The sequence below is a fragment of the Acidovorax sp. LjRoot117 genome (assembly GCF_964252695.1).
Classification (GTDB): domain Bacteria; phylum Pseudomonadota; class Gammaproteobacteria; order Burkholderiales; family Burkholderiaceae_C; genus Acidovorax.
Genome location: NZ_CAXUPO020000006.1, coordinates 1 through 223,342 on the forward strand (window position 1 = coordinate 1; position 223,342 = coordinate 223,342).

Consider the following 223,342-nt stretch of genomic DNA (forward strand, 5'->3'; position numbering starts at 1 on the left):
ATAGCTACGCGCAGTTAATCCTCTGATCGCCTCACCTAACCGCACTTTGGCGCACTGTTGGCGATACGGCCTTGGATGCGAACTGACTGACCATGAGCTGAAACGGTGTCAGGCGTGATTTAAATGTCGTGTGGGTGACTTTATTCAACCGATTCGCATAGTTTGGGCGCTGAACAACGGTGCCTATTTTGGAACATTGGCGGATAGGATGGAGTTATGCGGGGCCGTTTAGGGTTGGCGCAAAAAAGTCTAAAAAATAAACTTTAGGGGAGTGCGTATGTCAGCCGCAATTGATAATAGTAAAGAACCAGAATTTACGGTGATTGCCCGTATTGCTGCGATAGTTGTCGGTCGAATTGTGAGTCCATTAAGCCCAAGCCTTCACTTGACTTTGCTAATAAAAGACTTGTATGATGGAGTTACAGCCATTGACGGCCAACCAGATGGTGGTTTTAGGATTGGTGGTTTTGAAAGAATAAAATCTAATTTCTACAAAAACACCATTCCCAATCATTTGTTGACTTATAACAATCAAATGACTGTTGCTGAAAGACTGAAATATTCCAATCCCAAAGATATTGAAATTTCTATCAGTCCACCAAAATTCATAACACCAAGAGATTTTAAAGATAAGCTCATCAGAAATGCTAAAAATTTCTCTGGTGTGATCACCCCATACTCTGTTCCTCGAAATATAGGCGGTGACAGAATGATTTCTGGTCAATATAACAGCTCATCCTACCTGATTGGATTGTTAAACAGCGTTGCGGGAGATGGTATTGGGTACGACATTGTGATTCGTACAGCCCTGAGGGGGTACCAAGTGCCAGGCCTAGACATGCCGATACCTTCAGGACACTTTACAGGATAAGCAGAATGCCGAGGTCCTTGAATTTTTGGCTGAATACAAGCATCTTGTTTGCTATTTCAATAGCAATTGGCCTTGCAATTATTGTTGGCGAGCAAAATCGGGAATCTGGTTATTTGTGGGTAAAGTTTCTTGGATTGATTTTGCTGGCGTCCATGTATGCGAGCTGGATCTTCAAAAAATTCTTTCGGTTGACATTGAAAGATTTTATTCGGTACTTACTGCTGATGATTTTAATGAGTCTTGTGGCGGCGTGTATATTTTCTGTGACCGTAGTGAAATTGATCGGTCTTTAAGGAAGGTTTGCGTAAATGGTCACCAGTGTGACCAGCCGCCAGTTGCGCGACTAAGCTGGCCCCGCACGCCACCGCCGCCGCCGATTCTTGCCCCTCAGCGCTCGCGCAAGCACTGGATCAGGCCGCTACGCTTGCGGACGCACTGGGCCGATATCGCCACCAATCGTCAACGAACAATCCACTGGCTCGAGAACGCAAGCAGCGTCTGGAAGGTGTCTGATGGTGCTCAAGCACCCGTGCGCGCGAGATACCGCTTGCGCCAGAACAGCGCCACCAGCGCCACCGCGATCGTGATCATCGAGCCCATGGCCCACCAGAAGCCGTCAGCTTTGTGGATGAGTGGGATGAATTCGAAATTCATGCCGAAGATGCCGGCGATCAGGTTCAGCGGCAGGAACACGGCGGTCAGCGCGGTCAGCGTGCGCATGATGTCGTTGGTGCGGTTGCTCTGCACCGAAAAATGCATCTGCACGGCGGTTTCGGTGCTCTGCTCCAGCCGGCGCACGTGGTGCACCACGCGTTCGATGTGCTCCAGCACGTCGCGGCTGCGCACCTTGAGCAAGTCCAGCTCGCGCAGGCCGGTGGGCGTGTCGGGCAGGGCCCAGGTCTCCAGCGCGTCGATCCAGTCCTGCACGGCGGTGCGCTGGTCTTCGCAGATTTCGTCGAGCTGGTGCAGCGACAGCCGCGCCTCCAGCAGCGAGCTCCAGTTCACGTAGCGCGCGCGGGGCTTAAGCAGCTCGTTTTGCCAGTGGTCGAGCTGGCGGGTGAGCTCGCGGCGCAGGTCCAGGTAGCCGTCCACCATGAGGTTCACCACGCGCAGCATCAGGTCGGCCGGGCTGGTGGGTACTCGGGCCCCGGGCACCGGGCTGCTGCGGCCCTCGGCGGGGCCGGTGGGCAGGGCGGGCAGCGCTGCCAGCAGGCGCGTGGCGTAGGCGTCGCGCACCGAGCAGTCGGTGGGGTGCACCGTGAGCAGCAACTGGTCGAACACCGCAAATCCCACCGGGCTGGTGTCGATGCGCCGCAGCACGGGTGGGCCGCCGCGCCGCAGCGGGCTGGCGGCGGCAGCGTGGGCATCGTCCGGCGGCGCCGGGGGCTGCGCTGCATCGCCGTGCGCCGTAGCCAAGCGGCGGAACACCAGCAGGTCGTACTGCGAGGTGTAGTCGTAGTGCGACGGCAGTTGCGCGTTGAGCAGGTCGGACACGTGCAGGTCCACCAACTGCAGACCCACCAGCGCCTGCAGACGGCCCTGGATCTCGGCCAGGCGGGCCTGGAACGCGGAGCGCGCGCACGCGATCCAGACGAAGCCCTGCGCGGGCATGTGCGCCGGCAGGCTGTCCAGCTCCTGGACGCCGCCGCCGTGGATGTGAAAGATGCGCATCGAGGCCGGTTGGGGTGTGGAGGAGAAAGGCGCCGCTGGCGCGGGAGTGCCGGTCACCGTCGGCGGCTACCGGGTCAGCAGCCGGGCTGCGTCGCGTGCGAAATAGGTCAGCACGCCGTCGGCACCCGCGCGCTTGAAGGCCAGCAGGCTTTCCATCATCACCGCGTCGTGGTCCAGCCAGCCGTTGGCCGCTGCCGCCTTGATCATGGCGTACTCGCCGCTCACCTGGTAGGCGAAGGTCGGCACCTTGAACTCGTCCTTCACGCGGCGCACGATGTCGAGGTACGGCATGCCGGGCTTGACCATCACCATGTCCGCGCCTTCGGCGATATCGAGGGCCACCTCGCGCAGGGCCTCGTCGCTGTTGCCGGGGTCCATCTGGTAGACGTTCTTGTCGGCCTTGCCCAAGGCGCCGCGCGTGCCCACCGCGTCGCGGAAGGGGCCGTAGAAGGCGCTGGCGTACTTGGCGCTGTAGGCCATGATGCGGGTGTGGATGTGGCCCTGCACCTCCAGCGCGTCGCGGATGGCGCCGATGCGCCCGTCCATCATGTCGCTGGGCGCGACGATGTCCACGCCCGCCTCGGCATGGGTCAGTGCCTGGCCGGTGAGGATCTCCACCGTCTCGTCGTTGAGGATGTAGCCAGTCTCGTCCAGCATGCCATCCTGCCCGTGGCTGGTGTAGGGGTCGAGCGCCACATCGGTCATCACGCCCAGGCCGGGGAATTCCTTCTTCAGTGCCCGCACCACGCGCGGGATCAGGCCGTCGGGGTTCAGGGCCTCCTTGCCGTCCGGCGTCTTCAGGGCCGGGTCGATGGCGGGAAAGAGCGCCATCACCGGGATGCCCAGCTTCACGCAGTCTTCGGCCACGGGCAGCAGCAGGTCCAGGCTCAGGCGGTCCACGCCGGGCATCGAGGTCACGGCCTCGCGCTGGTTCGTGCCCTCGTGCACGAACACAGGGTAGATCAGGTCGTCCACGCTCACGGCGTTCTCGCGCACCAGGCGGCGGGTGAACGCATCGCGGCGCAGGCGGCGGGGGCGGTTCTGGGGGAAGGGGGCGGGGCTGTGGAGGTGCATCCGAAGATTATCTATCCCCTGTGGCGCTGCGCGCCTTTCCCACCCGGGGACGCGCCCGGTGGACCGGTGATGCGAGATCCACGGGTGCGCTGGCTGGGGGATTGCCGGTTTGGGCAGGGCTGCACCCACGTGAACCGCTCGTCCCGTCCAGGTTTTGATGCCGTGCAGATGCGGTTGCTGCATGCCTGGAAATGCCGCTTGTAACACGGTGTGTCCGGTGCTAAATTGGCGCCGGGCAGCCTGCTGCCCCCCGCTTTTCCTCCCTGAGCGGGGCCTTGTCTTGCAGCGATGCGAGAGGGGCTTCCCGGCCCGGCGGATCGCCGGGCTTTTTTTGTGGTGGTGTGCGGATGCGGCCGTTCGGCACAAAACGCCTTTCTGAAGCCTGCAGCGGGCTTTTGGAGGCGAAGGGCATCGGGTGGCCCTTAAACTGCCCGCATGCTCTGGGTCAAAGCCTTTCACATCGTGTTCGTGGCCAGCTGGTTTGCTGGTCTTTTCTACCTGCCGCGCATCTTCGTGAACCTGGCCATGGTGGCTCCGGGGTCGGTGGCTGAGCGCGACCGCCTGCTGCTGATGGCCCGCAAGCTCTTGCGCTTCACCACGCTGCTGGCGGTGCCGGCCCTGGCGCTGGGCGCGTGGCTGTGGCTGGGCTACGGCATAGGGCGCGGCCCCGCGTCACAGGGTAATGGCTGGATGCACGCCAAGCTGGCGGTGGTGGTGCTGGTGATCGGCTACCACCATGCCTGCAGCGTGCTGCTGCGCAAGCTGGCGGACGGCAGCAGCCGCCGCAGCCACGCGTGGTTCCGCTGGTTCAACGAGGTACCGGTGGCCCTGCTGCTGTGCGCGGTGGTGCTGGTCGTCGTCAAGCCCTTTTAACGCCGGGAAGGGCCGACGACGGTGCACAAGACCTCCGCCTGGCCCCTGGCGCTGACCTATGCGGCGCTGATCGTTTTTGCCAGCCTGTTCCCGTTCGACGGCTGGCGCGCCCAGGGCATCGACCCGCTGGTCTTCCTGCTGGCCCGCCTGCCGCCGCCGTACTGGACGGGCTTTGACGTGGCCACCAACGTGGTGGGCTACGCGCCGCTGGGCTTTTTGCTGGTGCTGGGCATGCTGCGCTCGGGCTGGCCGCGCGGCGCGGTGTGGCTGGCCACGCTGGCGGGCGGCCTGCTGTCGCTCTCCATGGAGTTTCTGCAGATCTACCTGCCGCGGCGCGTGCCGTCCAACCTGGACCTGCTGCTCAACATCGGCGGCACCTTGGCGGGGGGCCTGATCGCCGCGCTGCTCGAGCGCCTGGGCGCCATCGACCGCTGGAGCGATTTTCGGGGGCGCTGGTTCGTGAGCGACGCCAGTGGCGCCATCGTGCTGCTGGCGCTGTGGCCGCTGGCGCTGCTGTTCCCCGCGGCTGTGCCCTTCGGGCTGGGCCAGGTGCTGGAGCGGCTCGAAGGATCGCTGATCGAAATCCTGGCCGACACACCCTTCCTGGAGTGGGTGCCGCTGCGCGATGCGCCGTTCGAGCCGCTGTCGCCGGGCGGCGAGCTGCTGTGCGTCACGCTGGGGCTGCTCATACCGTGCCTGCTGGGCTATTGCGTGATCCGCCAGATGGGGCGCCGGGCGCTGTTCGCGCTGGGCGTGGTGGCCATCGGTGTCACGCTGACCGCCCTGTCGGCGGCGCTGAGCTGGGGCCCGGTGCATGCCTGGGAATGGATGGGCATGCCCACGCGCGTGGGCGTGTGGGGCGCGCTGGGGCTGGCTGTGGTGACGCTGGGCCTGCCCCGCCGCGCCTGCGCCGCAGTGCTGCTGCTGGCGCTGGCATGGCACTTGGCGCTGCTCAACCAGGCGCCCACCAGCGCCTACTTTGCGCAGACCCTGCAGATCTGGGAGCAGGGGCGGTTCATCCGCTTTTATGGCCTGGGCCAGTGGCTGGGCTGGCTGTGGCCGTATGCGGCGCTTTTGTACGTGCTGGTGCGGGTGTCGAGGAGAGAAAGCGCCTCCTGAGCCGCCTGCGGCGTCTCGGTGCGTTCGCCAGGGGCGGCCGCTCTTCATTGCCGTCCAGGCCTGCAGCCGCGGCACTCAGCCCCCTCCTCACCGCGCGGGCGCGGGATGCACCCGGTGGCCTTGGCAAAGCCGGTTCCACGCGTGCACTGGCGTTGTGCGCGCCAGTTTGGGCGTGCGGGGTTCGTAAAATGGGGCGATGAGCGACACATCCACTGCGCCTGGCTACTACCAGCGCCACATCTTCTTCTGTCTGAACGACCGCGCCAACGGCGAAGACAGCTGTGCCCACCACAACGCCCAGGCGGGTTTTGACCGCTGCAAGTCCCAGGTCAAGGCCGCGGGGCTGTCCGGCCCCGGCCAGGTCCGCGTGAACAAGGCGGGCTGCCTGGACCGCTGCGCAGGCGGGCCCATCGCCGTGGTCTACCCCGAAGGCACCTGGTACACCTACGTGGACACGGCCGACATCGACGAGATCGTCGAGTCGCACCTCAAGAACGGCCAGGTGGTGGAGCGTTTGGTCACGCCGGCGGAACTTGGGCGCTGAAACCGCGTCTGTCCCTGGGTCTTGAATGTTTTGGGCTGCCACCGCTTGATGGTCAAGCGCTGGCAGCTATGAATTGAGTAGCAAACCACCGTGAACGCACACACCGAACGCCTGACCCTGTCCGGCCCTGCCGGCGCCATCGAGGCCGTGCGCGACAGCGCCGTGCTGGCCGACGGCGTGGCCGCCCCGCGCGGCGTGGCCATCATCGCCCACCCGCATCCGCTGTTTGGCGGCACCATGGACAACAAGGTGGTGCAGACGCTTGCGCGCGCCTTTGTGCACTGCGGCTGGACCGCGGTGCGCTTCAACTTCCGCGGCGTGGGGGCCACGGCCGGCGTGCATGACGACGGCCAGGGCGAGCTGCAGGACCTGCTGGCCGTGGTCGAGGAGGTGGCGCCCGCGGCCGAGGGCCAGCGCATTGCACTGGCGGGCTTCTCGTTCGGTGCCTTCGTCACCAGCCATGCGCTGGCCGCGCTGTGGCCCGCGGGCCGGGTCGATACCGCCGTGCTCGTGGGCACGGCCGCCAGCCGCTTCACCGTGGCCCCCGTGCCGCCCGACGCCCACGAGCGCACCCTGGTCGTGCACGGCGAGGCGGACGACACCGTGCCGCTGTCCGCCGTGATGGACTGGGCCCGTCCCCAGATACTGCCTGTCACAGTCATTCCCGCGGGGGGGCATTTCTTTCACGGACAATTGCCGCTTCTGAAAAATCTGGTGGTGCGCCACCTGCAGGCCACGGCCTGAGGGTTGCGCCCACGGCGGGCATTGCCGCCCGCCCTGGCGAGCCCGGCACCTGTACCCTGCACGCCCCGTGCGCGCACTCCGTTTCCTTTCTCCCTTCATCCCACCCATCCCAGCCCCAGCCTCCCGCCCATGAAACGAATCCTGTCCGCGCTGCGATCCCTCGCCGTCTTTGCTGCGGTGGCCCCGGCCGCCTTCGGCGCTTTGGCCCAGGCGCCCCAGCCCCCTGAAATCGCCGCGCGCACCTACCTGCTGGTGGATGTGACCGCCAACCAGGTGCTGGCCGCCAAGGACATCGACGCGCCGGTCGAGCAGGCCTCGCTCACCAAGCTCATGACGGGCTACCTGGTGTTCGACGCGCTGCGCGCCAAGAAGATCTCGCTGGAGCAGAAGCTCCCCGTGAGCGTGCGCGCCTGGAAGATGCCCGGCTCGCGCATGTTCATCGACCCCAAGATGCAGGTGCCGGTCGAAGACCTGATCAAGGGCATGATCGTGCAGTCCGGCAACGACGCCACGATGGCCCTGGCGGAAGGCGTGGGCGGCACGGCCGAAAATTTCGTCAAGCTCATGAACGACCAGGCGCAGGCACTGGGCATGAAGGGCACGAGCTACAAGAACCCCGAAGGCCTGACCGAGCCCGGCCACACCACCACGGCACGCGACCTGTCCGTGCTGGCCATGCGCCTGATGAAGGACTTCCCGGAGTACATGCACTACTACTCCACCAAGCAGTACAGCTACCCGGGCACGCCGGCGTCGAACGGCACCAACCGCAACTCGCTGCTGTTTCGCGACCCCACCGTGGACGGCCTCAAGACCGGCCACACCGCCGCGGCCGGCTACTGCCTGGTGGCCACTTCCAAGCGTGAATTCCCCGGTGTGGGCCAGCGCCGCCTGCTGTCCATCGTGCTGGGAGCCGCCAGCGAAAACGCCCGCGCCAATGAAAGCCAGAAGCTGCTGAACTGGGGCTACACCGCATTCGAGGCCGTCAAGCTGTTCGACGCCGGCAAGCCCGTGGCGACGCCTGCCGTCTGGAAGGGCACCGAAAGCATGCTCAAGATCGGCCGCGAGGAGGCCATCGTCGTGGCGGTGCCTTCGGGCAGCGCAGGCAAGATCACCACCCAGATCGTGCGGCCCGATCCGCTGGTGGCGCCCTTCACCAAGGGCCAGTCCATCGGCACGCTTAAGGTCGCCCTGGGTGAGCAGACGCTCACCGAGGTGCCGCTCGTGGCCCTGGAAGAAGTCCCGCAGGCCGGCTTCCTGGGCCGTGCGTGGGATGCGATCCGCCTCTGGATTAAGTAGCAGGTACATCTGCCTGAGGCGCTTGGCCTCGGTGCCACCGCCGGAGGCGGCGGGCTCTTCGGGCACGTCCAAGCCTGCGCAGGCAGGCTTGGAACCTCGGCCCTCAGCCCCTGCTCTCGAATGGCTGCGCCATTCGGGAGGGGGACGCAGCCCGTGCGGCGGGGCGGCCCTTGCACGGCTGCCCTGGCATTCATTGGCCGTGCTTTTTCACAGGGCGTGCTGCGTTTTGTACCAAGGGTGTTTCAGAAGAGAGGCCGCGCCGCTTGCCCGTTTTGGGTCTTGCTGCTACATTAGAAGGCTTTTCGGAATTTCCGAAGGGATTCACGTTTTCGCTTTCACGAAGCAAATTCACGTTTAGGGACGTATTCATGCCAACCATCAATCAACTGGTCCGTCAGGGGCGCGAGGTCGAAAAGACCAAGTCGAAAAGCCCCGCGATGGAAAACTCTCCACAGCGCCGTGGCGTGTGCACCCGTGTGTACACCACGACGCCCAAGAAGCCTAACTCCGCTCTGCGTAAGGTCGCCAAGGTGCGCCTGACCAACGGTTTCGAGGTGATCTCCTACATCGGCGGTGAAGGCCACAACCTGCAGGAACACAGCGTGGTGCTGGTTCGCGGCGGTCGTGTCAAGGACTTGCCTGGTGTGCGTTACCACATCGTGCGCGGCTCGCTCGACCTGCAAGGTGTCAAGGACCGTAAGCAAGCTCGCTCCAAGTACGGCGCGAAGAAGCCCAAGGCCAAGTAAGCCCTGCGCTTGCTGCCAAGAATTTTCGGTGCTGTCTCCCGCGTGGCGCGGTGGTGCAGCGTAGTGGCCCCAAACGCAGGTGTTCTGCGCGGGTCGAGTAAGTGGGAGTCCTTCATTGGCTCTCGCGGTGTCTGAAAAGATGCCAACTGAAGCAAAGATAGAGGTAAAAAATGCCACGTCGTCGCGAAGTCCCCAAACGTGAAATCCTGCCGGATCCCAAGTTCGGCAATGTAGAGCTGTCCAAATTCATGAACGTGATCATGGAAGGCGGCAAGAAGGCAGTTGCAGAGCGCATCATTTATGGCGCCCTGGAACTGATCGAGAAGAAGCACCCCGACAAGGACCCCCTGGAGGCCTTCACCGTTGCCATCAACAACGTGAAGCCCATGGTGGAAGTGAAGTCCCGCCGCGTGGGCGGTGCCAACTACCAAGTGCCAGTGGAAGTGCGCCCTGTGCGCCGCCTGGCCCTGTCGATGCGCTGGATCAAGGAAGCCGCCCGCAAGCGTGGCGAAAAGTCGATGGCCCAGCGTCTGGCCAACGAACTGCTGGAAGCCACCGAAGGCCGTGGCGGTGCCATGAAGAAGCGTGACGAAGTTCACCGCATGGCCGAAGCCAACAAGGCATTCAGCCACTTCCGCTTCTAAGCGAATCGACGACCGTTCTCGTCGCCAAGCGCAAGGCTGCCGGCATTTCTGCCTGCAGCCTTGTGGCGGTTGAGGCGGTCACAAAATTGACGGATCGCCGCCCCACAATGGCTGCCCCGTCCCCTGAATAACACGACCCATCCAAGGACTCACCATGGCTCGCAAGACCCCCATCGAGCGCTACCGCAATATCGGTATCTCGGCCCACATCGACGCTGGCAAGACCACGACGACCGAACGTATCCTGTTCTACACCGGTGTGAACCACAAGATCGGTGAAGTGCACGATGGCGCTGCCACCATGGACTGGATGGAGCAGGAACAAGAGCGCGGCATCACGATCACCTCGGCTGCCACGACCTGCTTCTGGAAGGGCATGGACATGTCCTACCCAGAGCACCGCTTCAACATCATCGACACCCCCGGCCACGTGGACTTCACGATCGAAGTGGAGCGTTCCATGCGCGTGCTGGACGGCGCCTGCATGGTGTACTGCGCCGTGGGTGGCGTGCAGCCCCAGTCGGAAACCGTCTGGCGCCAGGCCAACAAGTACAAGGTGCCCCGCCTCGCGTTCGTCAACAAGATGGACCGTACCGGCGCCAACTTCTTCAAGGTCTACGACCAGATGCGCCTGCGCCTGAAGGCCAACCCCGTGCCCGTCGTGATCCCGATCGGCGCTGAAGACAACTTCACCGGCGTGGTCGACCTGCTCAAGATGAAGGCCATCATCTGGGACGAAGCGTCGCAAGGCATGAAGTTCACCTTCGAAGAGATCCCTGCCGACCTGGTGGAATCCGCCAAGGAATGGCGCGAAAAGATGGTCGAGGCTGCTGCCGAAGCCTCCGAAGAGCTGATGAACAAGTACCTGGAAGAGGGCGACCTCTCCGAGGAAGAGATCAAGCTCGGCCTGCGCACGCGCACGATCGCCACCGAAATCCAGCCCATGCTGTGCGGTACGGCGTTCAAGAACAAGGGTGTGCAGCGCATGCTGGACGCCGTGATCGACTATCTGCCGGCACCTACCGACATCGATGATGTGACGGGTACCGACGAAGACGAAAACCCGGTCACCCGCAAGGCGGATGACAGCGAGAAGTTCTCGGCCCTGGCATTCAAGCTGATGACCGACCCGTTCGTGGGCCAGCTGACCTTCGTGCGCGTCTACTCCGGCGTGCTGACCAAGGGCGACACCGTCTACAACCCGATCAAGGGCAAGAAGGAACGTATCGGCCGTATCGTGCAGATGCACGCCAACGAGCGCCTGGAAGTCGAAGAAATCCGCGCCGGCGACATCGCTGCCTGCGTGGGCCTGAAGGACGTCACCACCGGCGAAACGCTGAGCGACATGGACTCCCAGATCATTCTGGAGCGCATGGTGTTCCCAGAGCCCGTGATCACACAGGCCGTGGAACCCAAGACGAAGACCGACCAGGAAAAGATGGGCATCGCCCTGCAACGCCTGGCTGCCGAAGATCCTTCGTTCCGCGTGAAGACCGACGAAGAGTCCGGCCAGACGCTGATCGCCGGTATGGGTGAGCTCCACCTGGAAATCATCGTGGACCGCATGAAGCGCGAATTCGGCGTGGAAGCCAACGTGGGCAAGCCCCAGGTGGCATACCGCGAAACCATCCGCAAGACGGTGGAAGAAGCCGAAGGCAAGTTCGTGCGCCAGTCCGGCGGTAAGGGCCAGTACGGCCACGTCGTGCTCAAGATCGAGCCGAACGAAGCCGGCAAGGGCAACGAATTCGTCGACGCCATCAAGGGCGGTGTGGTTCCTCGCGAATTCATCCCCGCGGTGGAGAAGGGCTTCCACGAAGCCGTCACGCAAGGCGTGCTGGCCGGCTACCCCGTGGTGGACGTCAAGGTCACGCTGCACTTCGGTTCGTACCACGATGTGGACTCGAACGAACTGGCGTTCAAGATGGCCGCGATCTTCGGTTTCAAGGAAGGTTGCCGCAAGGCCAACCCCGTGATCCTGGAGCCCATGATGGCCGTGGAAGTGGAAACGCCTGAAGACTACGCCGGTACCGTGATGGGTGACCTGTCTTCCCGCCGTGGCATGGTCCAGGGCATGGACGACATCCCGGGCGGTGGCAAGGCCATCCGCGCTGAAGTGCCCCTGTCGGAAATGTTCGGCTACTCGACCTCGCTGCGCTCCGCAACGCAGGGCCGCGCCACCTACACGATGGAATTCAAGCACTACAGCGAAGCGCCTCGCAACGTGTCCGAAGCCATCATGGCTGCACGCGCCAAGTAATTGGTGCGCTGGGTGAAAGGTCTGCCTGCGCATGCCTTTCCCCATTGGTTTTCTGATCCATACAGCTGCTATCGCCCGCCTGGCAGGCGCAGGCAGCTATACAAACAGTAGCAAGATTCTTGCAATCTGCGACCCGGTGCCGTCCTGTTGCCCTGTGCGGGACGAATCAGCAATCGGGTGCAGACGTTAAACCCCAACACAGGCAATGCTCTTTGGAGATTCAAAATGGCAAAAGGTAAGTTCGAACGTACCAAGCCCCACGTCAACGTGGGCACGATCGGCCACGTGGACCATGGCAAGACGACGCTGACGGCAGCGATCGCCACGGTGCTGTCCGCCAAGTTCGGCGGCGAAGCCAAGAAGTACGACGAAATCGACGCGGCACCTGAAGAAAAGGCCCGCGGCATCACGATCAACACCGCCCACGTGGAATACGAAACGGCCAACCGCCACTACGCCCACGTGGACTGCCCTGGCCACGCCGACTATGTGAAGAACATGATCACCGGCGCTGCCCAGATGGACGGCGCCATCCTGGTGTGCTCGGCCGCTGACGGCCCGATGCCCCAGACCCGCGAGCACATCCTGCTGGCCCGCCAAGTGGGCGTGCCTTACATCATCGTGTTCCTGAACAAGTGCGACATGGTGGACGACGAAGAGCTGCTCGAGCTGGTCGAAATGGAAGTGCGCGAACTCCTGGACAAGTACAACTTCCCAGGCGACGACACCCCGATCATCCGCGGTTCCGCCAAGCTCGCCCTGGAAGGCGACAAGGGTCCTCTGGGCGAGCAAGCCATCGACAAGCTGGCCGAAGCCCTGGACACCTACATCCCCACGCCTGAGCGCGCTGTGGACGGTGCCTTCCTGATGCCCGTGGAAGACGTGTTCTCCATCTCCGGCCGCGGCACCGTGGTGACCGGCCGTATCGAGCGCGGCATCATCAAGGTCGGCGAAGAAATCGAAATCGTCGGTATCCGCGACACGCAAAAGACCACCTGCACGGGCGTGGAAATGTTCCGCAAGCTGCTGGACCAAGGCCAAGCTGGCGACAACGTCGGCCTGCTGCTGCGCGGCACCAAGCGTGAAGACGTGGAACGCGGCCAAGTGCTGTGCAAGCCCAACTCCATCAAGCCACACACCCACTTCACCGCCGAAGTGTATGTGCTGAGCAAGGACGAAGGCGGCCGCCACACCCCGTTCTTCAACAACTACCGTCCTCAGTTCTACTTCCGCACGACCGACGTGACTGGCGCCATCGAGCTGCCAGCCGACAAGGAAATGGTCATGCCTGGCGATAACGTGTCGATCACCGTCAAGCTGATCAACCCCATCGCCATGGAAGAAGGTCTGCGCTTCGCTATCCGCGAAGGCGGCCGCACCGTGGGCGCTGGCGTCGTGGCCAAGATCATTGCTTAATTCACAAGCATCAGAAGGAACTTGCCATGTCCAAGCAAAAAATCCGCATCCGCCTGAAGGCCTTCGATTACAAGCTGATCGACCAGTCCGCCGCCGAGATCGTTGACACCGCCAAGCGCACCGGCGCGATCGTCAAGGGCCCCGTGCCCCTGCCGACCCGCATGAAGCGCTTCGACATCCTGCGTTCGCCCCACGTCAACAAGACGTCGCGCGACCAGCTGGAAATCCGCACGCACCAGCGTCTGATGGACATCGTGGACCCTACGGACAAGACCGTGGACGCTCTGATGAAGCTCGACCTGCCCGCAGGCGTGGACGTCGAAATCAAGCTCCAGTAATGGCAGCTTCGGGGCGGGCCCGGTGCCTGCCCTGGTAGAAATAACGCGAACTTGCTTGAAAAAGCGGTTCGCGTTATACTTTAGGGCTTCGCTTCATTTGCGCCCGCTTGCGGGCGCTTTTTGCGGAGTTTTATTAACCTTCTTTCATGCACGCGAGTGCAACGCCACAGCCAATTGAAGTTGGGGCGGTGAGAGTTTTGGAGAAAACCAATGAGTCTGAGCAACTCCCTCGGGTTGCTGGGTCGCAAGGTGGGCATGATGCGTCTGTTCACTGATGATGGGGACGCAGTGCCTGTCACGGTGGTGGATGTGTCCAACAACCGCGTTACCCAGATCAAAACCCAAGAGAACGATGGCTACGTGGCCCTGCAGGTCACGTTCGGTTCGCGCAAAGCATCGCGCGTGACCAAGCCAGAAGCCGGCCACCTTGCCAAGGCAGGTGTGGAAGCCGGTGAAATCATCCAAGAATTCCGCGTGACCGCTGAAACCGCCGGCAAGTATGCCGCCGGTGCCGCTGTGCCCGTGGCGGATGTGTTTGCCGTGGGCCAAAAGGTCGACGTGCAAGGTACTTCGATCGGTAAGGGCTACGCCGGCACCATCAAGCGCCACAACATGAGCTCGCAGCGCGCGTCGCACGGTAACAGCCGTTCGCACAACGTGCCTGGCTCGATCGGTATGGCACAAGACCCAGGTCGCGTGTTCCCCGGCAAGCGGATGACGGGCCACCTCGGCGATGTCACCAAGACCACGCAAAACCTCGATGTGATCCGCATCGACGAAGCGCGTCAACTGCTCTTGATCAAGGGCGCTATTCCGGGCTCCAAGGGTGGGTTCGTGACGGTGCGTCCAGCGGTCAAGGCCAAAGCACAAGGAGCGAACTAATGCAGCTCGAACTCCTGAATGACCAAGGCCAAGGCGCATCCAAGCTGGATGTTCCAGAAACCGTGTTCGGTCGTGAATACAACGAAGATCTGGTCCACCAGATCGTGGTGGCCTACCAGGCCAACGCACGCCAAGGCACGCGCGCCCAGAAGGACCGCGAGCAAGTTCGTCACTCGACCAAGAAGCCTTTCAAGCAAAAGGGTACGGGTAACGCACGTGCAGGTATGACCTCGTCGCCACTGTGGCGCGGGGGCGGTCGGATTTTCCCGAACATGCCTGACGAAAACTTCACGCAAAAGATCAACAAGAAGATGTACCGCGCCGGCATGTCTGCGATCCTTTCGCAGCTCGCCCGTGAAGGCCGTCTGGCTGTGGTCGACTCGCTGAAGCTGGACTCGCCCAAGACCAAGGTCCTGGCCGACAAGTTCAAGGCGATGAACCTGCAATCGGTGATGGTGATCGCCGAGGAAGTGGACGAAAACCTGTACCTGGCATCGCGCAATCTGGTGAACGTGCTCGTCGTCGAGCCCCGTTACGCCGATCCCGTGTCGCTTGTCCGTTTCAAGAAAGTGCTCGTCACCAAGGGTGCAATCGACAAACTCAAGGAGATGTTCGCATGAGCACACTCAAGTTTGACGAAGGTCGTCTGATGCAAGTGCTGGTCGCTCCCATCGTGTCCGAAAAGGCCACCATGGTTGCTGAAAAGTCCAATGCTGTGACGTTCAAGGTGCTGCAGAACGCAACCAAGCCAGAAATCAAGGCCGCTGTGGAATTGATGTTCAAGGTCGAGGTCAAGGGCGTCTCTGTGGTGAACACCAAAGGCAAGACCAAGCGTTTTGGCAAGACCATCGGCCGCCGCGACAACGTTCGCAAGGCTTATGTCACGCTGCAGCCTGGTCAAGAGCTGAACCTCTCTGGGGAGGCCGCGTAATCATGGCTGTCATCAAGATGAAACCCACTTCGCCCGGCCAACGTGCCGTGGTGAAGGTCACGCGTGACCACCTGTACAAGGGTGAAGCGTACGCCCCCCTGCTGGAACCTCAGTTCCAGAAGGCCGGCCGTAACAACAACGGTCACATCACCACCCGCCACAAGGGCGGTGGCCACAAGCACCACTACCGTGTGGTGGACTTCAAGCGCAACAAGGACGGCATCCCCGCCAAGGTCGAGCGCATTGAGTACGACCCCAACCGTACGGCCCACATCGCTCTGGTGTGCTATGCCGACGGTGAGCGTCGCTACATCATCGCTCCCCGCAACCTGGAAGTGGGCGCAACCCTGCTGTCCGGTTCGGAAGCCCCGATCCGCGCTGGCAACACGCTGCCGATCCGCAACATCCCCGTGGGTTCGACCATCCACTGCATCGAGCTCAAGCCCGGTGCCGGTGCACAGATCGCCCGTTCGGCTGGTGCTTCGGCAACCCTGCTGGCCCGCGAAGGTGTCTACGCCCAGGTGCGTATGCGCTCTGGCGAAGTGCGCAAGATTCACATCGAGTGCCGCGCCACCATTGGTGAAGTCGCCAACGAAGAACACAGCCTGCGCCAACTCGGCAAGGCCGGTGTGAAGCGCTGGATGGGTATCCGCCCGACCGTTCGCGGCGTGGCCATGAACCCAGTGGATCACCCTCACGGTGGTGGCGAAGGCCGCACCGGCGAAGGCCGCCATGCAGTCGATCCTTGGGGCAATCTGACCAAGGGTTATCGCACCCGCAACAACAAGCGCACACAGATCATGATCGTGTCGCGTCGCAAGAAGTAAGGGGTAGCAAATGACTCGTTCTCTCAAAAAGGGCCCGTTTGTTGACCATCACTTGCTGGCCAAGGTCGAAAAGGCCATCGCCACCAAGGACAAGAAGCCAGTCAAGACCTGGTCGCGTCGCTCCATGGTTCTGCCCGATTTCATCGGTCTGACCATCGCCGTTCACAACGGCAAGCAACACGTGCCGGTCTACGTTACCGACCAGATGGTGGGCCACAAGCTGGGCGAATTCGCCCTGACGCGCACCTTCAAGGGTCACCCCGCTGACAAAAAAGTCAAGAAATAAGGAACGACCATGTCTGAAACACGTGCAGTCCTCCGGGGCGTCCGTCTGTCGGTCGACAAGGGCCGTCTGGTCGCCGATCTGATCCGCGGCAAGAAGGTTGACCAAGCTCTGAACATCCTGACGTTCACGCAGAAAAAAGCTGCCGGCATCGTCAAGAAGGTTCTGGAGTCCGCCATCGCCAACGCTGAGCACAACGACGGCGCTGACATCGACGAACTGAAGGTCAAGACCATCTACGTCGAGCAAGGCACCACGCTCAAGCGCTTCACCGCGCGCGCCAAAGGCCGCGGCAACCGCATCAGCAAACCCACGTGCCATGTGTACGTGACGGTTGGCAACTAAAGGCTCGGGAAGACTATGGGACAGAAAATCCATCCTACCGGCTTCCGCCTTGCGGTCAGCCGCAACTGGTCCAGCCGTTGGTACGCCAGCAACCGCGACTTCGCGGGCATGCTGGCCGAAGACATCAAGGTGCGCGAGTACCTGAAGGCCAAGCTCAAGAACGCCGCCGTGTCGCGCATCCTGATCGAGCGTCCTGCCAAGAACGCCCGCATCACGATTTACTCGGCACGTCCTGGCGTCGTGATCGGCAAGAAGGGCGAAGACATCGAGAACCTCAAGAAGGAACTCGCAGCTCGCCTGGGCGTGCCCGTCGCAGTGAACATCGAAGAAGTGCGCAAGCCTGAAATCGATGCCAAGCTGATCGCCGACAGCATCACGCAGCAGCTCGAAAAGCGGATCATGTTCCGCCGTGCCATGAAGCGCGCCATGCAAAACGCCATGCGTCTGGGTGCCCAAGGCATCAAGATCATGTCGTCCGGCCGTCTGAACGGTATCGAAATCGCACGTACCGAGTGGTACCGCGAAGGCCGTGTGCCACTGCACACCCTGCGCGCCGACATCGACTACGGCACCTCCGAAGCCAAGACCACCTACGGTGTGATCGGCGTGAAGGTGTGGGTCTACAAGGGCGATACGCTGGGCCGCAACGATCTGCCAGTGGCAGAAACGCCGCGTCCTGAAGAAGAGCGCCGTCCCCGTGGTCCTCGCCGTGATGGCCGCCCAGGTGGCGACCGTCCAGGCGCAGGCCGTGGTCCACGTCGTCCTGTCGGTGGCAACACCGCACCGGCCGACGGCAGCGACAAGCCAGCGGAAGCTGGTGGCGCTGATAACACCGCCGTTAAGCGCGTACGCAAAGTCGCCGCGCCCGCTACAGCAGCGGACGGAAAAGGAGAATAAGTATGCTGCAACCTGCTCGCCGCAAGTACCGCAAGGAGCAAAAGGGCCGTAATACCGGTGTCGCAACGCGGGGTGCCTCCGTTGCGTTCGGTGATTTCGGTCTGAAGTGCACCGATCGTGGCCGTCTGACGGCCCGCCAGATCGAAGCTGCACGCCGTGCGATTTCCCGTCACGTCAAGCGTGGCGGCCGTATCTGGATCCGCGTGTTCCCGGACAAGCCAATCTCTACCAAGCCCGCAGAAGTGCGTATGGGTAACGGTAAGGGCAACCCCGAGTACTACGTGGCCGAAATCCAGCCCGGCAAGATCGTTTTCGAAATCGTCGGTGTGCCCGAAGAACTGGCCCGTGAAGCGTTCCGCCTGGCTGCTGCCAAGCTGCCGCTGCGCACCACGTTCGTCAGCCGTCACATTGGCGCGTAATTCAGGAGAACAAGCAATGAAGACTACTGAACTGCGCCAAAAAGACGTCGCCGGCATTGAAGCCGAAATCAAGGCTCTGCAAAAGGCCCATTTCGGCCTGCGCATGCAGAAGGCTACGCAGCAACTGGGTAACACCAACACGCTGCGCACCACCCGCCGCGATATCGCCCGTGCCAAGACCATCCTTGCTGAAAAGCAAGCCGCCAAGTAAGGAGCCCCCTATGACGGAACCTAAAAAATCCCTCAAGCGCACCTTGGTTGGCAAGGTGGTCAGCGACAAACGTCAAAAGACCGTGACCGTGCTGGTCGAGCGCCGTGTGAAGCACGAGCTCTACGGCAAGATCGTTGCGAAGTCGAGCAAGTACCACGCCCATGACGAAAATGGCGAGTACAAGCTGGGCGACGTGATCGAAATCACCGAGAGCCGTCCGCTCTCCAAGACCAAGAACTGGGTGGCTACCCGCTTGGTGCAAAAGGCCGGCCTGCTCTAAGCCCTTGCGGCTGATTGGCAGCACTGCCCTCCAGAACGACCCACAATGTGGGTCGTTTTGCTTTTGGGGGCCGCATTTTTGCAAGGCCTCGCATGCGGACGTGACAGCCAATCCGTCCATCCATCAAACCCACCAACCAACCCACAACCTAGGAGAGATCAATGATCCAAGTCGGTGACACCCTGCCCGCAAGCACCCTGATGGAGTATTCCGAAGTCGAAGGCGAAGGCTGCAGCATCGGCCCGAACGCCGTGCCGGTCGACAAGGCCACTGCAGGCAAGACCATTGCGCTGTTCGCGCTGCCCGGCGCCTTCACACCCACCTGCTCGGCCAAGCACGTGCCTGGCTACCGCGACAAGGTCGAAGAATTCAAGGCGGCCGGCGTCGATGAGATCTGGTGCGTGAGCGTGAACGACGCCTTCGTGATGGGCGCCTGGGCGCGCGACCAGAAGACCGACGGCAAGGTGCGCATGCTGGCCGACGGCGATGCCGTGTTCGCCAAGGCCACCGGCCTCACGCTGGACCTGAACGGCAAGGGCCTGGGCCTGCGCAGCAACCGCTACTCCATGCTGGTCAAGGACGGCAAGGTGGTCACGCTGAACGTGGAAGCCCCGGGCAAGTTCGAAGTCAGCGACGCGGACACGCTGCTGGCCCAGGCCAAGGCATAACTCCGCTGACACCATGGCGCGTGATGCTATCCAAAACGTAGCATCACGTGCTGGATGATCAAGCGACGGCACCCTCAATGCCTCAGTAGATATCCACCTTGAGGTAATGCGCCCCGGCGATGGGGTTGTGATAGTACGGAGGAATTTCTTCGAACCCCAGGTCCGTGTAGAGCGCACGGGCCGATTCCATGTCGTCCAGCGTGTCGAGCAGCACGCAGGCGTACCCCGCCTGCCGTGCGCGGTCGAGCATGGCTTCGGCCAGCTCGCGGCCCAGGCCGAAGCCGCGGAAGGCCTTGCGCACGTAGAGGCGCTTCATTTCGCTGGCGTTGGGATAGTCGGCGGTATCCAGGGGCCGCAGGGCGCAGCAGCCGGCGACTGCGCCATCGACCTTGGCCAGCAGCAGCGAGCCGCGTGGCTCTGCGTAGTCACCGGGCAGGTCGGCCATTTCGCCTTCGAAATCCTGAAAGCACAGGTCCACGCCCAGGGTGCTGGCGTATTCCCGGAAGATGTCGCGAACCTCCTGCATCTCGGCGTCCGAGGTGGGGGTCAGCAAGGTGACGGTGGGTTTGTCCACAACACGGTTGGTGCAAAACGACGGAAGCGGCAGTGTAGCGAGTCTGCTAGAACGAGGGCGCGCCGGCCAGTGTGGAGACCCACCAGGCCAGCGCTCCGCTGGCTGCGAGCACCACCAGTGCCACCAAGCGGCTGGCCCAGTCGTCGCGCGACGGGGCGGCGGGGGCCGCCAGGTCCTTGTCGCCGTGCACCATGGGCCGCACGATGCGCTGGCGCCGCACCAGCACGTAGAAGGCGATGGCCAGCAGGTGCAGTACCACGAGGCCGATCACGAGGTACTGGCCGATCTCCTTGTGGTAGCTGGTGGCCTGGCCCACCACCGCGTTGGACACGAAGCGGGTGAGCGGCCCGGCGAACGCGATCTCATCGTCGCTGAGCAAGCCCGTGGCCACCTGCGCGATCAGCACCGCCAGCAGCCCGAACACCGACAGCGCACCCAGCGGGCTGTGGCCGATGCCATCTTCCGGGTGGGCAGAGCCTTTCAGATAGCGCACCAGGCGCCCCGGCGAGTACAAAAAGGACGTGAAACGCGACCACCGGCCGCCCACCAGCCCCCACACGATGCGAAACACCAGCAGGGCCAGCACCACATAGCCCAGCCGGAAGTGCCATTCCATGGCGTTGCCGCCGACCTTGGCGGTGACGACCAGTGCGATCACGCTGGCGGCCAGCGCCCAGTGGAAGAGGCGGACGGGAAGGTCCCAGATGCGTACGGTGTGCTGTGGCTGCGTCATGGTGGCTGCGGCGGCGTGGGTGGATGGGTGGGTGGGTAGGTCGGCGGGTGAGTGCGGGAAGGCTGCTCCGATGGATCGATACCCGGGCGATGGCCGCATTGTGCGGGAGAGCAGGCGCCGCGAAAAGCGCCCGGCGCACGCCAAAGCAGCACAAACAGCGCCAAACCGGCATACTGCCTGCGCTGGGAATCCGTTTCGTGATCTGGCGTGGGCCGCCATCGGTGCGCCTGCAGGGTCGCTGCCGGTTCCAAGCCGCCGATTCTTGTTCCCACCCCACGACAAAAAGGAAGTTCCCATGAAAGCAATCGCTGCGCTCGCCCTGGCTGCCGCCACCCTCGCCGTGTCGGCACCGGCCTCCGCCCAGTTCGCCAAGGCCGAAGACGCCATCAAGTACCGCCAGAGCGCGCTGTTCGTGATGGGCCAGCACTTTGGCCGCCTGGGCGCCATGGCCAACGGCCGCATTCCGTTCGATGCCAAGGCCGCACAGGAAAATGCCGACGTGGTGGCCCAGATGGCCAAGCTGCCCTGGGTGGCTTTCGGCCCTGGCACCGACAAGGGCGCCCCGACCAAGGCGCTGCCGGAGATCTGGACGGAGCAGGCCAAGTTCAAGGAACACGCCGAGAAACTCGAAGCCGAGTCGGTGAAGCTGGCGGCCGCCGCCAAGACGGGCAACCTGGACAACCTCAAGACCGCCTTCGGTGCCGCGGCCGGCACCTGCAAGGCTTGCCACGACAACTATCGCGCGAAGTAAAGTACACCCCCCTGAGCGGCTGCGCCGCTCGGTGCTGGCCGCCAGAGGCGACAGCTCTTCGGGCCGTCCAAGGCTGCGCAGGCAGGCTCGGAGCCGCGGCCCTCAGCCCCTTCTCTCGAATCGCTGCGCAATTCGGGATGGGGGGACGACGCCAGCGGCGGAGCGGCCCTGGTCTAGGACGCAGCCGTTGCAAGCATTTGCTATCAATAAAATAGCTTTTAACGCTTCTCACATAAGCCAAAAAGCCGATTTCGTAAGAAATCGGCCTTTTGTTTTGGAGGTGCAGTCGCGCCTCAGGTCTCTGCCAGCAGCTTCTCGATCAACTGGTGCAACTCGGGGAAGTTAGGCGCGCCGACGTAGGTCTTCACGATCTCGCCGCGCTTGTTCACGATGAAGGTCGAGGGAGTCAGGCGCACGTCGCCCCAGGCCTTGGCAACATTGCCGGTGTTGTCGATGGCGACCTTGAAAGGCAGCTTGCGGGTTTCCGCAAAATTCACCACGTAGCTCGGTGGGTCGTAGCTCATGGCCACGGCCAGGGTGTCGAAGCCCTGGCTGTTGTACTTGTTGTAGGTGGAGATGATCTCGGGCATCTCGGCCACGCAGGTGGTGCAGCTCGTGGCCCAGAAGTTGACGAGCGTCACCTTGCCCTTGAGGTCGGTGGTCGACTTGCTGGTGCCGTCCAGCAGCACGAACGTCGATTCGGGCGCGGTGGAGCGGCCCGTGTCCAGGTACACATAGGCGCCCACGGCAGCGAACGCCGCCACCGCCACACCCGCCGCCCAATGTTTGATTGCCATGACTTTCGCTTTCGTCCATCCGTCGATGCTGAAACTGCCGGCCGCCCTTCGGTCTGCCTGACGCAACTACTGCAGGCCTGCCTGTGAAGGCGCAGCCCGGAGCAGATTGTGCCGGACCGGGCGTCGCCGTGCTGGCGCCAAGCCCTGAGACCCCCCTGCCGGCCAGCGGATGGAGCAGCGCCGGGGGCAAAAGTTCTGCGCGCAGCATGATCTGGCGCAAACCAGGAGCGCTCTGCCGATAATGGGCCGATGAAATGGACACTGACCGGGGCCCGGGCCCTGCCGCTGATGCTCTCGGTATCCGTCGCGCTGGGGCTGATGATGATAGGCTGCAGCCCGGCGCTGAACTGGCGCAGCGTGCCCCTGCCCGAGGCCGCCATCACCATCACGCTGCCCTGCAAGCCCGACCAGGCGACGCGCACGGTGGAGCTGGCCGGTGCACCGGTGGAACTGGCCATGACCGGATGCGATGCCGACGGCGCCACGCTGGCCGTATCGCACACCGCGCTGGCCGACCCGTCGCAGGCGGGCGCAGCCCTCATGCACTGGCGCGCCGCAGTCCTTGCCAACCTGGGGCCCGCAGCCGCCGCATCGGCCACCGACACGCCCTACACACCCACGGGGGTGCTGCCCCTGCCGCAGTCGGTGCGCACGGTGGTGCAGGGCCAGCGGGCTGACGGCAGCGCGGTCAGTGCGCAGGGCGTGTGGTTCGCGCGGGCCGTGGGGCCGCAGGTGCGGCTGTACCACGCGGTGGTCTACACCGCCAAGCCGCGCCCCGAGGTGGCGGACACCTTCTTCGCCGGGATCGCCTTCCAATGACGGGCGCGCCCCACCTGTTGCCGCGGCGGGCGGCCATCATCGTCTTTCTCGCCTTTGCGTTCGCGTACTTTCTGTCGGCTCTGGTGCGGGCCGTGACCGCCACGCTGGCGCCCACCCTGGCGCAGGAATTCTCGCTGCATGCCAGCGACCTGGGCCTGCTGGCGGGCGGGTACTTCCTGGGCTTTGCGGCCACACAGCTGCCGCTCGGTACGTGGCTGGACCGGCACGGGCCCCGCAAGGTGGCGCTCGGATTTTTGGGCGTGGCGGTGGTGGGCAGCCTGGTGTTTTCGGTGGCCACGGGGTTTTCGGGCCTGCTGGCCGGGCGCGTGCTGTGCGGCGCGGGCGTCAGTGCCTGCCTGATGGCGCCACTCACCGGCTACCGCCGCTGGTTCGAGCCCACCACGCAGATGCGCGCCAACTCCTGGATGCTCATGACGGGCTCGCTCGGCATGGTGGCGTCCACGCTGCCGGTGCAGTGGGCGCTGCCGCTGGTGGGCTGGCGCCCGCTCTTTTGGGGCCTGGCCGCGCTGATCGCGGTGTCGATGGTGGTGATTGCCGTCTGGGTGCCGGGGTGGGCGGCTGTGGGGCAGGGCGGGGCGGACTCGTCGGCAGGCCGCCGAGAGGCGCCGCCGCCCGAGGCGCCGGGCTATGCGGTGGTGTGGAGCCATGCGTACTTCCAGCGGCTGGCCCCGCTGGGTTTCTTCGTCTACGGCGGCATGGTGGCCATGCAGACGCTGTGGGCGGGCCCGTGGATGCAGCGCGTGGCGGGCTACACGCCGCTCGAATCGGCCACGGGGCTGTTCTGGATCAACGTGTCCATGCTGTGCACCTTCTGGACCTGGGGCATGGTCAACCCGTGGCTGCTGCGCAAGGGCCTGGGGCCTGACCGGTTGATGGCGGCGGGCCTGCCGTTCTCGCTGCTGATCCTGCTGGCGATCATCGTGGCCGGTCCGCGGGCCGGCGGCGGGGCCTGGGCGCTGTTTTGCGTGTCGTGCACCTTTGTCTCGCTGTCGCAGCCGGCGGTGGGCATGGCGTTCTCGCAGGCGCTGGCGGGGCGGGCGCTGTCGGCCTACAACCTGGTGATCTTCGCGGGCGTGTTCGTGGTGCAGTGGGGCATCGGGCTGGCCGTGGATGCGTTCGCCGCGCTGGGGATGGACACCGTGCCGTCGTTCCAGGCCGCCATGGGGCTGTTCCTCGCGTGCAACGTCTCGGCCTATGCGTGGTTCATGCTGCGGGGGCGGCGCCATAATGTGCTCCAAACATCCGCCCCATGAGCACCACCAGCATCCTCCTCATCGCCCACGCCCCGCTGGCCCATGCACTGCGTGAATGCGCGCTGCATGTGTTCCCCGACTGCGGCAGCAGCGTGGCCGCGCTGGACGTGCCGCCCAACCAGCCGCCCGAAGAGTCGCTGGCCCAGGCGCGCATCCTGCTGGACCAGCTGGGCACCGACTCCACCCTGGTGCTCACCGACGTGTTCGGAGCCACCCCCTGCAACATCGCGCAGCGCCTGACCGACGGCGTGCGATCGCGCCTGGTGACGGGCGCCAACCTGCCCATGCTGCTGCGCGCAGTCAGCTACCGCAGCGAGCCGCTCGACTCGGTGGTGAACCGCGCGGTGGTGGGGGGCACGCAGGGTGTGATGCAGGTGGCGATCTCCGCGCCGCAGAACCAGAACCGCCGTAATTCCCATGATCAAGACACGTACGACCATCAGCAATAAATTGGGCCTGCACGCCCGCGCCTCGGCCAAGCTGACCAAGCTGGCAGGCAGCTTTCCCTGCGACGTGTTCATGAGCCGCGGTGACCGCCGCATCAACGCCAAGAGCATCATGGGCGTGATGATGCTGGCCGCCGGCATGGGCACCGAGGTCGAGGTCGAGACCAGCGGCGACCGCGAACAGGAAGCCATGGATGCGCTGCTGGCCTTGATCGCCGACAAGTTCGGCGAGGGTGAGTGAGCTGTTCGGCTGCCCATTTTTCATCACCCTGTTGAACCTGTAGCCCCACCACCATGACCTTTTCCGTCCACGGTCTCGCAGTCGCCCGGGGCATCGCCATTGGCCGGGCGGTGCTGGTGGCATCGAGCCGCGTGGATGTGGCCCACTACTTCATCCAGGCCGAGCAGATCCCGGCCGAGATCGAGCGCGTGCGCCAGGGCCGCAATGCCGTGGTCGAAGAGCTGCAGCGCCTGCAGGCCGACATGCCCGCCGACGCGCCGCACGAGCTGACCGCGCTGCTCGACGTGCACCTGATGCTGCTGCAGGACGAGGCCCTGACCGGTGGCGTCAAGCACTGGATCACCGAGCGTCTGTACAACGCCGAGTGGGCGCTGACCACGCAGCTCGAAGTCATCGCGCGCCAGTTCGACGAGATGGAGGACGAGTACCTGCGCGAGCGCAAGGCCGACCTGGAGCAGGTGGTCGAGCGCATCCTGCGCTACATGAAGGGCGTGGCCAGCCCCGTGGCGCCGCCGCCCAGCAGCCCGCGGCGGCACAAGCAGCTGGGGCTGCAGCAAGACCTGCTGCTCGACGAGACCGTGGACGTGCCCCTGGTGCTGGTGGCGCACGACCTGTCGCCCGCCGACATGCTGCAGTTCAAGCAGAGCGTGTTCGCCGGCTTCGTGACGGACGTGGGCGGCAAGACATCGCACACCGCCATCGTGGCGCGCAGCATGGACATCCCGGCCGTGGTGGGCGCGCGTGCGGCCAGCCAGCTGGTGCGCCAGGACGACTGGGTCATCATCGACGGCGACGCGGGCGTGGTCATCGTCGACCCGTCGCCCATCATCCTGGCCGAGTACGGCTTTCGGCAGCGCCAGGTCGAGCTCGAGCGCGAACGCCTGGCCCGGCTGCGCCATACGCCCGCCGTCACGCTCGACGGGCACAAGATCGAGCTCTTGGCCAACATCGAGCAGCCCGGCGACGCCGCCGCCGCCGTGCGTGCCGGTGCCGTGGGCGTCGGGCTGTTCCGCAGCGAATTCCTGTTCATGGGCAAGACCGGCAACCTGCCCGGCGAGGACGAGCAGTACCGCGCCTATTGCGAGGCCATCGACGGCATGCAGGGCCTGCCCGTGACCATCCGCACCATTGACGTGGGGGCCGACAAGCCGCTGGACAACAAGGCCCACAAGGACAGCTACCTGAACCCGGCCCTGGGCCTGCGCGCCATCCGCTGGAGCCTGGCCGACCCGAGCATGTTCCGCACGCAGCTGCGGGCCGTGCTGCGCGCCGCGGCACGCGGCAAGGTCAACCTGCTGTTCCCCATGCTGGCCCACACGCACGAGATCCAGCAGACGCTGGCCCAGGTCGAGCTGGCCCGCGCCGAGCTGGACGCCCGCGGCGAGCCCTACGGCCATGTGGAGCTGGGCGCGATGATCGAGGTGCCGGCCGCGGCGCTCATGGTGCGCACCTTCCTCAAGTACTTCGACTTCTTGTCCATCGGCACCAACGACCTGATCCAGTACACCCTGGCCATCGACCGCGCCGACGAAGCCGTGGCCCACCTGTACGACCCGCTGCACCCCGCCGTGCTGCGCCTGGTGGGCGATGTGATCGCCGAAGGCCACCGCCAGGGCAAGAGCGTGTGCGTGTGCGGCGAGACCGCCGGCGACGTGACCATGACGCGCCTGCTGCTGGGCCTGGGCCTGCGCAGCTTCTCCATGCACCCGGCGCAGATCCTGGCCATCAAGCAGGAGGTGCTGCGCGCCGACACGCGCAAGCTCGCGCCGTGGGCGCAGCAGGTGCTCGAGGGGGACGAACCAGGGACCCTGCTGGCGTCCTGACGTGCCTCCCCGCTGTGCGGTGGGCGATTGGTAATTGGTAATTGGTAATTGGTAATTGTGGTGGTTGCTATTTAATTCATAGCTGCTTGCGCTTTCTGGATAAGCGGTAGAGGCCTTTGGGATTCAATATCTGGCGGCTGGCCGCGGCCCTTGGCAACCCGGCGCAACGCCGCGCACCCGTCGCGACGGCGGTCGCGACGCTTACACATCTGATCGAGCCCTCCATGCAGCCCACCGCCCCCGCAGACCCCTCCCTTATCGACTCGCCCCAGGCGCTCCAGCGGCTGCTGGCCACGCTGGGCCTCGTCGTGCTGGGCAACAGCAGCATGTACGTGGTGTCGGTGGTGCTCCCCGCCGTGCAGAGCGAGTTCGGCATCGGCCGCGCGAGCGCGTCGCTGCCCTACACGCTGATGATGGTGTGCCTCGGCCTGGGCGGGCTGCTCACGGGCCGGCTGGCGGACCGCCACGGCCTGACCCCGGTGCTGTGGCTGGGCGCGCTGGCCGTGTTCGGCGGCTTTCTGGGCGCCAGCGTGTCCGGCAGCATCTGGGCCTTCGGCCTGGCCCACGCCATCATGGGCTTCATCGGCGGGTCTTCCACCTTCGCGCCCCTGCTGGCCGACACGGCCCTGTGGTGGAACCGGCGGCGCGGCATCGCGGTGGCGGTGTGCGCCAGCGGCAACTACGTGGCGGGCGCTGTCTGGCCGCCCATCGTGCAGTACGGCATCGACACCATCGGCTGGCGGCCCACTTACATGGCGCTGGGCGCCGTCTGCGGTGCGGGCATGCTGGCCCTGTCGCTGCGCATGCGCCAGCGCCCGCCGGCCATCCCGGCGCAGGCCACGGGTACCGGTGCCAGTGCCACGGCGGTGGACCGCAGCCTTCCCTTCGGCCTGGCGCCGGGCGCCGCGATGGCGCTGTTGTGCGTGGCCGGCGTGGCGTGTTGCGTGGCCATGGCCATGCCCCAGGTCCACATCGTCGCCTACTGCACCGACCTGGGCTTCGGCGCCGCGCAGGGCGCGCAGATGCTGTCGCTCATGCTCGCCTGCGGCATCGTGAGCCGCCTGGTCTTCGGCCTCATATGCGACCGCATCGGCGGCATCCGCACGCTGCTGCTCGGGTCTGCGCTGCAGGGCGTGGCGCTGCTGCTGTTCCTGCCCTACGACGGGCTGGTGCCCCTGTACGTGATCTCGGCGCTGTTCGGGCTGTTCCAGGGCGGCATCGTGCCCACCTACGCCATCATCGTGCGCGAGCACTTTCCGCCCAGCCAGGCCAGCGTGCGCGTCGGCGCCGTGATCATGGCCACGCTGGTCGGCATGGCGCTGGGCGGCTGGCTGTCGGGCTGGATCTTCGACCTGACCGGCAGCTACCACGCTGCCTTTCTGAACGGCATCGGCTGGAATCTGCTGAACCTCTCCATCACCGGCTGGCTGTTCTTGCGCCTGCGCAGCCAGCACGCAGCCGCGCATGGTACGGCGCTATCAAAATAGGAGCTGTCAGCGCTTGCTGATCGAGCGGCAGCTCCCCATTTCACTCACATCGTTCAAAACAGGGCGCGCCCAATGCCAGCGCTCCCGTGGATCTGGCTTGGCCAGTCCACCGGGTGCGTCCCCCCTTGGGGGGAAGGCGCGCAGCGCCTCAGGGGGGCTTCACTTCGCCCGCATTCCCATGATGGCTGCGCTGATGATCATGGCCGTGGCCAGCGCAATGCTCCAGCTGAACGTCCGCCCGCTCACCACGATCAGCAGGCTGGTGGAAGCCAGCGGCGTGATGTAGCTCAGGATGCCGATGTGCCGCGCGTCGCCCAGCTTCAAGGCCTTGTCCCACAGGAAGAACGAGGCCCCCAGCGGCCCCAGGCCGAGCAAGGCCAGCAGTGCCCAGTCGCGCGGCATCAACGCCACCGGCGGTTCCAGCGCCACATGGCACAGCAGCGACAGCACGCCCGACACCAGCCCGAACAGGCCGATGGCCGTGGTCGGGAACGCCGCCACCCGCTTGGTCAGCAGCGAGTAGGTGGACCAGATGAACGCGGCCGCCAGCGCGGGCAGGTAGCCCCAGGCCAGCGTGCCGCTCAACTCGCGGCCGCCGGCGATGGCAATCGCTGCGCCGCCAAAGCCCAGCAGCGCCGCCAGCACGTGCGGCAGGCGCAGCGACACGCCGGGCAGCACCACGGGTGCGAGCACCACGATGAACAGCGGCCACAGGTAGTTGACCAGGTTGGCCTCCACCGGCGGCGCATGGCGCAGCGCGATGAACAGCAGGAAGTGGTACGCGAACAGGCCGTACACGCCCAGCGCGAGCGTGCGCAGCGGAATGCGCCACTGCGACGGATCGCGCACCACGAACGGCCAGGCCGGCACGCTGCCGATGATGAGCGCGATGCCCGTGAGGAGGAACGGCGGCACATGGGTGAGCGACACCCCCAGCGACGCGAGCGAGGCCCACAGCGCAATGGCGCCCAGGGCGTAGAGATTGGCTTGCATGCCGCCGACTGTATGCGCACCGGGCCGCCGGCATCGTCGCGCAACGATGGCGTATCGTCGCGCAAGAGGGGAAGAGCCAGGCGCCTGCGGCTGCTACGGCCCCGCGCGGCGCAGCGCTGCGGTCAGCGCCGACGGCGATCGGTAGCCCGTGCGCCGCGCCACCTCGGCCACCGCCATGCCGCTGTCGCGCAGCAGCCGCGCCTGCGCCAGCCGCTGGCCGCGCAGCCAGGCCATGGCGCTGATGCCCAGGTCATCGCGGCAGCGTGCTGCGAACTGGCTCGCGCTCAGGTGCACCCGTGCGGCCAGGTCTGCCACGGTGATGTGTGCATCCCCCTGCTGTGCAGCCCAACCCTGCAGTTGGGCCCAGTCGATGGCCCTGCGCCGGGACGCAGGCCCTGCAGTGCCGCTGTGCGCCGCTGCGGGTGCCGGCAGGGCCTGCCAGGCTTCCAGAAGCAACGCGGGGCCGTGGGCCTGGGCCATCGGAAGGCCCTGCTGCAAGGCGCTCGCCAGATAGTGGGCCAGCGCCAGTGCCGGCGCGGGAGGCTTTGCGCATTGCGACCACGCGTGGTCCGGGCTGTCGAGCACCAGGCACACGCTTCCGTGGCGGGATTCGAAGTCGTGGCGGGCGCCGGGTTCAATCACGTATCCGCTGCCAGGGGCAACGCGCAGGCCGCGTCCCTCCACTTCCAGTTCCAGCGCACCGGACAAACCCATCAACACCTGGAAATGCCCATGGCTGTGGCTGCCTGGCGAGGCACCGTAGCTGCGCAGCGACAGGCTCGGCGCAGCGGTGGAGTCCATGGCAGCCGGGGTGCGGTATCAGACGCCAGCGGCGTGCGCCTGCTGGTCGGCGTGGTAGCTCGAGCGCACCATGGCGCCCACGGCCGCGTGGCTGAAGCCCATCTTGTAGGCCTCTTCCTCGAACATCTTGAAGGTGTCGGGGTGCACGTAGCGGCGCACCGGCAGGTGGCTGTTGCTGGGCGACAGGTACTGGCCGATGGTCAGCATGTCGATGTCGTGCTCGCGCATGTCGCGCATCACCTGCAGGATCTCTTCGTCGGTCTCGCCCAGGCCGACCATGATGCCGCTCTTGGTCGGCACCTTGGGGTGCAGCGCCTTGAACTTCTTGAGAAGGTTCAGGCTGAACTGGTAGTCCGACCCCGGGCGCGCTTCCTTGTACAGGCGGGGCGCGGTCTCCAGGTTGTGGTTCATCACGTCGGGCGGCGCGGCCTTGAGGATCTCGAGCGCGCGGTCGTCGCGGCCACGGAAGTCGGGCACCAGGATCTCGATCTGCGTGGTGGGCGACAGCTCGCGGATGTTCTGGATGCATTCGACGAAGTGGCCGCTGCCGCCATCGCGCAGGTCGTCGCGGTCCACGCTGGTGATCACCACGTATTTGAGGCGCAGCTGGGCAATGGTGCGGGCCAGGTTCAGCGGCTCGTCCTTGTCCAGCGGGTCGGGGCGGCCATGGCCCACGTCGCAGAACGGGCAGCGGCGCGTGCACTTGTCGCCCATGATCATGAAGGTGGCCGTGCCCTTGCCGAAGCATTCACCGATGTTGGGGCAGGACGCTTCCTCGCACACCGTGTGCAGGTTGTTCTGGCGCAGGATGTCCTTGATCTCGTAGAAACGCGTGGTGGGCGAACCCGCCTTCACGCGGATCCACTCGGGCTTCTTGAGCACTTCGCCCTGCTCCACCTTGATCGGAATGCGCGACAGCTTGGCCGCGGCCTTCTGCTTGGCCAGCGGGTTGTACGTTTCGGTGGATTGCGCTTCGCGGACGACTTCAGGGGTGCTCATGGCGTGTAGGCAGCGTGGTGGAGGTCAAGGCGCAAGGCGGATGCTGAGCTGCTGGCCCAGCACCTGCGCGGCTTCGTCCCAGGTGGTGTGGACCCCGATTGTAGAAAGGTCCACCGTTTGCAATCCTGCGTAACCGCAAGGGTTGATGCGGCCGAAGGGTTCCAGGTCCATCGCCACGTTGAGCGCGACACCGTGGTAGGTGCAGTGCCGGCTTACCTTGATGCCCAGCGCGGCGATCTTTCCCAGGCCGTCGAAGTCGGGCTCCGGCGGTGCGCCATCCACGGCGCGCTTTTGCGGGCGCTGGGGCAGCATCGCGTGGCTGTGCGGGTCGGCAAGGCGGATGTAGATGCCCGGTGCCCCCGCCACGCGGTGGCCCGTCACGCCGAAATGCGCCAGGGTGCGGATCACCGCTTCTTCGACCCGGTAGACATACTCCTTGACGAAGTAGCCGGCCCGTCGCAGGTCGACCAGCGGGTAGGCCACGACCTGCCCGGGGCCATGGAAGGTGACCTGGCCGCCCCGGTTGGTCGGCACCACCGGAATCTCGCCGGGCTGCAGCAGGTGGTCGCACTTGCCCGCGATGCCCTGGGTGTACACGGGGGCGTGCTCGCAGAGCCAGAGCGCATCCGGGCTGCCGTCCGCGCGCGTGGCGGTGTAGTCCTGCATGGCCTGCACGGTGGCGGCATAGTCCACCCGGCCCAGCGTGCGGATCTCGATGCTCATGCGCCGCGGCCGCTCAGAGAACGATCTTCACCAGCGGGTGCGAAGACAGTGCGGTGTACAGGCCGTCCAGCTGTTCGCGGCTGGTGGCGGTGATGGTGATGGTTATTCCGAGGTAATTGCCGGCCCGGCTGTCGCGCAGTTCAATGGTGGCGGCGTCGAAGGTCGGGTCGAACTGGCGGGCCAGTTCGGTGACGGCGTGCACGAAGCCGTCCACCTTGGCGCCCATGACCTTGATCGGGAAGCTCGAGGGGTACTCGATCAAGGAGTCCTTGCGCGAGTCGTTAGGCTTTGGGGTGTCGTGGCCGTTCGCTGGCGGCTGGGAGGAAGAGGTCATGGTGAGCAGTGCTTCGGTTTCTATAGCGGGAAAGCCTTGTCCATTGTGCGCCAAAGTGGTGAGCGTGCCAGGCCGAGAGCCTGCAGATGTGCGCCGACGCGGTGCGTGCCTGCACCCGCCGGGTGCACGGGAACTGTCGCGCCGTCGCACACCGGAGCACGCAAGTGCACAGTTTTCGGCGCACGATTGCGGGTCTTTGCTGACCTACATGGGTTTTTACTTATAATTAGAGGCTTTGTGAAAGTTTCGGTCTGTAACGCGGGCGTCATTCAACAATGAAAACAATCGCTCCTGAGACGGAAACTGAGGCTGATGAATCCGACTTCAAGCCCCTGACTGCCCAAGAGGCCGAACAGTGGCGCAGTCGCCACCTTCCCATCTCGGTGTGGAAGGTAGTGCTGGGCCAGGCGGTGGTTGGAATGCTGGTGGCCCTCGGGGCCTGGGTTCTGACGGGCAGGGTGTCGGTGGGCTGGTCTGCAGCGTACGGCGCTCTGGCGGTGGTCTTGCCGGCGGCCTTGTTTGCACGGGGGGTGCTGCGCCACAAGGCGTCTGCCAATCCGCGTGCCGCCATGGTGGGATTCTTCGGCTGGGAAATTGCCAAGATTGTGTTGACGGTGCTGCTGCTCGCAGCGGCGCCCCGGCTCGTGCCGGGCTTGAGCTGGATCGCTTTGCTGGTAGGCATGGTGATCACAATGAAAACGTACTGGGTGGCACTGATGGTGCGGCCCGGTGTTCGAAAAACCGATTGATAGTTACAAGAGAGTTGTCCGATGGCCGCAGAAGCGCACGCTCCGACTGCAAGTGAATACATCGTTCACCACCTGCAGCATCTTCAAAACGTCAACCAGACCAAGATCGTCGACTTCACGGTCATCAACTACGACTCCATCATCGTGGGTTTGGTTCTGGGTGCCCTCACGCTTTTGATCCTGTGGTCAGCTGCCCGTAAGGCAACTTCCGGCGTGCCCGGCCGTTTCCAGGCGGCGGTGGAAATGCTGGTCGAGATGGTGGACAACCAGGCCAAGGCCAACATCCACAACGCCGAAAGCCGCAAGTTCATCGCCCCCCTGGGCCTGACGGTGTTCGTCTGGATCTTCCTGATGAACTTCATGGACATGCTGCCCGTGGACCTGCTGCCCGCCATCTGGGCCCAGATCTACGGCGCCGCCGGCCATGATCCGCACCACGCCTACCTGCGCGTCGTGCCCACGGCCGACCTGTCCACCACCCTGGGCCTGGCATTCGCCATCCTGATCCTGCGCTTTTGGTACAGCGTCAAGATCAAGGGCGCCGGCGGCTGGGCGCACGAACTCGTGTCGGCACCCTTCGGCACCAGCAAGAATCCCATCTTCGCCCTCATCCTGGGCGTGGTCAATCTGCTGATGCAGATCATTGAATATGTGGCCAACACCGTATCGCATGGCATGCGGTTGTTCGGCAACATGTACGCCGGTGAACTGGTGTTCATGCTGATCGCCCTCATGGGTGGCGCAGCTGCACTGTCGCTGTCGGGTGTGCTGCTGCCTGTGGGCCACGTCATCGCTGGCACCATCTGGACGCTGTTCCACATTCTGGTGATTTCGCTGCAAGCCTTCATCTTCATGATGCTTGCGCTGATCTACCTCGGTCAGGCGCACAACGCGCACTAACGGTTCCCTTTTCGTTTCTCTTTCCTTTTCAACTTTTCTTTTTTAACTCAGGAGTCATCATGGAAAACATTCTCGGTCTCGTCGCTCTGGCTTGTGGTCTGATCGTTGGCCTCGGCGCTATCGGCGCTTCCATCGGCATCGCGCTGATGGGCGGCAAGTTCCTCGAATCGTCGGCACGTCAGCCTGAGCTGATCAACGAACTGCAAACCAAGATGTTCATCTTGGCCGGTCTGATCGACGCTGCGTTCCTGATCGGTGTTGCTATCGCTCTGCTGTTCGCTTTCGCCAACCCCTTCGCTTCCACGTTCTTGGCCAACCTGCCCAAGTAATTCCCGTTCAACGCCACTCTAGAAAGGTGTTGCCGTGAGTATCAACGCGACCCTGTTCATTCAGGCCATCGTCTTCCTGATCCTGGTGTGGTTCACGATGAAATTCGTGTGGCCCCCGATCGCGAAGGCGTTGGATGAACGAGCCCAGAAAATCGCCGAAGGCCTCGCTGCTGCCGACCGTGCCAAGTCCGAACTGACCGCTGCCAACCAGCGCGTCGAGAAGGAACTGTCACAGGCACGCAACGAAACGGCCTCGCGTCTTGCGGACGCCGACCGACGTGCCCAGGCCATCATCGAAGAAGCCAAGGCACGCGCCACGGAAGAAGGCAACAAGATCGTTGCTTCCGCCCGTGCCGAAGCCGAACAGCAAACGGTGCAAGCCCGCGAAGCCCTGCGTGAGCAGGTCGCCGCGCTGGCCGTCAAAGGTGCAGAGCAGATTCTCCGCAAGGAAGTCAATGCCGGCGTTCACGCCGACCTGCTCAACCGCCTGAAGACCGAGCTGTAAGGGGACACACATGGCTGAACTCGCCACCATTGCCCGCCCTTACGCCGAAGCCCTGTTCAAGGCCGCTACCGCGGGTGCGGGCATGGACCTGGCCAGCACCGCTGACTGGGTCGATGAACTGGCGGCCATTGCCGCCAACCCCCAGTTGCGTCTGCTGGCGGACAACCCCAAGGTGACGGCAGACCAGGTGTTTGCCGTCTTCACGGGTGTTGCGCGTTCGGCACTGCCTGACACGGCCAAGAACTTCCTGCGCACGATCATCGACAACGGGCGCCTCGCCGCGCTGCCGGAAGTCGCTGCACAGTTTCGTACCCTCGTGAATGGCCGCAGCGGATCTTCGGATGCTGTGGTGCACAGCGCTTTCCCGATGGACGCTGCAGCACTGGCTGAGGTCGGCTCGGCGCTCGAAAAGCGCTTTGGCCGCAAGCTCAACCTCACTGCTCAGCTGGACCAGTCCCTGATCGGTGGCATTCGCGTAGTGGTGGGTGACGAGGTGCTGGACACTTCGGTCAAGGCCCGTCTTGAACAAATGAAAGCGGCCCTCACCGCGTAACGCGCGGCGAGGACAGCGAACCAAAGAAAGAAGGAAAGAGTCATGCAACTCAATCCCGCAGAAATTTCTGAACTCATCAAGAGCCGCATCGAAGGTCTGGCCGCCAGCACCGATATCCGCAATCAGGGTACCGTGGTGTCCGTGTCCGACGGTATCGTGCGCGTTCACGGCCTGTCGGAAGTGATGGCCGGTGAAATGCTCGAGTTCCCTGCCACCAAGGACGGCCAGCCCTCCTACGGCCTGGCCCTGAACCTCGAGCGCGACTCCGTCGGCGCCGTGATTCTGGGTGAGTACGAACACATCTCCGAAGGCGACACCGTCAAGTGCACGGGCCGCATTCTGGAAGTGCCGGTCGGCCCCGAGCTGGTCGGCCGCGTGGTGAACGCCCTGGGCCAGCCGATCGACGGCAAGGGTCCCATCAACGCCAAGCTCACCGACGTGATCGAAAAGGTCGCTCCGGGCGTGATCGCCCGTAAATCGGTGGACCAACCCCTGCAGACCGGCCTGAAGTCCATCGACTCCATGGTGCCCGTGGGCCGTGGCCAGCGCGAGCTGATCATCGGTGACCGCCAGACCGGCAAGACCGCTGTCGCCATCGACGCCATCATCGCCCAGAAGGGCCAGGGCGTGACGTGTATCTACGTCGCCATCGGCCAGAAGGCTTCGTCGATCAAGAACGTGGTGCGCGCGCTGGAACAAGCCGGTGCCATGGAATACACGATCGTGGTGGCCGCATCGGCCTCCGAATCGGCTGCCATGCAGTACGTGTCGGCCTACTCGGGCTGCACGATGGGCGAATACTTCCGCGACCGCGGCCAGGACGCCCTGATCGTTTACGACGATCTGTCCAAGCAAGCCGTGGCCTACCGCCAGGTATCGCTGCTGCTGCGCCGCCCACCAGGCCGCGAAGCCTACCCTGGCGACGTGTTCTATCTCCACAGCCGCCTGCTCGAGCGCGCAGCCCGTGTGAACGCCGACTACGTCGAAGCCTTCACCAAGGGTGAAGTCAAGGGCAAGACCGGTTCGCTGACCGCACTGCCCATCATCGAAACGCAAGCCGGCGACGTGTCCGCCTTCGTTCCGACCAACGTGATCTCGATCACGGACGGCCAGATCTTCCTGGAAACCAGCCTGTTCAACGCCGGTATCCGCCCCGCCATCAACGCCGGTATCTCGGTGTCGCGCGTCGGTGGTGCCGCCCAGACCAAGCTGGTGAAGAACCTGTCCGGCGGTATCCGTACCGACCTGGCCCAGTACCGTGAACTGGCTGCGTTCGCGCAGTTCGCTTCCGACCTGGACGAAGCCACCCGCAAGCAGCTGGACCGCGGTGCCCGCGTGACCGAACTGCTCAAGCAGGCACAATACAGCCCGCTGCCCATCTCGCTGATGGGTGCCACGCTGTTCGCTGTGAACAAGGGCTTCATGGACGATATCGACGTCAAGAAGGTTCTCGACTTCGAACACGGTCTGCACCAGTTCCTGAAGACCAGCCACGCCGCACTGCTGGCCAAGCTGGAACAGGCCAAGGCCATGGACAAGGATGCAGAAGCCGAATTGACCGCCGCAGTCGCAGCGTTCAAGAAGTCGTTCGCTTAAACCGGACGAGGAGCGATCATGGCAGCAGGCAAGGAAATACGCGGCAAGATCAAATCGGTGGAAAACACCAAGAAGATCACCAAGGCCATGGAAATGGTGGCTGCATCCAAAATGCGCAAGGCGCAGGAACGGATGCGGGCTGCCCGCCCTTACAGCGAAAAGATCCGCAACATTGCAGCCAACCTCGGCCACGCCAACCCCGAATACGTGCACGCGTTCATGAAAGTGAACGATGCCAAGGTGGCTGGCGTGATCGTGGTGACCACGGACAAGGGCCTGTGCGGCGGCATGAACACCAACGTGTTGCGTGCCGTGACGACCAAGCTGCGTGAGTTGCAAGGCGCGGGTGTGTCGACGGAGGCGGTGGCCATTGGCAACAAGGGCCTGGGTTTCCTGAACCGCGTCGGCGCCAAGGTGGTGTCGCATGTGACGGGCCTGGGCGATACGCCGCATCTGGACAAGCTGATCGGCCCCGTCAAGGTGCTGCTCGACGCCTATGCAGAAGGCAAGATCAACGCGGTGTACCTGAGCTACACCAAGTTCATCAACACCATGCGTCAGGAATCGGTGGTGGAGCAGTTGCTGCCGCTGTCGTCCGAGCAGATGCAGGCCGAGAAGACCGAACATGGCTGGGACTACATCTACGAACCCGATGCCCAGACCGTGATCGACGATCTGCTGGTCCGCTATGTCGAATCCCTGATCTACCAGGCCGTTGCGGAAAACATGGCGTCCGAGCAGTCGGCACGCATGGTGGCCATGAAGGCCGCCACCGACAACGCCGGCAGCGTCATTGGCGAGTTGAAGCTGGTCTACAACAAGACGCGCCAGGCAGCGATCACGAAAGAACTTTCGGAAATCGTGGCTGGCGCCGCTGCTGTGTAAGCAGCTCAACCAACATCTAAATTGGAGCGAAAAATGGCTCAAGTGCAAGGCAAGATTGTTCAATGTATCGGCGCTGTGGTGGACGTTGAGTTCCCGCGCGACCAGATGCCCAAGGTGTATGACGCACTCAAGCTCGAGGGCTCGGCCCTGACGCTGGAAGTGCAGCAGCAACTGGGCGACGGCGTGGTGCGTACCATTGCCCTCGGCTCGTCGGACGGCCTGCGTCGCGGCCTGATGGTCAGCAACACCGCCAACGCCATCACCGTCCCAGTGGGCAAGGCCACGCTGGGCCGCATCATGGACGTGCTGGGCAACCCCATCGACGAACGCGGTCCGGTGAGCCAGGAGCTGACCGCATCCATCCACCGCAAGGCCCCTGCGTACGACGAACTGTCGCCTTCGCAAGAGCTGCTGGAAACCGGCATCAAGGTGATCGACCTGGTGTGCCCGTTCGCCAAGGGCGGCAAGGTGGGCCTGTTCGGCGGCGCCGGCGTGGGCAAGACCGTGAACATGATGGAACTCATCAACAACATCGCCAAGGCCCACTCGGGGCTGTCGGTGTTCGCTGGTGTGGGCGAGCGTACCCGCGAAGGGAACGACTTCTACCATGAAATGGCCGATTCCGGCGTGGTGAACCTGGAGAAGCTCGAAGAGTCCAAGGTCGCCATGGTGTACGGCCAGATGAACGAGCCCCCAGGCAACCGTCTGCGCGTGGCGCTGACCGGCCTGACCATCGCGGAATCGTTCCGTGACGAAGGCCGTGACGTTCTGTTCTTCGTGGACAACATCTACCGCTACACGCTGGCCGGTACCGAAGTGTCCGCCCTGCTGGGCCGCATGCCTTCCGCCGTGGGCTACCAGCCTACGCTGGCCGAGGAAATGGGTCGCCTGCAAGAGCGCATCACCTCGACCAAGGTCGGCTCGATCACGTCCATCCAGGCCGTTTACGTGCCAGCCGATGACTTGACCGACCCATCGCCCGCCACCACGTTCGCTCACTTGGACTCCACCGTGGTGCTGTCCCGTGACATCGCTTCGCTGGGTATCTACCCCGCCGTGGACCCGCTGGACTCCACCAGCCGCCAGCTGGACCCGAACGTCGTGGGCGAAGACCACTACGCCACGGCCCGTGCGGTGCAAGGCACGCTGCAGCGCTACAAGGAACTGCGCGACATCATCGCCATTCTGGGCATGGACGAACTGGCTCCCGACGACAAGCTGGCCGTGGCCCGCGCTCGCAAGATCCAGCGTTTCCTGTCGCAGCCTTTCCACGTGGCCGAAGTGTTCACGGGCTCGCCAGGCAAGTACGTTCCCCTGGCTGAAACCATCCGTGGTTTCAAGATGATCGTGAACGGCGAATGCGACCACCTGCCAGAACAGGCGTTCTACATGGTCGGCACCATCGACGAAGCCTTCGAAAAGGCCAAGAAGGTGGCCTGATTGCCCGGTGGCTGAGCAGCGCCACCGCGCTGCCCGGCCGTCCACTGCAGTCAAGCAACCCATCCCCTTTTCCTAGGAGCAATGATGAACACCATCCACGTTGATGTGGTCAGTGCCGAAGAGTCCATCTTCTCCGGTGAAGCACGCTTTGTCGCGCTGCCTGGCGAAGCCGGCGAACTGGGCATCTTTCCCCGCCACACCCCGCTGATCACCCGGATCAAGCCGGGCTCGGTGCGCATCGAAATGGCCGACGGCCGCGAAGAATTCGTGTTCGTCGCCGGTGGCATTCTGGAAGTGCAGCCCAACCGCGTGACCGTGCTGTCCGACACCGCCATCCGCGGCAAGGACCTGGACGATGAGAAGGCCAACGCTGCCAAGGCCTCGGCCGAAGAAGCGCTGAAAAACGCCAAGAGCGAAATCGATCTGGCCAAGGCACAGTCCGAACTGGCAGTGCTGGCTGCCCAGTTTGCAGCCCTGCGCAAGTTTCGCCAAAAGAAGTAAGGCGACGTCGGAGTTGCTGTATCGGCAACCTTTCAAGAAAAACCCGGCTTTGCCGGGTTTTTTTATGGACCGACGGATGACCAGTTCGGCAACTCTGTCCGTCGTCGAATGAACCATCTAGCCAGCCGAACATTTCGGCTGAACGTCGGCCCTGTGCGGCCTGCCTTCTCTGGACTTGGAGCACTTGCCAACTGATGCTGGTGCGCCGCCAGCGGTGTCCATCGATAGCGGGCAACCAAGCTTGAAGGTCAGGCGAGATGTACTGTTCGCCAACGACAACGGGCTCCTTGATGGAGCCCGCTTTTTTGTGCAACGGAGGGCTGTTTCAAACCACCCTGCGCAGCGGCGACACCCAAAGGCATCGCCACGATCGGGTGGCAAACAATGATGCCCCCCCGAACGTTGTTGCTTACATCGCGCTGATTTCGCCCGAAGGAATCGTGCCAGCACGCACGGCTTCAGCAGCCTGGGCACGCACGGCAGCGCGGTCGGCCGTGGACTTGTAGGTCACGACGCGCGAACCAGCAGGCTCGATGCTGCGGGTCTGGGCAACGGTGGAGGCTTCGGCAGCCACTTCTGCGCGGGTGCGGTTCGTGTCGAACTTCGTGGCGAATTGCGAAGCGTCGGCTTCGTCCGCGTGGGCACCGAAGGCAGCGAAAGCGGACACAGCGGCGATGGAGAGGAAGCGTGCGGTCTTGTTCATGATGAAAGTCCTTGAAGTTAAAAAGCGTCTCAATAAAGCCGGTACAAAACCATTCTTGAACCGGGTTCGGTGAGTCGCCTTGCGGGTTCGGCTCATCGATGGGTTGAACTGTACGCCGGTGGTGTCCAGAGAAAAACCACCCAGTCACGAACTGAATGTTCCAGTATTGCGAACAATGATCGCGCTACACTGATCCGCATCAGCGTCCCGCAGACACACCATTGCCAAAATCCGGCCTGATGTCTGCTGACAATCGTTTGCAAACCAGTGGAACCGCAACGAAGTCCTTGTTACTAAACTAGCGACGAACCCCCTCAATAGCCTGTTTCGTGTGAACGTTTCCAACCGCCTCTCTCCTGCAGATGCCATTGCCCGCCCTTCGCTGGACGCGTTCCAGCAAGCCGCGCAGGAAGGGGACTGGGTGCACGTCAGCCGGGACGGCGCGCAGTGGAAAGTGCTGGGCACCGGGACCACGCCGTCCCAGCGGTCCGTGGCCTGGATCGAGCCCGGAGCAGATTCCACATCCGCCTTCGTGGGGGCGCTGGGCCAGAGCTTTTCGCAGGGCATTCAGGCGTCGGTCGTGCGCGAGCTGGGGTTGGGCCCCGCTCCGGGCAAACCGCTGTCGTCACGCACCGTGATGCAGGCCATCGACATGGCGCAGACTAGCCGTCAGACGATGCAGGGTGTGGATTTTCTGACCCAGCTCACGGTGAGTGCGGCGGGGCACTCAGCGGGGTTCAAAGAAGCCTGCCGGTCCAGCGGGATTTCGGCGGACGCTGTGACGCCACAGCAACGCGAATCGATCGATGCCGCCATGCAACAGCGGTTCGACCTTGCGGCGCGCGAAGGGCGCTCGCCGGTGGCCCTGCAAACTGCGCGCGATTGGCTGCGTGACGAGCTGCAAGCCCTGCAGCTTTCCCGTCCACACGCAAACTGATGGCGGCGCCATCCGCATAAGCACGCAGCGCACACTTCTTGCTGTACAGGTGGGAATTCCTCTGTGAAAATCCCCCTGTGCACGCCCATTTTGTAACACTTATTACCAATTCTGGAGCCCATCCAGCTGAGTGTGCACACCCGGAATATCCGCCCCTGGCGATGCCCGGACACGATAGCGAATCTGAGAGCTTGTCGGCTTCCTACGCCGCGGCGGACACCCCGGAGCGAGTGGGCGATCTGCGCGAGCACGAAGTGGTCGAGCGCGACGCCCTGTTTCGCACGCTGGTGCAAGCCCATGGCGTGCGCCTGCACCGCTTCATCATCAAGAACATCGGCAACTCCACCGATGCGGAAGACCTGGCACAGCAGGCATTCATGGAGGCTGTGCGCTCTTACGAGACGTTCAAGGGCCAGTCAGAACTGTCCACCTGGCTGTACGGCATTGCCATGAATCTCGTGCGCAATCACCTGTCACGGGCCCCCCATCGGCGCTACGAGTTCACCGACGAGTCTGAGCTGTCAGAGATGGCGAGCGAGCACCTCACGCCTGCGCAGGCCGTGGAACAGGCACAGCACCTGCGTTTTCTGGAAGAGGCGATGGCCGAGCTTCCGGAGAGCATGCGGGACATCCTCCTGATGGTGGCGGTCGATGAGCTGTCGTATGAAGACGCCGCAGCGTTGCTGACCGTGCCTGTCGGCACCGTGCGCAGCCGTCTGTCGCGAGCCCGCAGCGCCTTGCGCGCAAAGCTTCTGGCCCGCGGCGTGGAATTCGAGTTCTGACACTGGCGCGTGCGCGGTGAAGGAGAGGCTGGCGTGCTGCCCGCACTGCATGCCGTCCAGCCAGCAGAGACCCCGGCCCGGACGCCGCACGACCCGGGTCCTCGCGCTTCGAACAAACCGATCCCGCCGCGCCCTCAAGCGCCTTGAGCTGCCCACGCCTTGCGGAGGGTGGGGCAGAGCGCGGGGCATGGCACCCCTCTCCGCCAGTTGCCGAAGATCCCCCGGCCTTGTTGCGCCGCTCTACTGCTGCGTGGCGGGATTCCCGGTCATCGGCGGCAAGTATGCCGGGGCCACCGGTGCGGGCTGCGGCACATTCAGCGGGGGCATGGCCACCGCAGGGCCGGTGCGCAGCGCATCCGCCGCCGATACCACGTTGGAGGGCAGCGATACCAGCCGGGGCTTGATCATGAACACGCGTTCACGCGACTGGACGTTGTTGACGCGGTTAGAGAAAAACAGGCCCACGACGGGCACGGCGCCCAGGCCAGGCACCTTGTTCAACTCGTTGGTCCGCTGCGTGCTTTTGTAGCCGCCGATGACCAGGGTCTGCCCTTCGCCGACGATGGCCTGGGTGCTCACCACGCTGCGCCGAACGGTAGGAATGGTGTCGACCGTCGTTTCCTGGATCTGCCCGTCCTCGATGTCCACGTCCAGCTGGATGACGGGCCCCTCATCGCGCTGAACGAAGTGCGGCGTCACCCGCAAGGTCGTGCCGGCCGTGATCGGCGTGATGGTGGCCACGCGTTCACCGATGCTGCGGATGTAGAAGGTCTCGGACAGGTCCAGCAGTGCCCCGATGTTGTCGATGGTGAGGATGGACGGACGCGACTGGATGGATGCCTCTCCGGTGCCCTCCAGCGCGCGGATGCGGCTCATCAGGAAGTTGCCCGAGCTGACGACGAGGCTGGTGGGGTCCACGCTGGCGCCACGCTGCAGGGCGCCCAGCACCAAGTCGTTGCCATCGTCGACCCGGGTCATGTTGCCGAAGCCTCCCACGCTGCCACCGCGGCGGCCGCTCCAGGAGATGCCCAGCTCGTCCAGGCGGCTGGAGTTGATGTCGATGATCATCGCCTCGATCTCGATCAGCGGCGTGGGGATATCGAGCTGATCGATCAGCGCCTTGTACAGCGGTATGCGCTCGGGCGTGTCCTGCACGATGATGGCGTTGAGCCGCGAATCCGCCTGGATGGAGGGCGCCAGCCGCCGGGTGGACGACACGCTCGCCGCCCCGGAAGAGCCCCCGCGCCCGCCCACACCTGCGGCCGGGCCCGAGCCAGAACCCTGGGCGTTGGTCGCGCCCGTGCCTGACGCCGTTCCATTCGCCGAGGCCGCAGGCCCGGTCTGCATGCCGGAGCTTGCAGGGTCGAAGGAGATGCCGGCGGTGTTGGCCGCCACCGGCATCCCTGCCATGTTGCCGGACTGTCCTGCCACCGACGACAGCAGTGCGTTGTTCACCCCGGCAGTTCCAGCACTGCCGCTGATGAGGTTGCGCAGCACCTGCGCAAGCCCGGGCGTCGTGATCTGCCGGTCGCGGTAGAGAATGGTCCGGTCGTCCACCGACGCGTGCTTCAGGCGGAACACGGCCACCTGCTGTCCGCCCGCCATCAGCGGCAACGAGGCCATCGTGCGCTCGATCAAGGCCACGTAGGCGGGCGGGCCGGAGACCAGCGCCACCCCCTGCTCGGGCAATTCACCCCATCCGAAGCGTGTGTCCAGCACGCCCAAGCTGGTCAGCGCCTGGCGGACCGTGGCGATGCCGCTGCCGCCGCCAGTGATGCTGCGGGTGCTCATTTCGGTGGTGCGGCTCACGAACAGCGTGCCGGCGTGGGTGAACCAGGTCAGCCCGTAGACGCTGGCCATCCGGTCCATGAACTCGGTCGGATTCTGTGCGTTGAATCGGCCGTTGACCTTGCCCTCCACCAGCGGCGAGAGTTCGAGCGACAGGCTGAAGCTGCTCGCAAAGTCCCGCAGCACGTTGGCGATGGGCGCGTTGTCTGCGTAGTAGCTGTAGGGCGCGTTGGCCCACGGCGGCGTGCCGGCCTGCGCGGGCGCAGCGCCCAGCAGCAGCGCGCATGCCAGGGCGATGGCGGAGCCCAGCGGGCCAGCGGCCGGCATGCGTGGGAAGAAGGAGCGTGGAGTGGCGTGCATAGGGTTCGGATCGTGCGCAGGGACCGGGGGATCAATCAGACGGTGGCGATGGCCTTGGACCAGAACGCCAGGGCATTCACAAAACCGCCCACGGCGTCGTCGATATCCTGGCCGGAGGCTGCAGGCGCCGTCTGCTGCAGCCAGATGGCGCGCGCGCGCTCATCGACCACGCAGCCGCTGGCATGGTCCTTCATGGTGCCGCAGGCCAGGCGCGCAACGCCCAGCAGCATGTCGTCCCGGGCCGGGCCGGGCTCCGGCAAGGTGCGCAGGCGCGCGCTCACTGCCACACCACCCTGGGGCAGTGCGCGCAGGCGGATGCGGTAGATGCCGTCCACGGTCATGTCGACGGGGGCACTGCTGGCGGCGCCCGGTGCCACCAGGCCGTGCTGGCTGGCGTAGGCCTGCAGCAGGCGGGCGGAAGCGGGGTCTGCGGGGGCGGATGATTTCATGGTGTTTCGGGATCGGGAGCGACGTTCAGGACAGGCCCGGATCGGCATTCATCTGCTGGAGCAGGCGCAGCAGTTCCGCCACGGGCTCCACCAGCTCGGAAGGGATGTACTGGCCGGCTTCGGCATGTTCGGTGAGGGCGCGGGCCAACGGAATGTTCTGCATCACCGGCACACCGGCTTCGCGGGCTGCCTGCATCATGCGTTCGGCCAGCGCGCCTTCGCCCTTGGCCAGCACCACGGGCAGCGGCGTTTCTTCGGCGTCGTAGCGCAGGGCCACGGCCAGGTGGGTGGGGTTGGTGACCACCACGGTGGCCTTGCGGGAGCTTTCCACGGCGCCGTGCTGCATCATCTCCTGGTGCAGGTGCTTGCGCTGGTGCTTGATGTGGGGGTCGCCCTCCATCTCCTTGTATTCCTGCTTGATCTCGTCCTTGGACATCATCAGCCCCTTGCGGTACTGGTACCGCTGCCAGGCGAAGTCGGCCAGCGCAATGGCGCCATAGGCCAGGCCGATGTGGATGAGCATGGTCTTGAGGAGCGCGGCCACCACCTGCCCCAGGCCCGGCAGGCCGGCCTGCGGAATGCTCGTCATGATCGGCAGCGCGTCCTTGATCAGCAGCGTCAGCAGGGTGGACAGGAAGGCGATCTTGAGGATCGACTTCAAGAACTCCATGAGGTTCTTCTTGGAGAAGATGTTCTTGAGGTTGTCCAGGACGTTGAGCTTCTTGGCGGACGGCTTGAGTTTCTCGAAGGCGAACAGCACGCCCACCTGCAGCGCATCGGCAAACACCCCGGCGCCCAGCACGATGCCGATGATGGGGAGGGTGAGCCACGCAGCTTCCCGCAGCAGTTCTTCCACCAGGGTGTTGGCCGCTTCGTTGAAGCCCAGCTTGAGCAGCGTGGTGGGCAGCAGGATCATCTGGCCCATCACCTCGACCATGTGCCCGGCACTGGCGAGCAGGTAGCCGAAGATGGCCAGGATCAGAAAGGTCTGTGTGAAGTCCTTGCTGTAAGCGACATCGCCCTTTTGCCGCGAATCGCGCAGGCGCTTGGAGGTAGGTTGTTCGGTCTTTTCGCTCATGGTGCTCCTCAGCCGCCGGACGGCGCCGCCCACTGCTCGCGCAGGAAAGGCAGGATGTGGCCCATGGACTCGACCTGCTCCGCGCCGTACTCGAAGAGCGACGCCCCATAAAGCAGCAGCACCAGCATCGCCAGCGCGCTCTTGATGGGCATGGCCATGAAGAACACCTGCAGCTGCGGCGCAAAGCGGCTCACGAGCGCCAGGCCGATCTCGGCGAGGAACATCGCCACCAGCACCGGCGCCGCCAGCAGCATGGCCATGCGCACCAGGCGGTCGAGCTGATCGAGCAGCAGGGGGATCGATTCAGGCCGCAGCGTGGGCGCCCACTGGGTCACGCTCCACAGGCCGAAGCTGTCGTACAGCACGCCCAGCAGCAGCGTGAAGCCCCCCGTGATGAGAAAGAACACGATGAACGCCTGGTTGAACAGGATGCCCAGCGGCGACGAGTCGTTGCCCGTCAGCGGGTTGAGCGTGGACGCGATGCTGGCCCCGCGCTGGTTGTCCACCAGGAACCCGACGGCTTCGAAGATCCAGAACGGGATGGCGGCGATGTAGCCGATGACGAAGCCGATGAACGCTTCCTTCATGATCAACAGCAGCAACTGCGCCGCGTGCAATTCGGCCACCGCGATCTGCCCGGACAGCGCGGGCACCATGACGATGCCCAGCGACACGGCCACGGAAATGCGCAGCAGGCCCGGCACCAACTGGGTGTTGAAAAGCGGTAGGACGATGAACATGGCCAGGATGCGCGGTTGTGTCAGGGCCAGCGTTCCGATGAACGTCTTGGCTTCCTGGTAAGTAACCGGCAGGTCCATGCGGTTCCGTCCTGTGCGTGTGCGGGCTGAGGGCGTTGCTGTCCGTGCGGGGCTCAGCGGCCCAGCAACGGGATGGAGTCGAAGATCTGCACCGTGAAATTGAACATTTCGCCGCCGACCCAGCGGGCCGTCAGCAAAATGGTCACGGACACGGCGATCAGCTTCACGCCGAAGGACAGCGTCTGCTCCTGGATCTGCGTGAGCGCCTGGAACAGCGAGAACAAGGTACCCACGACCGAGCCCACGACGATGGGTGGCAGGGACAGCCAGAGCACCAGGTACAGCGCCTGGGTGAAGAACGAAACGACGTCGACGGATTGCATGTCAGTGGTCCAAGGTAGGGTGTGCCGCGCGTGGTGTTGCTGCCGTCAGCGCCAACAGGGGAGTGTGTTCATGCATAGGTGAGCACCAGGCCCTGGATCAGCCGCGACCAGCCGTCCACCATCACGAACAGGAAGAGCTTGAGCGGCAGGGAGATGGTCACGGGCGAGACCATCATCATCCCCATCGCCAAAAGGATGTTGGAGACGATCAGGTCGATCACCACGAACGGCAGATAGAGCAAAAAACCTATCTGGAACGCCGCCGTGAGCTCCGACACCACGAAGGCCGGCATCAGCACGATGAAGTCGCGCTGCGTGATGCCTTCCGACAGCTTGGGGCCCCACATGCGCTGCGCAGTGCGCACAAAAAAGTCGCGCTGCTCGGCCCGGCTGTTCTTGAGCATGAATTCGCGCAGCGGCTCCGCCCCGTCGCGCACCGCGCCGACCAGGGTGGGCACGCTCTTGAGCGTGTCGGGGCGTTCGGTGAGCCGATCGAACATGTGCATGCCCACCGGCGCCATGACATAGGCCGACAGGATCAGCGCCATGCCGTACAGCGCCAGGTTGGGGGGCATCTGCTGCACCCCGATGGCATTGCGCAGCAGCGACATCACCACGGCGATCTTGAGGAAGCTCGTGCTCACCACCACCAGCGTGGGCATCAGCGCCATCAGGGCCAGCAGTACCGCCAGCGTGATCGGATCGAAATTGCTCATCGGGGACTCAGTGGCTGGCAGAGTGCAGGCTGCGCACGGACACGCCGATCTGGCCGTCGATGTCCACGAGGTCGCCTTCGCCCACCAGTGCACCGTTGGCACGGATGCGCACGGCACCTGCCAGCGGGTGGCCCAGGTCCAGCGTCTGGCCGGGCTGCAGGGCGCGCAGCTGCGCGAGCGTCAGGGTCACATCGCCCAGGTCGAAGGAAAGCCGCACCGGCACCGTGTCGAGTGCCGCGGTGTCGGTGGAAGGGGTGTCGGAGGTGGCGGGCATGGTTTCGGTCCAGGGGAGGATGACGGTAAGGCGGCTCGGCTGGGTGGCGTCGGCGGCATCGGCCGGCAGGGGCCACTGCACGTGCACGCCCTGGCGGCCGTCGGCGCTCAGCCACAGCGCACGGTCGGCCGTGGCGAAGAAAGCATCCAGCAGCACCACGTCGCCAAGCGCCAGCGTGGCGGCATCGCCGGCGGGCAGGCGGGTGAAGCCGACTTCCGCACGCAGGGTGACGGGCAGGCTGTCGTCCAGCGGGCCCGGCTGCGGCGGGCGCTTGCCGACCAGGCCTGCCACGAGCAGCAGCCCCAGCCCATCGAGGTGCAGCGAGCCGGCAATCGCCTGCACGCCGTCGTCAGCGGCCAGATAGACATCGCACGCATGGGGCGGCAGGTTCTGCACGTCGCCCGGCTGCGCCGGGCCCCAGGCCAGCAGCTCTGGCGTGCCACGGCCCAGGGCCTGCAGGCTCTGGAGCAGCTCGCCCGCGCTGGCTTCCAGCACGGCATCGGCCAGGGTGGACGGGATGGCGGGCAGCGCGGCACCTTCCAGCACGCTGGCCAGGGCCTGTTCGATGGCTGCGGCGGGCAGCCGCAAGGCCATGGCGGCACCGGCCCATTCCAGGCGGAGAACGTAGCCGGGCTCGGGCCAGGGCGCGGCCGAGCCGGCCACCGGGTGAAGGCGGGCCTGCCAGGCGGACGCGCCCAGGCGCAGCGGCAGCCCCGCGGCGCGCTGGGCAATGGTGGTGCGGGCCTGGGCCTCGTTGCGCGACAGGCGCAGGGGCTGCAAGGCGGCGGTGGCGTGGGGGGAGGACATGGGTGCTCGGTAAAAAGGCGAGTCGATGGGTGGTTCGGTCAGCGGTGCAAGCGGTGGGATACAGGCAGCAGGTGGGGTGTCACCCGCCGGCGTGCGCCTCCACCAGGCAAAGGTCTTCCGGGTCGTCGGTCTGCACCCGCACGGATACGCCCTGGGCCAGGCGCTCGGCCAGTCCGTCCGCCAGCCACTGCGCATTGCGCACCAGGCGTTCGCGCGACGACTCCTGCATGCAGGTGAACTGCGCCACGACGCGGCCACCGTCTTCGAAGATGTCGACCACCACGCCCGGCAGGCTGTCGTCCGCCAACTGGATCTGCACCGAGCGCCGGCCGGTGCTGCCGTCGCCCACCAGCAGCCGCTGGGCCATCTGCGACAAGGTCTCGCCAATGCCCCGGGGCGCATCGCCGGGGGCTGCCGCTGCGGTGCCCGCGGGCTGGACGGCCTGCTGCGGCACCTGGCCTGGCAGTGCCGCGGCACCGGCGCCAAAGAGGTCGAAGGGGCGCGGGGCGCTGGGCGGCTGCGCCGCGCCAGCGGGGGGCGCCGCACGCTGCTGTTCCAGCAGGCTGCGCAGTGCCTTCGCATCGTCGGACAGCGTGTCGGTGTCGCGGGGCTCGCCGCCGGTCTGCGCGCCAGTGCCGGTGCGGGCTTCGAACGCCGTCGACGCCGGCATGCCCAGGTCCAGGTGAATCGGTCGTTCGGTGTTCATGCCAGCACCTTTGCAGCCATGGGTGTTGGCATAAAAAATGGCCCCTGCCGCTCGATGGACGTGTTTCTTAAGCTATCAGATATGTAGCATTCGGTGTGTGGGCGGCTTTTGCCGCCGCGGGGTGCGCCTTGCAGGGGGGTCATGCCACGGCCTCCGGGTCGTACGCTTCCCAATCTTCGCGGTCGCGTTTCACGCTGGCAGCTTCTTCCATCTCCAGGTCTTCCTTGCGCTCGGTCTCCCGCATCTGCTCTTCGGCGTAGTTGCGCGCCAGGTCGACGAACTTGGATTTCTGCCGGCTGGCCTCCTGGTGGGCAGCGCGCGCCGTCTCCAGCTTCTCGTTGGCCTGCTCCTGCACCTTGGTGGCCGCCACGACTGCATCCTGCTGCTGCGCTTCGCGCTGGCGCAGGCCGACCACGGCCAACTGCACGTCTTCGATCTCGCGCAGCCGCACGATGCGTTCGCACAGGTCGCGGTAGAGCTGCATTTCGTGCGCCAGCCCTTCGCGCAGCAGGCGCTCCAGCAGCGCCTGGGCCGCCTCGCGGGCCTCGCGGGCCTCGCGCAGCGCATCACGCTGCACGCGCACCGCCGTCTCGGCCTTGTTCTCGCGAAAGGCCTTGATGGCGAGCAGGTCGCGGAAGATGCTCATCGGCGTACACCCGAGCCCACCAGGGCAGACAGTTGTTCCAGCGTCTGCTGCATGGTGGCGTGCTCGTCCGTGCGCTGCCGCAAGAACGTGCGGATGGCTTCGATCTTGTCGATGGCCTCGTCCGTCGTCGGGTCGCCGCCGCGCTTGTACTCGCCGATCTTCACCAGCAGCTCGACCTCTTCGTACTTGGCCATCAGCTCGCGCAGCCTGCCGGCCAGCTTCTTGTGCTCGGGCGTGATCACGGCGTTCATCACGCGCGATGCCGACGCCAGCACGTCCACCGCGGGGTAGTGGTTGGCGGCGCCCAGCTTGCGCGACAGCACGATGTGCCCGTCCAGGATGGACCGGGTTTCGTCGGCGATCGGCTCGGTCATGTCGTCGCCTTCCACCAGCACGGTGTACAGCGCGGTGATCGATCCCTTGTCGTTCATGCCCACGCGCTCCATGAGCTTGGGCAGGGTGGCGAACACGCTGGGCGGGTAGCCGCGCCGTGTGGGCGGCTCGCCCGCTGCCAGCCCGATCTCGCGCTGCGCCCGGGCAAAACGCGTGACCGAGTCCATGAGGAACAGCACCTTCTTGCCCTGGTCGCGGAAGTACTCGGCGATGGCGGTGGCCACGTACGCGGCCTTGGCGCGCTCCATGGACGACTTGTCGCTGGTGGCGCAGACGATCACGCTCTTGCGCCGGCCTTCCTCGCCCAGTTCGTGCTCCAGGAACTCGCGCACTTCCCGGCCCCGCTCGCCGATCAGCGCCACCACGGTCACATCCACTGCGGCGCCTTTGACCAGCATGCCCATCAAGGTGGACTTGCCGCCGCCCGCCGCCGCGAAGATGCCCATGCGCTGGCCCTCGCCGCAGGTCAGCACCGAGTCGAGCACCCGCACGCCCAGCTCCATCGGCTCGCTGATGATGCGGCGCTTGAGCGGATCGGGCGCATCCGCGAAGACGGGGTAGAACTTGGTGGCCTCCAGCGGGCCGCGCTCGGCCTCGTCCAGGGGCCGGCCCAGGCCGTCCAGCACGCGGCCCAGCAGGCCGAAGCCCACGGGCACCATGTGCGCGCGGCCGGTGGGGATGACCTCGGTCGCGGCAGAGATGCCGTACATGTCGCCGATGGGCGTGAGCAGCGCGGCGTCGCGTGCAAAGCCCACCACCTCGGCCTTCATCTCGAAATCCTCGCCGGGGTTGCGCAGCACGCACACCTCGCCGACCTTCACCGTGGGCACCACGGCCTTGATGATGGTGCCGATCACCTGCGTGACGCGGCCCTTGATCTGCAGCACCGGCGTGTCGTCCAGCGCCAGCTGCATCATCTCGGCGATGTAGTCGAACTGGCGCACCGAGCGCGTGGCGCCCTGCGGGTGGCCGGGGGTGCCGGGGGGTGTCATATGCGGCTGCCCAGCACTTTCTGGAACGCGCCCTGCAGCGCGGCGATCTGCCCGTCGATGCTTGCCTCCACCAGACCGATCTCGCTTTCCAGGATGCACGCTTCCTTGCCCAGGCGGCCGTCGCCCACAATGTCCAGGTAGCCGACGCCGGGGTACGCGGCCAGCAGGTCGTTCACCCGCGCGCGCACCGTGTCGACCTGCTGCGGGTGCAGGCGCAGCGTCATCTGCTTTTGGTTGCGCACCACCGACAGTGCGTTCTTCACCACGATGATCACGCGGTCGGCGTCGTCGTAGCCGTCGATGATCTTGCGCACCGCAGACATCACCAGGGCGACCATGTCGGTCTCGACTTTGGAGAAGTAGTCCACCGTGCGGCTCACGTTCTCGATCATCTTCTCGGCCTGCTCCAGCTGGGCCTCGGCCACGCCTTCCTCATAGCCCCGCTGGCGCTCTTCTTCGAAGGCGGCCTGCGCCTGCGCCACGATGGCATCGGCCTGCGCGCGCGCCGCGGCAATCAGGCCTTGCGCGTCGGTCCAGGCGGCCACGTCGGCGGCGCGCACCACGCGGCTGCCCGGTGCGATGCGCGCCTGCAGCGTGCGCTGGGGGGTCAGCGGGTCGCGGGGAAGTTGGAAAGCCATGCAGGGTCCAGTCGGGCCAGTAGTTGAAGGCAAAGTTGTCGCGCGCCCTGAGGGTCCAGGGCGCTGGCGGTGCGCACCGCGGTGTCTTCCACTGCCGTGGGGGGCAGCTTCCAGTCGGCGCGCAGTTTGAGGGGCGCGGGGGCATCCTGCCAGGACTGGGCGATGACGCCAGCGCCCAGCAGGTCTGCCGCCTCGCCCAGGTCGGACTGGGTCCATCGGCCGGGGTCTGCCAGGCCGGGATGGACATCCGCAGCGCCGTGGCGGGCCCATTCCAGGGCCGGCGCGCCCAGGGATTCACGGGCCGACAGCACCGCGTCGCGGGCGATGGTGCGGCGCAGGTAGCCGCCCAGCAGCGCCACCCCTGCATCGCGTGCCACGCGGCCCAGCAAAGCCGGTGCGGCCAGCGCCACCGGCAACGCCGCGTGGGACAGGTCCAGCACGGGCTGCGCGTGGTCGCCCAGCTGGGCCAGCAGCTGCGCGGACCAGCGCCGGTGCAGTGCGCGCTGCACGGCGGGGGGCGCGGCCAGGGCTGCAGGCCCCTGCGGCGGCATGCCGGCATGCGCCAAGGCCTGCGCGCGGCCGGCGTGCAGGCTGCGGCTGGGCAGCAGGTTGAACTCCTGCAGCGGTGCCTGCAGAAGACGGGGGGAGAAAGCGGCCTGTGCGGGCATGCGAGAGGGGCGGGCTGAACGTGAAGGCGGGTGGGGTGGTGCGGTCAGGCGGCCCGTGCCAGGCCATCACCGCGTGCGGCAGCCTTGCGGGCTGGCAGCACATAGCGCCACAGCAGAAAGCCCAACGCCGCCAGGGACAGCACCGCCACCGCCAGCAGGCCCCACAGCACGCTGCCCAGCGTGCCGGCGCTGCTGCTGGGCACCGCGATGCCCCAGACCGTGCTGCCTGCGCCGGCGCCAGTCTCTGCGCGGACGCCGTTGGTGCGGGGCTGCGCGGCCACGAAGATCACAGAGACCCGGTCGGCCGTGAGGCCTGGAATGCTGTTGGTCACCAGCCTGCGGATCTGCGGCTGGATCACATCCAGGTTGTAGCCCTCCTGGTGCTTGATGAACACGGCCGACGTCGACAGCACGCCGGTTTCGCCCGCGGGGCCGCGCTCGGGCAGCACCACGTGCACGCGGGCGGCCAGTACGCCGTCGATCTTGGACAGGGTGTTGGACAGCTCCTGCGACAGCGCGTAGATGTAGCGCGCACGCTCTTCCAGCGGCGAGGAGATCAGGCCTTCCTTCTTGAACACCTGCCCCATGCCGGCGAAGCGTTCGCGCGGCAGGCCGTTCTCGCGCAAGATCTCGAGTGCGCGGCCCACCTGGCTGGCATCGACGCGCACGCCGACCATGCCTTCCTTGCCGGCGATCTTCTCGGCGGGAATGTCGGCTTTCAGCAGCGCCGAGAGCACGTCGTTGGCTTCGTCTTCGGGGATGGACCCCATCAGGTCGACGCGCGCTCCGCAGGCCGCCACCAGCGCCAGCAGGGCGCAGGCCAGGGACACACGCAGCCAGCGCGCCAGCGATGAGGAGCCCGTCGAGCCCGTTGAAAAATGCAGCTTCATTGGATGCGTACCAACTGATCGAAATTCTGGGTGGAACGGCTCACGGCCTTGCCGACGAGGTCGTACTGCACGGACACCTGCACCAGCTGCAGCTGCAGCTTGAGCAGGTCCTGCATGCCCATGGACTGCGAGTTCGCGTCCAGCGACGCGGACACCGACTTCCAGGCCGACTGGAAGTCGCTCGACACCCCCTGCATGCCCGCCAGGATGCGGTCGCCCACCGACGACGGTCCCTTGACTGCTGCGGCCGTGCTGCCGGCGGCGGGTTGCGCCGCCATGGATGCGGCCACGCTGTCCATGGCGGTGGGGGCTGCCGGCGGAGCCTGCATCAGTGCAGCGAAGCGCGCGGTGGCCGACGCATCGGGCACCGCGGTGGCGACCGCAGGCGATGAGAGGGCCGGCAAAGTGGTGGCAACCAGTGGGCTTGCAACGATGTCCATGGTGGTTCCTAGGGTCAGGATGGGGATGTGGAAAGACCGGGCTGCTGCGTGCCGCCGGGGATGCCGGCGGGTTGGCCCAGCAGGCGCTGTGCCAGCCGCACACCCTCGGTGGTGTCTGCCGTGCTGCCATTGTCACCGCGCGCTGCCACGGGGCGCAAGACGCGCATGGCTTCTCCGGCCCGGCCGTCGAGCTGCAAGGCCAGGCCAAGAAAGGCCTGCACCAGGTCGGTGTCTTCGCCGGCCGAGGTGCGGGCATCCGACAGCCGCGTGGCTGCATCGCCAGCACGGCCCGCATTGAGCAACGCCGTGGCCATGCCGATGTGTCCGAAGGCGCGGTCGGGCCGCACGCGCAAAAGCGCGCCGAAGATTCGTTCGGCGCGCTGTACGTCCGCGCGGGCGGAGGCCATGAACCCGACCTCGGTCAGCAGGCGGATGTCCGGGGCGTCAAGCAGACACGGCCCCCTTGGCGGACGACAGCAGGCCCAGCAGGGCTTCGGCACGGTCGCCGACCTTGCCGGTGATCGCGTTTTCCTTGCAGTACTGCAGCAGCGTGGTCACCGTGTCCTGGGCTTCCTCGAACTCGCGCTTGAGCAGCAGGCACTCGACGATGGCCATGTTGTGGTCCAGGTTGTCCGGATCGATGGTGGCCAGGAACGAGTACACGTTCAGCGCCTCGTCGTAGCGCTCCATCATGCGGTAGGTCAGCGCCAGGCCCTGCAGGTAGGCCGTGTCGGTCGGCTTGTACAGCGTGAGCAGCGAGAAGTAGCGGTAGGCGGTCTCGTAGCGGTTTTGCCCGACCAGTTGATAGGCCAGTGCGTAGATGGCGTCGGCGTCGGCCGTGGACAGGCGCGTGTTGGACGGCAGGGACTCGAGTGCGGCCTTGAGGTCCAGGATGGACTGGACGGCGGCGGAGGGAGAAGCGGTGTTCGACATGGCGGCTGGGTTCCTCTCGGTGATCAGATGTTGCGCGCGATGCCGCGGTTGGTTTCGATGGACGCCTGCTGGATGGAGGACAGCTTTTCGCGCACGTCGCGGATCACGTCCATCATCTGCTGCATCATGTCGTTGGCATGCTGCACGCCGGTCTCGGCGACCTTGGCCTGGGTTTCCAGGTTCATCTTGTCGGCGTCGAGCAGATCGGCCTTGTGGGTGAAAGTGGCGCCGATGATGCCGCCCAGACCGCCAGAGATGCTGCCCGAGGCTTGGGCGTACCCTTGGTACTTAGTCCCTACCGCTCCGAGTTCTTTGCCTGCAGCAATCTGGTTGTTGGATGCTGTGGTGAACTGGGCCTTGCTGACCGGATCGGCCGCGAACTTGCCCTGGGCGTCCATCTTGCTGATCTGCGCCATGTTATTGCCGCCAGCTGCTTCCATCTGGGCGCCCTTGATGGTTTGCTTGGCCGACATTCCGGACAGGCCCATCTGCATCACGCCGCCCGCAATCTGCATGGAGCCTTGCACGATGGCTGCCGTGAGGCGCTCAGCCGCTGCGTCCTTCATCTTTTCGGCCGCGTTTTGCAGCGACGACACTTGCGCCTGCATGTCGGTCGTGCGCTGCGTGCGGGCCGTGTCGCGCATTTGCTGCGCGAGCTTCTGGAACAGCGCCATGAACGCAAAGATGTCCGCCGTGACCTGGGTGTCCGAGAAGCCGCCCAGATTGTTCAGCGCCGCTTCCTGGGCCTTCGGGTCGCTGGACGATGCAGGCGTCTTGAGTGCATCCGCCGCGCTCTTGGCGCCGCCTGCGGGGCCGCCTTTCGCGCCCAGCAGCGCCTCGATGTCGATTTCAGAATAGCCCTTGGCCCCGGCGGTCTTGCCTGCGGCCTGGGTGGGGCCGGTGTCGCCCAGCGGGGCGAGGGTGGGGGCTCTTTGGATGCCGTCGATGCTCATGAAATTCTCCTTGGCGCCTTGTGCGTCAAATGGTTTGTGCCTTGCCGGACAGGTTCGATGCAATCTGGGCGCGGCTCTCGCCAGCGGAATTGATCATCTTGCTGACGATGTTCATGCCTTCCATCATCTGGTCGAGCACCTTCTTGATTTCGTCCCGGTCCTCGTCCATCTGCTTTTGCAGCTTGGCGATGATGGCGTCGATCTTCTTCTTGTCGGCCTGGATGAGGGTCGCGTCGCGCTGGTCGTGCGCCACCGCGATGTCCACGCCGCCCTTGGCGGCCGTGGTCGCACCGGCGACGACGCCTGCCACCGCCTGGCCGACGCGGGCCGCCGTGAGGATCATCTTTTGCACGTCGCTCACTGCCGATGCGCCGCCGGTGAGGGCGATGGACGCAGCCATGATGGCGATGGTGGCCACCACCGCGAACGTGGCGGACACGATGGCGGCCTGCTCGTCGCTGGCGCCGAAGGCCTTGGCCAGTTCACCCATGCCCTTGCCGATGATCGAGCCCGGGTCCATCCACTGGGTGACGTGATCGAACCCCTTGCCCCCGTTGGCCTTGTCGACCTCGCTGGCAATGTCGACCGCAGACGAGGCCAGGGCGAGCACCGCCAAGGCCAGCAATGGGGCTGCCGCACCGCCGGTCGCCACGGTGGCGACAGCGGCTGCCACCACCGCGAATGCGGCGGCGATGGCACCGGCGATCTTCTTGAACCAGTTCAGCACGCCGCCGGCCTTTTCCTTGGCGGACGCCTCTTCGCACTTCTTGATCCAGTCGTTGATCTTGTCGGTGGCGCGCTGGTTCTGGTCTTCCAGCTTTTTCTTGTTGGTGTTGATGCCTTCCTTGGCCGTGGACAACTGGGCTTCCTGGGTCTTGCCCTGCAGGACCAGGAGCGTGGCCGCCATGTCCTCGGCCGAGAAGTTGACCGTGACGCCGTCCAGTTGGGGCGCGCCGTTGCCGTTGACGATGGAGTTGCCGCCCGTGCTGCCCTGTGGATTCAAGGTCTTGATCGTGCCGGCAAGGTCCGCGATTTCCTTGAGGGACTGGGTGGGGTCGAGCCGCGCCTGCTGCATGCGGCTGGCCACCTCGGCACTCAGGTCGCTGGGTTGAAAGGGGGTGAAAGCGGCGGGGCCGCCTGCCACGCGGGTGATGTCGTTCATGGGATCTCCCTGTTCAGTGCGTGGACGTGGACGATTTGGCGCTGTTCATCAGCTCGAGCATGGCCTGTGCGCGCGACTTGAGTTCTGCGCGCTCCGGCGTTTCGCTCTGGCGCAGCACGAACTGCAGCGCTTCCTTGGCTTCGGCCGTGTAGCCCAGCGCGATCATGCATTCGGCGGTGTGGTAGGTGGGCAGCGGGTCGCCCATGTCCATCAGCGAGGCCATCGAGTAGTACTTGATGGCTTCCTTGTAGCTCTTGAGCATCTGCAGGCTGGCGGCAAACGCGTTCATGAACCGCTTTTCCATGTGGTTGTGCGTGACCAGGAAACCGAAGGTGCGCATGGCATCCTGGTAGCGGGTCTGGCTGTACAGGCTGTGGCCCAGTGCGTAGAGCACTTCGTAGTCGGTGTCGTCGTAGTCGTAGACGGAACCCAGGGTTCCGCCGTTCGTCAGCAATTCCGCAATCTGTTCTGGCAGATTGTCGGGAATCGAAGCGGGTGCGTTTTTGGTATTCATGGGTGACTCTCGGGGGTTGGCTGTGGCGCGCGTTCGCGTGCGCTCAGCGCATGTTGCCGATGATGGAGCTGCGGCTGTCCTGCATCTTCTTGATGAAGTTGGTCATCACGTCGAAGGCTTCGTTGCGCTTGTTGGACAGGCTCTGCAGGCGCAGCATGTCCATCTGCTGCGAGTTGCTCATGCTGTCGATCTGCGACTTGACCTGCTGGATGAAGCCGTCGAGCTCGCCCTTGGTGGGTTGCGGCGTGGTTTCCGTGATGGACGCGATGCCCTTCTTGCCGCTGTAGTCGCTGGAGCGGAACGCCCAGTTCTTGGATTTGTAGTCGTCCGCTTCGCGTTTGCCGGCTTCGTCCACCTTGTGCGTGGTGCCGTCGCGCAGTTTCACTTCCCAGGATTTTTCGGCGCCAATGCTCTCGGGCAGCGTCACGCCAGCGCTGGCGGCAGCCGACTTGAGGTCGGGTGCGGATCCGGCGATGTTGACCTTGTCGCCGGCCTTGGCGTCGGCCGGCACACTGGCTGCGGCCTTGTTGAGCGAGCCCAGCAGCTGGTTGAGCGTGGAGATCTGGTCGTTCTTGGCCTGGACTGAAGAGATCTGGTCCTTGAGCTGCGCTTCCAGGAGATTCGCGCGGTTGGATTGAACGGCCATCATGGCGGTTTCCAGGTCCATGCCCTGGACGTTGATGGAGGTCACGCCCCCCACATTGACATTGCCGACAGTTGACATGATGGCGTCCTTCCGATGCTGTTGTCGTTGTTGCGGGTCGCTGATCTCAGCGCATGTTGCCGATGATGGAGCTGCGGCTGTCCTGCATCTTCTTGATGAAGTTGGTCATCACGTCGAAGGCTTCGTTGCGCTTGTTGGACAGGCTCTGCAGGCGCAGCATGTCCATCTGCTGCGAGTTGCTCATGCTGTCGATCTGCGACTTGATCTGCTGGATCGCGCCATCGAGCTTGCCCTTGGTCACGTCGCCGCGCAGGCCGCCTTCCAGGCGCGCTGCACTGCCATCGGCCTTGAGCGTGTTGGTCAGCCCGCCGCCGCCGTCCTTGTTGTCCGACAGGCCGGGGTTGGTGATGCCGGCCGAGATGTAGGCGCTGTTGACTTCCTTCTCGACGTTGTAGGCGCCGCCGTTGGCGAACTGGCTGTTCCCATCGATGCGGGTGTCGGCCTTGGCGTCCGAGCCGAACATGGCAGCGGCCTTGTTCAGCGAACCCAGCAGCTGGTTCATCTTGGAGATCTGATCGTTCTTGGCTTGCACCGAGGAGATCTGGTCCTTGAGTTGCGTTTCCAGCAGATTGGCGCGGTTGGACTGGACGGCCATCATGGCGGTTTCAAGGTCCATGCCCTGGACGTTGATGCCCTGTGCGCCGCCGATACCAGAGATACTAGACATAGTTTTCTCCTATTGAAATGTTTGGTTGATTGGAGATTTTTAGATCATCGAACGCGGGCGGCGCGCCGCACCGGCGCCGGGCGCTGCGAACGAAGCGCGGGCCTGTTCTTCCTTCACGTCCTGCTCCACCGCAGCCATGTCTTCCTGGAAGGCCTTCTGCGCGGCTTCGATGCCCTTGAGGTCGAGCTGGGCGTCCAGGACACTGCGCACCTTCTCGGGGTCCAGGCCCTGGCTGCGGTAGAACTCGTCGGCGGCTGCCAGCTGGCCTTGCACTTCATCGATCAGCGCCTGGGCGCGGGCTACGATGTCCTGGGGGTTGTCTTGTCCTGCCATTTCGAAACTCCTGTTGATATTGGGCGGTGGTGGTGCGAAATGTGCCGCACGACACCGGGTAAGTAACCACCCCGAAGGTCCGGTTCCACGGTCACGCAGAAATTTTCGGCAGGCCTTGCAGGGAACCCGATGGCGCCAGCCGTTACCCACCCAGGGGTGCCCTGCGCGCGAGCCCATAAGAGAAATCCCTATGTCCAGAATCGAATCGTTCAACACCCCGTCTTTCGACAACATGTCTTTGCGCGGCGGGCTGCAGGGCGGGGGCCAGGCTTTGGCCGGGCAATACGCCGGCCAGCAGGTCAAGGTGGATGACGGGCTGTCCGTGCTGGCCGACGCGGCGGAAGAAATTAGCCTGCACCATTCGGAAAAGGCCGAGACCAAGCACGCCTCCGAACGCAAGAAGGAGGCCACCCGGCCGATGGAGCTGATGAGCCCCGAGGCCATCACGGCCTACATGGAGGCGGCCCAGGCCTTCGAGGACCCCGAGCAACTGGTGCAACTGGCCAAGCGGATGCTGTCCGGCCAGGGCGACCCCGCAGCCCAGGCCAAGCAGGCTTTCCAGGGGCCTACCGAGCAGTTCATGGCGCTGCAGTACGCGCTGCACCAGGGCGAGCGCGACGGCGCGCCGGCCGAGGTGCTGGACGCCCTGCGCGAGGCCCTGGACGACCTGGAGATGGAGCACGGGCCGCGCATGCGGGCCGATGTCAACACCATCGGCACGGCGCAAGAGGGCGCGCGGGGGCATGCCGATGTGGCGCAGTTCCAGTCCACCTACCGCGACGTGGTGCTGGGCAACCCGTCGCTGGCGGGCACGCTCAAGCTGGCGCTCGAGCGCTTTGGCGACAGCGACTTCGCCGCCGGGCTGGCGCGCCTGACCCAGGCGCTGGGCCAGGACCTGGCAGCCGCCCGGCCCTCGGCCGACCCCACGCGGCTGCAAAACCTGGTGCAGGACCTGTACCACCTGGGCGTGGCCTCGACGGTGCTCGATGCCAGCCGCGAGCTGCACGCCAAGATCAGCGAACAACACGGCCCGCTCACCGGCACGCCGGTCGCCCTGATGCAGGACCTGGTGGGCATCAGCGCCGAAAAATGGGTCTCCGGCGCGCGGTTCACCGCCCTGGCCGAGAAGTTCGGCGCCACGGGCGTGGAGGCGCAGATCCATTTCCTCACGGGCGTGAAGCTGCTGGTGCGCGACATGCCGGTCAAGGTGTTCGTGGATGCGGACCAGCGGCAGACGATTTTTCAGGCGGTGCAGGATGCACTGGACGCCGCCATCGACAAGGAGGACTACTGACCATGGCGCATTTGCAACAGGCGCTGGCCGATTTCGGCCGCGATATCGGCCTGCCCACGCTGGAGGGCGGCCCGGACGGGGGCGTGCAGCTGCGTCTGGAGTCGGGCGCGCTGCTGGGGGTTGCCCAGCAGGGCGAGGAGGTGGTGGTGCACTGGGCCGAACCGGTGCGCTACGACATTGCTGCGCTGCTCCTGCGTGCCATGAAGCTGGCGGGCGACGCCCGCGATGCCGCCCAGCCCGTGCAGGTGGGGCTGCGCAGCCAGCCCACGGGCGACTGGCTGGTGCTGGCCACCCGGTTCGCGGCCGAAGGCGTGAGCGCCCGCCGCATTCGGGAGGCCTCGGAGTTCCTGCGGCAGTGGCAGGCCGACCTGGGCGGCAGCCGCTGACCGCGAGCCCCCTCCGATGCCGCGGGCGGCTGGGGGGCGGTGCCGCGGCGCACCGGCACAACTAAACTGCGCGCGCGATGGAACTTCCCCGTGCGCGCGGTTACTGAAACACGCAAGGCTGCGCCCGCACCCTGCGAATCTTCTGGGAGCATGCTGTATGACGGATATGAGAATCAGCGGTCTGGTGTTTGACCGGGGCATCGACAGCATCACCTACGCCCAGCAGGATGCGCAGACCATGCTGCCCGAACGCGGGGAGTCCGCACCGCCCGACGTGGGTTCAAGGGCCCAGCTGTCGGCTTTGCTGGACAAGCCGTCCATCGACGACTTCCTCGACACGGCCACCCGCCCGCAGATCGCGAACCGGGACCTGCTCGTGCCCACGCGCTTTCGCGAGGCCCTGGACAACGCCCTGCAGCAGTTGCGCGATGCGGCGGCCCAGTGGCAGGCGCCGGGCGGCGCGGGCTCGGCCCCCGGCTCGGACGACGAGCTGCGCGTGCTCAACCGCGCCACCCGCCTGCTGAGCGAAGAGGTGGGACTGCGCGACCTGGTGCAGATGTACCGCAGCGCTCTCTACCAGGGCTGATGGCGCACATGGCATCTGACGCAGCAGCACCCGCAACCGCGGCGGCGAGCGCCGAGCAACCCGGCGCAACCCCGGCGGCCAGTATCGAGCTGATGGACCTGCTGGCCTTCGTGTACCTGCAAAACGGCCTGCCCGACAAGGCCGCCGTGCTGCTGGCCGCTCGCAACCTCCTGGCGCCCGAGGATCCCCGGGCGCTGCTGTCGCTGGCGCTGGCCCAGGTGCGCTCGGCCAAGCCGCAGCGCGCCCTGAACACCCTGGAGCAGCTGGCGCTGCTGGGCGCCATGGATGCTTCCTTTCACCTGGTGCGTGCGCAAGCCCTGCATGCGCTGGACCGCCGCGACGAAGCGGCGGCCGCGATGCGTGCCTTCGTCGCACAGCGCAACGCTGCCGAGCCCACCCCGGAGACCGCGTCCACCGGGCGCTGATTGCATTCCACCATGTCCCAGACTGCTTCGTTCTCTCCGTTCGCCCGCCTGCAGCGCTTCGTCCAGATACTCACCAGCCGCAACGACCTGATCCTGGCGTTCTTCCTGGTGGCGGTGATCTTCATGATGATCCTGCCCCTGCCGACCTGGCTGGTGGACGCGCTCATCGGCATCAACATGACGATCTCGGCCATCTTGCTGATGGTGGCCATGTACCTGCCCTCGCCGCTGGCGTTCTCGTCGTTTCCGTCGGTGCTGCTGGTGACCACGCTGTTTCGCCTGGGCATCTCGATCGCCACCACCCGCCTGATCCTGCTGCAGGGCGACGCGGGCCACATCATCTTCACGTTCGGCAACTTCGTGGTGGGCGGCAACCTGGTGGTCGGCCTGGTGGTGTTCCTGATCCTGACCATCGTGCAGTTCGTGGTGATCACCAAGGGCGCGGAGCGCGTGGCCGAAGTGGCGGCGCGCTTCTCGCTCGACGCCATGCCCGGCAAGCAGATGTCCATCGACGGCGACATGCGCGCGGGCACCATCGACATGGACGAGGCCAAGCGTCGCCGCAACATCGTCGAGAAGGAAAGCCAGCTCTACGGCGCCATGGACGGCGCGATGAAGTTCGTCAAGGGCGACGCCATCGCCGGTCTGATCATCGTGGCGGTGAACCTGCTGGGCGGCATCGTCATCGGCACCACGCAGCGCGGCATGACCGCGGCGGACGCGATGAAGACCTACTCCGTGCTGACCATCGGCGACGGCCTGATCGCACAGATCCCGGCGCTGTTCATCGCCATCTGCGCGGGCATGATCGTGACGCGCGTGCAGACGGGCGATGGCCCCTCCAACGTCGGCAAGGACATCGGCCAGCAGGTGCTGGCGCAGCCCCGCGCGCTGCTGATCGCTGCGGCCGTGGCGCTGGGCATGGGGCTGATCCCCGGCATGCCGCTGCCGGTGTTCCTGATCCTGGCGGTGGTCATCGGCACCATCGGCTTCACCATTTTGCGCGGCACCCGGCGCGTGGTGGACGAAAAAACCGGCGAGGTCACCGAGGTGCCCGCCATGCAGCCCGCGGGCGAGGCGCGCACCAAGCCCAAGGCATCGGACGGCAGCGACGAGTTCGCGCCCACGGTGCCCCTGCTGATGGACGTGGCCGCGGGCCTGCAGACCAGCTTCGATGCCGGCGTGCTCAACGACGAACTGCTCAAGATCCGCCGTGCGCTGTATTTCGACCTGGGCGTGCCGTTCCCGGGCATCCAGCTGCGCTTCAACGAATCCCTGCCGCCCGAGAGCTACAACATCCTGCTGTCCGAAGTGCCGGTATCGCAGGGCCGCCTGCGCCCCGGCTACCTGCTGGTGCGCGAGAGCCTGAGCAACCTCGATGCGCTGCAGATTGCCTACGAGGAAGACCGCAAGTTCCTGCCCCACATCCCGACCCTGTGGGTGGGTGACCACCTGCGCGAGCCGCTGTCGCGCGCGGGCATTCCGTTCATGGACCCCAGCCAGGTGCTGACGTACCACCTGGCCTTCGTGCTCAAGAAGTACTCGGCCGACTTCATCGGCATCCAGGAAACCCGCTTTTTGCTCAGCGCAATGGAGGGCCGCTTCCCCGACCTGGTCAAGGAGTCCACCCGGGTGCTGCCGATCCAGAAGATTGCCGAAATCCTGCAGCGGCTGGTGTCCGAGGACATTTCCGTGCGCAACCTGCGCGCCATCCTGGAGTCGCTGATCGAATGGGGCCAGAAGGAAAAGGACTCGGTCCTGCTGACCGAGTACGTGCGCTCCACGCTCAAGCGGCACATCAGCTACAAGTACTCCAGCGGGCAGAACATCCTGCCGGCCTACCTGCTGGCGCCCAGCATCGAGGACACCGTGCGCGGCGCGGTGCGCCAGACCTCGGCGGGCAGCTACCTGTCGCTGGACCCGGCGGTGAGCAAGCGGCTGGTGGAGAACATCAAGAAGGCGGTGGGCGACATCGGCGGCAATGCGCAGCGCCCCGTGCTGCTCACCTCCATGGACATCCGGCGCTACATGCGCAAGATGATCGAGCAGGACCTGTACGACCTGCCCGTGCTGTCCTACCAGGAGCTGACCCAGGAGATCAACATCCAGCCGCTCGCGAGGATCGACCTGTGAGCGGAAGCCGACCCTGGAGCGATGCTCCTGAATTCATAGCTGCTACCGCTTGTCCAGCAAGCGGCAGGGCCCATTTTTGCTTCAAGTTCAACGCCCCGTCGGCGTTACACTTTGGCGATGCCCTCGTCCAGCGTGTCGGTCACGGCGAACAGGGTCAGGAAGCCGCTCATGTCGAACACCTCGCGCACCATGTCGCGCAGGCCCACGAGCACCAGCTTGCCCTTGCTGGTGCGCAGCTTCTTGCCCGCCAGCAGCACCACGCGCAGGCCGGCGGAGCTGATGTATTCCAGCGCCGAGAGGTCGAACACCAGGCGCTGGATGCCTGCGTCGAGTTGCTCGGTCACCACGCGTTCGAGCTCCGGCGAGCTGCTGCTGTCCAGACGGCCACGGGGACGCAGGATGAGGATGTCATTGCGGCGTTCCTGTTCGAGATTCATGGACGCAGTCCTTCGGGGGTGAGGGGTGGAGTGGGGGAGAAAACCGGAAAGGGCGCATTGTATGGGCCGCCCCGCCAACCCGCGCGGATTAATTGCCCGGCGCCTGCACGCCGTGCGGCGCGGGTGTCCGCCGCAGGGGGCGCACGATGAGCGCCGCGGCGGAACTGCGCATCCTGACCGGCCGGCACGCCGGCGCGCGCGCCCCCTTGGCGGGCGGCGAGCGCATGGGGGCGGACGACGGTTGCGACCTCATCCTGACCGACCTGGACCTGCCCTCCGACATGGGGGCCTGGGTACAGATTGCCATGGGACGCTGGTGGGTTCGCTCGTCGCCGCCCGAGGCGCAGGCACCGGCCGATGCCCCGCCGGCAGACCCCGCTTCCTCCTGGGTGTCCGAGCAGCCCTGGGGCGCGGTGGCCTACCTGGGGCAGGTGGCGATCACGGTCAGCGCGGCGGACGCTGCCTGGCAGGCCGTGCCGCACGGCCATGTGGAAGCTGCTGGTGCGGCTGCAACCGCTGACAAAACCGCCGCAGATACCACTTTGACGGCAGCCAGCGCCGGCTCGCCAACGCAGGCCTGCGGAACCGGCGACCCGGTGCTGGCCGTCATTCCACAGAACGACGCGGCCGATCCACAACACGGCCACAACCCGGCATCGGAGCCGGGAGGGCGTGCCGTGGACGCCACGGTGCGCACCGGTGCTGGCGTGGCCGCGGGCAGCGCGCCGGCCAAGGCGCGCCGCCGGTGGCAGCCGGCGTTGATCATCGGCCTGGCGCTGGCGGCATTGCTGCTGTCGGTGTTCTGGTCGTTGCTCAAGGGCCAGGGAGCCCAGCGTGCGGCCGAGGGCGCCCAGGCCTCCGAGGCCAATGCGGCGGCGGCCGGCGCCGAGCGCCAGCAGCGCCTGCTGCGGGACATCCAGCTGGCCATTGCCCGTGTGGACCCCGGCCTGCGCCTGCGCATCGAGGCGCTGCCCACGGGCGGCGCCCGGGTCAGCGGCTGGGTGGCAGACATCGCGCAGCTCGACCGTCTGGCCGAAGGGCTTGCCGGCATCCGCCCCGCGCCCGCGCTGGCGGTGCGCACGGCGTCCGATCTGATGGACGACCTGGTCGAAGCGGGCGGGCCGGACGCACAGGCCCTGCGGTTCGAGTTGCTGGGCGAAGGCCGCGTGCGCGCGCATGGCCTGGTCATGGCGCCGGCCGAGCGCGACAGGGTGCTGGCCCTGGTGCGTGCCCGCGTGCCCCCGGGCATCGAGATCGTGGACGGCCTGCGCGTGGCCTCCGCCCAGGGCGGCACGGTGCAGGAATGGCTGCGCACCGCAGGCTTTGCAGGGGCCGAGGCACGCTGGGATGGCGAGCAGATGGTGATCGGCCTGGACATCGGCGGCCAGGAGCGCGCAAGGCTCGAGTCCCTGCTGGCGCGGGCGGCCACGCCGCTCTCCGGCATACCCTTCGTGCTGCGCACCCGCGAGGTCGGACGTGCACCAGCCGTGGCCGCGGTGCCGGCGGTGCCCGCACACGCCAGCAAAGCGCCGCTGCCTTTCAGCATCCGCAGCGTGGTGGGCGGCGCGGTGCCTTACATCGTTCTGGGCGACGGCTCCAAGTTGCAACCCGGCGGTCGGCGTGCGGGTTGGCGCCTGGTGGCGGTGGAGTCCGACCGCATCGTGTTCGACGGACCGCGCTCCCTGGTGGTCCTGCGGTGAAGCTGCTGCTGCCCGATGCGCCCGCGGTCGCGCCCGACGAGCCGCTCAGCGAGCTGGAAGCCCGGCTGCGCGGCCCCGACGCAGACGCGGCCCGCCAGGATGCGCTGGCCCGCATCGCCGTGCTGGAGCATCGCATGCGCGCTGCGCTGGCCGAAGGCGTACCCCCGGCGGACTATCCCGCGCTGGCAGCAGTGCTGGACGCTTGCCAAGCGGCGCGTGAAGTGCTGACAATGGCGGTGCGCGCGCCCTGACAGGGCCACGCCGGCACCGTTATGCCTTTTTTCATCGTGTTCACCCTTTCTTGAATCAGGAGCTTTTCCATGCTGACGACCGGCGGTATCACCTTCAACTCCATCAACAACTCCATCTCGCAAGTCACCTCGCGCCGTGAAGCCGACCTGCAGAACACCATCAACAGCCTGGGCGACAGCCCCAGCACCGGTGAGCTGCTCGGCCTGCAACAGCAGGTGCAGCAGTGGACGATGTTCACGCAGATCCAGAGCACCATCGTCAAGGAAGTGTCCGAGGCGATGAAGGGCGTGATCCAGAAGGCTGCCTGACCGCGCACGCAGGGACACCGCCTTCAGGGCGCTGCCCCCGTGCTTCATTCAGGGCGCTGCCACTGCGTCAATGAATGCGCAGGGGCCGGGGCGACGGGCCCCGGGACGATTGCAGTTTCAGGGCTTCACGCCCGCTGGTGGAAGAAGGCCATCCCACCCTGAGCTTCCGCAGCCAACGACTGCGCCGCCGTGCCCTGCGGCTCTGTGCCCAGGAAGGTGGACCAATCCTGCGCATGGTCCACAAAGCGTTCCACGGCCTGCACAAACTCGGCAGGTGCGCCCGGCACCCGCTCATCGAAACGCTGCGTCAGCAGCACCGACGCCGGTTCGTTTTCATCCAGCGACAGCGTGGCGCCGCCGGTGCCCCGCCAGAACCGGTTGGCGCGCAGCATGGCGGCCATCACTTCCTCGCGGCGTGCGGAGGGCACGGCGCCCAGCACCGCAAAGCAGGTGAGTGCATGGGCTGCGGCGTCGTGCTGCAGGTGCACGGCGATCTGGTCGAACGCCAGGGTGCAAGCGCCCTGTGCATCGAGTTCGACCGGGAAAAGGCCTGCGGCTTGCCGCAAGGCATCGAACAGCGCACTGCGCGTTGCGGCGGTATCGGTCATGGCAATCTCTCGCTTTCTTGTCTTCAAGGGTGGTTTCGGTCGCCGGGTGGCGGGAGCGGCACGGCGTTGCTACAGCGCACGCACCGACACGAGTGCCGACAGGTAGGCATCGCGGTCGGCGGCCAGGTCGTCCAGCGACGCTGCGCGGCCGGGGTGGGTCCAGCCCCAGCGCTGCGGCTGGCTGCTGAAGGCATCGTCCACCAGCACCAGCGTGCGCCCCTCCGGCCAGCGGCCGTTGGCGCGGGCTGCGGCGGCACGCTCCTGCAGCAGGCGTGCCAGCGTGAATGCGCCTTCTACCGCCATGGCAGGCGTAGCGCCGGCCGTGCCTTCGCCGTCCCCCACGGGTGACCAGTCGCGCTGCATGAACAGCGCCACGTCCGGGCCTGCGCTGTAGCAGCGCAGCCGGGCATGCAGCCCGTTGCCGATGATGCCCAGCACCGCGTCACCGCGCACACTGCCGCCGCGCGCGGCCCAGGCCTGGAAGGCTTGCTCGGGGTCGAGGTCGGCCCACTGCGCAGCCACGCCGCTGGCGAACAGGTGCGGGGCCAGGGGCTCCATCGCCGGGAGTACGGCCTGTGCGAGCGGTGGCGTCGGCAGGCCGGCGCGGGCCAGCCAGCCAGAGGCCGCGGTGCTGGGGCGGGAGAGAAGACCGGAGAGCTTGTCCATGGTGCGTCCGAGGTGTAGGTAGTCCGGGTGGAATGTCGCGTGGCTGCTGGGTGCCAAGACCGCGGTGTCTGGGTGTCGGGGTGCCGGATGTGCGTCAGCGAACGCTGCGCGGGTCCAGCAGCGGTTGCTGGCGACTTGTGCGGACCTCGGCCAGGATGGACGATTCGCGCGCGACGTAGCTGACGTTGGAGATCTGTTCTTCCAGCGCCTGGATCTGCCGGTTGACCGCGGGGGTGCGCGGCTGCTGGCTGCGCAGCGTTTCGAGCTGGGTCAGGGCATCGGTGGTACCCATGCCCAGCAGGCTGCCAACGCGCTCGGAACCCCAATCTTCGGTGCGCTCGGCGACCTGGCCCTTGGCCTGCAGGTCGCGCACGTGCGTCTGAATGGCGCCGAGCCGGCTCTGCGCGGCCGCTTGCTCCCCGGGGGTGAAGCCCGGCCCCATCAGTTCGAGCATCTTGTCGGGCGTCATGGCCAGCAGCGCGGTGGCGGTCTTGGTGCTGACCACCTGGGGCAGCACGCAGCCCTTGAACGGCGGCGATTCGCCCGTGCGCGTGCGCATCGCCGCGGGGTTCACATCGTTGGGGTCGGTCAGCTGGTCGCCGAAGGCGATGTCGTTGTCGATGCCGATCACGCCGGTGACGCGGCCATCCGCGCCCTGCTGCACGATGTAGTTGTGGCCGTGGCGGTCCACCTGGCCGCACAGCGCATCGAGCCACTGCAAATCGGTGGTTTTCTCGCGCAGCACCGGGTCGGAGAAGTCGAACGCCACGAAGGCATCCTTCTCCTGCACCGTGATCTCGCCGTCCATGTTTTCCACTTCCATGGAGTTGATCAGCTGGAGGCCCCCTTCCACCAGCTTGCCGCCCACAAAGCCTTTTTCCCGTGCGTAGGCCGTGGCCAACTCGGGGCTCGCGCTCAGCTCGGCGCGCTTCTCGGGCGACAGCGTCACGACCACGTCACCCGACTTCAGGGGCGACAACCCTGGCGCGAAGGACATCACCAGTCCCATCCGCTGCTGGCCGTCCACCTCGTGCACGCCGATTTCGGCTTTGGGTGTGACGCCCATGCCCAGGTGCTGGTCCAGGCGGTGCACCGCCACGTTGCGCTGCTCCATCACGGGCCGATCGGTGTTGATGCCGGACGCCGAGACCGCATCGGGCTGCTCGCCCCCCGGCACGGAGGGCTTGAACACGCCGGTGAAACGCGTGCCGTCGCCCAGCTGGTAGTGGCCCTTGAACACCGTGTTGACCGCGCCGCTGCCCAGCTTCGTCAACCCACCGCCGGCTTCGGGGCTCCTGTCGAGGGTCTTGTCGTTGAAGGCCAGGCCCGCCGTCTCGGGGCGGATCGGCACACCGGTCTGCGCGTACTGCTGCGCCAGGCCCTCGGGCATCTTGAGCTTGATGGCCTGCACCAGCGACTCACCGTCGAGCGGCAGGCTGAACAGCCTCTCGACGCCCGCCTGCAGTTCGGCGGGGTTCATGCCGATGGCGCGCAGCGCGGTGGTCACGGCGTGGATGTCCTGCAGCGACAGCGGGGGCTTGTGCTGCGAGAACGCGCGCGCATCGGCAACGCTCAGGCCCTCGGGCATGCCTTCCCTGCCGATCTGATCGCGCAGCCCGTCAAGCTGCGCGCGCTGGGCCTGCACCTGGCCCTTGAGCTGGGCGATGTCGTCCCGGTGGCTGCGGCGCGAATTGCCTTGCGCATAGGCGTCGCAGGAGCGTTCGAGCTCGCCCAGCTCCTGCGACAGCTTGTGGATCTGCCCCTCGGCATAGGCCTTGCGGGATTCCGGGGTGGTCGGCGGTGCGGGCGGGCGGTCGTTGCCGGCAGCCTTGTGGAAGGACTCGAGCTTGTTCAGCACGTCCTTGTGGCCCGTGGATCGGTGCATCACCGTAATGCCGAACAGCTTCCAGTCGCGCTTGGGCTCGCCCACGGTGTCGCGCAGCGCAGTGGGCGTGGCCAGGGCCTCGCGGCGCAGCGCTGCGGGCGCCTGGGGCGCGGTGGAGACGGTGCGCTCCTGCAGAGGCCGTCCGCTCGTGGGTTGGGGCGTGGCGCGCAGCGCTTCGCCCAGTGCTGCGTGGGGCGGGGTGGCCAGGGCGGTCACGGTGTGGCCGCCGAGCTTTCCCTGTACCTCGCCGCTGCCTGTCGGTGCGGTGCCGGAGGTCCAGGTCGGAGCCGTCGTGGTGCCGGTCTGGATCGGGGAAAAGGACATGGCGGTTGCTCCTGGCGGTGCGGGGGATGGGGTGGGCGGCATCAGGGCCACGGGACTGCCGCCCGCGCCGAGGCGCGGGCGTTGCAAGGACTTGGTAACCCCGTCGTGCAAGAGGTTCCATCGCGCCTGGCCCAGGGCTGCGATGGATGGCGTTGCGCGCCTACTTCGCCGCTGCCTGCGTTTCCACGTTGATGACTTCCGCCACGTTGAGCAGCAGCATGGGCGGGTACAGGCCCAGGGCGTGCACCGTGCGCATGTTGATGAGCAGCGAGAAGCGCTGCAGCGTCGAGGCCGGAATGTCCTGGGTGCGTTTTTTCTCGACCAGGATCTGGCGCGCCATGGACCCGGCGTAGCGGCCGATGTTGGCGCCGTTCGAGAACAGCCCGAACATGCAGCCCGACTGCCGCACGATGCTCTCGGTGGCGCAGAAGGTCGGCAGCTTGTTCTCCAGTGCTGCGGTGGTGACGGCGTCGCGGTGCGTGAACGCCAGGAAGGTGATGGGGCCCACGTAAAGCAGGTCGGCACCGCGCTCCGCCAGGCTCTTGACCTGCGCGGCGATCTGCCCCGGGTCCGGCGCGCCGGTGGGCAGCAGGGGCAGGGCGGCCTCGACGACTTCGAAGTTCTGCGTCTTGGCCAGGTCCTTGAGCCGGTCGCGGATGAGCGCCGAATTGGGCTCCACCGGGTTGTGCAGGTAGCCCAGCTTGGCAAACGGCCGGTAGGCGCGGATCGCGTTGAGCTGCACCGGCAGGGGCGCCACGTGGCTCACGCCCGTCACATTGCGCGCGGGATGCTCCAGCGCGGGGAGCAAGCCGGCGCCTACCGGATCGGTCACTTCCGTGAAGACGATCGGGATGTCGCGGATCGGGTTGCCGGCGTTGGGCTGGTCGTGGCGGCCCGCCAGCGCCAGGGACGTGGGCGTGCCCCACACGTAGATCAGGTCCGGGTTGGCTGCGCGCACCCGGCTGCGCAGGTCGGCGATGTCGTCGGCCTTGCCCGAGTAGCGGATGTTGACGTAGCGCACCGGCACGTCCTGGCGCTGCAGGTAGCTGGTGAACCCGGCCTCGATGTTCTGCTCGTCGCGCGGCAGCACCATGGCCACGGTGTAGCGTGCGGTGGCCGCAGCCACGGCCGCTGCCGCACCGCTGGACGGCGTGGCGGGAGCGGGCTGCTGGGCGTGCGCAGCGGCTGCGCAGAGGATCGATGCGGCCGCCAGGGCCCGGAGTGCGGTGTAAATACGGGGCATGAATGTCTCCTGTGCTCAGGGCGGGCGTTACGCTGCCGCGCCGGCGCGCGGTACGCGCAGGCCGGCCAGCAGTCCCAGGGTGGCAACGGTCAGCAAGATGCCGACCGCGACGACCGCCCCGGCAAAACCGAAGGCCGTGACCGCAATGGCCGTCACAAAAGGGGCGACGATGCTGCCGGCCCGCTCGATGAGGCGGAACGCCGCCAGCGCCTGCTCGGGCGTGGCCGTGGCCTGGCCGTCGGGCTGGTGTTCGAACACCTCGGTGGTCAATGCGATCTGCGGCGACGACTGGAACGCCTGACCGAAGCCCAGCAAGGCGCAGCAGGCCGCCATCCCCCAGACACCGCCGAGCGCCGGCAGCGACAGGCAGGCCAGTACGCTCAGCACGCCGCCGAGCACGATGAAGGGCTTGCGCTGCCCGAGCAGGTCGGACCAGTGCGCCACCAGCGTGGCCGTGGACGCAAAGCACAGAAAGTACAGCAGCAGCACACGGCCCGCCACCGCAGGCTGCTGCTGCAGCTCGCTCATGTACAGCGGCACCACCACCGACAACACGGTCACGGCCACCAGGCGGCCGGGCAGGGCGGAGCCCAGGATCACGCACACCGCGCGGGGCTCGCGCAGCACGGCCCAGTAGCCGCGCCAGCCGCCCGTGGTGGCCAGTCCCCTCTGTGCGGCCTGCGCGCCCATCGTGGCGCGGTCGAGCGACAGGCGCATCGCGGCCACCAGGGCGGCGGCCATGCATAGCGCGCAGGTCACGAAGCCCGCCACATCGCCGGCACGCGCCGCGATCATTCCGCCGAACGGGGGGCCCACGATGCCGGCCGCCACGATGGCGGCGGCCACTTCGGCGAGCCCGCGCGCGCGCTGCTTGGGCGGCGTGATGCGCACGATGGCGGTCTGCACCAGGATCAGCGCCAGCCCGTAGGCCGCGCCGCCCGTGGCGCGCAGCGCAATGAGCGTCCAGGCGTCCTTGGCCCAGGACGTGGCGGCCAGCGCGAACATGCCGACCAGGGCCGAGAGCATCAGGCTCCAGCGCAGGTCAAAGCGCTTGGCCAGCGCCGGGCCCAGGGGCTGCGCCAGCGCCAGCGTGGTCATGAACGCGGCGACGGGCAGGCCGGCCACCATGGTGGGCGACAGGGCCATGTCGAAGGGACGCACTTCGCTGGCGAACACCGTGAAGAACGGGCGCAGAAGCTCCTCGGACAGCGCGACCAGAAAGACCGTGAGGCGCAGCAGCGTCAGTTGCGAGGCGACGGCGGCGGGCACCACCGTGGCCTCGGTGCGCTCGCCCTGCGGTTGGCCGGCGGCCTCCAGCAACTGTGCGCGGCACTCCGCCGCGTCCCGGTCGTGGGCCTCGGCCGCGTCGCGCGCCACCGCGTGCCGGCGCTGCCAGCGGCGTTGCACGCGCTGCCAGCCGCGGGCCTGGGCATAGGCAGCCAGCGGGTACAGCAGCGACTTGCGCCACAGGCCGCGCGACAGCTCGCGCACCAGCACCGCGGCGATCACCAGGGCCAGCACCAGGTCGAGCAGCATGCCGCCCAGTTGGCGGTTCACGTAGTCGGCCGGATAGCCCACCACGACCTGGCCGCCGTCCTGCGTGACCTTCACGAGGCGCTGGGAAAAATCCGTTTCGCTCTCGCGCTGCTGGGTGGCGGGCACATCGCCGCCCCAGGTGGTGTGGGTGGCGGCAGCCTCGCCCTGGCGCAGGGCCAGGTAGCTCAGCTCGGGCGCTTCGGCCAGCTGCTTCTTGAAGAGTTCATCCATGCCGTTCAGGCTGCTCCAGGGCACGCCCGCCGCGAGCGCGCGCGCCACCTGGCCGGACAGGGTGCGGCCCACGGCGTCCGCGTTGGCCTGGATCTGTTCGGTGACGAAGGGGCGCGCCGCTTCGCGTGCGATCCACACCATGGTGGACGGTGCCGCCACGCCCGCCAGCAGCAGCGCGAGCCACAGCCCCTTGCCATAGCCGTGGGTGCGGGGGGCGGCTGAACGGTCCGCACGGTCCGCGCCTGCGGCGCGGTTGCCCTCGGGGCGGCGGCGCTGCAACGACTCGATCACGCGGGTGCCCCAGCGTATCAGCGCCCACCAGGTCAGGAACAGCGTGCCGGCGATCAGGGGCAGCGCCTTGAGCACCATGCTGGTAGCCGCTTCGTGCGCCTGTGCCCGGGCGATGGCCGGGTCCACGGCCGCCCAGATGGTGGCAGCGGGGGCGCCGGTCGAGTCGAACATCGCCGTGCCCACGAACACGCCACGCCCGGTGGTGCGCACGCTGGGCGGGTGATCTGGCCCGCCGCTGCGCAGCGGCGCGTTCCAGCGCCCGTCGACGGCGGTGCGCCATGCCTCGTCGCCGGCCTGGGCCACCGGATCGCCGCGGTCCGTGTCCACGAAGACTGCGCGCAGCGCCTTGTCTTCGGACTGCATGCGCTGCAGCCGATCCACCAGCGATGTCTGGTCGGCCACGGCCACGCCGAACTGCATGCCGCGCTCGGCCTCGTCCGCCACCTGCTGCAAAAGCCGCACCACGCGGTCCTGCGACAGCTGCGTGAGCAACTGCTCGGTACGCCAGGCGATGAGCACCAGCGAGAGCCCGAACAGCGCCAGCGAGAAGATCGCCGCGAACACCAGCGACTCGCGGCGAAGGCGCGGGCGCAGCGCCGTGAGGTCGATGGACGCGGCGGTGCCGTGCGCGGCGGCTTCGGTGGTGGTGCTGTCACTCATGAGAAATACCCTTTGCCTTGGCTGCGCTGCGCCGGCTTGCTTTGCAACAGTCCCGTTGTCGTGCAAACTCGCACGCTGCTGTCGGAGTCTCTGGTTTGCTGTCGTCGATTCAACATACGCCCCCGTCCCTGTCGCCGGATGCCGCCTTCGCGCATCTTCCGGATCTGAGTGCCCACATCCTGCTGCCCAACGACTTTGCGGCGTGGAGCGCACTGCGCGACCGGGTGATCGCCGACCTGCCCAACCCTGACTTCTACGTGCGCGAGGACGACGAGCAGCTGTTCTTCGAGGCCCACACGCAGCCCCTGGGCGAGACCATCGGGGTGTTTGCCCACGGCGCGCTGGTCGCCTATGCGATGGTGGGCTTCCCCGACGCGGATTCGCCTGACAACCTGGGGGCCGTGATCGGCCTCGAACCCGCCCTGCATGGCAAGGTCACCCATCTGTCGAGCTGCATGGTGCTGCCCGAATGGCGCGGCCGCAGGCTGCAGCGCACGCTGCTGGCCGCGCGGCTGGCGCTGGCCCATGCGCGCGGCCGTCCGCTGTGCATGGCGATGGTGTCGCTGCTCAATCACAGCAGCCGCCACAACCTGCTGCGCCAGGGCTTGCACATCGCCTGGACGGGCGTCATCGACGGGCTTGAGCGCCATGTGGCGATGATCGACCTGCAGCACGGCCTGCATTTCGACATGGGCGACGAGAAGCTCTTGCAAAGCGATGATTTCGGCGCCTTGCAGGCGGCCTGCGCGGCCGGCTACACCGGCATCGGCGAAGTGCGCGACGACGCGGGCGTGCGGCTGCGGTACGTGCGGCACCTGCATCACGACCGCGCTCCCTGGTAGGTGATGGCCACCACGGTGATGTCGTCGGCCTGCGCGGCCCCGGCCTCGAACGCGCGCACCGCCTGAACCACGCGCTGCGGCACGCCGGCCGCATGGCCCTTGTGCACCGGGTCGGCGCCCACGGCCTCCATGGCATCGAGCAGCGCCTGGTCGCCGAACAGGACGCCCTCGGCGTTGTTGGCCTCGGTCACGCCGTCGGTGTAGAGCAGCAGGGTCTCGCCCGGCGACAGCATGACCTCGCCTTCGTTGTATTCCTGTCCTTCGAGCACGGCCAGCGCCATGTTGGAGCCGCGCTCGAAGAAGGTCGCCTTGCCCTCCCGCAGCCGGATGGGCGGGTTGTGGCCGGCGTTCACGTAGGTCAGCCGCCCGCTGCGCAGGTGCAGCACGCCGTAGAACACGGTGACGAACATCATCTGGTCGTTCTCGGCGCACAGCTGGTCGTTCAGCGCGGCGATGGTCGCGCCCGGAAAGCGCAGGAACAGCGCGTTGCTCTTGAGCAGCGTGCGCGAGATCGCCATGAAGAACGCGGCCGGAACGCCCTTGCCCGAAACGTCGGCGACCACGATGGCCAGGTGCTCGTCGTCGATGGGGAAGTAGTCGTAGAAGTCGCCGCCCACCTCCTTGGCAGGGATCATGGTGGCGGCGATCTCGATCTCGCCCACGTCGGGGGCCGAGCGCGGCAGGATCGACAGCTGCATCTGGCGCGCGATCTCGAGCTCCTGCTGCAGGCTGGCGAGCATGGCCTGTGTCTGCACCGCGGCCTGCAGCTCGCGCAGCAGCTTGAGCAGGCGGCTTTGCTGGGTGCTCACCAGGCCCGACATGCGCCCGAGGATCCCGGCGAGTTCGGCCAGCTGGTTGGTGCCGCTTTGCACGGTCTCGGCAACGGGCACCGGGATCTCGGCGCGCGTGGCCAGCGACGCCAGGATCTCCTCGCGGGACGCCGGGTCCAGGCTCTCGGCCAGCGAGCGCAGCTGGTCGCGGATCAGGCGCTCCTGCTGGTGGCGGATGCGGATGCGCTCCTGCCGCAGGGTTTCCAGGTTGAGCAGTTCCGAGCGGATGGCCACCACGCCGCGGGCGATGGCGCCGGACTCGTCCTCGGCCTCCTCCTCGCCGTCGTCCAGCGACGCGTCGGTGGCGCCGCTGGCCAGCGCCTTGAGCACGCCCACGGACCGCGTCAGCGGCTCCATCGCGTGCTGCATGTAGGCGGCCAGGCCCATCACCACCAGGGCCGCGAAAAGCAGTGCGCCGCCGGCTGCCGCCCAGTTGAAGAACTTGTCGGACCGGTACTGCGCGGTGACGTCCTGCACCCACACCAGCGCGCCCACCACGCGTTTGTCGGGGTTCACCACCGGCTGGCTGACCAGCTGCAGGGCGCCCTGGCTGCTGGCCGAGGTGCTGGACAGCGGCAGGATCAGCGCCTGCGAAGAGCGCACGGGCACCACCGCGCCGGTGGCCGCCAGGTTGCCCGGCTGGGTGCCCAGCGTTTCCTTGCCGCGCATGTTCACGATGAAGATGTCGCCGCCCAGATAGGCTGCCAATTCGGGCAGGCGCTGCGCCACGTCCTGCCCGATGGCCAGCGCGCCGCCGTCGAAGCCGCGCACCAGCACCCAGTCGTACTGGCGCGGGGCCACCTGGCTCAGGCCGCGCACGCCCGAGGGCGATTCCAGCGCCGCCTTCACCCAGCCGGATTCGGCCAGCGGCTGCGGGTCGAACCCGGGCTCGGTGGTGGAGATGAGCGCACCGCCAGGCCCCAGGATGTCGATGCGCAGGCCTGGCGCCTGGCGCACGGCATGGGCCAGCAGGGTGTCGATGCGCTGCTGCGCACCCGGTGCCTGCAGGTTGCGGAACGACGGGTCTTCCAGCAGCTTGCGCGCGAGCGCGTCCTGGCGGTCCAGGCTCTCGTTCTGGAGCTTGTCCCAGGCGATCCGCTGGCCCTGCAAAAGAGCCTCGTTGTAACGCTGCGCCCAGCGCTGCTCGCCTAGCCAGCCCATCATGCCCAGGGCGGTCACCAGCAGTGCCATCGCCAACAGCAGGATGAACATGATGCGCCGCTTAAGCTGCATCGCTGTCCTTTCGTGTCGGCTGCCAGGGCTGCGGACGGGGTTGCGCCCACCAGCTGACCCCGACGGCCAGCGTGGCGACGAGCAAAAGGCTGGTGGTGGGCAGGCCCGCTGCCGCGATGCCGCCCGCCAGCAGTGCGCCGAGGGCCGTGCCCAGCAGCGTGGCGGACGCGGGGGTGTGGTGGGTGCGCTGGGTCGATGTCACCGCATGGCCCAGCAGGTAGGCCGTGAGCAGGGCCGCCACCGACAGGGCCGCGATCTGCCAGGCGCCGGCGCCTGGCAGCGCAAGGGCGAGGGCATTCACCAGGGCCGCCATGGCCAGCGCGGCGCCGGTGTGGCGGCGCCTGCGCAGCGGATCGAGCAGGCCCCCCAGCAGGCCGACCCCGAGCGCGCTGGCCACGGCTGCCTGCGCCAGGCCGTGCGGCACGGCGGTGGCGGACATCCACCCGGCCACCATGAGCAGGCCCGATGCCGCAGCGATGCAGGCCGTCACGCTGACGGCGCGCAGCCCCGACCGGGCCGCGGCGGCTGCCTGGGCCTGGGCGCGCGCGCCGACGCGGTGGCGCCAGGGGCTGCGCGGCTCGTTCCAGCGCAACAGCAGGAAGCTGGCACACAGCAGCGGCAGCGTCAGTGCCAGCCCGCCGTAGAGCCCGCCCAGCGCGGTGAACGCCACCGAGCCCAGTGCCGGGCCGAGCCAGACGGTGGCGCCCACCCAGGCGCCCATCGCCGCCTTGGGCCAGCGGGGCATGGCGTGCTTGAAATCCTGGCGGCGCGGCACCTGCTCGACCGTCATGCAGGCGGCCAGCGCCGCACCCGCGAAGCCGCCGCACCACAGCGCGACACCGGGCAGCCATTGCAGGGGGGTGTAGCCGGTCCACGCGCCCGAGGCCAGCACGAGGGCGAGCCCCGCCAGTCCGGCGCAGGCCGAGAACAGCACCGACAGCACCGGCCAGCGCCGGCCCTGCGTGACCCAGGCGGCGAGGGCGGCCGAGACGATGAACGCGGCCGGCAGCAGGGCCAGTTGGAGGGGCGGCAGGTCGGCCACCGCGTTCGATGCGGAGGTGGCCAGCGCGAGCAGCGCCACGGCGCCCAGCGTGATCAGCAGGCTGGCCCAGAAGGACTGCGCCTCGGCGGCCACGACGCGGACCTGCGTGAGGCCGTGTTCGGCAAAACGGTGGGTGCCCTGGGCCTCGGCCAGCAGCATGTCCAGGTACTCGCGCCGCTGGGCCTGGGGCTCGGTCTGGCGCAGCGACGAGATCAGCCGGCGCACGCGCGTCAGTGTTTCGTGCACGCCGCGCACGGCGTGGCCCAGTTGCTGCGCCCGCAGGTCAAACCCGCGCCGGTGCGGCAGCACCATGGACCGGTCGTAGCGCCCGCTCGCAATGGCGCGCATGGCCAGCCGCACCGCATGGTTGCGCAGCTTCACGCCCTGCGCTTCCGAGAAGCGCGCGGCCAGGAAGGCCAGCGCGGCCAGCAGCAGCACCGCCGGCAGCAGCAGGGTGGCGGCCGAGCGCGCAAACGGACCTGCGCCGGTTTCCTGCAGCGCCAGGCGGACGGTGCCGCGGGGCTCGCCGCGCACGGTGATGGGGGCGTCTGCCACGGTGCCCGTGGCCACCTTGGTGGCGCGCTCGCGCTCCACGAACCACAGCACCTTGCCGGGCCCCTGCAGGAGGGCGATGGACTGGATCTCGGCATGGGCGCCCAGGCGCTGGTTGAAGAGCGCTTCCACGCCCACCAGGCCCTCCAGGGGAATGCCGATGTCCAGCGCATGGCCGATGCGCTGGCTCAGCGAGTCGGCCATGAGCTGGGCGCGCACGCGCTCGCTTTCCTGCCGCATGCCGCGCAGCTGTTCGTAGGTGTTCCAGGCCAGGGCGGCCGCGGCGGCCAGCAGCAGCGCCAGGGCGATGCAGCCCAGGCGCAGTGCCGCATTGGGACGGCGGGGCCGGCGGTGGCTGCTCATTCCAGGCGCTCGCTTTCGTCCAGCCGCGCCAGGCAGTCGTCCATGCGCGCGCGCACCGCGGCGGCCTCGGCCAGCGACTGGGCCATGCGGCCGTTGCGTTCGTAGGCCAGCCGGCGGTACTGCGGCGCCAGCGCCCAGCGCGCGGCCAGCCAGCCGATCACCACCACCAGCACGAAGATCGCCAGGGTGGTGAGCAGGATGGGGCTGAGCAGCTTGTCGCGCAGCGATCCGCCGTCCACCCACTGCAGGGCCGGCGCGGGTGCCGCGTAGCTGGTGCTGATGTGCCCCACCACTTCGCCGAAGGCGTTGTGCAGGGGCAGCCCCATGACGGCCTCGGTGCCGATCAGCGCCGTCCAGGTGCGGTCGCCGCGGGCGCCGGCCTCGGCCGCCTGCGCGACCCGGGGGTGCAGCGGCTCGCCGATGGCGCCGCGGTCCGTGCTGAAGAGCGCGATGCCCGCCCGGTCGACCACGTCGATGGCGTGCAGCTGCCTGTCGCTGCCCAGGGCCTTTTCCAGGCGCGACGGCATCGCGCGGTGGTCAGGGAGGTCCAGGCCCAGCGCCAGGTCGCCTTCGATCGACTCCTGCAGGCCCGCCAGCGTGAGCGAGAGCCGCGCGCGCTGGATGCCTTGCTCTTCCTGGGTGCGGATGTTCAGCAGCAGGAAGGCGATCAGCACGACGCCGGCCAGCACGATCAGCAGCCACAGCCCGGCCAGTTCCCACAGCGCTGCAAAGCCAGGCCGGGGGCCCATGGCCGGGGTGGCGGGCGCGGCAGATCCGGGCTGCGGCGTGGCCTTGGCGGGTGAAAAGGCAGCTCCGCTCATGCCACAATGCGCCGACGCGTGTGCAGGCCGAGAGAGCGGCGGTGCGCATCGATGTCCACGGCCCTTTCGAGCGCATGCTGTCTATGAACCCTCCGGCTGAACTGCACTGCACCCTGTCCGGTACCGTCGCGGAGCTCCCAGCGTTCTTCGAGCGCATGGAGGATTGGGCCATGGAGCACGGGGCTCCCCTGCCGCTGGCGTCTTCTTTCGGACTGATGCTGGACGAGTTGCTCACCAACGTCGCCACCCACGGATACGGCGGTCAGGGCGGCCCGGTGACGGTGCAGCTGGTGTTCACCGCGCCCCGCACCCTGAGCGCCATCGTGCGCGACGAAGGCCCTGCTTTTGATCCCACCACGCTGGTGGCTGCCGATATCGAGGCGTCGCTCGAGGACAGGCATATCGGTGGGCTGGGTGTGCATTTCGTCAAGAAGTTGGCGGATCGTTTCGTTTACCGCCGGGACGGCGCCGTCAACGAAATCGCGGTGTCTCGCACTTGGACGCCTGGCGGCGCATCGGGCGAAGGTATGTAGCAAAGTGTACAGGCGTATCATTGCCTGTGACCAGCGCTGTATGCGCTGCCTGGGCCGCGTTCGCGCCCGGGTGTATCCACCTCCCCCCATCCCGCCTCTTTCGACCGCCAGCCTGCTGCCATGTCCGACAGCCACGTGTCTCCTCTGATCGCTGCATTGGGCGAAGCCATCGGCATTCCGGCGCTGCGGGCCGATGCGCAGGGGTGCTGCCGGCTCCTCTTCGATGGCGACCGTGCGGTGGAGTTGCGGTGCGCCCCGGCGCAGGGGCGCTGGGTGCTGTCCTGTGCATTGCGCGGGCAGCGTGTGGACACGGCGGGCATGCAGGTGCTGATGCAGGGAAACCACATGGGGGCCGGCTTTGGCGGCGGCTGGTCGGGCGTGGATGCCCAGGGGCTGGCTGTGGTGCATTTGCCACTGGCCCTGCCCGAGGCGTCGGCCAGCGCGATGCTCAACGCCATCGAACTGCTGCTCAACCACGTGGAGCGCTGGGAGCGGCGCCTGCTGGAAGCCGTGCCCGCATCGCCAGGCTCGCGCATGGCCGAGTGGGCGCAGCGCATCTGATCTGATCTGGCGGCCACACACCGCCTGCGCAAAGGGGCCGGCGCGTTCGCTGCCGGCTGCGGCGGGCCTTGTGCCTGATCGCCTCGCCCCTTGCTAACCCCCGCTACCGATGACCGGCCGGTCCGGCAGCTCATTGCCAGGCCGATGGCCCGTGGCCTGTGCGCTGCCTGCGGGAAAGTGCGCTTGCAGCAGGGCTGACACTTCGGAAATCGCGCGGGTCAGGCCTTCCTCGTGGCGCCCTGCGCGGAACGCGTCGCCCATCGCGGCCACCATGCGCTGCCAGGTGTCGGCCGGCACGGCACCCGCCAGGCCGCGGTCGGCCACGATTTCGATGGCGTGTTCGGCCTGCAGCAGGTAGATCAGCACGCCGTTGTTGCCTGCGGTGTCCCACACGTGCAGCTTGCCGAACTGGGCCACCGCACGCTCCCTGGCGCTGGCGCCGCGCCACAGGTACGACAGCGGCAACCCCGCCTCCACGCAGATGCGGATCTGCCCGGTGTGCAGCCGCTCGCTGGCGGTGACGCGCTCGGTGAGCCGCGCGAGCACATCGGCAGGGAAGGTCCGCTGCAGCGCGCCATCGGCCCAGCGGTGGCGGGCCAGGCGCAGGCAGCGGTGCCACAGGGTCAGAGGGTGTGCCGCCATGTTCACCAGCCTCCCGACGCGCCGCCGCCGCCAAAATTGCCGCCGCCGCCCGAGCTGAAGCCGCCGCCCCCGGAGCCGAAACCACCTCCGCCGCCACGGCTGCCGCCGCTGCCTCCCCAGTGGCCCCCGCCCGCACCCCAGCCGCCGGCGCTGCCGCCCTGGATCACCGGGCCGCTGCGGCCGCCGAAGAGCCAGGTGTAGAGCAGGGCGATCAGGCCGGCGCCTCCCGCCAGCAGCAGGCTGGAGGTGATGAGAAAGGCTATGGCGCCCACCCCGCCGCCCATGAGCAGCCCGCCCATCCGCCCGCCCAGCAGGCTGCGCGCGAGCGGGCCCGCGACGATCACGCCGAAGAACAGGAAGATGGCGAGGTCCGCCCAGTCGAATCCGCTGCCGCCGCCGGTAGCGCGGCTGCGAGGGTCGGACTCGCTGCCTTGCGCCGGGGCGGGCAGGGCCTCGCCAGCGATGCGTGCGCTCAGTGCGGCCACCGCGTCAGTCAGGCCGCCGGCGTAGTCGCCCTGCTGGAACTTCGGCTTCATGGTGCCGTCGATGATGCGCGCGGCGGCGATGTCGGGGATGGCGCCTTCCAATGTCTTGGCGACCTCGATGCGCATCCTGCGGTCGTTCTTGGCCACGACCACCAGCACGCCGTCGCCCACCTCGCGGCGGCCGATCTTCCACACGTTGGCGACGCGGTTGGCGTACGCGGCGATGTCTTCGGGCGCGGTGCTCGCCACCATCAGCACCACCACCTGCGCGCCGCGGGTGCGCTCCAGCGCCTGGAGCTGCGCGTCCAGCGCGGCAGCGTCGTCGGTGCTGAGCGTGCCGGTCTGGTCGATCACGGCGCGGGTCAGGGCGGGCACGGGCTGCAGGCCCTTGTCAGCCTGGGCCCAGGCGCTCGATGTTGCTATTAAAAATATAGCTGCTAGCGCCCGCCAGATGCGCGGTAGAGGCATTTTTGGGTCCAAGTGAGGGGCTGTGTCGGCGCGCAGGCCTCAGCGCTTGGGTTGTGATGCCGAGAAGTCCACCGTGGGCGGTGCGGAGATCTGCGCCTCGTTGGCGACCGTGAAGGTGGGCTTGGGCGCGTAGCTGAACGCCTTGGCCGTGAGGTTGGTGGGGAAGCTGCGCGCGAGCACGTTGTAGTTCTGCACGGTCTCGATGTAGCGGTTGCGCGCCACGGTGATGCGGTTCTCGGTGCCTTCCAGCGTCACGCGCAGGTCGCGAAAGCCCTGGTTGGCCTGCAGCGTGGGGTAGCGCTCGGACACGGCCATCAGCCGCGACAGCGCGCCCGACAGCTCGCCCTGCGCCTGCTGGAACCTGCTGAACGCCTCGGGGTTGTTCAGCGTCTCGGGCGTGACCTGGATCGACGTCGCCTTGGCGCGGGCCTCGACCACGCGGGTGAGGGTTTCCTGCTCGAAATTGGCTTCGCCCTTGACGGTGGCGACGATGTTGGGCACCAGGTCGGCGCGGCGCTGGTACTGGTTCAAGACCTCGCTCCAGGCGGCCTTGGACTGCTCGTCCAGCCGCTGGAAGTCGTTGTAGCCGCAGCCGCTGAGCGCCAGCACGGCCGCCAGCAGGGCAAAAAAGCGTTTCGTCATCATCATGATGGTCAGCACCGGGTGAAAATGGAAAGCCGGATATCGGGTGGGTGCGCCGCCGCTGCAAGGGCCGGCTGCGCGGGCGCCGGGCGGATGTGCGCCGCCGCCGCGCTGCCCGCGAACTGCCCGCCACCGTGCACGGCTTTGGGCAATGACCGCACAATAGCAGCCTGCGCGCAGCCCGCCCATGGGCACAGCGCGCCAGCCGCCCTCAGACTCCTCCTACGCCACACCGACCCCCATGCCCCGCCCCAGCGCCGCCACCCTCGGAGGATCCTCGGATGACACCGAGGCCGCTTTCTATGAAGCCCTGCAGCGCGGCGACATCGAACTGCTGATGTCCTGCTGGTCGGAAGACGACGACATCGTCTGCGTGCACCCCGGGGGGCCCCGGCTCATGGGCGCCGGTGCGATCCGCGCCGCTTTCGAAGCCATGTTCGCGCATGGCACGGTGCGGGCCCGGCCGGTGCAGGTGCACCGGGTGGTGGCCTTGTCCAGCGCCGTGCACAGCGTGGCCGAACATGTCGAGGTGATGCTGCCCGACGGCCTGCACCAGGCGGTGGTGCTGGCCACCAATGTCTATCACAAGACCCCGGAGGGCTGGCGCATGGTGGCCCACCACGCGAGCGCCGGCACCGCGCCCGACGCGCAGGGGGTCGATGCCCAGCGCCCGGTGCTGCATTGAGCGGGACGGACGGCCCTGGATGGATGCAGCTGTTTTTGCGGCCTGCCGCTGGATGAATAAGCGCCGATAGCTATGAAATATATAGCGCCACGCTGGCTGCCGGGTGGGCAGCTGCAGACCATCTGGCCTGCCCTCTACTCCCGCCGCGCGTTCGGCCCCAAGCCCCAGTACCGCCGCGAGCGCTGGGACACGCCGGACGGAGACTTCATCGACGTGGACTTTCTGGTGGACGGCAGCCCAGGCACCGGCACCGGCTCCGGTACACCGGCGCCGCAGCCCCTGCTGGTGGTGTTCCACGGCCTGGAAGGTTCGTCGCGCAGCCACTACTGCGAAGCGTTCGCTGACTTCGCGCGCGAGCACGGCTGGGCCTGCGCCTTGCCGCATTTTCGGGGCTGCAGCGGCGAGATCAACCGCGCCCCGCGGGCCTACCATTCCGGCGACCATGCCGAGATCGGCTGGATCCTGCAGCGCCTGCGCGCAGCACACACCGGGCCGCTGGTGGCGGTGGGGGTGTCGCTCGGGGGCAATGCGTTGCTGCGCTGGGCCGCCGAGGTGGGCGAGGACGCCGCGCGCAGCGTGGACGCGGTCGCGGCCGTGTGCTCGCCCATCGACCTGGCGGCCGGCGGGCACGCCATCGGGCGCGGCTTCAACCGGCAGGTCTACACCCGCATGTTCATGCGCACCCTGGTGCCCAAGGCGCTGCAGAAGCTGGCGCAGCACCCGGGCCTGTTCGACCGGCAGGCACTGCTGGCCGCGCGCGACCTGTACGCCTTCGACAACGTGTTCACCGCGCCCGTGCACGGCTTTCGCAACACCGAGGACTACTGGCTGCGGGCGTCGTCCAAGCCGATGCTGCACCGCATCCGCGTGCCGGCGCTGGTGGTCAATGCGCGCAACGACCCCTTCGTGCCCGCGGCCAGCCTGCCGCAGGCGCACGAGGTGGGCCGGTGCGTGACCTTGTGGCAACCCCCGCACGGCGGCCACGTGGGCTTTGCGCAGGGGCGGCTGCCCGGCAATGTGCGCGGCATGCCCGATGCCGTGGGCGGCTGGCTGGCGAATCAGGCTGACATCGGCGGCTGGACAGGCGCCGCACAATCGCCCCATGGATGACATCGTCAAGCAAGCCATTGCCAAATGGCCCAACGTACCCCACTGTTACGGCTGGCTGGGCCTGGATGCGCGGGGCCGGTGGTACCTGCGCGACGACGCGGTGCAGGCCGCAGGCCCCTTCCCCGAAGCCAAGGGCTCGCTGCTACAGCACGAAAAGCTGATCGAGTTCATCGAGCGCAACTACGAGGCCGACGGCCAAGGGCAGTGGTTCTTTCAGAACGGGCCGCAGCGGGTGTACGTCGAGCTCGAGGCCACGCCCATCGTCTGGCGCATCCAGCGGGACCTGTCGCTGGTCTCGCACACCGGGCAGGCCGCCACGGCGCTCGATTGCCTGCTGGACGAAGAGGGCCGGGTCTACCTGACTGCGGCCCAGGGCCTGGGCCTGGTGCACACCCTGGACGTGTTGCTCGCGTCCGAAGCGGTGGAGCGGGGGCTGTGGTCCCCACGCGAGGTGCGGGCCGCCGATCTGGCCACGCAGTATGGCTACATCCAGAGCCCTCGGGCGCTCTGGGTCGCCAGCGGCGGCGGGGCGGCTGCAGCAGCGCCGGTCTGATGCGGCGGCGGTCTGATGCGGCGGCGGGTCCCGATGTTGAGAGAAGTGAGGCCGGCGCACACCGCGCGGGCATGAAAAAGCCGACCTCAGTGGGTCGGCTTTCTTCGGCAGGGTTGGCGCCGTGACGGCGTAATTGCATCAGGACCAAGGAACCATGCGCCCTTCAGCCCCATGGCCGCAGCGTGGTGCCGCAGCCACAGTGCGCGGGCTGCAAGGCCCGCGAAGGATCACTGCGATGCAGCCGAGGCAGGTGCTGCAGCGGCAGAGGCATCCGCGGCAGGTGCTGCAGCGGCAGAGGCATCCGCGGCAGGTGATGATGCACCGGCAGCCGCCGGAGCGGCAGGCTCTGCAAACTTGGCGCCCGCGGCGTTGGCCATGTAGGCCACGGCGCGCGCGATTTCGGTGTCGTTGAAGTCGCCGCCACCCTGCGGCGCCATGGCACCCTTGCCCTTCAAGGCCGAATGCACCAGGGCATCGAAGCCGGTCTTGATGCGTTCTGCCCAGGCTGCGGCATCGGCCAGCTTGGGAGCCCCGGCCGCACCCGTGGCGTGGCAGGCAGCGCACTGGCCCTTGAAGACTGCTTCACCCGTCGCCAGAGGGCGGTTGGCATCGCGCACCTCGACCATGCCCACCTTCTGGATCCGCTCGGCAATGGACTTTTCAGGGTTGGCCGCACCAGCAGCGGGTTTGTCGGCCGATGTGACGTACATGACCAGGCCGATGATGGCAAAGATAGGAACCACAAACGAGAAAAAACTCGCCAGCAGCAGTTGCTTGGGGCTCTTGATGGGGCCGGTGTGCGCTTCTTCGTGGTGGGTGTCGCTCATGACTTCCTCTGGTGTATCGGGGGGCTTTGATGAAATCAACCTTAAATTATATCTGCGGCCCCAGGAGCTTCAGTCCCCCGCAAGGCACACGCGCACCCCGATGAACCCTGAGTGCACCCCCCGCAGCCCCGGCCGGGCCGCGGGGGGCAGCCTGCCTCAGGAGCGGTTGTCCGCCACTGCCGGCGCGCCGCCGCCCAGGGCCTTGTACAGCGTCACCTGGTTTTGCAGCTGCGCCAGGCGTACTTGCACCACCGCCTGCTGCGTGGCAAACAGCGAGCGCTGCGCGTCCAGCAGGTCGAGGTAGCTCGACACGCCGTTGCGGTAGCGCAGGTCGGCCAGTTGCAGGCGGGCGCCCTCGGCCTCGGCCTGCCGCTGCTGGGCCAGCGCCTGCTCGCCCAGCGTGGCCTGCCCGGCCAGCGCGTCCGACACTTCCCGGAAGGCGGTCTGGATGGCTTTTTCATACTGCGCCACGGCAATGCTCCGTCCGGCACGCGCGCTTTCCAGGTTGGCCTGGTTGCGGCCCGCATCGAAGATCGGCAGCAGCAGCGACGGCGCAATCGAGAAGCCCCAGGAGCCGCTCTTGAACAGCCCCGACAGCTCGTTGCTGGCCGTGCCCGCCTGCGCGGTGAGCGCAATGCGCGGGAAGAACGCAGCCCGCGCCGCGCCGATGTTGGCGTTGGCGGCGATCAGCTGCTGCTCGGCCTGGCGGATGTCCGGGCGCCGCGTGAGCAGCTCGGACGGCAGGCCGGCCGGCAGCTGCGCCATGGCGGGCGCATTGGCCAGCCGGCTGCCCGCCAGGCTGGCGCGCACCTCGTCGGGCAGGGCCTGGCCCAGCAGCAGGACCAGCGCGTTCTCGTCCAGCGCACGTTGGCGCTGCTGCTGCGCCAGCGTGGCGCGTGCCGCCTGGGTCAGCGAATCGGCCTGGCGGAAGTCCAGCTCCGAGGTCACGCCCGCGTCCAGGCGCATCTTGGTCAGGCGCACCGATTCCTCGCGCGAGGCCAGGGTCTGGCGCGACAGCTCCAGCAGCTCTTCGTCGGCCAGCAGGTTCAGCCAGCCGTTGGCCACCGCGGCCACCAGGCTCACCTGCGCGGCGTTGCGGCCTTCTTCGGTGGCCAGGTACTGCGCCAGCGCCTGCTCCTTGAGGCTCGCGATGCGGCCGAAGAAGTCGATCTCCCAGGACGAGATGGCCAGGCCGACGCTGAACGAGTTGGTCAGGTCGCCGGTGCCCGTGGCGGGCGCGCGGCTCGCGTTGGCGGCCACGCCCACGCCCGGGTACATGTCGGCACGGCGCACCTGGTAGGTGGCGCGGGCCTGCTCGATGTTGAGCACCGCCACGCGCAGGTCGCGGTTGTTGGCCAGCGCCGTTTCGATGAGCTGGCGCAGCCGGGGCTCGGCGAAGTAGTCCTGCCACGGGGCCATGGCGGCCGTGCCCTGTCCTGCAGCGGTATTGTCTGCGCCGAGCGTCGTGTACACCGACGGTACGGGCGCCGCGGGGCGCTCGTACGTGGGGATGAACGAGCAGCCGGCCAGCAGCGCGGCCGCGGCCAGGGCGGTGAGGGTGCTGCGGTGATTAGTCATGGGTTCCAACTCCTGCTTCTTCTGCATGGCGGCGGTTCATTTCCTGCTGGCGCGCGCTGCCCTTGAACAGGCTGCGCACCACGACGAAGAACACGGGCACGAAGAACACCGCCAGTGCCGTGCCGGTGATCATGCCGCCGATCACGCCGGTGCCGATGGCGCGCTGGCTGGCCGAGCCGGCGCCCGATGCGATGAACAGCGGCACCACGCCCAGGCCGAACGCGAGCGAGGTCATCACGATGGGCCTGAAGCGCAGGTGCGCGGCTTCCAGCGCGGATTCGACCAGCCCCTTGCCCTGGGCATGCAGGTCCTTGGCGAACTCGATGATCAGGATGGCGTTCTTCGCGGACAGGCCGATGATGGTGATCAGGCCCACCTGGAAGTACACGTCGTTGGCATACCCGCGCAGCAGCGTGGCCAGCAGCACGCCCAGCACACCGAGCGGCACCACCAGGATCACGGCCAGCGGAATGGTCCAGCTTTCATACAGCGCGGCCAGGCACAGGAACACCGCCAGCACGGCAAAGCCGTACAGGATGATCGCCTGCGATCCCGCCTGCTTTTCTTCGCGCGACGTACCCGTCCACTCGAAGCCGAAGCCCGGTGGCAACTGCGCGGCGAGCTTTTCCATCTCGGCCAGCGCGGCACCGCTGCTGTAGCCCGGGGCGGGTTCGCCGCTGATGCGCATGGCGGGGTAGCCGTTGTAGCGCACCGTCTGCTGCGCGCCCTTGACCCACTTCGTGGAGGCAAAGGCCGACAGCGGCACGGGCTGGCCCTGTGCGTTGGTCGCGTTCAGGCGCAGCAGGTCGTCGGGCTGCATGCGGCCTGGCGCGTCGGACTGCACCACCACGCGCTGCAGACGCCCCTTGTTGGGGAAGTCGTTCACATAGCTCGAGCCCAGTGCGGTGGAGATGGCGCTGTTGATGGCCTCAAAGCCCACGCCCAGAGCCTGCGCCTTGTCGCGGTCGATGTCGATCTGCAGCTGCGGAGCATCTTCCAGGCCGTCGGGGCGCAGGCCCGTCAGCACCTTGCTCTGCATGGCCATGCCCAGCATCTGGTTGCGGGCGTTGACCAGCGCGTCGTGGCCCAGGCCCGCGCGGTCCTGCAGGCGGAACGAGAAGCCGCTGCCCGTGCCCAGTTCCGGAATGGCCGGCGGGCTGAGCGGGAAGATGAACGCATCGCGCACCGTGGACAGCGCGCCGAACGCGCGGCCTGCCAGGGCGCTGGCGGATTGGCCGGCCTCCTTGCGCTCGTCCCAGTCCTTGAGCGTGACGAACGCGATACCCGCGTTCTGCCCCTGGCCTGAGAACGAGAAGCCCAGCACGCCCACCATGCTCTGCACTTCGGGCTGCTTGAGCATGAAGCCTTCGACCTGCTTCATCGCCTCGAGCGTGCGCTCTTGCGTGGCGCCGGGCGGCAGCTGCACGTTCACCAGGATGTTGCCCTGGTCTTCCTGCGGCAGGAACGCGGTGGGAATGCGCGTGTACACGATGCCCACCACGGCCAGGATGGCGCCGTAGATGACCAGGTAGCGCGCCGCCTTGCGCAGGATGCGCGACACCAGGCCCTCATAGCCCTTGGCGGTGCGCGTGAACACACGGTTGAACCAGCCGAAGAAGCCGCGCTTTTCGTGGTGGTGGCCCGCCTCGACGGGCTTGAGCAGCGTGGCGCACAGCGCCGGCGTGAGCGACAGCGCCATGAAGGCCGAGAAGGCGATCGACGCGACCATCACGGCCGAGAACTGGCGGTAGATGTTGCCGGTGGAGCCCGCGAAGAACGCGAGCGGCACGAACACCGAGATCAGCACCACGGTCACGCCGATGATGGCGCCCGAGATCTGGCGCATCGCCTTGCGCGTGGCCTCCAGGGGCGAGAGCCCTTCCTCGCTCATGATGCGCTCGACGTTCTCCACCACCACGATGGCATCGTCCACCACGATACCGATCACCAGCACCATGCCGAACATGGTCAGCACGTTGATCGAGAAGCCCAGCGCCAGCAGCGTGCCGAACGTGCCCAGCAGGGCAATCGGCACCACGATGGTCGGGATGATGGTGTAGCGCCAGTTCTGCAGGAACAGGAACATCACCAGGAACACCAGCACCACGGCTTCGACCAGGGTCTCGGCCACTTGCGAGATCGAGATCTTCACGAAGCGCGAGCTGTCGTACGGGATGGAGTACTTCACGCCTTCAGGGAAGAACTTCTGCAGCTCGTCCATCTTCTCGCGCACCAGGCGTGCCGACTCCAGCGCGTTGCCGCTGGGCGACAGCTGCACACCCAGGCCGACGGCCGGGGCGCCGTTCAGGCGCGCCGAGGTGGCATAGCTCTGGCCGCCGAGTTCCAGGCGTGCCACGTCCTTCAGGCGCACCGACGAGCCGTCGGTATTGGCGCGCAGCACGACGTTGCCGAACTGCTCCACGCTGGACAGCTGGCCCTTGACCACGACCGTGGCCGCAATGCCCTGGCCGGTGATGTTGGGCAGGTCGCCCATCACGCCGGCGGACACCTGGGCGTTCTGCGCGCGGATGGCGGCCGTCACGTCGGCGGCAGACAGGTTGAAGCCGCGCAGCTTGTCCGGATCGATCCAGACGCGCATCGCGTTTTCGCTGCCGAACAGCTGTACCTGGCCGATGCCCTTGACGCGCTGCAGCTCGGGCTGAAGGTTGCGGGCCGCGTAGTCGCCCAGTTCCACGGGGGTGAACTTGGGGTTGTCCGACGCCAGCATGGCAAACAGCAGGAAGTTGCTGCGGGCCTTGTCGACGCGTACGCCCTGCTGGGTCACGACGGACGGCAGGCGCGGCGTGGCGCGCGACAGGCGGTTTTGCACATCCACCTGGGCCAGGTCGGAGTTCGTGCCGGGCTCGAAGCTCAGCGTGATGCTGCCGGAGCCATCGGCCTGGGCCACGGACTCCATGTACAGCAGGCCGGGCGAGCCGTTCATTTCACGCTCGATGACGGACAGCACGCTGTCCTCGAGCGTCTGGGCGGACGCGCCTGGGTAGGCGGTGTTGATCACGATCGATGGCGGGGCCACCGGCGGATACTGGGCAATCGGCAGTTGCGTGATGGCGACGCCGCCCATCACCATGATGAACAGCGCAATCACCCACGCAAAGATGGGGCGGTCGATAAAGAACTTGGCCATGCTGGGCTGCCTTTTATGGCTTGGAGGCCGCGGCCGATGCTGCCGGTGCGGCTGGCGCAGACGCAGACGCAGCGGCGGCGGAGGCCCCCGGCTGCGCTGGCGCGGCGCCCGGCGCTTGCCACGGCACAGGCTTCACAGGCGTTCCCGGCGGCAGCATCTGCAGCTTCTGGAAGCCGTCCACCATGACCTTCTCGCCAGCCTTCAGGCCGTCGAGCACCACCCAGCGGTTGTTCTGCGCGGCGCTGATCTTGATGGTGCGCTGCGAGATCTTGCCGTCATCGGACACGACGCTGATCGTGTCGCCTTGCTGCGTGCGCGTGACCGCCTGCTGGGGCAGCGTGATGGCGTTGCTGGCCTGGGCCTGCTCGATGCGCACGCGCAGGTACAGGCCGGGCAGCAGTTCGCCCTTGGGGTTGGGCACTTCGGCGCGCAGCGTGACCTGGCCCGTGGTGGCGTCCACCGACAGGTCGGTGAACAGCAGCTTGCCGGGCTGGGCGTATTCGGTGCCGTCACTGAGCACCAGCTTGACGCTGGCGGCCTCGCCGCCGGCGCGCTTGAGCTGGCCGTTCTCCATGGCGCGGCGCAGCTGGAACACATCGCTGGCCGACTGCGTGAAGTTCACATAGACGGGGTCGATCTGCTGCACCACCGCCAGCGCCGTCGCCTCGCCCTGGCCCACCAGCGCGCCTTCCGTCACCAGCGCCCGGCCGATGCGGCCGGAGATGGGGGACGTGACGCTGGCGTAGCCCAGGTTGATCTCCGCCGTGCGCACGGCGGCCTTGCCAACGGCCACGTCGGCTTGCGCCTGCTTCTCGGCCGCTTCGGCATTGACGAAGTCCTGCTTGCTGATGGCATTGGCGCTGACCAGGGGGCGATAGCGGTCCACCTGGGCGCTGGCCTGCGCCAGATTCGCCTGCGCCTTGGCCAGGCTGGCGCGCGAGCTTTCAGCGGCTGCAGCGTAGGGGGCGGGATCGATGCGGAACAGCGCCTGGCCCGCCTTCACGTCGCTGCCTTCCTTGAACAGGCGCTGCTGCAGGATGCCTGCGGCGCGTGCGCGTACCTGGGCGGTGCGCGATGCCTCCACGCGGCCTGGCAATTCGGTGACCAACCCCACATCTCCGGGTGTGGCAGTGACCACGCCCACTTCGGGCGCAGGCATCTGGGGCGGTGCGCCGCCCGCGGCCTTGCCGTCGGTTTTTCCGCAGGCGGCAAGGAGCAGGGCCACCGCGCTCACGGCCACGAAAGTGCGCGTCGTGCGGTAGGAAAGCGCCTGGGGGAGGGCGCGGCTGACGGATGGGTCACGCAGTGTGCGCATGAGAGTCCTTCTGATGTGCGTCAAGGAAATGGGGTTGTAGGGGATGGAGCGTCGGCCACGGGCCTTCCCCGGAGAACCCGACAAAACAAGTCCGCGATTATACATACAACCATGAATGTATAATTGGCGATGTGTATGCCCTTGCGTTCTTGCGGGGGCATTGGGACCGGAGCAGAGGAGACAAGCCACCATGGCACGCCGAACCAAAGAAGATGCCATCGCTACCCGCAACAGCCTCATCGATGCCGCCGAACAGGTCTTTGGCGACAAGGGGGTGTCGCGGGCGTCGCTCAGCGACATCGCCCAGGCCGCAGGCGCCACGCGCGGGGCCATCTACTGGCACTTCAAGGACAAGGTCGACCTGTTCAACGCCATGATGGACCGCGTGACCCTGCCCCTGGAGCAGGGCTATGGCGAGTTCGAAAGCAGCACGTGCCCTGAGCCGGTGCAGCGCCTGCGCGCCGTGATGGCCATGGTGCTGCGTGGCGTGGCCTTCGATGAGCGCACGCGCAGGGTCTTTGAGGTGGCGCTCTACAAGGTGGAGTACGTGAGCGAGATGGTGGGTGTGCGCGAGCGCCACATCGCGGCGTCCGAAGGGTTCACGCGGCAGCTGGCGCGGGACTTCGAGCTGGCAGCCCAGATGCAGGGTGTCGCATTGCCGATGACACCGATGGAGGCCGCGGTGGGCCTGCACGCCCTGTTCGACGGGCTGATACGCAACTGGATCCTCAGCCAGGGCGGCTTTGATCTGGTGGGGGTGGGCCGTGTCAGTACGGACGCCTTCCTGGTGGGGCTCGGGTTGTCGTTGCCGCAGGGGCGCTGCGATGCGCAGGATGCGTCTGCTTGAGCGTGGCACTCGCCGCTTGCGCGGTGCCGGGGTTGGCAGATCTTGTTGGGGATCATGGCGCTGCATGCGATAATCTCGGGCTGTATTGATGCAGTCACGCGGCTGTAGCTCAGTGGATAGAGTATTGGCCTCCGAAGCCAAGGGTCGTGGGTTCGATCCCCGCCAGCCGCGCCAGATGCCTGGGTCCAACGACCAGGGGTTCGAAAGTTGTGCGGCTTCGCACAATTTTTCAGGCGGGCTAAAAATCAGTGCTATAATTCGAAATTCTCCGGAGGGGTGCCCGAGTGGCTAAAGGGGGCAGACTGTAAATCTGTTGGCTTACGCCTACACTGGTTCGAATCCAGTCCCCTCCACCAGTTAGTCAGTGTTGAGAGTGTCAGCCGTTCTGTTTGTGCAGGGCGGTCGCAAAGGTTGTCAGCCGATGCGGGAGTAGTTCAATGGTAGAACCCTAGCCTTCCAAGCTAATGACGCGGGTTCGATTCCCGTCTCCCGCTCCATTGCTTGGCTGTGCTGGTTGATGAGTTAGAGATTTTGATGTCGTGCAAGCGGCATCAAGCGCCCATGTGGCTCAGTGGTAGAGCACTCCCTTGGTAAGGGAGAGGTCGCGGGTCCGATTCCCGCCATGGGCACCACTTTCAGGTGCGTCCGATTCTGGTTGCGCCGAGATCCTGTTGTGTTGATATAGATTTTTTTCGGAGTCGGAAAAATGGCAAAAGGTAAGTTCGAACGTACCAAGCCCCACGTCAACGTGGGCACGATCGGCCACGTGGACCATGGCAAGACGACGCTGACGGCAGCGATCGCCACGGTGCTGTCCGCCAAGTTCGGCGGCGAAGCCAAGAAGTACGACGAAATCGACGCGGCACCTGAAGAAAAGGCCCGCGGCATCACGATCAACACCGCCCACGTGGAATACGAAACGGCCAACCGCCACTACGCCCACGTGGACTGCCCTGGCCACGCCGACTATGTGAAGAACATGATCACCGGCGCTGCCCAGATGGACGGCGCCATCCTGGTGTGCTCGGCCGCTGACGGCCCGATGCCCCAGACCCGCGAGCACATCCTTCTGGCCCGCCAGGTGGGCGTGCCTTACATCATCGTGTTCCTGAACAAGTGCGACATGGTCGACGACGAAGAGCTGCTCGAGCTGGTCGAAATGGAAGTGCGCGAACTCCTGGACAAGTACAACTTCCCAGGCGACGACACCCCGATCATCCGCGGTTCCGCCAAGCTCGCCCTGGAAGGCGACAAGGGTCCTCTGGGCGAGCAAGCCATCGACAAGCTGGCCGAAGCCCTGGACACCTACATCCCCACGCCTGAGCGCGCTGTGGACGGTGCCTTCCTGATGCCCGTGGAAGACGTGTTCTCCATCTCCGGCCGCGGCACCGTGGTGACCGGCCGTATCGAGCGCGGCATCATCAAGGTCGGCGAAGAAATCGAAATCGTCGGTATCCGCGACACGCAAAAGACCACCTGCACCGGCGTGGAAATGTTCCGCAAGCTGCTGGACCAAGGCCAGGCTGGCGACAACGTCGGCCTGCTGCTGCGCGGCACCAAGCGTGAAGACGTGGAACGCGGCCAAGTGCTGTGCAAGCCCAACTCCATCAAGCCACACACCCACTTCACCGCCGAAGTGTATGTGCTGAGCAAGGACGAAGGCGGCCGCCACACCCCGTTCTTCAACAACTACCGTCCTCAGTTCTACTTCCGCACGACCGACGTGACTGGCGCCATCGAGCTGCCAGCCGACAAGGAAATGGTCATGCCTGGCGATAACGTGTCGATCACCGTCAAGCTGATCAACCCCATCGCCATGGAAGAAGGTCTGCGCTTCGCTATCCGCGAAGGCGGCCGCACCGTGGGCGCTGGCGTCGTGGCCAAGATCATTGCTTAATTCAAGCAAGGTAGATACAGGGGTATAGCTCAATTGGCAGAGCGTTGGTCTCCAAAACCAAAGGTTGTAGGTTCGATTCCTACTGCCCCTGCCACTTGAAAGTGGCCCTCAACAAGCCCGCCAGACCCTGGCGGGCTTCGGTGTCTTAAGCGACGCCGGGACTCGTAGCAGGAATTACTCAAACATGGCCACTTCACAGGTTGAGACCGTCAATACAGGCGCAGACAAAGCCAAGCTCGCGGCAGTGGTGGCTTTGGTCATTGCGTCGGTGGCTGGTTTCTATTTGCTGAGCAAGCAAGGTTCAATCGTCCAGTGGGCCGCATTGATCGTCGGCCTGATCGCGGCAGTTGCCGTCTTCCTGATCTCGGAGCCAGGCCGCCAGTTCGTCGCCTTCGCCCAGGAAGCCTGGCGTGAAGTCAAGAAGGTCGTCTGGCCGACCCGCAAGGAAACCTTGCAGATGACCGCGTATGTGTTCGCCTTCGTGGTGATCATGGCGCTTTTCCTGTGGTTCACCGACAAGACGCTGGAGTGGGTCTTGTACGACTTGATTTTGGGATGGAGAAAGTCATGACGAGCGCTACGGAAATCACTGGAGCTGAGGCTCCTTCTGGCGCTTCTGCTTCCGCCAACCCTGACCTGCGTTGGTACATCGTTCATGCCTATTCGGGCATGGAGAAGGCGGTGGAGCGCAACATCCAGGAGCGCATCGCCCGTTCGGGCATGGAGACCAAGTTCGGTCGCATCCTGGTGCCCACCGAAGAGGTGGTGGAGATGAAGAACGGCCAGCGCAAGACGACCGAGCGTCGCTTGTTCCCCGGCTATGTGTTCGTCGAAATGATCATGGACGACGACACCTGGCACTTGGTGAAGCACACCAGCAAGGTGACCGGCTTCGTGGGTGGTGCAAAGAACCGTCCCGCCCCCATCTCTGAAGACGAAGTGCAAAAGATCGTCAGCCAGATGCAGGAAGGCACGGAAAAGCCGCGCCACAAGATCGAATTCATGGTGGGCGAGCTCGTGCGCGTCAAGGAAGGCCCGTTCACGGACTTCAATGGCTCGGTCGAAGAAGTCAATTACGAAAAGAGCCGCGTGCGCGTCTCCGTGATGATCTTCGGTCGCTCCACGCCCGTCGAGCTGGAATTCGGTCAGGTCGAAAAGACCTAAGCCTTTCGGCCCAGGCCGCAGGTCTGCCGTCAGGCAGGACCACACATTTTGGATCCCGCGCTTTCGACTCGGCGCGGTGATTGTCAGGAGAGAGTCTTAACCCCGGGGAGCCGATGCTGCATGCTGCAGCGGATGGCGTCATCACCCGCAAGGAGTAAAACATGGCGAAGAAAATCGTCGGTTTCATCAAGCTGCAAGTTCCAGCTGGTAAAGCCAACCCATCCCCACCTATCGGCCCAGCACTGGGTCAGCGTGGCCTCAACATCATGGAGTTCTGCAAGGCATTCAATGCGCAGACCCAGGGCGTTGAGCCAGGCCTGCCATTGCCCGTGGTCATCACGGCTTTTGCAGACAAGAGCTTCACCTTCATCATCAAGACGCCGCCAGCGACGACCCTGATCAAGAAGGCCATCAAGCTCGACAAGGGTTCTTCGAACCCACTGAAGACGAAGGTCGGCAAGATCACGCGCGAACAGCTCGAAGAGATCGCCAAGACCAAGATGAAGGACATGAACGCTGCCAACGTCGACGCCGCAGTGCGCACGCTGGCTGGCTCTGCACGCTCGATGGGCGTGACGGTGGAGGGTTTGTAAAATGGCCAAGCTGACTAAAAAGCAAAAAGCCCTGCAAGGCAAGGTTGACAGCACGAAGCTGTACGCATTCGCTGAAGCAGTTGCGATCGTGAAGGACGCCGCTACGGCCAAGTTCGACGAATCCATCGACGTCGCCGTGCAGCTTGGCATCGATGCCAAGAAGTCCGACCAAGTGGTTCGCGGCGCCGTGGTGCTGCCCAACGGTACCGGCAAGACGACCCGCGTGGCCGTGTTCGCCCAAGGCGCCAAGGCTGAAGAAGCCAAGGCTGCTGGCGCCGACATCGTGGGTATGGACGACCTGGCCGCCATGGTCAAGGCCGGCGACATGCCTTTCGACGTGGTGATCGCTGCCCCTGACGCCATGCGCGTTGTGGGTACGCTGGGCCAGATCCTGGGCCCACGTGGCCTGATGCCCAACCCCAAGGTCGGCACCGTGACCCCTGACGTCGCCACGGCCGTGAAGAACGCCAAGGCTGGCCAGGTGCAGTTCCGCGTCGACAAGGCCGGCATCGTGCACAGCACGATCGGCCGCCGCTCGTTCGACAACGACAAGCTGCAAGGCAATCTGGCTGCACTGATCGATGCCCTGACCAAGGCAAAGCCAGCTACCAGCAAGGGTGTTTACCTGCGCAAGGTGGCCGTGTCTTCCACGATGGGCCTGGGTGTCCGCGTGGATACGCAAACCATCGCTGCAGCGTAATTGCAAGAAATCTTCGGGCCGGCCTTCACGGGCAGGCCCGATGTGGTGGGCTGGGGCTGCCAAGGCAGCCGCAGGCCATCCAAGACCGTTGGTGCGCGATCAGGTCGCGCTTAAAGCCACACAAGGCACCAACGCAGATGGCGATCCCGCTGCAGATGGAAAATTTTTCCGAAACAGTTGGTCGCTGCAACAAGAGCGCGCATGAGGCAACCGCCGAGTGCGCATTTTAAGGAGTAGACCTTGAGTCTTAATCGCAGTGAGAAAGAAGCGGTCATCAGTGAAGTGACCAGCCTCGCCGCTAAAGCTCAAACGCTTGTGATCGCGGAATACCGTGGCATCACGGTCGCCGACATGACCAAACTGCGTGTTGATGCTCGCAGCAAGGGCGTGACCCTGAGTGTTCTGAAGAACACCCTGGCTCGCCGTGCTGTGGCAGGTAGCGCATTTGACGTGGTGGCAGACCAGATGACCGGTCCGCTCATCTATGGCTTCTCCGAAGACGCTGTGGCCGCCGCCAAGGTGGTGGCCGATTTCGCGAAGACCAACGACAAGCTGGTGATTCGCGGTGGCGCTTTCGGTGGCAAGGCCCTGGATGTCAACGGCGTTAAGCAACTGGCCAACATTCCTTCCAAGGAAGTTTTGCTGGCTCAGATTTGTGGCTTGCTTATGTCCCCTATGTCGCGTACGGCCGTTGTGCTGGGCGCACTGGCGGCGAAAAAAGGCGAAGGCGCAGCCGAAACGGCCGCCGAACCTGTTGCGGCTTGATAGCCCGGCAGACAACCAACTAATTGTTAGGAAATAAAAATGGCATTCGATAAAGACGCATTTTTGACCGCTCTGGACAGCATGACGGTTCTGGAACTCAATGACCTGGTGAAGGCCATTGAAGAGAAGTTTGGCGTGAGCGCTGCAGCCATGGCTGCACCTGCTGCCGGCGGCGGCGGCGGCGGCGCTGCAGCTGCTGAAGAGAAGACGGAATTCAACGTGGTGCTGACCGAAGCCGGCGCCAACAAGGTGTCCGTCATCAAGGCTGTGCGCGAAATCACCGGCCTGGGCCTCAAGGAAGCCAAGGACCTGGTGGACGGCGCTCCAAAGAACGTCAAGGAAGCTATTGCCAAGGCTGACGCCGAAGCAGCAGTCAAGAAGCTGGTGGAAGCCGGTGCCAAGGCTGAACTGAAGTAATTCAGTCCCCTTCAAGGGCTGGAGTGCTCCTCGCGGGCCTCCAGCCTTTGGTGCTTTCAGAGCGCACCCGAAAACCCCGGTCGGTTTTCGAGTGTCTTCTGTCAATCCCGACAGCAGAAGACGCCTTGGTTCGGGTGATGTGCAACGCATCACCGTCCGCCATGGTTGGTAGTGGCCAACCGCCAAGCCCGCACGGAAACCTCTCCATGCGGGTCAGTCGTCGAAGACCCAGGACTCATGTCTTTGCCCGGAGATCTCATGGCCTATTCCTACACCGAACGCAAGCGAATCCGCAAGAGCTTCGGCACCCGCGATAGCGTGCTCGAAGTTCCTTATCTGCTGCAAATGCAGAAGGACGCATACACCGCATTCCTGCAGGCAGATAAAGCACCGCAGAAACGAACCATTGAAGGCCTGCAGGCTGCGTTCGACGCCGCTTTCCCTATCGTCTCCCACAACGGTTTTGTGGAGATGAAGTTCATCGAGTACAACCTGGCCAAGCCCGCCTTCGACGTGCGCGAGTGCCAGACCCGTGGTCTGACGTTCGCCTCGGCCGTGCGTGCCAAGGTCCAGCTGATCATCTATGACCGCGAGTCCTCGACGTCGCAGTCCAAGGTGGTCAAGGAAGTGAAGGAGCAAGAGGTCTACATGGGCGAAGTGCCTTTGATGACCGACAAGGGCTCGTTCATCATCAACGGTACCGAGCGCGTGATCGTGTCCCAGCTGCACCGCTCCCCCGGCGTGTTCTTCGAACACGACAAGGGCAAGACGCACAGCTCGGGCAAGCTGCTGTTCTCGGCGCGCATCATCCCCTACCGCGGCTCGTGGCTGGACTTCGAATTCGACCCGAAGGACATCCTGTACTTCCGCGTGGACCGTCGCCGCAAGATGCCGGTCACGATCCTGCTCAAGGCCATCGGCCTGAACCCCGAATCGATCCTGGCGAACTTCTTCGTCAACGACAACTTCCGCCTGATGGACAGCGGCGCGCAGATGGAGTTCGTCTCCGAGCGCCTGCGCGGCGAAGTGGCCCGTTTCGACATCACCGACAAGTCTGGCAAGGTCGTCGTGGCCAAGGACAAGCGCGTCACGGCCCGCCACACCCGCGAACTGGAGCAGTCCGGCACCACGCACATCAGCGTGCCCGAAGACTTCCTGATCGGCCGCGTCGTGGCCCGCAACATCGTGGATGCGGACACCGGCGAAATCATTGCCAAGGCGAATGACGAACTGACCGAAGCGCTGCTCAAGAAGCTGCGCTCGGCCGGCGTGCAGGACCTGCAGGTCATCTACACCAACGAACTCGACCAGGGCGCCTACATCTCGCAGACGCTGCGCATCGACGAAACGGTGGACGAGTTCGCGGCCCGCGTGGCCATCTACCGCATGATGCGTCCCGGCGAGCCGCCGACGGAAGACGCCGTGCAGGCCCTGTTCCAGCGCCTGTTCTACAACCCCGACACGTACGACCTGTCGCGCGTGGGCCGCATGAAGTTCAACGCCAAGATCGGCCGCGACGAATCCACCGGCCCCATGGTGCTGTCCAACGAAGACATCCTGGCCGTGGTCAAGATCCTCGTGGACCTGCGCAACGGCAACGGCGAAGTCGATGACATCGATCACCTGGGCAACCGCCGCGTGCGCTGCGTGGGCGAACTGGCCGAAAACCAGTACCGCACGGGCCTGGCACGTATCGAAAAGGCTGTGAAGGAGCGTCTGGGCCAGGCCGAGCAAGAGCCGCTGATGCCGCACGACCTGATCAACAGCAAGCCGATTTCGGCCGCCCTGAAGGAGTTCTTCGGTGCGTCGCAGCTGTCGCAGTTCATGGACCAGACCAACCCGCTCGCCGAAATCACGCACAAGCGCCGTGTTTCCGCACTGGGCCCGGGCGGTCTGACCCGCGAACGTGCCGGCTTCGAAGTGCGCGACGTGCACGTGACCCATTACGGCCGCGTCTGCCCTATCGAAACGCCTGAAGGCCCGAACATCGGCCTGATCAACTCGCTGGCGCTGTACGCCCGCCTGAACGAGTACGGCTTCATCGAAACCCCGTACCGCCGCGTGGCCGATGGCACGGTGACGAACGAGATCGACTACCTGTCGGCCATCGAAGAAGGCAAGTACGTGATCGCGCAGGCCAACGCCGTGCTCGACAAGGACGGCCGCCTGACCGGTGACCTGGTCTCTGCCCGTGAGAAGGGCGAATCCATCCTGTGCGGCGCAGACCGCGTGCAGTACATGGACGTGTCGCCCGCGCAGATCGTGTCGGTGGCGGCATCGCTGGTTCCGTTCCTGGAGCACGACGATGCGAACCGCGCGTTGATGGGCGCCAACATGTCGCGCCAGGCCGTGCCTGTGCTGCGTCCTGAAAAGCCCCTGGTGGGCACGGGCATCGAGCGCGTGGCTGCCGTGGACTCGGGCACCGTGGTCACGGCCACCCGCGGCGGTATCGTCGACTATGTCGACGCGACCCGCATCGTGGTGCGCGTGAACGACGAGGAAGCCGTGGCCGGTGAAGTGGGTGTGGACATCTACAACCTCATCAAGTACCAGCGTTCCAACCAGAACACCAACATCCACCAGCGTCCCATCGTCCAGAAGGGCGACAAGCTGGTCAAGGGTGACGTGATCGCCGACGGCGCATCGACGGACTTCGGCGAAATCGCCATCGGCCAGAACATGCTGATCGCGTTCATGCCCTGGAACGGCTACAACTTCGAAGACTCGATCCTGATCTCCGAACGCGTGGTGGCCGAAGACCGCTACACCTCGATCCACATCGAGGAACTGGTGGTCATGGCCCGCGACACCAAGCTGGGCGCCGAAGAAATCACGCGCGACATCCCGAACCTGTCGGAGCAGCAGCTGAACCGCCTGGACGAGTCCGGCATCATCTACGTGGGCGCTGAAGTGCAACCCGGCGACACGCTGGTGGGCAAGGTCACGCCCAAGGGCGAGACCACCCTCACGCCCGAAGAGAAGCTCCTGCGCGCCATCTTCGGCGAGAAGGCTTCCGATGTGAAGGACACCTCGCTGCGCGTGGACCAGGGCTCGTCGGGCACCGTGATCGACGTGCAGGTGTTCACCCGCGAAGGCATCCAGCGCGACAAGCGCGCCCAGCAGATCATCGACGATGAACTCAAGCGCTTCCGCCTGGACCTGAACGACCAGCTGCGTATCGTCGAGGCCGACGCCTTCGACCGTATCGAGAAGCTGCTGAACAACCGCGTGGCCAACGGCGGCCCGCAAAAGCTTGCCAAGGGCACCAAGATCGACAAGGCCTACCTGGCGTCGGTCGAGAAGTTCCACTGGTTCGACATCCGCCCCGCGGAAGACGAAGTCGCCACGCAGCTCGAGTCCATCAAGAATGCGCTGGAGCAGACGCGCCACAGCTTCGACCTGGCCTTTGAAGAAAAGCGCAAGAAGCTCACGCAAGGCGACGAGCTGCCTGCGGGCGTGCTCAAGATGGTCAAGGTGTACCTGGCCGTCAAGCGCCGCCTGCAGCCTGGCGACAAGATGGCCGGCCGCCACGGCAACAAGGGTGTGGTCTCCAAGATCGTCCCGGTCGAAGACATGCCTTACATGGCCGACGGCACCCCCGCCGACATCGTTCTGAACCCGCTGGGCGTGCCTTCGCGGATGAACATCGGTCAGGTGCTGGAAGTCCACCTGGGCTGGGCCGGCAAGGGCATTGGCCAGCGCATCGGCAACATGCTGCAGGAAGAAGCCAAGGCTTCCGAACTGCGCAAGTTCATGGAAGAGGTCTACAACTCCCGCGGCCGTACCGAGGACCTGTCGCAACTGAGCGACGACGACCTCATGGCCATGGCGGTCAACCTCACCAATGGCGTGCCGTACGCGACCCCGGTGTTCGATGGTGCTTCGGAAGAAGAAATCAAGGACATGCTGAAGATCGCCTACCCGGACGACATCGCCGAGCGCAAGGGCCTCACGCCCACGCGCACCCAGGCGTACCTGTTCGACGGCCGCACCGGCGAACGCTTCGAGCGTCCGACGACCATCGGCTACATGCACTATCTGAAGCTGCACCACTTGGTGGACGACAAGATGCATGCCCGTTCGACCGGTCCTTACTCGCTCGTCACGCAGCAACCGCTGGGCGGCAAGGCGCAGTTCGGTGGCCAGCGTTTCGGGGAAATGGAAGTGTGGGCGCTGGAAGCTTACGGCGCCGCCTACGTGCTGCAGGAAATGCTGACGGTGAAGTCCGACGACGTGGTGGGCCGTACCAAGGTGTACGAGTCCATCGTCAAGGGCGAGCACGCGATCGAAGCCGGCATGCCGGAATCGTTCAACGTGCTGGTCAAGGAAATCCGTTCGCTGGGCCTGGACATCGAGCTGGAACGCTCCTAAGCAGAAAAGGAAAGAGTCACTATGAAATCGCTACTCGACCTGTTCAAGCAATTCACGCCGGATGAGCACTTCGATGCCATCCGCATCGGCATGGCTTCGCCCGAAAAGATCCGCTCGTGGTCTTTCGGCGAAGTGAAGAAGCCCGAGACCATCAACTACCGCACGTTCAAGCCCGAGCGCGACGGTCTGTTCTGCGCCAAGATCTTCGGCCCCATCAAGGACTATGAGTGCCTGTGCGGCAAGTACAAGCGCCTCAAGCACCGCGGCGTGATCTGCGAGAAGTGCGGCGTTGAAGTCACGCAGACCAAGGTGCGCCGCGAGCGCATGGGTCACATCGACCTGGCCGCGCCCTGCGCGCACATCTGGTTCCTGAAGTCGCTGCCATCGCGCCTGGGCCTGGTGCTCGACATGACGCTGCGCGACATCGAACGCGTGCTGTACTTCGAAGCCTACGTGGTGACCGACCCCGGCATGACCCCGCTGAAGAAGTTCAGCATCATGTCCGAGGACGACTACGACGCCAAGCGCAAGGAATACGGCGACGAGTTCATCGCCAAGATGGGCGCCGAAGGTATCAAGGACCTGCTGGAATCCATCGACATCGACCTGTCGATCGAACGCCTGCGCGGCGACCTGACCGGCTCCGAAGTCAAGGTCAAGAAGAACGCCAAGCGCCTGAAGGTGCTGGAAGCCTTCAAGAAGTCGGGCATCAAGCCCGAGTGGATGGTGCTCGAAGTGCTGCCCGTGCTGCCACCGGACCTGCGTCCGCTGGTGCCGCTCGATGGCGGCCGCTTCGCCACGTCCGACCTGAACGACCTGTACCGCCGCGTCATCAACCGCAACTCGCGCCTGCGCCGCCTGCTGGAGCTGAAGGCCCCTGAAATCATCGCCCGCAACGAAAAGCGGATGCTGCAGGAAGCCGTCGACTCGCTGCTGGACAACGGCCGCCGTGGCAAGGCCATGACGGGCGCCAACAAGCGCGCGCTGAAGTCGCTGGCCGACATGATCAAGGGCAAGTCGGGCCGTTTCCGCCAGAACTTGCTGGGCAAGCGGGTGGACTACTCGGGCCGTTCCGTGATCACCGTGGGTCCGACGCTCAAGCTGCACCAGTGCGGCCTGCCCAAGCTGATGGCTCTGGAGCTGTTCAAACCCTTCATCTTCTCGCGCCTGGAAGCCATGGGCATCGCGACGACGATCAAGGCTGCCAAGAAGGAAGTCGAATCCGGCACGCCGGTGGTGTGGGACATCCTGGAAGAGGTCATCAAGGAACACCCCGTGATGCTCAACCGTGCGCCTACGCTGCACCGTCTGGGCATCCAGGCCTTCGAGCCCATCCTGATCGAAGGCAAGGCCATCCAGCTGCACCCCCTCGTCTGCGCGGCCTTCAACGCCGACTTCGACGGTGACCAGATGGCCGTCCACGTACCGCTGTCGGTGGAAGCGCAGATGGAAGCCCGCACGCTGATGCTGGCCTCCAACAACGTGCTGTTCCCCGCATCGGGCGAACCCTCCATCGTTCCTTCGCAGGACGTGGTGCTGGGCCTGTACTACGCCACCCGTGACCGCATCAACGGCAAGGGCGAAGGCCTGGTGTTCGCCGACACCGGTGAAGTGCAGCGTGCTCTGGACGCCGGCGAAGTCGAACTCGCCGCCAAGATCACGGTGCGCATGACCGAGTGGACCAAGAACAAGGAAACGGGCGAATTCGTTCCGTCCACCTCGCTCGTGGAAACCACCGCCGGCCGTGCACTGCTGTCCGAGATTCTTCCGAAGGGCCTGCCGTTCTCCAACATGAACAAGGCGCTCAAGAAGAAGGAAATCTCGCGCCTGATCAACGTGTCCTTCCGCAAGTGCGGCCTGAAGGAAACGGTCGTGTTCGCCGACAAGCTGCTGCAAAACGGCTTCCGTCTGGCCACGCGCGCCGGTATCTCGATCGCCATCGACGACATGCTGGTGCCTCCACAGAAGGCCGGCATCATCGAGCGTTCCGAGAAGGAAGTGAAGGAGATCGAACAGCAGTACGTGTCCGGTCTGGTCACCTCCGGCGAGCGCTACAACAAGGTGGTGGACATCTGGGGCAAGGCCGGCGACGAAGTGTCCAAGGTGATGATGGCCCAGCTGTCGAAGCAGAAGGTCATGGACCGCCACGGCAAGGAAGTGGACCAGGAGTCCTTCAACTCCATCTACATGATGGCCGACTCGGGCGCCCGGGGTTCTGCGGCGCAGATTCGCCAGGTGGCCGGTATGCGGGGCCTGATGGCCAAGCCTGACGGCTCGATCATCGAGACGCCCATCACCGCGAACTTCCGCGAAGGTCTGAACGTGCTGGAGTACTTCATCTCCACCCACGGTGCCCGTAAGGGTCTGGCCGACACGGCGCTGAAGACCGCCAACTCGGGTTACCTGACCCGCCGTCTGGTGGACGTGACGCAGGATCTGGTGGTGACCGAAGAGGATTGCGGCACTTCCAATGGTTCGCTGATGCGCGCCATCGTCGAAGGCGGTGAAGTGATCGAATCGCTGCGCGACCGTATCCTGGGCCGCACCGCGGCCGAGGACGTGCTGCACCCCGAGAACCGCTCGGTGCTGGTGCCTGCCGGCGTGATGCTGGAAGAAGACCTCATCGAAGATATGGAAGCCGCTGGTGTGGACGAGGTGAAGGTGCGCACGGCACTGACCTGCGAAACCCGCTACGGCCTGTGCGCCAAGTGCTACGGACGCGACCTGGGCCGCGGCGGCCTGATCAACCTCGGCGAAGCCGTGGGTGTGATCGCTGCCCAGTCCATCGGCGAGCCCGGCACGCAGCTGACCATGCGTACGTTCCACATCGGTGGCGCCGCTTCGCGTGCAGCCATCGCGTCGAGCGTGGAAGCCAAGTCCAATGGCGTGATCGGCTTCAACGCCACGATGCGCTACGTGAGCAACACCAAGGGCGAGCTGGTCGTCATTGCACGTTCGGGTGAGATCATCATCCACGACGAGCATGGCCGCGAGCGCGAACGCCACAAGGTGCCTTACGGCGCGACGCTGACGGTGAAGGCCGACCAGACCATCAAGGCTGGCACCATCCTCGCCAACTGGGATCCGCTGACGCGCCCCATCATCACCGAGTTCGCCGGCCAGACCAAGTTCGAGAACGTCGAAGAAGGCCTCACGGTGGCCAAGCAGGTCGACGAAGTGACCGGCCTGTCCACGCTGGTGGTGATCGACCCCAAGCGCCGCGGCGCTGCCAAGGTCGTTCGTCCACAGGTGAAGCTGATCGACGCGCAAGGCAACGAAGTGAAGATCCCTGGCACCGACCACTCGGTGACCATCGGCTTCCAGGTGGGCGCGCTGATCCAGGTGCGCGACGGCCAGGACGTGGGCCCCGGCGAAGTGCTGGCCCGTATCCCGGTCGAAGGTCAGAAGACCCGCGACATTACCGGCGGTCTGCCCCGCGTGGCCGAGCTGTTCGAAGCCCGTACTCCGAAGGACAAGGGCACGCTGGCCGAAATGACCGGTACCGTGTCGTTCGGCAAGGAAACCAAGGGCAAGGTCCGCCTGCAGATCACCGATCCTGAAGGCCACGTGTTCGAAGAACTCGTGCCCAAGGAAAAGAACATCCTGGTGCACGAAGGCCAGGTGGTGAACAAGGGCGAATCGATTGTGGACGGCCCCGCCGATCCGCAAGACATCCTGCGCCTGCTGGGCATCGAAGAGCTGTCGCGCTACATCGTGGACGAAGTGCAGGACGTGTACCGCTTGCAGGGCGTGAAGATCAACGACAAGCACATCGAGGTGATCGTTCGCCAGATGCTGCGCCGCGTCGTGGTCGAGAACGTCGGCGAGTCGAACTACATTGCCGGTGAACAGGTCGAGCGCTCCGAGATCCTGAACACCAACGATGCACTGCACTCCGAAGGCAAGATCGCCGCGACCTACAGCAACCTGCTGCTGGGTATCACGAAGGCATCGCTGTCCACCGACTCGTTCATCTCGGCGGCTTCCTTCCAGGAAACCACCCGCGTGCTCACCGAGGCTGCCATCATGGGCAAGCGCGACGAGCTGCGTGGCCTGAAGGAAAACGTGATCGTGGGTCGCCTGATCCCTGCCGGTACCGGCATGGCTTACCACCAGGCACGCAAGGCCAAGGACGCCATGGACGACGCAGAGCGCCGTGCCATCGCCGACGCTGAAGCGGCAGAAATGGAAGCCCAGGCGGATACGGCGGACGTCGAAGGCGGCGCCACGGTGTCTGCCAGCGACAACACGGCCGACTAAGGCAACGCCCGAACAGGTCTGCGCCATGCGCGAGGGACTTGTTCGCCGCTGCCCCGAGCCCCCGGGCCGTCATTGAAGCGCTCCCGTCCTGTCCCAGGCAGGCCGGGAGCGTTTTTCATGGTGCCTCTTTTTCCGTTCATCTCTTCTTCGGGCCGTGCGCGCCACGTGGGCGCCGCCGGCAGATGTGCATTGCATGTGGTCATCGCCTCTTTTCTGGATCGTCTTTGCCATCGCACTGTTCTGGGCGCTGGGGGCCTACAACCGGCTGATGCGGTTGCGCTCGGCCGTCGTGCAGTCGTTCGGCAGTTTTGACGCGCACATGGTGCGCCTGATGGCGCTGCTGGGTGAGTTTCATGCGTCCTGCGCCGTGCAGCGCGACGGGGCGATGCCGCCGCCGGCAGACCAGGAGATCGCAGCGCTGCAGGGCGCCACCACCCAGCTGAGTGCGTCGCTGGCCGTGGCCCGTGCCCGGCCCTTGCGTGCCGATGCGATGGCAGCGCTGGCTGCTGCGCGCGATGTGCTGCATGCCAGCTGGCCCGGCGCGCTGCGCAAGGCACAGGAAGCCGCGGCCGCTGCACAGCCGGCTCCCGCCCCGTCGGCGGCACAGGCGGCCGAAGGGCCGGTGGCGGTGGCGGTTGCGACCACAGCCACACCGGGCGAAGAGGAGGGGGAAGAGGGCACGGCCCCGCTGGCCGAGGTACCGCCCGCGTTGTTCTGGCCGGTGCGCTGGAACGACCACATACAGCAGAACGAACAGGCCATCGCCGTCTTCAACGACGCAGTGGTCCAGTACAACGAAGCCATCGCCCAGTTCCCGGCCAACCTGCTGGCCTGGGCGTTCGGCTTCAAGGCGGCGCGTGGGCTGTAGCGCCTGACCGCAAGGACCCACCATGATGAGCCCCTCACATTCCCACGGCGGTGCACCCCGTGCCCCGCGGCGCCCGCAGGGTGCAGGCCCTGCGCCCGCTGGCCACCGCAACAGCGCGCCATCGGCCGGCCACCAACCGCAGCAGCAGCAGCAGCAGCAGCAGCAGCAGCAGCAGCAGCAGCAGCAGCAGCAGCAGCCCGTGGCGCTGTGGCAGCAACTGCTGGCCGTGGCCGCCGCGCTGCAGGCCATTCGGTCCGGTCAGTCCGGCACAGCGGCGCTGGCGGCGGTGGACGCGGCCCTGCGCCCCGGCGTGCAGGCGCTGCTGTTCCAGGTGCTGCGCCAGGCCGGGCGCGCCGAAGCGCTGCGCCGGGCCATGGTGCCGCGCACGCCGCCCCCGGCCGCAGACGCCTTGCTCTGCACCGCCCTGGCGCTGTGCTGGAACCCGCAGGAATCTCCCTACGAGCCCTTCACCCTGGTGAACCAGGCGGTCGAGGCTGCCAAGCGCCACGCCGCCACGCGCGCACAGGCGTCCTTCATCAACGGCTGCCTGCGCAGATTCCTGCGCGAGCAAGCCGCGCTGGTACAAGGCACCGACGCCGATCCGCTGGCGCGCTGGAACCACCCCGCCTGGTGGATAGCGCGCTTGCGCAAGGACCACCCCGCGCACTGGGAGCAGATCCTGCAGGCCAACAACACCCACGCGCCCATGACGCTGCGGGTCAATGCACAAAAAAGCCCGCTACCGCTCTACCAGCAAGCGCTAAGCGCTATTAATTTGGAAGCAAGGCCGGTGGGCCCGTCAGGGCTGGAGCTGCGCCAGCCCGTGCCGGTGCAGGCCTTGCCGGGCTTTGGCGACGGCCAGGTGTCCGTGCAGGACGCGGCTGCCCAGCTGGCGGCGCCCCTGTTGCTGAACGGGCTCGACCTGTCTCAGCCCCTGCGGGTGCTGGACGCCTGCGCCGCCCCGGGCGGCAAGACCGCCCACCTGCTGGAAATGGCCGGTGCCGGTGCGCCCCTGCAGGTGACCGCGCTGGAGATCGACCCGGTGCGCAGCGCGCGCATCGGTGAAACCCTGCAGCGGCTGGGGCTGCAGGCAAACGTGCTGGTGGCCGATGCCGCGCGCCCCGAGGACTGGTGGCAGCAGCACTGCGGCGGTGCGCTTTTCGATGCCATCTTGCTGGATGCGCCCTGCACGGCGTCGGGCATCGTGCGGCGCCATCCCGATGTGCGCTGGCTGCGCCGCGAGAGCGACATCGCCCAGCTGGCGGTGCTGCAGGCGCAGCTGCTGGCGGCCTTGTGGCCCCTGGTGCGCCCCGGCGGGCGGCTGCTGTACTGCACCTGTTCCGTGTTCCGCGCCGAGGGAGACGGGCAGGTTCAAACGTTTCTTGCGCACAACACCGATGCGCAATTGCTGCCGTCGCCCGGGCATTTAATTCCCGGTAATGGGGACAAGGCCGGGGCTGTCCCGGACAATCAGTTCGGTGACCACGACGGATTTTTTTACGCACTGTTGCAGAAATCGCCGCAATGAGCCTCCACGGGCCCATTGGCACCTGCTGTGTGGCTGGATCCTGGTGCTGTGGGGCTGCCTTTTCCTCACATCCACCGCGCTGGCGGCCTCATCCTCCGTCCCCGAAGTGGGCGACCTGCGGATCGACCGCACCGAAGACGGCCTGTACCTGAGCGCCAACCTGCAGGTCGCGCTGCCCGAGCTGGCCGAGGATGCCCTCTACAAAGGCATCCCCATGTACTTTGTGGCCGAGGCCCAGGTCACCCGCGACCGCTGGTACTGGTACGACCGCCAAGTGGCAGAAACTAGCCGCTATCTGCGCCTAAGTTACCAGCCCCTGACCCGCCGGTGGCGGCTGAACATCTCGCCCATCCCCTTTACCAACAGCGGCCTGGGCGTGGTGCTGGGCCAGACGTTTGACGAATATGAAGATGCGATGGCCGCCATACAGCGCTTTTCAAGGTGGAAGATCGCCGATGGCGACGTCATGGATGCCGACGGGGTCCACACCGTCCACTTCCGGTTCCGGCTCGACACCTCTCAACTCCCTCGGCCCTTCCAGATCGGCGCCGTAGGCCGCACGGGCTGGAACCTGCTGGTGTCGCGCAGCCAGCGCATCGGCGCTCCCGAGCCCGCCAAGTGAGTTCCGAACCCTCCAGCCCGTCCCCCTCGGCCTCTGCCCACGCGGCGGCCCGCCAGTCCCGCGCTGTGCGTTGGGCGGTGGGGGTGGGCGCGGCCATCATGTCGGCCATCGGGCTGGTGCTGCTGTTCCTGCTCACGCTGGCCACCAACAACCGCGCCCTGTACGAGCGCAACTACGCCTGGCTCTTCGGGGTGAACGTGCTGGTGGCGCTGCTGCTGCTGGCGGTGCTGGCCTGGGTGGCGGTGCGCCTGGCCATGCGGCTGCGTAAGGGGCGCTTCGGCAGCCGACTGCTGGTCAAGCTGGCCGCCATCTTCGCGCTGGTGGGCCTCATGCCGGGGCTGCTGATCTACGTGGTGTCCTACCAGTTCGTCACCCGCTCGATCGAAAGCTGGTTCGACGTGAAGGTCGAGGGCGCGCTGTCCGCCGGGGTCAACCTGGCCCGGGTGTCCCTCGATTCGCTGGCCGCCGACATGGCCTCCAAAACCCGCAACGCCGCGGCCCAGGTGGCCCAGGTGCCCGACGCCGCGGCCGGGCTGGTGCTGGAGCGCATCCGCGACCAGCTGGGCGCCACCGACGTCGTGCTCTGGAACGCGGCGGGCCAGGCGGTGGCCAGCGCCGGCCAGTCCCGCTTCAGCCTCAACCCCGAGCGCCCCAGCGTGTCGCTGCTGCGCACCGTGCGCCAGCAGCGCGCCAGCGCCCTGATCGAGGGGCTGGACGATGTCTCCGACCCTGCCGCCGCGCAGAACGCACGGGTGAAGGTGCTGGCACTCGTCAGCAACCCCAGCGTGGGCCTGCTGGCCGAGCCGCGCTACCTGCAGGCCACATTGCCGTTGCCCGCAGCCCTGGTGGCCAACGCCATCGCCGTGCAGGAGGCCAACCGCGAGTACCAGGAACGAGCCCTGTCCCGCGGCGGCCTTCGGCGCATGTACGTCGGCACGCTCACACTGAGCCTGTTTCTGGCCGTGTTCGGCGCGGTGCTGCTGGCCGTGCTGCTGGGCAACCAGCTGGTGCGGCCCCTCTTGGTGCTGGCAGAAGGCGTGCGCGAAGTGGCGGCAGGCAACCTGAGCCCCAAGGCCGCGCTGCAGGGCAAAGACGAACTGGGCGGCCTGACGCGGTCGTTCGCGCTCATGACGCAGCAGCTGGCTGACGCCCGCCAGGCTGTGGAGCTGAGCATGGGCGAGGTCGATGCCGCGCGCGCCAACCTGCAGACCATCCTCGACAACCTCACCGCCGGCGTCATCGTGCTGGACGAGCGCGGCGTGATCCGCTCGTCCAACCCCGGCGCCACCCGCATCCTGCGCGCGCCCATGGCCGCGTACGAAGGCCGGGCGCTGTCCGAAGTGCCCGGCCTGTCCGAGTTCGCGGCGTCCGTGCAGGGCCACTTCGACGCCTTCCTGGGCGACAACGAACGCCACGGGCTGGACCACTGGCAGCAACCCTTCGAGCTGCATGCGTCGTCCATCGGCGTGGGGCAGCACGCCACCAGCCTGGTCGCGCGGGGCGCAGAACTGCCCGACTCCGCCCGACTGTTGGTTTTTGACGACATTTCGGAAATTGTTTCTGCACAGCGTGCGCAGGCCTGGGGCGAGGTGGCGCGCCGCCTCGCACACGAAATCAAGAACCCCCTGACACCCATCCAGCTGTCGGCCGAACGCTTGGAAATGAAGCTCGCCGGCAAGCTGCCGGCACCCGAACAGGCCGTGCTGACCAAGTCCGTCAAGACCATCGTCGACCAGGTCGACGCGATGAAGCGGCTGGTCAACGAGTTTCGCGACTACGCCCGCCTGCCCGCCGCGGAATTGCAGCTGCTGGACATCAATGCGCTGGTCACCGACGTGCTGAACCTCTACGGCGAAGAGAACGCCACCGTCCGCGTGGAAGCCGAGCTGGACCCGCGTTGCCCCTCGATAGCGGGCGATGCCCAGCAGCTGCGCCAGGTCGTCCACAACCTCCTGCAAAACGCCCAGGACTCCACCGAGCAAGCGCGCGCCACAGCCACCGAGCCGCTGCCGCCCGTGCGCATCAGCACCCGCTGGAGTGAGTCTTCACGCCGCGTGCGGCTCACCGTGGCCGACAGCGGCGGCGGCTTTCCGGCACACATCCTGCAGCGCGCTTTCGAGCCCTATGTCACCACCAAGCCACGCGGCACCGGCCTGGGCCTGGCCGTGGTCAAAAAGATCGCCGACGAGCACGGCGCACGCATCGACCTGTCCAACCGCACCGAAGATGGCGTGGTGCGCGGGGCCCAAGTGTCGTTATCATTCGCCCCTGAACCAGCGTTGGCGGCATAACAACACCGCCCCGCAGTACTTCCCAAGGCGTTTCTACACACATGGCAAACATTCTGGTGGTCGACGATGAGCTCGGCATTCGTGATCTGCTGTCGGAAATCCTGAACGACGAAGGTCACAGCGTAGACCTCGCAGAAAACGCCACCCAGGCGCGCAGCGCCCGGGCCGGGAACAGCTACGACCTGGTGCTGCTCGATATCTGGATGCCCGACACCGACGGCGTCTCCCTGCTCAAGGAATGGGCCACCGCCGGCGTGCTGACCATGCCCGTGATCATGATGAGCGGCCACGCCACCATCGACACCGCGGTGGAGGCCACCCGCATCGGCGCCTTCTCCTTCCTGGAAAAGCCCATCACCCTGCAAAAGCTGCTCAAGGCAGTAGAGCAGGGCCTGGCCCGCAACGCCGCCCACCAGGCCGCACCTGCCGCCGCCGCCCAGGCACCCGTCCAGCCCCCGGCCGACCCCACCTTTGCGCAACTGCCCGCCGTGTCGACCGTGATGGCCGGCGTGGACGCCGGCCCCCACGCCCACCAGGGCTTCGACCTGGATCGCCCCCTGCGCGAAGCGCGCGACGGCTTCGAGAAAGCCTATTTCGAATTCCACCTGGCCCGCGAAGGCGGCTCCATGACCCGCGTGGCCGAAAAGACCGGCCTGGAACGCACCCACCTGTACCGCAAGCTCCGCCAGCTGGGCGTGGACCTGGGCCGCGGCAAGCGCGGTTGATCTTCAGGCATCGTCAAAAATTTCCGTTCATCGCCAGAAAGCCCTTTTTTTCTGGTTATAATTTGAGGCTCAGGCCCGGTAGCTCAGTCGGTAGAGCAGAGGATTGAAAATCCTTGTGTCGGTGGTTCGATTCCGCCCCAGGCCACCACTATTCATTTTGTAGTCGTCCATAGGCGTCCGCAAAAGTTAAAAAGCCCTAAGTAAATTAACGACTTAGGGCTTTTTTCATTCCAGACCCGTCCGTAGTTATCCGCCCCAAGCCAGCACAAAGTGGGGGCAACTTTGGGGGCAACTGCTAGGCTCGGGGGCAACTGCTGCAAAAGTTGCCCCCAATGCCTCTGACAGACACCGCAATTCGCAAGGCCCAGCCTGGGCCCAAGCCCCGCAAGCTGGTCGACGCAAAAGGCCTCTACCTTGAGATTTCCCCGGCTGGGGGCAAGTGGTGGCGGCTCAAGTACCGCATTGCCGGGAAAGAGAAGCGGATCTCGCTGGGCACCTATCCAGAAACAAGCCTCCGGGATGCTCGTGAGAAGGCAGACAGCGCCCGCGAACTGCTGGCCGGTGGACAAGGGACCCCAGCGATCAACGCAAAGCAGAGAGGACCCGAAACGTGGTCGAAGACGCGGCCGCCGCGCGTGCCGAATCTGGGTTGCCCCCAGAAGAAAGCTTTGAGCATGTCGCCAGGGAGTGGTTTGACACCCGCAAGGAGGAATGGGCCCCCAGCTATGGGGAAAAGTTTCTGCGACGACTTGAGGTCGATGTGTTCCCCTGGGTTGGATCAGAGCCCGTCAGCTCCATCACGCCTCCCCAACTGTTGACGGTGGTGCGCCGCATCGAGGGGCGAGGTGCGGTTGAAACTGCACACAGAGCCTTAGATGTTAGCGCCAGTGCAATCGTGATCAGCAGTTCAGCAAGCTTCAATCCTTATGCGTGAGGTTACTTGCGGCGTTCTGCAAGCCGCTAAAGATGCTGTCGGCCATCTGCTCGGGAAAGTCCGCCGGCAGCTTTGCCCGCACCGCGCCCACCACCCCGGGTGTTCGCGCGACCAGGTCGTCCAGGATGAATTGCACCTGCCGGCCGTCATCGCTCACGATGCCGTGGCGTGTGCCCAGTGCGAGCCAATGCCGGCGCAGGATGTCCCGCATCTTCCAGTGCGTATTCTTCGAGCGCACGGCCATGGCCATCTTGGCCTTGAACGGTGAAATTTTCCCTGGCCCCTCGCCGAGCACTGGATAGGCCGACAGCACGTCGTAAAGCGGCGTCAGCTGGTAGCGCCCTGCGGGCCGCAGGAACAGGCTGAAGTTCTTCGCATGGCCGTCCGTGGCGCACAGCATCCAGAACAGCACCTGCGCCTGGAAGAAGGTGCGGCGGTCCTGCTCCCGCGCCATCGAGCCCTCCAGCACGTCCAGAATGCGGACCATGCCCGGACCGCCATCGGCTTCGTACTTCGCTCCCGGAGGGGTGCCAGTGGCTTGGCACAGGTCTTCCTGTGGAAGTCGAACGAGGCGGCGGTCGCCTGTCGGGCTGTCCCACCATGCGCGGTCGAAGCGTTCAACCGACAGTGCCGTCATATCCTCGAACTGCACGGGTGCACACGCTGCTACGGGCAGCCCGAACTCCCGCAGTACCAGCGAGCACAGCCACTCGTTTTCGACCGAGTCGCGCATGTCGATCTTCATGCCGCCGATCAGCCCCAGGGGCAACTTGAGGATGTGCGTGGTGGGCGTGCTCCCGCGGGGCAGGTGCCACTGCCCGTTGTGATGCAGCAGCGCGGTTTTCTCCTGCGCGCCCGCGATGGAAATCCGGAAATCGTCGTCGCTGCTCGCCAGTCCCAGCGTGTTCGGGGTCGTAGTGCCACGCAAGACCTCGGCGACCTGCGCGTCGCTCAGGGGTTCGGCTTGCAGGGGCGTGATTCCCGCCGAGGCCTGGCCATCGGGCAGGATTTCGAGTGCGCCCACACAGTCTCGGCCGATCTCGGACAGCAGGTCGAAGGCGTCAGTGGAACCCATGCGGTAGCGGCGAGCGACCCGTTCACGGATGTCCTTGCTGTCAGGAAGCAGGTTCTCGAAATAGGCGCGAACCTTGTCGCCGCGATGGGGGGCGTTGCCTGGGGTGAAGGGCAAGGACAATGACAGTGCACGTCCTTGCTCTGAGCTGGCCCATGTTGGGTCGTACTGCAACATGTCCGGCGCGTTCGGTGCCAGGCTCCAGGTGCCGACGAAAGCGCCGTTCATCCAGAGGCCCAGAGCGCGCTTGTGTGAGCGGCGTCCCATGGCTCACCAGCTTGGCTGATCGGTGTCAGTCTGATTCGGTGCAGGGTGTAGTGGTACGGGCTTGTTGAGCACCATTTCCACGCCGAGGATGCCCAACAGCTTCAACAGTCGGGCCGCGCCAATATTTTCGGCGTTACGCTCCAATGCTGAATAGGTCTGTTGGGTTACACCCAGGCGCAGCGCCACCTCACTTTGCGTGAGGCCAGTCTCCTTGCGGAAGCCCTGTAGCAGGGAGGGCAACTGATCGGCTGTGCGCACTGTAAATCCAGACATACAAACCTCAGGCTGTATTTGTGATTTACGCATTGTAAGCAGTAAATTGATTTTACAGTTTCTGGTTTGTAAATTTGAATTCAACACTCAACGGTTGCGCATGAGCGCCAGCTGATGGGATGTGCATGGGGGCGATGGCCTCGATGGGCATGTGTCCGAACACGCGCAGCAGGTGGGCGAGTTCCTTGTCGTTGTCGCGCCTGGTCTGAACGCTCTTGGTGGAGAACGCCTCGCGCACGTACCGCTTGGCCACCACCGAGAAAAGCCGGGTGGATTCGTCCTCGCGCACCCCTTCTCGTTGGGCACACATGCGCAAGGCTTTGGCGCGGTCGTTGGAGAGCTTGGTCCACACGCGGGGCAGGGTGCCGCTCACGTGGTAGCCTCGTCGACACGAGCTTCTGAGCGGCGCGATGGTGCGGATGATGTGCCGCTCGTTCATTCATGCTGGTCAAACAGCCCTGGGACGATGGTCACGAGCGCTCCCCCACTTGAATAGGTTTCAGGAGCAACCTCATACCCTTCTCTATCCCAACTCGGCAAGCATCTCTCGCGTCAGTCGTCCAAGACGGGGCAGGATGTCGTTCTCTGCTGCAAAGTCACGACCATAGAGTGCAGACACGATGCAGAGGCCGCTCTCGTGTAGCGGGACCTTGACGTCGGCAATGCTCGCGATGCTGATGGTCGGTGCCAACCCAAACGGCATGTCTTCGGTAACGTATCGAGAGTCCAATGAGGTGGGCCCGAACGGCCCCGGCCGTTGTGCGCGGTTCCTGACCATTTCATGCAGGGTGCCCAAAGGCACATCGTTTGATAGGCAGAAATGTTCTTGAACGGTGCGCACGTTCAATCCAAATGCGTGAGCGATTGCCAGGCGCTCCAGGTCGAGAGCTTCTATGAAGCGTGCTACGGCGGAGGTAATGTTCTCGTTCTGGCCCCACTTTTCCCCCAGTTCCATCCGCGTCAGGTTGCACAGAGCGATGGCGAGGTGATTCTGCGGATTCAAATTGCTGAGAGCTATGGCCAGCAAACCAGTCTGTTGCTGAAACCGATCTCCGAACAGTGTGCGGCAGACCTCCATTGCGCGAGCCGTTCTTTCCTTAGGAATGACCGCGACGTCAAGAAGTGCCCGGATCGCTCCCACGTAGACGGTGTCGAGTGATGTTTGTCGGCCGGTCGTGACAGTCGTCGCCAGCGTCGCTATCGGCACCACGACTCCCCGCTCGCCCAGCAGCTTAGTCAAGTAGAGCGCAGCAAAAGAGAGATGCGAGCTGAACACGACGACCTGATCGTCACGCACATGTGGCGCCGCAGTTTCGACGATAAACCGATGGCCGTAGCCGGGCACCGCAACCACGATAGCTTCGGCGCCGGCCAGCGCCTCCGCGCAACTCGACGCAATGCGCGGGTGAAAGCTTCCAGATACGGCACCACTTGCGTGCAGAGGTGCACCGGCTGCAATCGACGCAGTCCGCCTCCCTGAGGGAGACCAGATGACCACGTCGTGCCCGTTCTGGCACATTAAAGCGGCGTTTCCGTAGGCAATGGCGCCGGCGCCCAGGATGGCGACTCTCATTTCCGTTCCCTTTTATCATTGTGGACACATCGGCCGATTCTTCGCCGATGACGCGCCCCGAAGTGCCCGCTATCTTGAGTTCAGAGCAGCAAGGCAGCTTCTGAATTGACCAGCACAATTCCTGCTTGGTGGCGGCAGCGTGCGCAAGGAAGGCATCACCAGATCGGCAAGCGCTGGTCTTTGTCTCGGCAGCCAACGCTCCGCCCCACCCGTTCTCGTCAGTCCGCCTTGATATTGTTTTGCTTGATCACGGCGCCCCATTTTTCGTTGTCCGACTTCACGAGTCGATCAAAGGCTTCCATGGTGATCGGGTCAGCCTCGCACCCGATATCTGCGAGTTGTTTGATCACCTTCGGATCGCGCACCGCTGCGCTGAACTCCGCGTGAACTCTGGTTGCGAACTCGGCGGGAAGTTTCGCGGGAGCCATCACGCCTACCCAGGTTGTGATTTCTGCAGCGGGCACGCCAGCTTCGGCCATAGTCGGCACGGTTGGCATGAGGGGTGATCGCTTGGGGCTGGTAATCGCAAGGGCGCGGAGTTTTCCAGACTGGACGTGCGGCTGCATCGATGCGAAGTTCCCGATCATCATATGGATCTGACCTCCGATGAGGTCCATTTCAGAGGCTGGGACGCTCTTGTAGGGTACGTGAGTGATGTTGACGCCCGTACTCGAACGAAAAAGCTCTGTCACCACATGAAGGGCGGATCCGTTTCCAGACGATCCATAGAACACCTCGTTGGGCCGAGACTTTGCGTAGGCTACAAGCTCGGCAACCGACTTGACCGGAAGATTCGGATTCACAGCGAGCAGGTACGGGCTTGTGCACAGCTTCGCGATGTTGACGAAATCTTCTTTGGGCTTGTATGGCACCCGCGGAAGCACATGGTTGGCCATCACATAAGTGGACATGCTCGCCTGTCCCAAGGTATATCCATCTGGTAGGGCCTTCGCCGTAGCATCGTTGGCAATCGTGCCAGTCGCGCCCGGCCGGTTGTCGATGATGATTGGTTGGCCCCAACGCGCGGCAACTGCCGGTCCAACAATGCGTGCGACCGAGTCGACAGAGCCACCTGGTGCACCTGGAATTACCCACCGTACAGGCTTCTCTGGGTAGGCAGCATGTGCTGCATGGAGTGCGGCAGTGCAACTAAGAATCAGAAACACGCTCTTGGGACCCACAACAATCTTTCGCATAAAACTCCCCTGACTCCAATGACTAGGCGCTACTGCGGACGACGAACTCATCGCCCTTCGGGTGCGCTCCCTGGTGTGCGCTCGATACCAGAGAGGGCCGGTGGTTGAACGCTCTTCCGCATGGTTAAGCGTCCAGTCATGTTAAGGAGCAATCGGCGCCAATTCCAGGGTGGTAACCACCATCAATGTCGTTTTGCAATACCGTTCTCCTAGGTGTGTAAGTGGTTGTTTTAATTGAGGAAAATTGACTGCTTGAGTAGATACAATAGCAAGTAGGAATGATTCCATGCTGAAATACTATGGATAAAAGAATTACCCTCCGGCATCTGGAAGCGTTTCGCGCCGTCATGGTGCGAAAGACGGTGACTGGGGCGGCCGAAATGCTTGATGTGACTCAGCCCGTTGTCACTCGCCTGATTGCTGACTTGGAGGAGCGCATAGCCATCTCGCTCTTCTCCCGTGACAAAGGTCGCTTGGTTCCAACGCCGGAAGCCACACTACTTTTTGCCGACGTCAACCACTCGTTGATGGGCATTGAGCGGATCGCAAATGCAGCATCAGGCATCAAGGCCCTCAAGCTGGGACACCTCGAAATCGCTGCCGCCCCGAATATGTCCATGTCGTTCCTGCCGCGTGCCATCGCAAGCTTCACGCTCGAGCATCCAGAGACGCTGGTCACGATGCACATGCATAGCTCTGAAACAGTCCTGGACATGGTGCAGAGCGGACGATGCAATCTGGGTTTCGCCATGATCCCCATGCGAACCACGCGACATGGCAACAGTGAGATTCTTGTCTCAGCCAAGATGGTGGGTGTGATCCCTGTCAGACATCGACTGGCCGCTCGCAAGGTTCTGCATCCAGAAGATTTCGAAGGTGAGAGCTTCATCGCGATGGCACCGTTGATGGAAGTGCGCACCAAGATCGATTCGCTGATGCTCTCCCACGGTGTCAGCCGCCGGATCAATGTAGAGACCCAAATCTCTTCGGTAGTGATCAAACTGGCGGAGGCAGGCGCCGGAATTTCCATCATTGATCCCCTCACAGCGAGCGGGTACAGCGGCAGCCTTCTCAAGTTCATCCCTTTTGAACCAGAGATCGTTGTGGATTACTCGATGGTGATATCCCCGCGGCATGCATCGACGCTGATACTGAAGCCTTTCATTGATCACGCACGCAGGGAGATCCGCAAGATGGTGCCTGCCAAGCTGATCTTGCGTGGTGATGGATTGGTAAGCAGCGCAAGGCGTTAGCGCAACGCTCTTCAAGCCAGGCGAATTCACTGCACGCTGCGCGTCCAGTCCTCGGGATGCGCTGGCACCAGCCAGCCAACGATGCGAGGAGCAAACACGTCAATGACGAAGGCCGCCTGCACTTAGGCCCGTCAGGCGGAGATGTACGCAAAGTGGCTGACCTCTCACCGGTTGAGCACTTGTGCATGTAGACGCCGGTTGATCCGGTCCAGCGGGCACGATGTGTTGGCACGTGGTTCCAGTCAGCGCCTGTGCGGCTCGCCTAGCAGTACTGCATGGCGCCGACACGCCAACGGCGCAGCCTGAGGATCCTTGCGGGGAGGCCTGACCCCGCAGACATTGCGATGCAGGTCAATCAGAGCGCTCAGAACTGCAGACGCCGGTCGAACTTCGCTCCACCGCAAAACGCGCTTGCAAGCTTCAATATCCCAGGAGCTCTTCGCGGTTGCTTGACCTTCGCGCTTGCGCTTGGGCTCATTTGTCCGCTGTGCTTGGCTGCTCGCCGAGCCTTTGCAGGGTTCAGCATCGGCTTTGGCGCGTCTGACCCACTCGCTGAGAGTCTGTGGCACGCGATAGAAATAGCAAAAAGACATGGGCTCATGATCAGATGCTATCTGAGTGAACCATAAGTGAAAAAAAACTCTTTTGAATCAAATATTTATGCTCGAAAAGAAAACTATTTTAAAAAAGCATCGATAGTGGTAAATCCTCTTTGGAGGCTAACCACTTGTTCGTACGATTCACTCAGTTGATGCCGAGCCCGATGAACGTCGCAACATGCCGAATCAGCTTTTTTCAAAAGTTCAGGACGATGAAAGTTTTTGCCATCCCTCAGCATGGAGTCGTGTTGGTTGCGCCGACGGTGAGCAACGCTAGCTCCGCAATGGTGCAGCGCCACCACCGACCCATCCTCACCATCCATCAGGGCTCGGCTGGCGTTTTCGCACTGGACCCGCACCGAGCTGAACACGGAGGGCAGTATCAATGAACAATGAGTTTGATGTGATCGTGGTGGGCGCTGGCATGGTCGGTTCCGCCCTCGGATACGGCCTGTCCCAAACGACACTTCAGGTGCTGCTGCTCGATGGCGAGGACACCGACCTTCGTGCAGCCAAAGCGAACTTCGGGCTTGTATGGGCGCACGGGAAAGGCTTTGGGGACCCCGACTATCACCGCTTGTCCATCGAAGCGTGCAAGCAATGGCCTGCATTTGCACAGCGGCTGGAGGCCGACAGTGGTATCTCGCTCGCCTACCGTCAAGACGGCGGATTGTTCTTTTGCCTGAGCGACGCAGAGCTCTCTGACCGGTCCGCAAGAATGAAGGCCTGGCACGGGCAGACGCCCGAGCTTCCGGTCTCCACGCAGATTCTTGAGAGGGGCGAGCTCGAACGACGGTTTCCTGGCGTGAGGCTGGGAAAAGATGTCGCGGGGGCCAGCTTCGGCGAGCACGATGGACAGGTGAATCCACTGCGGCTTCTTGCTGCGCTGCAGACCGCCTTCCAGCGAAACGGCGGCACGCTCAGGAATCACGCCAAGGTGACCGGCGTGTCGATGCTTCCTGGTGGCGGTTTCGAGGTAGCAACCGCCAGCTTCAAAGCGCACGCTCCGCGCGTCGTTCTGTCTGCCGGGCTTGGCGCCATCGAATTGGGGCGAACCGTGGGTCTCGACGTGCCGTTGCGTCCCCAGCGGGGCCAGATTTTGGTCACGGAGCGCGTCGCGCCTCTGCTACCCATTCCTGCCAGCGGGCTTCGCCAAACCAGCGAAGGTACGGTAATGATCGGGGTCACTACGGAAGAGGTTGGCTTCGATCTCTCGACGACATCCGAAGGTGCGGTGCGAATGACGAAGAAGGCACTGCGCATCCTGCCCGACCTGGCGGGCGTCCGCCTTGTCCGCCAATGGTCGTCTTTGCGTGTGATGACGCCCGATGGCCACCCGGTCTACGCCAAATCCGTCAGCCATCCGGGCATAGATGTTGCCACCTGCCATTCGGGGGTCACCCTCGCTTCTTTCCATGCGGGTACCTACGCCGAAGCTATCGCGGCCGGCGCGCTTCCTGCCAACCTCAGCGTGTTCCACTATGACCGATTCGATGTTCAGAAAACTGCCTGATGCAGCACCGTCGCTGTTGACGGTCTACATAGATGGGCAGCCCGTGAAGGCGGAGGAGGGCGAGTCGGTGGCGGGTGTCCTGCTGCGCGAGGAGTCAGCGGCGAGCCGGACCACGCCAGTCTTTGAGAGCCCGCGCGCTCCGTTCTGCATGATGGGTGTCTGTTTTGACTGCCTGGCCGTTGTCGATGGGGCGCCCTCGACCCAGTCATGCCTCGTGACAGTCAAAGAGGGAATGCGCGTCGAACGCCAGCTTGGCCGCCGGAGGGTAGGCGTATGACACGGCACGTATCCGTTGCAGTCATCGGCGCTGGCCCCGCGGGCATGCATGCCGCCATTCGGCTGCGCTCCCATGGCCTGTCGGTGCTCGTACTGGACGAACAGCCGGCTGTTGGCGGCCAGATCTGGCGCGCGGTCGAGACCGTGGCGCCCACGAGCACCGGAGACCTTTTGGGGGCAGAGTACCGGGCGGGCGCTGATTTGGCAGGCAGGTTTCACGCCAGCGGCGCGATGTACGAACCGCAGACCCAGGTTTGGCAGATCGAGCCCGGATGGAGCATCTTCACCAAGCGCGATGGCAAGACGGAGTGCGTGCGTGCTGACCAGGTCATCCTTGCAACCGGCGCGCAGGAGCGGCCGGCCCCGTTCCCGGGCTGGACCTTGCCGGGTGTTCTGACGGTGGGTGCAGCGCAGATTCTGCTCAAGACTTCGCGTCAGATCCCTGCCAAGCCGGTGTGGGTGGCCGGCAGTGGTCCACTGCCTTTGCTATACATCGCGCAATTGATCCGCGCCGGCGGCAAGGTGGCGGGCTGGCTCGACACCTCGCCGCGTGGCGAGTGGCGGCATGCGATGCCATGGGCTGGGGCCGCGCTGCTGGAGCGCGCTGAAATCGCCAAAGGATTGCAGTGGATGCGTGAGCTTCGCGATGCTGGCGTTCGGCGCATTCGTGGCGTCACCGCCTTGAGGGCGTTGGGCCAGGGGCAGCTACAGACGCTTGAGTACACGACGGCCAATGGAAAGGTGGAGCGTGTGCCTGCCGATGTCTTGCTGTCGCACGAGGGAGTCATCCCCTCCATCCACATGACGCAGGCCCTGGGCTGTTCGCACAAGTGGAACGACCAGCAGTCCTGCCTCGTTCCGGAGCTGGATGAGTATGGACAGACGAGCAAGCGCGGTGTCTTCGTGGCTGGCGACGGCGCGGGCATCGGGGGGGCGAAAGCTGCCTGCGTGCGGGGCGAAATCGCGGCCATTGGCGCAGCCAGGCAGGCAGGGCGCCTGTCGGCAGAGTCGGCGCTGGAACACAGCGCCGCATTGCGTAAGCAACTGCACGGCACCCTGCGCCTGCGACCCATGCTGGATGCCCTCTACCCGCCTCGGGCAGAAATCTTCGCACCTTCTGACGACACCATCGTTTGTCGTTGCGAGGAGCTAACTGCTGGTGACGTCCGCAAGGCCGCTGCGTTGACGCCGCTCGGACCCAACCAGATGAAGGCGTTCACACGTGCTGGCATGGGCCCGTGCCAGGGGCGGCAGTGCGGCTACACCGTGGCGCACATCGTGGCTGCCGAGCAAAACAAGCATGTCTCGGAAGTAGGCTTCTACCGCATCAGACCACCACTCAAACCCCTTACCCTGGGCGAGCTAGCGTCTTTGAGTCTTGATGAGGATCTGAAATGAAAAGTGCCGGAAGCGGTGCACTGGTGCCGCACGGTTCAAGCAGCGCTGACGTGACTTCGAAGTCGGAGGACCAGCCGCCATGATGGGGTTTTGAGTCGAGATGCCGCGGCGAGCGAAACGAATGTGATGAGTCTGGAATGATTGAGGTGCGACACTTTCGCCACTTTGCCGTCGTTGCCGAGGAATTGAACTTCCGACGGGCCAGCGAGCGCATCCACATTGACCAGGGTCCGTTGTCGAGGGCTATCCGTGATCTTGAGGATGAGCTGGGAACCAGTTTCTGCAACATCTTTGCTTTGGTGCATGAATGTCCTGTATCGGGGGTCGCCAATGTTTATGTGGGACACGTGGCAGCTCCGGCCCTGGGGAATGCCTTGCATCCTGTGAAGGGGGCACTCCAAAGAGCTGGGCTTTTTGCTTTTGTGACCCGGCAACGTGTCCCACGGGTTTGCCGGTGCGTCCCATCAACTAATTCCTCGGCGTTGGCTCCGAATCCCGGGCTCGATCAATGCCCCGCAGACCCCCGCTGCCGCGTATCCGACGGCGTCTCTCCAAACCGCTTGCGGTAGCCCTCTGCAAAGTGCCCCAGGTGGAAGAACCCGTAGCGCGCCGCAATGTCCGCCACGTGCGGGGCGCGGTCTGCGCTGGTGGGCTGCTGCAGTGCGGCGCGGGCGGCATCCAGCCGCAGGTCGCGCAGAAAGGCCATGGGGCTTTTGCCTGTGCATTGGGCAAAGGCCTGCTGCAACGACCGGGCGCTGGTGCCCACGTGGGCGCACACGTCTGCCAGGGTGATGGGCAGCTCCAGTTGGCTGTGCATGAACTCCTGCGCGCGCTTGACGGCACGTGGCAGCACCATGCGACCGGCGCCGGCTGTGGATGCGCCCGCGCCTGCGCCAGCGGCGAGCACTGCCGAATGGTTGTGCTGCGCGGACAGCAGCAGGCTGGTGAGCAGGTGGTTCTCGGCCTGTTCCGCCAGCACCGGGTGCCCCAGCAGGAACGCACTGGTTTCCACCGCCGAACGCAGGTAGGCGATGAAGCTGGCCATGCCCATGAGTGCGGGGTTGGCCAGGTCCATGCCCAGGTCAAACACCAGGGGCTGCTGCACCGGCGCTTGCAGCAGGTCCGACAAGCGGGCGTGCAGCGCGTCGCGCTCAATCTTGACGATGAACTGCGGGCTGTCTTCATGCCAGCGCATGGACAGCGGCTCGGTGGGCGAGGGTACCGAGGCCATCAGCGTGTGCGACTCCACCGCTTGCCCGCCGCAGCGGACCGTGGCGCCGCCGCGCAGCGGTATCTGCAGCAAATAAAAACTGCGCAGGTACCCGGGCTCGATCCGCACCGCAGGGCCGTACTGCACATAGTTCAGGCTGACATGGCGGTGCAGCGGGGCGCTGTGGTGGCATGCGTCCAGCCTGTCGCCGGGGTGCAGTGTGGCCAGGTCGTGCGGGCAGAACACGCGGCCCACGAACTCCCGCGCTTCGTCCAGGTCGTGGCTGTCGAACAGGCGATAGCGCTGCAGCGGTAGCCGGTCGGCGGCAGTGCTCTGCGGGGCGATGTCCATGGTCTTGGCGGCGTGGGCGTGCGTCGGTCGGTCGGTCGGTGGATCGTGTGCTGCATGCAGCCGGTGCGCCACGGCGGCGGTGCGAACGAAATCCTGCGTTTTAGGGACACGGCCTGCGCTTTCCGGATGCGGTCGGGCCGGCTCCTTTTCTATTCTTGTGCAGGCCCCGAGCCCTGCGCAAGAGCGTTACCCCGGGGCAATCGGCGCGACTGTGTCGGCGTGTAAACGCTGCTGCAGCGCAGCAAAGGCTGCCGGGCGCACTGCCCGGGGCGCAACGCACAGGAGTCACCATCATGGTCCAGGGGTTCGAAGGAATGCGCGGCAAGAGCGCCATCGTGACGGGGGGCGCCACGCTCATCGGGGCCGGGGTGGTGCGCGCACTGCACCAGGCGGGGGTGAGGGTCATGGTGGCCGACATCAACGCAGAAGCCGGGCAGGCATTGGCGGATGAACTGGGTGCCGGCGTGCTGTTTCGGCGCACCGACATCACCAGCGACGCGGAGATCGCCGCCTGCGTGGCCGAAGCTGCAGAGCGCCACGGCGGGGTCCACTACCTGGTGAACCTGGCCTGCTCCTATCTGGACGATGGCATTGCATCGCCGCGGGAGGACTGGCTGGCTTCGCTCAACGTGAACCTGGTCAGCGCGGTGATGGTGCTCAAGGCCGTGCGCCCGCATTTTCAGCGTGCGGGCGGCGGTGCGGTGGTCAACTTCACCAGCATTTCCTCGGGCGTGGCGCAGACCGGGCGCTGGCTCTACCCCGTGGGCAAGGCGGCCATGGTGCAGCTGACGCGCAGCATGGCCATGGACTTGGCGGGGGAGGGTGTGCGCGTGAACAGCGTCTCCCCGGGCTGGACGTGGTCGGCCATCATGGACCAGCTCACCGGCGGCGACCGCGCCAAGACCGACCGCGTGGCCGCGCCGTTTCACCTGCTGCGCCGCGTGGGCGACCCAGCCGAAGTGGCCAACGTGGTGCTGTTCCTGTGCTCGGACATGGCCAGCTTCGTGACGGGGGCCGACTATGCCTGCGACGGCGGCTACTCGGCCATGGGCCCCGAGTCCTATACCCCCGCCATTCCCCAGCTGATGTCGTGAAGGAGCAGTCGCCATGACCATTCGATCCGTAGGCATCGTCGGTGCCGGCTTTGCCGGCCTGTCCACCGCCAAGGTGCTGCGCGCCTTCGGCTTTGAAGTAACGGTGTTCGAAAAAGAGCCCGACGTGGGCGGCGTGTGGGCCGCGTCGCGCCGCTATCCGGGCCTGACCACGCAGAACCCGCGCACCACCTACGCGCTGTCGGACTTTCCGATGCCGGCGCACTACCCCGAATGGCCGTCGGGCCAGCAGGTGCAGGCCTATCTGCAATCGTATGCAGAGCACTTCGGCCTGGTGCCCCACCTGCGCATGTCCACGGTAGTGGAGCGCGCGGTACTGGATGAAGATGCCGGCACGTGGACGGTGCAGACGCGGCCTGCGCAAAGTCAAGGACAGGGCGATGGCGTGACGCCCATGCAAGCGCAAACGCAAACGCAAACCCACCGCTTCGACTACCTGGTGGTGTGCAACGGCATCTTCAGCGAACCGGCGGTGCCGCACTATCCGGGTGCGGACGCCTTCGTGGCGGGCGGCGGGCGCGTGTGCCATACCAGCCAGTTCAACGACGCGAGCGCTGCACGCGGCAAGCACGTGCTGGTGGTGGGCTACGGCAAGTCGTCGTGCGACGTGGCCAACGCCATTGCGGCCGACAGCGCCAGCACCACAGTGCTCGCGCGCCACCTGATCTGGAAGATCCCGAAGAAGTTCATGAACGTGCTGAACTTCAAGTTCCTGCTGCTCACGCGCATGGGCGAGGCGCTGTTCAAGTACATCGAGCCCAAGGGCTTCGAAAAATTCCTGCACGGCGCGGGCCTCCCGGTGCGCAACTCCATGCTGGGCAGTGTGGAGTCGGTGGTCACCCGGCAGCTGAAGCTGCGCGAGATCGGCCTGCACCCGGGCACGCCGCTGGAGACCATCGCCCGCAGCACGGTGAGCCTGGTGACCGATGGCTTTTATGAAAAGGTGGCCGCGGGAGCACTGGGCGTGCGCAAGGGCGTGACCATCCGCGAGCTGCAGCCCGGCCAGGCCGTGCTGAGCAATGGCGAGACGGTGCCGGCCGACATCGTGGTCTGCGGCACCGGCTGGCACCAGCAGGTGCCGTTCTTCGACACTGGCGTGATGCAGCGCATCACCGATGCGCGCGGCAACTTCCGGCTTTACCGCTCCATCCTGCCGGTGGGCATGCCGCGCCTGGCCTTCAATGGCTACAACTCCTCGTTCTTCAGCCAGCTCAACTGCGAGGTGGGTGCGTTGTGGCTGGCCAACCACCTGCGCGGCGGCCTGCAGCTGCCGTCCCAGGCCGACATGAATGCGCAGATCGACCGGCGCCTGGCCTGGATGGAGGAGCGCACCGATGGCAAGCATTCCAAGGGCACCAACATCATCCCGTTTTCGGTGCACAACATCGACGAGCTGCTGCAGGACATGGGCTTGCCGCTCGGCGCCGTCACGCGTTTCAGGCAATGGCTGGAGCCGGTGAACCCCGCCGACTATGCTGTGGTCACCCGGCAGTTGCTGGCCCGGCATGCGGGTGCAGCTGCCGGTGCGCCGCTGGCCGCCCGCGCCGCAGCCGGCACCGGTGTCTGAAACGATCCGCCCCGACTCTTACCCCACCAAGAAGGACATCCCATGCCAGGACAATGGACCACGCTGGACGCCGCCGACGGCAGCGGCCGCTTTCGCGCCTACCTCGCCACCCCTGCCAGCGGCAGCGGTCCCGGCCTGGTGATTGCGCAGGAGATTTTTGGCGTCAATGCCACCATGCGCGACGTGGCCGACTACTACGCAGAAGAAGGCTATGTGGTGCTGGTGCCGGACCTGTTCTGGCGGCAGGAGCCCGAGGTCGAGCTGGACGCCGCCAGCGACATGCCGCGCGCATTCGCGCTGTACCAGGGCTTCGATGAAGCCAAGGGCGTGGACGACCTGCAAACCGCCATCACCGCCCTGCGCGCGCGGCCAGAGGTCCAGAGCGCGGGCAGCGCGGGCAGCGCGGCCGGCCCGGGCAAGGTCGGTGTGCTGGGCTTTTGCCTGGGCGGCAAGCTCGCCTATCTGGCGGCCTGCCGCACCGACGCCGACGTGGCCGTGGGCTACTACGGCGTGGGCATCGAGGCCGCGCTGGCCGAGGCGCCCGGCATCCGTTGCCGCCTGGTGCTGCACATCGCCGAGCTCGACGGCTTCTGCCCGCCGCCTGCGCGGGACACCATCGTGCAGGCCCTGTCGGGCCGCGAGAACGTGGAGCTGTACGTCTACCCCGGCACCGACCATGCCTTCGCCCGCGTGGGCGGCGACCATTTTCACAAGCCGTCGGCCCTCATGGCGCACCAGCGCAGCGTGGCCGCGCTGCGGCGCGAGATGGGCCCGCACTACGACCTGTCGGCGCTGTGGGACAAGCATTGCGAATACGAGTTCGCCACCCGCGACGTGGACGCCACCATGGCGACCATGGTGGCCGAGCCGTATGTGAACCACATCCCCACCATGACGGGCGGAGTGGGTTACAAGCACCTGCACGACTTCTACACACGCCACTTCGTCAACAGCAACCCGCCGGACACGAGCCTGACCCCGATCTCCCGCACGGTCGGGGCCACGCAGGTGGTCGACGAAATGCTCTTTAGCTTCACCCACACCACCGAGATCCCGTGGATGCTGCCCGGCGTGGCGCCCACGGGCCGGCGTGTGGAGATACCGCTGCTGGCGGTGGTGAAGTTCCGCGGCGACAAGCTCTACCACGAGCACATCTACTGGGACCAGGCCAGCGTGCTGGTGCAGGTCGGGCTGCTGGACCCCGCAGGCCTGCCTGTGGCCGGCGTGGAGACGGCGCGCAAGCTGCTGGACGAGATGTTGCCTTCCAACGGTTTAATGGGCGAGGGCCGCTAGCCTGGGTGTGCCGGTGGCATGGGCTGAGGTGCGGGCTGAGGCAAGGGCTTGGATCTCGCCGCGCGAGAGCAGCAGGGGCCCGCGCAGGTTTTCTTCCGAAGGACTCGCGGTGCTCGCACTGCTCGACGTTGGCGGTGATTTCCGCAAAGCCGAAGACGCCTATCGCCAGGGCCACGAAGTGGAGGCCGTCGGTGAGCTCCGGCACGCTGAAGGAATAGCGGGCCGTGCCGGAGTTGCCGTCCGTGCCCGCCAGCCCCAGCACCAGGTCCGGAAGGATCATGCCCACGGCTTTTCAGCAGCGAGCCCGGGGCGAGCACGGCCGCACCGACAAGCCCTGGAACCATCAGCGAGAAGTATTCCGCCGGCCCGAACCTGAATGCCAGCTCGGCCATGGGCACTGCGGAGGCGGCCAGCGACATCGTTGAGCCGAGCAGTGCGGGGTACCGGGGCGGGTTCGACAACTAACCCGGCCGGTGTGCCGCAACGGGGCAACGGGGGCTGATTGCCCCACTGCACGGCACTGCAACGCAACGCAACGCAACGCACCGCAGCGCTGCGCGGCCCGGTCGTTACTTCGCGGAGCGCCGCTGCCGCGCCCGGCGCGACACCATATTGAGCACCTCGACCAGCGCTGAGAACGCCATCGCTGCGTAGATGTAGCCCTTGGGGATCGGCGCGCCAAAGCCTTCTGCGATCAGCGTGGTGCCGATCAGGAGCAGAAAGCCCAGCGCCAGCATCACGATGGTGGGGTTGGCCTGGATGAAGTTGGCCAGCGGCGTGGCGGCGAACAGCATCACGGCGACGGTGACCAGGATCGCGATCACCATGATGGGGATGTGGGGCGTCATGCCCACCGCCGTGATGATGCTGTCGATGGAGAACACCAGATCCAGCATCAGGATCTGCCCGATGGCTGCCGCCGTGGTCAGGCCCGGGCCTTGCGGGGTGAACACGTCGGGGCCGGGGTCGGGGTCCACGCTGTGGTGGATTTCCTTGGTGGCCTTCCAGACCAGGAAGAGGCCCCCGGCGATCAGGATCACGTCGCGCCAGGAGAAGCCTTTGCCGAAGAGCGTGAACACCGTTTCGGTCAGGCCGACGATGAAGGCGATGGTGCCCAGCAACGCCAGCCGCATGACCAGTGCAGCCCCGATGCCGATGTTGCGCGCGCGGGCGCGGTCCTTCTCGGGCAGCTTGTTGGTGAGGATGGAGATGAAGATCAGGTTGTCGATCCCCAGCACCACCTCCATCGCAATGAGGGTGGCCAGGGCGATCCAGGCGGCGGGGTCGGCCGCGAGCGTTTGCAGGTAGTCCATGGTGTACAGCTGTAGTGAGGGGATACCGGTCGGCTCCAGCCTGCATCGCATCCCTGCTGTGCAGGCGTGCGTGGGCTCCATGGCCGCTCGCTGTTTCCCGCGGGCGGGAAACGCGCGCATCTTAAATCGCAACCCGTGCTGGCGGTGCGGGCGCGGGCCGCCGCTGCACACAATGGATGCCGTCCTACTTGGCAGCCCGGTGGCCCGGTGGCCCGGTGGCCGCGGGTGCGGCCCCGCTGGCCTCACGTCAGGTTCAAGCCACCGTCCGACAGCAGCACTTCCCCGGTCAGATAGTCCGAGGCCACCAGCATCGCCACGGCGTGGGCGATGTCGTCGGCGCTGGCCGCGCGGTGCATGGGGGCGCGTTCGCGCCACAGGGCCTGCGCGGCGGTCCAGTCGGCCGTGAGCGGCGTGTCGACCAGGCCCGGCGCCACGGCGTTGACGCGGATGTCCGGCCCGAGCGACAGGGCCAGCAGGCGGGTCAGGTGGTTGAGCGACGCCTTGCTCACCGCATACGGAATGGACGCACCCTTCGGGCGCACGCCTGCGTGCGAGCTGATGTTGACGACGCTGCCGGCGCGGCCTCGCTGCGCCGCCGCGCGCAGGGCGGGCTCGGCCAGGGCGACGAGGTGAAAGGGCGCCACGACATTGACCTCGTGCAGCTCATGCCACACCGCCGACGTGGCCGCCGCCAGGTCGCCGTGCGGGATGACGCGGCTGATGCCGGCGTTGTTGACCAGCACGTCGAGCTGCCCCCAGGCGCCCATGGCCTCGTCGACCAGCCGGATTCGGTCGGTTTCGAGCGCCAGGTCCGCCTGCACATACGTTGCCTGCACCAGCTCGGCGGCCATGGCGCGCCCCGTGTCGGCCGAGCTGCGGGAGTGCAGGACCACCGCATAGCCCTCGCGGCGGAGCCTGCGCGCAATGGCGGCGCCGATGCCCGATGTGGAGCCGGTCACCAGGGCCACGCGCAGCGGGGTGTCGGGTGTCGAAGAGGCGGTCATGGGGCAATCCTCGGGTTGGGGGCGCAGTGCCCCGGGTCAGCGGGCCGGGTCTCTGGCAGCACCGGCGCGCCAGAGGTGCCGGCATCATGCCGCACACGGCGCTGGGCGCCCGCAGGCGTCGCTATCGCCCGGCCATCGCCTTGCAGGTGCCTTGAAACACCTTCTGGTTCGCGGGCTTTCTGGCTTCGAGGGTTTGTTCCTGCTCGTACTTGGCCTTCGCCTTGGCAAAGGCGTCGGTCTTGCGGTACTCGGTAAGGTCGGCCGACAGCGCGGCGAGGTTCTGGCGCCAGTTCTTGTCGATGTCCTGGGCCAGGTCCGGGTGCAGGGCCCTGCAGGTGGCCACCGTGGCCGCGTCGATGACATGCATCTCGCGGTCGAGTGCGGCCTGAAAGTCCTGCTTGGACTGCGCGTGCGCGCAGGTGGCGGCCAGGGACAGGGTGGTGATGACGGCAGCGAGTTTCATGGTGGGCGGTGACGGATGACAAACCCGCCATGGTGCATGAGGCGCCCTGCCATGCACAGCGGTCGGCGCTGATGCGAGCCATCACTTCGATTTTGGAGTGCGGTTGGCCGGGACGGCCTGGGAGCGTGTAGTGTGGCCCCCTGCGGCGCCGGGCGGGCCGAGCGGGCCGGGCGGGCCGAGCGGGCGATCTCCCATTGCCATCTCGGAGGTGGCGCCGGGCACTTTCCTGGCCACCGTCGGGCGGCAGGTGCATGCGGCACCCGGCGCGCCCGCAGAGCCGATGGTGGGCTCGGGCCAGGCGTTCCAGCGCGTCGCGGACTGCCCTTGAGCGGCACCCCCCGTCGATACCCACGCTGAGGGGCCGGCGCACCAGTCCGTTGCAGCCCGCGGCGGTGACCGCCCGGGTGACCGCCCGGGTGTGCGCCGGATGGTGGAGAATCCAGGCCCTTTGCCGGTGTTTGCGCCGCACTCGCTGCGGGCGCCACTATCATTTCGGCCCGACGTTGCGCAAGCACTGCCTGGGGTGTGCCGCCCATGGGTCGGCAGCCACGGGGCTTGGTGCCCCGTTTTTCATCCTCCATTCTTCATTTTTTCGTCTGCAGGTTCCGAGCGTGTGTGAGCGCGTGCTGCTGCTGCAAGCGTTCTTTCATTGCCCTATTTTCATGACCATGCGTCTTTTGCAGGACACCACCCTCGGTATCGACTTCGGCACGTCCAACTCCGCGATGGCGGTGCGCCAGGGCACGGGCCCGGCCCGGATGATCGCGCTGGAGGGCGAGGCGCGCGCGCTGCCCACGGCGCTGTTCTTCAACGGTGAGGACCACCGCACCCACTTCGGGCGGGACGCGGTGGCGCAGTACCTGGCGGGCACCGAGGGGCGGTTGATGCGCTCGCTCAAGAGCCTGCTGGGCAGCGCGCTGCTGCAGGACAAGACCGTGGTGCACGACAAGCTGGTGAGCTACCAGGACGTCATCAGCCTGTTTTTGCGCATGCTGGTGGGCAAGGCCTGCGACGACCTGGGCGGCATGCCCGCGCGCGTGGTGATGGGGCGGCCGGTGCACTTTGTGGACGACGATGCCGAGCGCGACCAGCAGGCCGAGGCCGCGCTGCGCCAGGCCGCGGTGGACGCGGGGTTTTCCGAGGTGTCGTTCCAGCTGGAGCCCATCGCCGCCGCGCTCGACTACGAGCAGCGCATAGCCCGCGAATCCATCGTGCTGGTGGTGGACATCGGCGGCGGTACGTCCGACTTCACCGTGGTGCGGCTGGGGCCGGACCGCTTTGCGCGGCCCGACCGCAGCGGCGACGTGCTGGCCACCACCGGCGTGCACGTGGGCGGCACGGACTTCGACCGCCGCCTCAGCCTGGACCTGCTGATGCCGCTGCTGGGCTTTCGCCACACCGGGCCCTCGGGGCGCGAGGTGCCCAGCCGCGTGTTCTTCGATTTATCGACCTGGCACCTGATCCAGTGGCTGTACTCGCCCAAGGCGCTGCGCGACGCGCAGAGCCTGCGCACCGACTACGCGGACCCGCGCCTGTACGAGCGCCTGATGTACGTGCTGCGCGAACGCCTGGGCCACCGCATGGCCGACACGGTGGAGCAGGCCAAGATCGCGGCGTCCCTGGCCGACGCCGAGGCGCCCATGCCGCTCGACTGGATCGAGCGCGGGCTGCAGGCCGCCGTCACGCCCCAGGGGTTGTCGCAGTTTCTGGCCCAGCCGCTGGCCCAGGTGGTGGCCTGCGCGCACGACTGCGTGCAGCAGGCGGGCCTGGGCCCGCAGGGCGTGGACGCCATCTACCTGACGGGTGGCTCGTCCGCGCTGCGGCCGCTGCGGCAGGCGCTGAGGGAGGCTTTCCCGGACACGCCGCAGGTCGAGGGTGACTTGTTTGGCGGGGTGGCGGCGGGCCTGGCCGTGTCGCGCTGAGAGGCTGGGTTGTTGGTGAGCCGATGCGCTGAATCGAGTTGATCCAGTCGATTCAGTGGGTTCAGTGGGTTCAGTGGGTTCAGCTATCGGGCCGATCGGGCCGTTGCGAGGTGCGCGCGGCACGGGGTGCAGCCGCACCGTGGGCGGCGTCCCTGCCGGAATCCATTTGCTACTAAAGTTATAGCTTCTAGCGCTTGTCTATCAAGCGGTAGAGGCCATTTTCATGCTGGATGCAGGCCGTATTCAGTCTGCCGGCTCTTCGCTGTCTTCAACACCCGCTGCATCGCCGCGCTTCCACGCCAGCGCCGTGTCGTATAGCACGTTGCGCGATGCGCCCGTGATCTCGGCCGCCAGCCGCACGGCGGTCTTCAGGGGCAGCTCCTGCACCAGCAGGCGCAGCACGCGCAGGCTGTCGCCGTCGTCGGCCGCCACGGGCACCGGGTGCAGCAGCACCACGAACTCGCCGCGCGAGCGCTGCGGCCCGCCGTCCAGCCAGGCCGCCAGGGCGTGCGCGGGCTGGGTCGTCACTTCCTCGAACTGCTTGGTCAGCTCGCGCGCCAGCGTCACCGGGCGGTCGCCCAGCACGGCCAGGGCGGTGGCCAGTTCGCCGATGCGGTGCGGGGCCTCCAGCAGCACCACGCAGCGGGGCTCGCCGGCCAGCTGCTTGTGGATGACGGCGGCCCGCTCGGCATTCTTGACCGGCAGAAAACCCGCAAACACAAAGCCGCCGTGCTCGGTGCTGTGCGCCACCGCACCCGCCACGCTCAGCGCCGTGGTCACGCTGCTCGCGCCGGGCAGGGGCACGGCCCGCAGCCCGGCGGCCTGCACGGCGGCCACCAGGCGCGCGCCGGGGTCGCTCACGCCCGGGGTGCCGGCGTCGCTCACGTAGGCCACGCGCTGGCCTTGCTGCAGCCGCTGCACCACGGCCTGCGCGGCCTCGGCCTCGTTGTGCTGGTGCACGGCCAGCAGTTGCCCGGAGTTCTTGTCGATACCGTAAGCGCGCAGCAGCGACTGCGTGTGGCGCGTGTCCTCGCAGGCCACGGCGTCCACCAGTTGCAACACGTGCAGCGCGCGCAGCGTGATGTCCGCCAGGTTGCCGATGGGCGTGGCCACCACGTACAGCGCGCCCTGCGGATAATGCTGCGCAGCCGCTGCCTCATGCGCGGCGCTCTGGGCTGAAGCGAAAGAAGCGCTCAATGAATTTCCTTGGAAGAAAGAAGTCTGCTGCGGCCACGCCTGCGGCGCCCGGCCGCGCTGCGGGCACCACAGCCACGGCGACCGCCAGCACCACCACGCGCGAGCGCGGCAATGCGGCAGAAGACCGGGCCCTGGCGTACCTGCAGGCGCAGGGCCTGCAGCTCGTGGTGCGCAATTATCGGACGCCCGGCCGCGGCGGTGGCGAGATCGACCTCATCCTGCGCGATCAGGATGGCACGCTGGTGTTCGTCGAGGTGCGCAGCCGCGCCAGCGCGTCCTTCGGCGGGGCGGGCGCGAGCATCAGCGCCGCCAAGCAGCAGCGCATCGTTTTTGCGGCGCGCCACTACCTGCTGCGCCTGCCGTCGCCGCCGCCATGCCGGTTCGACGTGGTGCTGGTGGAGGGCACGGTCCAGTGGCTCAAGGCGGCATTCGATGCGCAGTAGTCCGGGCTGTCCGCGTGGCTATGTCACAGCCCGCCAGCGCAAGGCAGACGGCAACGGTTTGCTACAAAAGCTGTAACACCCGGCGGGTATCATCGGGGCCTCATGCTTGAGCAACGCATCCAACAGCATTTCATCGACAGCGCCGACCTGAAGTACCAGGCCGCGCAGGCCCTGAGCCACCCCATCGCTGCCGCCGTGCAGGCCATCCTGGCCTGCGTGACCAGCGGCGGCAAGGTCCTGGCCTGCGGCAACGGTCCCTCGGCCGCAGAGGCCCGGCAGTTCGCCGCCTTCTGCGTCACCGGCTTCGAGCGCGAACGCCCCGAGCTGGCCGCGCTGGCCCTCTCGTCCGATAGCACCCTGCTCACCTCGGCCGCCGTCGGCGCGGGGGCGGTGCACGACGCCACCCAGCAGTTTGCCCGCCAAGTGCGCGCGCTCGGCCAGGCGGGCGACGTGCTGCTGCTGCTGTCGGCCACCGGCAACGATGCCAACCTGATCGCCGCCACCGAGGCCGCGCACGAGCGCGACATGACCGTGGTGGCCCTGACTGGCCGCACGGGCGGCAAGCTGTCTGCGCTGCTGCGCGAGACCGATGTGTTGATCAGCGTCCCCCACGACCGGGCCGCGCGTGTGCGCGAAGTCCATGCCCTGGTGCTGCACTGCCTGTGCGACGGCGTGGACGCCCAGTTACTTGGTGAACAGGAGATTCCGCTATGACGCAAACGACGACGACCATGAACCCGACCCTTCGCCGCGCATCCCGTGCGGTGTGCACCGTGCTCGCCGCAGCCGCCCTGGCCGGGGGCCTCGCAGCCTGCGCGCCGCTGATCGTCGGCGGTGCCATGGTGGGTGGCGTGATGGCCATCGACCGCCGCACGGCCGGCACGCAGATCGAGGACGAAGGCATCGAACTGCGCGCTGCCGCCCGCATCCGCGAAACGTTGGGCGACCGCGCGCACGTCAACGTAACCAGCTACAACCGCCAGGCCCTGCTGACCGGCGAGGTCGCCACGGCCCAGGACCGGCAGACCGTGGAGCAGATCGTCTCGCAGGTGGAGAACACCCGCTCGGTGGTCAACGACCTGGCCGTCATGCCCACCACCACGCTGAGCCAGCGCTCCAACGACACCTTCATCACCGGCAAGGTCCGCGCCAGCCTGGTGGACGCGAAAGACATCTCGGCCAACTCCTTCAAGGTGGTGACCGAGCGCGGCATCGTCTACCTGATGGGCCGCGTGTCGCAGCGCGAAGCCACCCGCGCCTCCGACATCGCGCGCGGCGTGAGCGGCGTGACCAAGGTCGTGCGCGTGTTCGAGATCGTCTCGGAAGAAGAACTGCGCCGCATCGCACCGCAGCCCGCGCCCGTCACCACGGACAACACCAAGCCTGCAGGCGGCTGAATATCATCCAGCAGGCCAGGCAGCCTGCATGACCGCTGACTAAAAAAGAAATCCCGGCGCGCAACACGCGGCCGGGATTCTTTTTTTGGCGACGACCCTGCGCGCCGTGCTGTGAAACTGGCGCTGCACAAGCCAGCGCACCCGTGGAACCGGCTCTGCCGGGCCACCGGGTGCGTCCCCCCTCGGGGGCTGAGGCCCGCGGCTCCAAGCCTGCCTGCGCAGGCTTGGACAGGCCGAAGAGGCCGCGCCTCTGGCGCGTGCCACCGAGGCGCCGCAGGCGACTCAGGGGGGCTTCACTTCAGCCGCTTGACCAGGCTCGACGTATCCCAGCGGTTGCCGCCCATCTTCTGCACGTCGGCATAGAACTGGTCCACCAGCGCCGTCACCGGCACGCGCGAGCCGTTGCGCTTGGCCTCGTCCAGCACCAGGCCCAGGTCCTTGCGCATCCAGTCCACCGCAAAGCCGAAGTCGAACTTGTCGTCCACCATGGTCTTGCCGCGGTTGTCCATCTGCCAGCTCTGGGCCGCGCCCTTGCCGATCACGTCCAGCACCTGCTTCATGTCCAGGCCCGCGTTCTGGCCGAATGCCACGGCCTCGGACAGGCCCTGCACCAGCCCGGCAATACAGATCTGGTTGACCATCTTCGCCAACTGGCCCGCGCCGCTGTCGCCCAGCAGCGTGAAGGCACGTGCAAACGCCGCGGCCACGGGCTGGGCGGTGTTGAACGCATCGGCGTCGCCACCGCACATCACCGTGAGCTGCCCGTTCTGCGCACCGGCCTGGCCGCCCGAAACGGGCGCATCGACAAACTGCAGGCCCTGCGCCTTGGCGGCGGCATACAGCTCGCGCGCCACCTCGGCCGACGCGGTGGTGTGGTCCACGAAGACCGCGCCCGGCTTCATGCCCGCAAACGCACCGTCGGCACCGAGCGTCACGGAGCGCAGGTCATCGTCATTGCCCACGCAGCAGAACACGATGTCCGCCCCGGCCGCCGCCTCGCGCGGCGTGGGTGCATGTTTTGGGGCTGTGGCGCCCGCGTACTCTGCGCACCAAGCTATCGATTTGGTAGCGGTGCGGTTGTACACCGTGACCTCATGCCCCGCCAGCGCGAGGTGTCCGGCCATCGGATAGCCCATCACCCCCAGGCCCAGGAAGGCGACCTTGCGGGAAGGGGTGGCGTCGTAGTTGCGGGGGTTGGTACTTGGCATGTGAATACAGAAATGGGTGGATCAAAAAAACGAAAAGCCCGCGATGGGCGTGCACTTGCCAGTGCCACCGTGGAGCGGGCTTTGCCCGGCCACCGGTGGCGTCCCCCTGTGGGGGATGGCGCCGCAGGCGACTCAGGGGGCTTCAAACAATCGCGAAATGCTCGGTACCCTGCGCCAGGTCCGGCGACTTGGCACGCTGGCTGTTGAGCTTGATCTGCAGCCGCAGGTCGTTCAGCGAATCGGCGTTGCGCAGCGCGTCCTCGTAGGTGATCATGTTGGCCTCGTACAGGTCGAACAGCGCCTGGTCGAAGGTCTGCATGCCCAGGTTGCGGCTCTTCTTCATGATCTCCTTGATCTCGTGGACATCGCCCTTGAAGATCAGATCCGAGATCAGCGGCGTGTTCAGCATGATCTCCACGGCGGCAGCCCGGCCCTTGCCGTCCTGCTTGGGAATCAGGCGCTGCGACACCATGGCGCGCAGGTTGAGCGACAGGTCCATCAGCAGTTGCGGGCGGCGCTCTTCGGGGAAGAAGTTGATGATCCGGTCCAGCGCCTGGTTGGCGCTGTTGGCGTGCAGCGTGGCCAGGCACAAGTGGCCGGTCTCGGCAAACGCCACGGCGTGCTCCATGGTTTCGCGGTCGCGGATTTCGCCCATCAGGATCACGTCGGGCGCCTGGCGCAGCGTGTTCTTCAGCGCCGCTTCCCAGCTGTCGGTATCCAGGCCCACTTCGCGCTGCGTGACCACGCAGTTCTTGTGCGGGTGCACGAATTCCACCGGGTCCTCCACGGTGATGATGTGGCCGAACGAGTTCTCGTTGCGCCAGTCCACCATGGCGGCCAGGGTGGTCGACTTGCCCGAGCCCGTGGCACCCACCAGGATGCACAGGCCGCGCTTGGTCATCGTCACGTCCTTGAGCACCTGCGGCACGCCCAGTCCGTCGATGGTGGGCAGCGTGAGCGGAATCGTCCGCATCACCATGCCCACGCGCCCCTGCTGCACGAACGCGTTCACCCGGAACCGGCCCACGCCTGCGGGCGAGATGGCGAAGTTGCATTCCTTGGTGCGCTCGAAGTCGGCCACCTGCTTGTCGCTCATCACCGAGCGGGCCAGCGTCAGCGTGTGGGCGGGCGTGAGCGGCTGCGGCGAGACCTTGGTCACCTTGCCATCCACCTTGATCGCGGGCGGGAAGTCTGCCGTGATGAACAAGTCGCTGCCATTGCGGCTCACCATCAGCTTGAGCAGGTCATTGATGAATTTACTGGCCTGATCGCGTTCCATCAGATTTTCTCCCTGGCGTGTTCGTCCGCGGGACGGCCACTGTTGATGATGTTGAATCGTCGGCGCATCGGTGGTGTCACTTCTGGTTGTCGCTCAGGCGGGCGCTGACGACGCGCAGCCGCAGCGACAGCTTGCGGGCCAGCAGGGCGATCAGGCTGGCTGCCAGTTGCGGGTCCTTGGTCATCATGTCGTCCATGGCTTCGGCGGACAGCACCGCAATCTCGCAGTCGGTCAGCGTGGTGCAGGCCGAAAAGCGGATGCCGCTGTCCAGCAGCGACATCTCGCCCAGGATGTCGCCGGGCCGCGTCTCGGCCAGGCGCAGCTGCTCGCCCCAGGGCTGCACGCGGTCCACCGCGATGGTGCCGGTGAGCAGCACCACCATGAAGTTGCCGTACTCGTCCTGGCGGATCACATCGCGGTTGGACGGGATGGCGGCGAACTCGAAGAAGCGCTCCATGCGCTCCACGGCGTCCTTGTCCAGGTGCGCCATGTACTTGTCCTTGGCCCACAGCCCCTGCAGCAGCTTGCCGCCGCGGCTCGTGGGCAGGCGCTTGGCGCCCACTTCCACAGCGCGGGCCTCCCAGGGCACCAGCATCGAGTCGTCCACGCCCTGGCCGGCGAACGCGGTGGAGAACAGCACGGAATCCGTGTGGTCGTCCGCGGGCTTGCCGTTGCGGGTTTTCATTTTCAGAAGGCCAAGAATGCCTTTCATAGTGAGCTCCGTAGTGCGACGCTGTGCGCCGCCGTGTCGTCTGTCAATGTGGTGAAGTCTGGATCGCAGAGCGTTCGGAGTCGGCGCGGCCCAAGCCACGCCCCCGTGCAAGGGCCACCCCGCCGCACTGGGGGCCTCCCCATCCCGCATTGCGCAGCAATGCGAGAGAGGGGGAACGCGCGAAGCGACTCAGGGGGTCTCGCATTTCAGCCGGGGAAGTTGTCGGGGATCTTGGCCTTGGCACGCGCTTCGGCCGGGCTGATGATGTTGCGGCGGACCAGGTCGGTCAGGTTCTGGTCCAGCGTCTGCATGCCCACGCTGTTGCTGGTCTGGATGGTGGAGTACATCTGTGCCACCTTGGCTTCGCGGATCAGGTTGCGGATGGCGCTGGTGCCCAGCATGATCTCGTGCGCCGCCACGCGGCCCGAGCCGTCCTTGGTCTTGCACAGCGTCTGCGAGATCACGGCCTGCAGCGACTCGGACAGCATCGCGCGGACCATTTCCTTTTCTTCGGCCGGGAACACGTCGATGATCCGGTCGATGGTCTTGGCGGCGCTGGAGGTGTGCAGCGTGCCGAACACCAAGTGGCCCGTTTCCGCAGCCGTCATGGCCAGGCGGATGGTTTCCAGGTCGCGCATTTCGCCCACCAGGATGGCGTCCGGGTCTTCGCGCAGTGCGGACTTCAGCGCGGCGGCGAACGACAGCGTCATCGGGCCGACTTCGCGCTGGTTGATCAGGCACTTCTTGGATTCGTGCACGAACTCGATCGGGTCCTCCACCGTGAGGATGTGGCCGTACTCGGTTTCGTTCAGGTAGTTGACCATGGCGGCCAGCGTGGTCGACTTGCCCGAGCCCGTGGGGCCGGTCACCAGCACCAGGCCGCGCGGCTTCAAAGCCAGGTCGCCGAAGATCTTGGGCGCGTTGAGCTGCTCAAGGGTCAGGATCTTGGAAGGAATGGTCCGGAACACGGCGGCCGCGCCGCGGTTCTGGTTGAAGGCGTTGACGCGAAAGCGCGCCAGGCCTTCGATCTCGAACGAGAAGTCGACCTCGAGGAATTCTTCGTACGTCTTGCGCTGCGAGTCGCTCATGATGTCGTACACCATGGCATGCACCGTCTTGTGGTCGAGCGCATCGACATTGATGCGGCGGACATCCCCGTGGACCCGGATCATGGGCGGCAGACCGGCTGAAAGGTGCAGGTCGGAGGCCTTGTTCTTGACGCTGAAAGCGAGCAGTTGGGTAATGTCCACGGAATCCCTCTATCGTTTGATACGCTGTCAAACATTATGACCACGATTGCTAACAACCTCCAACAGGTTCTGGGCAGGATGGCGCAGGCGTGCACAGCTGCTTCGCGCGACCCCGCCAGCGTCCTCCTGCTGGCCGTTTCCAAGACCTTCGGCGCCGACGCGGTGACCGAGGCTGTTGCTGCCGGGCAGCGCGACTTCGGCGAGAACTACATCCAGGAAGGCGTGGACAAGATCATCGCCCTGCGCGCTGCGGAGCCCGCCGTGGCGCTGCAGTGGCACTGCATCGGGCCCATCCAGAGCAACAAGACGCGCCTGGTGGCCGAGCACTTCGACTGGGTTCACACGGTGGACCGCCTGAAGATCGCCGAGCGCCTGTCGGCCCAGCGGCCGGAGCACCTGGCGCCGTTACAAATATGCGTGCAGGTCAACATCGACGGCGGCGCCACCAAGTCCGGCGTGGCGCCCGCCGACACGCTGGAATTGGTGCGCGCTGTCGCGAAACTGCCACGGCTGGTGGTGCGCGGGATCATGAGCATCCCGGACCATGCTCCTGAATTCGAAGCGCAGCGCGCCCTTCATGCGGGCGCCAAGGCGCTTTTTGACCAGATAGCGGCGCTGCAGGAACCCAGCCTCGAACACTTCGACACCCTGTCCCTGGGCATGACCGCCGACCTGGAAGCCGCCATCCACGCCGGCAGCACGATGGTGCGCGTGGGCACCGGCATCTTCGGAGGGCGGACTTACCCCACCGCCTGAAGCGCGAGAGGGTCGATCAGGCCGGCAACTGGAACCGCGCCACGCAGTCCAGCGCCGCGGTCACATCCGCCTCGCTCACGTCCAGGTGCGCCACCCAGCGCAGGCGCGTGGCGACGCCGTACAGGCTGCTCGTCACGCGCACGCCGTGCTCGGCCAGCCAGGCCGTGAACGCCGGGGCCACATCCGCATGCAGGTCGGTGAAGAGGATGTTGGTCTGCCACGGGTGGACCGTGATCTTGCCCTGCAGCACCGGATGGCGCTGGTTGAGATCGCTCAGCCCCTGGGCCAGCCTTGCCAGGTTCGCGTGGTCGTCGGCCAGGCGGCGCACGTGGTGCTCCAGGGCGTAGTGGCCCGCGGCGGCCAGCACGCCGGCCTGGCGCATGCCGCCGCCCAGGATCTTGCGGGTGCGCCGGGCCTGGCGGATGAAGTCGCGCGAGCCCAGCACCAGCGAACCGACCGGCGCCCCCAGCCCCTTGCTCAGGCACAGCGATGCCGAATCGAAATGGCTGCACAGCGCACGCGCCTCGTCGTACACATCGGTGCCGTGGCGCGCCGCATTGGCCGTGGCGGCGTTGAACAGGCGCGCGCCGTCCAGGTGCATGGCCAGCCCCCGGCTGCGCGCCAGCTGGGCCACCTCGGCGATGTAGGCGGGCGGCAGCACCTGGCCGCCGGTCGTGTTCTCCAGCACCACGAGGCGGGTGCGCGCGAAGTGCGGGTCGTCCGGCTTGATGGCGGCGGCGATGTCGGCAATGCGCAGCGTGCCGTCAGGCTGCGTCTCCACCGGCTGCGGCTGGATGGAGCCCAGCACCGCCATGCCGCCGGCCTCCCAGCGGTAGGTGTGCCAGCTCTGGCCCACGATGGCCTCGTCGCCGCGCTGGCAGTGGCCCCACAGCGCGATCAGGTTGGTCTGCGTGCCCGAGGGCGCGAACAGTGCGGCCTCGAAGCCCAGCAGCTGCGCCGCATGCTCCTGCAGAGCGTTCACCGAAGGGTCGTCGGCAAACACATCGTCGCCCAGCGGGGCCTTGAACATGGCCTCGCGCATGGCGGGCGTGGGCTGGGTGACGGTGTCGCTGCGAAAGTCGGGCATGGGCGCGGTCCTTGTGGGTCGGGTCGATGAATGCAAAGACCGGCCATGGTAGCGGCGGCCTGTGGCGGCTGCCGCTGTGGGGTCTACCGCGCGCAGATGTGCCGTGCAGTCAAGGCCGGGTCATCTTGCAGTCCGTGCCTTGCGCCAGCTCATTGCCGGTGTAGGCCGCATCGGTGCGGAAGCCGTAGTTCGTGCCCTCCCATCCGACCTTGACGGTCTTGCCATCCACCGGCGCGATGGTGTTGACCACCTGCGGCAGCAGCAGCTGGTGGTCCTCTGCGCGCATGCGCACCGGGCCCACCACGGAGTCGAGCGTCAGGTCTTCCAGGGCGCGCGCCACCTTCACCGCGTCGGTGGACTGCGCCTTCTGGATCGCGGCGGCCAGAAAGCGCGGCGTCATCTCGATGCGCGGCGCAAGGAAGTCCTTGCCCGTCTTGGCCTTGTAGGCCTTGGCAAGGCCATCCACCTTGGGGGTGTCGGCCTGGCCCGGATGCCATTCGGCCACCCAGGTCAGCTGGCCCTGCTTGGCCTGCGATACGGCCAGCACCGTCCCGGGAATGGAGCCCGCGCTGTGGTTGAAGTAGCGCAGGTTGTAGCCCGCATCGCCCGCGGCTTTCAGCAGCAGCGTCATGTCCTGCCCCCAGTTGCCGGTGATGATGGAGTCGGCGTCGGTGCTCTTGACCTTGGCGAGGTAGGGCGCAAAGTCCTTCACGCGGCCGATGGGGTGCAGCGCCTCGCCCACGAACTGCACGTCGGGCCGCGCCAGGCCCACCATCTCGCGGCCGTAGTGCGCCCACTGCTTGCCGTGCGCGTAGTCCTGGTTCAGCAGGTACACCTTCTTGATGTCCGGCTGCTTCTTGATGTAGTTGGCAATCGCCTTCATCTTCATGGCGGTGTTCGCCTCGAACTGGAAGTGCCAGAAGTTGCATGCCTTGCCCGTCAGCTCCGGGTCGATGGACGAGTGGTTGAGCACCAGGATCTCCTTGCCCGGGTTGCGCTGGTTGTGGCGCGCCGCGGCCTGCACCAGCGCGGTGACCACCGACGAGCCCGAGCCGCCGGTCACGATGGCCTTGGCCCCCTGGTCGATGGCGGCCTGCAGCGCGCTCTGGCTTTCCTGCGCCGAGAGCTTGCTGTCGAACTGCAGCAATTGCAGCTTCACGCCCTTGAGCACGCCGCCCTTGGCGTTGATGTCCTCGATGGCGTACTGCGTGTGCGTGAGCATCAGCTCGCCCACGTTGGCGAACGGTCCCGACAGCGGGTCGATGTAGGCGACCTTGAAGGTCTCCTGCGCGCTGGCGGCCGTGCCGATCAGCAGGGCTGCGGCAGCGGCCAGCGGGGTGGTGAGGAAGGCGGTTTTCATGGCGTCGTTGTCTCCTGTTGTTATGAAGCTGTCGTCTGCAGGGCCCTGCGCCGCGGGGCCGTGGGCTGCTATGCCTTGTCCCGCTTGCGGCTGCGCCGCAGCCCCAGCACGCGCCAGGCCAGCTGCGCCAGCTCCCGCGCCACCTCGTCCTGCGAAAGGCGGCCGTCGGGGCGGTACCAGTTGTAGAGAAAGCCGGGCAGGCTGCACGCGGCCAGCGCGGTGATCTTGGTGTCGTTGAACTCGAACATGCCGTCGTCGCGGCCCTGTTCGAGCAGCGCGCACAACTGGTCGTAGAAGTGGTTCGCCAGATCCTTTTGCGCCGCCAGGTACTCGGGCCGGTAGACCTGCGGCTCGCGGTACGGGAAGAACGCCGACGGGTGGTGCGCCAGCGTCGCGCGGATCAGCCGCTCGATGCCTTCGGTCACCTTCACATGGGCAGGGCGGTCGTCGCCTGCGGCAAAGTCCATCGCCGTGAAGCACGCCACCGCGGGCGCCCACGACAACGTCTCGAAGATCTCCTGCTTGTTGCGGAAGTAGTAGTACACAAAGGGCTTGGTCACGCCCAGCCGCTGCACGATCTGCTCGATGGTGGTGTTGGCGTAGCCCTGCGCATCGAACAGCGCCTCGGCCGCGCGCAGGATGCGTTCGCGCTTCTCGTCCGAGCCGGCCGTGGCGGCCTTTTGCCGGCCGGTGGCCTGCACGGGGGGCTGCTGTTTCATGGCTGTCCTTTGTGCGACGGTTGACTTATACCCATGGGTAGCATTGTTCTACCGAGCGGTATATATTGGCAAGACGCTGGCGGGTGCGGGCACTCAGCGAAAACCCTGAGCAGCCGCCAGGAACCAGCGATGCCAGACACCTCGGAGACAACGCCATGCCCTCTGCCGCACCGCAGCTGCCGCTGCACGAACACCTGCGCCGCCACGCGCGCGACACGCCCGACCGCGTGGCCTACCTCTGGTACGGCCGGCCCCTCACCTGGGCAGAGCTCGACGCGGCCAGCGACGCATTCGCGGCGCGGCTGCAGGCACTCGGCGTGGCCAAGGGCGAGCCCGTGGCGCTGTTCATGAACAACTGCCCGCAGTACGTGATGGCGCACTACGGCATCCAGAAGATCGGTGCCATCGTATGCCCCTGCGGGCCGCTGAACAAGGAGCACGAGCTCGAATACCAGCTCACCGACCTGCAGGCGCGCGTGGTGGTGGCGGCCGACGTGCTGCTGCCCGTGGTGGACAAGGTGCGCGCGAAGACCGCGCTCGCGCACGTGTTCGTGGTGCGCTACGCCGAACTGCTGCCGGCCGGCGAACCCAGCATCGACATCCCCGCCGAGCTGCTGGCCCTGCGCGCCGCCATGGCCCCCGCGCCGCCGGACTGTGAAGACTTCCTGGCCGCCACGCGCACCGGCGCGCGGCCCGCGCCGGTGGCCTTGTCGATGGACGACGTCTCGCTGATGACCTACACCTCGGGCACCACCGGCCTGCCGAAGGGCGCGATGCTGAGCTACGGCAACGCCACGTTCAAGACGGCGGCCTCCGCCGACTGCAACGGCATGACGCCGCACGAGACGCTGCTGGCCGTGGCACCGCTGTACCACATCGCCGGCATGGTGATGGGGGTGAACCTGCCGGTCTACACCGGCGCCACCGCGGTGCTGCTGTACCGCTTCGACCCGCTGGGCGTGGCCCAGGCGCTGGAGCGCCACCGCGTCACCTGGTGGTACAGCATCGCGCCCATGAACGGCGCGCTCATGCAAGTGCCGGGCGCGCGCGGCATGGACTGGAGCGCGCTGCGCCGCAACCCGGTCACGAGCTTCGGCATCACCTTCACCGAAGATCTGGCCCTGCAGTGGCAGCAGTTCGCGCCGAACTGCATCTCGCACGAGGCGGCTTACGGGCTGTCCGAAACCCACACGGTGGACACCGCCATGCCGGTGGACGCCATCCGCTGGGGCACGCAGGGCAAGCCCGTGCCGGGCAACACCCTGCGCATCGTCGACCCCGACACCGGCGCGCCGCTGCCCACCGGCGAGGTGGGCGAGATCACCATCCACGGCCCCGGCAACTTCCAGGGCTACTGGAACAAGCCCGAGGCCACGGCCAAGACGCTGCGGGACGGCTGGGTCTACACCGGCGACATGGGCAAGATCGATGCGGAGGGCTACCTCACCTTCATCGGCCGTTTCAAGGAGATGATCAAGGTGTCGGGCTACAGCGTGTTCCCCGAAGAGGTCGAGACCCTGCTCATCAAACACCCTGCCGTGGCACAGGCCGCGGTTATTGGCGTGCCCGATGCAGAAAAGGGTGAGGTGGTGCGCGCCTTCATCGTCAAGAAGCCCGGCCAGGATGTGGACGCCGCCGGCCTAGTGGCTTGGTGCCGCGAGAACATGGCGCCCTACAAAGCCCCGCGCGAGGTGCGTTTCATCGACGCACTGCCCGCCACGGGCGCTGGCAAAGTGCTGCGCCGCCTGCTTCGGGATGCATGAAACACCCCCTGAGTCGCCTGCGGCGCCTTCCCCCTCTCTCTACGCGCTTCGCGCTAGGGAGGGGGACGCTCCCAGCGCGGCGGGGCGGCCCTTGCGCGGGAGCCCTGGTGTGGGCCCCGGCAGTTGCAAGCGCTGCGAGGCGAGCGCAGTTCCATGAGTCCATCAACTAGAAAAAATGGCCGCCAGCGCTTATCAGTAAAGCGCTAAAAGCTATAAAAAAAAGAATCAAAACCATGACCTTGCCCTTCTTCGCCAAAGTCCTGATCGCCAACCGGGGAGAGATCGCACTGCGCACTGTGCGCGCCCTGCACGACCTGGGCATTGCCAGCGTGGCCGTGTATGCCGACGATGACGCCGCCAGCCCCCACGTGCACGCGGCCACCACGGCCGTGGCGTTGGGGTCGACCGGGCCGGCGGCCTACCTGGACGGTGCACGCCTCATCGCCATTGCCAAGGCCCAGGGCTGCGATGCCGTGCACCCCGGCTACGGCTTCCTGAGCGAGCGCGCCGACTTCGCCCGTACGTGCGCCGAGGCCGGGCTGCGCTTCATCGGCCCCACGCCCGCGCAGCTGGCGCTGTTCGGCGACAAGGCGCAGGCCCGTGCGCTGGCGCAGCAGCAGGGCGTGCCCCTTATGCCCGGCACGCAGGCGGCGGTGGCGCTGGGCGAGGCGCAGGCCTTCTTCGCGCAGCACGCCACGGCAGGCATCGTCATCAAGGCCATCGGCGGCGGCGGCGGGCGCGGCATGCGCGCGGTGGCGTCGACCGATGACCTGCCCGCCGCCTACGCACGCTGCCGCAGCGAGGCGCAGGCTGCCTTTGGGGTGGACGGCGTGTACGTGGAGCGCCTGATGGTCAACGCCCGCCACATCGAAGTGCAGGTGCTGGGCGACGGGCGCGAGGTGATCGCGCTGGGCGAGCGCGAGTGCACGCTGCAGCGGCGCTTTCAGAAGGTGGTGGAGATCGCGCCCAGCCCTTCGCTGCCCGCAGCGCTGCGCGAGCGCATCACCACCGCTGCCTTGTCGATGGCGCGGGCCGTGGCCTACGAAGGCCTGGGCACCTTCGAGTTCTTGGTGGACCTGGCGTCCAGCGAACTGCCTTTCGTGTTCATCGAATGCAACCCACGCCTGCAGGTGGAGCACACCGTCACCGAAGAGGTCACCGGCGTGGACCTGGTGCAGGCCCAGATCGCGCTGGCGGCGGGCCGCACGCTGCAGGACATTGGCCTGAACCCCGCCGCGCCGCCGCCTGTCCATGGTTTTGCGGTGCAGTGGCGCATCAACGCCGAGACGCTGGATGCCCAGGGCGGCGCCACGCCCGGCAGCGGCACGCTGGTCCGCTTCGACCTGCCCACGGGCCCCGGCGTGCGCGTGGACACCCACGGCGCAGCGGGCGCCGCGCCGTCGCCGCACTACGACACGCTGCTGGCCAAGCTCATCGTGCACACGCGCAGCCCGCGCTTTGCCGATGCACTGCGCCGCTCGCAGCGCGCGCTGGCCGAGTGCCGCATCGAGGGCGTGGCCACCAACCTGGCGCTGCTGCAGGCGCTGGCCGCGCGGCCCGAGATGGAGAGCCAGCAGGTGCACACGCGCTGGCTCGAATCGGTGCTGCCTGCATTGCTGGATGCTACTAAAAACATAGCTGTTAGCGCTCGTCCAACAAGCGGTAGCGGCCTGAAGGACACTCAAAACACTGCGTCCGCTCTCGCCCCCACGCTCGCACCGCCAGGCGCGGTGCTGGCTCCCATGCCTGCACGCTTGGTGCAGCTCAGCGTGGCCCAGGGCGACGTGGTCGCCGCAGGTGCCGAGCTGGCCGTGCTCGAGGCCATGAAGATGGAGCACGTGCTGCTGGCCCCGCATGCAGGCCGCGTGGGTGCGCTGCTGGCCGTGGCGGGCGGCTACCTGGTGCAGGGGCAGCCGCTGCTGGTGCTGGAGGCCGTCGCAGATGCGGCGGCTGTGCAAGCGCCGGGCAGCGCCGCGCTCGACCCCGACCACATCCGCGCCGACCTGCAGCGCGTGATCGACCGCCATGCCTTCACGCTCGACGCCGCGCGCCCCGAGGCGATGGACAAGCGCCACGCCCAAGGCGGCCGCTCCGCGCGCGAGAACATCGCCGACCTGTGCGACGACGGCAGCTTCATCGAATACGGGGCGCTGGCCATCGCCGCGCAGACGCGCCGCCGCAGCCTTGAGGATCTGATCGCCAACACGCCGGCCGACGGCATGGTCACCGGCATCGGCGGCATCAACGGCGCACTCTTCGGGCCCGAGAAATCCCGCGCCGTCGTCATGTCGTACGACGCCACCGTGCTGGCCGGCACCCAGGGTGCGCGCAACCACGCCAAGACCGACCGCATGCTGGGCATCGCCCTCGCGCAGAAGCTCCCGGTGGTGCTGTGGGCCGAAGGCGGCGGTGGCCGCCCGGGCGATACCGACATGCCCATCGTGGCGGGGCTGCATGTGCACACGTTCGCCAGCTACGCAGCGCTGTCGGGCCAGGTGCCGGTGATCGGCATCGCGGCGGGGCGCTGCTTTGCGGGCAACGCGGCGCTGCTGGGCTGCAGCGACGTGATCATCGCCACGCGCGGCAGCAACATCGGCATGGGCGGCCCGGCCATGATCGAAGGCGGCGGCCTGGGCGTCTTCAAGCCCGAGCAGATCGGCCCAAGCGGAGTGCAGCACGCCAATGGCGTGATCGACGTGCTGGTGGAGGACGAGGCCGGGGCGGTGCAGGCCGCGCGCCACTACCTGTCGTTCTTCCAGGGCCGCACACCGCAGTGGTCCGCACCCGACCGGCGCCTGCTGCGCGCCGTGGTGCCCGAGAACCGCCTGCGCGTGTACGACACCCGCACGGCGATGGCGGGCCTGGTGGACGAGGGCAGCCTGCTGCCGCTGCGCACCGGCTTCGGCGCCGGCATCCACACCGCGCTGGCGCGCATCGAAGGCCGCCCCGTGGGCCTTCTGGCCAACAACCCGCTGCACCTGGGCGGCGCCATCGACGCCGACGCGGCCGACAAGGGCGCGCGCTTCATGCAGCTGTGCAACGCGCATGGCCTGCCTATCGTGAGCCTGGTGGACACGCCCGGCTTCATGGTCGGCCCCGAGGTCGAAGCCACGGCCCAGGTGCGCCACGTGAGCCGCCTGTTCGTCACCGCCGCCAGCCTGCGCGTGCCCACCTTCAGCGTGGTGCTGCGCAAGGGCTACGGCCTGGGCGCGATGGGGATGACGGCCGGGGGCTTCCATGCGCCCGTGTTCACGGTGGCCTGGCCCACGGGCGAGTTCGGCGCCATGGGCCTGGAAGGCGCGGTGCGCCTCGGCTTTCGCAAGGAGCTGGAGGCCCTGCCCGAAGGCCCCGAGCGCGACGCGCTGTTCTCCAAGCTGCTGGCCAGGTCGTACGCCAACGGCGAGGCGCTGCACATGGCCGCCACGCTGGAGATCGATGCGGTGATCGACCCGGCCGACACCCGGGCGTGGCTGGCGCGCGGGCTGGCGTCGGCGCAGGTGGGGCCGCTGGGGCACCGGTTCGTCGATACCTGGTGAGCCGGCGCTGGCGTTGGCGTTGGTCTAACGCTGCATCAGCGCCAGCTTTCCCCCCAGTGCCACGAACGCCGCGGCAAAGCCGCGCCGCAGCCACAGCAGCACGCTCGGGCGCTCCAGGACCTGGTTGCGAAACCGTGCCGCAAAGACGCCGTAGGCCAGGAACACCACGAACGTCATCGCCATGAACACCAGCGACAACTGCGCCATGCGTGCCGCGGGCTGCGCTTCGCCCGGCGCGATGAACTGCGGCAGGAACGTGAGGAAGAACAGCGACAGCTTGGGATTGAGGAGGTTGACCAGCATGGCTTCTGCGATGCGCGCGCCGGTCGAGCGCGCAGGCGCGTCGGTGCGCACCTGCAGGGCAGCGGGCGAGCGCCACGTAGCCCAGCCCATGTACAGTAGGTACGCCACGCCCACGTAGCGCAGAACGTCGAAGGCGGTGGCGCTGGCATGGAGCAGCGCGGCCAGCCCGGTGACGGCCGCCAACAGGTGCGGCACGATGCCCAGCGTGCAGCCCAGGGCCGTGACGGCGGCCGCCCGTGCGCCGCCCGAGAGCCCGGCCGCCACGGTCAGCAGTGCGCCCGGCCCCGGCGAGACGACGACGATGAGTGAGGTGATGAGGAATTCGATGCCCATGGCGCTGAAGCCGCGTCGCAGCGGCATGAGGTGGAGATGGCCGCAGCATCGACCCACCACCGGCCTGCCGTCTTGAACAAAATTGCAGGCGAGCTCTCGCCCCGCCATCAGCCGTGGGCGCGCAGGTAGGCGTGCGGTGTGGCGCCGAAGCTGCGCGCGAACAGGCGTGTCAGGTGGCTCTGGTCGGCAAAGCCGCTGGCGGCGGCGACTTCGGCCAGCGGCATCCGCGCCGCCATCAGTCGCCGCGCGTGGTGCAGCCTGCGCTGCACCAGGTAGGCATGCGGGGTCAGGCCCGTCGCCTGCGCGAACTGGCGCACCAGCTGGTATCGGCTCAAGCCGGCTTCGTGGGCCAGCTGCGCCAGGCTCCAGGCGGTCGTGGGGTCGTCGTCCATCATGGCGCGGGCGGTTGCAATGCGCGCAGCGGCATGCCGGCCGGGGCCCGGCAAGCGCAGCAGGCACGCCAGGATCTGCAACAGGCATTCCTCCACCCGCAGCGGTGCGGCCGCGTGGGCCGGGTGCGCAGTGGCCGCGGTGAACAGCGCGTGGACCTGCGCCGCGAGCCGTGCGTCGCGCAGGTTGGGCGCATGGAACTCGAAGCTGGCGCCGGGCAGGCCCGGGCGCACCTCGGCCGCCAGGTCCGCCACCAAGGCCGGTTCCAGGTACAGCATGCGCCATGCGCGACCGCCGTCGTCCAGCGGCTTGCCATCGTGGACCTCGCCGGGATTGACCGTGATGGTGTCGCCCGGAAGCGACTCCACCGTGCCCCGGCCGCTGAAGGATTTCTGCGCGCCCCGGTCGATCACGCCCAGGCCGAACTGCAGGTGCATGTGCCTGCCGAACGCGAACTGCGAATCGGCCCGCATCGCATCGATGCCGGGCACGGCGGTCGGCAGGAACTGGAAGGGTTTGGACGGCATGGCGCACGGGCTCCGGGTGGCGCGGGGCCATGATAAGCTGGCCCGATCACCTTGTTTCATGCCCCCAGTTTCACACGTGGAGACTCCCCATGCCCGGCCTTTTGCCCGATATCGATCCCGATGGTTTGCTTGAGTTTTCGGTGGTCTACACCGACCGCGCGCTCAACCACATGTCCAAGCGCTTCACCGGCGTGGTGCAGGACATTCTGGGCACGCTGAAAGAGGTCTACCACGCCCACACGGCCGTGCTGGTGCCCGGCAGCGGCACCTTCGGCATGGAGGCCGTGGCCCGCCAGTTCGCCAACCGCGAGAAAGTGCTCATCGTGCGCAACGGCTGGTTCAGCTACCGCTGGACGCAGATCTTCGACGCCGACCAGGGCCTGGGCGGCGGCTCGGTGGTGTGCAAGGCACGCCCGCAGGGCAGCGGCCCGCAGGCCCCCTGGGCGCCATGCCCGGCCGAAGAAGTCGCAGCCACCATCCGCGCCGAAAAACCCAAGGTGGTGTTCGCCCCCCATGTGGAGACGGCCAGCGGCATCATCCTGTCCGACGACTACCTCCGCACCGTGACGGCTGCGGCCCACGATGTGGGTGCACTGTTCGTGCTGGACTGCGTGGCGTCCGGCGCCATGTGGGTGGACATGCAGGCCACGGGTGTGGACGTGCTCATCAGCGCGCCGCAAAAGGGCTGGAGCGGCTCGCCCTGCTGCGCCATGGTGATGCTGGGTGAACGCGCGCGCCAGGCCATCGACGGCACCACGAGCAGCAGCTTTTCGTGCGACCTCAAGAAGTGGATGCAGATCGCCGAAGGCTATGAAAAGGGCCAGCACGCGTACCACACCACCATGCCCACCGACGCCCTGGTGCGCCTGTCCGAAGTGATGGCCGAGACGCGCGCTTATGGCTTCGCCAAGGTGCGCGACGAGCAGATCGAGCTGGGCGCCAAGGTGCGCGCGCTGCTCGAATCGCGCGGCTTCCCCAGCGTGGCGGCCGATGGCTTCAAGGCGCCCGGCGTGGTCGTGAGCTACACCACCGACCCCGGCATCCAGAACGGCAAGAAGTTCATGGAAGTGGGCCTGCAGACCGCTGCCGGCGTGCCGCTGCAGTGCGACGAGGGGCCAGACTTCAAGACCTTCCGCGTCGGCCTGTTTGGCCTTGAGAAGTGGCACAACGTGGACCGCACCGTGGGCCACTTGTCGAAGGCGCTGGACCAGATTGCAGCCGCGCCCTGACCTGCGTTGTGGCGTGGCGCAGGGCGTCGTTGTGCCCGCGCGCGCCTTGTTGGCATGAACAGCAGTCCGACAACACCTCCTCCCTCCGACGCCATCGAAGACCCGGTGCGCGCCCTGCGGCGCGCTAAGCGGCAGGCGCTGGGCTTGCTGCTGCTGGTCACCGCGGTGTTCGTCGCCACCAGCGTGGTCGAGCGCGGCCTGTGGCTCAGTTGCGTGAAGGCCATGGCCGAGGCCGCGATGGTGGGTGCGCTGGCGGACTGGTTTGCGGTGGTGGCGCTGTTCCGGCGCCCGCTGGGTTTGCCCATTCCGCACACCGCGGTCATTGCGCGCAACCAGGCGCGCATCGGCCGCAACCTGGCCACGTTTGTGCGCGACAAATTTCTGGATGTGCCCTCGCTGGTCGCGCTGATCCGCCGGCACGATCCTGCCGAGCGGCTGGCGCAGTGGCTCACGGCGCCGGGCAACGCCGCGCTGCTGGGCCAGCAGGCCACGCGCTTGTTGTCGGCTGCGCTCGACACCGTGCAGGACGCGCAGGTGGAGCGCTTCATCCAGAAAGCTGCGCGCTCGCTCATCGGCCAGATCGACCTGTCGGGCGCACTGGCCACGGTGCTCGACACGCTGACGCACAACGGCCGCCACCAGGCGCTGCTGGACGATGTGCTGGGCAAGCTCACCGAGTTGCTGCAGAACGAGCAGACGCGCACCTGGGTGGCGCAGACCATCGTGGCCTGGCTCAAGAAGGAGCACCCGCGTACCGAGAAGCTGCTGCCCAGCGACTGGCTGGGCGACAAGGGGTCGTCGCTGCTGGCCCGCGCGCTCGAAAGCCTGATGGCCGAGGTGGCTGCCAACCCCCAGCATGTGCTGCGCGCACAGTTCGACACGGCGGTGGCGCGTTTTGTGGAGCGTCTGCGCACCGACCCGGAGTGGGCCCGCAAGGGCGAAGAGATTCGGGCGTATCTGCAGAACGATGGTGCGGTGGGGGCCTATGTGCAGACGCTGTGGCAGGACGTGCGGGGGGCGCTGCGGCGTGACTTGGCGGACGAGCAGTCGGCCGTGGCGCGGCAGGTGCGGGCGTTGGGTCAGTGGCTGGGGGAGTCGCTGGCGGGGGATGCGGCGCTGCGGCAGTCACTCAATGCGCGGTTGGAGCAGTGGGTGCAGGGGCTTGCGCCGGATGTGTCGCAGTTTGTGGCGCAGCATATTGAGGACACGGTGCGGCGTTGGGACACTGAGGAGATGACGCAGTTGATCGAGCTGAATATTGGCAAGGACTTGCAGTACATCCGGATCAACGGGACTGTGGTGGGGGGGCTGATTGGGCTGGTTTTGTTTGCGGTGTCGCATGCGGGGGAGATTTGGCGGGCGGTGGTGGGCGGGTAGTTCGGCGAGGGAGAGCAGCAACACCCCCACAACCGTTCGGGCTGAGCTTGTCGAAGCCTGGTCGCTTCATCATCCATCCGTTCGCGCTGAGCCTGCCGAAGCTTGTACTTGTCGACACCCCCAAAACCGTTCGGGTTGAGCTTGTCGAAACCGGGGCGTTGCATCACTGGCCGTTCGGGTTGAGCGTGTCGACGCCTGTGCTCGTCGACACCCCCAGGCCGTTCGGGTTGAGCTTGTCGAAACCTGGGCGCTGCTCGCGGGCTCGCTGATGGGGGCGCATGCCTTTGTTGAGGGCGGGAGCCGGGGTGCGCGCCCGGCGGCGCGGTAACTTTCTCTTGCGTCGCCAAGAGAAAGTCACCAAAGAGAAGGCGACCCCAAGTCTGCGACCCCTTCGCGTTGCGAAGGGGCGACCTGCGTCGGGGCGTTTGCGGGGTGCGCCGTGGAACTCACTGCGCGCTGCGCGCTTCGTTCAGACAGCCACGGCGAGCTAGACAACGAGGCATGGGCGCTCCGACGCCCATGCTCACCCCGCAACCGCCCCGCCGCAGGCGCAGCCACAGGGGTGGGGAGCCGAACAGCCAACAGCCGGACAGCCACACGGGCCGTCGCGTTGCTCGGCCGCGGCCGGGGCTGCGTCAGCTAGCGTGCCGCCTCATCCGCCGCCATGTTGGCTGCGTGTTCTTCCTGCAGATGCTGCGCAATCTGTGCCCAGGCCAGCTTGGCGTCGGCGTCTTGCGCCCAGGCGTAGCAGCTGGCGATGTGCATGGCAGTCACCGCATGGTGCGGGTCGAGCGCGAAGGCCACCTCGCACTGCAGCGCCGCTTGCCGCCACATCGCGGTCGCATCTTCAGATCCTTCTTTCTGTAGCGCATGGGCTTCTGCTATCCACGCCTGACCTAGTCGGAACGCCGCCGCGTGCAGCCCGGGGTCGGCGTCGTGCGCGCGTTGGAACAACACCCCCGCCTGCCGCCACAACGCGCGTGCTGCTGCGAAGTTTTGCGTGGCTATGGCCTGCGCCTGGCCGACCAGGGCGTTGCCGGATTGGAGGAGGGTGGAGGGAGAGTCGCTGGGCATGGGTTTAAGAGGAGGGGCGATACGGCTGCGGATTGTCCGGGGTTTTTCTTGGGTGCACTCGGCCAGAAGCGGGTACCCAGTGAAGGAGAGGGTGATCTGCCAACGTTGGTGCAGTTGGTCTTTAGGAAAGACTCTGAGCACTTGCAAAATGGACAGTGGTCTTGTCGGACCCTATCTCAACATTCGAACAGTGAATGATGCTAAATCGATTGCAGCTACTGTGATTGCAACTGGGCCCCAAACAACTAGGAAAGCGAAGAGATTCTTTTGTTTGCGAAGTAGAAGACCTGCAGCAACTGCTTGAACAGCAAAAAAACCGACAGCTATCCGAGCTAGGGAGTGCCTCGATTCCTCTGTCCCCATTCCAGTAAAAAGCAGGAGTGCAAGCGTGGCGCAGCCAATGAGTGGCAAGCCAATAACCACAGACGCGATAGCTGGCAATCGTTTCATATGGTCAGGTCAAGTATCGGATGTGCCGGAACAGGCATCGTTAGATACTAACGGCGGCCACCCATCAAAACCGCGGCAAATCCGGATGCTTGATCTGCCCTCCGCGCACCAGCATCTTCCCGTACTCCGCACACCGATTCAGCGTAGGGATCACCTTCCCCGGATTCAACAACCCCGCCGGGTCGAACGCGTGTTTCAGCCCTAACATCTGCGCGTTCTCCTCGGCCGTGAACTGTACGCACATGCTGTTGAGCTTTTCCACGCCCACGCCGTGTTCGCCCGTCACTGTGCCGCCCATGGCCACGCTGGTCTCCAGGATGTCGGCGCCGAACAGTTCGCAGCGGTGCAGTTGGTCGGCGTCGTTCGCGTCGAAAAGGATCAGCGGATGCAGGTTGCCGTCGCCTGCGTGGAACACGTTGGCGCAGCGCAGTTGGTACTTCTTCTCCATCTCCTGGATGGCCAGCAGGATGTCGGCCAGACGCTTCCTCGGGATGGTCGAGTCCATGCACATGTAGTCGGGGCTGATGCGGCCGCTGGCGGGGAAGGCGTTCTTGCGGCCGCTCCAAAAGCGCAGGCGTTCGGCCTCGTCGTGGCTGACCGAGATGGCAGTGGCGCCAGCCGCGCGCAGCACGTCGCTCATGCGGCCGATTTCTTCTTCCACCTCTTCGGGCGTGCCGTCGCTCTCGCACAGCAGGATGGCCTCGGCGGTCAGGTCGTAGCCGGCTTTGACGAAGTCTTCCACGGCGGCGGTCATGGGCTTGTCCATCATCTCCAGGCCCGCGGGGATGATGCCGGCCGCGATGACCGCGGCCACGGCGTCGCCGGCTTTACGCACGTCGTCGAAGCTGGCCATGATGCAGCGCGCCAGCTGGGGCTTGGGGATCAGGCGCACCGTCACTTCGGTGATGACGGCGAGCATGCCTTCGCTGCCGACCACGGCGGCCAGCAGGTCGTAGCCGGGGGTGTCCAGCGCCTGGCTGCCGAATTCGACGGGCTCGCCGTCCACGGTGAAGCCCTTCACGGCCAGCACGTTGTGCACCGTGAGGCCGTATTTCAGGCAGTGCACGCCGCCGGAATTTTCGGCCACGTTGCCGCCGATGGTGCAGGCGATCTGGCTGCTGGGGTCGGGGGCGTAGTACAGGCTGTACGGTGCGGCGGCTTCGCTGATGGCCAGGTTGCGCACGCCGCTCTGCACGCGCGCTGTGCGGCTGACCGGGTCCACGTCAAGGATGCGGTTGAACTTGGCCAGCGACAGCGTGACGCCCATCGCATGCGGCATGGCACCGCCCGACAGGCCCGTGCCCGCGCCGCGGGCCACCACGGGCACCTGCAGGTGGTGGCAGGCCTGGAGCACGGCCTGCACCTGGTCGTACGTTTCGGGCAGGCACACGACCAGCGGACGCTGGCGGTAGGCGGTGAGGCCGTCGCATTCATACGGCGTGGTGTCTTCGGCATTCCACAGCAGGGCGTGGGCGGGCACCACGCGGCCCAGGGCCTGCACGACCTCGGCCTGGCGCGCGGCGCGCTCGGACGGTATGGACCCGGCCGGTGCGTGCGCGGCTGCAGGGGCGGTAGGGGTGGCGGCGGGAGTCTGCATGCCGCCACTGTAGGGGATGGCGGTAGACGCGGGCGTGAGATTTTTGCAGAGCGGCCGTGAAAATCCTGGCGAGGCCGCGGGCTGTGCGTCTTGGCTGCGGCCACTCGTCGCGGCGACCTCTGCAGTTTTCACTACCGACTTGCCACCCACACTGGGCCGTATGCGGGTCGCTCACTACCCGCTACCCGCTCGCTATCCAAGCAATGCACAAGCACTACTCAACCACTACCCACCGCTGGGCGCCAGCCAGGCCGTGTACCGCAGCTCCTGCAGGGTGGCGCCCGCCACCGTGATGCTTTTGACCCCATCCGCATCCGGCGCAAATCCCTGCCGTGTGTAGAACCGGATGGCAGGCGCGTTGGCCGCCAGCACCCACAGGCTCGCTTCTGCCTTGCCACGGGCCAACAGGTGCTCGCGGGCGTGCTGCCACAGGGCATGCCCCGTGCCGCGGGCCCAACGCGCCGGGTCCACATAGATGGCCCAGACTTCGCCCCGCGTGGCGGGCGCTCCGGGGTCGCGGCAGTCGCCCAGGGCGATCCAGCCGGCCACCGCGCCGTCGCTGTCGTCCTGCGCCAGCAGCACCTCGGGTGCGCCCTGGGCAATCGCTTGGGCCCAGTAGCCTTCGCGTTGCGCCGCGGACATGGCGGCCAGGTAGGCGGCGTCGATGATGCCGGCGTACGCCGCCTGCCAGGCCGCAACGTGGATGCGCGCGATGGCGTTGGCGTCGGCGGGCTGTGCAGGGCGGATGGTGAGATTCATGTCGGCAGGTGGTGGATGGATACGACGGTGATGGTGATGGTGCGTTGTCGCGGTGTTGCAGTGGTGTGTGGGTGAACCGATGGCGCGATGAACTGGCGCAGCGGCGAGCCATGCGCACCGCTGCCGCCACTCACACCATCGTCTTGCGCAGCCAGTCGGCAAAGGCCGCGCATTCCCAGCGGTCCATGGTGCCGGTGCGCCAGCACAGGTAGTGCGCGTGCGGGCTGGCCGTGTCGGTGTCGAACAGGCGTACCAGTGTGCCGTTCTCCAGCCACGGCGCACCGAGCTTCAGCCGCACCAGGGCCACGCCCATGCCCGCAGATGCGGCGTCGCACATCAGGCCGATGTCGTTGAACTGCGAGCCCTCGCTGGGCTCGGCCCAGTCCAAAGCGGTGGCGGCGAACCAGGTGCGCCAGGGCTCCAGCGGGCTGCGCAGCAGGGGCACGCCCTCCAGGTCCTCGGGTTTGTCGAAGGGCCCGTGCTCGCGCACGAACGCGGGCGAGGCCAGGGGCGTGACCACGTCGCGCGCCAGCTCCACATGCTCCACATCGGCATAGTGGCCGGGGCCAAAGCGCACCATCAGGTCGGCGTCTTCGGCCACCACGTCCAGCAGCGGGATGGATACCTGCAGCGCCAGGTCGATCTCGGGGTAGGCCTCGGTGAACTGCCGCAGGCGCGGGATGAGGATGGTGCGCGCAAACGTGGGCGTGACGGCCAGCTTGAGCCGCCGGCGCCCGGGTGCCGATGCCGCCCCGGGAAACCGCTGCAGCGCCCCCAGCCCCTCGCGCACATGGGCCAGGTAGGCGCTGCCTTCGGTGGTCAGCGAAAAGTCGGCCCGCCCGAACAGCCGCACGCCCAGGATCTGCTCGAGCTGCTTGACCCGGTGGCTCACCGCGCTGGGCGTGACGCACAGCTCCTCGGCCGTCTGCGTCACGCTGCGCAGGCGCGCCAGCGCTTCGAACGTGAGCAGGCACTGGATGGGCGGTATGCGCCGCGCCGCGCTGTTCTGGAAGGTCGAAGGGGTCGCCGCAGCCATGTCAGCCAACCTCCGCGCTGCGCACTGGGCACAGCGCTTGAAACCGGCACACCCCCGGCGAGGGCCGCCGGGCAAGGGCCGCCCCGCCGCGCTGGCGGCGTCCCCCTGCCTGCGGTGCACCGCGCTGCGAGAGCGGGAGGACGGCGCGAAGCGACTCGGGGGGGTGTTGCATTGCTACTTGAAGACGACGGTCTTGTGGCCGTTCAGGATCACGCGGTGCTCGCTGTGCCACTTCACCGCGCGGGCCAGCACCTGGCTTTCGGTGTCGCGGCCGCGGGCGGTCAGGTCTTCCACCGTGTCGGTGTGGTCGGCACGGGCCACGTCCTGCTCGATGATGGGGCCTTCGTCCAGGTCGGCCGTCACGTAGTGGGCGGTGGCGCCGATGAGCTTCACGCCGCGGTCGTGGGCCTGGTAGTAGGGCTTGGCGCCCTTGAAGCTGGGCAGGAAGCTGTGGTGGATGTTGATCGCCCGTCCGGCCAAAGCTTGACACAGATCAAGAGAAAGGACCTGCATGTAGCGCGCCAGCACCACCAGCTCGGCCCCTTCGGCCTCGATAATCTCAAGCTGCCTGGCTTCGGCCTGCGGCTTGGTGGCAGCGGTCACCGGAATGTGGTGAAACGGCACGTTGTAGCTGGCCGCCAGTTGGTAGAAGTCGCGGTGGTTGCTGACGATGGCGCGGATGTCGATGGGCAAGAGGCCGCTCTTCCAGCGGAACAGCAGGTCGTTCAGGCAGTGGCCCTCCTTGCTGACCATGAGCACCGTCTTCATGGGCGCTGCCGTGGCGTGCAGGCTCCAGCGCATGGTGTGGGGCTCTGCAAAGCTGGCCAGGCGGGTCTTGAGCGTGGCGTGGTCGTGCTGGTCGCAGGCGAACTGCACCCGCATGAAGAACAGACCCGTGGCGTGGTCGTTGTACTGCGCGGCTTCTTCGATGTTGCCGCCGTGCTCCAGCAGGAAGCCGGAGACAGCGTGCACCAGCCCCAGGCGGTCGGGGCAGGACAGGGTAAGGATGTAGGCGTTGGTCGTCATAGCCGCGACATTGTCGCAGCATGGCTGGCACCGTGTGGCCGCGCCCTTTGCGGCCTTAGTACGGCCGGTGGGCGGATAACGGGGGAAATCGATGGTCAATCCGGGCGAGGTCCCGCGTTTCGCTCCCTGGCGGGGGATGCTGCTGTACCTGGTGCTCGGGGTGGCCTGGGTGTTTGCGGGCGACGCGCTGCTGGCGCACTGGGTGACCGACCCTGCGCGGATCACCCACTGGCAGACCTGGAAGGGCTGGGGCTATGTGCTGCTGACCAGCGCGCTGGCCTGGTGGATGCTGCGGCGCATGCGCCGCGCCGAGAAGGTGCGCTGGGCCACGGCGCGGGAGCTGTCGCAGGTGGTGCGCCATGCGCCCGCCGGGTTCGCGCGGGTGGCGCCGGACGGGCGCTTCCTGTGGGCCAACGAGCGGCTCTGTGCCCTGCTGGGCGTGACGCTGGCGCAAGTGCGCATCCTCAACTTCCGCGATGTGATGCTGGCGCGCGAGCCGGACGGCGCCACCCTGCAGCTGGCCCGCCTGCTGGCAGGCGAGATCGATCACTATGTGGACGAGCGCGAATGCCAGCCCCCCGGCGGTGGCCGCAGGGTGCCGGTGCTGTGCACCGTGACGCAGATCCCCGAGGCCGGCGACGAGCCCGCGCACCTGGTCTGCGTGGTGCAGGACCTCGACGAGATCACGGCCGCGCGCGCCGCGCTGCAGTCCAGCGAAACCCGCCAGCGCCTGGCCGCCACGGTGGTGGACAACACCGTCGAGGGCGTGGTGGTGACCGACGCCCACAGCCGCATCCTGTCGGTCAACGCGGCCGTCACGCGCCTTTTGGGCTACACCGAGGAGGAGCTGCTGGGCAAGACGCCGCGTGTGTTCAAGTCCGGCCGGCACGACCGCGCGTTCTACGATGCCCTGTGGGGCACGCTGCGCCAGACGGGTCACTGGCAGGGCGAGATCTGGAACCGCCGCAAGAACGGCGAGGTCTTCCCCGAGCACATGTCGCTGTCCGCCGTGCGCGACCCGGCGGGAGAGGTGACGCACTACGTGTGCATGTTCACCGACATCTCCGAAGAAAAGGCGCACCAGCGGCAGCTTGAATTCCTGGCGCACAACGACGCGCTCACGGGGTTGTCCAACCGCGCCTGGTTCGGGCACCAGGTCGAGCAGGTGGTGCAGGAGGCGCGCGCCAGCGGTGAGCACATCGCCGTGCTGCTGCTCAACCTGGACCGCTTCAAGGACGTGAACGACAGCTACGGCCACACCACCGGCGACGAGGTGCTCAAGCACATTGCGCGGCAGGTGCAGTCGGCCCTGCGGCCCGGCGACGTGCTGGGGCGCCTGGCCGGCGACGAGCTGGCCGTGGTGGCGCGCCACATGCGCCATGCCGACGGGGCGGCGGCCGTGGCGCGCCACCTGATCGCCGCCGTGGCCGAGCCCTGGCGCTCGCCCGAAGGCTTCGAGGTGGTGGCCGGGGTCAGCGTGGGCATCTGCATGTTCCCCGAGCATGCGGCCACCACCGAGCTGCTGCTGCAGGGCGCCCACGCGGCGGTGTACGGCGCCAAGGCGCGGGGCCGCGGCGCGTGGTGCTTCTTCCACGAGGCGATGACCCAGGCCGCGCGCGAGCGGCTGGCGCTCGAATCCCGCCTGCGGCTGGCGCTGGCGCTCGGGCATCTGCAGATGTACTACCAGCCGCAGGTGGATATCCGCACCGGCCGCATCCTGGGCGCCGAGGCGTTGGTGCGCTGGAACGACCCCGATGAGGGGCTGATATCGCCCGCGCGCTTCATCCCGGTGGCCGAGACCTCGGGCGTGATCGGCCCGCTGGGCGAATGGGTGTTGCGCGAGGTCTGCCGCCAGGGCCAGCAGTGGCGCGCCGAAGGCCTGCCCGACCTGACGCTGGCCGTGAACGTGTCGCCGCGCCAGTTCCACCTCACCGACCTGGCGGGCTGCACCTCGGCGGCGCTGGCGGACTCGGGCCTTCCGAGCGAGTGGCTGGAGCTGGAGATCACTGAATCCGCGCTGGCCGAGCGCACCGAAGAAGCACGCGAGGTGCTGCTGCGCCTGCGCAGCCTGGGCGTGCGCATCGCGGTGGACGACTTCGGCACCGGCTACTCGTCGCTGGCGCAACTCAAGCGCTTTCCGATCGACGTGCTCAAGATCGACCAGGGCTTCATCCGCGACATTCCGCAAAGCGCGGACGACATGGCCATCAGCGCGGCCATCATCGCCATGGGGCACAGCATGGGGCTGTCGGTGCTGGCCGAAGGCGTGGAGGACGAGGGGCAACTGGCCTTTCTGCAAGAGCGTGGGTGCGACGCGTACCAGGGCTATTTGTGCAGCCGGCCGCTGCCCGCGGATGCGTTTGCGGCGTTGCTGCGGGAGCGTAGCGGGGGGCGTTGAAGGGGAAGAACGACGGGCCCACCTTGGCCCGCTGCCACGTTGGCTACGGGACCCGTGCTCCATGACTCCACCCGTTCGGGCTGAGCCCTGTGGCAGGCTCAGAACAGGTTTGCCGAAGCCTCGCGCCGCGCTTCGACAAGCTCAGCGTGAACGGATGGGGGATTTTTTGAACGCATGCATGCATGCATGAACGCATGAATGTATGAATGCACGCCGGCCTCACCGCGCCGGGTTTGCGCCCTTGCCCCACTGCTCGCGCAGCTCTGCGCAGTGGTCCTTGGCGGGCAGGGCAGGGGTGGCAACGATGGCGTCCGCATCTGCATCCGTGTCTGCATTCATATTTGCAGGCGCTTCTTTTTTGATAGCTGCTTGCGCTTCTCCCGCCTGTGCCAGGGCCACTTTGGACGTCAAGCCTGCAGGCAGGTGCGTGGGTACGCCCAGGCTGCGCAGCACATGGCCACCACCGGCAATCAGCAGCACGGTCTGGCCGCTCACGCGCGCTTCGGTCGCGGTGCGGGCCATGGCGGCGTCCCGGGCGATCTGGATGCGGGCCATGGGAGCGATCTGCGACTCGGGCAGCAGGCCGCAGTGGCCCTCGCGCAGCGCCTCGTACTGGCGCTGCAGAGCGGGCGCGGGCAGGTGCCGGTCCCACGCGGTATCGGCCATGGCGTCGCGCATGCGGGCGCGGGGCAGGTTGCCGCCCCACACCGGCACGCCCGCAGCCACGGCGGCCATCACCACCGGGCCGTAGGCCTTCCAGGGCCAGGCGGCGTCCTTCCACTGCAGGGCGGCCTGCACCTGGGCCTCGGTGGCGTCGCGGGGCAGGCCGGTGGTGCTGTGGCCTTGCTCGGCCATCTCCATCACCACGGCCGCCAGCTGGCCCCGGGCGGCCAGCGCCTGCACGGTGTCGCGCTGCCACTGCTGGTGCTCGGCGGCGTCGTGCTTTTCGCCCAGCAGCAGCACATCGGCGGGCAGCAGGGCCTGCAGGCGCGTGGGCCAGGCGGTGGTGGAGATGGAGGTGGCAGAGTTGGGCGATGAGGCCGTGGTAGCTGTGCCCAGGCCTGTGCAGCCACCCAGCAGCGCCAGGCTGGCCACTGCGAGCCAAGGTGCTGCGCAGCGAAATGCGGAGAAGGTCGATGGCGGTGTGTGCATGGCGCGATGCTACGCGGGGCGCACTTGATGCAGGTCAAGACCGGCGCCACACGCCCTGCCTAGACTGGGGGCATGCGGTCCCAGCCCACTCTCACCACCAAGCTCCTGGCCCTGGGCGCGGGCTTTTTGCTGGTGGCGCTCGTGTCCATCAGCCTCACGCTGTGGGTGACCTGGAAGCTCGAAGGCGGCGCCGCCGCCGTGAACGAGGCGGGGCGGCTGCGCATGAACATGCTGCGCATGGTGCTGGTGCTGCAGACCGAGCCGCACGACACCGTGCAGCGTGCGGTGCAGGAGCGCGCGCGATTGTTCGACGCCAGCCTGGATCTGCTGCGCACGGGCGACCCGTCGCGCCCGCTGTTCGTGCCCTGGAGCGGCGAGACACGCGCGCGGTTCGACGCCGTCCGCACCCAGTGGGCCCAGGCCCGCAGCGCATGGGTGGGCCCGCAGCCACCCGACCGCGCGCAGACGCTGGCGCAGGCCGATGCTTTTGTGCAGCAGGTGGACGGCTTCGTGGATGCCATCGAGCTGCAGATCGCGGGCTGGACGGCCGCGCTGCATCTGTTTCAGCTGTGCATGATGGCGCTGGCCATCGTGGCCGCCGTGACCTTCATGGCCGTGAGCTACCTGCTGGTGATCAACCCCGTGGCGCGCCTGCAGCAGGCCCAGGCCCGGCTGCGCCAGGGCGAGCTGGGCACGCGCCTGCCGGTGGACACCGACGACGAGTTCGGCCAGCTGTCGGCGGGCTTCAACCTCATGGCGCACGCGCTGCAGGCCTCGCACGACGAACTGGAGCACAAGGTGCGCGAGAAGACCGCGAGTGTCGAGGTCCAGAACCAGCGCCTGGCCGCGCTGTACGGCGTGAGCGAGCTGACCTCCACCGCCAGCAGCCTGGAGCTGCTTGCCCAGGGCTTCGTGCAGCAGATCCGCCGCGTGGCCGGGGCCGATGCGGCGGCGGTGCGCTGGTCCGACGAGGCCAACGAGCGCTACGTGCTGCTGGCCGGCGACGGCCTGCCCCAGGCGCTGTCGGATGGCGAGCACTGCCTGCACACCGGCAGCTGTCTGTGCGGCCAACCGCAGGCCGTGGCGCGCACGCGGGTCATCCCCATCACGCCATCTACCCCGGTGGCGTTGCCGCACTGCCGCGACGCGGGATTCCAGACCATGGTGACCATCCCGGTGCAGATGCAGCAGCGGGTGCTGGGCGAGGTGGACCTGTTCTTTCGCTCGCCGGTGGAGCTGACCGACGAGGTGCGCGACCTGCTCGAAGCGATGACGCGCCACCTGGCCAGCGCCATGGAAGGCCTGCGCGCCACGGCGCTGGAGCGCGAGGCCGCCGTGGCCGAAGAGCGCGGCCTGCTCGCGCGCGAGCTGCACGACTCCATCGCCCAGTCGCTTGCGTTCCTCAAGATCCAGACCCAGCTGCTGCGCGACGCGGTGGCGCGCGGCGACGAGGCCAAGCGCGACCGCAGCATCGGCGAGCTGGATGTGGGCGTGCGCGAGTGCTACGCCGACGTGCGCGAACTGCTGGTGCACTTTCGCACCCGCACCAGCGAGGAAGACATCGAGTCCGCGCTGCGCGCCACGCTGTCCAAGTTCGAGCACCAGACCGGCATGGCCACCGCGCTCAGCATGGTGGGCCACGGGCTGCCGCTCCCGGCAGACTTGCAGATCCAGGTGCTGCACATGGTGCAGGAGGCGCTGTCCAACGTGCGCAAGCACTCGGGCGCCACGCGGGTCGAGCTGCGCGTGCACCGCCACCCGCGCTGGCGCTTCGAGGTGCAGGACAACGGCAAGGGCTTTGATGTGGCCCAGGTGCCGCCCAACTCGCTGCACGTGGGCCTGGGCATCATGCGCGAGCGGGCCCACCGCGTGGGCGCGGTGCTGCAGGTGCACGCGGCGCCGGGCGAGGGCACGCGCGTGTGCATCGAGATGCCCACGGTGGCGGCCGGTACGCCCACCGCCACGCCGGCTACGCCTGCGTCCACGCGGCCCGCCGTGCCCATGGCGACAACCCCCCGGCCAGCCGTCGCCGACCTGATGGAGATGCCCGCCCCATGACGACCATGCCATCCCCCGTGGCCGCTGCGCCCGTCACGCTGCTGGTGGTGGACGACCACACCCTGTTCCGGCGCGGTCTCATCGCGCTGCTGGCGCAGGACGCGGGCCTGCAGGTCATCGGCGAGGCGGGCGACGCCGCCGAGGCCCTGCGCCTGGCGCCGCAGCTGCTGCCCCAGGTCATCCTGCTGGACAACCATCTGCCCGGCGTGATGGGTGTGGATGCGATCCGCGGCCTGCGCGAGGTGGCGCCTGCGTCGCGGGTGCTCATGCTCACCGTGAGCGAAGACGCGCAGGACCTGGCCGCCGCGCTGCGCAACGGCGCGCAGGGCTACCTGCTCAAGACCATCGACGGCGACCTGCTGGCCGAGGCCATCCGCCGCGCAGCCCGCGGCGAGCCCGTGGTCAGCCCCGAGCTGATGGGCAAGCTGGTGGCGGCGTTCCAGTCGCAAGGCGCGCCCGGGATGGCAGCGGCAGCGCCCGCTGCAGCGCCGCCGGTGGCACCCGCGTCCGCGACCGAGCCCGTCAGCGGCACGGCCCCGCTGTCGCCGCGCGAGGAAGACGTGCTGCGCGAAATCACGCGCGGCGCCAGCAACAAGGAGATCGCGCGCACGCTGGACATCGCCGAGACCACGGTGAAGATCCACGTGCAGCACATCCTGCGCAAACTGGGCCTCACCTCGCGCGTGCAGGCGGCGGTCTACGCCTCGGACCGCCAGCGCACGGAGTAGCTGCGGTTTGCTGCAGACCTCTCGGGCGTCATGGTTAGGTTGCTATTAAATCAATAGCTGCTAGCGCCTTTAGATCAAGCGGTAGGGCCTGTTTGGTGTGATGGATGACCCGCCCAAGACCGCAAATCTTCTCAACCGTTCGGGCTGAGCCAGTCGAAGCCAGGGCGTGCCTCGGGCGTGCAAGGCTTCGACAAGCTCAGCCCGAACGGATGGGGGGGTATCTGAGGCATATGGCTCATCAGGCTCGGTAGCGCTGATCGGGCTGATAGCGCTCATGACGCTCATGGCGCTCAGAGGGCTCATTGGTCTCGTCGGTCTCATGGGGCTCGAAATTCTCCTTCGGCGGCCGCTCCCCCTAGTTCTTTCGGACGATGCCTCAGCAGGCCGCACTAGTCCTTCTGCCGCCGCCCGGCTGTGCTTGCGAAGGATGTTCAGCGCGGCCCTGAAAACAGACCATTGCAGGCAACCACAAAGAGAAGAAGAGGACCCGCGCAATGGCATCCACCGCCCCCACGGCACACGCCACCTTGCCCCCCGGCGACAGCCCGCAGCGCACGCGCCAGGCCTGGTCGGTGCTCATCGTCAGCACCTTCGCCTTCACCGTCTGCTTCATGGTCTGGATGATGTTCGGCGTCATCGGCATCCCCATCAAGAAGATGCTCAACCTGAACTCCACGCAGTTCGGGCTGCTGATGTCCATGCCCGTGCTCACAGGCTCGCTGGTGCGGGTGCCGCTGGGCATCTGGACCGACCGTTTCGGCGGCCGCATCGTGATGGCCGCCGTCATGGCCGCCACGGTGCCCGCCATCTGGATGATGGGCTACGCCACCGAGTACTGGCACTTTCTCACCATCGGCCTGTTCGTGGGCCTGGCGGGCGGCTCGTTCTCGGTGGGCACGCCCTATGTGGCCCGGTGGTTCCCCAAGCACCGCCAGGGCACGGCCATGGGCGTGTACGGCGCGGGCAACTCGGGCGCGGCGGTCAACAAGTTCCTCGCCCCCGTGCTGCTGGTGGCCTTCGGCTGGGCCATGGTGCCGCAGGTGTACGCGGCCATCATGCTCGGCACGCTGGTGCTGTTCTGGCTGTTCAGTTACAGCGACCCGGCGCACCTGGTACCCAGCAACGTCCGGTTCACCGACCAGCTCAAGGCATTGAAGGACCCCAAGGTGCTCAAGTACTGCCAGTACTACAGCATCGTGTTCGGCGGCTACGTGGCGCTGTCGTTGTGGATGGTGCAGTACTACGTGGGCGAGTTCGGCCTGGACATCCGCGTCGCGGCTTTGCTGGCGGCCTGCTTCTCGTTGCCGGGCGGCGTGCTGCGCGCCATCGGCGGCATGCTCAGCGACAAGTACGGCGCGCACAGCGTGACCTGGTGGGTGATGTGGGTGAGCTGGATCTGCCTGTTCCTGCTGAGCTATCCGCAGACCGACTTCACCATCGCCACCGTCAATGGCGCAAAGACCTTCCACATCGGCCTGAACGTGTACTTGTTCACCGGCCTCATGTTCCTCTTGGGCATCTGCTGGGCCTTCGGCAAGGCCAGCGTCTTCAAGTACATCAGCGACGATTACCCCCAGAACATCGGCGCCATCAGCGGCATCGTGGGCCTGGCCGGCGGCATGGGTGGGTTCGTGCTGCCCATCCTGTTCGGCGCGCTCATGGACCTCACGGGCATCCGCTCCAGCGCTTTCATGCTGATGTACGGCGTGGTGTGGGTCTCGCTCATCTGGATGTACTTCACCGAAGTGCGCAACACCCGCCTCATGGGCCCGCAGGCCGCCGCGGCCACGGCTGCCGCCCGCTGACTTTTCACCAAGGACCCCACCCATGTCTGCCACCAACACCCCCCGCGCCCGCCAGGGGCGCCTGCTCACCCTGTGGGCCCCGGAGGACAAGTCCTTCTGGGAACGCGAAGGCGAGGCCATCGCCAAGCTCAACCTGTGGATCTCGGTGCCCGCCCTGTTCCTGGCCTTTGCCATCTGGCAGGTCTGGAGCGTGGTCGCCGTGGGCCTGCCGGGCCTCGGGTTCAAGTATTCGACCAACCAGTTGTTCTGGCTGGCAGCCGCACCCGCGCTCTCGGGCGCCACGCTGCGCATCTTCTACTCGTTCATGGTGCCGCTGGTGGGTGGGCGCCGGTGGACGGCGATCTCCACCGCCTCGCTGCTGATCCCCGCCATCGGCATCGGCTTTGCGGTGCAGGACAACACCACCGCCTACCCCACCATGCTGATGCTGGCGCTGCTGTGCGGCCTGGGCGGCGGCAACTTCAGCTCCAGCATGGCCAACATCAGCTTCTTCTTTCCGAAGGAGCGCAAGGGCTCGGCGCTGGGCGTGAATGCGGGCCTGGGCAACCTCGGCGTGTCGGTGGTGCAGTTCCTGAGCCCGCTGGTCGTCACGGCGGGCATCTTCGGCATCTTCGGGGGCGAAGGCCAGGCCATCGTCAAGGACGGCCAGGCCGTGCAGGTCTGGACGCAGAACGCCGCCTTCATCTGGGTGCCCTGGATTGCTCTCACCGCGCTGGTCGCCTGGTTCGGCATGAACGACATCGCCGACGCCCGCGCCTCGTTCGCCGCGCAGGCCGCCATCTTCAAGCGTAAGCACAACTGGCTGATGTGCGTGCTGTACCTGGGCACCTTCGGCTCGTTCATCGGCTATGCGGCGGGCTTTCCGCTGCTCATCAAGAGCCAGTTCCCCGGCGTGAACCCGCTGGCCTATGCCTGGCTGGGCCCGCTGGTGGGCGCGGTGATCCGGCCGTTTGGCGGCTGGCTGGCCGACAAGCTCGGCGGTGCGCGCGTCACGCTGTGGAACTTCCTCGTCATGGCCGTGGCCGTGGTGGGTGTCACGTTCTTCCTGCCCTCCGGTGGCCCTGAAGGGAACGAAGGCCAGTTCGCGGGCTTCTTCGTGTGCTTTCTGGTGCTGTTCCTCACCACCGGCATCGGCAATGGCTCGACTTTTCGCATGATCCCCGTGATCTTCCTGACCGAGGCCCTGCGCGATGTGGACCCCCGCAACGCCGCCGCCGTGGCCCACGCCAACAAGGAGGGCAACACCCTGGGCGCCGCCACGCTGGGCTTCACCGCCGCCATGGCCGCGTACGGCGGGTTCTTCATTCCCAAGAGCTACGGCAGCTCCATCGCACTGACGGGCAGCCCGCATGCGGCGCTGTGGACGTTTTTCGCGTTCTACATCGTTTGCATCGTCATCACCTGGTGGCACTACGCGCGCCGGAACGCGGCCATGCCCTGCTGAAGAACAAGTAACCCCCTGAGCCGCTTCGCGTCTTCCCCACCAGGGGGACGTCGCCAGCGGCCTGGCAAAGCCACTTCCGCGGCAACCCCCGACTGAGACACGCCGGTATTGCACGCGGTACGCAGATGGCAAGCCATAGAGATACCCAAGAACCCAAGGAGCCCCCGATGAGCCATTTCCTCGATCGCCTCACCTACTTCTCCCAACCGCGCGAGACCTTTGCCGACGGCCACGGCCAGACCAATGGCGAAGACCGCACCTGGGAAGACGCCTATCGCGACCGCTGGGCGCACGACAAGATCGTGCGCTCCACGCACGGCGTGAACTGCACAGGCAGCTGCAGCTGGAAGATCTACGTCAAGGGCGGCATCGTCACCTGGGAAACCCAGCAGACCGACTACCCCCGCACCCGCCCCGACCTGCCCAACCACGAGCCCCGCGGCTGCGCGCGCGGCGCCAGCTACAGCTGGTACCTGTACAGCGCCAACCGCGTGAAGTACCCCATGGTGCGCGGCCGCTTGCTCAAGCACTGGCGCGCTGCGCTGGCGCTGGCCAAGAGCCCGGTGGACGCCTGGGCCAGCATCGTCGAGAACGATGCGTCCAAGCGCGAATGGCAAAAGCAGCGCGGCCTGGGCGGCTTCGTGCGCAGCACCTGGGACGAGGTCAACCAGATGATCGCTGCCGCCAACGTGTACACCATCAAGCAGCACGGGCCGGACCGCATCATCGGCTTCTCGCCCATCCCGGCGATGTCGATGATCTCGTACGCCGCAGGCAGCCGCTACCTCAGCCTGATCGGCGGCGTGTGCATGAGTTTCTACGACTGGTACTGCGACCTGCCGCCCAGCAGCCCGCAGACCTGGGGTGAGCAGACCGACGTGCCCGAGTCGGCCGACTGGTACAACAGCTCGTACATCATTGCCTGGGGCTCCAACGTGCCCCAGACGCGCACGCCCGATGCGCACTTCTTGACCGAGGTGCGCTACAAGGGCACCAAGGTCGTGTCCATCACGCCCGACTATTCCGAAGTCGCCAAGCTGGGCGATTTGTGGATGCACCCCAAGCAGGGCACGGACGCCGCCGTGGCCATGGCCATGGGCCATGTGATCCTGCAAGAGTTCTACTTCAAGGACGGCGGCAAGGGCCGCTCGGCGTACTTCGACGACTACGCGCGCCGCTACACCGACCTGCCGCTGCTGGTGGTGCTCAAGGAAAAGACACTGCCCGACGGCCGCACGGTGATGGTGCCCGACCGCTATGTGCGCGCCAGTGACTTCCCCGGCCAGCTCGACCAATCGAACAACCCCGACTGGAAAACCGTGGGCTACGACGAGCTGGGCCAAGTCGCGCTGCCCAACGGCTCCATCGGCTTTCGCTGGGGTGCGGACGGCCGGGCCGACCAGGGCCTGTGGAACCTGGAGAACAAGGAAGCGCGCACCGGCAATACCGTGCGGCTCAAGCTGTCGGTGATCGAAGACGGCGAGCAGCCGCACGACGTGGCGGATGTGGCCTTCCCGTACTTTGGCGGCGTGGCCACGCCCAACTTCACCGCCAACGAACAGGGCAGCGACGTGATGGTGCGCCGTGTGCCGGTGAGCCATCTCGACCTGGCGGGCCACGAAGCCCAGGGCCGCGTGATGGTGGCCACGGTGTTCGACCTGCTGGCCGGCAACTACGGCATCGACCGCGGCCTTCCAGGCGAAGAACCCGGCGGTGGCTACGACGCCGACCGTCCCTATACGCCTGCATGGCAAGAGGCCATCACCGGCGTGCCGCGCGAGCAGATCATCGCCGTGGCGCGCCAGTTTGCCGACAACGCCGACAAGACGCAGGGCAAGTCCATGGTGATCATCGGCGCGGCGATGAACCACTGGTACCACTGCGACATGAACTACCGCGGCATCATCAACATGCTGATGCTGTGCGGCTGCATTGGCCAGAGTGGTGGCGGCTGGGCGCACTACGTGGGCCAGGAAAAGCTGCGGCCCCAGACCGGCTGGACGGCGCTGGCCTTTGCGCTGGACTGGATCCGTCCGCCGCGCCAGATGAACAGCACGAGCTTCTTTTATGCCCACACCGACCAGTGGCGCTACGAGAAGCTGGGCATGGAAGAAATCCTCTCGCCCCTGGCCGATGCCAGCGCCTACCACGGCGCGCAGATCGACTACAACGTGCGTGCCGAGCGCATGGGCTGGCTGCCGTCCGCACCCCAGCTCAAGACCCATCCGATGCAGGTGGCCAAGGATGCCGCTGCGGCCGGAATGGATGCGAAGGACTACGTCGTCAAGTCCTTGAAGGACGGCACGCTCACGATGAGCTGCGAAGACCCGGACCACCCCGCCAACTGGCCGCGCAACATGTTCGTGTGGCGCTCCAATATTTTGGGATCGTCGGGCAAGGGGCATGAGTACTTCCTCAAGCACCTGCTGGGCACCACCCACGGCGTGCAGGGCAAGGATCTGGGCAAGAACGAAGCCAAGCCCGAGGAGGTGCAGTGGCACACCCACGCGCCCGAAGGAAAGCTCGACCTGCTGGTCACGCTCGACTTCCGCATGAGCACCACCTGCCTGTATTCGGACATCGTGCTGCCCACGGCCACCTGGTATGAGAAGAACGACCTCAACACCAGCGACATGCACCCCTTCATCCACCCGCTGTCCACCGCGGTGGACCCTGCCTGGCAGGCCAAGAGCGACTGGGAGATCTACAAGGGCTTCGCCAAGGCCGTGAGCGAGGTCAGCGTGGGCCACCTGGGCGTGGAAAAAGACGTGGTGCTCACGCCCATCATGCACGACACCCCCGGTGAAATGGCGCAGCCCTACGGCGTGCGCGACTGGAAAAGGGGCGAGTGCGAACTCATCCCCGGCAAGACCGCGCCGCAGGTCACTGTGGTCGAGCGCGACTACCCCAACCTCTACAAGCGCTTCACCGCCCTGGGCCCGCTGATGGACAAGGCCGGCAACGGCGGCAAGGGCATCGGCTGGAACACGCAGACCGAAGTGGGCCAGCTGGGCGATTTGAACGGCCGCGTGAAGGAAGAGGGCGTGACGCAGGGCATGCCCCGCATCGTGACCGACATCGACGCCACCGAAGTAGTGATGATGCTGGCGCCCGAGACCAACGGCCACGTGGCCTGCAAGGCCTGGGAGGCCCTGGGCAAGCAGACCGGGCGCGACCACGTGCACTTGGCGCTGCACCGCGAGGACGAGAAGATCCGCTTTCGCGACATCCAGGCGCAGCCGCGCAAGATCATCAGCTCGCCCACCTGGTCGGGTCTGGAGAGCGAGAAGGTCAGCTACAACGCGGGCTACACCAATGTGCACGAGTACATCCCATGGCGCACCCTCACCGGCCGCCAGCAGTTCTACCAGGACCATCCGTGGATGCGCGACTTCGGTGAAGGCTTTGTGAGCTACCGCCCACCGGTGCACTTGAAGACCCTGCACGAGGTCGAGGGCAAGAAGCCCAACGGCAACAAAGAGATCGCGCTGAACTTCATCACGCCGCACCAGAAGTGGGGCATCCACAGCACCTACAGCGACAACCTGATGATGCTCACTTTGAACCGCGGGGGATCGGTGGTGTGGCTGAGCGAAGACGACGCCGCCCGCGCGGGCATCGTGGACAACGACTGGGTCGAACTCTTCAACACCAACGGCGCCATCGCGGCCCGCGCGGTGGTGAGCCAGCGTGTGAACCCCGGCATGGTGATGATGTACCACTCGCAAGAAAAGATCATCAACACCCCCGGCTCCGAGATCACCGGCACGCGCGGCGGCATCCACAACTCGGTCACCCGCATCGTGCTCAAGCCCACGCACATGATCGGCGGCTACGCGCAGTACAGCTACGGCTTCAACTACTACGGAACCATCGGCACCAACCGCGACGAGTTCGTGCTGGTGCGCAAGATGGACCGCGTGGACTGGCTCGATGACGAGCCAACGTCCAGCACTGCAGCCCACGCCTGAAGCCGAAGACAAGGAGAAACACGATGAAAATTCGCGCACAAATCGGCATGGTGCTGAACCTGGACAAGTGCATCGGTTGCCACACCTGTTCGGTCACCTGCAAGAACGTCTGGACCAGCCGCCCCGGGGTGGAATACGCCTGGTTCAACAACGTCGAGACCAAGCCCGGCATCGGTTACCCCAAGGAATGGGAAAACCAGGACAAGTGGAACGGCGGCTGGGTGCGCAACCCGGACGGCTCCATCGCCCCCCGCCAGGGCGGCAAGTGGAAGCTGCTCATGCGCATCTTCGCCAACCCCAACCTGCCGCAGATCGACGACTACTACGAGCCCTTCACGTTCGACTACGACCACCTGCAGTCCGCGCCCGAGACCAAGGCCGCGCCCACGGCCCGCCCGCGCAGCCTGATCACCGGCAAGCGCATGGAGAAGATCGAGTGGGGCCCGAACTGGGAGGAAATCCTGGGCGGCGAATTCAGCAAGCGCAGCAAGGACAAGAACTTCGACGATGTGCAAAAGGACATCTACGGCCAGTTCGAGAACACCTTCATGATGTACCTGCCGCGCCTGTGCGAGCACTGCCTGAACCCGGCGTGCGTGGCATCGTGCCCCAGCGGCTCGATCTACAAGCGCGAGGAAGACGGTATCGTGCTGATCGACCAGGACAAGTGCCGTGGCTGGCGCATGTGCGTCTCGGGCTGCCCGTACAAGAAGATCTACTACAACTGGCAGTCGGGCAAGGCCGAGAAGTGCATCTTCTGCTACCCGCGCATCGAGGCGGGCCAGCCCACGGTGTGCTCCGAAACCTGTGTGGGCCGCATCCGCTACCTGGGTGTGCTGCTGTACGACGCAGACCGCATCCAGGAAGCCGCCAGCGTGGAGCGCGACCGCGACCTGTACCAGGCGCAGCTCGACATCTTCCTCGACCCGAACGACCCCGATGTGATCCGCCAGGCCCGCATCGACGGCATTCCGGACAGCTGGATGGACGCCGCGCGCAACAGCCCCGTCTACAAGATGGCGGTGCAATGGAAGGTGGCCCTGCCGCTGCACCCCGAGTACCGCACGCTGCCCATGGTTTGGTATGTGCCGCCGCTCTCGCCCATCACCGCGGCCGCCAACGCGGGCCATGTGGGTGTGAATGGCGACATCCCCGATGTGTCGCAGCTGCGCATCCCCGTGCAGTACTTGGCCAACCTGCTCACCGCCGGCGACACCGGCCCCGTGGTGCGGGCGCTGGAGCGCATGCTGGCCATGCGCACCTACCAGCGCGACAAGCATGTGGAGCAGCGCCAGAACCTGGCCGTGCTCAAGCAGGCCGGCCTGTCGATGGCCGAGGTGGAGGAGATGTACCACGTGATGGCGATTGCCAACTACGAGGACCGCTTCGTCATCCCGTCGGCCCATCGTGAGTACGCCGAGAACGCGTTCGATATCCGGGGCGGCTGCGGCTTCTCGTTCGGCAATGGGTGCTCCGATGGCGCGACGGACGTCAGCATGTTTGGAGGCAAGAAGCCCCGCACGATCCCGATCAAGGCCACGGTATGAAGCACCCCCTCAGTCGCTTCGCGCCATCCCCCTCCAGGGGGACGACGGCCTTGGCTGCGGGGCGGCCCTTGCTGGCCGTCCTCGCGATACCGCTGAGCCGGTTTCGCAGGTCGCTGACTTTGTCCAGTGCCGTAGAGCACTGAAAGGAAAAACACCATGTTCAAGAAGAACCCGACCTCCGTGCGCCTGACCCTGCGCGCCCTGGGCTACCTGCTGAGCTACCCCGATGCGCAACTGCGCAGCGTGATGCCGCAGCTCATCGACGCCCTGCAGTTGGAGCAGGCCCTGACCCCCGAGCGCATGGCCGAGCTTGCGGCCGTGTGCCAGCACCTGGCGGCGCTCGACCCACTGGAAGCCGAAGCCCGCTACGTGGACCACTTCGACCGGGGCCGCCAGACATCGCTGCACCTGTTCGAGCATGTGCACGGCGACTCGCGCGACCGCGGGCCGGCGCTCATCGACCTGCTGCAGACCTACGACAAGGCGGGCTTGCAGTTCGAGGCCGAGGAGCTGCCCGACCACCTGCCGGTGGTGCTGGAGTTCGCCTCCACGCAGCCTGTGGAAGTAGCCCGTGAATTTTTGGGCGAGATGGCCCACATCCTCAACGCGCTGTTCAGTGCGCTGGTAGCGCGCGGCAGCCCCTATGCCAGCGTGATCGCCGCGGTGCTCGAAGTCTCGGGCCAGCGCGTGCAGTCGGTGGCGCTCACGCCCGAGCCCCCCATGGACGAAGTCTGGGCCGAGCCCGAAGCGTTTGGTGGCTGCAGTACCCAGGGCCAGGCCAAGCCCGACCAGCCGCAGCCTGTGCACTTTGTTCGTACCCCCTCCCGCGCCGAGCGGGCCCCTGAAGGAGCAGCGCTATGACTCTCGATGCCTGGATCAATACCCTCCTGTTCGGTATCTACCCCTATGTGTGCCTGACGGTGTTTTTTGTCGGCAGCTGGATCCGGTTCGACCGCGACCAGTACACCTGGAAGAGCGACTCGTCGCAGATGCTGCGCACCGGCAGCCTGCGCTGGGGCGGCAACCTGTTCCATGTGGGCGTCATCTTTTTGTTCTTCGGCCATTTCGTGGGCATGCTCACGCCCCACGCCTGGTACGGGCCATTCTTCACCGCTGGCACCAAGCAGATCGTGGCGATGACCCTGGGCGGCATCGCGGGCCTGATGGCGCTGGTGGGGCTGACCCTGCTGCTGCACCGCAGGCTCTCCGACGACCGCCTGCGCGCCACCTCCAAAACGAGCGACATCCTGATCCTGGTCTTGCTGTGGCTGCAGCTGGTGCTGGGCCTGGCGACCATTCCGCTGTCGGCGCAGCATCTGGACGGCTCCATGATGATGAAGCTCGCCGACTGGGGGCAGCGCGTGGTCACCTTCCGCACGGGCGGCGTGGAACTGCTGGCCGACAGCGGCTGGGTGTTCAAGGCCCACATGCTGCTGGGCATGACGGTGTTTCTGGTGTTCCCGTTCACCCGCCTGGTGCATGTGTGGAGCGGCTTCGGCACGCTGGCCTATGTGCTGCGCCCCTACCAGGTGGTGCGCGCACGCCGCCTGAACCTGCCGCCCGGCCACCTGCAGTCGCAAGACCGCCGTGGCGTCTGAACCCCACTAACCCAGGAGCACACCATGAGCGGATGTGGAACCGGTGGCTGCGGTTGCAGCACCACCGATAGCAGCAACAACAACCATCAGGGCGCACCCACCAGCGTGCTCACCCCCACGCAGGCAGCCGCCTACGAGGCCCTGGCACTGGCCGTCGCGCACGAACCGGCCCGGGCTCAGTCCAGCCGGCTCGCCGCGCAGCGGGCTGCGGATGGCGCCGCGGTGGCGCGCATCAACGGCATCGCATTGCAGGCTGAAGGCGAGCCCGTGGACGATGAGACCCTGCGCCAGCGGGCGTGCACCGAGCTGCTGCGCCAGGCAGCGCTGCAGGCCGGCCTGCTCGCGGTCGACGACGTGCCAGGTGTGGACGGGGCCATCAGCGGTGCAGCCTCGCAGGCCATCGAGCAACTGCTCGAGCGCGAGCTGAATATCCCCGAGCCGTCCGAAGCAGCCTGCCAGCGCTACCACCAGGCCCACCCCGCCGCGCATGCGCACGGCGAGCGCGCCCACCTGCGCCATGTACTGTTCGCCGTGACGCCGGGCGTGGATGTGAAGGCCCTGCGCCTGCGCGCCGAGGCGATGCTGCTGGACCTGCGCTGCGCGGACGATGGCGGCGTGCGGTTTGCGCAGGCCGCGGCGCAGTGGTCCAACTGCCCGAGCGGCCAGCGCGGCGGCGACCTGGGCTGGCTCACGCGGGCCGACTGCGCGCCCGAGTTCGCGCGCGAAGTGTTCGGCGGCGGCGCGGAGATCGGCGTGCTGGCGCGCCTGGTGCACAGCCGCTTCGGCCTGCATGTGGTGGAGGTCGTTGCGCGCGAGGCAGGGCAGTCGCCATCGTTCAACGACGTGCGCCAGGCCGTGGCGCTCACGCTGCGCCAGCAGGCCTGGGTGAATGCGCTGCGCCAATACCTGCAGTTGCTGGCGGGCGCGGCCCGGCTTGAAGGCGTGTCGCTGGATGCGGCGGACTCGCCGCTGGTGCAGTGACACGGCGCGTGGGTCAACCGTGTCACCAATCGCAAGTCATTGTTCATGCCCGACGAGCTACTTGACCGGCTGCGCCGTTTCCATGACGATGCCTTTCCGCAGTACCGGCAGACTTTTCAGGCGCTGGTGGATGAGGGGCAGCACCCCACCACACTGTTCATCGGGTGTTCCGACTCGCGGCTGGTGCCCCACCTGCTGACCGGGGCGGGGCCGGGGGAGTTGTTCCTGGTGCGCAACGTGGGTGCGTTCGTGCCGCCGTACGATGGATCGCACGGGCACCATGGCACCACGGCGGCGATCGAGTTTGCGGTGCTGAACCTGCAGGTGCGGCGCATCATCGTGTGCGGCCACAGTCACTGTGGGGCTATCAAGGCGATGTATGGTGAAGTGTCGCCCGAGGCCCCCAACCTGGACCGCTGGCTGGACCTGGGGCGCGAGGCCTTGTTGCCCGTGCAGGCGGGGCCCGAGGCCCTGCGCCGCACGGAGCAGCGCGCGGTGGTGCTGCAGCTCGAGCGCCTCATGGAGTACCCCATGGTGCGCAGCCGGGTGCAGTCGGGGCAGATCAGCCTGCATGGCTGGCACTATGTGATCGAGGAGGGCGAAGTCCATGTCTTTGATGTCCGAAGTGGTGGCTTTGTGCCGGCGTCCCGCGCCGACAACAGCGGCACCGGCCCGTACCACCCCTATGTGGAGCACGACGGCCAAGTGCTGCTCGACGATGTTTGACGAACCAGGCACAAGCGCTCCACGTTTGCGTCTGCATCCGCGTCTACACCCCGCGTGCCGCGCCGCACAGCGCCACTGCCGTGGCAACGCGTGCTTCTTGACCCAGCGCAAGCCCCTACTGTCGTGAACCCCCAACCATCGGTACCCATGAAGCGCGAACCACAGCACACTCTGGCCACCCCCTCGTCCCTGCAGCCCATCAGCCTGGATGTGCTGCGCGAGAAGTACCTCAAGCCCGGCGAAACCTCCGTGGACGAGCTGTACGCCCGCGTGGCGCGTGCGCTCGCTTCGGTGGAAGCGCCCGATCTGCGTGCGAAGTACGAAGCCCTGTTCCTGGCCAACCTCCAGGCTGGCGCCATCGGCGCGGGGCGCATCATGAGCGCGGCGGGCACCGACATCCAGGCCACGCTGATCAACTGCTTCGTGCAGCCCGTGGGCGACTGCATCCAGGGCGTGGACGACGAAGGCTTTCCGGGCATCTACGAAGCGCTGCGCGAAGCGGCCGAGACCATGCGCCGTGGCGGCGGCGTGGGCTACGACTTCTCGCGCATCCGCCCCAAGGGCGCACACGTGAAGGGCACGGCCTCCATGGCGTCGGGGCCGTGCAGCTACATGAACGTGTTCGACCAGTCCTGCTCCACCGTGGAGAGCGCGGGTGCGCGCCGGGGCGCGCAGATGGGCGTGCTGCGCATCGACCACCCCGATGTGCAGGAGTTCATCACCGCCAAGCGCACCCCGGGCCGCTGGAACAATTTCAACGTGTCGGTGGGCGTGTCGGACGCCTTCATCGACGCGGTGCAGAACGACACCCCCTGGGAGCTGGTGCACAAGGCCGCGCCCGGCGCCGCATTGCAGGCGCAAGGCGCCCGCCAGCGGGCCGATGGCCAGTGGGTCTACGCCACCGTGCGGGCGCGCCAGTTGTGGGACACGATCATGAAGTCCGCCTACGACTTCGCCGAGCCTGGGGTCCTGTTCCTGGGCCGCATCAACGAAGACAACAACCTGCATTACTGCGAGGACATCGCGGCGACCAACCCGTGCGGCGAGCAGCCGCTTCCGTCGTATGGCTGCTGTGACCTCGGCCCTGTCATCCTGACCCGCTTCGTGCGGCACGCTTTCGGCTTTGGTGGTGTGGCAGCGTTCGACTTCGAGGCCTTCGGCCAGGCGGTGGCGCTGCAGGTGCGGGCGCTCGACAACGTGCTGGATGTGACCTTCTGGCCGCTGCCGCAGCAGCGCGACGAGGCCATGGCCAAGCGGCGCATCGGCGTGGGCTTTACCGGCATGGGCAATACGCTGGCCATGCTGTGCCTGCGCTACGACCGGCCCGAGGGCCGCACCATGGCGGCGCGCATTGCCGAACACATGCGCGATGCGGCCTATGCGGCGTCGGTGGAGCTGGCGCGCGAGAAAGGGGCGTTCCCGAAGTTCGATGCGCGGGGCTACCTGGCCGAGGGCACCTTTGCCAGCCGGCTGCCCGCGCCAATACAGGCGTCGATCCGCGAGCATGGCATCCGCAACAGCCATCTGCTGTCCATCGCGCCCACGGGCACGGTGAGCCTGGCGTTTGCCGACAACGCTTCCAACGGCATCGAGCCGCCGTTCTCGTGGATGTACAAGCGCAAGAAGCGCGAGTCCGATGGCAGCACGCTGGAGTACGCGGTGGAGGACCACGCCTGGCGGCTGTACCGCGACCTGGGCGGCGACGTGAATGCGCTGCCCGACTACTTCGTCTCGGCGCTGGCGATGTCGGCGCAGGACCACATCGCGATGATGGAGACCGTGCAGCCCTTCGTGGACACGGCCATCTCCAAGACGGTGAACATCCCGGCGGACTACCCCTACGACGACTTCAAGGACCTGTACCTGCAGGCCTGGCGCGCGCGGCTCAAGGGGCTGGCCACCTACCGGCCCAACAGCATCCTCGGCTCGGTGCTCGAAACGCACGCAGAGCCCGCGCCTGAAGCCGCTGCCGTGGCAAAGCCCGCGCCTGCTGCCCCCGCCGCAGCGCCTGTGGACCCGATGCGCACTGTCATCGAGAGCCGGCCGCAGGGCGGCCTGTCGGCGGTGGCCGAGAAGCTCGAATACTGGACGCAGGAGGGCCACAAGACGCTGTACCTCATCGTGTCCTTCCTGCCCGTGCCCACGGGCGTGGGCGGTCGCACGGTGGACCGTGCGATCGAGTTCTTCATGCCCGTGGGGCAAAGCGGCGAGTCGCAGCAGTGGATCACCTCCAGCATGCGCATGCTGTCGCTGGCGGCGCGCGGCGGTTTTCTGGAACGGGCCCTGTCCGACATGCGCAAGGTGGCCTGGGACCGGGGCCCTGTGCGCCTGGGGCAGCACCGCAAGGACGACGGCACGCTGGTGCCGATGTGGCACGACTCGGAAGTGGCGGCCATGGCCTATGCCATCCAGAACATCCTGTCGCGCCGCGTGGCGGACCCGGTGCAGCAACTGCTGCCGCTGGACGAGCCCGCGCCGCCGCCCGCGGCCGTGCCACAGGCCATGGCGGGCAAGAAGTGCAGCGAATGCGGCGCCCATGCGGTGATCCGCAAGGACGGCTGCGACTACTGCACGCAGTGCGGCCATCTGGGCAGCTGCGGATGAGCGCGTTCGCCGTGCACGGCAATCTTTCGCAGGGTAGGTACACGCCATGAGCAAAGTCATTCCTGTCGCGATTGGCAGGCCGTCGGCACAGGCCGTGGCGCAGCAGGACCCGCGCTGGCGCTGGCAGTACCTGATGCTGGCGCCGCACCGGCTGGGGTTCTTCCTGGCGATGGTGGTGCTGGTGGCCTCGGGCGCCTGGTGGGCGCTGGTGCAGGTGGCGCGCTCCACCGGCTGGTGGGGCATGTACTACGCAATGTCGCCCACCACCGTGCATGCGGCGGTGATGGCGCTGGGTTTCATTCCGCTGTTCTTCTCGGGCTTTCTGTTCACGGCCGGCCCCAAGTGGCTGGGGGTGACCCCCTTGCCGCCGCAGGCGCTGCGCGCGCCGCTGGTATTGCAGGCGCTGGGCTGGCTGCTGTGGCTGGTGGGTGCGCACTGGCGCATCGGCGCGGTGCTGGTCGGCCTGGCCCTGGCCGGCGCGGGCCTTGTGTGGATGACGGCGCTGTTCTGGGGGCGTGTGCGCGCGAGCCGCGCGGAAGACCAGCTCCATGCCCGCGTGATCGGCGTGGCCTGCGGCGTGGGCTGCATGAGCCTGGTGGCGCTGTGGTTCAGCCTGGCGGTGGGCACGCATGCGCTGGCGCGGGCCTGTGTGTACACGGGGCTGTGGGGCTTCGTGGTCGTGGTGTATGTCACGGTCGCGCACCGGATGATTCCGTTCTTTACCTCCAGCGCCATGCCCACGGTGCGCTCTTGGCGCCCGTTCTGGGTGCTGTGGCTCATGCTGGCCGCGGCCGGCATGCAGGTGCTGGCCACCTGGCTGGAATGGGCGGGCGTGCCCGCCAGCCGCGCCGGGCCCGCCTGGATGCTGGTGCACGGCGCCCTGCAGCTGGTGGTGGGGGGCGTGCTGGTGTGGCTGGCCTGTGTGTGGGGGCTGGTGCAGAGCCTGAAGAACCGGCTCCTGGCCATGCTGCACATCGGCTTTGTGTGGCTGGGCGTGGCGTTCTTGCTGGGCGGCCTGTCGCCGTGGCTGGCCTGGGCCTTTGGCATCGGCACGCTGGGGCTGGGTGCGCTGCATGCGCTCACCATGGGGTGCCTGGCATCGCTGATGCTGGCCATGGTCACGCGCGTGTCGTGCGGCCACAGCGGCCGCGCGCTCGTGGCCGACCGCATCGTCTGGGCACTGTTCTGGTTGCTGCAGGCGGCCACGCTGCTGCGCATTGCGGCGGCCATGCCGGGCGCATTCGGCGTGGCCTGGGCCTGGCTGCTGCCGGTGGCGGCCGTGCTGTGGGCGGCCACCATGGGGGTCTGGGGCGTGCGGCTCAGTGGCTGGTATGGCCGCCTGCGGGCCGATGGCCGTCCGGGCTGAGCCCCTGTTTGTTGGACAAGGAACTGCGATGGCTGTCATCCCCTGGCCCCTGAACCCGCGCGGCGCCGCACGGCAGCGCACGGCCGCGCCTGCGGTGCCTGCCAGTGGCATCGACGACGTGGCGGCCATCGCGGCCACGCTCATCCAGTCGCGCCAGACCATCCTGCCCAAGCGTTTGGCGGGCCCCGGGCCCGGTACCGACGAACTGGCGCAGATTCTCCAGGCCGCGGCCCACGCGCCCGACCACGGGCAACTGGTGCCCTGGCGGTTCGTGCTGGTGCCCGAGGCTGCACGTGCGGCACTGGCCGAGGTGTTCGCCCAGGCGCTGCAGCAGCGCGACCCCGCCGCCACGCCCGAGCAGTCCGCACAGGCGCGCGAGAAGGCGCACCGCGCGCCGGTGCTCATGCTGGCCGTGGTGGACGCGCAGCGCGGCGACCCCGGCATCGACCTGGCCGAGCGCCTGGTGTCGGCCGGCTGCGCGGTGCAGAACATGCTGCTCATGGCCACGGCGCAGGGCTACGGCTCGGCACTCACCAGCGGCAAGGCGCTCAAGGCGCCGGGCTTGCGTTCGTTGTTCAGGCTGGCGGACTCCGAACAGGCGCTGTGCTTCATCAGCATCGGCACGGTGCAGTCGCGCAAGTCGGCGCGGTCGCGGCCTGCGGCGCGCAACTACGTGAGCACGCTGGATGCGCAGCGGGGCGTGGTGCCTGGGTTCTGATTTCCTTTTTCTCTGTCTTTTCTCTTACAACCGTTTCGTTGCCGCCCCATGGATATTTCAAGTTTCGATGACCTGCTGCAGGCCGCGCGCCAGCAGCCCGAGCCGCAGCGCTTGCTGTTCGTGTTCACGGCGGTGGATCTGCCCGATGACGCCACCGCTGCCCAGCATGCACGCTTCGAGGCGGGGCAGGGCTGCGCCCCGGTGCCGCTGATGTGCGTGGACAAGACGCCGCAGGAGCTGCCATCGTTCGCTGCACTGGTGGAGGACGCCCGCCAGTTCACCGCGCCGGGCCACGACTGGGCGATGGTGTTTGCCGCGGCGATGCCGGGCACGTTGAACAGGCGCCCACCACTGCAGAGGCCGAGGCCCCGCTGCAGCGCATGGTCGATGCGATCCAGCAAGGTGCGCTCGGTGCCTACATCCCGTTTGACCGCCAGGGCCAGCCAGTGCGGTTTGGCAGAGGTAGTGGCCGCATGAAGACCACGCCTGCCTCTGCCCGCGAGATCCCGGGTTTCAACACGCCGGGCGTGGGGTTCGAGCAGCCCTTTGCCATGCTGGAGGCCTGCCACGAGCGCGTGCAGCGCACGCTGGCGTTGCTGGGCCGGCTGCGCGGCCACGTGCACACCCACGGTGCCGACGAGCCTGCCCGCCAGGCGGCCCGCGACGTGCTGCGCTACTTCGACATCGCGGCGCCGCTGCACCATGAGGATGAAGAGCTGCATGTGTTTCCGCCCCTGCTGGCCCAGGGGCCGGCCGAGGTGGTGGCGCTGGTGCAGCGGCTGCTGCAGGACCACCGCGACATGGTGGCCGACTGGGCCGCCGCGCGCCAGCCCCTGCAGGCGCTGTTCGAGGGCCGGGCCGATGCCTTCGGTGCCGCCGACGGCGCGGTGCTGGACCGCTTTGCCGAGCGCTACGCCCGCCACATCGAGGACGAAGAACAGATCGCTTACCCGGCGGCCCATGGCCTGCTGCCCGGCGCCACGCTGCAGGCCATGGGCCTGGAGATGGCGGGCCGGCGGCAGTCCCCGGTGGCAGCACACCCGGGCCCGCAAGGGTAGCGCAGGACAGCGCATGGCGGGGTGCGTGGCGGATCGGCAGGCGGATCAGGCGGCTTGCGCTGCCGTACCCTCGCGCAGTGCCGCCAGGGACACGCGCTGGCTGCCGTCCTCGGTGAAGTTGCCCGGGGCGAGCCAGCGCTTAAAGCCTGCCTTCAACGCGGGCCATTCGCTGTCCAGGATCGAGAACCACGCCGTGTCGCGGCTGCGGCCCTTGTAGACGAGGGCCTGGCGAAAGACGCCTTCGAACTGGAAGCCCAGGCGCTTGGCCGCCTCGCGGGACGGCGCATTCAGGCTGTCGCACTTCCACTCGTAGCGGCGGTAGCCCAGGTCCGCGAACACATACTGCATCAGCAGGTACTGCGCCTCGGTGGAGATCGGGGTGCGCTGGAGCAGCGGCGAGAACATCACATGCCCCACCTCGACCACGCCGTGGGCCGGGTCGATGCGCATCAGCGACAGCGTGCCCACGGCGCGGCCGGTGCGCCGGTCGATCACGGCATAGTGCAGCGGGTCGGTGCTGGCGGCGGCCTGCTCGCAGTGGGCGCGGTAGCTGGCAGCGTCGGTGAACGGCCCCACGCCCATGTAGGTCCAGCCGCGGCCGTCCGGCGCCTGCGCGTAGGCGGCGTACAGGTCGCTGGCATGGCGGGCGGCGTCCAGCGGTTCCAGTCGGCCGTAGTGGCCTTCGAGCACGGTGCGGGCCGGGCGCGGCCGGGGGCTCCAGCCGGGCAGCGGTGCGCCCACGGGTTGCTGGTATTCGTTCACAACGGAAGATGGCATTCGCGGAGTCCTTGCAGAGAGATAGAAAAATGAGTCGGCCGAAAACACGATGAAGTTAGCTGCATCGTGGCGTGGTGAAAAGTGCCAGAATCCAAGCTTTTTAAGGTGCCACGCATGTGCAGCGCTGTGCCCGGCGGTCAATCGCCTTCCCTTGGAGCCCAGATGGCGCAGCCAACCCCGCAGGCCCCGGTCGCGCAGACGCTGCTCGAACGCGCGCTGGACCACGGGCCCGGCGCTGAGCCATTGCGGCGGCAGCTGTTCCAGCGGCTGCGCCAGGCGATCTTCGACGGGCGGTTGGTGGCCGGCAGCGCGCTGCCAGGGTCGCGTGCGCTGGCCGAGGGTCTGGCCCTGTCGCGCAACACGGTGACCGCGGCCTACGAGCAACTGGTGGCCGAGGGCTATGTGGTGTCGGACCGGCAGGGCACGCGGGTGGCGGCGCTGGCGCAGCGGCCGGCCGGGCCTTCGGCCGCCCGGCACCCGGCGCCGGCGGTGCCGGAAGTTCCGGCGATGGCCGCCCGCCTTGCGCTCATCCAGCCGCGCGCGCCACGCACCGGGGCGACCCCCTTGGCACTGAGCCCGGGCATGCCGGCACTCTCGCAGTTTCCGCTGGCGGCCTGGCGCCGTGCGCTCGACCATGCGGTGCTCGGTGGCGGCCCCGCAGCGCTGGGCTATGGCGATCCGCTGGGCGAGCTGGCGCTGCGCACGGCCATCGCGCGCCACCTGGCCGTGGCGCGCGGCGTGCGCTGTGCGGCCGAGCAGGTGGTCATCACCGAAGGCGCGCAGGAGGCGCTGGCGCTGTGCGTGCGCCTGCTGTCGAACCCTGGCGACGTGGCCTGGGTGGAAGACCCCGGCTACCGGGGCGCCAAGTCCGCCCTGCAGGCGGGCGACCTGCGCACCGTGCCGCTGCGGGTGGATGCGCAGGGGCTGGTGGCGAGCGAGTCCGACTGGGCGGCGCGCACGCCGCGCCTGGTCTACACCTCGCCATCGCACCAGTACCCAGGCGGTGCGGTGATGTCGGTGGCGCGGCGGCTGGCGCTCATCGAGCAGGCGCGGCGCCACGGCGCGTGGATCATCGAGGACGACTACGACAGCGAGTTCCGGCACGCGGGCGAGCCCATCGGCGCCATGCAGGGGCTGGTGGACGGCGCGCCGGTGCTGTACGTGGGCACCTTCAGCAAGACGATGTTCCCGTCGCTGCGCCTGGGCTTCGTGGTGCTGCCCGCGGCCGTGCTGGACGCTGTGCGCGTGCCCCTGGCCGAGATGCTGCGTGGCGGCCAGCGGCACGCGCAACTGGCCATGGCGCATTTCATGGACAGCGGCCAGTTCAGCCGCCACCTGGGCCGCATGCGCCGCCTGTACCGCGAGCGCCAGCAGGCGCTGCGGGCCGCGCTGGCGCAGCACCTGGCGCTGCCCCACCAGACCGAGGGCGGGCACTGCGGCATGCACCTGCTGGTGCGCCTGCCGGCCAACTGCCCGGACCAGGCCATCGCCGCCGCGGCGCGCAGCCACGGCATGGCGCCGTCGCCGCTGTCGGGCTTTGCGATGCGGCCGCAGCCGCAGGACAACGGCCTGGTGCTGGGCTACGGCAACACGCCGGTGGAACTGTTCGAGCCCCTGGTGCAGCGGCTGTCGCTGCTGGCGCGCGCCGCAAGGACCTAGGCCCGCTTCAGCCGTTGGACCCGCGCCCTGTCTTTGGCGATGCCTGCCATGCCGGGCGGGTAAGGCCTGGCGACCTGGGGTGGCGGGCGGGGCGCGATACTCGGCGTTGCCTTTTTGCGCGTGCCGTCACTGTGTCGTCATCACCCCTGTTCCCTTTGTCCCCCCTGCCTCCCCGCTTGAAATTCGCCGCCCGCGTGCTGGGCACGCTGCTGCTGGCCTGGGCCGCGGCCGCCGCCTGCGTGGCCCTGCGCACGCCGCTGCCCTGGATGATCGGCCCGCTGCTGGCCACGTCGGTGGTGTCCATCGTCGGCGGGCCGACGGAGAGCTGGGGGCCGCTGCGCAATGCCGGGCAGTGGACCATCGGCGCGGCGCTGGGCCTGTACTTCACGCCGCAGGTGGTGGCACTGATCGGCGGGTTGTGGTGGGCCATCGCGCTGGGCATCGTGTGGGCGCTGTTCCTGGGCTGGCTGTTCGGTGCCTGGCTGTACCGGGTGCATGCACCGCGCATGCATGGCGTGCCGGCACCGATGATGCGCGCCACCAGCTACTTCGCTGGGGCCATCGGCGCCGCGTCGGAGATGACGCTGCTGGCCGAGCGCGAGAACGCCCGCACCGACCTGGTGGCAGCCAGCCACAGCCTGCGCCTGCTCATCGTCACCGTCACGATTCCATTTGCGCTGCAGTGGAGCGGCCTGCATGGCCTGGACGTGCTGCCGCCCACGGTGGCGCGCGTGGTCGACCTGCCCGGCCTGGCGCTGCTGGCCGCGCTCACGGGCGTGGGCGCGTTGCTGATGGACAAACTCGGTCGGGCCAACCCCTGGTTCATGGGCGCCATGCTGGTGTCGATGGGTATCACCATGGCGGGCATCAGCCTGTCGGCCGTGCCGCAGGTGATGGTGAACGCCGCGCAACTGGTGATCGGGGTGAGCCTGGGGGTGCGGTTTCGGGCCGACTTCTTGCGCACCGCGCCGCGGTGGATGGTGTCGGTGGCGCTGGGCACGCTGGTGCTGATGGGGGTGTGCGCCCTCTTTGCCGGGGTGCTGGCCTGGGCGACCGGGCTGCCATGGGTCACGCTGCTGCTGGGCTCATCGCCCGGGGGCATCACCGAAATGGCCATCACGGCCAAGGTGCTGCAGCTCGGCGTGCCGGTGGTGACTGCGTTCCAGGTGTGCCGGCTGATCGCGGTGCTGATGCTGGTGGACCCGCTGTACCGGCGGATCTATCCGTCCGAGGAGAAGCCGACCAAGCTTTGAGCGCGCGCTGCCCCAACGCCAGCGTATCCGTGGAACCGGCTTTGCCGGGCCACCGGGTGCGTCCCCTCCGGGGGAAGGCGCGCAGCGCCTCAGGGGGAGTTAGTGCACCACCACCGGGTTTTGCGCCAGGCCCGCATAGCGGTCGAGCGCGTCTTCCACTTCTTCCTGGGTGGGGGTGTCGCGCTGCCACGCCAGGATCTGTTCCTGGAACATTTCGGCCCACGAGCCGTCCAGGTACACCTCTTTGCCGGACCGCTTGTCCACGATCTCGAAACCGTGGCGGGCGAGCTGGGGAAGGGCGGGTGCAGTGTCGTTGAGCACCGGGCCGGTGCTTTTCTCCACGGCGTCGGGCAGCATGTGGACCACCACGAAGGATTCTGAGTCGTAGAGCATGTGCATCGTGTTCCCCTTGTCGATATAAAAGTCAGATGACAGCGGGTTCGCAGAGTTCAAGGCCCAGGGCGGCTACGGTGGAGCGCTGGCAAGCTTGTAACGCCTTGCGCCGCGCCCCGGTTATCAGGGGAAGCCCGCCCCGGTGTGGCACCTGAACTGCGGTCCAGTATTTCACGAAAAACCGGCCTCTCCGGGCTGGTGGGTCTTTTTTACCGCCCCGCCCGGCCAGTGGCGCGAGGACGCAACACCTTTGGCGCGTAGGCCAGGGCGGACGCTGGCGGTGGGTGGATGGGCAGGCATGCGGGGCGCCTGTGCGGCCGCCTGTGGCCCATGGCGGCCCGCTGTGCGTGGGGCGCGCTGGGACGGGTCTCGTCAGGGCGCGCTGCTGCTGCGCAGCAGCAGGTCGGCGAAGTCGCCGTTCGCCTGGGTCAGCTTGATGCGCACCGGCAGGTAGTTGAGGCCGGGCGCCACCCACAGCTCGGCTTTCTGGTCGTAGTCCTTGCGGGGCAGGCGCAGCAGCTTCAGTGCGGGGGTGGGGCCGGCGGGCAGGTCCAGGGTTTCGGAACCTTCGACCGTGAAGGTCCAGCGGTCGGCAGTGCGGGCGCTCACCGTGGTGAGCGTGACCTGCGTGCCGGGCGTGAACCGGCCCGGGTCGGCCGCCAGCATGGCGCCCAGCTGGATGAACAGGCTCAGCCGGTCCTGCGCGCCCGGGCCCACGGCGGCCTCGGGCGTGTTGGCGCTGAAGGTCACGCGGCCCTTGGCATGGTCGAAATGCGCGGCCTGTTCGCTGCGGGACTTGTCGGAAAACTTCTCGGGCAGCAGGCCCTGGGCGGTGATGGCGCCCACGCTGCGCTGCGTGCGGCTGCCCACCAGGAAGGCGCTGACCTCCTGGCGCGCCTCGTAGCGGCTGCCGTCGTGCTGCCACAGCAGCTCGGCGCGGGCGCTGTACGCGAACTTCTTGGCCTGCCCGCTCACGTCGAAGGCCAGCCGGGTGGGGGCCGGAATGCGCACGGGCGGCGGCGGTGTCGCGGCCTCGCGCCCCGTGCCGGAGCCAGGGGGCGCAATCTCGGTCCCGGCAGCGGTGGGGTTGGGTGCTTCGGCGGGCGGTGCCGAGGCCACGGGCGCGGGGGCTTCGGCCTGGGGCGCCGACGCAGCGGGCGCAGGGTCTGGCGCTGCGGTGCTGGCCGCAGGCGGCTCTGACGTGGGTGCAGGCGCGCCGGCATCGGCGGCCGCCACCTGCACGGGTGCCTCGGGCGCCACTGCCAGCGAGTCTTGCGCGGGGGAGGCGGGGGCTGGCTGTGCGGGTTTCTTGGCGCGCGCCGGGGGCTTGGGCGGGGGCGCGGCGGGGGCCATGGGGGCCGCCACTGCGACGGACGTGGGCTCAGGGGCAGCGGCCGGTGCGGGCGGCGGCGCCGGCACGCTGCGGGTGCTGAAGACATGCCCCGCCGATGGCGGCTGGGGGCTGTCCCACGCCAGGGGCACGCCGTGCAGCACCAGCCAGTGCATGGCCAGTACCAGGGCGGTGATGAGGACCAGGGCGCGCCGGGGCATGCAGGGTGTTGCGAAGCCGGGGGGTGTCAGGCGCTGCCCGCGCCCAGGTCGCTCGACAGCTGGGCTGCGGCCGCGCGCAGGGGCGCGTCGATGGCGCCGCCCCACTCGGGGTCGAAGGTGGCGATGGAGCCCAGCGTGGTGATACCCAGCTCCAGGTGGCCGTCGGCGTCGAACACCGGGGCGCAGAACGCCACGATGCCGGGCAGCAGGGTGTCGACCACGCGGGCCACGCCACGCTGGCGCACGTCGGCCAGCAGGGCGTTCACCTCGCCCATGGTGGCGGGCAGGTCGGCGCGGCGCATCTTGACTGCGCGGGCCAGCTCGTCCTTGAGCAGCGGGGCCACCACCTCGGGCGCCATGTGGGCGGCAAAGCAGCGGCCGGTGGCGGACGAGAGCAGCGGCATCACGTCGCCCAGGCGCAGGTTGGCGGTCACGGCCTGGGAGGATTCCTCCCAGTGCACGATGGTCGGGCCGTGGTTGCCCCACACCGCCAGCGCCAGCGTGTGGCCGATGCCTTCCATCAGCGCGGGCATGCGTTCGCGCGCCAGCCGTACCGCGTCGAGCCGCGCCAGCGATGCCAGGCCCAGCTTGAGCGCCGCGGGGCCCAGGTCGTAGCGGGCGGTGCGGCTGTCCTGCGTGACCAGGCCCAGGCGCTGAAAGCTCACCAGGTACCGGTGCGCCTTGGCCGCGCTCATGCCGGCCGAGGCCGCCACATCCTTGAGCATCAGCGGCCCGCGCGAGCGGGTCAGCCCCTCCAGCAAGGCAAAACCGACCTCCACGGACTGAATACCTGCACGTTCTTTGTCCATGTGCACTAAAATTCGCTAGTTTTGTTTAGTTAAATCAATTTACCCAAGCGTAATTTCGCTAAGGGTACCCTTCCACCACCCTGAGACAAAGGTCCTGCCACCATGAAACTTGCTACCTACAAAGACGGCTCGCGCGACGGCCAACTGGTCGTTGTCTCCCGCGATCTGGGCACGGCCCATTATGCGACCGGCATTGCCAGCAAGCTGCAGCAGGTGCTGGACGACTGGGGCTTCCTCTCGCCCCAGCTGCAGGACCTGTACGACCAGCTCAACAGCGGCCGCGCGCGCCACGCCTTCCCCTTCGACCCCGCCCAGTGCATGGCACCGCTGCCGCGTGCGTACCAGTGGGCTGACGGCTCGGCGTACATCAACCACGTCGAACTGGTGCGAAAAGCGCGCAACTCCGAAGTGCCGGAGAGCTTCTACACCGACCCGCTGATGTACCAGGGCGGCAGCGACGACTTCATCGGCCCGCGTGACGACGTGGTGGTTCCGAGCGAAGCCATGGGCATCGACTTCGAGGCCGAGATCGCCGTCATCACCGGCGACGTGAAGATGGGCACCAACGCCGACCAGGCGCTGGACGGCATCCGCCTGGTGATGATCGCCAACGACGTGAGCCTGCGCAACCTGATCCCGGCCGAGCTGGCCAAGGGCTTCGGCTTCTTCCAGAGCAAGCCCGCCACCGCCTTCGGCCCCGTGGCCGTCACGCTGGACGAGCTGGGCGACGCCTGGGACCACGGCCGCGTGCACCTGACCGTGCAGTCCACCTGGAACGGCCGCAAGGTCGGCATGTGCGACGCCGGCCCCGAGATGACTTTTCACTTCGGCCAGCTCATCGCCCACGTCGCCAAGACGCGCAACCTGCGCGCCGGCTCCATCATCGGCAGCGGCACCGTGAGCAACAAGGGCGTCACCGACGCCAGCGGCCGCACCGAATGGCCCAAGGGCTACAGCTGCATCGCCGAAAAGCGCTGCATCGAGACCATCCAGGACGGCAAGCCCAGCACCGACTTCATGAAGTTCGGCGACACCATCCGCATCGAGGTCAAGGGCAAGGACGGCGCGAGCATCTTCGGCGCCATCGACCAGACGGTCGCAGCGCCTGAAGCCTGAGCCGCGACGGCCACTGCCACTGCCACTGCAACTGCCACTGCAACCATCGCCGCAGCCAGTGGCTGCTGGTATGGGTAGCTGTATCCGTAGCGGCAGCGGTAGCGGCGCATGTGCAGCGGCCTTGCCCAGCAGGGCGCACCGTGCGCACCGCGCGTCCTTCGGGATGCGCCTGCCAGCCCACCCCCCACCCGTTCGGGCTGAGCCAGTCGAAGCCAGGGCCGATCAATCGAATCCCGTGTTCAGCCCCAGGCTCCCGCAGCCGGTGCAAAGTACCCATAAAAACAGGCCCTACCGCTTGATAGTCAAGCGCTAGCAGCTATCAAATCAATAGTAACCACAAGGAGACAACCCCATGCAACGCAGAACCCTCTTGTCCGCCCTGGCCGCCGCAGGCGCCACCTCCGCCGCTCCCTGGGCTGCAGCCCAGCAGTCCGCGTGGCCCGACCAGCCCCTGCGCTGGGTCGTGCCGTACCCGGCCGGCGGCGGCACCGACGTGCTGGCGCGTACCGTGGCCGAGGCCATGCGCCAGACGCTGGGCCAGCAGATCATCGTGGACAACCGCCCCGGCGCGTCCACCAACATCGGCGCGCAGATGGTGGCCACGGCCAAGCCCGACGGCAACACCTTCATGTCGGCCGACAACGCCGTGCTGGCCTTCAACGAGCACCTGTTCACCAAGCTGCCGTTCAACCCCGAGAAAGACTTCACCTACGTGGGCGGCATCAGCCGCTTTCCGCTGGCGCTCGTGGTCAACCCCGCGTTCGAAGCCAAGACGGTGAAGGAATTCCTGGCCTACGCGCGCGCCAACCCTGGCAAGCTCAACTACGCATCGCCCGGCAACGGCTCGCCGCACCACCTGGCGATGGAGATGTTCAAGAACCGCACCAAGACCTTCCTCACCCACATCCCCTACCGGGGCGCCGCGCCTGCGCTGCAGGACGTGATGGGCGGGCAGGTGCCCTGCATGTTCCTGGACCTGGCCGCCGGCCTGCCGGTGATCACCTCGGGCAAGGTGCGTGCCCTGGCCATCGGCTCGGCCAAACGCGTGGCCGCATTGCCCGACGTGCCCACGCTGGCCGAAGCCGGCGTGCCCAACACCGAGGTATTCGCCTTCCAGGGCATCCTGGCGCCCGCCGGTTTGCCCGCGGCCATCACGGCGCGCCTCAACGGCGACCTGAACAAGGCCCTGCTCAACCCCGCCGTGGTCAAGCGCATGAACGACTTCGGCATGGAAGCCCTGCCCGGCACGCCCGAGCAGTTCCGCGCCATGGCACGTGCCGAGTCCAAGCGCTGGGGCGAGATCATCAAGGCCGCCGGGGTGAAGCTGGACTGACCGGGCTGGCCGCGCAGACCGGGGGCCGCCCCCGGTTTGCGTGCCATCGCCCCAAGGGCAAGACAGCGCGTGGCGGGGGCTGCCACGCCATGTGCCTTCAACCTTCCGTCTCGGGCGCTTCGCTTGCTTCCGCATCCGGGTCCAGCGGTGCATAAAAGCCCGCGAAGGGTCGGGTGAACGGCGTGCCATTGAAGGTATGGGTGCAGCACCGGCACCGGGGTACCAAGCTGGACGGGCCGACCACCTGGTCGACCAGCTGCAGCGTCCCTGCATCATCCACGTACAGGCCGTTGTAGTAACTCGATTCACCGACCAGCACGTACCGGCGCCGCTCGTGCGGGCGGCGCGCCACCAGCCAGAAGATCGGGTCGGGGCGGTCCAGCCGCGCCAGGGCCTCGCTGTACACGCCGTCCCACGGTGCGCCCACCTTCGAGATCAAAAACCTGAACAGCGGGGTGTAGTCGAGCCCCAGCTGGCGCCGCCCGTGCATGGGGCTGCGCACCGGCTCATCGCCCTGGGTGGCGCGCGCATTCCGGTCATCGCTGAAGTCCCCGCCCCGGCCGTGGTGCACGCGGTGCGCGGTGGTGTTCACCTTGCGGTAGAGCGGCTCCTTCCTGCGCGGGCGCCTTGCTGCGGTTCTCTCGTCGGGGTTCATGGGCGGATGCTTCTGGCGGCGGGTGCCGTTCGCACCGCCGATTTTGCCCTGTGCCTGCCTACTCCGGCAGGTGGCACACCGCTTCCACGTTGTTGCCTTCGGGGTCGATGACGAAAGCGCCGTAGTAGTGCTCGTGGTAGTCGGTGCGCAAGCCAGGGGCTCCGTTGTCTTTGCCGCCCGCGGCGATGGCCGCGGCGTAGAAGGCGTCCACCTGCGCCCGGTTCGGCGCGCGCCAAGCCAGGTGGCAGCCCGTCGTGGCCGGTGCGCCGCCGTAGGGCGAGGGGCCGTCGATGAACCACACGTCGGCCTTCTTGCCGTCGGGCTCGGACGCATCGGGGTAGGCAAAGCCCAGCATGTTGGAGCCGTAGTTGCCCTCGAAGCACAGGCTGTAGCCCAGGGGCGCCAGGGCAGCGCTGTAGAACTGTTTGGCGCGCGCGATGTCGGTCACGCGGAAGGTCATATGGTCGATCATGGGAGTGCTCCTTTTTGGGTGTGTGGCGTGCATGTCTCTGTTCTCCTCATGCACCACGGGTACTGTATTTAAATACAGTATCGGTGGCAAGCACCAAAACGCCCCGTCCGGTGGCGCAGCCCCCGTCGCTGCCGGGCCAGGTCCCGTCAGTTCCACCCCTCCAGCACCAGCTTGCCGCGGGCCTTGCCGCTTTCGATCAGCGCGTGCGCGCGCTGGAGGTTCTCGGCGTTGATGGTGCCGAAGCGCTGGTCCAGCGTCGTGCGGATCAGTCCTGCGTCCACCAGCTGCGCCACCTCGGTCAGCAGCCGGTGCTGGCCGACCATGTCGTCGGTGCCGAACAGCGCGCGCGTGAACATCAGCTCCCAGTGCACCGACACCGACTTGCGTTTGAATTTCGTCACGTCGAGCGACACCGGGTCGTCGATCAGCGCGAACCGGCCCTGCGGCGCGATGGCCTCCACGATCTGGTCGAAGTGCGCGTCGGTCTGCGTGAGGCTCACGATGATGTCCACCGCGGGGTGGCCGATGCGCGCCAGCTCCTGCGTCAGGGGCTTGCTGTGGTCGATGACGTGGTGGGCGCCCAGGTCGCGCACCCAGGCCTGCGTCTCGGGGCGCGATGCGGTGCCGATCACCGTCAGGCTCGTCAGCCGCGCCGCCAGCTGCGTGAGGATGGAGCCCACGCCGCCGCTCGCGCCGATGATGAGCAGGGTCTTGTGGGTGGGCTGCTTGCCAGGCGCCACGCCCAGGCGGTCGAACAGCAGCTCCCACGCGGTGATGGTGGTCAGCGGCAGTGCGGCGGCCTCGGCAAAGTCCAGCGACTTCGGGGCGTGGCCGACGATGCGCTCGTCCACCAGGTGCAGTTCGCTGTTGGTGCCGGGGCGGGCGATGGAGCCTGCGTACCAGACGCGGTCGCCGGGCGCAAAGAGCGTCACGTCCGGGCCCACCGCGCGCACGATGCCGCTGGCGTCCCAGCCCAGCACCTTGTGGTCGGGGCCGTCGCCGCTGCGTGCGCTGCTGTTGCGCACCTTGGTGTCCACGGGGTTGACCGACACCGCATGCACCTCCACCAGCAGGTCGCGGCCGGTGGCCACGGGGTCGGGCAAGGTGATGTCGAGCAGGGCGTCGGGGCGGTCGATGGGGCCTGGGTGGGTGTAGCCGATGGCTTTCATGGGGAGGACTCCGGGATGGTCGAACAATGGGGTGAAGCGAGTGAAGCAATGGTCGGGTTTGAGGGCATGTTTGCAAATAGGCAGGCAATTGAATTCATATTCAATGAAAATTTGAAAATACCGGTTGCCGTCGCTCCCGCCACCTCTCAGACAAGACCCCATGAAAAGCCTGCAAGACCTCGACATCTTCGTGCGCACCGTGGACAGCGGCAGCCTGTCGGCCACCGCGCGGGCGCTCGACCTCACGCCCGCAGCGGCCAGCGCCGCCCTCAAGCGCCTGGAGGCGGAGCTGGGCGTGGCGCTCTTCGTGCGGTCCACCCGCAGCCTGCGGCTCACGCAGCAGGGCGCGCTGTTCCTCGAGCACTGCCGCCCCGCACTGGCCGCGCTGCACCAGGTGCGCGGCCAGTTGCAGGGTGGGCGCGCCAGTGCATTCGAAGGCACGCTGCAACTGGCGGCGCCGTCCGACCTGGGGCGCAACGTGCTGCTGCCCTGGCTGGACGCATTCCAGGCGGAGCACCCGGGCGTCGACATCCGCCTGCAGCTGTCCGACCGCGTGGCCAATGTCTACAGCGAGCCGGTGGACGCAGCCTTTCGCTATGGCAAGCCGCAGGACTCTGGCCTGGTGGCGCTGCCCCTGGCGCTCGACCACCGGCGCGTGCTGTGCGCCGCGCCGGCCTATGTGCAGGCCCACGGCGCGCCCGACGCGCCGCAGGCGCTGGCCGACCACGCCTGCCTGTGCTTCATGCTCGGCAGCGACGTGCACGACCGCTGGCGCTTCTGGGACGCGGCGGGCCAGGAGGTGCTGGTGCGCGTGCGCAGCCGCAACGTGGCCAACGACGGCGACGCCGTGCGCCGCTGGGCCGTGCTGGGCCGAGGCATTGCCTACAAGTCGTACTTCGACGTGGCCGACGACCTGGCCGCCGGGCGCCTGGTGCCGCTGTGCCCGGGCTTTGAGACCGAAGCCGTGCCGCTGTACCTGGTGGCGCCCAGCCGCCACCAGATCACGCCGCTGGTGCGCGCACTGCGTGACTTCATGGCCGAGCGGCTGCAGTCGCTGGCCAGTGCGGCGCCGGGCCCTGCACGGGTAGGGTAAGTACAGACGGCTGCCCCCACCCTGGCCGCAGGTGCCATGGCAGCGCCGGTGCCCAGCGCACAAGGCCGCATCCGGCGCCTTCCGTGCGGTGGCCGTGCGGTGTTCGTGCAATGTTCGTACGGTTGCCGCTACAGTCGGTCACCGCCGGGCCCCCTGTGCCGCGCGACAAGTCCACCGCCCACCAGGAGCCCGCCGCTTCCATGTCCGTACCCGCCCCGCCCGAATGGACCGCCGCATTGCGCCGCGCCCTACCGCTGGCCGCCCTGCAGCCCGGCGATGTGGACTACTTCCTGGTCAGCCCCGGCGGGCGTTACGTGGCCTGCACGACCCACGCCCTGCACACGGTGCTGATCGACACCGCGCAGCGCCGCTACGCCGTGCTGGCCGACTGGAGCGTGCGCGGGCTCGACGATGCATCGGTCGAGCTGGAGTCCGACGAGACCCGCAGGCAGGCGTTCCCGGTCTATGCCGACCTGTGGCAGCCCGCCTTCACCGACCCGGCGCTGCCCTGGCAGCCGGCCAGGGACTGACCCCATGGCACCTGGCACCCCTTCAGCGTTTCGCGTGCCCGGCGCGGTCTGGGCCGGGTGGGGCGTGCTGGCGGTGGGGCTGGGCGCTTCAGTGGCCATGGCCAGCGGTTTTGGGCAGTCCATGGCCTGCGGCACGTTTGGCCTGGACTGCGTGGCGATGGCTTTCGGCATGGTGCTGTTCACCTTGTGCGTCACGCTGGTCCTGCTGCTGCGGGGCTGGAGCGCCCTGCGCCGCCATGGCGCGCAGGGTGGCGCTTGGGCCTGGCTCGTCAAGGTGTTGGCGGCAGGCACCGCAGGCGTGGTGGCCCTGGCGATCTTGTTGCTGGTGGGGTTCGTGGTGCTGGTGGTGGTGCGATAGGTCGTCAGGGTGGGCAGGGCAGGGGAGGCCTTGAGCGCTGGGTGGTTGGTAACCGCAGCTCGCCTGCCATCGCAGGGCCGTCCCGAAGTGCCCCGGGCCGGGCCGTGTTGTTGCCAAGGCGACCGGCAAGCCGGGCACGCCAGCGACACAATGCACCCCCCACCCAAGGACTGCCAGGATTGCCATGCTGAACTTCGACTTCCACAACCCCACCCACATCGCCTTCGGCCAGGGCCGCATCGCCGACCTGGACAAGCTCGTGCCCGCCGCGGCCAAGGTGCTCATCCTCGTGGGCGGCGCCAGTGCCGAGAAGACCGGCACGTTGGCCGAGGTGCGCACGGCGCTGGCCAGCCGCCAGCACGCCACCTTCAGCGGCATCGAGCCCAACCCCAGCTACGAAACCTCGATGAAGGCCGTGGCGCAGATCCAGGGCGGCGAGTTCGACTTCCTGCTCGCGGTGGGCGGCGGCTCGGTGATCGATGCCGTGAAGTTCATCGCCGCAGCCGTCAAGTTCGAAGGCGGCGACCCCTGGGCCATTCTGGAAAAGCACGGCCGCAACGTCACCGCCGCGCTGCCCTTCGGCGCCGTGCTCACGCTGCCCGCCACGGGCTCCGAGATGAACAACGGCGGCGTCATCACGCACCGTGCCAAGGGCGCCAAGCTGGCCTTTGGCAGCAATCACACCTACCCCGTGTTCTCGGTGCTCGACCCCACCAAGACCTACACCCTGCCGCCCCAGCAGCTGGCCAACGGCGTGGTCGATGCGTTTGTGCACACGGTGGAGCAGTACCTCACCTACCCGGTCAACGCGCCCGTGCAGGACCGTTTTGCCGAGGGCATTTTGCAGACGCTGATCGAGATCGGCCCGCGCCTGCTGGCTGCCCCCGAGCCCGTGTACGACGACCGCGCCAACCTCATGTGGGCGGCCACCATGGCGCTCAACGGGCTGATCGGCGCGGGCGTGCCGCAGGACTGGGCCACGCACATGATCGGCCACGAGCTCACCGCGCTGCACGGCATCGACCACGCGCGCACGCTGGCCATCGTGCTGCCCGCGCTGCTGCACGAGCGCCGGGGTGCTAAGCGCGCCAAACTGCTGCGGTACGGCGAGCGCGTGTGGGGCATCACCACCGGCACCGACGACGAGCGCATCACCGCCGCCATCGAGCGCACGCGCGGCTTCTTTGAAAGCATGGGCATCGCCACGCGCCTGTCGGGCTACGGCCTGGGCGCCGACACCGTGGGCGCCGTGGTGGCGCAGCTGGAGGCGCACGGCATGCTCACGCTGGGCGAGCAGCGCGAGATCACGCCCGCCGTGAGCCGGCGCATTCTCGAAGCGGCGCTGTAAGCCAACGCCGCAACCTGCGCCGCACCAGGGCACATCTGCGCAATTTGCGGGTACGGTGGGCGGCTTTACTTTTCACTCACCCCCAGAAAGGGATCGCTATGGCCCACATCCTCATGGTTCTCACATCCCACAGCGAGTTGGGCGACACCGGCAAGAAAACCGGCTTCTGGCTGGAAGAGTTTGCCGCCCCGTACTACGTGTTCAAGGATGCGGGGGCCGAGGTGACCCTGGCATCGCCCCAGGGCGGCCAGCCCCCGCTGGACCCCAAGAGCGATGCGCCCGATGCGCAGACCGACGCCACGCGCCGCTTCAAGGGCGATGCCGCCGCCCAGGCGCACCTGGCCAGCACCCTGAAGCTGTCCGAAGTGAACGCGGCCCGGTTCGATGCCGTGTTCTACCCCGGCGGCCACGGCCCGCTGTGGGACCTGGCGTACGACACGCAGTCCATCGCCCTCATCGAGGCCACCCTGGCCGCCGGCAAGCCCCTGGCGGCCGTGTGCCACGCGCCCGGCGTGCTGCGCGGCGTCAAGGCGGCAGACGGCACGCCCCTGGTGCGCGGCAAGAACGTGACGGGCTTCACCAACGGCGAGGAGGCCGCTGCGGGCCTGACGGACGTCGTGCCCTTCCTGGTGGAGAACATGCTCATGTCGCACGGCGGCCTGTACACCAAGCAGGCCGACTGGCAGCCGCACGTGGTCACCGACGGGCTGCTGATCACCGGGCAGAACCCGGCGTCGTCGGAGCCTGCGGCGCAGGCGCTGCTCAAAGCGCTGGGTTGACGCCCACGGGGTGGCTGGGAAGCCGGCCACCCGCACGGGCCACCACCCGCCCACCCAGCGCGCGTTCGCGCCCGGTTCGCGCACGGCTTGCGCCCCTCACCAGCCGTTTCGCGCCACGCCCTTGCGTTTCGTCGCATGCCGCTGCCCCTGCCGGCCCGCGGTGCCTACAGTGCCGCCATGCCGCACCGACCGTCACTCCACGGTCGCGGCCCCTGGCACTCCAAGACGAAAGGCACACCGTGATCCTCCTCCTTGTTCTTCTTTCCCTCGCCCTGCTGTGGGCAGCGCGGCACGTCCGGCCCGTGGCGGCCACCGCGTTCGTGGCGCTGGCCACGCTGTCAGGCCCCGCATCGGCCCAGCACGCCGGCCTGCGCACCCTGGTCGTGCCCGGTGGCGAGCCGATCAACGTCGCGCTGTTCTACCCCACCGTGCGCAGCGCGGGCGTGGTGCAGCTGGGCCCCTGGCGCCCGGTGGTCGGCCTGGGTGCGCCCGTGTCGGCCGAGCCGCTCAAGGGGCTGATCCTGGTGTCGCACGGCACGGGCGGCAATGAACTCGCGCACCACAACCTGGCCACGCGCCTGGCGGCCGAGGGCTACCTCGTGGCCGCCGTGCGCCACCCGGGCGACAACTGGCAGGACCGCTCCATGATCACCTCGGGCCGCTACTTCGGCGAGCGCCCGCGCCAGGTCAGCCGCGTGCTCGACGCGCTGCTGGCCAGCCCCGAGTGGGGGCCCCGCATCCCCGCCGGCCGCATCGGCGCACTGGGCCACTCGGCCGGCGGCTACACCGTGCTGGCCCTGGCCGGCGCCCAGGCCGAGCCCGCCCGCGCCGCGCAGCACTGCTGCAGCGTGCAGGACGACCCCGGCTTCTGCGGCCTGGCCCAGGGCCCCAAGGCGCCGCAGCCGGTCGCCGCTGCCAACACGGCCACGCCCGCCAACGTGGTGCCGGACGGCGCCCTGGTCTCCGCGCCCGACCCGCGCATCCGCGCCGTCGTGGCCCTGGCGCCCATGGCCGTGGTGTTCACCCCCGAGAGCCTCAAAGCCGTGACCGTGCCGGTGCTGCTGCGCGTGGCCGAGCAGGACGCCGTGCTCACAGGCAAGTACCACGGCGGGCTGGTGGCCGCGAATCTGGCCACCGCGCGGGCGGACACCGTGCCGGGTGCCGGCCACTTCGCCTTCATGGCCCAGCCCAGCCAGAGCCTGCCGTCCGACGCGGGCGACGCCGCCGCCAACCCGGCGGGCTTCGACCGCGTGGCCTACCACGCGGTGCTGGAGGCGCAGGTGGTGCAGTTCTTCGCGCAGCAGTGGCGCTGAGTCTGAATTATCAAGATAAAAAAGCTGCCTACCGCTTGTCTGGCAAGCGCAAGCAGCTATCAAAAGTGTAGTGCCGGCTTCCGCCGGGCGCTAGTACGGCAGGATTCCGGGCAGCAGCGGCCGGGCCAGCCGCTCGCACCACCACTTGAGCGCCTCGCCCCGGTGCTCGGGCTTCCAGGCCAGCCAGAAGGTCTCATCGGCCCGGGGCTCCTCCACCGGCACCTCCACCAGGATGCCGTTTTCCAGCTCCACCCGCACGCAGGCGCGCGGCACGAAGCCGTGGCCCAGCCCGGCGGCCTGGCAGGCGATCTTGGCCTGCATCGACGGCACGGTGATGCGCCGCTGGCCCGACAGCAGGCCCACCGTGCGGTCCGACAGCGTGCGCGCCCCGTCGCCCACCACCACGGCCGTGTGCTCCAGCAGGTCGCTGCGCGTGAGCGGCCGGCCCAGGCGCGCCAGCGGGTGCGACGCAGTCACGCAGAACACGAAGTCCAGGCTGCCCACCGCCACGGCCTTGTAGCCGCCGCCGGCGGGGCCTTCGCCCGCCGCCACGATGATGTCGGCGCGCCCGTCGCGCAGCGCCTCCCAGGTGCCGGTCAGCGCCTCGCAGCCGATGCGCAGGCGCGTGCCGCAGTCCAGGCCCTCAAAGGCCGCGATGTCGTCGTTGAACGCGCTGGTAGGTATCAGCGAGTCGTGCACCAGCCGCAGCTCGGACTCGAACCCGGTGGCGATCTGCCGCAGGCGCGATTCGAGCTGCCGCGCCGAGGCCAGCAGCCAGCGGCCCTCCTTGAGCAGCTCGTGCCCCGCGGGCGTGAGCGCCACGCGCGGCCCGTTGCGCGTGAACAGGGCCAGGCCCAGTTGCTCCTCGAGCTTGCCCACGGCGTAGGAGATGGTGGACGGCACCTTGTGCAGCCGCTCCGAGGCGCCCGCGAACGAGCCGTAGCGGGCAATCGCATCCACCAGTTCGATGGCTTCGAGGGAGAGTTTCAGCATGGCAACAGGCCCGGAATTTCAATCATCGAAATTATCGATGATGGATGGCCAAACCTTTCAACCTGATGCCCTGCCATGCGCCGGATACTTCATCCATCGCAGCACTGATGCCCAATGAAATCCAGCAGATTTCAAACCGTGCGCCCAGTGTGAAATTCATCGACAGACATCGAAAGGAAGACACCATGCTCGACATCCGCAAGGCCCAACACCGCGGCAACGCCAACCACGGCTGGCTCCATTCGCGCCACACCTTCTCGTTCGGCCACTACCACGACGCCAATCAGCAAGGTTTTTCCGACCTGCTGGTCATCAACGACGACCGCGTGGCTCCCGGCAAGGGCTTCGGCACCCACCCGCACCGCGACATGGAAATCTTCTCGTACGTGCTGGAAGGCGCGCTGGAGCACAAGGACTCCATGGGCACCGGCTCGGTCATCCGCCCTGGCGACGTGCAGATGATGAGCGCCGGCACCGGCGTGCGCCACAGCGAGTTCAACCACTCGGGCGTTGAGCCCGTGCACTTCCTGCAGATCTGGATCGTGCCCGGTGCCCGCGGTGCCGCACCCCGCTACCAGCAGGTGCACTTCAGCGAGGCCGACAAGCGCGGCCGCCTGCGCCAGATCATCTCGCCCGAAGGGGCCGACGGATCGCTGGCCGTGCACCAGGACGCCCGGGTCTATGCCGGCTTGTTCGACGGCAGCGAAGAAGCGGCCGATCTGGACGTGGGCCCGGGCCGCAACGTGTATGTGCACGTGGCCCGCGGCAGCCTGGAGGTGAACGGCGAGCGGCTGTCCGAAGGCGACGGCGCCCGCATCCGCGACGCCGGGGCCCTGCGCTTCGCTAACGGCGAAGGCGCCGAGGTGCTGGTGTTCGACCTGCGGCCCAACGAGCTGCCCACGATGCCGCACTGAGCGGATGGGGCGCCCTGAGGAGCGGGCGGGTGGGCGATGCCGCCCATCCCTTGCGCCCCGGCCCGCCGCATTGCCTTGTCTCGTTTTTTTGTTTGTTCTTCTTCTCGACGCACCTCATCTTCAATTTCCAGGGAGTTCACCATGACCCACGCCAACACCACGGCTGCCAGCACCACCACCGCCCGCCCCGTCGCCTACGCCAAGCCCGGCGCCACGCTGCTGAACGCCGACGACCACACCCTGGTCATGATCGACTTCCAGTCGCAGATGGCCTTTGCCACGCACTCCATCGACGCGATCACGCTGCGCTCCAACGCCGGCCTGGTGGCCAGTGCAGCCGCCGGGTTTGGCGTGGACACCATCCTCACCACGGTGGCTGAGAAGAGCTTCAGCGGCCCCATGTTCGAGGAAGTGACCGCACCGTTCCCCGGCCAGGCGCTGCTGGACCGCACCTCCATGAACACCTGGGAGGACGAGGCCGTGATCGCCCGTGTCAACGCCATTGGCAAGCCGCGCATCGTGCTGGCCGGCCTGTGGACCAGCGTGTGCATCGTGGGCCCGGCGCTGTCGGCGCTGGACCAAGGCTTTGAGGTGTATGTGATCGCCGACGCCAGCGGCGACATCTCGGCCGAAGCCCACAACCGCGCCATGGAGCGCATGGTGCAGGCCGGCGCGCGGCCCATCACGGCCCTGCAGTACCTGCTGGAGCTGCAGCGCGACTGGGCGCGGGGCGAGACGTACGAGATGACGACGGGCATCGCCAAGAAGTTCGGTGGCGGCTATGGCCTGGGCATCACCTACGCCAAAAGCATGTTCAACGCCCAAGAAGCCTAAAAAAAGGGTGCATTGGCCTACTGCGCGACCCGATCCCGCACCTGCGGTTCTCGCCGTACGCTTGTACGGCTGCGGTCCTCGATGCAGGCCAGGGCCGCTCGCTACGGCCACTGCACCCTTTTTGCGCTCTGCCATTGCTGAAATTCTCTGAGCCCCAAGACATGAACCAACCTGCCACCACTCCCGACCTCATCCTGCGCAACGGGCGCTTCACCACGCTGGACCGCGCCAATCCCACGGCCAGTGCGGTCGCCATTGCGCAAGGGCGCTTCACCAAGGTGGGTGATGACCGCGAGGTGATGGCGCTGGCCGGTGCGGGCACGCGGGTCATCGACCTGGGCGGGCGCAGCGTGCTGCCGGGGCTCATCGACAACCACCTGCACATCATCCGCGGCGGCCTCAACTTCAACATGGAGCTGCGGTTGGACGGGGTGCGCAGCCTGGCCGATGCCATGGCCATGCTCAAAGCCCAAGTGGCGGTGACGCCCGCGCCGCAGTGGGTGCGCGTGGTGGGCGGCTTCACCGAGCACCAGTTTGTGGAAAAGCGCCTGCCCACGCTGGCCGAGCTAAACGCCGTGGCGCCCGATACGCCCGTGTTCATCCTGCATTTGTACGACCGCGCGCTGCTCAACGGCGCCGCGCTGCGCGCCGTGGGCTACGGCAAGGACACGCCCGCGCCACCCGGCGGCGAGATCGTGCGCGACAGCGCGGGCAACCCCACGGGTCTGCTGCTGGCCAAGCCCAATGCGGCCATCCTGTATGCCACGCTGGCCAAGGGCCCCAAGCTGCCGCACGACTACCAGGTCAACTCTACGCGCCACTTCATGCGCGAGCTCAACCGCCTGGGCGTGACCGGCGCCATCGACGCGGGCGGCGGCATGCAGAACTACCCGGATGACTACGACGCGATCCAGGAGCTGGCCGATGCTGATCAGCTCACCATCCGCCTGGCCTACAACCTGTTCACGCAAAAGCCGCAGCACGAGAAGGAAGACTTCCTGAACTGGACGGCCACCTCGCAGTACAAGCAGGGCACGGACTACTTTCGCCACAACGGCGCGGGCGAGATGCTCGTGTTCTCCGCCGCCGACTTCGAGGACTTCCGCCAGCCCCAGCCCGAGCTGGCGCCCGGCATGGAAGGCGAGCTGGAAGAGGTGGTGCGCATCCTCGCGCAGAACCGCTGGCCCTGGCGCATGCACGCCACGTATGACGAGACCATCGAGCGCGCGCTCAACGTGTTCGAAAAGGTCAACCAGGACACACCGCTGGCCGGCCTGAACTGGTTCTTCGACCACGCCGAGACCATCTCGGAAAAGTCCATCGACCGCATCGCCGCCCTGGGCGGCGGCGTGGCCGTGCAGCACCGCATGGCCTACCAGGGCGAGTACTTCGTGGAGCGCTACGGCGCTGCCGCGGCCGAGGCCACGCCCCCCGTCAAGCGCATGCTGGAGAAGGGCGTCCACGTGTCCGCCGGCACCGACGCCACCCGCGTGGCCAGCTACAACCCCTGGGTGTCGCTGTCCTGGCTCGTCACCGGCAAGACGGTGGGCGGCCTGCAGCTCACCCCGCAGCGCAACTGCCTCACCCGCGACCAGGCCCTGCGCATGTGGACCGAGAACGTCACCTGGTTCAGCAACGAGCAGGGCAAGAAGGGACGCATCGAAGCGGGCCAGCTGGCCGACTTGGTCGTGCCCGACCGCGACTTCTTTGCCTGCCCCGAATCCGACATCGCCGACACCACGGCCCTGCTCACCGTGGTGGGCGGCAAGGTGGTCTATGGAGTGGGCGACTTCGCGCGCTTCGACGACGCGGCCCAGCCGCCCGCCATGCCTGACTGGTCGCCCGTGCGCACCTTCGGCGGCTACGGCGCCTGGGGCGCCCAGGGAGGGCCGGACGGCGCGCCACTGCAGGCCGTGCTGCGCAACGCGGCCGCGAACTGCGGTTGCGCCAGCAACTGCAACCTGCACGGCCACGCCCACGCCACGGCTTGGAGCAGCAAGCTGCCGGTGTCCGACCTGCAGGGCTTTTGGGGTGCGCTGGGCTGCGCCTGCTGGGCGGTGTGACGGTGCAGCACGCATTGCAAACTGCCGCCACCGCTCCCTGGGTGCAGACGCTGGCGCTGCTGTGCCTGTGCGCCGCGTACCTGCAGGGCGGCATCGGCAAGGCCCGCGACTTTGCCGGCGCCGTGGCCGAAGTGCGCGCGCTCGGCCTGGCGCCCGCCGCGCCCATCGCTGCTGCCACGCTGGTGCTGCAGCTCTCGGCCTCGGCGCTCATCCTGTCGGGCTGGTACCGCTGGCTGGGGGCATTGGCCCTGGCGGGCTTCACCGTGCTCGCCGCCTTGCTGGCAGACCGCTTCTGGGCCGCGCCGCCCGCCGATCGGCAGCGCAGCGCCAACGCATTTTTTGAACACTGGGGCCTGGTGGGTGGCATGCTGCTCGTCGCCTGGCACGACCTCGGAGGCCGCCATGCCGGATAACCAACACGATCATCACCACCACCATACCCCCGCTGCTGCAGCGCCCAAGGGCTCCACAGCGCCCGCGGCATCCGGCAGCTTCGCTCCCCTGGCCATCCCCGTCTTCGCGGTGCTCTGGGCCGCCACCGTACTGGGCAACATCGGCAGCTTCATGCGCGACGTCGCCAGCGCCTGGATGGTGACCGAGCTCTCGTCCAGCCCCACCGCGGTCGCGCTGATCCAGACCGCCGCCACGCTGCCCGTCTTTCTGCTTGCCATCCCTGCGGGCGTGCTGTCGGACATCCTGGACCGCCGCCGCTTCCTCATCGGCGTGCAGGTGCTGCTGGCGGCCGTCAGCGGCACGCTGCTCATCCTGGCCAACACCCACGCGCTGACGGTGGAGTGGCTGGTGGCGCTGACCTTCGTGGGCGGCATCGGCGCTGCGCTCATGGGCCCCACGTGGCAGTCCATCGTGCCCGAACTGGTGCCGCGCAGCGAACTCAAGAGCGCCGTGGCGCTCAACTCGCTGGGCATCAACATTGCACGCGCCATCGGCCCGGCGGCGGGCGGCCTGCTGCTGGCCAGCTTCGGCGCGGCCATGGCCTACGGCCTGGACGTGCTGAGCTATGTTTTCGTGATCGCCGCGCTGCTGTGGTGGAAGCGCCCCAAGGCCGAGGCTTCGGGCCTGAACGAGCAGTTCTTCGGCGCCTTCCGCGCCGGCGTGCGCTACGCCCGCGCCAGCCGCGAGCTGCATGTGGTGCTGCTGCGCGCGGCCGTGTTCTTCCTGTTCGCCAGCTCCGTCTGGGCGCTGCTGCCGCTGGTGGCGCGCCGCATGCTGGGCGGCTCGGCAGGCTTCTACGGCGTGATGCTGGGCGCCGTGGGCGCAGGCGCCATCCTGGGCGCCGTGCTGCTCCCCCGCTTGCGCAAACGGCTCGACACCGACGGCCTGGTGCTGCTGGCATCCCTGCTCACCGCCGCCGTGATGGGCGTGCTGACCGTGGCCCCGCCCCAGTGGGCCGCCGTGGCGCTGATGCTGGTGCTGGGCCTGGGCTGGATCATCGCGCTGACCACCCTCAACGGCGTGGCCCAGGCCGTGCTGCCCAACTGGGTGCGCGGCCGCGGCCTGGCCATCTACCTCATGGTCTTCAACGGCGCGATGGCCGCCGGCAGCCTGGGCTGGGGCCTCATCGCGGGGCAGGCCGGCTTGCCGGTCACGCTGCTGCTGGGCGCGGCCGGGCTGGTGGTGGCGTCGCTCATCTTTCACCGCGTGAAGCTGCCCACCGGCGAGGCCGACCTGCAGCCCTCCAACCACTGGCCCGAGCCCCTGATGGCCCAGCCCGTCGCGCACGACCGGGGCCCGGTGATGGTGCAGATCGAATACCGCATCGCCAAGCCCGACCTGCCCGCCTTCCTGCAGGCCATGCAGCACCTGTCCCAGGAACGCCGCCGCGACGGCGCCTACGCCTGGGGCGTGGCCGAACACACCGGCGAGCCGGGCCGGGTGATTGAGTGGTTTCTGGTCGAGTCCTGGGCCGAACATTTGCGCCAGCACCACCGCGTGTCCAAGGCGGATGCGGACCTGCAGGCGGAGGCGCTGCGGTTTCACCAGGGGCCTGGGCGGCCGGTGGTGCATCACTTTCTGGCGTTGACTGCCGACGATGCGGGTGAGGCGGGCCGCGTTGGCGCCCAGCCAGCACATTGATCGGTAGATCTTTGAAGATAAATAGCTGCGACCGCTTATAGGGTAAGCGCAAGAAGCTATCAAAATGTGAGCTTGCAAGGCTGCTCTGGCGTGCGGAGTTCGTCCGGCTCGGGCACACCGTTGCCACAGGGTTTTCGTCAGGCGGTTGCAGAGCTTCGCATTTCCGGGCCGCTCCTGTGCCTGGCTGTCCATCTCGCGCACGCCGTTTTCAAAGGCCAATGGGCGTGAAGCGCAACGGGCGGAACACCCCATAATTCCAGGCCGAACTGCAACGAGAACCACCTTGCTTTCACTCCCCACCCCGTGCCACAAACAAAACATCGCCTGGCTGTTGTCGTGGCAGGCAGCACCGAAATTTTTGCAACCATCAGCTCCGGCTCTGGCGACTGTAGGAATGGCGGCGATGCGCTCTAGTGCTTGCTGGGATGTGACGGGTGCGTGTGCCAATGTGGCTGGGGAGGATGGCGTATGACCCGTAAGGCTGCAGCAGGCAAAGAGGTGGCGGTGGCTGTTCCGCTGTACGGACGGGTCTGTGAAATTCTTGACGCTGCCCGTGCTCACGTTGCGAGAACCGTGAACACCACGCAAGTGATGGCCAACTGGCTTATCGGGCGTGAAATGGTGGAAGAGGAGCAACGCGGCAAGCGGCGTGCCGACTATGGGCGGCAGTTGGTGGTCCAGCTGTCTGCGCAACTGACGGCGGCTTACGGCAAGGGATGGTCGGCCCAGAGTCTGTTTTACATGAAGCAGTTTTACCTGGCGTACCCCAGCTTGATGGAGAAGGACGACTTTCTCCACGCAGTGCGTGGAGAAACCAGTGCGATTGCAAAGCTCCACGCACCGCGTGGAGAAACTGCCCCTTGGACGCCCGGCGCGCTGCACCCCAACCTGGCCTGGACGCACTACCGCACCTTGCTGCGTGTAGACCGCGCCGAAGCACGTGCCTTCTACGAGATCGAAGCCATCCGCCACGCCTGGTCGGCCCGCGAGTTGGAGCGGCAGATCAATACGCTGCTGTTTGATCGCCTGGCAAAAAGCCGCGACAAGCAAGGGCTGATGCGCTTGGCAACGGAGGGCCAGGAGGTCAGCCAGCCGATTGACGTGCTGAAAGACCCGATGGTGCTGGAGTTCCTCAGCCTGCCGGAGTCGCCGCGTCTGGTGGAGTCCAAGCTGGAGCAGGCGCTGATCAACAACCTGCAGACCTTTTTGTTGGAGCTGGGCAAGGGCTTTGCCTTTGTCTCACGGCAAGAGCGCATCACCGTCGACGGCGACCATTTCTACATCGATCTGGTGTTCTATCACACGGTACTGAAGTGCTACGTGTTGATCGACCTGAAGGTGGGAAAGCTCACCCACGGCGACCTGGGCCAGCTGCAGTTCTACGTGAACTACTTCGATCAAGAGCGGCGGACCGAGGGGGACAACCCCACGCTAGGCTTGATCCTTTGCCCCGACAAGAACGATGCCGTGGTGAAGTACACCTTGGGGGAGCAACAAGCGCGCAATATTTTTGCGAGCCGCTATCAGTTTCATGTACCGACGGAAGAAGACCTGCAGCAGGAACTGCGCCGCGAACTGCGGCAGCTGTCTGCCATGGCGCAGCCAACCGTGCAAGCCACTGCGCGCAAGCCCAGGACCACTGCCGCCCCGTCGAAGGCCAAGGCCAGCAAAGACGGTAAAGCGTGAGCCGCCAGCCGCTCAACAATCGTTGAAGCGGTTTGCGGTTCAGTGAGGCAGTGCGGATTCACTGGCTGCGCAAGCCTCCACCTCCACCAGGCAGTCATAAAACGTCGGCGCCCGCCCCAGGTCCGTCAGCGCCTGGCTCGTCACCTCGTTCACGTTCGTCCCATCGAGCCCCAGCTTGCGCCACCAGATGCCCAGGCCGTTGACCACGCCGGGGCGGGCGCGGCGCGAGACGGTGGCGTGGCACTGGTAGCTGCCGCGGTCGTTGAACACGCGCACCACGGCGTCGTTGGCGATGCCGCGGGCTACGGCGTCGTCGGGGTGGATTTCCAGGATCGGGCGGCCTTCGATGTTGCGCAGGCTCGTCACGTTCACGAAGGTGGAATTCAAGAAGTTGCGCGCGGGCGGCGAGATCATGGCCAGGGGGTAGCGTGCGTCGGTGCCCTGCAGCTCGTAGTTGGGCAGGTGGTCGGGCAGGCCGTCCAGGCCCTGCGCGGCGAGGCGGGCGCTGTAGAACTCGCACTTGCCCGACGGTGACGGGAAGTTGCCTTCGGCAAACAGCGCATCGGGAATGGCCACCGTGGCAAAGCCCTGGGATTCGAGCAGCGCGTAGTCCACCGCATCGCCGAAGGCCTGGCGGCACAGTGCCTCGTCGGTGTCGGCAAAGCAGGGGTCGGCAAAGCCCATGCGCGCGGCCAGGTCGCGGAAGATCTGGGCGTTGCTGCGGGCTGCGCCCAGCGGCGCAATCGCGGGGCGGTTGAGCACCACGTCGGTGTGGCCGTAGGACAGGTGCACGTCCCAGTGTTCGAGCTGCGTGGTGGCGGGCAGGATGTAGTCCGCGTAGTCGGCGGTGTCGGTCTGGAAGTGCTCCAGCACCACGGTGAAAAGGTCTTCGCGCGCAAACCCGCGCACCACCTTGCCCGAGTCCGGGGCCACGGCCACGGGGTTGCTGTTGTAGACCACCACGGCCTCGACCTTCGGGCCGAAAGCGAGCGATGCCTCGCGCAGCAGGTCGTCGCCGATGGTCGTCATGTTGATGGTGCGCGGCACGCGCCCTGCGGCCGCCTGGGGCATCAGGTCGGGCCGCTGCAGCACCGCGCGCTGCGCCGGGAACTGGCCCGAGCTCGACAGCAGCAAGCCGCCAGCGCGGTGGCGCCAGGCGCCGGTGAGGGCGGGCAGGCAGGCCACGGCGCGCACGGCGTTGCCGCCGCCGCGCACGCGCTGCATGCCGTAGTTCAGGCGGATGGCGGCGGGCTTCGTGGTTCCGTAGTCGCGGGCCAGCTGGCGGATCTGCTCGACCGGAATGCCGCAGACTTCGGCCGCGCGCTCGGGCGGCCACTGCAGGGCGCGCTCGCGCAGCGGGTCCCAGCCCAGCGTGTGGCGTGCGATGTAGTCGTGGTCCAGCCAGTCGTGGGCGATGAGTTCGTGCATCAGCGCCAGGGCCAGCGCGGCATCGGTGCCCGGGCGCAGGGCGATGTGCTCGTGGCACTTGTCGGCCGTCTCGCTCTTGCGCGGGTCGATGCACACCAGCTTGGCACCATTCCTCTTGGCCTGCTGCGCGTAGCGCCAAAAATGCAGGTTGCTGCCGATGGAGTTGCTGCCCCAGATCAGGATGAGCTGTGATTCGGCGAAGAACTCCACCTTCATGCCCACCTTGCCGCCCAGGGTCTGCGTCAGCGCCTCAGCGCCCGCCGATGCGCAGATGGTGCGGTCCAGCAGCGATGCCCCCAGCTGGTGGAAGAAGCGCCGGTCCATGCTCTCGCCCTGCACCATGCCCATGGTGCCGGCGTAGCTGTAGGGCAGGATGGCCTCGGGCGCGCGGGCGGCGATGGACTGCAGGCGCTGCGCGATGTCGGCCAGGGCCTCGTCCCAGCCGACGGGTGCGAACTGGCCGCTGCCCTTGGGGCCCGTGCGCTTGAGCGGCGTGAGCACGCGCTCGGGGTGGTAGCTGCGTTCGGTGTACTTGCTCACCTTGGCGCAGAGCACGCCGTCGGTGTGCGGGTGGTCGGGGTTGCCCTGCACGCGGGTGGCCACGCCGTTGTCGTCCACGGTGGTGATCAGGGCGCAGGTATCCGGACAGTCGTGCGGGCAGGCACCGCGCACCTGGATCGGGCCAGAAGGGAGGGAAATGGCGGCAGAAGGCGTGGACATGGGTGGGGCGATCGTTAAACTTCGTAGGAAGCGGCGTGCATATCGAACCAATATCCAACAAAAAGCCCGCCGCTTCACCGCAGACTGCCGGGGACCTGTGCGCAGGTTCTTGCCGGCAGCGCCGAGGTGTCAACCTCGTTGTGTTGACAGGAAGAGGGATTTCACCATGAAGCCAAAGGCATTGGGGCGCAGACAGTTTTCCATCGGTCTGGGCGCAGTCGCGCTCGGCGGTTTCCACACCGCGCAGGCCCAGGGCGAAGCCCGTATCGTACTGGGTCAGTCGGCCGCATTCACCGGCCCGGCCGCGCAGCTGGGCGTGCAGTTCAACCAGGGCACCAAGCTCTTTTTCGACCAGTTCAATGCCCAGGGTGGGGTGGGCAAGCGGCTGGTCGAGATTCGCACGCTGGACGACGGCTATGAGCCCGAGCGCTGCGCGGAGAACACGAAGAAGTTCATCGCCGACGACGTGTTCGCGCTGTTCGGCTACATCGGCACGCCCACCAGCCTGGCTGCGCTGCCGCTGTTCACGCAGGCCAGGCTGCCGTTCTTCGGCCCGTTCACCGGGGCCGAGGCGCTGCGCCAGCCGTTCAACCGGCTCATCTTCCATGTGCGCGCCTCGTACTACGACGAGACCGCGCTCATCGTGCGCCAACTCACCAACCTGGGCCTCAAGAAGATCGCGGTGTTCTACCAGAACGATGCCTACGGCAAGGCGGGGCTCGACGGCGTGACCCGCGCGCTGGCTGATCTGAAGCTGGCACCCGTCGCCACGGCCACAGTGGAGCGCAACTCGGTGGAGGTCAAAGCCGCCACCGACAAGCTCATGGCCGCCAAGCCCGACGCCGTGGTGCAGATCGCGGCTTATGCGGGCAGCGCGGCCTTCGTGCGCTCGGCGCGCAAGGCGGGGTTCGGCGGCACGTTCTACAACGTGTCGTTCGTGGGCACGCAGGCCCTGGCCGACGAGCTGGGCAAGGACGGCGCCGGCGTGGTCGTCTCGCAGGTCGTGCCTTCGCCCTACCAGCCCTCGCGCCAGATCACGCGCGAGTTCCTGGAGGCGATCAAGAAGGGCGGCGACAAGGTGCAGGCCAACTACTCCAGCATGGAGGGCTACCTGGCGGCCCGCGTGTTCTCCGAAGGCCTGCGCCAGGCGCAGGCCGGCGGCAAGGGCCTCACGCGCGAGAGCTTCATCACCGGCACCGAAGCCATCGGCAACCAGACGATCTCGGGCTTTCCGGTGGCCTTCAGCGCCACCAGCCATGCGGCGTCGAAGTTCGTGGAGATGTCGATGCTGACCGGCGACGGACGTGTGAGGACTTGAGCCCGGATGGACGCGGGTTCGCGCCCCATCATTCAATACCCAGAACCGTTCGGGCTGAGCCTGTCGAAGCCTTGCGCGGCGCTTCGACAGGCTCAGCGTGAACGGTTGTGTATTTTTGAAAGTAAGGCTTCACGGGATTTAATTAGTCGATCGACGTGGTGCGCGCCAGCCCTTGCATGAAGGCCTCGCAGCGGCCGAGCTGTTCGAGGCTCACGTACTCGTCGGGCTGGTGCGCCTGCTGGATGCTGCCGGGGCCGCAGACCACGGTGGAGATGCCGGCGTTCTTGAACAGGCCAGCCTCGGTGCCGAAGGCCACGAGGGTGGTGCTCTTCTCGCCCGACAGGGTCTGCGCCAGGCGCGTGACGGGGTCGTCCTTGCTGCCCAGGAAGCTCGGGATCTCGCAGATGGTTTCGAACGAGAAGCCGGCCGCGGGCGCCACCTGTTTCATGCGCGGCTCCAGCGACTTGGCATAGGCCACCACTTCGGACTGCATCTGCGCGGCGTTGGCCGTGGGCAGGTCGCGGAATTCGTAGCGGAACTCGGCGTCGCGCGGCACCACGTTGTCGGCGATGCCGCCGTGGAACTGCCCCACGCTGGTGGTCGAAAACGGCACATCGAAGCCTTCGAAGCGGGGCTCCTCGCGCTCGAAGCCCTCACCCATGTCGCGCAGGCGGCTGACCACACGGGCCGCCATCTCGATGGCGTTCACCGAGTGGGGCGTGAGCGATGAGTGCGCCTCCTTGCCGCGCACGCAGCACTTGTAGCGGTACACGCCCTTGTGGGCGATGGCGGGCACCATGCTGGTGGGCTCGCCCACGATGCAGGCCAGGGGCTTGATGTTCGCGTCGCGCAGGTCGGCGATGAGCTCCTTCACGCCAAAACAGCCGATCTCTTCCTCGTAGCTGAAGGCCAGGTGCACGGCAAACGGTGCGTTGCTGTTCAAGAACTGCTCGGCCTGCGACACGGCGATGCCGATGAAGGCCTTCATGTCCGCGCTGCCGCGGCCGTACAGGCTCGGGCCTTCGGGGCCGTCCTTGATCTGCGCGCTCAGCGGGTCCATGGTCCAGTCCTGGCCGTCCCATGGAACGGTGTCGGTGTGGCCCGACAGGATGATGCCGGCCGGCTTGCCTTCGCCCAGCGTGGCGAACAGGTTGGCCTTGGTCTTGTCGTCGTTGAAGGTCAGGCGGCTCTTCACCCCCAGCCTGGCCAGGTGGTCGCGGATGAAGTGGATCAGCTCCAGATTGGAGTTGTGGCTGACGGTGTTCATGCGCACCAGGGTTTGCGCAAGTTCGAGGGCGTGGGGCGAAATCATGGTGTGGACTGGTGATAAACCCGGGTTGGCACGTGGCTTGCTGACGGGCTAGACTGTGAGATCGTAAGGATACATATCATGAACGTAATTGATTCCATCGTCACGCAGGCGGCCAGCATTGCCGCGGTGCGCAAGGACATTCACGCGCATCCCGAGCTGTGCTTCGAAGAGGTGCGCACCGCTGACGTGGTGGCCCAAAAGCTCACCGAATGGGGGATTCCGATCCACCGCGGCCTGGGCAAGACGGGCGTGGTGGGCATCGTCAAGGGCCGCGACGGCGGCGCCAGCGGCCGGGCCATCGGCCTGCGTGCCGACATGGACGCCCTGCCCATGCAGGAGTTCAACACCTTCGCCCACGCCAGCAAGCACCAGGGCAAGATGCACGCCTGCGGCCACGACGGCCACGTGGCCATGCTGCTGGCCGCGGCGCAGCACTTTGCCAAGCACCGCAATTTCGACGGCACCGTCTACCTGATCTTCCAGCCCGCGGAAGAGGGCGGCGGCGGTGCCCGCGTGATGATCGAGGACGGCCTGTTCGAGCAGTTCCCCATGCAGGCCGTGTACGGCATGCACAACTGGCCCGGCATGCCGGTGGGCACGTTTGCCGTGAGCCCCGGCCCGGTGATGGCGTCGACCAGCGAATTCAAGATCGTGATCCGCGGCAAGGGCGGCCATGCAGCGCTGCCGCACACCGGCATCGACCCGGTGCCGATCGCCTGCCAGATGGTGCAGACCTTCCAGACCATCATCAGCCGCAACAAGAAGCCTGTGGATGCGGGCGTGATCTCGGTCACCATGATCAACGCGGGCGAGGCCACCAACGTGGTGCCCGACAGCGTCGAGCTGCAGGGCACCGTGCGCACCTTCACCGTCGAGGTGCTGGAGCTGATCGAAAAGCGCATGCGCCAGATCGCCGAACACACCTGCGCGGCGCACGACGCCACCTGCGAATTCGCGTTCGTGCGCAACTACCCGCCCACCGTCAACTCGCCCGCCGAGGCCGAGTTCGCGCGCAAGGTGATGACCGAGATCGTCGGCGCTGAACATGTGCTGCCCCAGGAGCCCACCATGGGCGCCGAAGACTTTGCCTACATGCTGCAGGCCAAGCCCGGCGCGTACTGCTTCATCGCCAATGGCGACGGCGCGCACCGCGAGATGGGCCATGGCGGCGGCCCCTGCATGCTGCACAACCCGAGCTACGACTTCAACGACGACCTGATCCCGCTGGGCGCCACCTACTGGGTCAAGCTGGCCGAGCAGTGGCTGGCCCAGCCCACGGCGACGGCCTGAACGCCACCGCTCCGCCGCCGCTGATTTCTCGTTCTGCCTTGAAACCCTGGGCGCCCCGTGTGCCCCGGGTTTTCTTTTGTCCCCCTCCCCCCCCGACCCCTGAAAGCCCCGCCCATGATCGGCATCCCCAGCGCCTTTTCCTCCAGCTACGCAGAAGCCCGCACCAAGTTTCTGGAGGGCGCCGCCGCAGCCGGCCTGCCCATCGAGTCGCACGCCCACCCGCTCAAAGGCCGTGACGGCGAGGACCTGGCGATGGACGTGGTGCTGGACGGCTCGGCCGATGCGAAAAAGCTGTTCATCGTGAGCAGCGCCTGCCACGGCGTGGAGGGCTACTGCGGCAGCGGCGTGCAGGTGTTCGCGCTGCACGACCAAGAGTGGCGCGACAAGGCACGCGCCGCTGGCGTGGCCACGCTGTACATCCATGCGCTCAACCCCTACGGCTTCTCGCACGTGCGCCGCTTCACGCACGAGAACGTGGACCTGAACCGCAACTTCCAGGACTTCTCCCAGCCTCTGCCGGTGAACAAGGCCTACCGCGAGGTGCAGCCCCTGCTGCTGCCCGAGCAGTGGCCGCCCTCGGCCGAGAATGCCGCCGCCCGGCAGCAGTACATCGACACGCACGGCGAAGCCGCCTGGCAGGCCGCCATCTCGCAGGGCCAGCACGAGTTTCCGCAGGGCGTGTTCTTCGGCGGCACCGAGCCCACCTGGAGCAACCGCACGCTGCGCCAGGTGCTGCGCCAGCACGGCGCCAACGCATCGCGCATCGCCTGGATCGACCTGCACACGGGCCTGGGCCCCAGCGGCCATGGCGAGCGCATCTACGCCGGCAAGGACGATGCAAGCTCCGTGGCGCGCGCCCGTGCCTGGTGGGACGGTGGCGGCGCCACGCCGGTCACGTCCATCTACGACGGCTCCTCGACGTCGGCCTTCCTCACCGGGCTGATGTGGAACTCCGTGTACGACGAGTGCCCGCACGCCGAAACCACGGGCATTGCGATGGAATACGGCACCGTGCCGGTGCTGGAGGTGATGGACGCGATCCGCGCCGAGCAGTGGCTCAACCTGCATCCCGAGGCACCGGCCGAGCAGCATGCCCAGATCAAGGCGCAGATGCTGGCAGCGTTCTACACCGACACCGATGTGTGGAAGGGCCAGATCGTGAGCCAGGCGCGCCAGTCGATGTTCCAGGCGGTCGACGGCCTGGCCCGGTAGTTGGGTTTCATCGGCCTCCAGCGCTTGCCTGGCAAGCGCAAGGCGCTACAAAAAACATAGTCATTTTGGGGCTTGAGGCCCTGTGCGCCGTGGCGCAGGGCGGTGCGGGTGCACGCTCTGGGCGGGCCGGGGGCGCTGGCGTCGTGCGCGGCGGCTACCATCGCGCCAAACCCAGGAGACCGCGCCATGGCCTTTGCCCCTACCTCGCTGCGCGCGGCGCAGCGCCCGCTCCGATGAGCGTTCCGGCCCCCCAGCCCGGCGCAGGCCCGCACCCCGATGCCGTGCGGGCGCTCAGCCGCAGCCTGCTCGCGCTGGGGCAGCTGGCGCGGCACACGCAACCCCAGGACATGCTGCACCAGGCCCTGCAGACGCTGCAGGCGCTGGTGCCGTTCGACTCGGCCTGGTGGGGCGAAATGTCGGCAGGCGATGTGCACACCAGCCCCCGCAACTGGCTGCATGGCAGCATGGGCCTGAGCCAGAGCTTTGCGCAGGAATGGAATGAACTGTCTGCGGTGGACGAGTTCGCGCGCCAGTCCATGAGCCGGCTCGGCGTGGTGATCCGCGAACGCGACGTGACCGGCGACATCGCCGAACACGCCGAGGTGCTGGCGTTCAGCGAGCGCCATGGCCTGTACCACTGCATGGCGCTCACGGCCGAGCTGCCGCACAGCGGCCTGCTGTTCTTCGTCTCGGTGTACCGCCCGCAGACCCGCACCGAATTCACCGACCAGGAGACCGTGCTGTTCGGCGAGTTTGTCGTGCACCTGCTGCAGCACTGGCACCACCGGCTGCAGGCGCTGCAAAGCGATTCGCCCAGCCGCCCGTGGGACAGCTTTGCGCTCGCAGAGCCTTCGGGCGATCTGCTGTTCGCGGGGCTGCGCATCAGCCTGGCGCTGGGCGAGGCCCACCCCGGCTGGGCCGGCACGCGGCTGCCGACGGCGGTGGTGCAAGGCCTCGCGCGCGCGCCGTGCACCGTGGCCGTGGGCAAGGCCTGCCGCCTGCGGATGGAGCCCTGCGGTTCGCTGGTGGCCATCAGCATCGCATCGCGCCACCCGAAGTCGCCGCTGGCGCCGCGCGAACTGAGCGCGGCCATGCTCTACGCGCAGGGGCGCTCGCACAAGGACATCGCCGCCACGCTCGGGCTCACGCCCGCCACCGTGCGCACGTACCTGCGCACCGCCTATGCGGCGCTGGGGGTGAGCAACAAGCTGGAGCTGGTGGCGGCGCTGCGCACCGCCTGAGGGCGTTCAGCACACGTGCTACCTCGGTCTTCCTGCCGGGTGTTGGTGTCCGTGCGGGTCGATCCCGGCGCTCGGTAGTTTCCCGGGCCCTCTGCATTTGCAGAGGCTGCAGCAGCGCCTTCTTTTCCTATCGTCCGCACCGGAGCCGCAAGGGCTGCGGTGGCGGTGCTGCCGCGCACAGCCCTTGCGGCTCCTGAAGAAACATCATCACAGGAGACGCATCCCATGTTCCCGAGCACATCCCGCGCCACCGAGGCGCACCGCCGCAGCATCCCCGGCCCTGTACACGCAGGGCGATGGGCCGCCCGAACCCTGGGCGCCAGCGCGGCCCTGGCGCTGGCGGCCTGCGGCGGTGGCGGCAGCGACGCCCCATCCCTGGCCGCCAGGCCCCTGGCCGAAGCCTGCGCCGCCTACACCTCGGCCGCGCTGCCCCATGGTGCCAAGGTCACCCGCACCGAGCTGCGCAAGGCCGACAGCACGCTGCCCGACGCCTGCATCGTGCGCGGCGAGATCGTCTCGTCGCCCGAGTCCACCATCAACTGGGCGGTGGAGCTGCCCACGCTCGCGCAGTGGAACGGCAAGACGCTGACCATCGGCGGCGGGGGCTTCGACGGGTTCATCCCCACCGACGACCCGTGGTACCAGCAACTCGTGGGGCCGTCCGCCCACGCCTACGTGAAGATCAGCTCCGACTCGGGCCACCAGATTCGCGGCTTTGCCTGGGGCAAGAGCGATGTCGCGCTGCGCAACCATGCGTTCGACGCGAACCATTTCGTGCTCGAGGTCGGCACGGCGATCGCCACCGAGTTCTATGGCAAGCGCCCCGCGCGGCGCTACCACATGGGCCATTCCAACGGCGGGCGCTCCGGCCTCATCGCCACGCAGAAGTACCCCAAGGACTACGACGGCGTGGTGGCGATGGAGCCCGCCATCAGCCAGCAGGCGCACCAGGTCAACCTGGGCCCCACGGTGCTGCGGCACATCTTCAAGAGCCGCGACAACTGGCTCAGCCCCGCCAAGATCGCGCTCTACGCCAAGGCCGAAACCGCAGCGTGCGACGGCCTGGACGGCCTGAAGGACGGCATCATCGGCAACGTCGAAGCCTGCAGCTATGTGCCCACCGAGCTGCTGTGCAAGGGGGCCGACAGCGACACCTGCCTGACGGCCGGGCAGATCGAATCGATCCGTCTCATCTACAGCGACCACAAGACGCCCGTGACCCTGTCGCGCGGTGCGGTGGGCTATCCGCGCTACGGCCGGGGCGGGGCGTCCACCTCGGACTGGCAGTCCTACATGTTCGGCACCAGCTTCGACGCGCCCGATTCGTTCAACCACATGGCCGTGACGGAAGCCGCGCGGCTGGTGGAGGGCAACCCCAACGCCAACATCCTGACGCACGACCCCACGCAGTACCAGGCGCAGTACGCGCGGCTGGCCGGGATGATCGATGGCACGGACCCCGACATCTCCGCCTTTGCCGACAACGGCGGCAAGCTGCTGATCTGGTATGGCCTGGGCGACACCTGCGTGTCGGTGTACCGCACGGCGGACTACTTCGAGTCGGTCAAGCAGCGCCTGGGCGCCAGCAAGGTGCAGGGCTTTGCGCGCATGGTCACCTCGCCCTCCAACGGGCATGACCTGGACGGCGCGGGCACCGAGCCGCGCTCCATCGACCTGCTGGCGGCCATGGATGCCTGGGTGGAAAAGAGCACGGCGCCCGACAAGCTGGTGGCCACCAAGTTCGCACCGGGCACCAGCACCCCCGTGGCGCAGCGCCCGGTGTGCGAGTACCCGAAATTCCCGCGCTACAACGGCACGGGCGACCCGGCCAAGGCCGAGAGCTTCACCTGCTCTGCGACGTAGGCACTGCAGTGCGGGCCAGTTCGATGAAGGCCCGCACGTAGTCAATGGCGGTGTCCGTCTCGCGTGCCCCGAGGAATATCTGCTTGGCGATGCCGCGCGCGCCCAGCCGGACAGGCACCACATCCATCTTGGCCGCGTACTCTTGCACCAGCCAGCGCGGCAGGGCGGCCACCCCCCGGCCGCTGGCCACCATCTGCAGCATGATGTCGGTGGTCTCGATGGCCTTGTGGCGCTTGGGCGTGACACCGGCCGGTAGCAGGAACTGGCTGTAGATGTCCAGGCGCTCGATGTCGACGGGGTAGCTGATGAGCACTTCCTGTGTCAGCTGCTGGGGCTTCACATAGGCCGCCGAAGCCAGGGCATGGCCCTTGGCCACGACGAGCACCTGCTCGTAGTCGAACACCGGTTCGAACTTCAGCCCTGGCTTGAACAACGGGTCGGGCGTGACCAGCAGGTCGATCTCGAAGCCGAAGAGCGCGCCGATCCCGCCGAACTGAAACTTCTGCTTGACGTCCACGTCCACGTCGGGCCATGCGGCCAGATAAGGGGACACCACCTTGAGCAGCCACTGGTAGCAAGGGTGGCATTCCATGCCGATGCGCAGCGCACCGCGTTCGCCCTGTGCAAACTGGCCCAGGCGCTCTTCGGCCAGGTCCAGCTGCGGCAGCACGCGGTTGGCCACTGCCAGCAGGTACTGGCCGGCCTGCGTGAGGCGCAGGCTTCGACCTTCGCGCAACCACACGTCGGTGCCCAGTTGCTGCTCCAGCTTCTTCATGCTGTGGCTCAGGGCCGACTGGGTGAGGTTCAACACGCCCGCCGCGGCCGTCAACGACCCTTGCTTCTCAACCTGCTGAACGATGTTGAGGTGAATGCGTTCGAGCATTTTTAATGAACCGTGTTCATGGAATGATGAAATAAGACCATTTTACTTCATGGTTCGCAGCCACTAGCATCCCTTCCCATGAACGCACCTACAGCACATCCCCTGCGCATCGTCGCAGTCTCCGGCGGGCTGCAGCGCCCCTCCAGGTCCGCTGCCCTGGCAGAGCACCTGCTGGACCTCATCGCCGACGAGCGTCCCTGCGAACAACGCCTGGTCGACCTGGGCCAGCTCGCACCGATGTTCGCTGGCGCCGTCTGGCGCGATCAACTGCCCAGCGCTGTAGAGCGGGAATTGGCGGCGGTCGAGCAGGCCGACATCCTGGTGGTGGCGACACCGGTGTACCGCGGCGCCTATGCGGGGCTGTTCAAGCACTTCTTCGACTTCGTTCACCAGGACGCGTTGATCGACACGCCGGTGCTGCTGGCCGCCACCGGCGGCAGCGAGCGCCATGCGCTGGTGATCGACCACCAACTGCGGCCGCTGTTCAGCTTCTTCCAGGCGCACACGTTACCGCTGGGCGTGTATGCGACCGACAAGGATTTCGTGGACTACCAGTTGCAAAGCCAGGCCCTGATCGACCGGGCCAGACTGGCCGTCCAGCGGGCACTGCCGCTCATGCCGTTGGCGCGCCACGCCCAGCCCTCGCCGGCCGACGAAGTGGCGCTGGCCTGAGGCAAGCACCGCCCCTTCCCCTCCCCAATTCAAGCCACCGGACCGCCATGAACGACGAACTCAGCTTCAGCCTCAAAAGCATATGTTTCGATGAAAACTATGAGCCATCGGACAGCACACGCATGACCACCAACTTTGCCAACCTGGCCCGGGGAGCCAGTCGGCAACAGAACCTGCGCAACACGCTGAAGATGATTGACAACCGCTTCAACGACCTGGCGCATTGGGACAACCCGACGGGGGACCGCTACTGCGTCGAACTGGAGATCATCTCGGTCGAGATGAGCATGAATGCCAAGGCTGGCTATGCTGCCTTTCCGCTGATCGAGATACTGAAAACCTGCATCCTCGACAAGAAGTCGGACCAACGCATCCCTGGCATTGCAGGGAACAATTTTTCCTCCTACGTGCGCGACTACGACTTCAGCGTGCTGCTTCCTGAGTACAACGCCCACCGCGCGCAATTCAGCACGCCCGATGATTTTGGCGACCTGCATGGAAAGCTGTTCCAGCAGTTCGCCAACTCGCGCATCTACAAGGAACGCTTCGGCAAGCCGCCCGTCATCTGCATCAGCGCTTCGACCAGCAAGACCTATCGACGCACCGGCAATCAGCACCCGGTACTGGGCATCGAATACCAACAGAGTGGGCTGTCCTCAACCGACCAATACTTCGCAAAAATGGGGATGCAGGTCCGCTTCTTCATGCCCGCAAATGGCGTTGCGCCGCTGGCTTTCTACTTTCAGGGAGACCTGCTGGGCGACTACACGAGCCTGGAGTTGATCGGCACCATCAGCACGATGGAAACTTTTCAGAAGATCTACCGCCCCGAGATTTACAACGCCAATTCAGCGGCAGGGCAACTCTACCAACCGAGCCTGAAGAACGAGGACTATTCGTTGACGCAGATCGTGTATGACCGGGAAGAGCGCAGCCAGCTGGCGGTCAAGCAGGGCAAGTTTGCGCAGGAGCACTTCATCCGGCCGTACAAGAAGGTCCTGGAGCAATGGACTGGTGCTGCTGCAGTTGCTGCAGTTGCCCAAGCCCACGCCCACTGAATACTCGGCTTCCATCGCCGGGCCAAAGTCCCGGAATATGCTCACCCACCCCTCTTTTGCTTCAAAGGAATTG

Annotated in this window: 210 protein-coding genes, 6 tRNA genes and 4 pseudogenes; 133 read left to right on the forward strand and 87 right to left on the reverse strand. The window is 66.7% G+C overall.

The genetic code is table 11. The features are described 5' to 3' along the window. Window positions 1–277: 277 nt before the first annotated feature. The gene (locus ACSQ3D_RS16445) at window positions 278–871 is read left to right on the forward strand and encodes a hypothetical protein (RefSeq protein WP_436127631.1); all 594 of its coding nucleotides are present in this window, start codon (window positions 278–280) and stop codon (window positions 869–871) included. A 519-nt stretch (window positions 872–1,390) separates the two neighbouring features. Here ACSQ3D_RS16445 and ACSQ3D_RS16450 read toward each other — a convergent pair. Both ACSQ3D_RS16450 and hemB read right to left on the reverse strand, forming a co-directional pair. Next, window positions 1,391–2,542, reverse strand: coding sequence for a magnesium transporter CorA family protein (locus ACSQ3D_RS16450; protein WP_436127632.1), 1,152 nt, complete (start codon window positions 2,540–2,542; stop codon window positions 1,391–1,393). A gap of 66 nt (window positions 2,543–2,608) precedes the next feature. Beyond that, entirely contained in the window at window positions 2,609–3,616 is a 1,008-nt protein-coding gene (gene hemB, locus ACSQ3D_RS16455) for a porphobilinogen synthase (protein WP_436127633.1), read from the reverse strand. Window positions 3,617–4,051: 435 nt separating this feature from the next. On the opposite strand from hemB, the gene ACSQ3D_RS16460 reads away from it, so the two are divergent. From ACSQ3D_RS16460 to ACSQ3D_RS16560, 21 genes are all read left to right on the forward strand, one after another. After that, window positions 4,052–4,489 (forward strand): CopD family protein, encoded by a 438-nt coding sequence (locus ACSQ3D_RS16460; protein WP_056164787.1) that lies wholly within the window; start codon window positions 4,052–4,054, stop codon window positions 4,487–4,489. 21 nt (window positions 4,490–4,510) lie between these two features. Next, window positions 4,511–5,608, forward strand: a complete 1,098-nt coding sequence (locus ACSQ3D_RS16465; RefSeq protein ID WP_056410100.1) for a VanZ family protein — start codon at window positions 4,511–4,513, stop codon at window positions 5,606–5,608. Window positions 5,609–5,804: 196 nt separating this feature from the next. Next, on the forward strand, window positions 5,805–6,152 hold the full coding sequence (locus ACSQ3D_RS16470; RefSeq protein ID WP_436127634.1) for a (2Fe-2S) ferredoxin domain-containing protein: 348 nt from the start codon (window positions 5,805–5,807) through the stop codon (window positions 6,150–6,152). A gap of 90 nt (window positions 6,153–6,242) precedes the next feature. Next, window positions 6,243–6,896: an alpha/beta hydrolase gene (locus ACSQ3D_RS16475; RefSeq protein ID WP_436127635.1), complete on the forward strand. Its 654-nt coding sequence runs from the start codon at window positions 6,243–6,245 to the stop codon at window positions 6,894–6,896. A 129-nt stretch (window positions 6,897–7,025) separates the two neighbouring features. Continuing rightward, on the forward strand, window positions 7,026–8,195 hold the full coding sequence (locus tag ACSQ3D_RS16480) for a D-alanyl-D-alanine carboxypeptidase family protein (RefSeq protein ID WP_396506720.1): 1,170 nt from the start codon (window positions 7,026–7,028) through the stop codon (window positions 8,193–8,195). Between the two features lie 368 nt (window positions 8,196–8,563). Continuing rightward, entirely contained in the window at window positions 8,564–8,941 is a 378-nt protein-coding gene (gene rpsL / locus ACSQ3D_RS16485) for a 30S ribosomal protein S12 (RefSeq protein WP_015012185.1), read from the forward strand. A 170-nt stretch (window positions 8,942–9,111) separates the two neighbouring features. Further along, window positions 9,112–9,585, forward strand: a complete 474-nt coding sequence (gene rpsG / locus ACSQ3D_RS16490) for a 30S ribosomal protein S7 (protein ID WP_005798541.1) — start codon at window positions 9,112–9,114, stop codon at window positions 9,583–9,585. 154 nt (window positions 9,586–9,739) lie between these two features. Beyond that, window positions 9,740–11,842, forward strand: coding sequence for an elongation factor G (gene fusA, locus ACSQ3D_RS16495; protein WP_056410094.1), 2,103 nt, complete (start codon window positions 9,740–9,742; stop codon window positions 11,840–11,842). Between the two features lie 225 nt (window positions 11,843–12,067). Further along, on the forward strand, window positions 12,068–13,258 hold the full coding sequence (gene tuf / locus ACSQ3D_RS16500) for an elongation factor Tu (RefSeq protein ID WP_056410091.1): 1,191 nt from the start codon (window positions 12,068–12,070) through the stop codon (window positions 13,256–13,258). A 26-nt stretch (window positions 13,259–13,284) separates the two neighbouring features. Further along, a complete protein-coding gene (gene rpsJ / locus ACSQ3D_RS16505) occupies window positions 13,285–13,596 on the forward strand; it encodes a 30S ribosomal protein S10 (protein ID WP_005796953.1) in 312 nt (103 codons plus the stop codon). 210 nt (window positions 13,597–13,806) lie between these two features. Further along, window positions 13,807–14,478 (forward strand): 50S ribosomal protein L3, encoded by a 672-nt coding sequence (rplC, locus tag ACSQ3D_RS16510; RefSeq protein WP_056416664.1) that lies wholly within the window; start codon window positions 13,807–13,809, stop codon window positions 14,476–14,478. Further along, on the forward strand, window positions 14,478–15,098 hold the full coding sequence (gene rplD / locus ACSQ3D_RS16515) for a 50S ribosomal protein L4 (RefSeq protein ID WP_010467171.1): 621 nt from the start codon (window positions 14,478–14,480) through the stop codon (window positions 15,096–15,098). The genes rplC and rplD overlap by 1 nt, the downstream gene beginning before the upstream one ends. Next, window positions 15,095–15,409: a 50S ribosomal protein L23 gene (rplW, locus tag ACSQ3D_RS16520; protein WP_010467173.1), complete on the forward strand. Its 315-nt coding sequence runs from the start codon at window positions 15,095–15,097 to the stop codon at window positions 15,407–15,409. Before rplD ends, rplW begins: the two co-directional genes overlap by 4 nt. Window positions 15,410–15,411: 2 nt before the next feature. Continuing rightward, a complete protein-coding gene (gene rplB, locus ACSQ3D_RS16525; RefSeq protein ID WP_010467175.1) occupies window positions 15,412–16,236 on the forward strand; it encodes a 50S ribosomal protein L2 in 825 nt (274 codons plus the stop codon). Window positions 16,237–16,246: 10 nt separating this feature from the next. Continuing rightward, window positions 16,247–16,522: a 30S ribosomal protein S19 gene (gene rpsS, locus ACSQ3D_RS16530; RefSeq protein WP_056164774.1), complete on the forward strand. Its 276-nt coding sequence runs from the start codon at window positions 16,247–16,249 to the stop codon at window positions 16,520–16,522. Window positions 16,523–16,531: 9 nt separating this feature from the next. Further along, complete coding sequence (gene rplV, locus ACSQ3D_RS16535; RefSeq protein WP_005796970.1) at window positions 16,532–16,864, forward strand: 50S ribosomal protein L22; 333 nt, start codon at window positions 16,532–16,534, stop codon at window positions 16,862–16,864. Window positions 16,865–16,879: 15 nt separating this feature from the next. Beyond that, complete coding sequence (gene rpsC, locus ACSQ3D_RS16540; protein ID WP_056164772.1) at window positions 16,880–17,761, forward strand: 30S ribosomal protein S3; 882 nt, start codon at window positions 16,880–16,882, stop codon at window positions 17,759–17,761. 2 nt (window positions 17,762–17,763) lie between these two features. Further along, a complete protein-coding gene (gene rplP / locus ACSQ3D_RS16545; protein WP_056164770.1) occupies window positions 17,764–18,180 on the forward strand; it encodes a 50S ribosomal protein L16 in 417 nt (138 codons plus the stop codon). Between the two features lie 16 nt (window positions 18,181–18,196). Beyond that, entirely contained in the window at window positions 18,197–18,391 is a 195-nt protein-coding gene (rpmC, locus tag ACSQ3D_RS16550) for a 50S ribosomal protein L29 (protein WP_008906429.1), read from the forward strand. A gap of 10 nt (window positions 18,392–18,401) precedes the next feature. Beyond that, window positions 18,402–18,671, forward strand: coding sequence for a 30S ribosomal protein S17 (rpsQ, locus tag ACSQ3D_RS16555; RefSeq protein WP_055394987.1), 270 nt, complete (start codon window positions 18,402–18,404; stop codon window positions 18,669–18,671). Between the two features lie 161 nt (window positions 18,672–18,832). After that, window positions 18,833–19,339 carry a peroxiredoxin gene (locus ACSQ3D_RS16560; RefSeq protein WP_056416667.1) on the forward strand — a complete coding sequence of 169 codons (507 nt, stop codon included), beginning with the start codon at window positions 18,833–18,835 and terminating at the stop codon, window positions 19,337–19,339. Window positions 19,340–19,421: 82 nt separating this feature from the next. On the opposite strand, the gene ACSQ3D_RS16565 is transcribed toward ACSQ3D_RS16560, so the two are convergent. Continuing rightward, window positions 19,422–19,913, reverse strand: a complete 492-nt coding sequence (locus tag ACSQ3D_RS16565) for a GNAT family N-acetyltransferase (RefSeq protein ID WP_056416670.1) — start codon at window positions 19,911–19,913, stop codon at window positions 19,422–19,424. 46 nt (window positions 19,914–19,959) lie between these two features. Continuing rightward, window positions 19,960–20,646 (reverse strand): cytochrome b/b6 domain-containing protein, encoded by a 687-nt coding sequence (locus tag ACSQ3D_RS16570; protein WP_436127636.1) that lies wholly within the window; start codon window positions 20,644–20,646, stop codon window positions 19,960–19,962. A gap of 295 nt (window positions 20,647–20,941) precedes the next feature. Between ACSQ3D_RS16570 and ACSQ3D_RS16575 the strand changes: the two genes are divergently transcribed. Further along, window positions 20,942–21,397 carry a c-type cytochrome gene (locus tag ACSQ3D_RS16575; RefSeq protein WP_396507188.1) on the forward strand — a complete coding sequence of 152 codons (456 nt, stop codon included), beginning with the start codon at window positions 20,942–20,944 and terminating at the stop codon, window positions 21,395–21,397. Between the two features lie 293 nt (window positions 21,398–21,690). Here ACSQ3D_RS16575 and ACSQ3D_RS16580 read toward each other — a convergent pair whose 3' ends face one another. After that, a complete protein-coding gene (locus ACSQ3D_RS16580) occupies window positions 21,691–22,194 on the reverse strand; it encodes a TlpA disulfide reductase family protein (protein WP_056416678.1) in 504 nt (167 codons plus the stop codon). Between the two features lie 249 nt (window positions 22,195–22,443). On the opposite strand from ACSQ3D_RS16580, the gene ACSQ3D_RS16585 reads away from it, so the two are divergent. The 6 genes from ACSQ3D_RS16585 (at window position 22,444) to ACSQ3D_RS16610 (ending at window position 28,284) form a co-directional block, all read left to right on the forward strand. Continuing rightward, window positions 22,444–23,013 (forward strand): hypothetical protein, encoded by a 570-nt coding sequence (locus tag ACSQ3D_RS16585; protein ID WP_436127637.1) that lies wholly within the window; start codon window positions 22,444–22,446, stop codon window positions 23,011–23,013. Beyond that, complete coding sequence (locus ACSQ3D_RS16590; protein ID WP_436127638.1) at window positions 23,010–24,287, forward strand: MFS transporter; 1,278 nt, start codon at window positions 23,010–23,012, stop codon at window positions 24,285–24,287. Before ACSQ3D_RS16585 ends, ACSQ3D_RS16590 begins: the two co-directional genes overlap by 4 nt. Continuing rightward, a complete protein-coding gene (locus ACSQ3D_RS16595; protein ID WP_056164753.1) occupies window positions 24,284–24,736 on the forward strand; it encodes a PTS sugar transporter subunit IIA in 453 nt (150 codons plus the stop codon). The genes ACSQ3D_RS16590 and ACSQ3D_RS16595 overlap by 4 nt, the downstream gene beginning before the upstream one ends. After that, window positions 24,705–24,974 carry an HPr family phosphocarrier protein gene (locus tag ACSQ3D_RS16600; RefSeq protein ID WP_056164752.1) on the forward strand — a complete coding sequence of 90 codons (270 nt, stop codon included), beginning with the start codon at window positions 24,705–24,707 and terminating at the stop codon, window positions 24,972–24,974. Before ACSQ3D_RS16595 ends, ACSQ3D_RS16600 begins: the two co-directional genes overlap by 32 nt. Before the next feature lie 53 nt (window positions 24,975–25,027). Beyond that, complete coding sequence (gene ptsP, locus ACSQ3D_RS16605) at window positions 25,028–26,797, forward strand: phosphoenolpyruvate--protein phosphotransferase (RefSeq protein ID WP_436127639.1); 1,770 nt, start codon at window positions 25,028–25,030, stop codon at window positions 26,795–26,797. 224 nt (window positions 26,798–27,021) lie between these two features. Next, window positions 27,022–28,284 carry an MFS transporter gene (locus tag ACSQ3D_RS16610; RefSeq protein ID WP_436127640.1) on the forward strand — a complete coding sequence of 421 codons (1,263 nt, stop codon included), beginning with the start codon at window positions 27,022–27,024 and terminating at the stop codon, window positions 28,282–28,284. 159 nt (window positions 28,285–28,443) lie between these two features. Here ACSQ3D_RS16610 and ACSQ3D_RS16615 read toward each other — a convergent pair whose 3' ends face one another. From ACSQ3D_RS16615 to ACSQ3D_RS16635, 5 genes are all read right to left on the reverse strand, one after another. Then, window positions 28,444–29,277: a DMT family transporter gene (locus tag ACSQ3D_RS16615; protein ID WP_436127641.1), complete on the reverse strand. Its 834-nt coding sequence runs from the start codon at window positions 29,275–29,277 to the stop codon at window positions 28,444–28,446. Window positions 29,278–29,370: 93 nt separating this feature from the next. Further along, on the reverse strand, window positions 29,371–30,078 hold the full coding sequence (locus ACSQ3D_RS16620) for an AraC family transcriptional regulator (protein ID WP_436127642.1): 708 nt from the start codon (window positions 30,076–30,078) through the stop codon (window positions 29,371–29,373). Window positions 30,079–30,096: 18 nt separating this feature from the next. Further along, window positions 30,097–31,077: a lipoyl synthase gene (gene lipA, locus ACSQ3D_RS16625; RefSeq protein WP_436127643.1), complete on the reverse strand. Its 981-nt coding sequence runs from the start codon at window positions 31,075–31,077 to the stop codon at window positions 30,097–30,099. 24 nt (window positions 31,078–31,101) lie between these two features. Beyond that, on the reverse strand, window positions 31,102–31,800 hold the full coding sequence (gene lipB / locus ACSQ3D_RS16630) for a lipoyl(octanoyl) transferase LipB (RefSeq protein ID WP_436127644.1): 699 nt from the start codon (window positions 31,798–31,800) through the stop codon (window positions 31,102–31,104). Window positions 31,801–31,813: 13 nt separating this feature from the next. Further along, the gene (locus ACSQ3D_RS16635) at window positions 31,814–32,134 is read right to left on the reverse strand and encodes a YbeD family protein (protein ID WP_056416701.1); all 321 of its coding nucleotides are present in this window, start codon (window positions 32,132–32,134) and stop codon (window positions 31,814–31,816) included. A gap of 275 nt (window positions 32,135–32,409) precedes the next feature. Between ACSQ3D_RS16635 and ACSQ3D_RS16640 the strand changes: the two genes are divergently transcribed. The 9 genes from ACSQ3D_RS16640 to ACSQ3D_RS16680 all read left to right on the forward strand — a co-directional run bounded on the left by ACSQ3D_RS16640 (window position 32,410) and on the right by ACSQ3D_RS16680 (window position 39,592). After that, complete coding sequence (locus ACSQ3D_RS16640) at window positions 32,410–32,883, forward strand: ATP synthase subunit I (RefSeq protein ID WP_056422903.1); 474 nt, start codon at window positions 32,410–32,412, stop codon at window positions 32,881–32,883. A 21-nt stretch (window positions 32,884–32,904) separates the two neighbouring features. Further along, complete coding sequence (gene atpB / locus ACSQ3D_RS16645; protein ID WP_010467223.1) at window positions 32,905–33,783, forward strand: F0F1 ATP synthase subunit A; 879 nt, start codon at window positions 32,905–32,907, stop codon at window positions 33,781–33,783. Window positions 33,784–33,842: 59 nt separating this feature from the next. Next, window positions 33,843–34,112, forward strand: a complete 270-nt coding sequence (atpE, locus tag ACSQ3D_RS16650; RefSeq protein WP_007847749.1) for a F0F1 ATP synthase subunit C — start codon at window positions 33,843–33,845, stop codon at window positions 34,110–34,112. 34 nt (window positions 34,113–34,146) lie between these two features. Further along, window positions 34,147–34,617, forward strand: coding sequence for a F0F1 ATP synthase subunit B (locus tag ACSQ3D_RS16655; protein ID WP_007847746.1), 471 nt, complete (start codon window positions 34,147–34,149; stop codon window positions 34,615–34,617). A 10-nt stretch (window positions 34,618–34,627) separates the two neighbouring features. Further along, window positions 34,628–35,170 (forward strand): F0F1 ATP synthase subunit delta, encoded by a 543-nt coding sequence (locus ACSQ3D_RS16660; RefSeq protein ID WP_056416706.1) that lies wholly within the window; start codon window positions 34,628–34,630, stop codon window positions 35,168–35,170. A gap of 42 nt (window positions 35,171–35,212) precedes the next feature. Beyond that, window positions 35,213–36,766: a F0F1 ATP synthase subunit alpha gene (gene atpA, locus ACSQ3D_RS16665; protein WP_436127645.1), complete on the forward strand. Its 1,554-nt coding sequence runs from the start codon at window positions 35,213–35,215 to the stop codon at window positions 36,764–36,766. An 18-nt stretch (window positions 36,767–36,784) separates the two neighbouring features. Beyond that, on the forward strand, window positions 36,785–37,651 hold the full coding sequence (atpG, locus tag ACSQ3D_RS16670; protein WP_056416711.1) for a F0F1 ATP synthase subunit gamma: 867 nt from the start codon (window positions 36,785–36,787) through the stop codon (window positions 37,649–37,651). A gap of 33 nt (window positions 37,652–37,684) precedes the next feature. After that, a complete protein-coding gene (gene atpD, locus ACSQ3D_RS16675) occupies window positions 37,685–39,091 on the forward strand; it encodes a F0F1 ATP synthase subunit beta (protein WP_056416714.1) in 1,407 nt (468 codons plus the stop codon). A gap of 84 nt (window positions 39,092–39,175) precedes the next feature. Then, complete coding sequence (locus ACSQ3D_RS16680) at window positions 39,176–39,592, forward strand: F0F1 ATP synthase subunit epsilon (RefSeq protein WP_056164895.1); 417 nt, start codon at window positions 39,176–39,178, stop codon at window positions 39,590–39,592. Between the two features lie 409 nt (window positions 39,593–40,001). Here the strand turns inward: ACSQ3D_RS16680 and ACSQ3D_RS16685 are convergent, their stop codons facing one another. After that, on the reverse strand, window positions 40,002–40,295 hold the full coding sequence (locus ACSQ3D_RS16685) for a DUF4148 domain-containing protein (protein WP_436127646.1): 294 nt from the start codon (window positions 40,293–40,295) through the stop codon (window positions 40,002–40,004). A 331-nt stretch (window positions 40,296–40,626) separates the two neighbouring features. On the opposite strand from ACSQ3D_RS16685, the gene ACSQ3D_RS16690 reads away from it, so the two are divergent. Together ACSQ3D_RS16690 and ACSQ3D_RS16695 are read left to right on the forward strand one after the other, a co-directional pair. After that, window positions 40,627–41,232, forward strand: a complete 606-nt coding sequence (locus ACSQ3D_RS16690) for a hypothetical protein (RefSeq protein WP_396507209.1) — start codon at window positions 40,627–40,629, stop codon at window positions 41,230–41,232. Between the two features lie 191 nt (window positions 41,233–41,423). Next, window positions 41,424–42,014 (forward strand): RNA polymerase sigma factor, encoded by a 591-nt coding sequence (locus tag ACSQ3D_RS16695; protein WP_396507210.1) that lies wholly within the window; start codon window positions 41,424–41,426, stop codon window positions 42,012–42,014. 240 nt (window positions 42,015–42,254) lie between these two features. Here the strand turns inward: ACSQ3D_RS16695 and sctC are convergent, their stop codons facing one another. From sctC to ACSQ3D_RS16805, 22 genes are all read right to left on the reverse strand, one after another. Continuing rightward, window positions 42,255–44,162 carry a type III secretion system outer membrane ring subunit SctC gene (gene sctC, locus ACSQ3D_RS16700; protein WP_235504016.1) on the reverse strand — a complete coding sequence of 636 codons (1,908 nt, stop codon included), beginning with the start codon at window positions 44,160–44,162 and terminating at the stop codon, window positions 42,255–42,257. 35 nt (window positions 44,163–44,197) lie between these two features. Beyond that, window positions 44,198–44,611, reverse strand: a complete 414-nt coding sequence (locus tag ACSQ3D_RS16705; protein ID WP_436127647.1) for a CesT family type III secretion system chaperone — start codon at window positions 44,609–44,611, stop codon at window positions 44,198–44,200. Between the two features lie 25 nt (window positions 44,612–44,636). Continuing rightward, the gene (sctU, locus tag ACSQ3D_RS16710) at window positions 44,637–45,689 is read right to left on the reverse strand and encodes a type III secretion system export apparatus subunit SctU (RefSeq protein WP_056416851.1); all 1,053 of its coding nucleotides are present in this window, start codon (window positions 45,687–45,689) and stop codon (window positions 44,637–44,639) included. Between the two features lie 8 nt (window positions 45,690–45,697). Then, complete coding sequence (sctT, locus tag ACSQ3D_RS16715) at window positions 45,698–46,507, reverse strand: type III secretion system export apparatus subunit SctT (protein ID WP_056164708.1); 810 nt, start codon at window positions 46,505–46,507, stop codon at window positions 45,698–45,700. Between the two features lie 53 nt (window positions 46,508–46,560). Then, window positions 46,561–46,830 carry a type III secretion system export apparatus subunit SctS gene (sctS, locus tag ACSQ3D_RS16720; protein WP_436127648.1) on the reverse strand — a complete coding sequence of 90 codons (270 nt, stop codon included), beginning with the start codon at window positions 46,828–46,830 and terminating at the stop codon, window positions 46,561–46,563. 68 nt (window positions 46,831–46,898) lie between these two features. Further along, the gene (gene sctR, locus ACSQ3D_RS16725; RefSeq protein ID WP_056416733.1) at window positions 46,899–47,546 is read right to left on the reverse strand and encodes a type III secretion system export apparatus subunit SctR; all 648 of its coding nucleotides are present in this window, start codon (window positions 47,544–47,546) and stop codon (window positions 46,899–46,901) included. 7 nt (window positions 47,547–47,553) lie between these two features. After that, window positions 47,554–48,627 carry a type III secretion system cytoplasmic ring protein SctQ gene (gene sctQ, locus ACSQ3D_RS16730; RefSeq protein WP_056416736.1) on the reverse strand — a complete coding sequence of 358 codons (1,074 nt, stop codon included), beginning with the start codon at window positions 48,625–48,627 and terminating at the stop codon, window positions 47,554–47,556. A 79-nt stretch (window positions 48,628–48,706) separates the two neighbouring features. Continuing rightward, entirely contained in the window at window positions 48,707–49,333 is a 627-nt protein-coding gene (locus ACSQ3D_RS16735; RefSeq protein ID WP_436127649.1) for a hypothetical protein, read from the reverse strand. Between the two features lie 139 nt (window positions 49,334–49,472). Continuing rightward, window positions 49,473–49,979 (reverse strand): type III secretion system stalk subunit SctO, encoded by a 507-nt coding sequence (gene sctO / locus ACSQ3D_RS16740; protein WP_056416741.1) that lies wholly within the window; start codon window positions 49,977–49,979, stop codon window positions 49,473–49,475. Beyond that, a complete protein-coding gene (sctN, locus tag ACSQ3D_RS16745; RefSeq protein WP_156370654.1) occupies window positions 49,976–51,316 on the reverse strand; it encodes a type III secretion system ATPase SctN in 1,341 nt (446 codons plus the stop codon). Before sctN ends, sctO begins: the two co-directional genes overlap by 4 nt. 44 nt (window positions 51,317–51,360) lie before the next feature. Further along, window positions 51,361–52,002, reverse strand: coding sequence for an HrpE/YscL family type III secretion apparatus protein (locus ACSQ3D_RS16750; protein WP_082485934.1), 642 nt, complete (start codon window positions 52,000–52,002; stop codon window positions 51,361–51,363). Continuing rightward, window positions 51,972–52,670, reverse strand: coding sequence for a hypothetical protein (locus ACSQ3D_RS16755; protein ID WP_396507222.1), 699 nt, complete (start codon window positions 52,668–52,670; stop codon window positions 51,972–51,974). Before ACSQ3D_RS16755 ends, ACSQ3D_RS16750 begins: the two co-directional genes overlap by 31 nt. A gap of 44 nt (window positions 52,671–52,714) precedes the next feature. Continuing rightward, entirely contained in the window at window positions 52,715–53,560 is an 846-nt protein-coding gene (gene sctJ / locus ACSQ3D_RS16760) for a type III secretion system inner membrane ring lipoprotein SctJ (protein WP_056416752.1), read from the reverse strand. Continuing rightward, window positions 53,557–54,000, reverse strand: coding sequence for a type III secretion system inner rod subunit SctI (gene sctI / locus ACSQ3D_RS16765; protein WP_056416755.1), 444 nt, complete (start codon window positions 53,998–54,000; stop codon window positions 53,557–53,559). The genes sctJ and sctI overlap by 4 nt, the downstream gene beginning before the upstream one ends. A 14-nt stretch (window positions 54,001–54,014) precedes the next feature. Further along, window positions 54,015–54,407, reverse strand: coding sequence for a hypothetical protein (locus tag ACSQ3D_RS16770; RefSeq protein ID WP_436127650.1), 393 nt, complete (start codon window positions 54,405–54,407; stop codon window positions 54,015–54,017). A 37-nt stretch (window positions 54,408–54,444) separates the two neighbouring features. Further along, window positions 54,445–54,933 (reverse strand): tetratricopeptide repeat protein, encoded by a 489-nt coding sequence (locus tag ACSQ3D_RS16775; protein ID WP_396507224.1) that lies wholly within the window; start codon window positions 54,931–54,933, stop codon window positions 54,445–54,447. 23 nt (window positions 54,934–54,956) lie between these two features. Further along, window positions 54,957–55,886: a type III secretion system translocon subunit SctB gene (gene sctB, locus ACSQ3D_RS16780; protein WP_436127651.1), complete on the reverse strand. Its 930-nt coding sequence runs from the start codon at window positions 55,884–55,886 to the stop codon at window positions 54,957–54,959. A 25-nt stretch (window positions 55,887–55,911) separates the two neighbouring features. Then, window positions 55,912–57,048, reverse strand: coding sequence for a type III secretion system translocon subunit SctE (gene sctE / locus ACSQ3D_RS16785; protein ID WP_056416765.1), 1,137 nt, complete (start codon window positions 57,046–57,048; stop codon window positions 55,912–55,914). 13 nt (window positions 57,049–57,061) lie between these two features. Continuing rightward, complete coding sequence (locus ACSQ3D_RS16790) at window positions 57,062–57,562, reverse strand: SycD/LcrH family type III secretion system chaperone (RefSeq protein ID WP_056416768.1); 501 nt, start codon at window positions 57,560–57,562, stop codon at window positions 57,062–57,064. Window positions 57,563–57,605: 43 nt separating this feature from the next. Continuing rightward, complete coding sequence (locus ACSQ3D_RS16795; RefSeq protein WP_436127652.1) at window positions 57,606–58,286, reverse strand: hypothetical protein; 681 nt, start codon at window positions 58,284–58,286, stop codon at window positions 57,606–57,608. 46 nt (window positions 58,287–58,332) lie between these two features. After that, complete coding sequence (locus tag ACSQ3D_RS16800; protein ID WP_396507230.1) at window positions 58,333–58,953, reverse strand: hypothetical protein; 621 nt, start codon at window positions 58,951–58,953, stop codon at window positions 58,333–58,335. Window positions 58,954–58,992: 39 nt separating this feature from the next. Continuing rightward, a complete protein-coding gene (locus ACSQ3D_RS16805; protein ID WP_056416775.1) occupies window positions 58,993–59,286 on the reverse strand; it encodes a hypothetical protein in 294 nt (97 codons plus the stop codon). A 190-nt stretch (window positions 59,287–59,476) separates the two neighbouring features. On the opposite strand from ACSQ3D_RS16805, the gene sctW reads away from it, so the two are divergent. From sctW to sctV, 5 genes are all read left to right on the forward strand, one after another. Beyond that, on the forward strand, window positions 59,477–60,580 hold the full coding sequence (gene sctW, locus ACSQ3D_RS16810; RefSeq protein WP_396507232.1) for a type III secretion system gatekeeper subunit SctW: 1,104 nt from the start codon (window positions 59,477–59,479) through the stop codon (window positions 60,578–60,580). A gap of 2 nt (window positions 60,581–60,582) precedes the next feature. Next, entirely contained in the window at window positions 60,583–60,966 is a 384-nt protein-coding gene (locus tag ACSQ3D_RS16815) for a hypothetical protein (RefSeq protein ID WP_436127653.1), read from the forward strand. 157 nt (window positions 60,967–61,123) lie between these two features. Further along, window positions 61,124–61,552 carry a hypothetical protein gene (locus ACSQ3D_RS16820; RefSeq protein ID WP_056416783.1) on the forward strand — a complete coding sequence of 143 codons (429 nt, stop codon included), beginning with the start codon at window positions 61,124–61,126 and terminating at the stop codon, window positions 61,550–61,552. 8 nt (window positions 61,553–61,560) lie between these two features. Then, window positions 61,561–61,977 carry a CDC27 family protein gene (locus ACSQ3D_RS16825; RefSeq protein WP_396507235.1) on the forward strand — a complete coding sequence of 139 codons (417 nt, stop codon included), beginning with the start codon at window positions 61,561–61,563 and terminating at the stop codon, window positions 61,975–61,977. A 12-nt stretch (window positions 61,978–61,989) separates the two neighbouring features. Beyond that, window positions 61,990–64,110, forward strand: coding sequence for a type III secretion system export apparatus subunit SctV (sctV, locus tag ACSQ3D_RS16830; protein WP_396507237.1), 2,121 nt, complete (start codon window positions 61,990–61,992; stop codon window positions 64,108–64,110). A 104-nt stretch (window positions 64,111–64,214) separates the two neighbouring features. Here sctV and ACSQ3D_RS16835 read toward each other — a convergent pair whose 3' ends face one another. Beyond that, window positions 64,215–64,547 (reverse strand): STAS domain-containing protein, encoded by a 333-nt coding sequence (locus tag ACSQ3D_RS16835; protein ID WP_056416786.1) that lies wholly within the window; start codon window positions 64,545–64,547, stop codon window positions 64,215–64,217. A gap of 146 nt (window positions 64,548–64,693) precedes the next feature. Between ACSQ3D_RS16835 and ACSQ3D_RS16840 the strand changes: the two genes are divergently transcribed. The 3 genes from ACSQ3D_RS16840 to ACSQ3D_RS16850 all read left to right on the forward strand — a co-directional run bounded on the left by ACSQ3D_RS16840 (window position 64,694) and on the right by ACSQ3D_RS16850 (window position 66,807). After that, a complete protein-coding gene (locus ACSQ3D_RS16840) occupies window positions 64,694–66,247 on the forward strand; it encodes a hypothetical protein (RefSeq protein ID WP_436127654.1) in 1,554 nt (517 codons plus the stop codon). Beyond that, window positions 66,244–66,498 carry a hypothetical protein gene (locus ACSQ3D_RS16845; protein WP_436127655.1) on the forward strand — a complete coding sequence of 85 codons (255 nt, stop codon included), beginning with the start codon at window positions 66,244–66,246 and terminating at the stop codon, window positions 66,496–66,498. Before ACSQ3D_RS16840 ends, ACSQ3D_RS16845 begins: the two co-directional genes overlap by 4 nt. Window positions 66,499–66,567: 69 nt before the next feature. Continuing rightward, a complete protein-coding gene (locus ACSQ3D_RS16850) occupies window positions 66,568–66,807 on the forward strand; it encodes an EscF/YscF/HrpA family type III secretion system needle major subunit (RefSeq protein ID WP_056416793.1) in 240 nt (79 codons plus the stop codon). A gap of 125 nt (window positions 66,808–66,932) precedes the next feature. Here the strand turns inward: ACSQ3D_RS16850 and ACSQ3D_RS16855 are convergent, their stop codons facing one another. The 5 genes from ACSQ3D_RS16855 to ACSQ3D_RS16875 all read right to left on the reverse strand — a co-directional run bounded on the left by ACSQ3D_RS16855 (window position 66,933) and on the right by ACSQ3D_RS16875 (window position 74,251). Next, window positions 66,933–67,415 carry a type III secretion system chaperone gene (locus tag ACSQ3D_RS16855; RefSeq protein ID WP_436127656.1) on the reverse strand — a complete coding sequence of 161 codons (483 nt, stop codon included), beginning with the start codon at window positions 67,413–67,415 and terminating at the stop codon, window positions 66,933–66,935. Between the two features lie 69 nt (window positions 67,416–67,484). Continuing rightward, window positions 67,485–68,081, reverse strand: coding sequence for a hypothetical protein (locus ACSQ3D_RS16860; RefSeq protein ID WP_436127657.1), 597 nt, complete (start codon window positions 68,079–68,081; stop codon window positions 67,485–67,487). A 94-nt stretch (window positions 68,082–68,175) separates the two neighbouring features. After that, on the reverse strand, window positions 68,176–70,290 hold the full coding sequence (locus tag ACSQ3D_RS16865; RefSeq protein WP_436127658.1) for a hypothetical protein: 2,115 nt from the start codon (window positions 70,288–70,290) through the stop codon (window positions 68,176–68,178). A 160-nt stretch (window positions 70,291–70,450) separates the two neighbouring features. Beyond that, on the reverse strand, window positions 70,451–71,533 hold the full coding sequence (locus tag ACSQ3D_RS16870) for an ABC transporter substrate-binding protein (RefSeq protein WP_436127659.1): 1,083 nt from the start codon (window positions 71,531–71,533) through the stop codon (window positions 70,451–70,453). 27 nt (window positions 71,534–71,560) lie between these two features. Further along, entirely contained in the window at window positions 71,561–74,251 is a 2,691-nt protein-coding gene (locus ACSQ3D_RS16875; RefSeq protein WP_396507246.1) for an MFS transporter, read from the reverse strand. A 95-nt stretch (window positions 74,252–74,346) separates the two neighbouring features. Here ACSQ3D_RS16875 and ACSQ3D_RS16880 point away from each other — a divergent pair, with 95 nt between their 5' ends. Continuing rightward, complete coding sequence (locus ACSQ3D_RS16880) at window positions 74,347–75,093, forward strand: GNAT family N-acetyltransferase (RefSeq protein ID WP_056416812.1); 747 nt, start codon at window positions 74,347–74,349, stop codon at window positions 75,091–75,093. Here the strand turns inward: ACSQ3D_RS16880 and ACSQ3D_RS16885 are convergent. Genes ACSQ3D_RS16885 through ACSQ3D_RS16895 form a run of 3 tightly spaced genes read right to left on the reverse strand, consistent with a single transcriptional unit; the run spans window position 75,072 to window position 79,934 of the window. Beyond that, the gene (locus ACSQ3D_RS16885) at window positions 75,072–77,156 is read right to left on the reverse strand and encodes a PP2C family protein-serine/threonine phosphatase (protein WP_156370648.1); all 2,085 of its coding nucleotides are present in this window, start codon (window positions 77,154–77,156) and stop codon (window positions 75,072–75,074) included. The genes ACSQ3D_RS16880 and ACSQ3D_RS16885 overlap by 22 nt on opposite strands. Beyond that, entirely contained in the window at window positions 77,146–79,113 is a 1,968-nt protein-coding gene (locus ACSQ3D_RS16890) for a hypothetical protein (RefSeq protein ID WP_436127660.1), read from the reverse strand. Before ACSQ3D_RS16890 ends, ACSQ3D_RS16885 begins: the two co-directional genes overlap by 11 nt. Further along, window positions 79,110–79,934, reverse strand: coding sequence for a hypothetical protein (locus tag ACSQ3D_RS16895; RefSeq protein WP_056416820.1), 825 nt, complete (start codon window positions 79,932–79,934; stop codon window positions 79,110–79,112). The genes ACSQ3D_RS16890 and ACSQ3D_RS16895 overlap by 4 nt, the downstream gene beginning before the upstream one ends. Before the next feature lie 41 nt (window positions 79,935–79,975). Between ACSQ3D_RS16895 and ACSQ3D_RS16900 the strand changes: the two genes are divergently transcribed. Continuing rightward, complete coding sequence (locus tag ACSQ3D_RS16900; RefSeq protein WP_156370650.1) at window positions 79,976–80,467, forward strand: ATP-binding protein; 492 nt, start codon at window positions 79,976–79,978, stop codon at window positions 80,465–80,467. Window positions 80,468–80,587: 120 nt separating this feature from the next. Further along, entirely contained in the window at window positions 80,588–81,028 is a 441-nt protein-coding gene (locus ACSQ3D_RS16905; RefSeq protein WP_056416825.1) for a type III secretion system chaperone, read from the forward strand. 93 nt (window positions 81,029–81,121) lie between these two features. On the opposite strand, the gene ACSQ3D_RS16910 is transcribed toward ACSQ3D_RS16905, so the two are convergent. Genes ACSQ3D_RS16910 through ACSQ3D_RS16920 form a run of 3 tightly spaced genes read right to left on the reverse strand, consistent with a single transcriptional unit; the run spans window position 81,122 to window position 83,265 of the window. Further along, window positions 81,122–81,670, reverse strand: a complete 549-nt coding sequence (locus ACSQ3D_RS16910; protein WP_056416827.1) for a TPM domain-containing protein — start codon at window positions 81,668–81,670, stop codon at window positions 81,122–81,124. A gap of 2 nt (window positions 81,671–81,672) precedes the next feature. After that, window positions 81,673–82,623 (reverse strand): TPM domain-containing protein, encoded by a 951-nt coding sequence (locus ACSQ3D_RS16915; RefSeq protein ID WP_436127661.1) that lies wholly within the window; start codon window positions 82,621–82,623, stop codon window positions 81,673–81,675. A 39-nt stretch (window positions 82,624–82,662) separates the two neighbouring features. Beyond that, complete coding sequence (locus ACSQ3D_RS16920; protein WP_436127779.1) at window positions 82,663–83,265, reverse strand: LemA family protein; 603 nt, start codon at window positions 83,263–83,265, stop codon at window positions 82,663–82,665. Between the two features lie 241 nt (window positions 83,266–83,506). On the opposite strand from ACSQ3D_RS16920, the gene ACSQ3D_RS16925 reads away from it, so the two are divergent. The 3 genes from ACSQ3D_RS16925 (at window position 83,507) to ACSQ3D_RS16935 (ending at window position 85,613) form a co-directional block, all read left to right on the forward strand. Then, a complete protein-coding gene (locus ACSQ3D_RS16925; RefSeq protein WP_056416865.1) occupies window positions 83,507–83,950 on the forward strand; it encodes a YybH family protein in 444 nt (147 codons plus the stop codon). 72 nt (window positions 83,951–84,022) lie between these two features. Next, window positions 84,023–85,060, forward strand: a complete 1,038-nt coding sequence (locus ACSQ3D_RS16930; protein ID WP_436127662.1) for a YheT family hydrolase — start codon at window positions 84,023–84,025, stop codon at window positions 85,058–85,060. Next, window positions 85,053–85,613, forward strand: a complete 561-nt coding sequence (locus tag ACSQ3D_RS16935) for a DUF2946 family protein (protein ID WP_436127663.1) — start codon at window positions 85,053–85,055, stop codon at window positions 85,611–85,613. Before ACSQ3D_RS16930 ends, ACSQ3D_RS16935 begins: the two co-directional genes overlap by 8 nt. Window positions 85,614–85,846: 233 nt before the next feature. Here the strand turns inward: ACSQ3D_RS16935 and ACSQ3D_RS16940 are convergent. From ACSQ3D_RS16940 to ACSQ3D_RS16955, 4 genes and pseudogenes are all read right to left on the reverse strand, one after another. Further along, window positions 85,847–86,440 (reverse strand): annotated as a pseudogene (locus tag ACSQ3D_RS16940) (c-type cytochrome); the annotation flags it as partial. Between the two features lie 156 nt (window positions 86,441–86,596). Then, a complete protein-coding gene (locus ACSQ3D_RS16945; RefSeq protein ID WP_436127664.1) occupies window positions 86,597–88,018 on the reverse strand; it encodes an efflux transporter outer membrane subunit in 1,422 nt (473 codons plus the stop codon). After that, window positions 88,011–91,166, reverse strand: coding sequence for an efflux RND transporter permease subunit (locus tag ACSQ3D_RS16950; protein WP_436127665.1), 3,156 nt, complete (start codon window positions 91,164–91,166; stop codon window positions 88,011–88,013). The genes ACSQ3D_RS16945 and ACSQ3D_RS16950 overlap by 8 nt, the downstream gene beginning before the upstream one ends. Before the next feature lie 13 nt (window positions 91,167–91,179). Beyond that, the gene (locus ACSQ3D_RS16955) at window positions 91,180–92,481 is read right to left on the reverse strand and encodes an efflux RND transporter periplasmic adaptor subunit (protein ID WP_056416842.1); all 1,302 of its coding nucleotides are present in this window, start codon (window positions 92,479–92,481) and stop codon (window positions 91,180–91,182) included. A gap of 190 nt (window positions 92,482–92,671) precedes the next feature. On the opposite strand from ACSQ3D_RS16955, the gene ACSQ3D_RS16960 reads away from it, so the two are divergent. The 23 genes and pseudogenes from ACSQ3D_RS16960 (at window position 92,672) to ACSQ3D_RS17070 (ending at window position 114,463) form a co-directional block, all read left to right on the forward strand. Further along, a complete protein-coding gene (locus ACSQ3D_RS16960) occupies window positions 92,672–93,328 on the forward strand; it encodes a TetR family transcriptional regulator (RefSeq protein ID WP_056416845.1) in 657 nt (218 codons plus the stop codon). Window positions 93,329–93,426: 98 nt separating this feature from the next. After that, window positions 93,427–93,502, forward strand: a tRNA-Arg gene (locus tag ACSQ3D_RS16965). 96 nt (window positions 93,503–93,598) lie between these two features. Further along, window positions 93,599–93,684: transfer RNA gene (locus ACSQ3D_RS16970), tRNA-Tyr, on the forward strand. Between the two features lie 67 nt (window positions 93,685–93,751). After that, window positions 93,752–93,825: transfer RNA gene (locus ACSQ3D_RS16975), tRNA-Gly, on the forward strand. A 60-nt stretch (window positions 93,826–93,885) separates the two neighbouring features. Then, window positions 93,886–93,960, forward strand: a tRNA-Thr gene (locus ACSQ3D_RS16980). Between the two features lie 74 nt (window positions 93,961–94,034). Continuing rightward, complete coding sequence (tuf, locus tag ACSQ3D_RS16985; RefSeq protein ID WP_056410091.1) at window positions 94,035–95,225, forward strand: elongation factor Tu; 1,191 nt, start codon at window positions 94,035–94,037, stop codon at window positions 95,223–95,225. Window positions 95,226–95,243: 18 nt separating this feature from the next. Further along, a tRNA-Trp gene (locus ACSQ3D_RS16990) sits at window positions 95,244–95,319 on the forward strand. 90 nt (window positions 95,320–95,409) lie between these two features. After that, window positions 95,410–95,796, forward strand: a complete 387-nt coding sequence (gene secE / locus ACSQ3D_RS16995) for a preprotein translocase subunit SecE (protein WP_436127666.1) — start codon at window positions 95,410–95,412, stop codon at window positions 95,794–95,796. Next, window positions 95,793–96,389 (forward strand): transcription termination/antitermination protein NusG, encoded by a 597-nt coding sequence (gene nusG / locus ACSQ3D_RS17000; protein ID WP_056410084.1) that lies wholly within the window; start codon window positions 95,793–95,795, stop codon window positions 96,387–96,389. The genes secE and nusG overlap by 4 nt, the downstream gene beginning before the upstream one ends. A gap of 161 nt (window positions 96,390–96,550) precedes the next feature. Then, window positions 96,551–96,982, forward strand: coding sequence for a 50S ribosomal protein L11 (gene rplK / locus ACSQ3D_RS17005; RefSeq protein ID WP_007850051.1), 432 nt, complete (start codon window positions 96,551–96,553; stop codon window positions 96,980–96,982). 1 nt (window position 96,983) lies between these two features. Further along, complete coding sequence (gene rplA / locus ACSQ3D_RS17010; RefSeq protein WP_056410082.1) at window positions 96,984–97,682, forward strand: 50S ribosomal protein L1; 699 nt, start codon at window positions 96,984–96,986, stop codon at window positions 97,680–97,682. Window positions 97,683–97,922: 240 nt separating this feature from the next. After that, window positions 97,923–98,447, forward strand: coding sequence for a 50S ribosomal protein L10 (rplJ, locus tag ACSQ3D_RS17015; RefSeq protein WP_056165010.1), 525 nt, complete (start codon window positions 97,923–97,925; stop codon window positions 98,445–98,447). 39 nt (window positions 98,448–98,486) lie between these two features. Continuing rightward, window positions 98,487–98,864, forward strand: a complete 378-nt coding sequence (rplL, locus tag ACSQ3D_RS17020) for a 50S ribosomal protein L7/L12 (RefSeq protein ID WP_056410080.1) — start codon at window positions 98,487–98,489, stop codon at window positions 98,862–98,864. 258 nt (window positions 98,865–99,122) lie between these two features. Then, a complete protein-coding gene (rpoB, locus tag ACSQ3D_RS17025; RefSeq protein ID WP_056410078.1) occupies window positions 99,123–103,235 on the forward strand; it encodes a DNA-directed RNA polymerase subunit beta in 4,113 nt (1,370 codons plus the stop codon). 21 nt (window positions 103,236–103,256) lie between these two features. After that, entirely contained in the window at window positions 103,257–107,495 is a 4,239-nt protein-coding gene (gene rpoC / locus ACSQ3D_RS17030; protein WP_436127667.1) for a DNA-directed RNA polymerase subunit beta', read from the forward strand. Window positions 107,496–107,688: 193 nt separating this feature from the next. After that, window positions 107,689–108,363: a LemA family protein gene (locus ACSQ3D_RS17035; RefSeq protein WP_436127668.1), complete on the forward strand. Its 675-nt coding sequence runs from the start codon at window positions 107,689–107,691 to the stop codon at window positions 108,361–108,363. A gap of 22 nt (window positions 108,364–108,385) precedes the next feature. Further along, complete coding sequence (gene rsmB, locus ACSQ3D_RS17040) at window positions 108,386–109,891, forward strand: 16S rRNA (cytosine(967)-C(5))-methyltransferase RsmB (RefSeq protein WP_436127669.1); 1,506 nt, start codon at window positions 108,386–108,388, stop codon at window positions 109,889–109,891. Between the two features lie 43 nt (window positions 109,892–109,934). Further along, window positions 109,935–110,513 carry a DUF4390 domain-containing protein gene (locus ACSQ3D_RS17045; RefSeq protein WP_436127670.1) on the forward strand — a complete coding sequence of 193 codons (579 nt, stop codon included), beginning with the start codon at window positions 109,935–109,937 and terminating at the stop codon, window positions 110,511–110,513. Then, complete coding sequence (locus ACSQ3D_RS17050; RefSeq protein WP_436127671.1) at window positions 110,510–112,804, forward strand: ATP-binding protein; 2,295 nt, start codon at window positions 110,510–110,512, stop codon at window positions 112,802–112,804. The genes ACSQ3D_RS17045 and ACSQ3D_RS17050 overlap by 4 nt, the downstream gene beginning before the upstream one ends. Window positions 112,805–112,845: 41 nt before the next feature. Further along, a complete protein-coding gene (locus ACSQ3D_RS17055) occupies window positions 112,846–113,529 on the forward strand; it encodes a response regulator (RefSeq protein ID WP_056422728.1) in 684 nt (227 codons plus the stop codon). Window positions 113,530–113,601: 72 nt separating this feature from the next. After that, window positions 113,602–113,677 (forward strand) — tRNA-Phe (locus ACSQ3D_RS17060). Between the two features lie 184 nt (window positions 113,678–113,861). Then, window positions 113,862–114,062 (forward strand): annotated as a pseudogene (locus ACSQ3D_RS17065) (Arm DNA-binding domain-containing protein); the annotation flags it as partial. A gap of 77 nt (window positions 114,063–114,139) precedes the next feature. After that, complete coding sequence (locus tag ACSQ3D_RS17070) at window positions 114,140–114,463, forward strand: tyrosine-type recombinase/integrase (RefSeq protein ID WP_436127672.1); 324 nt, start codon at window positions 114,140–114,142, stop codon at window positions 114,461–114,463. Here the strand turns inward: ACSQ3D_RS17070 and ACSQ3D_RS17075 are convergent. The 5 genes from ACSQ3D_RS17075 to ACSQ3D_RS17095 form a co-directional block, all read right to left on the reverse strand. Further along, window positions 114,447–115,802, reverse strand: a complete 1,356-nt coding sequence (locus ACSQ3D_RS17075; protein WP_436127673.1) for a type II toxin-antitoxin system HipA family toxin — start codon at window positions 115,800–115,802, stop codon at window positions 114,447–114,449. The two genes, ACSQ3D_RS17070 and ACSQ3D_RS17075, sit on opposite strands and share 17 nt — an antisense overlap. 3 nt (window positions 115,803–115,805) lie before the next feature. Next, on the reverse strand, window positions 115,806–116,075 hold the full coding sequence (locus ACSQ3D_RS17080; protein ID WP_436127674.1) for a helix-turn-helix domain-containing protein: 270 nt from the start codon (window positions 116,073–116,075) through the stop codon (window positions 115,806–115,808). Window positions 116,076–116,127: 52 nt separating this feature from the next. Further along, window positions 116,128–116,514: a hypothetical protein gene (locus ACSQ3D_RS17085; protein ID WP_436127675.1), complete on the reverse strand. Its 387-nt coding sequence runs from the start codon at window positions 116,512–116,514 to the stop codon at window positions 116,128–116,130. 84 nt (window positions 116,515–116,598) lie between these two features. Further along, window positions 116,599–117,648, reverse strand: coding sequence for an NAD/NADP octopine/nopaline dehydrogenase family protein (locus ACSQ3D_RS17090; protein ID WP_436127676.1), 1,050 nt, complete (start codon window positions 117,646–117,648; stop codon window positions 116,599–116,601). A 218-nt stretch (window positions 117,649–117,866) separates the two neighbouring features. After that, window positions 117,867–118,895, reverse strand: coding sequence for a Bug family tripartite tricarboxylate transporter substrate binding protein (locus ACSQ3D_RS17095; RefSeq protein WP_436127677.1), 1,029 nt, complete (start codon window positions 118,893–118,895; stop codon window positions 117,867–117,869). A 248-nt stretch (window positions 118,896–119,143) separates the two neighbouring features. Between ACSQ3D_RS17095 and ACSQ3D_RS17100 the strand changes: the two genes are divergently transcribed. The 4 genes from ACSQ3D_RS17100 to ACSQ3D_RS17115 all read left to right on the forward strand — a co-directional run bounded on the left by ACSQ3D_RS17100 (window position 119,144) and on the right by ACSQ3D_RS17115 (window position 123,883). Beyond that, entirely contained in the window at window positions 119,144–120,097 is a 954-nt protein-coding gene (locus ACSQ3D_RS17100) for a LysR substrate-binding domain-containing protein (protein ID WP_436127678.1), read from the forward strand. A 984-nt stretch (window positions 120,098–121,081) separates the two neighbouring features. Then, window positions 121,082–122,209, forward strand: coding sequence for an NAD(P)/FAD-dependent oxidoreductase (locus ACSQ3D_RS17105; protein ID WP_436127679.1), 1,128 nt, complete (start codon window positions 121,082–121,084; stop codon window positions 122,207–122,209). Beyond that, entirely contained in the window at window positions 122,178–122,486 is a 309-nt protein-coding gene (locus tag ACSQ3D_RS17110) for a (2Fe-2S)-binding protein (protein ID WP_436127680.1), read from the forward strand. Before ACSQ3D_RS17105 ends, ACSQ3D_RS17110 begins: the two co-directional genes overlap by 32 nt. Further along, window positions 122,483–123,883: an FAD-dependent oxidoreductase gene (locus ACSQ3D_RS17115; protein ID WP_436127681.1), complete on the forward strand. Its 1,401-nt coding sequence runs from the start codon at window positions 122,483–122,485 to the stop codon at window positions 123,881–123,883. Before ACSQ3D_RS17110 ends, ACSQ3D_RS17115 begins: the two co-directional genes overlap by 4 nt. 35 nt (window positions 123,884–123,918) lie before the next feature. On the opposite strand, the gene ACSQ3D_RS17120 is transcribed toward ACSQ3D_RS17115, so the two are convergent. Beyond that, window positions 123,919–124,188 (reverse strand): hypothetical protein, encoded by a 270-nt coding sequence (locus ACSQ3D_RS17120; RefSeq protein WP_436127784.1) that lies wholly within the window; start codon window positions 124,186–124,188, stop codon window positions 123,919–123,921. Between ACSQ3D_RS17120 and ACSQ3D_RS17125 the strand changes: the two genes are divergently transcribed. Continuing rightward, a complete protein-coding gene (locus ACSQ3D_RS17125; RefSeq protein ID WP_436127780.1) occupies window positions 124,069–124,452 on the forward strand; it encodes a helix-turn-helix domain-containing protein in 384 nt (127 codons plus the stop codon). The genes ACSQ3D_RS17120 and ACSQ3D_RS17125 overlap by 120 nt on opposite strands. Here ACSQ3D_RS17125 and ACSQ3D_RS17130 read toward each other — a convergent pair. Next, entirely contained in the window at window positions 124,389–125,444 is a 1,056-nt protein-coding gene (locus ACSQ3D_RS17130; RefSeq protein WP_436127682.1) for an AraC family transcriptional regulator, read from the reverse strand. The genes ACSQ3D_RS17125 and ACSQ3D_RS17130 overlap by 64 nt on opposite strands. A gap of 293 nt (window positions 125,445–125,737) precedes the next feature. On the opposite strand from ACSQ3D_RS17130, the gene ACSQ3D_RS17135 reads away from it, so the two are divergent. Genes ACSQ3D_RS17135 through ACSQ3D_RS17145 form a run of 3 tightly spaced genes read left to right on the forward strand, consistent with a single transcriptional unit; the run spans window position 125,738 to window position 129,416 of the window. Continuing rightward, complete coding sequence (locus ACSQ3D_RS17135; protein WP_436127683.1) at window positions 125,738–126,538, forward strand: SDR family oxidoreductase; 801 nt, start codon at window positions 125,738–125,740, stop codon at window positions 126,536–126,538. A gap of 13 nt (window positions 126,539–126,551) precedes the next feature. Continuing rightward, entirely contained in the window at window positions 126,552–128,123 is a 1,572-nt protein-coding gene (locus ACSQ3D_RS17140) for a flavin-containing monooxygenase (RefSeq protein WP_396505173.1), read from the forward strand. A 42-nt stretch (window positions 128,124–128,165) separates the two neighbouring features. After that, window positions 128,166–129,416 carry a dienelactone hydrolase family protein gene (locus ACSQ3D_RS17145; RefSeq protein WP_436127684.1) on the forward strand — a complete coding sequence of 417 codons (1,251 nt, stop codon included), beginning with the start codon at window positions 128,166–128,168 and terminating at the stop codon, window positions 129,414–129,416. A 97-nt stretch (window positions 129,417–129,513) separates the two neighbouring features. Here ACSQ3D_RS17145 and ACSQ3D_RS17150 read toward each other — a convergent pair. The 4 genes and pseudogenes from ACSQ3D_RS17150 to ACSQ3D_RS17165 form a co-directional block, all read right to left on the reverse strand. Further along, window positions 129,514–129,841: pseudogene (locus ACSQ3D_RS17150) on the reverse strand (tripartite tricarboxylate transporter permease); the annotation flags it as partial. Between the two features lie 144 nt (window positions 129,842–129,985). Further along, window positions 129,986–130,729 carry a TerC family protein gene (locus tag ACSQ3D_RS17155; RefSeq protein ID WP_056410047.1) on the reverse strand — a complete coding sequence of 248 codons (744 nt, stop codon included), beginning with the start codon at window positions 130,727–130,729 and terminating at the stop codon, window positions 129,986–129,988. Between the two features lie 242 nt (window positions 130,730–130,971). Then, a complete protein-coding gene (locus ACSQ3D_RS17160; protein ID WP_436127685.1) occupies window positions 130,972–131,733 on the reverse strand; it encodes an SDR family NAD(P)-dependent oxidoreductase in 762 nt (253 codons plus the stop codon). A 121-nt stretch (window positions 131,734–131,854) separates the two neighbouring features. Continuing rightward, window positions 131,855–132,196: a hypothetical protein gene (locus ACSQ3D_RS17165; protein WP_436127686.1), complete on the reverse strand. Its 342-nt coding sequence runs from the start codon at window positions 132,194–132,196 to the stop codon at window positions 131,855–131,857. 668 nt (window positions 132,197–132,864) lie between these two features. Between ACSQ3D_RS17165 and ACSQ3D_RS17170 the strand changes: the two genes are divergently transcribed. Continuing rightward, complete coding sequence (locus ACSQ3D_RS17170) at window positions 132,865–134,118, forward strand: Hsp70 family protein (protein ID WP_082485860.1); 1,254 nt, start codon at window positions 132,865–132,867, stop codon at window positions 134,116–134,118. A 243-nt stretch (window positions 134,119–134,361) separates the two neighbouring features. Here ACSQ3D_RS17170 and rsmI read toward each other — a convergent pair whose 3' ends face one another. Next, entirely contained in the window at window positions 134,362–135,315 is a 954-nt protein-coding gene (gene rsmI, locus ACSQ3D_RS17175) for a 16S rRNA (cytidine(1402)-2'-O)-methyltransferase (RefSeq protein WP_436127687.1), read from the reverse strand. Between rsmI and ACSQ3D_RS17180 the strand changes: the two genes are divergently transcribed. The 3 genes from ACSQ3D_RS17180 to ACSQ3D_RS17190 all read left to right on the forward strand — a co-directional run bounded on the left by ACSQ3D_RS17180 (window position 135,315) and on the right by ACSQ3D_RS17190 (window position 137,155). After that, a complete protein-coding gene (locus ACSQ3D_RS17180; RefSeq protein WP_436127688.1) occupies window positions 135,315–135,758 on the forward strand; it encodes a YraN family protein in 444 nt (147 codons plus the stop codon). The genes rsmI and ACSQ3D_RS17180 overlap by 1 nt on opposite strands. A 102-nt stretch (window positions 135,759–135,860) precedes the next feature. Then, the gene (locus tag ACSQ3D_RS17185) at window positions 135,861–136,472 is read left to right on the forward strand and encodes an SIS domain-containing protein (protein ID WP_056165057.1); all 612 of its coding nucleotides are present in this window, start codon (window positions 135,861–135,863) and stop codon (window positions 136,470–136,472) included. Window positions 136,473–136,489: 17 nt separating this feature from the next. After that, window positions 136,490–137,155 carry a BON domain-containing protein gene (locus ACSQ3D_RS17190; protein WP_436127689.1) on the forward strand — a complete coding sequence of 222 codons (666 nt, stop codon included), beginning with the start codon at window positions 136,490–136,492 and terminating at the stop codon, window positions 137,153–137,155. Between the two features lie 293 nt (window positions 137,156–137,448). On the opposite strand, the gene ACSQ3D_RS17195 is transcribed toward ACSQ3D_RS17190, so the two are convergent. From ACSQ3D_RS17195 to ACSQ3D_RS17210, 4 genes are all read right to left on the reverse strand, one after another. Next, on the reverse strand, window positions 137,449–138,363 hold the full coding sequence (locus ACSQ3D_RS17195) for an NAD(P)-dependent oxidoreductase (protein ID WP_436127690.1): 915 nt from the start codon (window positions 138,361–138,363) through the stop codon (window positions 137,449–137,451). A 142-nt stretch (window positions 138,364–138,505) separates the two neighbouring features. Next, window positions 138,506–139,642 carry a PilT/PilU family type 4a pilus ATPase gene (locus ACSQ3D_RS17200; protein ID WP_056410031.1) on the reverse strand — a complete coding sequence of 379 codons (1,137 nt, stop codon included), beginning with the start codon at window positions 139,640–139,642 and terminating at the stop codon, window positions 138,506–138,508. Window positions 139,643–139,718: 76 nt separating this feature from the next. Further along, window positions 139,719–140,354 (reverse strand): Crp/Fnr family transcriptional regulator, encoded by a 636-nt coding sequence (locus ACSQ3D_RS17205; RefSeq protein WP_056165064.1) that lies wholly within the window; start codon window positions 140,352–140,354, stop codon window positions 139,719–139,721. Window positions 140,355–140,560: 206 nt separating this feature from the next. After that, window positions 140,561–141,604 (reverse strand): type IV pilus twitching motility protein PilT, encoded by a 1,044-nt coding sequence (locus tag ACSQ3D_RS17210; protein ID WP_056165066.1) that lies wholly within the window; start codon window positions 141,602–141,604, stop codon window positions 140,561–140,563. Window positions 141,605–141,640: 36 nt separating this feature from the next. On the opposite strand from ACSQ3D_RS17210, the gene ACSQ3D_RS17215 reads away from it, so the two are divergent. Further along, entirely contained in the window at window positions 141,641–142,360 is a 720-nt protein-coding gene (locus ACSQ3D_RS17215; protein ID WP_436127691.1) for a YggS family pyridoxal phosphate-dependent enzyme, read from the forward strand. Between the two features lie 16 nt (window positions 142,361–142,376). Here the strand turns inward: ACSQ3D_RS17215 and ltaE are convergent, their stop codons facing one another. The 3 genes from ltaE to ACSQ3D_RS17230 form a co-directional block, all read right to left on the reverse strand. Beyond that, entirely contained in the window at window positions 142,377–143,447 is a 1,071-nt protein-coding gene (ltaE, locus tag ACSQ3D_RS17220; protein ID WP_436127692.1) for a low-specificity L-threonine aldolase, read from the reverse strand. A gap of 109 nt (window positions 143,448–143,556) precedes the next feature. Further along, entirely contained in the window at window positions 143,557–144,807 is a 1,251-nt protein-coding gene (locus ACSQ3D_RS17225; RefSeq protein ID WP_156370530.1) for a branched-chain amino acid ABC transporter substrate-binding protein, read from the reverse strand. Between the two features lie 68 nt (window positions 144,808–144,875). Further along, entirely contained in the window at window positions 144,876–145,526 is a 651-nt protein-coding gene (locus ACSQ3D_RS17230) for a TetR/AcrR family transcriptional regulator (protein WP_436127693.1), read from the reverse strand. Window positions 145,527–145,681: 155 nt separating this feature from the next. Between ACSQ3D_RS17230 and ACSQ3D_RS17235 the strand changes: the two genes are divergently transcribed. Next, a complete protein-coding gene (locus tag ACSQ3D_RS17235) occupies window positions 145,682–147,289 on the forward strand; it encodes an AMP-binding protein (protein ID WP_436127694.1) in 1,608 nt (535 codons plus the stop codon). A gap of 233 nt (window positions 147,290–147,522) precedes the next feature. Further along, the gene (locus tag ACSQ3D_RS17240; RefSeq protein WP_436127695.1) at window positions 147,523–150,825 is read left to right on the forward strand and encodes a carboxyl transferase domain-containing protein; all 3,303 of its coding nucleotides are present in this window, start codon (window positions 147,523–147,525) and stop codon (window positions 150,823–150,825) included. 24 nt (window positions 150,826–150,849) lie between these two features. Here ACSQ3D_RS17240 and ACSQ3D_RS17245 read toward each other — a convergent pair whose 3' ends face one another. Both ACSQ3D_RS17245 and ACSQ3D_RS17250 read right to left on the reverse strand, forming a co-directional pair. Next, window positions 150,850–151,488 carry a LysE family translocator gene (locus ACSQ3D_RS17245; RefSeq protein WP_436127696.1) on the reverse strand — a complete coding sequence of 213 codons (639 nt, stop codon included), beginning with the start codon at window positions 151,486–151,488 and terminating at the stop codon, window positions 150,850–150,852. 80 nt (window positions 151,489–151,568) lie between these two features. Further along, window positions 151,569–152,378, reverse strand: coding sequence for a helix-turn-helix transcriptional regulator (locus ACSQ3D_RS17250; RefSeq protein ID WP_056165072.1), 810 nt, complete (start codon window positions 152,376–152,378; stop codon window positions 151,569–151,571). Between the two features lie 89 nt (window positions 152,379–152,467). Between ACSQ3D_RS17250 and ACSQ3D_RS17255 the strand changes: the two genes are divergently transcribed. Both ACSQ3D_RS17255 and ACSQ3D_RS17260 read left to right on the forward strand, forming a co-directional pair. Further along, a complete protein-coding gene (locus tag ACSQ3D_RS17255) occupies window positions 152,468–153,607 on the forward strand; it encodes an aminotransferase class V-fold PLP-dependent enzyme (protein ID WP_056165074.1) in 1,140 nt (379 codons plus the stop codon). A gap of 54 nt (window positions 153,608–153,661) precedes the next feature. Beyond that, window positions 153,662–154,984: a DUF445 domain-containing protein gene (locus tag ACSQ3D_RS17260; RefSeq protein WP_056165076.1), complete on the forward strand. Its 1,323-nt coding sequence runs from the start codon at window positions 153,662–153,664 to the stop codon at window positions 154,982–154,984. 639 nt (window positions 154,985–155,623) lie between these two features. On the opposite strand, the gene ACSQ3D_RS17265 is transcribed toward ACSQ3D_RS17260, so the two are convergent. The 5 genes from ACSQ3D_RS17265 to purU form a co-directional block, all read right to left on the reverse strand. Beyond that, window positions 155,624–156,199, reverse strand: coding sequence for a hypothetical protein (locus ACSQ3D_RS17265; RefSeq protein ID WP_436127697.1), 576 nt, complete (start codon window positions 156,197–156,199; stop codon window positions 155,624–155,626). 373 nt (window positions 156,200–156,572) lie between these two features. Next, window positions 156,573–158,105 carry an FAD-linked oxidase C-terminal domain-containing protein gene (locus tag ACSQ3D_RS17270; RefSeq protein WP_436127698.1) on the reverse strand — a complete coding sequence of 511 codons (1,533 nt, stop codon included), beginning with the start codon at window positions 158,103–158,105 and terminating at the stop codon, window positions 156,573–156,575. A 225-nt stretch (window positions 158,106–158,330) separates the two neighbouring features. Next, window positions 158,331–158,864, reverse strand: a complete 534-nt coding sequence (locus tag ACSQ3D_RS17275; RefSeq protein ID WP_436127699.1) for an N-acetyltransferase family protein — start codon at window positions 158,862–158,864, stop codon at window positions 158,331–158,333. A gap of 130 nt (window positions 158,865–158,994) precedes the next feature. Further along, a complete protein-coding gene (locus ACSQ3D_RS17280) occupies window positions 158,995–159,900 on the reverse strand; it encodes a LysR substrate-binding domain-containing protein (protein WP_436127700.1) in 906 nt (301 codons plus the stop codon). Between the two features lie 174 nt (window positions 159,901–160,074). Next, the gene (gene purU, locus ACSQ3D_RS17285) at window positions 160,075–160,926 is read right to left on the reverse strand and encodes a formyltetrahydrofolate deformylase (protein WP_056410008.1); all 852 of its coding nucleotides are present in this window, start codon (window positions 160,924–160,926) and stop codon (window positions 160,075–160,077) included. A 136-nt stretch (window positions 160,927–161,062) separates the two neighbouring features. Here purU and ACSQ3D_RS17290 point away from each other — a divergent pair, with 136 nt between their 5' ends. Next, window positions 161,063–163,324, forward strand: a complete 2,262-nt coding sequence (locus ACSQ3D_RS17290; RefSeq protein WP_436127701.1) for a putative bifunctional diguanylate cyclase/phosphodiesterase — start codon at window positions 161,063–161,065, stop codon at window positions 163,322–163,324. Window positions 163,325–163,543: 219 nt separating this feature from the next. Here ACSQ3D_RS17290 and ACSQ3D_RS17295 read toward each other — a convergent pair whose 3' ends face one another. Then, window positions 163,544–164,476, reverse strand: coding sequence for a ChaN family lipoprotein (locus tag ACSQ3D_RS17295; RefSeq protein WP_436127702.1), 933 nt, complete (start codon window positions 164,474–164,476; stop codon window positions 163,544–163,546). Between the two features lie 72 nt (window positions 164,477–164,548). On the opposite strand from ACSQ3D_RS17295, the gene ACSQ3D_RS17300 reads away from it, so the two are divergent. The 15 genes and pseudogenes from ACSQ3D_RS17300 (at window position 164,549) to ACSQ3D_RS17370 (ending at window position 185,080) form a co-directional block, all read left to right on the forward strand. Beyond that, entirely contained in the window at window positions 164,549–166,534 is a 1,986-nt protein-coding gene (locus tag ACSQ3D_RS17300; protein ID WP_436127703.1) for a type IV pili methyl-accepting chemotaxis transducer N-terminal domain-containing protein, read from the forward strand. Continuing rightward, a complete protein-coding gene (locus tag ACSQ3D_RS17305) occupies window positions 166,531–167,262 on the forward strand; it encodes a response regulator (RefSeq protein ID WP_436127704.1) in 732 nt (243 codons plus the stop codon). Before ACSQ3D_RS17300 ends, ACSQ3D_RS17305 begins: the two co-directional genes overlap by 4 nt. Before the next feature lie 494 nt (window positions 167,263–167,756). Beyond that, entirely contained in the window at window positions 167,757–169,067 is a 1,311-nt protein-coding gene (locus ACSQ3D_RS17310) for an MFS transporter (RefSeq protein WP_436127705.1), read from the forward strand. A 22-nt stretch (window positions 169,068–169,089) separates the two neighbouring features. Further along, entirely contained in the window at window positions 169,090–170,511 is a 1,422-nt protein-coding gene (locus ACSQ3D_RS17315) for an MFS transporter (protein ID WP_436127706.1), read from the forward strand. A 167-nt stretch (window positions 170,512–170,678) separates the two neighbouring features. Beyond that, window positions 170,679–174,482: a nitrate reductase subunit alpha gene (locus ACSQ3D_RS17320; RefSeq protein WP_436127707.1), complete on the forward strand. Its 3,804-nt coding sequence runs from the start codon at window positions 170,679–170,681 to the stop codon at window positions 174,480–174,482. A 23-nt stretch (window positions 174,483–174,505) separates the two neighbouring features. Then, complete coding sequence (gene narH / locus ACSQ3D_RS17325) at window positions 174,506–176,029, forward strand: nitrate reductase subunit beta (protein WP_436127708.1); 1,524 nt, start codon at window positions 174,506–174,508, stop codon at window positions 176,027–176,029. A 156-nt stretch (window positions 176,030–176,185) separates the two neighbouring features. Next, the gene (gene narJ, locus ACSQ3D_RS17330) at window positions 176,186–176,890 is read left to right on the forward strand and encodes a nitrate reductase molybdenum cofactor assembly chaperone (protein WP_436127709.1); all 705 of its coding nucleotides are present in this window, start codon (window positions 176,186–176,188) and stop codon (window positions 176,888–176,890) included. After that, a complete protein-coding gene (gene narI / locus ACSQ3D_RS17335; protein WP_436127710.1) occupies window positions 176,887–177,627 on the forward strand; it encodes a respiratory nitrate reductase subunit gamma in 741 nt (246 codons plus the stop codon). Before narJ ends, narI begins: the two co-directional genes overlap by 4 nt. 24 nt (window positions 177,628–177,651) lie before the next feature. Further along, on the forward strand, window positions 177,652–178,608 hold the full coding sequence (locus ACSQ3D_RS17340) for a peptidylprolyl isomerase (RefSeq protein ID WP_436127711.1): 957 nt from the start codon (window positions 177,652–177,654) through the stop codon (window positions 178,606–178,608). A 45-nt stretch (window positions 178,609–178,653) separates the two neighbouring features. Beyond that, window positions 178,654–179,334 carry a carbonic anhydrase gene (locus ACSQ3D_RS17345; protein WP_436127712.1) on the forward strand — a complete coding sequence of 227 codons (681 nt, stop codon included), beginning with the start codon at window positions 178,654–178,656 and terminating at the stop codon, window positions 179,332–179,334. Window positions 179,335–179,481: 147 nt separating this feature from the next. Further along, window positions 179,482–181,938: an adenosylcobalamin-dependent ribonucleoside-diphosphate reductase gene (locus ACSQ3D_RS17350; RefSeq protein ID WP_436127713.1), complete on the forward strand. Its 2,457-nt coding sequence runs from the start codon at window positions 179,482–179,484 to the stop codon at window positions 181,936–181,938. 46 nt (window positions 181,939–181,984) lie between these two features. Continuing rightward, entirely contained in the window at window positions 181,985–183,304 is a 1,320-nt protein-coding gene (locus tag ACSQ3D_RS17355; protein ID WP_436127714.1) for an NnrS family protein, read from the forward strand. A 28-nt stretch (window positions 183,305–183,332) separates the two neighbouring features. Beyond that, a complete protein-coding gene (locus ACSQ3D_RS17360) occupies window positions 183,333–184,022 on the forward strand; it encodes a nitroreductase family protein (protein WP_436127715.1) in 690 nt (229 codons plus the stop codon). Window positions 184,023–184,070: 48 nt separating this feature from the next. Next, window positions 184,071–184,480 (forward strand): annotated as a pseudogene (locus ACSQ3D_RS17365) (ribonucleotide reductase subunit alpha); the annotation flags it as partial. Window positions 184,481–184,495: 15 nt separating this feature from the next. Continuing rightward, on the forward strand, window positions 184,496–185,080 hold the full coding sequence (locus ACSQ3D_RS17370) for a hemerythrin domain-containing protein (RefSeq protein WP_436127781.1): 585 nt from the start codon (window positions 184,496–184,498) through the stop codon (window positions 185,078–185,080). Between the two features lie 45 nt (window positions 185,081–185,125). Here the strand turns inward: ACSQ3D_RS17370 and ACSQ3D_RS17375 are convergent, their stop codons facing one another. After that, window positions 185,126–185,857: a GNAT family N-acetyltransferase gene (locus ACSQ3D_RS17375; RefSeq protein WP_436127716.1), complete on the reverse strand. Its 732-nt coding sequence runs from the start codon at window positions 185,855–185,857 to the stop codon at window positions 185,126–185,128. Between the two features lie 162 nt (window positions 185,858–186,019). Here ACSQ3D_RS17375 and ACSQ3D_RS17380 point away from each other — a divergent pair, with 162 nt between their 5' ends. Then, window positions 186,020–187,516 (forward strand): PLP-dependent aminotransferase family protein, encoded by a 1,497-nt coding sequence (locus ACSQ3D_RS17380; RefSeq protein ID WP_396505185.1) that lies wholly within the window; start codon window positions 186,020–186,022, stop codon window positions 187,514–187,516. Window positions 187,517–187,692: 176 nt separating this feature from the next. After that, window positions 187,693–188,769, forward strand: coding sequence for an AbrB family transcriptional regulator (locus ACSQ3D_RS17385; RefSeq protein ID WP_436127717.1), 1,077 nt, complete (start codon window positions 187,693–187,695; stop codon window positions 188,767–188,769). A 99-nt stretch (window positions 188,770–188,868) separates the two neighbouring features. Here the strand turns inward: ACSQ3D_RS17385 and ACSQ3D_RS17390 are convergent, their stop codons facing one another. The 3 genes from ACSQ3D_RS17390 to ACSQ3D_RS17400 form a co-directional block, all read right to left on the reverse strand. Beyond that, entirely contained in the window at window positions 188,869–189,168 is a 300-nt protein-coding gene (locus ACSQ3D_RS17390; protein WP_056409989.1) for a BTH_I0359 family protein, read from the reverse strand. A 366-nt stretch (window positions 189,169–189,534) separates the two neighbouring features. Then, complete coding sequence (locus tag ACSQ3D_RS17395; protein ID WP_436127718.1) at window positions 189,535–190,713, reverse strand: DUF3108 domain-containing protein; 1,179 nt, start codon at window positions 190,711–190,713, stop codon at window positions 189,535–189,537. Between the two features lie 26 nt (window positions 190,714–190,739). Then, entirely contained in the window at window positions 190,740–191,522 is a 783-nt protein-coding gene (locus ACSQ3D_RS17400) for an IclR family transcriptional regulator (protein WP_056422689.1), read from the reverse strand. Between the two features lie 102 nt (window positions 191,523–191,624). On the opposite strand from ACSQ3D_RS17400, the gene ACSQ3D_RS17405 reads away from it, so the two are divergent. Together ACSQ3D_RS17405 and ACSQ3D_RS17410 are read left to right on the forward strand one after the other, a co-directional pair. After that, on the forward strand, window positions 191,625–192,638 hold the full coding sequence (locus ACSQ3D_RS17405) for a fumarylacetoacetate hydrolase family protein (protein ID WP_056409986.1): 1,014 nt from the start codon (window positions 191,625–191,627) through the stop codon (window positions 192,636–192,638). A gap of 352 nt (window positions 192,639–192,990) precedes the next feature. Next, window positions 192,991–193,971 carry a Bug family tripartite tricarboxylate transporter substrate binding protein gene (locus ACSQ3D_RS17410; protein ID WP_056165091.1) on the forward strand — a complete coding sequence of 327 codons (981 nt, stop codon included), beginning with the start codon at window positions 192,991–192,993 and terminating at the stop codon, window positions 193,969–193,971. A 97-nt stretch (window positions 193,972–194,068) separates the two neighbouring features. Here the strand turns inward: ACSQ3D_RS17410 and ACSQ3D_RS17415 are convergent, their stop codons facing one another. The 3 genes from ACSQ3D_RS17415 to ACSQ3D_RS17425 form a co-directional block, all read right to left on the reverse strand. Continuing rightward, window positions 194,069–194,626, reverse strand: a complete 558-nt coding sequence (locus ACSQ3D_RS17415) for a hypothetical protein (RefSeq protein ID WP_436127719.1) — start codon at window positions 194,624–194,626, stop codon at window positions 194,069–194,071. A 58-nt stretch (window positions 194,627–194,684) separates the two neighbouring features. Next, entirely contained in the window at window positions 194,685–195,098 is a 414-nt protein-coding gene (locus tag ACSQ3D_RS17420; RefSeq protein ID WP_056165175.1) for a VOC family protein, read from the reverse strand. Window positions 195,099–195,244: 146 nt separating this feature from the next. Further along, entirely contained in the window at window positions 195,245–196,267 is a 1,023-nt protein-coding gene (locus ACSQ3D_RS17425) for a zinc-binding alcohol dehydrogenase family protein (protein WP_056422684.1), read from the reverse strand. A gap of 160 nt (window positions 196,268–196,427) precedes the next feature. Here ACSQ3D_RS17425 and ACSQ3D_RS17430 point away from each other — a divergent pair, with 160 nt between their 5' ends. The 6 genes from ACSQ3D_RS17430 (at window position 196,428) to ACSQ3D_RS17455 (ending at window position 201,688) form a co-directional block, all read left to right on the forward strand. Next, window positions 196,428–197,360 (forward strand): LysR substrate-binding domain-containing protein, encoded by a 933-nt coding sequence (locus ACSQ3D_RS17430; RefSeq protein ID WP_436127720.1) that lies wholly within the window; start codon window positions 196,428–196,430, stop codon window positions 197,358–197,360. 200 nt (window positions 197,361–197,560) lie between these two features. Next, a complete protein-coding gene (locus ACSQ3D_RS17435) occupies window positions 197,561–197,890 on the forward strand; it encodes a hypothetical protein (protein ID WP_156371991.1) in 330 nt (109 codons plus the stop codon). A gap of 4 nt (window positions 197,891–197,894) precedes the next feature. Continuing rightward, complete coding sequence (locus ACSQ3D_RS17440) at window positions 197,895–198,248, forward strand: hypothetical protein (protein WP_436127721.1); 354 nt, start codon at window positions 197,895–197,897, stop codon at window positions 198,246–198,248. A gap of 184 nt (window positions 198,249–198,432) precedes the next feature. After that, on the forward strand, window positions 198,433–199,596 hold the full coding sequence (locus tag ACSQ3D_RS17445) for an iron-containing alcohol dehydrogenase (protein WP_436127722.1): 1,164 nt from the start codon (window positions 198,433–198,435) through the stop codon (window positions 199,594–199,596). Window positions 199,597–199,694: 98 nt separating this feature from the next. Then, the gene (locus ACSQ3D_RS17450; RefSeq protein ID WP_056409969.1) at window positions 199,695–200,375 is read left to right on the forward strand and encodes a type 1 glutamine amidotransferase domain-containing protein; all 681 of its coding nucleotides are present in this window, start codon (window positions 199,695–199,697) and stop codon (window positions 200,373–200,375) included. A gap of 239 nt (window positions 200,376–200,614) precedes the next feature. Then, a complete protein-coding gene (locus ACSQ3D_RS17455; protein ID WP_436127723.1) occupies window positions 200,615–201,688 on the forward strand; it encodes an alpha/beta hydrolase family protein in 1,074 nt (357 codons plus the stop codon). 90 nt (window positions 201,689–201,778) lie between these two features. Here the strand turns inward: ACSQ3D_RS17455 and ACSQ3D_RS17460 are convergent, their stop codons facing one another. Continuing rightward, window positions 201,779–202,681: a LysR family transcriptional regulator gene (locus ACSQ3D_RS17460; RefSeq protein WP_056422664.1), complete on the reverse strand. Its 903-nt coding sequence runs from the start codon at window positions 202,679–202,681 to the stop codon at window positions 201,779–201,781. Window positions 202,682–202,866: 185 nt separating this feature from the next. On the opposite strand from ACSQ3D_RS17460, the gene ACSQ3D_RS17465 reads away from it, so the two are divergent. From ACSQ3D_RS17465 to ACSQ3D_RS17490, 6 genes are all read left to right on the forward strand, one after another. Then, window positions 202,867–203,595: a pirin family protein gene (locus ACSQ3D_RS17465; protein WP_436127724.1), complete on the forward strand. Its 729-nt coding sequence runs from the start codon at window positions 202,867–202,869 to the stop codon at window positions 203,593–203,595. A gap of 141 nt (window positions 203,596–203,736) precedes the next feature. Beyond that, complete coding sequence (locus ACSQ3D_RS17470; RefSeq protein WP_436127725.1) at window positions 203,737–204,429, forward strand: hydrolase; 693 nt, start codon at window positions 203,737–203,739, stop codon at window positions 204,427–204,429. 161 nt (window positions 204,430–204,590) lie between these two features. Next, on the forward strand, window positions 204,591–206,492 hold the full coding sequence (locus tag ACSQ3D_RS17475) for an amidohydrolase (protein WP_436127726.1): 1,902 nt from the start codon (window positions 204,591–204,593) through the stop codon (window positions 206,490–206,492). Between the two features lie 14 nt (window positions 206,493–206,506). After that, the gene (locus ACSQ3D_RS17480) at window positions 206,507–206,905 is read left to right on the forward strand and encodes a DoxX family protein (protein WP_436127727.1); all 399 of its coding nucleotides are present in this window, start codon (window positions 206,507–206,509) and stop codon (window positions 206,903–206,905) included. Next, window positions 206,895–208,586, forward strand: coding sequence for an MFS transporter (locus ACSQ3D_RS17485; RefSeq protein WP_436127728.1), 1,692 nt, complete (start codon window positions 206,895–206,897; stop codon window positions 208,584–208,586). The genes ACSQ3D_RS17480 and ACSQ3D_RS17485 overlap by 11 nt, the downstream gene beginning before the upstream one ends. Window positions 208,587–209,054: 468 nt before the next feature. After that, window positions 209,055–210,272, forward strand: a complete 1,218-nt coding sequence (locus ACSQ3D_RS17490) for a PDDEXK nuclease domain-containing protein (RefSeq protein ID WP_436127729.1) — start codon at window positions 209,055–209,057, stop codon at window positions 210,270–210,272. Between the two features lie 39 nt (window positions 210,273–210,311). Here the strand turns inward: ACSQ3D_RS17490 and ACSQ3D_RS17495 are convergent, their stop codons facing one another. Further along, the gene (locus ACSQ3D_RS17495; RefSeq protein WP_436127730.1) at window positions 210,312–212,420 is read right to left on the reverse strand and encodes a molybdopterin-containing oxidoreductase family protein; all 2,109 of its coding nucleotides are present in this window, start codon (window positions 212,418–212,420) and stop codon (window positions 210,312–210,314) included. A 166-nt stretch (window positions 212,421–212,586) separates the two neighbouring features. Here ACSQ3D_RS17495 and ACSQ3D_RS17500 point away from each other — a divergent pair, with 166 nt between their 5' ends. Next, a complete protein-coding gene (locus tag ACSQ3D_RS17500; protein WP_436127731.1) occupies window positions 212,587–213,738 on the forward strand; it encodes an ABC transporter substrate-binding protein in 1,152 nt (383 codons plus the stop codon). A 142-nt stretch (window positions 213,739–213,880) separates the two neighbouring features. Here the strand turns inward: ACSQ3D_RS17500 and argE are convergent, their stop codons facing one another. Beyond that, window positions 213,881–215,050: an acetylornithine deacetylase gene (gene argE / locus ACSQ3D_RS17505; RefSeq protein ID WP_056422652.1), complete on the reverse strand. Its 1,170-nt coding sequence runs from the start codon at window positions 215,048–215,050 to the stop codon at window positions 213,881–213,883. A 78-nt stretch (window positions 215,051–215,128) separates the two neighbouring features. Between argE and ACSQ3D_RS17510 the strand changes: the two genes are divergently transcribed. From ACSQ3D_RS17510 to ACSQ3D_RS17525, 4 genes are all read left to right on the forward strand, one after another. Next, entirely contained in the window at window positions 215,129–216,340 is a 1,212-nt protein-coding gene (locus tag ACSQ3D_RS17510; protein WP_056165124.1) for a M20 aminoacylase family protein, read from the forward strand. Window positions 216,341–216,454: 114 nt separating this feature from the next. Further along, on the forward strand, window positions 216,455–217,552 hold the full coding sequence (locus ACSQ3D_RS17515; RefSeq protein WP_436127732.1) for a M14 family metallopeptidase: 1,098 nt from the start codon (window positions 216,455–216,457) through the stop codon (window positions 217,550–217,552). 233 nt (window positions 217,553–217,785) lie between these two features. Next, entirely contained in the window at window positions 217,786–218,793 is a 1,008-nt protein-coding gene (locus ACSQ3D_RS17520; RefSeq protein ID WP_436127733.1) for a response regulator transcription factor, read from the forward strand. Window positions 218,794–219,018: 225 nt separating this feature from the next. Next, window positions 219,019–220,656 carry a tannase/feruloyl esterase family alpha/beta hydrolase gene (locus tag ACSQ3D_RS17525; protein WP_436127734.1) on the forward strand — a complete coding sequence of 546 codons (1,638 nt, stop codon included), beginning with the start codon at window positions 219,019–219,021 and terminating at the stop codon, window positions 220,654–220,656. Here the strand turns inward: ACSQ3D_RS17525 and ACSQ3D_RS17530 are convergent. Next, on the reverse strand, window positions 220,637–221,539 hold the full coding sequence (locus ACSQ3D_RS17530) for a LysR family transcriptional regulator (RefSeq protein WP_056165132.1): 903 nt from the start codon (window positions 221,537–221,539) through the stop codon (window positions 220,637–220,639). The genes ACSQ3D_RS17525 and ACSQ3D_RS17530 overlap by 20 nt on opposite strands. Before the next feature lie 78 nt (window positions 221,540–221,617). On the opposite strand from ACSQ3D_RS17530, the gene msuE reads away from it, so the two are divergent. Continuing rightward, complete coding sequence (msuE, locus tag ACSQ3D_RS17535; RefSeq protein WP_436127735.1) at window positions 221,618–222,211, forward strand: FMN reductase; 594 nt, start codon at window positions 221,618–221,620, stop codon at window positions 222,209–222,211. 47 nt (window positions 222,212–222,258) lie between these two features. Beyond that, entirely contained in the window at window positions 222,259–223,269 is a 1,011-nt protein-coding gene (locus ACSQ3D_RS17540; protein WP_436127736.1) for a DUF1852 domain-containing protein, read from the forward strand. Window positions 223,270–223,342: the final 73 nt, after the last annotated feature.

Bases quoted from the DNA above. Each gene is read 5' to 3' on its own strand.
- ACSQ3D_RS16445 (WP_436127631.1), top strand. From the start codon at position 278: ATGTCAGCCGCAATTGATAATAGTAAAGAACCAGAATTTACGGTGATT.
- ACSQ3D_RS16450 (WP_436127632.1), bottom strand. From the start codon at position 2,542: ATGCGCATCTTTCACATCCACGGCGGCGGCGTCCAGGAGCTGGACAGC.
- hemB (WP_436127633.1), bottom strand. From the start codon at position 3,616: ATGCACCTCCACAGCCCCGCCCCCTTCCCCCAGAACCGCCCCCGCCGC.
- ACSQ3D_RS16460 (WP_056164787.1), top strand. From the start codon at position 4,052: ATGCTCTGGGTCAAAGCCTTTCACATCGTGTTCGTGGCCAGCTGGTTT.
- ACSQ3D_RS16470 (WP_436127634.1), top strand. From the start codon at position 5,805: ATGAGCGACACATCCACTGCGCCTGGCTACTACCAGCGCCACATCTTC.
- ACSQ3D_RS16480 (WP_396506720.1), top strand. From the start codon at position 7,026: ATGAAACGAATCCTGTCCGCGCTGCGATCCCTCGCCGTCTTTGCTGCG.
- rpsL (WP_015012185.1), top strand. From the start codon at position 8,564: ATGCCAACCATCAATCAACTGGTCCGTCAGGGGCGCGAGGTCGAAAAG.
- rpsG (WP_005798541.1), top strand. From the start codon at position 9,112: ATGCCACGTCGTCGCGAAGTCCCCAAACGTGAAATCCTGCCGGATCCC.
- fusA (WP_056410094.1), top strand. From the start codon at position 9,740: ATGGCTCGCAAGACCCCCATCGAGCGCTACCGCAATATCGGTATCTCG.
- tuf (WP_056410091.1), top strand. From the start codon at position 12,068: ATGGCAAAAGGTAAGTTCGAACGTACCAAGCCCCACGTCAACGTGGGC.
- rpsJ (WP_005796953.1), top strand. From the start codon at position 13,285: ATGTCCAAGCAAAAAATCCGCATCCGCCTGAAGGCCTTCGATTACAAG.
- rplC (WP_056416664.1), top strand. From the start codon at position 13,807: ATGAGTCTGAGCAACTCCCTCGGGTTGCTGGGTCGCAAGGTGGGCATG.
- rplD (WP_010467171.1), top strand. From the start codon at position 14,478: ATGCAGCTCGAACTCCTGAATGACCAAGGCCAAGGCGCATCCAAGCTG.
- rplW (WP_010467173.1), top strand. From the start codon at position 15,095: ATGAGCACACTCAAGTTTGACGAAGGTCGTCTGATGCAAGTGCTGGTC.
- rplB (WP_010467175.1), top strand. From the start codon at position 15,412: ATGGCTGTCATCAAGATGAAACCCACTTCGCCCGGCCAACGTGCCGTG.
- rpsS (WP_056164774.1), top strand. From the start codon at position 16,247: ATGACTCGTTCTCTCAAAAAGGGCCCGTTTGTTGACCATCACTTGCTG.
- rplV (WP_005796970.1), top strand. From the start codon at position 16,532: ATGTCTGAAACACGTGCAGTCCTCCGGGGCGTCCGTCTGTCGGTCGAC.
- rpsC (WP_056164772.1), top strand. From the start codon at position 16,880: ATGGGACAGAAAATCCATCCTACCGGCTTCCGCCTTGCGGTCAGCCGC.
- rplP (WP_056164770.1), top strand. From the start codon at position 17,764: ATGCTGCAACCTGCTCGCCGCAAGTACCGCAAGGAGCAAAAGGGCCGT.
- rpmC (WP_008906429.1), top strand. From the start codon at position 18,197: ATGAAGACTACTGAACTGCGCCAAAAAGACGTCGCCGGCATTGAAGCC.
- rpsQ (WP_055394987.1), top strand. From the start codon at position 18,402: ATGACGGAACCTAAAAAATCCCTCAAGCGCACCTTGGTTGGCAAGGTG.
- ACSQ3D_RS16560 (WP_056416667.1), top strand. From the start codon at position 18,833: ATGATCCAAGTCGGTGACACCCTGCCCGCAAGCACCCTGATGGAGTAT.
- ACSQ3D_RS16570 (WP_436127636.1), bottom strand. From the start codon at position 20,646: ATGACGCAGCCACAGCACACCGTACGCATCTGGGACCTTCCCGTCCGC.
- ACSQ3D_RS16575 (WP_396507188.1), top strand. From the start codon at position 20,942: ATGAAAGCAATCGCTGCGCTCGCCCTGGCTGCCGCCACCCTCGCCGTG.
- ACSQ3D_RS16580 (WP_056416678.1), bottom strand. From the start codon at position 22,194: ATGGCAATCAAACATTGGGCGGCGGGTGTGGCGGTGGCGGCGTTCGCT.
- ACSQ3D_RS16585 (WP_436127637.1), top strand. From the start codon at position 22,444: ATGAAATGGACACTGACCGGGGCCCGGGCCCTGCCGCTGATGCTCTCG.
- ACSQ3D_RS16590 (WP_436127638.1), top strand. From the start codon at position 23,010: ATGACGGGCGCGCCCCACCTGTTGCCGCGGCGGGCGGCCATCATCGTC.
- ACSQ3D_RS16595 (WP_056164753.1), top strand. From the start codon at position 24,284: ATGAGCACCACCAGCATCCTCCTCATCGCCCACGCCCCGCTGGCCCAT.
- ACSQ3D_RS16600 (WP_056164752.1), top strand. From the start codon at position 24,705: ATGATCAAGACACGTACGACCATCAGCAATAAATTGGGCCTGCACGCC.
- ptsP (WP_436127639.1), top strand. From the start codon at position 25,028: ATGACCTTTTCCGTCCACGGTCTCGCAGTCGCCCGGGGCATCGCCATT.
- ACSQ3D_RS16610 (WP_436127640.1), top strand. From the start codon at position 27,022: ATGCAGCCCACCGCCCCCGCAGACCCCTCCCTTATCGACTCGCCCCAG.
- ACSQ3D_RS16615 (WP_436127641.1), bottom strand. From the start codon at position 29,277: ATGCAAGCCAATCTCTACGCCCTGGGCGCCATTGCGCTGTGGGCCTCG.
- ACSQ3D_RS16620 (WP_436127642.1), bottom strand. From the start codon at position 30,078: ATGGACTCCACCGCTGCGCCGAGCCTGTCGCTGCGCAGCTACGGTGCC.
- lipA (WP_436127643.1), bottom strand. From the start codon at position 31,077: ATGAGCACCCCTGAAGTCGTCCGCGAAGCGCAATCCACCGAAACGTAC.
- lipB (WP_436127644.1), bottom strand. From the start codon at position 31,800: ATGAGCATCGAGATCCGCACGCTGGGCCGGGTGGACTATGCCGCCACC.
- ACSQ3D_RS16635 (WP_056416701.1), bottom strand. From the start codon at position 32,134: ATGACCTCTTCCTCCCAGCCGCCAGCGAACGGCCACGACACCCCAAAG.
- ACSQ3D_RS16640 (WP_056422903.1), top strand. From the start codon at position 32,410: ATGAAAACAATCGCTCCTGAGACGGAAACTGAGGCTGATGAATCCGAC.
- atpB (WP_010467223.1), top strand. From the start codon at position 32,905: ATGGCCGCAGAAGCGCACGCTCCGACTGCAAGTGAATACATCGTTCAC.
- atpE (WP_007847749.1), top strand. From the start codon at position 33,843: ATGGAAAACATTCTCGGTCTCGTCGCTCTGGCTTGTGGTCTGATCGTT.
- ACSQ3D_RS16660 (WP_056416706.1), top strand. From the start codon at position 34,628: ATGGCTGAACTCGCCACCATTGCCCGCCCTTACGCCGAAGCCCTGTTC.
- atpA (WP_436127645.1), top strand. From the start codon at position 35,213: ATGCAACTCAATCCCGCAGAAATTTCTGAACTCATCAAGAGCCGCATC.
- atpG (WP_056416711.1), top strand. From the start codon at position 36,785: ATGGCAGCAGGCAAGGAAATACGCGGCAAGATCAAATCGGTGGAAAAC.
- atpD (WP_056416714.1), top strand. From the start codon at position 37,685: ATGGCTCAAGTGCAAGGCAAGATTGTTCAATGTATCGGCGCTGTGGTG.
- ACSQ3D_RS16680 (WP_056164895.1), top strand. From the start codon at position 39,176: ATGAACACCATCCACGTTGATGTGGTCAGTGCCGAAGAGTCCATCTTC.
- ACSQ3D_RS16685 (WP_436127646.1), bottom strand. From the start codon at position 40,295: ATGAACAAGACCGCACGCTTCCTCTCCATCGCCGCTGTGTCCGCTTTC.
- sctC (WP_235504016.1), bottom strand. From the start codon at position 44,162: ATGCACGCCACTCCACGCTCCTTCTTCCCACGCATGCCGGCCGCTGGC.
- ACSQ3D_RS16705 (WP_436127647.1), bottom strand. From the start codon at position 44,611: ATGAAATCATCCGCCCCCGCAGACCCCGCTTCCGCCCGCCTGCTGCAG.
- sctU (WP_056416851.1), bottom strand. From the start codon at position 45,689: ATGAGCGAAAAGACCGAACAACCTACCTCCAAGCGCCTGCGCGATTCG.
- sctT (WP_056164708.1), bottom strand. From the start codon at position 46,507: ATGGACCTGCCGGTTACTTACCAGGAAGCCAAGACGTTCATCGGAACG.
- sctS (WP_436127648.1), bottom strand. From the start codon at position 46,830: ATGCAATCCGTCGACGTCGTTTCGTTCTTCACCCAGGCGCTGTACCTG.
- sctR (WP_056416733.1), bottom strand. From the start codon at position 47,546: ATGAGCAATTTCGATCCGATCACGCTGGCGGTACTGCTGGCCCTGATG.
- sctQ (WP_056416736.1), bottom strand. From the start codon at position 48,627: ATGTCCTCCCCCCACGCCACCGCCGCCTTGCAGCCCCTGCGCCTGTCG.
- ACSQ3D_RS16735 (WP_436127649.1), bottom strand. From the start codon at position 49,333: ATGAACACCGAACGACCGATTCACCTGGACCTGGGCATGCCGGCGTCG.
- sctO (WP_056416741.1), bottom strand. From the start codon at position 49,979: ATGAGCATCTTCCGCGACCTGCTCGCCATCAAGGCCTTTCGCGAGAAC.
- ACSQ3D_RS16750 (WP_082485934.1), bottom strand. From the start codon at position 52,002: ATGGCTTTCCAACTTCCCCGCGACCCGCTGACCCCCCAGCGCACGCTG.
- ACSQ3D_RS16755 (WP_396507222.1), bottom strand. From the start codon at position 52,670: ATGCCCGCACAGGCCGCTTTCTCCCCCCGTCTTCTGCAGGCACCGCTG.
- sctJ (WP_056416752.1), bottom strand. From the start codon at position 53,560: ATGAAGCTGCATTTTTCAACGGGCTCGACGGGCTCCTCATCGCTGGCG.
- sctI (WP_056416755.1), bottom strand. From the start codon at position 54,000: ATGGACATCGTTGCAAGCCCACTGGTTGCCACCACTTTGCCGGCCCTC.
- ACSQ3D_RS16770 (WP_436127650.1), bottom strand. From the start codon at position 54,407: ATGGCCTCCGCCCGCGCGGACGTACAGCGCGCCGAACGAATCTTCGGC.
- ACSQ3D_RS16775 (WP_396507224.1), bottom strand. From the start codon at position 54,933: ATGTCGAACACCGCTTCTCCCTCCGCCGCCGTCCAGTCCATCCTGGAC.
- sctB (WP_436127651.1), bottom strand. From the start codon at position 55,886: ATGAGCATCGACGGCATCCAAAGAGCCCCCACCCTCGCCCCGCTGGGC.
- sctE (WP_056416765.1), bottom strand. From the start codon at position 57,048: ATGAACGACATCACCCGCGTGGCAGGCGGCCCCGCCGCTTTCACCCCC.
- ACSQ3D_RS16790 (WP_056416768.1), bottom strand. From the start codon at position 57,562: ATGAATACCAAAAACGCACCCGCTTCGATTCCCGACAATCTGCCAGAA.
- ACSQ3D_RS16795 (WP_436127652.1), bottom strand. From the start codon at position 58,286: ATGTCAACTGTCGGCAATGTCAATGTGGGGGGCGTGACCTCCATCAAC.
- ACSQ3D_RS16800 (WP_396507230.1), bottom strand. From the start codon at position 58,953: ATGTCTAGTATCTCTGGTATCGGCGGCGCACAGGGCATCAACGTCCAG.
- ACSQ3D_RS16805 (WP_056416775.1), bottom strand. From the start codon at position 59,286: ATGGCAGGACAAGACAACCCCCAGGACATCGTAGCCCGCGCCCAGGCG.
- sctW (WP_396507232.1), top strand. From the start codon at position 59,477: ATGTCCAGAATCGAATCGTTCAACACCCCGTCTTTCGACAACATGTCT.
- ACSQ3D_RS16815 (WP_436127653.1), top strand. From the start codon at position 60,583: ATGGCGCATTTGCAACAGGCGCTGGCCGATTTCGGCCGCGATATCGGC.
- ACSQ3D_RS16820 (WP_056416783.1), top strand. From the start codon at position 61,124: ATGACGGATATGAGAATCAGCGGTCTGGTGTTTGACCGGGGCATCGAC.
- ACSQ3D_RS16825 (WP_396507235.1), top strand. From the start codon at position 61,561: ATGGCATCTGACGCAGCAGCACCCGCAACCGCGGCGGCGAGCGCCGAG.
- sctV (WP_396507237.1), top strand. From the start codon at position 61,990: ATGTCCCAGACTGCTTCGTTCTCTCCGTTCGCCCGCCTGCAGCGCTTC.
- ACSQ3D_RS16835 (WP_056416786.1), bottom strand. From the start codon at position 64,547: ATGAATCTCGAACAGGAACGCCGCAATGACATCCTCATCCTGCGTCCC.
- ACSQ3D_RS16840 (WP_436127654.1), top strand. From the start codon at position 64,694: ATGAGCGCCGCGGCGGAACTGCGCATCCTGACCGGCCGGCACGCCGGC.
- ACSQ3D_RS16850 (WP_056416793.1), top strand. From the start codon at position 66,568: ATGCTGACGACCGGCGGTATCACCTTCAACTCCATCAACAACTCCATC.
- ACSQ3D_RS16855 (WP_436127656.1), bottom strand. From the start codon at position 67,415: ATGACCGATACCGCCGCAACGCGCAGTGCGCTGTTCGATGCCTTGCGG.
- ACSQ3D_RS16860 (WP_436127657.1), bottom strand. From the start codon at position 68,081: ATGGACAAGCTCTCCGGTCTTCTCTCCCGCCCCAGCACCGCGGCCTCT.
- ACSQ3D_RS16865 (WP_436127658.1), bottom strand. From the start codon at position 70,290: ATGTCCTTTTCCCCGATCCAGACCGGCACCACGACGGCTCCGACCTGG.
- ACSQ3D_RS16870 (WP_436127659.1), bottom strand. From the start codon at position 71,533: ATGCCCCGTATTTACACCGCACTCCGGGCCCTGGCGGCCGCATCGATC.
- ACSQ3D_RS16875 (WP_396507246.1), bottom strand. From the start codon at position 74,251: ATGAGTGACAGCACCACCACCGAAGCCGCCGCGCACGGCACCGCCGCG.
- ACSQ3D_RS16885 (WP_156370648.1), bottom strand. From the start codon at position 77,156: ATGCAGCTTAAGCGGCGCATCATGTTCATCCTGCTGTTGGCGATGGCA.
- ACSQ3D_RS16890 (WP_436127660.1), bottom strand. From the start codon at position 79,113: ATGAGCAGCCACCGCCGGCCCCGCCGTCCCAATGCGGCACTGCGCCTG.
- ACSQ3D_RS16895 (WP_056416820.1), bottom strand. From the start codon at position 79,934: ATGAGCGGAGCTGCCTTTTCACCCGCCAAGGCCACGCCGCAGCCCGGA.
- ACSQ3D_RS16905 (WP_056416825.1), top strand. From the start codon at position 80,588: ATGTCCGACAGCCACGTGTCTCCTCTGATCGCTGCATTGGGCGAAGCC.
- ACSQ3D_RS16910 (WP_056416827.1), bottom strand. From the start codon at position 81,670: ATGGCGGCACACCCTCTGACCCTGTGGCACCGCTGCCTGCGCCTGGCC.
- ACSQ3D_RS16915 (WP_436127661.1), bottom strand. From the start codon at position 82,623: ATGCCTCTACCGCGCATCTGGCGGGCGCTAGCAGCTATATTTTTAATA.
- ACSQ3D_RS16920 (WP_436127779.1), bottom strand. From the start codon at position 83,265: ATGACGAAACGCTTTTTTGCCCTGCTGGCGGCCGTGCTGGCGCTCAGC.
- ACSQ3D_RS16925 (WP_056416865.1), top strand. From the start codon at position 83,507: ATGCCCCGCCCCAGCGCCGCCACCCTCGGAGGATCCTCGGATGACACC.
- ACSQ3D_RS16930 (WP_436127662.1), top strand. From the start codon at position 84,023: ATGAAATATATAGCGCCACGCTGGCTGCCGGGTGGGCAGCTGCAGACC.
- ACSQ3D_RS16935 (WP_436127663.1), top strand. From the start codon at position 85,053: ATGGATGACATCGTCAAGCAAGCCATTGCCAAATGGCCCAACGTACCC.
- ACSQ3D_RS16945 (WP_436127664.1), bottom strand. From the start codon at position 88,018: ATGACTAATCACCGCAGCACCCTCACCGCCCTGGCCGCGGCCGCGCTG.
- ACSQ3D_RS16950 (WP_436127665.1), bottom strand. From the start codon at position 91,166: ATGGCCAAGTTCTTTATCGACCGCCCCATCTTTGCGTGGGTGATTGCG.
- ACSQ3D_RS16955 (WP_056416842.1), bottom strand. From the start codon at position 92,481: ATGCGCACACTGCGTGACCCATCCGTCAGCCGCGCCCTCCCCCAGGCG.
- ACSQ3D_RS16960 (WP_056416845.1), top strand. From the start codon at position 92,672: ATGGCACGCCGAACCAAAGAAGATGCCATCGCTACCCGCAACAGCCTC.
- tuf (WP_056410091.1), top strand. From the start codon at position 94,035: ATGGCAAAAGGTAAGTTCGAACGTACCAAGCCCCACGTCAACGTGGGC.
- secE (WP_436127666.1), top strand. From the start codon at position 95,410: ATGGCCACTTCACAGGTTGAGACCGTCAATACAGGCGCAGACAAAGCC.
- nusG (WP_056410084.1), top strand. From the start codon at position 95,793: ATGACGAGCGCTACGGAAATCACTGGAGCTGAGGCTCCTTCTGGCGCT.
- rplK (WP_007850051.1), top strand. From the start codon at position 96,551: ATGGCGAAGAAAATCGTCGGTTTCATCAAGCTGCAAGTTCCAGCTGGT.
- rplA (WP_056410082.1), top strand. From the start codon at position 96,984: ATGGCCAAGCTGACTAAAAAGCAAAAAGCCCTGCAAGGCAAGGTTGAC.
- rplL (WP_056410080.1), top strand. From the start codon at position 98,487: ATGGCATTCGATAAAGACGCATTTTTGACCGCTCTGGACAGCATGACG.
- rpoB (WP_056410078.1), top strand. From the start codon at position 99,123: ATGGCCTATTCCTACACCGAACGCAAGCGAATCCGCAAGAGCTTCGGC.
- rpoC (WP_436127667.1), top strand. From the start codon at position 103,257: ATGAAATCGCTACTCGACCTGTTCAAGCAATTCACGCCGGATGAGCAC.
- ACSQ3D_RS17035 (WP_436127668.1), top strand. From the start codon at position 107,689: ATGTGGTCATCGCCTCTTTTCTGGATCGTCTTTGCCATCGCACTGTTC.
- rsmB (WP_436127669.1), top strand. From the start codon at position 108,386: ATGATGAGCCCCTCACATTCCCACGGCGGTGCACCCCGTGCCCCGCGG.
- ACSQ3D_RS17055 (WP_056422728.1), top strand. From the start codon at position 112,846: ATGGCAAACATTCTGGTGGTCGACGATGAGCTCGGCATTCGTGATCTG.
- ACSQ3D_RS17075 (WP_436127673.1), bottom strand. From the start codon at position 115,802: ATGGGACGCCGCTCACACAAGCGCGCTCTGGGCCTCTGGATGAACGGC.
- ACSQ3D_RS17080 (WP_436127674.1), bottom strand. From the start codon at position 116,075: ATGTCTGGATTTACAGTGCGCACAGCCGATCAGTTGCCCTCCCTGCTA.
- ACSQ3D_RS17085 (WP_436127675.1), bottom strand. From the start codon at position 116,514: ATGAACGAGCGGCACATCATCCGCACCATCGCGCCGCTCAGAAGCTCG.
- ACSQ3D_RS17090 (WP_436127676.1), bottom strand. From the start codon at position 117,648: ATGAGAGTCGCCATCCTGGGCGCCGGCGCCATTGCCTACGGAAACGCC.
- ACSQ3D_RS17095 (WP_436127677.1), bottom strand. From the start codon at position 118,895: ATGAGTTCGTCGTCCGCAGTAGCGCCTAGTCATTGGAGTCAGGGGAGT.
- ACSQ3D_RS17100 (WP_436127678.1), top strand. From the start codon at position 119,144: ATGGATAAAAGAATTACCCTCCGGCATCTGGAAGCGTTTCGCGCCGTC.
- ACSQ3D_RS17105 (WP_436127679.1), top strand. From the start codon at position 121,082: ATGAACAATGAGTTTGATGTGATCGTGGTGGGCGCTGGCATGGTCGGT.
- ACSQ3D_RS17110 (WP_436127680.1), top strand. From the start codon at position 122,178: ATGACCGATTCGATGTTCAGAAAACTGCCTGATGCAGCACCGTCGCTG.
- ACSQ3D_RS17115 (WP_436127681.1), top strand. From the start codon at position 122,483: ATGACACGGCACGTATCCGTTGCAGTCATCGGCGCTGGCCCCGCGGGC.
- ACSQ3D_RS17120 (WP_436127784.1), bottom strand. From the start codon at position 124,188: ATGCACCAAAGCAAAGATGTTGCAGAAACTGGTTCCCAGCTCATCCTC.
- ACSQ3D_RS17130 (WP_436127682.1), bottom strand. From the start codon at position 125,444: ATGGACATCGCCCCGCAGAGCACTGCCGCCGACCGGCTACCGCTGCAG.
- ACSQ3D_RS17135 (WP_436127683.1), top strand. From the start codon at position 125,738: ATGGTCCAGGGGTTCGAAGGAATGCGCGGCAAGAGCGCCATCGTGACG.
- ACSQ3D_RS17140 (WP_396505173.1), top strand. From the start codon at position 126,552: ATGACCATTCGATCCGTAGGCATCGTCGGTGCCGGCTTTGCCGGCCTG.
- ACSQ3D_RS17145 (WP_436127684.1), top strand. From the start codon at position 128,166: ATGCCAGGACAATGGACCACGCTGGACGCCGCCGACGGCAGCGGCCGC.
- ACSQ3D_RS17155 (WP_056410047.1), bottom strand. From the start codon at position 130,729: ATGGACTACCTGCAAACGCTCGCGGCCGACCCCGCCGCCTGGATCGCC.
- ACSQ3D_RS17160 (WP_436127685.1), bottom strand. From the start codon at position 131,733: ATGACCGCCTCTTCGACACCCGACACCCCGCTGCGCGTGGCCCTGGTG.
- ACSQ3D_RS17165 (WP_436127686.1), bottom strand. From the start codon at position 132,196: ATGAAACTCGCTGCCGTCATCACCACCCTGTCCCTGGCCGCCACCTGC.
- ACSQ3D_RS17170 (WP_082485860.1), top strand. From the start codon at position 132,865: ATGCGTCTTTTGCAGGACACCACCCTCGGTATCGACTTCGGCACGTCC.
- ACSQ3D_RS17180 (WP_436127688.1), top strand. From the start codon at position 135,315: ATGAATTTCCTTGGAAGAAAGAAGTCTGCTGCGGCCACGCCTGCGGCG.
- ACSQ3D_RS17185 (WP_056165057.1), top strand. From the start codon at position 135,861: ATGCTTGAGCAACGCATCCAACAGCATTTCATCGACAGCGCCGACCTG.
- ACSQ3D_RS17190 (WP_436127689.1), top strand. From the start codon at position 136,490: ATGAACCCGACCCTTCGCCGCGCATCCCGTGCGGTGTGCACCGTGCTC.
- ACSQ3D_RS17195 (WP_436127690.1), bottom strand. From the start codon at position 138,363: ATGCCAAGTACCAACCCCCGCAACTACGACGCCACCCCTTCCCGCAAG.
- ACSQ3D_RS17200 (WP_056410031.1), bottom strand. From the start codon at position 139,642: ATGGAACGCGATCAGGCCAGTAAATTCATCAATGACCTGCTCAAGCTG.
- ACSQ3D_RS17205 (WP_056165064.1), bottom strand. From the start codon at position 140,354: ATGAAAGGCATTCTTGGCCTTCTGAAAATGAAAACCCGCAACGGCAAG.
- ACSQ3D_RS17215 (WP_436127691.1), top strand. From the start codon at position 141,641: ATGACCACGATTGCTAACAACCTCCAACAGGTTCTGGGCAGGATGGCG.
- ltaE (WP_436127692.1), bottom strand. From the start codon at position 143,447: ATGCCCGACTTTCGCAGCGACACCGTCACCCAGCCCACGCCCGCCATG.
- ACSQ3D_RS17225 (WP_156370530.1), bottom strand. From the start codon at position 144,807: ATGAAAACCGCCTTCCTCACCACCCCGCTGGCCGCTGCCGCAGCCCTG.
- ACSQ3D_RS17230 (WP_436127693.1), bottom strand. From the start codon at position 145,526: ATGAAACAGCAGCCCCCCGTGCAGGCCACCGGCCGGCAAAAGGCCGCC.
- ACSQ3D_RS17235 (WP_436127694.1), top strand. From the start codon at position 145,682: ATGCCCTCTGCCGCACCGCAGCTGCCGCTGCACGAACACCTGCGCCGC.
- ACSQ3D_RS17240 (WP_436127695.1), top strand. From the start codon at position 147,523: ATGACCTTGCCCTTCTTCGCCAAAGTCCTGATCGCCAACCGGGGAGAG.
- ACSQ3D_RS17245 (WP_436127696.1), bottom strand. From the start codon at position 151,488: ATGCCGCTGCGACGCGGCTTCAGCGCCATGGGCATCGAATTCCTCATC.
- ACSQ3D_RS17250 (WP_056165072.1), bottom strand. From the start codon at position 152,378: ATGCCGTCCAAACCCTTCCAGTTCCTGCCGACCGCCGTGCCCGGCATC.
- ACSQ3D_RS17255 (WP_056165074.1), top strand. From the start codon at position 152,468: ATGCCCGGCCTTTTGCCCGATATCGATCCCGATGGTTTGCTTGAGTTT.
- ACSQ3D_RS17260 (WP_056165076.1), top strand. From the start codon at position 153,662: ATGAACAGCAGTCCGACAACACCTCCTCCCTCCGACGCCATCGAAGAC.
- ACSQ3D_RS17270 (WP_436127698.1), bottom strand. From the start codon at position 158,105: ATGCAGACTCCCGCCGCCACCCCTACCGCCCCTGCAGCCGCGCACGCA.
- ACSQ3D_RS17275 (WP_436127699.1), bottom strand. From the start codon at position 158,864: ATGAATCTCACCATCCGCCCTGCACAGCCCGCCGACGCCAACGCCATC.
- ACSQ3D_RS17280 (WP_436127700.1), bottom strand. From the start codon at position 159,900: ATGGCTGCGGCGACCCCTTCGACCTTCCAGAACAGCGCGGCGCGGCGC.
- purU (WP_056410008.1), bottom strand. From the start codon at position 160,926: ATGACGACCAACGCCTACATCCTTACCCTGTCCTGCCCCGACCGCCTG.
- ACSQ3D_RS17290 (WP_436127701.1), top strand. From the start codon at position 161,063: ATGCTGCTGTACCTGGTGCTCGGGGTGGCCTGGGTGTTTGCGGGCGAC.
- ACSQ3D_RS17295 (WP_436127702.1), bottom strand. From the start codon at position 164,476: ATGCACACACCGCCATCGACCTTCTCCGCATTTCGCTGCGCAGCACCT.
- ACSQ3D_RS17300 (WP_436127703.1), top strand. From the start codon at position 164,549: ATGCGGTCCCAGCCCACTCTCACCACCAAGCTCCTGGCCCTGGGCGCG.
- ACSQ3D_RS17305 (WP_436127704.1), top strand. From the start codon at position 166,531: ATGACGACCATGCCATCCCCCGTGGCCGCTGCGCCCGTCACGCTGCTG.
- ACSQ3D_RS17310 (WP_436127705.1), top strand. From the start codon at position 167,757: ATGGCATCCACCGCCCCCACGGCACACGCCACCTTGCCCCCCGGCGAC.
- ACSQ3D_RS17315 (WP_436127706.1), top strand. From the start codon at position 169,090: ATGTCTGCCACCAACACCCCCCGCGCCCGCCAGGGGCGCCTGCTCACC.
- ACSQ3D_RS17320 (WP_436127707.1), top strand. From the start codon at position 170,679: ATGAGCCATTTCCTCGATCGCCTCACCTACTTCTCCCAACCGCGCGAG.
- narH (WP_436127708.1), top strand. From the start codon at position 174,506: ATGAAAATTCGCGCACAAATCGGCATGGTGCTGAACCTGGACAAGTGC.
- narJ (WP_436127709.1), top strand. From the start codon at position 176,186: ATGTTCAAGAAGAACCCGACCTCCGTGCGCCTGACCCTGCGCGCCCTG.
- narI (WP_436127710.1), top strand. From the start codon at position 176,887: ATGACTCTCGATGCCTGGATCAATACCCTCCTGTTCGGTATCTACCCC.
- ACSQ3D_RS17340 (WP_436127711.1), top strand. From the start codon at position 177,652: ATGAGCGGATGTGGAACCGGTGGCTGCGGTTGCAGCACCACCGATAGC.
- ACSQ3D_RS17345 (WP_436127712.1), top strand. From the start codon at position 178,654: ATGCCCGACGAGCTACTTGACCGGCTGCGCCGTTTCCATGACGATGCC.
- ACSQ3D_RS17350 (WP_436127713.1), top strand. From the start codon at position 179,482: ATGAAGCGCGAACCACAGCACACTCTGGCCACCCCCTCGTCCCTGCAG.
- ACSQ3D_RS17355 (WP_436127714.1), top strand. From the start codon at position 181,985: ATGAGCAAAGTCATTCCTGTCGCGATTGGCAGGCCGTCGGCACAGGCC.
- ACSQ3D_RS17360 (WP_436127715.1), top strand. From the start codon at position 183,333: ATGGCTGTCATCCCCTGGCCCCTGAACCCGCGCGGCGCCGCACGGCAG.
- ACSQ3D_RS17370 (WP_436127781.1), top strand. From the start codon at position 184,496: ATGAAGACCACGCCTGCCTCTGCCCGCGAGATCCCGGGTTTCAACACG.
- ACSQ3D_RS17375 (WP_436127716.1), bottom strand. From the start codon at position 185,857: ATGCCATCTTCCGTTGTGAACGAATACCAGCAACCCGTGGGCGCACCG.
- ACSQ3D_RS17380 (WP_396505185.1), top strand. From the start codon at position 186,020: ATGGCGCAGCCAACCCCGCAGGCCCCGGTCGCGCAGACGCTGCTCGAA.
- ACSQ3D_RS17390 (WP_056409989.1), bottom strand. From the start codon at position 189,168: ATGCACATGCTCTACGACTCAGAATCCTTCGTGGTGGTCCACATGCTG.
- ACSQ3D_RS17395 (WP_436127718.1), bottom strand. From the start codon at position 190,713: ATGCCCCGGCGCGCCCTGGTCCTCATCACCGCCCTGGTACTGGCCATG.
- ACSQ3D_RS17400 (WP_056422689.1), bottom strand. From the start codon at position 191,522: ATGGACAAAGAACGTGCAGGTATTCAGTCCGTGGAGGTCGGTTTTGCC.
- ACSQ3D_RS17405 (WP_056409986.1), top strand. From the start codon at position 191,625: ATGAAACTTGCTACCTACAAAGACGGCTCGCGCGACGGCCAACTGGTC.
- ACSQ3D_RS17410 (WP_056165091.1), top strand. From the start codon at position 192,991: ATGCAACGCAGAACCCTCTTGTCCGCCCTGGCCGCCGCAGGCGCCACC.
- ACSQ3D_RS17415 (WP_436127719.1), bottom strand. From the start codon at position 194,626: ATGAACCCCGACGAGAGAACCGCAGCAAGGCGCCCGCGCAGGAAGGAG.
- ACSQ3D_RS17420 (WP_056165175.1), bottom strand. From the start codon at position 195,098: ATGATCGACCATATGACCTTCCGCGTGACCGACATCGCGCGCGCCAAA.
- ACSQ3D_RS17425 (WP_056422684.1), bottom strand. From the start codon at position 196,267: ATGAAAGCCATCGGCTACACCCACCCAGGCCCCATCGACCGCCCCGAC.
- ACSQ3D_RS17430 (WP_436127720.1), top strand. From the start codon at position 196,428: ATGAAAAGCCTGCAAGACCTCGACATCTTCGTGCGCACCGTGGACAGC.
- ACSQ3D_RS17435 (WP_156371991.1), top strand. From the start codon at position 197,561: ATGTCCGTACCCGCCCCGCCCGAATGGACCGCCGCATTGCGCCGCGCC.
- ACSQ3D_RS17440 (WP_436127721.1), top strand. From the start codon at position 197,895: ATGGCACCTGGCACCCCTTCAGCGTTTCGCGTGCCCGGCGCGGTCTGG.
- ACSQ3D_RS17445 (WP_436127722.1), top strand. From the start codon at position 198,433: ATGCTGAACTTCGACTTCCACAACCCCACCCACATCGCCTTCGGCCAG.
- ACSQ3D_RS17450 (WP_056409969.1), top strand. From the start codon at position 199,695: ATGGCCCACATCCTCATGGTTCTCACATCCCACAGCGAGTTGGGCGAC.
- ACSQ3D_RS17460 (WP_056422664.1), bottom strand. From the start codon at position 202,681: ATGCTGAAACTCTCCCTCGAAGCCATCGAACTGGTGGATGCGATTGCC.
- ACSQ3D_RS17465 (WP_436127724.1), top strand. From the start codon at position 202,867: ATGCTCGACATCCGCAAGGCCCAACACCGCGGCAACGCCAACCACGGC.
- ACSQ3D_RS17470 (WP_436127725.1), top strand. From the start codon at position 203,737: ATGACCCACGCCAACACCACGGCTGCCAGCACCACCACCGCCCGCCCC.
- ACSQ3D_RS17475 (WP_436127726.1), top strand. From the start codon at position 204,591: ATGAACCAACCTGCCACCACTCCCGACCTCATCCTGCGCAACGGGCGC.
- ACSQ3D_RS17485 (WP_436127728.1), top strand. From the start codon at position 206,895: ATGCCGGATAACCAACACGATCATCACCACCACCATACCCCCGCTGCT.
- ACSQ3D_RS17490 (WP_436127729.1), top strand. From the start codon at position 209,055: ATGACCCGTAAGGCTGCAGCAGGCAAAGAGGTGGCGGTGGCTGTTCCG.
- ACSQ3D_RS17495 (WP_436127730.1), bottom strand. From the start codon at position 212,420: ATGTCCACGCCTTCTGCCGCCATTTCCCTCCCTTCTGGCCCGATCCAG.
- ACSQ3D_RS17500 (WP_436127731.1), top strand. From the start codon at position 212,587: ATGAAGCCAAAGGCATTGGGGCGCAGACAGTTTTCCATCGGTCTGGGC.
- argE (WP_056422652.1), bottom strand. From the start codon at position 215,050: ATGATTTCGCCCCACGCCCTCGAACTTGCGCAAACCCTGGTGCGCATG.
- ACSQ3D_RS17510 (WP_056165124.1), top strand. From the start codon at position 215,129: ATGAACGTAATTGATTCCATCGTCACGCAGGCGGCCAGCATTGCCGCG.
- ACSQ3D_RS17515 (WP_436127732.1), top strand. From the start codon at position 216,455: ATGATCGGCATCCCCAGCGCCTTTTCCTCCAGCTACGCAGAAGCCCGC.
- ACSQ3D_RS17520 (WP_436127733.1), top strand. From the start codon at position 217,786: ATGAGCGTTCCGGCCCCCCAGCCCGGCGCAGGCCCGCACCCCGATGCC.
- ACSQ3D_RS17525 (WP_436127734.1), top strand. From the start codon at position 219,019: ATGTTCCCGAGCACATCCCGCGCCACCGAGGCGCACCGCCGCAGCATC.
- ACSQ3D_RS17530 (WP_056165132.1), bottom strand. From the start codon at position 221,539: ATGCTCGAACGCATTCACCTCAACATCGTTCAGCAGGTTGAGAAGCAA.
- msuE (WP_436127735.1), top strand. From the start codon at position 221,618: ATGAACGCACCTACAGCACATCCCCTGCGCATCGTCGCAGTCTCCGGC.
- ACSQ3D_RS17540 (WP_436127736.1), top strand. From the start codon at position 222,259: ATGAACGACGAACTCAGCTTCAGCCTCAAAAGCATATGTTTCGATGAA.